Here is a 220,984-nt window from a genome sequence, read left to right as displayed (position 1 = left end):
GGCCTGTAGACCCTGATCACTGATCAGGCTCTGCAGGCCGATGCCGGGAAGTTTCAGCTTCAGGTCATGGTCAACGCTGCTGCTGCTGGAGGCGGTTGCCGAGCTGCTCCAGTTCATCAGCTCCGACTGGCTGAGGCCAGCCGCCGAAAGTCCCTGGCTCAGTTCATTGCTTCCGCTGCTTTCGATCAACTGTTGTCCCTGTCGGCTCAACTGGAAGCCATCCCCCGCGATGGTCATTCCCAGATGCTCCACTTGGCTGCTGCCGCTGAGGCTGTTGCTGTAGCTGCGCTCACTGCGAATCTCCTCCATGCCGGAGGTGATGCTGCGGTTGCTGCTGGAGTGATCCTTGGTCTGATAGGTGCCGGTGCGAAATCCGCCGGCGTCTGCGGCCAGAGGCAGGCTCAGGCCCAAGCTCAAGCTGAGCGTCAAGGTGCTGATCACTGATCGGAACATGCGGTCAACCTGCGGCATGGGTCAGGCGGAACCTAGGGATCCGTTCGGCTTGATTCAGGGGGTGTGCAGGCTTGCGGCAGATCCGACGGTGAGGCGACTCAAAACGCCGTGCCGTCGCTGGGATCGAGACGTTCTGCCAGTGATGCCACCGGCACCATCAGCACCATCGGTAGAGCGCAGATCATCAGTGACCCAAACGACAACGGGCTGGTGCCGAGGAATCGATTCATCCAGGAGCTCTGGCTGAAGAGGGTTTGCACGGCCACGGTGGCCAGGATCCCGAGGGGCACCGCTGGCGCCATCGCGATCTGGCGCCAGCGGCCAAGGCTTCCTCGCCACTGGCCAAGGCTGCCTCGCCAGTGGCTAATGCAGACCAGATACACCAGGTGGGCGAGCACCAGACCCTGCACCGCCATCGTGCGCGCCAGCGCTAGATCCCCGAGGTGTTGCTCGCTCCACAGAAACAGTCCGAACACCACCGTCCAGTTGAACGCTGAGACCACCAACACCCGTTGGATCAGCCCTTGGCTCAGTAACGGCTGACCTGGGGGACGCGGGGGCTGCTTCATGAGCGCCGCACATCTGGGTTCAAAGGCCAGGGCGATCGACATGGTCAGAGAGCAGACCATGTTCAGCCAGAGCACCTGCAGCGCTGTGACGGGCAGCGCCGTGCCAAGGGCCGCGCCCAACAGGATGGTCATCGAGGCCCCTCCACTGACCGGCAGCACGAAGGCCAGGGTCTTGTGCAGATTCAGCGCGACTGTGCGACCTTCCTCAACGGCAGCCTCGATCGTGGCGAAGTTGTCGTCCGTCAGCAGCATGTCGGCGGCATCCCGGGCCACTTCAGTGCCTCCGGCTCCCATGGCGATTCCAATGTCGGCCTGGCGGAGCGCTGGCGCATCGTTCACACCATCACCGGTCATCGCCACCACCTCCCCATGGCTCTGCAGCGCTTCCACCAGGGCCAGCTTCTGGGCTGGAGCGATCCGGGCGAACACATCCACGCGCTGCACTACCCGCGCGATGGTCGCCTCGTCCATGGCGGCTAACTGCCTGCCGTCGATGGTGTCACCGCCGCTTCCGATGCCGATCTGTCTGGCGATGGCGGCGGCGGTTTCGCGGTGGTCGCCGGTGATCAGCTTCACGCGGATGCCGGCCGCCCGGCAGGTGGCCACTGCCTGAATTGCCTCGGGGCGTGGGGGATCTTGCATCCCCTGCAGTCCAATGAAGTCGAGGTTGGCCATCACGTCCTGATGCCGGAGCTGCCGCTGCGATCGATCGGCTTTGCCGATGGCGAAGGCGAGCACCCGTTCACCAGCCATCGCCATCGTTGACACAGCCCGATCGATGGCGGCCCTATTCAGCGCTTCTGGCTGCCCTTCCGTATTGAGCTGTCGGCTGCAGCGGGCGAGCACAGCCTCCACCGACCCTTTGAGAAGGATGCGCTCCCGGCCATGGAGTGTGGCCATGAATTGTTGTTCCGATTCAAACGGGATTGCATCGCGGCGGGGATAGCGAGTCCTTGCTGCGCCCTGATCCATGCCGAGGGAATGGGCGGCTGCCAGCAGAGCCGTTTCTGTGGGATCGCCGACCAGGGTGTTGCCGTCATCCACCCGAGCATTGCTGCACAGCAATCCAGCCACAAGCGTCTCCTCCAGGGCCATGTTTTGCAGGTCCGCGCTCCCGCGTTCGTTGCCGGGCCAGAGATCCTCGAGTGCCACCAGTGTTCCGCCGGCGTAGAGGTGCTTCACCGTCATGCGGTTTTGGGTGAGCGTTCCTGTTTTGTCTGAGCAGATCACGGTGGTGCTGCCCAGGGTTTCCACCGCCGGCAGTTTGCGGATGATCGCCCGTCGCCGCGCCATCCGTTTCACGCCAATCGCCAAGGTGATCGTCACGATTGCGGGGAGTTCCTCAGGGATCGCCCCCACCGCCAGGGCGATGGCACCGTCGACCATCTCTTCAAGTCCCTTGCCCCGGCCAAGGCCCACCATCAATGTGAGTGCGGCAAGCACCAGCACGGCCTTCAGCAGGGTGTGGCTGAAGCGAACGAACTGCCGCGTCAGCGGCGTGGTGAGCTGGCTGCGCTGTTGCAGGGAGCTCGAGATCTGACCCACTTCCGTGTCATTACCGGTAGCAATCACAAGGGCACAGGCTTCCCCTGCCGTCACGTGCGTTCCTGCGTAGGCGATTGGACGACGCTCGGCCAGGGGAGTGTCCGGTGCCACCGCTGCGGTGCCTTTACGCACCGGAAGCGATTCACCGGTGAGCATCGATTCATCCACCTCGAGATTGCGCTGCGTGAGCAAGCGCAGATCGGCAGGAATCCGTTGTCCAGCCTCCAGCTGAATCACATCACCGGGCACCAGCTGATCGGACGGCAGGTTCTGCAGGGACCCGTCGCGGACGACCTCCACATCGGAGCGGAGCACCTGCGCGAGGGCTGCGATCGCCGACTCCGCCCTCCTTTCCTGCACAAAGCCGATCACGGCATTGATCAGGGTGACGCTGCTGATCACCAGGGCATCGGTTGCCTCCCCCAGGAGCATTTTCATGAGGGCCACCGCCAGCAGCGTGATCAGCAGTGGACTGTTGAACTGCTGCAGGAAATGGAGCCAGGCTGGCGTTCTTGATTGGACCTGCAGGGTGTTGGCCCCGTGGGAGAGCAGCCGGGCTCGTGCTTCGAGTTCCGAGAGTCCACAGTCTTGATCACTGCCTAAGGAGCGAATCAGCGCCTCGCTCGATAAGGCATGGGCTTGGGCCTGGTGCATCGCTGAGCTCCACGGGGCCCTTCCAAGGCTGCCTGGCACTTCACCATGCTATGGAGATCCCAGTCGTTCACGGCAAGGGCGAGAACGGGCGATGTCGCTGTGAACATCATCCTGCTGCGATCCTCCGACCCCTGGATCGATCCTTCCACGGTGCGGTTGGAGGGGCGCCGGGCTCACCATCTGTCGGTGCAACTCAAAGGCGCTGTTGGCGATCAGGTGCGTGTGGGTTTGCTGGGTGGATGGCGCGGGAAGGCCCGGATCACGTCGATGGATGGGCAGTCGGTCTGCCTGAATGTCTCTCTGACGGATCCACCGCCACCGCGCCATCGCTTCGACATCGTGTTGGCATTGCCGCGCCCGAAGATGTTGCGTCGCATCCTGCGCACGGTGGCGGAGTTCGGTGTGTCGAACCTGCACCTGATCAATAGCGCCAGGGTGGAGAAGAGCTACTGGCAGACCCCGCTTCTGCATCCAGGCAAGCTCCAGGAGGCCCTCGAGGCGGGGCTGGAACGATCCCAAGACACGCTGGCGCCAACGGTGCATTTGCATCAACGCTTTCGCCCCTTCGTGGAGGATCAACTGGCGGATCTCTGCGCTGGCAGGCCCTGCTGGATTGCCCATCAGGAGGCCCCTCAGTCCCTGGCGCAGGTGGCTTCTGACCCTGCGGTGGTGATGATTGGTCCGGAAGGCGGGTTTGTGCCCTTCGAGCTAGATCTGGCGGAAACGGTGATCGCCAGGCGCGTCCATCTCGGGGTTCGAACGCTCAGCGTCGATACGGCACTGCCGGCGGCGCTTGCCCAAGCGCTGCCTTTCTAACACGTTTTCGTGTTAATAGCGTTACGAAATCGTGCCGCTCTACTGGGCCGCGGTGGCTGGTGCCCCTTTGGCTTTGACGTGGTCACCGTGGGCCAGTCGCGCCAGGTAATTTGTGCCTCGAAGCAAGAGTGGTGAGGGCCGTAGGCGTTTCCGTGAGTCCATCTGGTTCCGTCACTAGCGCCGATCAACGCTGGCCCTGGTGGCCGCTGCTGCCTCTGTATCCCTACGGCCGGCGCGCCACCTATGTCGAGGAGCTGATCCCCGGTCAGGTCTGGAGTTTTGAGCAGCTCCAGGGCATCTATTACGTGGCCGTTCCGATTCGCCTCACCGTTGTGAAGGTGCCGGGGGGACTGATGCTGATCAACCCGCTTCCGCCCACCGCCGAGCTTTGCGCCGGGATCCGCGCTTTGGAGGCGCACCATGGCCCCGTGCTCACCATTGTGTTGCCCACTGCGTCGGGCTTAGAGCACAAGCTGCCTCTCGCTCCCCTGGCTCGTGCTTTCCCTGACGCCACCTTGTGGGTGTGCCCTGGCCAGTGGAGTTTCCCCTTGCCGTTGCCCCTCAGCTTGCTAGGGGTGCCGGCCAGGCGTACCAGGGTGCTGATCGACGATGGGGTGCCCCACGGTGAGGTGTGCCAGTGGATCTCCCTTGGCCCCCTGGATTTGGGCGTTGGACGTTTCCAGGAGATCAGCTGTCTGCATCGCCCGTCCGGAGCCTTGCTCGTGACGGATGCCTTGGTCGGGATTGGGGCCGACCCTCCTGCGGTGTTCGACACCGATCCCACCCCGTTGTTGTTCCACGCCCGTGATCGTGGCGATGAACCCCTCGAAGACAGCCTGGTCAACCGTCGACGCGGTTGGGCACGCCTGGTGTTGTTTGCCTCTTATCTCAGGCCGGAGCGGCTGGAGATTCCAGGCTTTCGGGTCTTGCTGCGCCATGCCTTTCAGCCAGGGCTTCGTTCGGCCCGCGCCCATTTCGGGATTTATCCCTTTGCCTGGCAGGAGGGATGGCAGCAGGCCGCTTCCGCTCTGATGGGGCAGCAGAGCCCAAGGCTGCAGGTGGCACCTGTCCTCGAGCGGCTGGTTTTGCCCAGGTCTCGAACCGCTCTGATCCAGTGGTTGGAGCAACTCGAGCGCCTGCCAGAACTGCGCTGGCTGGTGCCAGCTCACTACAGCGCCCCGCTCCAGTTTGGCCTTGCTCAGGTCGAGCAGCTCAGGGCCGAACTTCTGATACGGCCCTGGGCCCCCAGCGATGGCAACTGGCAGTTTCTCGGAGACCTTGACCGTCAGCTGCTTCAGCTCGGCCTGGTGCCGGAAGATCCCAGCATTGGCTGAGATTCAGAGCTTGAGATCGTCGTCGGGATTGACCGCCATGGCGTCGTCTCCGAACAGCGTTTCCTCCAGCTCCTTGCGCTGTTCCATCTGGCGCAGGAAATAGCCAGTCATCATGGCCGAGGCAAGCAAATTGGCGAGGTTGTCGCGGCTGGCGGTCACCTTCACGTCGAAGTGCTCGCCGGGGAGCATGCCCAGCAGACCCTGCACGTTGTGGCGAATGATGTCCTGAATATCGGTGCTGGCGGATTTGGCCACCCGTTGCAGCACGTCAGGCGACTGGTCCTGCAGGTACTGAATCAGACCGTTGACGGGTTGGCCGTCTTGGCTGTCGGTGGTCAGGAACTCCGGGTTGAACATCCCGTGTGCTCTCCGTCACGACGTTGACCCTACCGCAGCTGCCTGAATCACACCCGCAGCGGTTGGGTGGGGGAACCGTATCGGACCGAACCGGCTCAGCGGCCAGTAGCGCCAGACCGCTGTGCCGATCACTCGTTCCTGGGGTAGAGGGCCCCAGAGGTGGGAATCGAGGCTGGCATTGCGGTTATCGCCTAACACCCAGAGCTGATCCTGTGGAACTGTGATCGCGGCTTGGGTGTAGTCAATCGGCTCCTCCAGCCAGGCTTCACGCACCGGTTGTCCGTTCCGCAGCAACACCCCATCGCGCACTTCGAGGACATCTCCAGGACGTCCCACCACCCGCTTGATTAAGGCCGCATTCGCGTCGTACCCCGCCATCACCAATTGGGGCGGTGCCGCAAACACCACCACGCTGCCCAGGGGCAGGGGTTGATGCCGGCTTGCCGCCAGCCTGGGGCGCAGCTTCTCCACCAGGATCCTGTCCTGCAGTTGCAGGGTGGGCAGCATCGAGCCCGACGGGATCCAGCGGGGCTCGAGCACGAGCCAACGCAGCAGCAGAGCCACCAGCACCCAAACCAGGAGGCTGCGCCAGCTGCCGCCAGAACGGCTTGTTATTTGTGGGCTGTCCATGGCTGGATCCGTATTCAACGAGGATCGCATCAGACCTGGGGTTCCCTTTGCCGCGCCCACTCGCCAACCTGCAGGCCGCTGTGGCGCTTCTCGAGGGCCTGATCTGCCATGGGCTCTCCGATGTGGTGCTCTGCCCCGGGAGTCGCAGTGGCCCGTTGGCCCATGCCGCCGGGGGGCTCCAGCGGGCAGGTCTGCTCCGACTCATCACCGCCATCGATGAGCGCTCCGCTGCCTTTCATGCGCTCGGGCTCGCGGCCTCGAGCGGCCGTGCCAGCGCCGTGATCACCACCTCGGGTACCGCCGTGGCCAACCTGCTGCCGGCGGCCGTGGAGGCCGATCGTTCCTGTTTACCACTGCTCTTCCTCACTGCCGATCGGCCCCTGCGTCTCAAGCACTGCGGTGCCAACCAGACGGTGAACCAAGAGGCGTTTCTGGTTCCAGTGTGTCGCTGGAGTGGCAGTGCCGATCTGGCCGGTCTTGATCGCATGCTCCCACTCGCCATCCATGATCTAGCTGCTCAGGCCTGGCGTGAGGCCCACCACTGGCCTGGCCCGGTTCACCTCAATCTCCCCTTCGAGGAACCCCTCCATCCCTCTGTGGAAAAGCAGGAGCACTTCTGGAGCGGATGGTCTGCCCCGACAAGCGATGGCGAGGCAGGCTGCCTGCAGGAGCCCATGGAGGCAGACCCCTGGGAGGCGCGTTTCGCCCTGGATCCCGACCGTCCTGGCCTGGTGATCGCCGGCCCCTGGCGAGGTCGTCCGTTTTTGCGGGCTGCCCACGAACAGGCCCTGCTCGCCTGGCAGGAGCGCAGTGGCTGGCCGGTGCTGGTGGACCCCCTAGCCGCCGTTCCCGCCGAGCTGCCCGGGCAGATTCGCGCTTGGGATGTCTTGCTCCCCGACGGTCTGTCTTGGCCAGCGGAGCTCTCCGCGGCCGATCTGCAGGTGCTGCGCCTGGGGCCGATGCCGGCCAGCCGCCGGCTTGAGCGCTGGTTGCAGGCATTCGATGGTGCCCAGGTGCTGGTCAGCGAAGGCGATCAGCGCGGGCTGGATCCCCTCCGCAAGGCCTCCCAGTGGTCGACAGGTCTGGCCACCTGGTGGAAGCAGCAACAGGATCAGTGCGCATCCGGCTCTACGGGTGCGGAACCGGCTGGCCTCGCTCTATGTCGCCTGTGGCAGCAGCGTGATCAGCAGGCTCGCCGTTCCCTGGAGCGCTTGTTGCCGCAGCAGGGAGCGATCACGGAGCCCGCTTTGATGCAGGCGCTTCCCCCGCTGTTGCCTGATCCCTGCACGGTGATGCTCGCCGCCAGCAGCCCCGTGCGCGACTGGCAGGCTTTCGCCCCTGCGGCCGGTCCCGGGATCCGCTGCTTCAGTTTTCGTGGTGCCTCAGGGATTGATGGCACCCTCTCGTTAGCGCTCGGCCTGGCCCGGGCCCGCGGGCGCACCCTCTTGCTGACCGGCGACATCGCCCTGTTACACGACAGCAATGGCTGGTTACTAGCCGATGCCGATGGTCCTCCCTTGCTGGTGCTGCTGATCGACAATGGCGGTGGTGGCATCTTTCAGCAACTGCCTGTGCCGACGGCCCCCCAGGAGGCCTTGGAGCAGCTCTTCGCCATGCCCCAGGCCGTTGATCCGCTGGCCCTTGCCGCCGCCCATGGCCATCCGGTGCGGCAGCTGGCTTGCCTGGAGGATCTCCCCGAGGCATTGGCTTGGGGCTGGGCCCAGGCCCGTCCTTCCCTGTTGCGGGTCTGTACCGACAGGGACGGGGATGCGCGCCTGCGGCAGGAGTTGCGCAGAACCCTTCAGACGGAAGATCCGGGTGGGTGATCACAATGGCGCTGCCGATGGGGCGAGGCCATGACCGATCACCAACACCGCCGCGTGCTCCCCGGGGAGTCCAACGGGGAGTCCAACGTGGTCTGGGAGCCCTGGGGGAACTACCAAGACATTCTTTTGGATCGCTGTCCTGGTGGTATTGCCCGGGTGGCGATCAATCGTCCACGCCGGCGTAACGCCTTCCGGCCCCGCACGGTGGTGGAGCTCTGTGATGCCTTCACGCGGATCCGCGATGCCAGTGACATCGGGGTGGTGTTGTTCACGGGAGTTGGCCCCGCCGAAGACGGTGGCTATGCCTTCTGCGCCGGAGGAGATCAGAGCGTTCGCGGGGATGGCGGTTACCTGGACGAGGAGGGGCTGCCTCGCCTCAACGTGCTCGACCTGCAGCGCATCATCCGCAGCCTGCCCAAGGTGGTGATTGCCCTGGTGGCTGGCTATGCCATCGGCGGTGGCCAGGTGCTCCACCTGCTCTGCGACCTCAGTTTGGCCGCTGATAATGCTGTGTTTGGCCAGACCGGCCCAAGGGTTGGCAGCTTTGACGGCGGCTTCGGTGCCGGCTTCCTGGCCCGGGTGGTGGGGCAGCGCAAGGCGCGTGAGATCTGGTTCCTGTGCCGCCAGTACGGGGCTGAGCAGGCTCTGGCCATGGGTCTGGTGAACGCTGTGGTGCCGCTGGAGCAACTGGAGGCCGAGGGCCTTCGCTGGGCCCAGGAGGTGATGCAGCACAGCCCGACGGCGATCCGTTGCCTCAAGGCGGCCTTCAATGCCGAGACGGATGGCATGGCTGGGATTCAGGAGCTGGCGGGTCAGGCCACCCATCTCTTCTATCGAACGGCTGAGGGCCAGGAGGGCCGTAATGCCTTCCTGGACAAGCGATCCCCCGACTTTTCTGCCTCCCCCTGGCTCCCTTAGCTAAACAAGGGCAGCGCTTCCACCGCTTTCGTTCTCGACCGCTTTCGTTCTCGACCTTTTTCGCTCCGACCGTGTTGCGTCTTCGCCCGCGTCTGCTGCTCACCGCCACGCTGACGCTGACCTTGGTCAGCACCATTCCCTGCTTGGCCCGTGCCCAGGTCCAGGGAGGAGAGACAGCACGTCCGGCTGACCCGATTCCGCCGCTTGCCGAGCCGATCTCCGAGCAAGCCTCCCTGCAGCGCATCCCCCCTGATCTTCTGGATGCGAAGGGTCTCCAGTTGGTGCTGGATCGCACCCACCGCCAACTGATGGTGCTGCGCGATGGAGTGCTCACCCATCGCTTCCCAGCCGCCGTAGGCACCGAAGGCTGGGAGACACCGGCCGGTCGCCATCGGGTCTTGCAGAAGATCCATGAGCCGGTCTGGACCCATCCGATCACCGGCGAAAACATCGGTCAGGGGAAACGCAATCCCCTCGGATCCCGCTGGATCGGTTTCTATCGCGATTGCAAAGGGCGTTCGGGCTGGGATGGTGAGCAATACCTCGATATCGATGGCTGCACCGTCGCCGGTTTCCATGGCACCCCTTATCGCTGGACCGTCGGCCGGGCCGTCTCCCACGGTTGTGTTCGCCTTTACGAGGAGAATGTGCAGGAGCTCTTCAAACTGGTTCGTCTGGGAACGCCCGTCACCGTGATTCCCTGAAGCTCTGGCCACGGGCGGTTTCCCCGGCGTGATTCCCCTTAAAGTCGCGGCGCCTTCTTGGGGTTCCACCGACCATGCGCATTCTTTTTGCTGCTGCCGAGTGCGCCCCGATGGTGAAGGTGGGTGGCATGGGCGACGTGGTCGGCTCTCTGCCACCTGCCCTGGCCAAGCTCGGCCATGATGTGCGCCTGATCATGCCTGGCTACAGCAAGCTCTGGAGCCGCTTGGCCATTAGCGACGAGCCCATCTGGCGCGCCCAGACCATGGGCACAGAATTTGCGGTCTACGAGACGCGACACCCCAGCAATGGGATGACGATCTACCTGGTCGGCCATCCCGTGTTCGATCCTGAGCGGATCTATGGCGGAGAGGATGAAGACTGGCGGTTCACGTTCTTTGCCAGTGCAGCTTCAGAGTTCGCTTGGAACGTCTGGAAGCCTCAGGTGCTGCATTGCCATGACTGGCATACCGGCATGATTCCGGTCTGGATGCATCAAGACCCCGAGATCAGCACGGTCTTCACCATCCACAACCTCAAGTACCAGGGCCCCTGGCGCTGGAAGCTCGATCGCATGACCTGGTGCCCCTGGTACATGCAGGGAGACCACACCATGGCTGCAGCCCTGCTGTATGCCGATCGTGTCAATGCCGTCTCTCCCACCTACGCCTGTGAAATCCGTACGGCCGAATACGGCGAAAAGCTCGACGGATTGCTCAATTACATCTCCGGAAAGCTTCGCGGCATTCTGAATGGGCTCGATCTTGAGGCCTGGGACCCCGCCACGGATCCTGCGCTTCCCTCCCACTTCAGCGCCGACGACCTGTCCGGTCGTCCCGAGAACAAGCGGGTTCTGCAGGAGCGCATGGGACTCACTGTGAATCCCGACACCTTCCTCCTTGGAATGGTGAGCCGCTTGGTCGATCAGAAGGGGGTCGATCTGCTTCTTCAGGTGGCCGATCGTCTGTTGGCGTACACCGATACCCAAATCGTGGTTCTGGGCACCGGTGATCGCGGCCTGGAGTCCGGTCTCTGGCAGCTTGCCTCACGGCATCCCGGACGGGTTGCCGTCTTCCTCACCTACGACGACGCCCTCTCCCGTCTCATCTATGCAGGCAGCGATGCCTTCCTGATGCCAAGTCGCTTTGAGCCCTGTGGCATCAGTCAGCTGATGGCCATGCGCTACGGGTGCGTCCCAGTGGTCCGCAAGGTTGGTGGTCTCGTGGACACGGTGCCGCCCCACGATCCCGCCAATCAGACCGGCACTGGCTTCTGCTTCGACCGTTTCGAGCCGGTTGACTTCTACACAGCCCTGGTGAGGGCCTGGGAGGCTTATCGCCATCGGGACAGCTGGCGGGAGCTGCAGCTGCGCGGCATGCGACAGGATTACAGCTGGGATCGCTCCGCCCTCGCTTACGACCAGATGTATCGCGACGTTTGCGGACTCAAAGAGCCCAGCCCGGATGCGGCGGCCGTCGAGAGCTTCTCCCTTGGCCAGGATGCCGATCCCAACCGCAGCCATGCCGATCAAGACCCGTTCGTTCCCGCCCCTGGAGTCGGTCGGGCTCCGCTCGATGGTCCTCGCCGGAATCCCCTGTCCAGACTGCTGGGGAGGAAGCGTTCCTGACGATTGATGGTGGATCCCTCCAGTCGCGATCAGCCCTCGACCGGGCCGCTGCCGGCCCCCTATGCCAATCCCTGGTCGACACTGCTGGAGAATCTGCGAGCCGTTGTCGCCGACCTGCGGTTGCGGCTTCAGGAGCTGTGGCGTCGTAACGCTGAAGGGACTCTCTCCACCCCAGGCTTCTGGCCCCGTGATCTTGCTCCCCTGTTTTGGCCCCTCTGTCTGCTGCTGCTTCTCTTGCTCCTAGGTGGCATCGTGCTGCAGTTGAGGCGGGATCCGTCACCAGAACCCTCCCAGGAGGTGATGCATCTCACCACCAGTCCGCTGTCCGCTGATGGAAGAACCGGTCCGGCGATCTCGGAATCTGCCTCTGAAGCCTCGGCCCTGGGCGATTCAGTCGTGCCGCCATTGCCGGGGGCATCGTCGGAGCCATCACCCGAGCCCTTCGTGGATCAGGCAGAGCAACAGGCCCTCGAGCAGTCCTCCCCTCTCCAGACCCCTGCGCCTCCGATCGACCCACTGCTGCGCTTTCTGAGTGATGACGATGCATGGATCACCGCCGCCACCCCCCAGCCCTCGATCAATGGCGTGCTGTTGGTGGTGTCTGAAGGGTGGGCTGTGCTCCCAGAAGCCAGACGTCAGCAGTGCGTTGATCACTGGTGGGAGCGACTGGAAGCAGAGGGGTTCAGTGAGCTGCGCATCGAAGCGGCCGATCAGCGGCTTCTGGCCAGGACAGCTCGTGTTGGCAGCGGCATGATCCTGTTCGAGTCATCGGGACGCTGACCGTGCTGCAGCTCAGGCAATTGATGGAGATCTGGGGGGCTCCCCAAGGTCTGGTCGACCCGGCGCAGTTGGCGCAACCCCTGGGGCCTGTGTGCACCGACAGTCGCATGCTCCAGGCCGGTGCCTTCTTCGTGCCCCTGGTCGGCGATCGTTTTGATGGCCACAGCTTCCTCTCTCAGGCAGCTGTTTGCCCTGCCCAGGCGGCTGTGGTCAACCAAGACACCCGTCACCCCATACCGGAGGGCTTACTCCACTGGACCGTTGCCGATACCCAGGATGCCTATCAGCAGCTGGCGTGCCTCCATCGTCGCCAGCTGGCCTGTCCTGTGGTGGCGGTGACGGGCTCTGCGGGCAAAACCACCACGCGCGAGCTGATTCGTGCTGCGCTCGCACCGCTTGGAGCTGTCCAGGCCAGTATTGGCAACAACAACAACGACATCGGCGTTCCCCTCACGCTCTTGGGGCTTGGGCCGGAGCACCGTGCTGCAGTGATTGAAATGGGCATGCGTGGCCCTGGGGAAATCGCCCGGCTCTCCCGCTGCGCGGAGCCGCAGGTCGCGGTGATCACCAACATCGGCACCGCCCATATCGGTCGTTTGGGCAGTCGAGAGGCGATTGCGGCGGCCAAATGTGAGATCACCGAGGCCCTAGTCGCCGATGGACTGGTGGTGATCCCGGCCGGGGATCCGCTGCTGGAACAGACGCTTTCCAGCCGCTGGAGCGGCCGGGTTCGTCGTGTCGCACTCGAGGGGGATCCGGACCTGCAGGCCCATCCTCCCGATTGCCTGGGGCGAATCGACGAGGCGGCCGGTCTGCTGGTTTGCAACGGACGCAGGGTTCAGCTGCCACTCGAGGGTCGCCACAACGCCCGTAACCTTCTGCTCGCCCTGGCAGTGGCTGAGGAGCTTGGGGTGGATCTGCAGCAGCTGGAGCGTTTGGAGGTGGACATGCCTGGTGGACGCAATCGTCGCCTGCATCTGGGTGGCATCACCGTGCTTGATGAGACCTACAACGCTTCCCCTGAGGCCGTTCTCGCTGCACTCGACCTACTCGCGAGCAGTAACGGGCGTCGCTTCGCGGTGCTCGGCACCATGCTCGAGCTGGGTGAGCGCAGTGTGGAGCTTCACCGTCAGGTGGCTGATCGAGCCGTGGCACTCGGTCTTGATGGTCTTGTGCTGGTGGTCGATGGGGTGGAAGCGGAGGCGATGGAACCCATCGCACTGTCCTTGCCAGCCTTTGCTCGGGTCAGCACACCGGAAGACGCCATGAATCCACTACGGGACTGGCTCCGTCCCGGTGACACGCTGCTGCTCAAAGCCAGCCGCGGGGTGGCTTTGGAGCGACTGCTGCCTCTCCTCGATACGCTGCCGACTGGCTAGGTCGATTCAAGCCGCGCGATTGAAGGGATGGCTGGTCTCTCGGCGAATCAGATCGATCGCCATTGGGTGGTTGCGGATGTAAGGAATCGACTCCATGGCCAACACCCTGGCTTCATGCACATCACGGGCGTAGTAGCAACGTTCGATTGACGCGCTATTGCGGTCCCGATACCGCACGGTGTATCGCTGTTGGGGAGGCATTGCCGCAGCGCGGGGCGCCCTTACGCTCACACGTCACGGCTTTTTCGCCATCGGGTCAGTGCTGAAGAGTTTCTGCTGTTTAACCAGCCCAGTTCTCCTTCACGAGCTGTTTGGCCCGCCCCAGGGCCAGGGCGCCATCGGGAACATCCTTGGTGATCGTTGAGCCGGCACCGATGGTGACCTTGGCGCCGATTGAGACCGGTGCCACCAGCACCGAATTGGCCCCTGTCTTGCTTTCGTCACCAATGATGGTGCGGTGTTTATTCACACCGTCGTAGTTGGCGGTGATGGTGCCGGCGCCCACATTGACGTTGGTTCCTAGCTGGGCATCGCCGATGTAACTGAGGTGATTCACCTTGGTGCCGTAGCCCAGCTCGCTTTTCTTGACCTCCACAAAGTTGCCGATCCTGCACTGATCACCGATGACCGCAGATGGTCGTAGGTGCGCGAAGGGGCCAATGGCGACGCCATTGCCGACCTTGGCCTCTCGAACCACGGACTGGAGCACGGTCACATCGCAGCCCAGTTCGGCATCCTCGAGCAGGCTTCCGGGACCGATCCGACAGTTGTCCCCGATCTGGCAGCGGCCGCGCAGGTGAGTCTGGGGTTCGATCACGACATCCTGGCCGAAGCTGCAGGCTTCGCTCAGGGTGCAGCTGGCCGGATCGATGAAGGTCACCCCTTCCGCCATCCAATGGTCGCGGAGGCGCTGTTGCAGCAACGCTTCACATTGCGCCAGCTGTTGGCGGTTGTTGATGCCGTTCACCTCGTCGGGGTCTGACACCTCGAGGTGCATGGCTGTATCGAGCATCGCCACGGTGTCGGTCAGATAGAGCTCCCCCTGGTCGTTGTCGGTGCTCAGCTGCGGCAGCACCGTCATCAACGCCTTCCAGTTGAAGCAGTAGATGCCTGCGTTGGTTAAGTCGTTCTGTCGCTGTTCCTCGTTGCAGTCGCGATGCTCAATGATTTCGCTCACTCGGCCTTCTGGATCGGCAAACACCCTTCCATAGCCGGTGGGATCGGCAAGCCGGGCCGTGAGGAGTGTGACATCGGCGCCGCTGCGGCGGTGCTGGCTCACCAGCTGGTCGATCGTCTCCGCTCGCAGCAGAGGCACATCTCCATTCAGCACGAGCAGCTCTCCGCTGAATCCATCCAGGGCCGGCATCAGCTGCTGCACGGCATGGCCTGTGCCGTTCTGGGGTTGCTGCAGCACAAACTCCAGACCATGGAGATGACTGAGCTGCTGCTCGACCCGCTCGGCTTGGTGGCCAACGATCAGCAGACGGCGCTCCGGCTGCAGGTTGCCAGCGCTGGCCAAGACCCGCTCCACCAGGGTGGCCCCAGCCAGGGGCTGCAGCACCTTGGGCAGGGCACTTTTCATGCGGGTGCCTTTTCCAGCGGCCAGAACGGCAACGGCGAGCATGCGCAACGGTCGAGTCGGGCGGAATCTACCGGGATCTCCGTCGCTTGGGACTCGAGGGCCGATCAGCCCATGGATGCAACACGATGGATCCAGCGTCGCTGCCAACGGCTCGTGCTCTCCAGCGTGCAGCGGCCCTGCTCATCCTGTCGACGTTGCTGAATCGATGCGGCCCTATCCGTCCCCCCTGGGTCCCGATAGGGGATGGCCGCACGGGTTTGTAGATGCTCTTGCTCCATGGTGGTCAGGGGTTGCCAGCCGGGCCCGTAGTCCGGCAACGGATCTCTGGGGTTGGGGCGGCTGGCCAGGGTGCCCGAGCTCCACTCCTTGCGTTGGCCTGGAGCCGGCAGCAGCGAGCGCAACTCCAGTCCTGCCCTGCAAAGGCTCCCTCGCACAGCCGCTGCTCTCGAATAGGTGAGCAGCCGTCCTCCGGGAGCTAAGCGCTCCGCCAGACCCCGGAGAAATTCCTCACTCCAGAGCTCGGGGCAGCGGCTGGGGGAGAAGGCATCGTGCAGGATCAGATCAAAGCCGGATCCCGACGGCAACTGCTTGAGGGTTTGGCGCGCATCGCCCCAGAGGATTGTTCCGGCACTGGTGCGGTCTTGCCAGCCACCGTTCCTCTGCAGGGCCTCAAGACGATGGCGTACAGGTTCTGGCCAGAGCTTGAGGAATGGTGCGTGGGCCAACGCCATGGCGAGGGGGCGACGATCCAGCTCCAGCCCCCACCAATCCAATCGAGGTGCTTCTTCCGGCGCCATGGGCCCTTGTCGCTCCTCCAGCTCCGACATCAGGGCGGCGCTGTTGTAGCCGAGGCCAACGCAGACATCCAGCACCCGCAGTGTCGATCCTGCAAGGAAGCGCTGTAGTTCAGCTGGTTGGGCAAATTTTGCCCGCGCCTCCTCAAGAGCTCCCACAGAGCTGTGGAAGGCCTCCTGGAAATGATCACTGTGGAGACTCAGGCTTCCATCCGCTGTTTCCAGGGCTGTCAGATGGCCGAGGGGGCAGTCCTCAGCAGCGCAGTCGCTCAAGGTCGCTCCAGAACGTGGGATAGCTCACGGCCGCTGCATCGCTCCGTTCGAGCGTGGAATCTCCATCCGCCAGCATCGCTGCCACCGCCAGGCTCATGGCCACCCTGTGGTCGGTTTCGCTGTCGAGGGCAGCCCCCCGCAGCGACTGGCCTCCGTGGATGATCAGGCCATCGGGCTGCTCTTCGATCGAGGCGCCCATCGCCTTGAGCTGACGGGCCATCACCGCCAGTCGGTCGGTTTCTTTGACGCGGAGTTCGGAGGCGCCGCTGATGCGACTGATGCCATCGCAGAAGCAGGCGGCCACGGCAAGGATCGGGACCTCATCCACCAATCTGGGCATGATCTCTTCCCCGAACTGGAAGGCTTTGAGGGGGCCGTGATGCACGCGCAGATCGCCCACCGGCTCGCCGGCCACATCCCGCTGGTTCAGCACTTCGATTCGTGCCTCCATCTGCTCGAGAATGTCGAGCACACCGGTGCGGGTGGGGTTCAGACCCACGTTTTCGATGGTGATCTCAGCTCCTGGAATCAGTGCTCCGGCCACCAGCCAGAACGCCGCTGAGCTGATGTCACCGGGCACGACAACGTGCTGACCGGTGAGAGTGGCGCCGGGCCTGACGCTGATGTGCCGTCCCATCTCGCCACCCACTTCAAGGTCGGCCCCAAAAGCCCGCAGCATCCGTTCACTGTGGTCTCGGGAATGGGCTGGCTCGATCACAGTGCTTGGCCCTGAAGCGGTGAGGGCCGCCAGCAGCAGTGCCGACTTCACTTGGGCGCTGGCCACAGGTGTGCCCACCACTGCTCCGTGGAGCTTGCGGCCCTGCACCGCCAGTGGTGCGTAGTTGCCGCCGTCCCGTCCGCGCACTTCAGCGCCCATCAGGGCGAGGGGCTGTCCGACCCGTTGCATCGGCCGTCTTCTCAGAGAGGCATCTCCACTCAGCACGAAATGACGCCCTTCGCGTCCGGCCAGAAGGCCGAGCATGAGACGCATGGTGGTGCCGGAGTTGCCGCAGTCGAGCACTTCAGAGGGCTCCTCCAGCCCATCGAGGCCCACGCCCTTCACTTGGATCACCGCCCCAGACTCAATCGGGCTGATCTCCGCTCCCATTGCCCGCAGGCAGGCGGCCGTGCTGATCGGATCTTCTGCCGGCAGCAACCCCTCAATGGTGGTCGTGCCCTCCGCGATGGCGCCGAACAGCAACGCCCGATGGGAAATCGACTTGTCTCCAGGCACAGTGACCCGTCCGCTCAGACGTCCGCCCGCCTTCAGGTCACGGGGAGAGTCAGTCGTTCCGGACACGTTCGGTCAGCTGCCTTTGGATGCAGCCGATCCTATGGGTCGGTTCTGCAGCAATGCATCCAGGACGTAGCCGAACAGTGCCGGATCGGGGCTCTGATCGTCGAGATCCCCCAAGCCCAGCTCCTCCATGCGGCTGCTCACCCGTGCCTCTAGGTCGGCGGGCCGGCTGAGGGGTTCGCCCCAGGGATGGTTCTTCTCCGGACCGATCTTGGTGGTGGCGTCGATGGCCAGTCGTCCCCCAAGCCCTAGCTGCTCACTGGCGAAATCGAGGCTGTCGAACGGCGTGTTCTCGAGAACGAAAAGGTCCCGCTGCGGATCCACCTGGGCTGCAATCGCCCAGACCACCTGGCGGGGATCGCGCACATTGATGTGGCTGTCCACCACCACCACGAATTTGGTGTAAGTGAACTGGGGCAAGGCGCTCCAGAAGGCCATGGCCGCGCGCTTGGCTTGACCCGGATAGGCCTTGTCGATGGAGATCACAGCCAGCTTGTAGCTGAGGGCCTCCATCGGAAGGAAGAAGTCCTTGATCTCCGGAATCTGCTGACGGAGGATCGGTGTGTAGATCCGATTGAGGGCGATCGCGAGCATCGCTTCTTCCTTCGGTGGCCTACCGCTGAAGGTGGTCAGCATGATCGGCTTCCGCCGTTGCGTCATGCAGTGGAAGCGCACGAGCGGCGAGTCCTCCACTCCGCCGTAGAAGCCCATGTGATCTCCGAAGGGACCATCGGGGAGTACTTCCCCAGGCGTGATCGTGCCCTCGAGAACGATTTCGCTGTGGCTGGGTACTTTGAGGTCGAGGGTTTTGCAGCGGGTTAGACGCACCCCCTCGCCGGCATAGAGCCCGGCAAACAACCATTCGCTCAACTGCACCGGGATCGGAGTTGCGGCTGCCATCACCAGCAGGGGGTGAACGCCGATCGCCACCGCGACTTCAAGCTTCTTGCCCATGGCCGCTGCTTTGCGCAGGTGTCTGGCTCCCCCACGCACGCTCAGCCAGTGCACCGTCATGGTGTTGAAGGACTGCTTCTGAAGGCGGTAGACCCCGACATTGGGAACACCGGTCTCGGGATCCTTCGTGATCACCAGCCCCAGGGTGATCACCCCTCCGGCATCTCTGGGCCATGGCCGGATCAGGGGAAGCGCATCGAGTGTCATCGCCTCCCCTTCGAAGACCTGTTGATGGCAGGGCGGCGTCAGGTCCCGATCCGGCACCGCCTTCAGCAGATCCCAAAACACCCGAGCAAAAGCCTTCGTTTCCGTCAGTCCCTTGGGCGGGCGGGGTTGTTGGAGCAAAGCCAGGCGACTCCCGAGGTCTTCCAGCTGTTCGGCCCGTTCCAGACCCATGCTCCAGACCACGCGCTCGACGGTTCCGAGCAGGTTCACCGCGACCGGCATCGAGCTGCCGATCACGTTCTCGAACAGCAGGGCGGGGCCCCCTGCGGCCAGCACCCGATCGGCGACCGCTGCGAGCTCCAGATCCGGATCCACCGGTGCCGTGATCCGGCGCAGTTGTCCTTTGCTTTCCAGCAGCTCGAGAAAGCCCCTGAGATCACGGGTCGCCGGTCCGGAGCGAAACAGGGCCATGGAACTGACAGTGACGGAACGGGCGATCCCGGTACTGTGACGCACCCGCTCCATCTCCGTGGCCATGCAGATCGCTTACTTCCACGTTGCGGCCGATGTGCCGGAGGGGCCGGACAGCTCGAGGGTTGATGCCGCTGTCGTGATCGATGTGCTGCGTGCCACCACCACCATCGCCTGGGCGCTCCATAACGGGGCTGAAGCGGTGCAGACCTTCAGCGATCTCGATGAGCTGCGCAGGGCAGCGGCAGCCTGGCCCGCGGGAGAACGTCTGCTGGTGGGTGAGCGGGGCGGCCAGAAACTGGAGGGCTTTGATCTCGGTAACTCCCCGGTAGCCGTGGTGCCTGAGCTGGTGCAGGGCAAGCGTCTTTTTATGAGCACCACGAATGGGACCCGCTCCCTGCAGCGGGTCCGCGATGTTGCTCGCGTGTTCACTGCAGCGCTTCCCAATCGTCAAGCGGTGGCGGATCGCCTGCTGGCGGAACCCCTGGAGACCATGTGGATTGTCGGTAGCGGCTGGGAGGGGTCTTATTCCCTGGAGGATTCCCTCGCCGCTGGTGCGCTGGCGTCCCTGCTGATTGCTCAAGGTGGATCCAGCGCCAACGATGAGATGGAGGCGGCGCTCGCTCTCTGGAACCAATGGCAGCAGGATCCCGAGGCCTGTCTTCGCAAGGCCACCCATGGCCAGCGTCTGATCGGTCTGGGGAACCATGACGCCGATTTCCGCTGCTGTGCAGGGCTCGATGGGCTCCGAGTGGTGCCGACCCAGGTGGAGCCAGGGGTGTTGCGAGCTGTCTGAGCGGCACTCTCTGCGGGCTTGCTGATGCGGCAGATCCCTTTACAGTCGGACCCTTTCAGGGATTGCTGTGAGCGACTTTCTGGCGGCGGCTGTGCAACTGACCAGCGGCTCTGATCCGGAGAGCAACTTCAGTGCCGCCGAGGAGCAGATCGAACTGGCGGCCCGCCGTGGGGCGGAGCTGGTGGGCCTGCCTGAAAATTTCGCCTACATGGGGGACGACGCCCGTCGGCTCGAGTTGGCGCCGGCCTTGGCTGAGCAATGCCAACGCTTTCTGGTCACGATGGCCTGCCGTTACCAGGTTGCGATCCTCGGGGGTGGATTCCCCGTGCCGGTGGGCGATGGCCAGCACACCTACCAGCGCGCTCAGTTAGTGGGCCGTGACGGTCAGCTGCTTTCGAGTTACGACAAGATCCACCTGTTTGATGTGGATCTGCCTGACGGCAGCACCTATCGGGAATCGGCGAGTTTCAGTCCCGGAAGCACCCATCCACCAGTGGTCAGCATTCCAGGCCTCTGCCGGGTGGGGGTGTCCATTTGCTACGATGTGCGGTTCCCTGAGCTCTACCGCCATCTCGTCGGCGACGGAGCCGAGGTGTTGATGATCCCTGCTGCCTTCACCGCCTTCACCGGCAAGGATCACTGGCAGGTGCTGCTGCAGGCCCGGGCGATCGAGAACACCGCCTACGTGCTGGCACCTGCCCAGACAGGGCAGCACGGAGGCCGTCGTCAGACCCATGGCCACGCCATGGTGATTGATCCTTGGGGCACGGTGCTGGCTGACGCGGGTGTGCTCCCCGGTGCCGCGGTCGCGCCCATCGATCCCGATCATCTGAAGCGCATTCGCGGTCAAATGCCGAGCCTTCGGCATCGCCGGCCCGCCCTGTTCTGATTCCATGCGCCCGGCCCGTTCCCGTCCCCTGGCCCTGCTGGCGCTGGCGCTGCTGCAGCTCCCTGCCGCTTTGGCCTCGTTGCCGGCCAGAGCGGCCAGCGCCCTGGCGGCCTGGTCGTTCACTGACAATGGAGTGCTTGAGCTGCGCACGGCCACCGGTGCAAGGCTTGAAGCCTTCTTTGAGGCTGGTGACCGTCGTCAGGGACCGCGGGTCTGGATTGATTTTCCTGGGGAGCTGAGCCGTTCAAGGAGCGTTCGTGGCAGTGGGGCGCTTCGGGAGATCCGCCTCGGCAAGCCCACGCCCGGCAGCACGCGCTTGGTGCTGGAGTTTCAGCCTGGTGTAGAGCTTGACCCTGCTCGCCTCAAGCTGGTGGGCACGGCCGCCGACCGCTGGAAGCTTGTCTTTGAGGGGATGCCGACCAGGGGCTTGCGTGCCATCGGTGAGGGCGACCTCACGGCCCGTTCCGGTGGTTGGTCGTCGGGGGTGCAGATCACACCGACCCGGACACCGATCAATGCCGCGGGTCTGCCGGATGTTCCCCGTGGTCGTTACCACGTGGTGATTGATCCCGGGCATGGCGGGCCTGATCCAGGAGCGGTCGGCATTGCTGGTTTGCGCGAGACCGATGTGGTGCTCGACATCTCGTTCCAGGTCGCCCAGCTGCTGGAGGCCAAAGGTGTGCAGGTGACCATGACGCGCACGGCGGACGTTGACGTGGACCTCCCCCCCCGGGTGGCACGCGCCAACCGCGTCGGTGCCACGGCGTTCGTCAGCATCCATGCCAATGCGATCAGCATGTCTCGCCCGGAGGTCAATGGCATCGAGACCTTTTACTTTTCGGATCCCCGTTCAGCCCGGCTGGCAGCGCGCATTCAACGTCAGGTGCTCAACGTCTCCCCCGGCAGTCCCGATCGGGGAGTGCGGCAGGGGCGCTTCTTTGTGATCCGACGCACCACCATGCCCTCGGTGCTGGTGGAGACCGGGTTTGTCACCGGCAGGCTCGATGCCCCCCGCTTGGCGATGGCAGATCATCGCCGCCGCCTTGCCCTCGCCATTGCCACCGGCATCCTCGAGTATCTCCAGGAGGCCCGGTGAGCATCTGCCTTGGCCTGTTTGACAGCGGCGTCGGTGGGCTCACCGTGCTTCGGAGCGTGCTGCGCCGTCATGGTTCGGTGCCCGTTGTGTATCTCGGAGATACGGCCCGGGTGCCCTACGGCAGTCGTGCCCCCTCTGAGATCAGGGCCATTGCGGCCGAGGTGGTCGCCTGGCTGAAGGATCAGGACGTCTCCACGGTGGTGATGGCCTGTAACACCACCAATGCCCTAGCCCGCGACGTTGCTGAGGGCCAGGCCGGGGTCCCGGTGGTGGGCTTGATCGGTGCTGCTGCCGCCCTCGTTCGGGAAAGTCGGGTTGGAGTGCTCGCAACCCCGGCGACGGTGGCTTCAGGCGCCTATCGCGAGAGCATCGAAGCGCTCCATCCAGGTTCCCTGGTTGTGCAGCAGGCCTGCCCCGATTTCGTGCCGAGGATCGAGTCGGGTGATCTCAGTAGTTCGGAGCTGCGTGAGCTGGCGATGGGTTATCTCAGTCCTTTGCTGGAGGCATCGGTTGAATCGGTGATCCTGGGCTGCACCCATTACCCACTCCTTGAACCATTGCTGCGCAGCCTGCTGCCTGATGGGATCCGCCTGATTGATCCCGCTGAAGGGGTGGCCCGTCAGCTCGATGCACTGTTGGGTAGCCCCGTGGAGGACGGCCATGCCCCTCCGCTCTCGCTCGCCACCACCCGTCTGTGTGTGACGGCGGATCCGGAGGGTTTTGCAACCCGCGCCACCCCCTGGTTGGGCGAACGCCCGCTGGTGGAACTGGTGGACCTGCGACCCCAGGCCTGCTCCCCCTAGGATCGCCGCACCGAGGGGATCCATGGCCACCGTCACAGAGCTGCTGCAGCCGGTTGAACAGGATTTGGAGACACTCCTGAGCGATCTGCGCAGCCTGATCGGGGCTGGCCATCCGATCCTTCAGGCAGCAGCCGAACATCTGTTCAGCGCTGGTGGAAAACGTTTACGCCCGGGGATCGTGCTCCTGATCTCAAGGGCACTCTCTGCCAACGGTGAATTAACGGCGCGACACCGCAGGCTGGCAGAGATCACTGAAATGATCCATACGGCCTCGCTTGTCCACGACGATGTCGTCGATGAGGCTTCGACCCGTCGCGGAGTGGCCACAGTCCATAGCCGTTTCAATCATCGGGTGGCTGTGCTCGCCGGTGATTTCCTTTTTGCCCAAGCCAGTTGGCACTTGGCCAACCTCGATGATCTGGAGGTGGTGAAGCTGCTGAGCCGCGTGATCATGGATCTCGCGGATGGTGAGGTGAAGCAGGGCCTGTTCCGTTACGACACCGGTCAGACCTTTGCAACGTATCTCGAGAAGAGCTACTGCAAGACCGCTTCCCTGATTGCCAACAGCGCCAAGGCCGCTGGGGTGCTCAGTAACGAAAGTAGTGAGCATCTGGATTCTCTTTATCACTATGGGCGCCAGCTCGGACTCGCCTTCCAAGTGGTCGACGACATCCTTGATTTCACGGGTAGCGACCAACAACTGGGTAAGCCAGCTGCCAGTGATCTCGCCAGTGGGTACCTCACCGCTCCAGCGCTCTATGCCCTTGAGGAGCAACCGAAGCTGGCTGGACTCATTGAACGGGAATTCAGCGGTGATGAGGATCTCGCTCAGGCTCTCGAGCTTGTGCGCGCTTCCCGGGCGATTCCCCGCAGCCGTGAACTCGCTGAAACCTTTGCCCGCGAGGCGAGGGAAGCCCTGGCCTGGCTGCCCGAGTCTCCATCCAGGCGGGCTCTGATTGAACTCCCTGAGTTTGTGCTCGGCCGTTTGTACTGACGCGTCAGGTCGCGCCGATGAGAGCATGCTCAACCTCGTTGAGGTGGAGGATTTTTTGCCAGGTTCCTTGGGGTAGCTGAGCCGAATCAATACCGCTGTTATCGGCATCCAGTAGCCAGAGTCGGCACCCGGCTGCTAGCGCAGCCCTTGATCCCGCCAAGGAGTCCTCCAGGGCCCAGCAGGCACGGACGTCCACTCCCAACCTGTCGGCTGCCAGCAGAAAGGGATCTGCAGCCGGTTTTCCCTGACGAAGATCTGGGTCATCGCCCAGCACCCTGGTCTCGATCAGGGTGAGCCAGGGATGGGGTTCGCATTTGCGCCGCACAGCTTCCTCGGCGCTGCTGGTGACGAGAGCCATGGCAATGTCCAGGCGCCAGCAGGTGCGCAGCAACGCTTCTGCCCCAGGCATGGCTGGCGCTCCGGCCAGCAATCGACGGGCGAACGGCTGTTGCACTGCCAGGAGGTCCTCAGGAGTGATCGATCTCTCCAACCAGCGGATCACCTGTTCGGCACAGTCCTGGCGCCGACGGCCCCGGAGCTGCTTGAGCTGTGTTTCACTCAGCTCTGAGCCGAAATGCTTGGCCGCGGCGGCCCAGGCCTTCCCATGCAAAGGCTCGGTGTCAAGGAGCAGTCCATCCAGGTCAAACAGGCAGGCTGCAGGAGCGGACATGGCCGGTGAGGGCGTAGGCGTTTGAACAAGCGTGTCACCCTGCCCTGACGGGTGGCCGTGACTGGCTTGAATGCGCCCATTGACTGGTCCACCTTCACTGATGGTTTCCGATCCCTCCACCACGATCGAATCGGTGCTCCAGGAGCAGCGCGTTTTTGAACCGCCTGCGACCGTTGCAGCCCAGGCCCGCATCGGCAGCCTGGAGGCCTACCGGGCGATGGCTGAGGCGGCTGCGGCCGATCCCGACGGCTTCTGGGGCGATGCCGCCCGTCGGGAGTTGCACTGGTTCGAACCGTTCCGCAGCGTCCTCGATTGGAGTGATGCACCGTTCGCCCGCTGGTTTGAAGGGGGCACCACCAATCTGTCCTTCAACTGTCTGGACCGCCATCTCGATGGCCCTCGTGCCGAGAAGACGGCCCTGATCTGGGAGGGGGAGCCAGGCGATGTGCGGCGCTTCAGCTACCGCGAGCTCCATGCCGAGGTGTGTCAAGCGGCTAATGCCCTGAAGGCCATGGGCATCGGCAAGGGAGATCTGGTGGCTCTCTATATGCCGATGGTTCCTGAGGCGGCGATCGCCATGCTCGCCTGTGCCCGCATCGGTGCTCCCCACTCAGTGGTGTTTGGCGGTTTTTCCGCTGAGGCCCTGCGTGATCGTTTGATCGATGGCGAAGCCAAGGCGGTGATCACCGCCGATGGCGGGTTCCGCAAGGACAAGCCGGTGTCGTTGAAGCTTGCAGTGGATGCCGCCCTTGCGGATGGGGCGTGCCCCTCCGTGACCGGTGTTCTGGTGGTGCAACGCACCAAGCAGCCCGTGGAGATGGTCGAGGGCCGTGATCAGTGGTGGCACGATCTGGTGGATGCCCAGTCGACCGACTGCCCCGCTGCGCCAATGGCGAGTGAGGATCGCCTGTTTGTTCTTTACACCTCAGGCTCGACCGGGAAACCCAAAGGTGTGGTGCACACCACAGCCGGCTACAACCTCTGGGCCCATCTCACCTTTCAGTGGATCTTTGACATCCAAGAGAACGACGTCTATTGGTGCACCGCTGACGTGGGCTGGATCACTGGTCACAGCTACATCGTTTACGGTCCGCTCTCCAACGGCGCCACCACCGTCATGTACGAGGGTGCACCGCGCCCGAGCAAACCCGGTGCCTTCTGGGAGGTGATCCAGAAGCATCGGGTCACCATCTTTTACACCGCCCCCACAGCGATCCGTGCCTTTATGAAGAGCGGTCGTGATGTGCCTGATCAATACGACATGAGCAGCCTGCGCCTGCTGGGAACCGTTGGTGAACCGATCAACCCCGAGGCCTGGATGTGGTATCGCGATGTGATCGGCGGTAACCGTTGCCCGATCGTCGACACCTGGTGGCAGACCGAGACAGGTGGGGTCATGATCAGCCCCCTGCCCGGTGCCACACCGACCAAGCCAGGTTCTGCCACCTTGCCGCTGCCGGGCATTCAAGCGGATGTGGTGGATGGGGACGGCAACAGTGTGGCGGCCGATGAAGGGGGCTATTTGGTGGTCCGTCGCCCCTGGCCAGGAATGATGCGCACGGTGCATGGCAATCCTCAGCGCTTCCGAGAGAGCTACTGGGAACACATCCGTCCCGCCGATGGCCAATACATCTACTTCGCAGGGGATGGCGCCCGGAGGGACGCCGATGGCTACTTCTGGGTGATGGGTCGCGTGGATGACGTGATCAATGTGTCCGGTCATCGGCTTGGAACGATGGAGATCGAATCCGCCCTTGTGAGCCATCCTGCGGTAGCTGAGGCTGCTGTGGTTGGCCGCCCCGATGACCTCAAAGGTGAGGGCATCGTGGCCTTCGTGACCCTGGAGGCTGGCCGGGAGGCCACCGAGGCCCTGGTGGCGGAATTGCGCTCTCACGTAGGTCAGGAGATTGGCCCGATTGCGCGCCCGGATGAGATCCGTTGCAGTGATGCGCTCCCCAAGACCCGCAGCGGCAAGATCATGCGGCGAATCCTGCGGGCCCTGGCTGCCGGCCAGGAGGTCAGTGGTGACACCAGCACCCTGGAGGATCGCTCGGTTCTCGATCGCTTGCGGGCCTGATCGCAAAGCGGTCTGGGATCAGACCAGCCCGCTTTGCCATCGAAGGATCGCGTCGATCAAGGTCTGGATCCGGCGGCTGCGGCCAGGGTCATCAGCCCAGTCACCCAGCAGTCCCTGGCGCAGTCCGGCGCTGGCTGGCGTGAGGTGATCTCCGGCCAGCTGCAGCCATTCGCTTTGGTCGCAGCTGCGGCTGCGCAGGCTGTCGAAGAGCGCGTGGCTTTGATCGAGGCTGTCCTCACCAAAGCGCACCACCAGATTCCTGGGGCAGTGGTAATAGCGCTCCACGAGTCGCAGCGTTTCCTCGGGGCCTGGACTGAATTCCGTGGTCACCCCAAGACTGGGGGCCAGGGTGGAGAGCAGGGGAATGGAGCGGTCGGCTGAAAAGTTGTTGAAGCTCAGGGAGATCAGGCCCGCGCTGTTGCGCCCTCCGTCCGGAGCCAGAAGGTGCAACTTGCAACCGAGACTGTGTCCAAGGCGCAGGCTGGGCGGAAGGTCTTCAATCCGCTGACGCAATAAGGCACGGCTGCTGCGGAATCCATCCCAGGCCTGCCTGGCCTGAAGCTGATGGTCGAATCCGGGCACATAACTCCAGGCGTGCACCGCCAACCCCTGAGCTGCCAACCCTTCAAGGAGGCGTCGATAGCTCAGTTGGGGAGTGGCAGCCAGGTAGCTCCCGCCGATGAACTCAACCAGGGCCTTCGGTTGCGCTGGCCAGAGACACCAGCTGTCGCCCAGCCTTCGCCAGCGGCTCATGCAGCGTTCTGCAGCTCCTTCACGATGCGGCTGGCCTCGCGCACGTGGGCAGGACCATCCAGCAGGTTGTTGAAGATGTGGCGGATCGTTCCGGACGCATCGATCACATAGGTCACGCGGGCGGGTAGCAGCCCAAGGGTTTTGGGAACCCCGAAGGCCCGTCGTAGCCGCTGATCGCTGTCGCTCAGCAGGGGAAACTGAAGCCCATGGCGTTCACTGAAGCGTCGGTGACTGACGGCGTCATCGCCACTCACGCCCCAGATCTCGGCGCCGAGAGCTTGCAATTCTTCGAAGCTGTCACGAAATCCGCAGGCCTCGGCTGTGCAGCCCGGTGTGTCGTCTTTGGGATAAAAAAAGAGCACCAGGATGCGGCCGCCAAGCTCGCTGTTGCTGCGCGAGACGCCGTTCTGATCGTCCAGGCGGATCTCTGGGGCTTGATCACCGACAGCCAGGGCCATGAATCCCACATCGAAGCGAGCTGCACCCTAGTGGCACTGGCTCAGTCGCTGGAGAATGGCGGTAGCTCGACGGAACCCATGGCAGATGAGGCCTCATCAGCTCAGTTGAACCTGCTCTCCACACCTGTGGAGCCTTCGATTGTCACCACCAAGACCAGTGCACCGGAGACCCTGCTGATTCTCGACACGGAGACCTCGGGGCTGGATCCTCAGGAGCATCAGTGCCTTGAGGTGGGAGCGATTCTGTTTTCTGTCCCGGAGCGTGAGGTGCTGGTGCAGCAGTCGTTTCTGCTGCCCGTGGAGAGCAACGCGGCAGAAGCGATCAACCACATTCCTGCCAGTGCCACCCGCCGGCACCAGCCCTGGAAGGAGGGGCTTCGTTATCTGCAGGCCTTGATGGATGCGGCGGATCTGCTGGTGGCCCACCATGCGGCTTTCGATCGGCAATGGTTTGGGCAGGGGCGCCTGCCAGAGGCACGAGCTCCCTGGTTGTGCACCATGGAAGACATCCGTTGGCCAGCTGAACTGCAACTGCGCTCAAGACCCTCCGTTCGAGATCTGGCCTTGGCCCATGGGGTTCCGGTGTGGGCGGTGCATCGGGCTCTTGCTGATTGCGTGTACATCGCGGAGGTGTTCCGACGACGGCAGGATCTCGAGCAGTTGCTTGAGTGGGGGATGGAACCGCGGGTGTTGATGCGCGCTCAGGTCTCTTACGACGAGCGCCATCTCGCTCGCTCAGCGGGTTTTCGTTGGAATGATCCCGTGCAAGGCGCCTGGACCCGTCGCCTCAGTGCCCGTGAGGCTCAGGATCTCGAGTTCCCTGTCATCGCTCTTGATCGGGACGAACCGCTCGCCTCGTGATCGGGGTGCGCATCGACCAAGGATTTGCTTCAGCAGTCCGAAAGGACCCGGACGGTTTGCCTCGCTTGCAGGCACCGGCATCAGCCTGGAGTCATGGCTGCATTCCCCCGCAAGGATCGCTATCGGCGACGGCTGCTTCGTTCCCAGGCAGCCTCCTGGGATCCATTAAGGCTGCGTTTGCGCCACTGGCAGCAGGTGCGCACCTGGGCTCGTCTCATTCGGGAGGCAGAAGCCCTTTGGCACGTGGATGTGCGCGAGCTGAAACGGCTTGGTGCATTGGAACTCTCTCAGTTGCTTGAGGAGGTGCCACCGGCGCAGCGCCAGCGGGTCAATCGCTGGTTGCGACGTTATGCCGTCGCCACTCGGTTGCAGGATCACGATTCGGTAGCGAAGCGAACCGATCGCCCCGGCTCTGCTCACTAAAACAGACAAAAATCAGCCCTGTAGAGACTTCTGCTCGGATTCTTAACCTTGCGCTAACGACTGAATCGCTGTTTCTTGGCTACTCCTAGGACGCCGATTTCCCTATGGCTTGCCATGAGCTTCGCTAAGAAGGCTCTTCTTTTCTCCTCCGTGCTCGCTCTCGGAGCCGGTGTGTCTGCTTCCGCCGCCGATCGTCTCAACGGTGCCGGTGCTTCTTTCCCCGCCAAGATTTACCAGCGCTGGTTCGCTGAGCTCGCCAAATCCGGCGGCCCTCAGGTCAACTACCAGGCCGTTGGTTCCGGTTCCGGCCGTAAGGCTTTCATCGATCAGACCGTCAACTTCGGTGCGTCTGATGACCCGATGAAGAAGAAGGACATGGCCAAGGTGAAGCGTGGTGTTGTGCAGATCCCCATGGTGGGCGGCACCATCGCCTTCGGTTACAACAAGCCCGGCTGCAACCTGAAGCTGACTCAGGCTCAGGCTGTCAAGATCGCCATGGGCAAAATCACCAAGTGGCAAGAGCTTGGCTGCGCCCCCGGCAACATCACCTGGGTGCACCGTTCTGATGGTTCCGGTACCACCAAGGCCTTCACCGCTTCCCTGGCTGCCTTCTCCCCCGAGTGGACCCTGGGTGCTGGTAAGTCCGTCAAGTGGCCTGGCGCCAATGCTGTCGGTGCTAAGGGCAACTCCGGCGTTGCCGGCGTGATCCAGAGCAAAGTCGGCGCCATCGGCTACGTGAACCAGTCCTACATCAAGGGCAACGTCAAGGCTGCCGCCCTCCAGAACAAGTCTGGTGAGTATGTGCTGCCTAGCTTCAATTCCGGCGCCAAGGCCCTGAACGGCATCACCCTCGATGCTGATCTGGCCGGTTCTAACCCCAACCCCACCGCCAAGGGTGCCTATCCCATCGCCACCCTCACCTGGGTGCTGGCTTACAAGACTGGCAACGGCAAAAACACCGATGCCATCAAGAAGACCTTCAACTTCATGCTGAGCGACAAGGCTCAGGCTCAGGCCGATGATCTGGGTTTCGTTCCTCTCAAGGGCGGCATCCTCAGCAAGGCTCGCGCTGCTGTGAACAAGATCGGTAAGTGATCGCTCATTGAGTGACCGCTCATTGCCGACTCAAGGGGGGGCCGTATGGCCCCCTTTTTTTTTGGTTGCATTGTGTTTTAGGAAACTTTTAGGTGAGTCTTAACGCTTCGCCTACCGAGTCTTTGCCTGAGAGGTCTGTCGCGCTCCATACAGTCGGGTGTATCCCAGACACGCATTCCAATGGTTGCTGTTCCCTCCCGCGATCGTGCACCTCGTCGCGAAGGATTTCGCGATCTTTTGGAGGCGAATTATCAGAAACGCAACCTGGTGCATCTCAGTGCAGGCAGCGTTGTTCCACTACTCAAGAACAACCTTTGGTTGGTAGTGCGTGGCATGGTGAAGCTCGGTGCCGTGTCTGTGCATGGCGATGAGTTGCTGCTGGGTCTGGCTGGCCCCAATGAACCCTTTGGTGAGCCCCTGAGCACGGTTGAGGCCTATGAAGCCGTCACCCTGAGTGACTGTGATCTTCTTTGTCTGACCATGGCCGAGGTGGAGCAATCACCGCAGCTTGCGGTGGCCATGCTCGAGGCCGTATCCATGCGGTATCGCCAGGCTGAATATCTTCTTTCCCTCCTTGGCCTTCGCCGTGTGGAGGAGCGGGTCAGAGGCTTCCTGGAGCTGCTGGCCCAGGATTATGGACAGGCCTGTGAGGATGGGCTGCGCCTCAATCTGCGCCTCACCCATCAGGAAATGGCCAGTGCGCTCAGCACCACTCGCGTGACGGTGACACGGGTGATCGGTCTGCTTCGCGATGAGGGATGGCTGAAGATCGATGAGCAGCGTCACTTGGTGATCACGCACCTGCCCAAGCGTTGAGCTCACAAAGAACGAGACAAAAAAAGCCCCTCGATGAGGGGCTTTTTCATGGGGTGACGGAACAAAGAAGAATCGGAGCGGCGGGATTTGAACCCACGACCCCCACTACCCCAAAGTGGTGCGCTACCAAGCTGCGCTACGCCCCGGCAGATGCAAGTTATCACAAGGCATTGCCCGCCCCTGAGCGTCGTCGGATTCGCTTCAGGAGTCGGTTTGTGAGTGCCTGACGGGCGTCCCCGCTGTAGCCCCGCAGACGCAGATCTCTGGCCAGCTGACGCAGTTCCGCCAGATTCATCGACGCCAGGTGCAGCTCAGGCACGGCGCGCCACGCTCGGGAGCGCATGGGAAGCGGGGCGCCACCAGGGCGTCCCCCCAGGGTGATGGTGCCATCGGCCAGCCATTCCGGGATCAGCACCACGAGCACGGCAATCAACCCATAAAGCTCCACCAATCCCCGTGGCAACGGGTGGAGCTGACGTCGCTGATGGGGATCGGAGGGAGACGTCACGATCAGCGATCGATGCACTGCCGACCATCACCTTGCCAGGATTCGGCCGTGCTGGGCACTGGGGTGGTCAGATCTGAAGGGATCCTGCCGGCTTTTGATCTGGAGCGGTTCGCCAGAGCAGCGGAGGTTCGCTTCCGCCTGACTGTGGGCGCTGAGAGAACACGAGAGCAAAAACCAGCAGCAGCGTGCAGGCCAGCGCCAGCAACACACCCCAGTCAGGCCACGAGGGTTTCATCGTTCAAGGGTGATGGGAGCGTTATCACCGCGCAGGACGCAGTGACTGATGCTCCAGTCGTAGTGGCTCCAAACGTTGGCAGGCAGCTTGTAGTCCGCGCCTGGAAACGCCTCCAGGGGGACTCCTGTCGGCATGGCGGAGCAGTACGGACGGCTTCCGGGTTTGGCCAGATACTGCTGGTGGTATGTCTCGGCTGGGAAATAGGTCTGATTCGCACTGATCTCGGTGGTGATCGGTCCCAGGCCTCTGCTGATGAGCCCTTGTTGGTACGCGTCACGACTGGTTTCAGCCAGCTGCAGCTGCTCTGGGGTGGTTGTGTAGATCGCTGATCGGTACTGGCTGCCCTGGTCATTGCCCTGACGGTCCCCTTGGGTCGGGTCATGGCACTCCCAGAACAGCTTCAACAGATCACTGAATGCAATCGCTGGAGTGCTCCAGACCACGCGGACGATTTCGGCATGGCCCGTGCGACCGCTGCAAACCTGCTGATAAGTCGGGGAGGGAGTGCGCCCACCGGCGTAACCAACACTGGTCGTCACCACACCAGGAAGGCGCCAGAAGCCTTTCTCCGCTCCCCAGAAGCAGCCGCAGCCGAACATCGCTTCCTCCTGGTCATCCATCAGGGGGGCGTGCAGCGGGGTGCCGAGCACGGCATGGCGCTCAGGCGCAGCTGCCGCGTCGTTCGCGGAGGCACCGGTCAACCAAGAGGGAAGCATCAGGCTGAAACGTCTTGGCTGAACCCTAGGAACCTTGCAGGGGGTCCAGCTGAATGTGGTTGAGCAGGGTTGTCACGAAGGCGAACAGAAGGAACGGCAGGCTCAACACCAGGATCAGGCCAACGCCGACGAGCGCAAACAGTGGACGGCTAGCCCCCATCAGTCCGAGGCCTGCCGCCAGGCTGACGAAGATCACGGCCATCCAGGCCAGCACCTGGAGGTAGATATCACCAAACGTGAGGGTGCAGCGCACCGCAAAGGGGGTGCCGGTGGTCATGGGCTGCAGGCCAGGGGAGCATCTCCAGCTAAGCCGCGGTTCGCGCTTCAGGCCACCGCTTCGAGACGTTCCGCAGCCTGTTCCCTCTCCCAGAGCCGTCGATAGGTTCCCTCCCGTTCCACCAGCTCGCTGTGGTGGCCCTGCTGGACCAGGCGTCCCTCTTCGATGACCAGGATCCGATCGCAGGCAGCGGCGGCGGAGAGCTGATGACTGATCATCAGGATCGTGCGCTGCCGTTGCTGACGGATTGAGGCCAGGATCGCTGCAGCGGTGTTGTTGTCAACGCTGGCGAGGGCATCGTCTAGCACCAGCACTGGCGCGGTCATCAAGAGGGCGCGTCCCAGCGCAGTGCGCTGACGCTGGCCACCACTCAGGGTGATGCCCCGCTCGCCCACCAGGGTCTCGAAACCGTCGGGGAAACCTTTCACGTCGTCCAGCAAGCGCGCCTGTTCTGCGGCAGCTTCGACGGCTTCGATCGAGGCATCTGGTTCGCCGTAGCGCAAGTTGTCAGCCAGGGAGCTCGTAAACAGATATCCCTCCTGGGGCACCAGGGCTATCCGTCGGCGTAGGTCGTCGAGGCGCATGGCCGTGACATCGCAGCGATCGAGATACAACTCACCAGAGCCCACCTCCACCATCCGGCCCAGAGCTCGTGCCAGCGTGGTTTTGCCGCAGCCAACAGGACCCACGACCGCGACCAGCTCCCCGGGTTCAATCACAAAGGAGAGACCGCAGAGCGTGTCGCGCTCACTGCCGTCGTAGCGGATGTGCAGATTGCGGGCCTCGATTCGGCCTTGGCCTGGTTGGGTTGGTGTCTGGGGATCAGCAGGGTTTTGAATCCGCGGTCGACGCGTCAGTAGTTCCTCCACTCGCTCGAGGCTCACCTGACCGGTCTGGAAGGTGTTGAGGGTGAAACCCAGGAGCGCCGTGGGGAACACCAGCCGCTCCACGTAGAGAATCAGGGCCACCAGACCACCGATTGAGAGCGTTCCTTTCTCGAGCTGACCGCTACCGAGTGCCAGCAGAAGCAGGAGAGAGATGGAAGAGATCCCCTCCAGCAGGGGGAACAGGGTGCTGCGGGTGCGGGCAAGCCGAATCGCTGCATCGCGATAGTGACGGTTGCGCTCCTGGAAAGCAGCCTGCTCCTGGGGCTCCTGGCCGTAGATCTTGATGGCTGCGATTCCTGAGAGATCTTCCTGAATCAGATCGCTCAGGCCGGCGAGCTCTTCTTGCTGGCGGCGTTGTTGGCGCATCATCCGTCCGCCGAAGAGGCGAACTGACCCCAGCATCAGGGGATAAAGGGCGATCGCCGCCACCGTGAGGCCGGGGTCGATCGCCAGCATGGCCGGAAGGGTGAAGGCATAGGCCAGGGCGGTGTTGGTGAGGCTGAGGACTGCAAAACCAAGCAGCCGGCGCACGTTTTCAACATCACTGGTGGCCCGGCTGATCACCTCGCCGCTGCCGGTGGTCTGCACCCAGCCCGGCTCCTGAAGCAGCATCTGATCAAACAGTTTTTGGCGCAGTTCGACTTCCACCTGCCGGCCAACCCCGAACACCAGCTGGCGCGAGATCAGACGCACCGCCCCCATCACGCTGGCCAGCAGCACAATCCAGCCGGCCTGACGCAGCACGTCACCCACAGCGAAGCCGTCCTGCAGCTCATCGATGATCCGGCGCACTTCCAGAGGGATCGTGACGCTGAGGACGTTGACGATCACCAAAGCCACGGCACCCAGCAGCACTGTGCGGCGGTGGGGGCGAAGGTAGCGACCGATCAGATCAAGACGAAAGGCTGCCATTCACTCGCCGGTGCAGGAATCAACTTAGGAAGTGGTGTGCTGGGGCTGGGCTGACTCCACGCTTGCGTCATCCTCACCACATACCTTTTTCATCTCCAGGGCACTTCCGGGAGTTCAGGCCATGGCCGAATCCAATGCATCCAACGGGGGACAAACCCATCCTCTCGAGGCGATCGATCGGGACGTGGTGGATCGCCTTCTCTCCCGGGAGCAGCCAGCGGATCAGGACATCGTTGATCTGGCGCGTTTGCTGCTCCGCTACGAGGAGTTCCCTGGGGCCGATGGCCTGCGCGATGACCTCACGAGGGCCATGGGGCTTTGGGGGCTGAACAGAGAATCTCTGAACAGCCGCGCCCGTGAGCTCTGGAGCTCCGGTTTCCGGCCCGGCCAAGAACGTGAGGTGGCGGTTGGATCTGGCTTTGATACGGATCAGTCCGAGGCCAACTGATCGACTGATTTCGAGAACCTGACCAGACGTTCTGGCCAGAAGTCGCTTTTTAAGGGATATTGGAAAAGTCCCCATCACCCGGCCCGGCGTGCTCAGCACCCGGGTTTTTTTCTGTCTGCTCATGGCATCTGCATCTGCCCCCTGGTCTCAACTGCTGGAGCGATTGTTGGAAGGGGATGCGCTGCAGGCATCGGATGCGGCGGCATTGATGCAGGCCTGGCTCGCCGAGGAGCTCACTCCCGTGCAGACGGGTGCCTTTCTGGCCGCACTGCGCGCGTGTGGCGCTGATGGCCCCGGTCTGGCGGCCATGGCCGATGTGTTGCGTCGGGCCTGCCCCCTGCCATGTGCGCGTCCTGATCTGCTTTTGGTGGATACCTGCGGTACCGGGGGGGATGGGGCGGATACCTTCAATATCTCCACGGCGGTGGCTTTCACTGCCGCTGCCTGTGGAGCCGTGGTGGCAAAACATGGCAATCGCAGTGCCAGTGGAAAGGTGGGATCTGCTGATGTGCTCGAGGGGCTGGGAGTGCAGCTTCAGGCGCCCCTCCGCCAAGTGGTGGATGCCTTGCCTGATGCAGGCGTGACGTTTCTGTTCGCTCCCGCCTGGCATCCAGCTCTGATCAACCTGGCGCCCTTACGCCGCAGTCTGGGGGTGCGCACCGTGTTCAATCTTCTGGGCCCGTTGGTGAATCCGCTCCTGCCCAATGGTCAGGTGCTTGGCGTGGCTCGTCCTGATCTGCTCGATCCGATGGCGGAGGCCCTGCAGCGTCTCGGCCAGCAGCGGGCTGTGGTGGTGCATGGAGCGGGCGGTCTCGATGAAGCCTCCCTCGCGGGAACCAACACGCTGCGAATTCTGGACAATGGTGTGATTCGCTCTGAAGAGATCGCCCCAGCGGATCTCGGTCTTTGCGAAGCACCTCTATCGGCCATCAAGGGCGGCGATCTTCAGCTCAATCAGACGATTCTTCGCGATCTGCTGCAGGGCCGCGGCAGCGAGGCTCAGGGGCATGTGGTTGCCTTCAACACCGCACTCGTTCTCTGGGTTGCCGGGGTGGAGCCTGACCTGAAACTGGGGGCTCAGCGAGCTCTGACTGCCCTGGCCCAGGGCCAGCCATGGGCTCGGTTGGAGCGACTGCGACAGTCCCTGACCCACGCCGAGGAAGAATGAGAGCACGACTGTTGCTGATGGGGTCCCTCTGTTGATGACTGCTGCTGCTTCCCGGGAGTCGGCTCTACTGGTCTTGGCTGATGGCACGGTGTTTGAGGGGGTGGCCTGCGGCGCCCGCGGCAGTGTCATCGGGGAGGTGGTCTTCAACACGGGAATGACCGGCTACCAGGAGGTCCTCACGGATCCGAGCTATTCCGGGCAGTTGGTGACGTTCACCTACCCGGAGCTTGGCAACACGGGCGTGAATCCTGATGATCAGGAGGCGGAGATTCCCCATGCCCGGGGACTGATCGCCCGTCAGCTTGCGCCGCTACCCAGCAGTTGGCGTTCCCGCCAGACCCTTCCCGCTTGGTTGGATCAGCACGGTGTGGTGGGCATCGAGGGCATCGACACCAGGGCCTTGGTCCGTCATTTGCGCGAGACCGGCGCCATGAACGGTGTGATCAGCTCCGATGGCCGCACGCCTCAGGATCTGCTGAAAGCCGTGCAGGCGGCCCCTTCCATGGAGGGGCTGAACTTGGCGGACCAGGTCTCCACCTCCGAGCCTTACACCTGGACCACGCCCTGTTCCGCGGGATTCGACCAACGGCTGCAGTCAGCTCCAGACCGCCGTTACCGGGTGGTGGCGATCGACTTCGGAATCAAACGGGCGATCCTCGACCGCCTCGTCGGCCACGGCTGTGATGTGACGGTTCTGCCTGCCTCCACCGATCTGGCCTCGGTGATGGCCCATCACCCTGAAGGGGTGTTTCTCTCCAATGGACCTGGAGACCCGGCCGCTGTCAGCGGTGGAATCGCCCTCGCCCGGCAGCTCCTTGAGCAGCCCAACCTCCCTCTGTTCGGGATCTGTCTCGGACATCAGATTCTTGGTCTCGCGCTGGGTGGTTCCACGTTCAAGCTGGCTTACGGCCATCGGGGGCTCAACCACCCCTGCGGCACCAGTGGCCAGGTTGAGATCACGAGCCAAAACCATGGCTTCGCGCTAGACGCAGCCTCCCTAGACGGCGAGCAGATTGTGGTCACTCACCTCAATCTCAACGACCGAACGGTGGCGGCGATGGCCCATCGTCACCAGCCCGTCTTTGGAGTGCAGTACCACCCAGAAGCTAGTCCTGGCCCCCATGATGCCGATCACCACTTCGCCCGTTTCGTTGCACTCATGGCGGAACGGCGTTGAACCGTGGTGAACTGCGGTGACTCTCCCTACACTTCGGCACATCACTTCGGGGGGTTGGTCCCATCACTGAACTGCAGCGATTGACCGTTTCTCTGCGCGGCGGCTTCGAGCAAAGGGATCAGTGTCTGGTGTTCCACTTCACTGGTCAGCTGGATGCCTACTCCGAGAAGCAGTTCCTCGCCTATGTGGGCGATGTGCTTCAGGCCAACAAGTCCTCAGCGGTGATCGATCTCAGCAAGATCGATTTCATCGATTCCTCTGGGCTCGGCGCGATGGTTCAGCTCGCCAAGCAATGCAATGACGCCAAGCGCAGTTTCCTGGTGGTGGGTAACGCGAGGGTGATGCAGACCGTGAAGCTGGTTCGCCTCGAAGAGTTTCTTCATCTCGTGCCTGATCTGGAAAGTGCCATGAGTCAGCTGGCGGCTTGAGGAACTGGATCCGAGACCTGGAGGCCAGCAGCGTCCCGGTCGAGACCCTTGGTCCCCTTCAGCTCGCCTGGCTGGGAGATGCCGTTTGGGAGCTCCACCAGCGGCTGCGGCATTGCGGCAGCCCAGGCCGCTCTGACGATCTGCATCGTGCCGTGGTCTCGGAGGTCAAGGCCGCTGCCCAGGCCGCTGTTCTCGATCGCCTGGAGTCACACCTCACTGAGCAGGAGCTGGATCTGGTGCGTCGCGGACGCAATCGGGCCGGTCGGGGACCCCGGCGGGGGGAGGCATCCGTCTATGGGCGGGCCACGGGATTTGAGACAATGGTGGGCTGGCTCTTTTTGCAGAATCCGGCGCGGCTTGCCGAGCTTTTGGATCGACTCGAGGAGACCGAAAACGACCCGTCATAGCCCCAGTTTCTGCCCATGAGCTTCCGATCTGATCGCCGTTCCTCCGGGGGTGGCCGCTCCGGTGGCGGGCGCCCTTCCTCCGGGGGACGCCCCTCGGGAGGAGCACGCCCCTCCCGCGAAGGCCGTTTCCCGAGAGAAGGCCGTTTCCCCAGGGAAGGCCGTTTTCCCAGGGATGATCGTTTTTCACGAGACGAAGGTTCAGCCTCAGGCGAGGGGGGCTTCCAAGGGCGCCGTCCCTTCCGCGGCGGTCAGGGGGAAGATCGGCCGAGCTCGGGCCGTTTCCCAGGCAGCCGTCCAACGGGCAGCCGTCCAACGGGGGCTCGTCCCTACGGCGATCGTCGCCGGGATGATCGCTTTCGGTCTGACCGCCCTAATCGTTTTGCTGCTGACCGTCAGCCCTTTGGCCGTCGGGATGGGGATCGCAAGAGTGTTGATCGCTTCGATGGCGGTCGGGATGTCAGCGAGCGCTCGCGTCCTGATCAGGATCGCGAGCGCCCGTGGAGGGGGGGCTCCGACAGGTTCGCCGCCAACAGGGGCAGCCGTGATGGGATGAAGCGCTTTTCCTCTCGGCCTGAGCGCAGTCGTCCTGATCAGCGCAGGGCTCCCCAGCGCGCCTGGTTGAAGGATGAGCGGCCCCCTCTTCCCGAGGGGGAGGCCAGCAGTCATGCCCCAGAGGCGCCTGCCGACGATCTGCTCTGGGGACGCCATGCCACCCAAGCGGTGCTGGAGGCTGGGCGTCCGATCCATCGCATTTGGTGCACATCGGAGCTGAGGAGTGCGCCCCGCTTCTTGCAGCTGCTGCGCGATGCCAAGGCCTCGGGTGTGCTCGTGGAGGAGGTCACCTGGGCTCGCCTTGGCCAACTCACCGGTGGTGCCGTGCATCAGGGCATCGCTCTACAGACCGCGTCAGCGGAAACGTTTGATTTGCCTTCATTGATCGAGGGCTGCGCAACCCTTGGCGAGGCACCCTTACTGCTCGCCCTCGATGGCCTCACCGACCCCCATAACCTCGGCGCGATCGTTCGCTCCGCTGAGGCTCTGGGTGCCCACGGCGTTGTCTTGCCGCAGCGCCGCAGCGCCGGTTTGACCGGATCCGTGGCCAAGGTTGCCGCTGGTGCTCTGGAGCATCTGCCCGTCGCGCGGGTGGTCAACCTCAACCGCTCCCTTGAAACCCTGAAGGATGCCGGCTATCGGGTGATCGGCCTGGCTGAGGAGGGCGGGGTGACGTTGGCGGAGGCCGATCTGGATGGCCCTCTGGTGGTGGTCACCGGTTCGGAAGGGGATGGACTGTCTCTGTTGACCCGCCGTCATTGCGATCAACTGATCCGGATTCCACTTCGCGGGGTGACCCCAAGCCTGAATGCTTCCGTGGCCACAGCGATGTGCCTCTACGAGGTGGCGCGACGGGGGTGGATGAAGGATCTGAGAGGCCAGGCACCCTCCCCACCGATCACCAGGCCTCGCCTGAATCATGAGCAGGCCCAACCCGAACAGCTCGATGAACAGGGAGCTGAAGAGCGACCTGAAGAGCCTGCCTTGGTGGCTGCCGCAACGGAGGCGCCTGGGTTGCAGCTCGACCTCGAACGCCCCACGGACGGCGACCCGGAGTCGGACAACAGCGATTTCCAGAGCAGCGTCGAGCTCTGATTCGGATCCAATCTGCTGTTTTCGCTCGATTGAGATCCGCCAAATAGCCGGAATCAGGGCACAATGTCGGAGACATGCCTCCCTCCACATGGGCCCCCTGATCCGGCCGCTGCGCAGCTTCGCCAACGGTCTTGGACTGGCCTGGTGGGCAAGGGTTCAGACCCATGGCCCCGATGTGACCTATTGGTTCGGCCCTTTTGTGACGCGTGGAAGCCTCGAGCGGGAACTGCCCTCGTTTCTTGAGGATGTGGCATCTGAGGCGCCGGTCTCGATCGACCACAGCTGCCTGCGCTGCCGCCGTGGCGAGCCCTTCACCATCCCGGCAAGCGACGGCTGATAGCGTCGCAGCTGAATAGCAGCTCAAGCCGATGGCGATCGCCGAGTGGCGTCAGCAACTTGAACGGGGTGAGGTTTCGGCCCGTGAGCTCACGGACCACCATCTGGCCCGCATCGCCGCCGTTGATCCGAGCCTCCACGCTTACCTGGAGGTGACTGCCGATCGCGCCAGGGCAGATGCCGATCGCATTGATGCCGCTAGGCAGGCCGGTGAGACCCTCCCACCGCTCGCTGGTGTGCCGCTGGCCATCAAGGACAACCTCTGCACGCGCGGAGTCCGCACGACCTGCGCCAGCAGGATGCTGGAACAATTCGTTCCGCCCTACGAATCCACTGTCACCGATCGCCTTTGGAAGGCTGGTGCCGTGCTGCTCGGGAAGACCAATCTCGATGAATTCGCCATGGGCGGATCGACGGAAACTTCGGCCTTCGGTCCCACAGGCAATCCCTGGAACCTCGATCATGTTCCAGGCGGTAGCTCGGGTGGCAGCGCCGCGGCTCTCGCCGCCGGGGAATGCATGGCAGCCCTCGGTTCGGATACCGGCGGGTCGATTCGTCAGCCCGCTTCCTTCTGTGGTGTGGTCGGTCTGAAGCCCACCTATGGCCGCATCAGTCGTTATGGCTTGGTGGCTTTCGCCAGCTCTTTAGACCAGGTGGGTCCCTTTACCAGCACGGTTGCTGATGCCGCAGCTCTGCTCCAGGTCATGGCTGGTGAGGATCCCCGTGACTCCACCTGCCTGAAGGTGCCTGTGCCCGATTACAGCGCCACCCTGTCCGATCCGATCGATGGATTGCGGGTGGGCCTGGTGCGGGAGTGTTTTGAACAGGAGGGTCTCGACCCCCAGGTGAAGGCTGCAGTGCTCGCTGCCGCTGACCAACTTCAGAACCTCGGGGCTGAATTGGTTGATGTGAGCTGCCCGCGATTCAACGACGGCATCGCCACGTATTACGTCATCGCCCCATCGGAGGCTTCCGCCAATCTCGCCCGTTATGACGGCGTCAAATACGGCTTCCGGGCAGAGGCTGCTGACAGCCTGATCAGCATGACGGCACGCTCAAGGGCCGAAGGGTTCGGGCCTGAAGTTCAGCGCAGGATTCTCATCGGCACCTACGCGCTCTCCGCTGGTTACGTCGATGCCTATTACCGCAAGGCTCAGCAGGTGCGCACCTTGATCCGTCAGGACTTTGACGCTGCTTACCGCGCCGTGGATGTGCTCCTCACCCCCACGGCGCCGACCACCTCATTCCGGAAGGGAGCCCATGCGGATGATCCTCTGGCGATGTATCTCGCTGATCTGCTCACGATTCCGGCCAACCTGGCGGGTCTGCCGGCCATCAGCGTTCCCTGCGGTTTCGACACAGCCGGCCTGCCGATCGGTGTTCAGTTGATCGGCAACGTGCTTCAGGAGCAGCGCCTGCTCCAGGTGGCCCATCAGTACGAGCAGTCGGCGGCTGTCATGCAGCGACGCCCCGAGGGTGTGCTGATCCCATCCTGATCAGCATCAAGGTCGATCGTTGACCCCACAGGTGGTGGTTGCTGAGGTGAGTCCACCCTCTATCTTGCGCAGCCGCCTAGGCTGGGTACATGGCATTCGTCCCCCTCCATAACCACAGCGATTACAGCCTTCTCGATGGCGCCTCCCAGCTTCCCCAGATGGTGGAGCGGGTCAAGGAGCTTGGGATGCCTGCGCTTGCACTCACTGATCACGGTGTGATGTATGGGGCGATCGAGCTCCTGAAGTTATGCAAGGCCGCTGGGATCAAGCCGATCATCGGCAACGAGATGTATGTGATCAACGGCTCGATTGAAGATCCGCAGCAGAAGAAGGAGCGTCGTTATCACCTGGTGGTGCTTGCCAAGAACGCCACTGGTTATCGCAATCTGGTCAAGCTCACCAGCATCAGCCATCTACGGGGGAAGCGGGGCAAAGGAATCTTTTCGCGTGCCTGCATCGATAAGCAGTTGCTGAAGGAGCACAGCGAAGGCCTGATCGTGGCCACGGCCTGTCTCGGCGGGGAGATTCCCCAGGCGATTCTGCGGGGTCGTCCTGAGGTGGCGCGGGATGTAGCTCGCTGGTACCAAGAGGTCTTCGGCGAAGACTTTTACCTCGAGATTCAAGACCATGGATCGCTCGAGGATCGGATCGTCAATGTGGAGATTGTGCGGATCGCTCGCGAATTGGGCATCGGCCTGATCGCCACCAACGATGCTCACTACCTCACCCGCAACGATGTGGAGGCCCATGACGCGCTTCTCTGTGTGCTCACAGGCAAGCTGATCAGCGACGAGAAGCGATTGCGATACACCGGCACCGAGTACATCCGTAGCGAGGAGGAGATGGGGCGCCTGTTCGCTGATCACCTCGAGCCCGATGTCGTGCAGGAGGCGATTGCCACCACAGCACGGGTGGCCGAAAAGGTTGAGGACTATGACATCCTCGGCCGTTATCAGATGCCCCGCTTCCCGATACCGGATGGGCATACCCCTGTGAGTTATCTCCAGCAGGTGTCTGAGCAGGGGCTCCGGCATCGTCTTGGTCTCGATGATTCCGCTGCCATTGATCCTCTCTATGGCGAGAGGCTCACCTATGAGCTTGGGATCATGGAGCAGATGGGGTTCCCCACCTACTTCTTGGTGGTCTGGGATTACATCCGCTTTGCTCGAGAACAGGGCATTCCTGTTGGCCCGGGCCGTGGTTCTGCGGCAGGGTCCCTCGTGGCCTATGCCCTAGGGATCACCAATATCGACCCGGTGAGTAATGGCTTGCTGTTTGAGCGATTCCTCAATCCGGAACGTAAGTCGATGCCTGATATCGATACGGATTTCTGCATCGAGCGTCGTAGTGAGGTGATTGATTACGTCACCCAGCGCTATGGCGACGACAAGGTGGCTCAGATCATTACGTTCAACCGGATGACATCAAAGGCCGTCCTGAAGGATGTGGCGCGCGTGCTGGATATTCCCTATGGCGATGCTGATCGGCTGGCGAAATTAATCCCTGTGGTGCGTGGTAAGCCAGCAAAGCTAGCCGCAATGATTGGCGACGAATCTCCCAATCCTGAATTCCGCCAGAAATATGAAAGTGACCCAGTCGTGAAGCGCTGGGTTGATATGGCCATGCGGATCGAGGGTACGAACAAAACCTTCGGGGTGCACGCTGCCGGTGTAGTGATTGCCGCTGATCCCCTGGATGAGCTTGTGCCGTTGCAGCGCAACAACGATGGCCAGGTGATCACCCAATATTTCATGGAGGATGTGGAGTCGATGGGGCTCCTGAAGATGGATTTCCTTGGCCTCAAGAATCTCACCATGATTGATAAGACCCTCGAGCTGGTGGAGTCCAGCCTGGGGCAACGAATTGATCCCGATCAATTACCGCCGCAGGATGATGCGACTTTTGCTTTGTTGGCACGGGGAGATCTGGAAGGTATTTTTCAGCTTGAATCCACTGGCATGCGCCAGATCGTCCGTGATCTCAAGCCATCATCGTTAGAAGATATTTCATCCATTCTCGCGCTTTATCGTCCAGGGCCTTTGGACGCAGGTCTGATTCCAAAATTCATCAATCGTAAGCACGGTCGCGAAGCGATCGACTTTGCCCATCAGTCTCTGGAGCCGATTCTTCAAGAAACCTACGGGATCATGGTGTATCAGGAGCAGATCATGCGAATTGCGCAGGATCTGGCCGGCTATTCCCTGGGGGAAGCTGATCTGCTGCGACGGGCGATGGGTAAGAAAAAAGTGTCGGAAATGCAAAAGCATCGTGGCATTTTCGTGAAGGGTGCCAGTGAGCGTGGGGTTGACGAAAAAGTCGCCGATGAGCTCTTTGACCAGATGGTTCTCTTCGCCGAATATTGCTTCAACAAAAGTCATTCCACCGCCTATGGCGCGGTGACATATCAGACCGCTTATCTCAAGGCGCACTATCCGGTCGCTTACATGGCGGCGCTGCTCACCGTTAATGCTGGTGCCAGCGACAAGGTGCAGCGCTACATCTCCAATTGCAATGCCATGGGCATTGAGGTGATGCCGCCGGATGTGAATGCCTCTGGCACAGACTTCACCCCTACAGGTGAGCGCATCCTGTTTGGCCTTTCCGCTGTGCGTAATTTGGGCGATGGCGCCATCCGCCAGCTCATCGCCAGCCGTGAGGCTGATGGACCGTTCCAGTCGCTTGCCGATCTCTGTGATCGCCTGCCCTCGTCAGTGCTGAATCGCCGCAGCTTGGAATCGTTGATTCACTGCGGAGCGATGGATGCCCTTGAGCCGCAGGCGAATCGTGCCCAGCTGATGGCCGACCTTGATCTGCTGCTTGATTGGGCCTCATCCCGAGCCAAGGATCGGGAACGCGGTCAGGGGAATCTGTTTGATCTAATGGCGGCCTCCTCTGATGATGACGGCCAGGGCGGAGCTGATCTCAGCCTGGCTCCCAAGGCGTCACCGGTGCCTGACTACCACCCCTCCGAGAAGCTTCGGCTTGAGAAGGAACTCGTGGGCTTCTATCTCTCTGATCATCCCCTGAAGCAGCTGACTCCTCCAGCACGGCTGCTCGCCCCAATCGGTTTGGGCAGCCTTCAGGAGCAGGCCGATAAGGCCAAAGTCAGTGCAATCGCGATGATCAGCGAGCTCCGTCAGGTGACGACGCGCAAGGGAGATCGGATGGCGGTTCTCCAGCTGGAGGATCTCACCGGTAGCTGTGAGGCGGTGGTCTTCCCTAAGAGCTATGCGCGTCTCTCCGATCATCTGCTTGCCGAGGCACGGCTGCTCGTTTGGGCCTCTGTCGACCGTCGCGACGAGCGCGTGCAGCTGATTGTTGACGACTGCAGGGCGATTGATGATCTGCGGTTGTTGCTGGTGGAGCTCAACCCCGAGCAGGCCAGTGATGTGGCGATTCAGCACAAACTGCGCGAATGCCTCCAGGTGCATCGCCCCCAGCAGGACGAACTGGGGGTGAGGGTGCCTGTGGTGGCAGCAGTGCGTCAGGGGGCTGATGTGCGCTATGTGCGCCTGGGGTCCCAGTTCTGCGTTCGGGATGCTCAGCTGGCCGCCACTGCTCTGGAACAGCAATCGTTTGCGGCCCGATGCAGTGAACCGCTGCTGCGCTGAGTTCCCGGCCTAGCGCTGACTCATCCCTGCTTCTGGGCCTTGATCGACGCTCGCATCCGTTGGAGGTTCGGCCGAAGATTTTCAAAGCCCAACAGAGTGCCAGGGGTGGGTTCCCAGCTGGCGGAGAGCACGCCGTAGCTGAGTCCGCCAAGACCCAGCAAGAAAAAAGCCCCAGAGCTCACCAAGGTGAGTCCGGGGGGAATGTCCATGATTCCGCGACTGACCAGCAGGTAGCTGACCACAAAGACAGCCATTCCCATCACAGAGGGAATACCCGTGGCGATCACGACCCGCCGTGCCATCCGGTTGGCGACATGCTTCGGAATGGCTTCTGCTGCCTTAGGCCGACCTCCCGATGGTCCTCCCTTGCGAGGCTCGAAGGGCAGAGGATTTCGGGGGTCGGCCATGACGTCAAGAGCTTGGGCGGACCGCAGCTCTTCAGCCGCGGATGCCCAGTTTGGCGATCAGGCTGCTGTAGCGCTCCTCGCTCTTGCCACGCACGTAGCTGAGCAGGCGCTTCCGGCGGCCGATCATCTTGAGTAGGCCCTGGCGAGAGGAGAAGTCGTGGATGTTCTGCTGGAGGTGGCTGCTGAGCTTGGAGATGCGCTCGCTCAGCATCGCCACCTGGACCTCAGCCGATCCGGTGTCGGTGGCGTGAGTCTGATGGGTGTTGATCAGTTGCTGCTTTTCGGTGGTATCGAGCGACATGCGCGGCGTCTGGCCCTGACAGTGCAAACAACCAATTTACCTCCTCATGGGCCCCTGCAAGGTCAGTCGCGCCTCAGCCGGCTTCAAGGCTGAGACGCCGCAGGCTTTCCCTCAGCCAGGCATCCCCATCCGAGGCCTCTGGTTTTGACTCTTCCGCTGCCACCGCCCTGAGGGCCCGGCGGATCTCCAGGTCTTCGTAGCCCAGCGCCATCAGGGTGACCTCAAGCTCCTGCAGGGCTTCCGCCTGGATTGGTAGGGCCTTCACGTCGCTACGGTCCACCAGGGAGAGGGGCGCTTCACTGCGCTGACTCCAGCTCGCTAGCCGCTCGCGCAGTTCCACCGCCAACCGTTCAGCCGTCCGTTTGCCTACCCCTTGGGCCTGGCTGAGACGCCGTAGGTCTCCCTCAAGAATCGCGTTGACCAGTTCCTCCGGATTGCAGCACTCCAGCAGCGAAAGTCCCATCTGAGGTCCCACTCCGTTGACGGCGATCAGAATCCGGAAGAGGTCCCGTTCGTGCCGCTCGGGAAAGCCGAACAGGCTGCAACCGTCGTCTTTTTGCACCTGGTGAATCCAGAGGGTGCAGTGGCTGCCATCGCTCAGTCGGTGCAGATGCCGTTCAGCCAGCTGCACTTCGTAGCCGACCCCTGAGCAGTTGATCAGAAGCCCCTTGCGGCTGCCCTGTTCCCAGCTGTCGATGCGCTCCCCTTGCAGCCAGCCGATCATGGGGACGTTCCTCTCTGCGCCCATGCTGCCCGACCCGACGCCGTTCCCCCAGGGGGTCTTCGCTTTCAGGCGGTGGTTTGCGTTGGTGTTCAGCGCCGTTCTGGCCCTGACGCTCTCAGCCTGCACTGCCAGTTCACAGCCACCCCGTGCCGTGCTTCTTCGCGCGCTTGGGCTTCAGATCACCCTGACGCAGTCGGCGATTGCGCGCTCACTCGATTTAGACGCAGCCGGGGATCCGGAGGTGAGTCGGGTGCGCGTCGAGGATCAGGACTCGATCCGCCTTGGTGACCACCGCGGCCTTCATCTCACCGGACGCTTTGACTGGCAGCTCCCGGGCGATCGGGTCAGGGTCGACAGCCCGTTTGAGCTGTTTCTGGAGCGGGGGGAACGCGGTGAGAGCTGGCGACTGGCTCAACCCGTGGGCTCCAGTGATGGAAGCTCCCAGGAGTGGGTCACTTATCCGCTGCCGATCGACCCCACCTGATCAGGGGGAGGTTGGCGGGCGCTCAAGCTGATCAGGGTCGCCCCAAGGACGCAGGTGGCACCGAGTACCACCATGCTGGTGACCGGCTCTGCGAAGAACAGCACCCCCCAGATCGTGGCAAAGACCACCTGGACGTAGTTGATGGAGGTGGCGCGTGCCGCCGGCAGTGCGGCCAGGCCCTCCGTAAGCCAGACCTGGCCCAGTTGGGTGAATAGACCAACGCCGACCAGCCAGAGCCACTGGGTCGCGGAGGGCCACACTGCCGAATGCCACAGAAAGGGAAGGGTGGCGGGCACGGAGACAAGCGGAAAGTAGAAGACGATCACAAGGGGGTGTTCGCTCCTGGAGAGCTGACGCACGCTCACGTAAGCCAGCGCCGTGAGCAAAGCCCCACCGAGGCCGATCAGCACGGCCACCATCGACAGGTTTTGCACTGCCGTCAGGTCAGCTCCAGCGTTGGCGATCCATTGGGGCTGTACCACCAGGGTCACCCCTAGCCAGCCCAGCAGCACGGCGATGCTGATTCGCTTACGCAAGGGTTCTCCCAACATCAGCCAGGCGGACAGAGCTGTGAGCGTGGGATAGGTGTATTGGATCAGGGTCGCCGCCGCCAGGGGTAGGCGAGCGAGGGCTTCGAAGAAGAACAGCAGAGCCGTGGTGCCGAGCGCACCGCGCAGCAGGAGGAGTCCCCGCCGTTGGCCCCAGGGCGAGACCTGCGCCTGGCGCAGCATGCTCAGCGTGATGGCGATGCTGATGAAGGAGCGCACGAGCACGATTTCCGCGACGGGCAGTTGGCCCCCGAGATGCTTGACGCAAACGGTCATCAGGCTGAAAGCCAGCGAGCAGGCGATCAGGAGTCCGCAGGCTCTCCATTGCGTCGCTGACTGACGCGCTCGGATCGCGTTGAGCAGGGCTCCCATGGATTGCCGGCGATCACCGCTCAACCATGCCACTCGGTGTCAGGTCCCGCAGAATGGACCGATGGCGATGCCCCGGCTCCACCCCCGCACGATTGAAGCCGTCAAGGAGCGTGCCGACATCGTTGATGTGGTTGGTGAGCACGTTGTGCTCAAGAAGAAGGGGCGTGAGTTCGTCGGCATTTGCCCGTTTCACGACGACAGCAAGCCGTCGATGACGGTGTCGCCCGCCAAGCAGTTCTATTACTGCTTTTCCTGCGGGGCCGGAGGGAACTCCATCAAGTTTTTGATGGAGTTGCAGCGTCAGAGTTTCGGCGATGTGGTGCTGGATCTCGCTCGGAAATATCAGTTGCCGGTCGAAACGGTCGAGGGGCCCCAACAGGAGCGTCTGAGGCAGCAGCTCTCGCGCCGTGATCGTCTTCACCGCGCCTTAGCCCTGGCGGCGGGATGGTTCCGCAGTCAGCTCAAGCAGCCTGTCGGCGCTGAGGCGCTGGCCTATCTGCGTGAGTCCAGAGGGTTGAGTGAGGCCACCCTCGAGAGTTTTGAACTTGGCTATGCCCCCGATCAGTGGGATGGTCTGTTGAGCCATCTGCAGCAGGTGGAGGGGATGCCTCCCGAATTGCTGGAAGCGGCCGGTCTCGTCGTGCCCCGTAAGGGCGGCAACGGCTTCTATGACCGTTTCCGCCACCGGGTGATGGTGCCGATCCGCGACCGGCAGGGCCGCGTGATCGGGTTCGGTGGCCGCAGCCTGGATGGTTCGGAACCGAAATACCTCAACTCCCCTGAAACGGAGGTGTTTGAGAAGGGCAAGCATCTTTTTGGCCTGGATCGGGCTGCCAATCCGATCCGTAAGGACGACCGCGCCGTTGTGGTGGAGGGCTATTTCGATGTGATCGCACTCCATGCGGCCGGAATTACCAATGCAGTCGCCTCCCTGGGTACGGCCCTCAGCAGTCAGCAGATCACCCAACTCTGTCGCTGCAGTGACGGCAAACGCATCGTGCTCAATTTCGATGCAGACGGTGCCGGGGTGCGGGCCGCCAACCGGGCCATCGGTGAAGTGGAGCAGCTGGCCTTGCAGGGGCAGCTCGAGCTGAGGGTGCTGCATCTGCCCTCGGGCAAGGATCCTGATGAGTACCTCAAGGAGCACGGCGCCGGCGACTATCGCGCCCTGCTCGATCAGGCTCCTCTCTGGCTTGATTGGCAGATCGAGCAAGTGCTCGAGGGACGTGATCTGGCAAAAGCCGATCAGTTTCAGCAAGCTGTTGCCGCCCTGGTGCAACTCCTGGGCAAGTTGCCCCAGTCAGCCATCCGTACCCATTACCTGCAGCAGGTCGCTGAACGGCTCAGCGGCGGCCAGGGGCGTGTGGCGCTTCAGCTCGAGGACGATCTACGCCAGCAGGTCAAGGGGCAGCGCTGGCATGGGCGCTCAGCCCGGTTCGAGCAACCGGGGGAATCCAGTCAGCGTGAGCGCTGTGAAGCGGAGCTCCTGCGCCTTTACCTGCATTGCCCATCGCATCGCGGTGTGATCCGCAGGGAGTTGCGGCAGAGGGAATTGGAGGACTTTGGACTTCAACATCACCGCTTGCTCTGGTCTGCCATCAGTGAGCTGGAGGAAACCAACCTGGATGCTGGCCAGCTGGAGGCAATCAGCAGGGGGGAGGATCCCGGGCATGCACTTGCGGATCTGGATCTGCCGCGGTTGCTCACCGATCAGCTCATTCTTGAGAACAGCGCGCTGGTGTCGCGTCTGACCCCCCTGTTGGAGCCGGGTGAGTTGCAGATGCTGGCGTTGGCGAATCCGATCCAGCAGCTGCGCGGCACCGCCGCCATGCTCGAGCGGCAGAAGAGCATCAAACGTTGCCGCCATCTCTTGGAAGCCTGGGGTGGTCAACGGCTGGAGACTCTTGAGCGCTGCATCGCCTCTCTGATCAGTCAGGTGCAGCCCGAGTCCGACGTTGCCATCGACATGGAGGCGCGCATCCAGACCATGTTTGAGGAGCTGAACGCGGATGCATTGCGCTTCCAGGATCTGTATTACAGCGAACGCAAACACCTGGCCCATCTCGACCAGCAGCGTTGCGCCGGCTACACCGTGAGCGCGATCCCGCAGACTGATGCGTTGCCACCAGCGGCCTGATGGGGCTTTTTGAGCGGTTTCTTTCCCTTTGGATTGCTTTGGCGATCGTGGCTGGGGTCGCCATCGGCGCCCTGGTGCCCTCCCTGCCCGATACCTTGTCGAGCCTCGAGTTGGCCGGAATCAACCTGCCGATCGCTCTGCTGATCTGGGGAATGATTTATCCGATGATGCTGGCGGTGGATTTCTCCGCGATCGGAGGTCTCAGCCGTCAGCCGCGCGGTTTGCTCATCACCGTGGTGGTGAACTGGCTGATCAAGCCACTCACGATGACTGCCCTCGCCTGGGTGTTCATCCGCGGACTCTTCTCCAGTTGGATTCCCGTGGAGCTGGGGGATCAATACGTGGCCGGCATGATCCTGCTTGGCGTGGCCCCCTGCACGGCCATGGTCTTCGTCTGGAGCCGTCTCAGCGACGGCGATCCCAATTACACCCTGGTGCAGGTGGCGGTCAACGATCTGATCATGGTGTTCGCCTTTGCACCGATCGCTGCCCTTCTGCTGGGGGTCAGTGAGGTCTTGGTGCCCTGGGACACGCTGTTCGCTGCTGTCGGGCTGTTTGTCGTGGTGCCCTTGGCAGCCGGCTGGCTCACTCGGCTGTTGCTCCGCTCCCCTGGCCGGATTGAGCGTCTCGAACAGCGCCTCAAGCCACTCTCCATTGTTTGCTTGATCGGTACGGTGCTGCTGCTGTTCATGGTGCAGGCCCGCTCGATCCTTGCGGAGCCGCTGGCGATCCTGTTGATCGCTGTTCCCCTGATCCTGCAGACCTATCTGATCTTCTGGATCAGCGCCCAGTGGATGCGCCTCTGGGGCCAGCCCCGTGCCATTGCCGCGCCGGGGGCGATGATCGGCGCCTCCAATTTCTTTGAATTGGCCGTCGCTGTGGCGATCAGCCTGTTTGGGTTGCAATCGGGCGCTGCCCTGGCCACGGTGGTGGGCGTGTTGGTGGAGGTTCCCGTCATGCTGTCGCTGGTGGCAATCGCCAATCGCAACCGCCGTCTCTTTCCCGCCTGAGATGTCTGAATTCTTCGAGACCATCTGGCATGGCGATGGCATCGGTGATGGTGCCGATCTAGACGAGGCCCTGCAGGCCTATGTGGCCGTCAAGCCCGACGACAATGATTGGATTGCTGCCTGTGCGGCCGAGGGTGCGGATCCCAGGATCGAGCGTTTTGCCTCCTTCGAGGCCTATCTCGACAACGCCGAAGCCCTGGAGACGATCCCTGTGACCCCACAGATGATCGTGGTTGCGCTGGAGCAGCTGCCTCTCTGATGCCCTCCCCATCGATTGATTTCTCCGACACCCAACCGGTGAATCACCTCTGGCCTGCCATGGTCGAGCGGCTCGGCACCGACAAGGCCCAACGGGCGGTGCGTCAGGCGCTGGACCTCCAGGGGATGTCAGGCCATGGAGGTACCCTGCCGGTGCTGTTTTGTGAAACCTGCGGCTTGGCTTTGGCCAGCACTGATTTGCTCCGGGAGCAGACCGGTCTTAACGCCCATGGGGAGCGGATGGTGTTGCTATGCAGCCGCCGTGAGAAGGCTGTGCAGTTGCTTCAACAGGTCTGATCCTTCGTTGATCAGGACTCAGGAGGGCTTCAGAACCGTCACGTTCAGCGGTTGATTCAGAGGCATCACTTTGATCGTTCCTCCATCGAGAGGCAGCTGGTCAAAATTCAGGCTGCGTAAGCCTGGATTGTCATAGGTCTGGATGTAGTACACCAGGTTTTTTTGGTCAGCAGCCACACTCCACTCCGTGATCTCATAGGTGGTTGTGGATCCGGCTCCACCGAAGGACCCACCTGGCGGAAGCAAAATGCTCCCTGGTGGCAGATCAAACTGGCCCAGCAGACGAAACGCGGTTCCGACCTGTTGCTTGGTGCTGAGATTGGTTGGTGCGAAGCGGCTGAGCAGCAGGGCGCGAATGAAGCGGGAGGTGGAGAGGAAATCCCCTGGCAACCCATGCAGGCCACCACCGGTGCTGGTGGGTGGCAGCTTTAGGCCATTGATTGTCATCTCCGCCGGTGGCATGGCGCTCAAGTTGGCGTAATTCCCTGCCGTCGCCAGGTGATAGGGAAACGGGGGGTCGTTGGTGTAGGTCCCCGTTGGGTTGTCCATCATGGTCAGCGTTCCCTTGATGTATTCCACTGACAGGCTCTTGCCGCTGCGGTCATGCAATGTCATGTGGATGGGGAGTGGACCGCCAAAGGCCTTCACGGCGGCTCCGTTCACCAGGATCTTGGGAAGTCCTTGCTTCACCTCCTCGATGGTGGCGAAGTTGGTCAGCACATAGGTGAGCAGTTGGGCGCTGTTGATCGAGCGCTTGGTCTGTCCTGCTGGAACCTTTTGAAAGTCTGCATAGCCAGCGAAATAGAGCAGGCCGCCGGCCAATCCCTTTTCATTCATGCCATCGGGCACCACATCCTTGAGGCCCAGGGCATTGAGTCCCACCACGGCGTAGCGACTGGTCCAGGCGAGCCCGTTGCCAATGCCGCCGTTGGGCCCATTGCCGCGTAACGGCGTCCCCCGCTGAATCAACACGGCGGCGCTGTTCAGCGGTTGGCCGAATTCCATCGTGCGGCCATACACATGGCCACCGTCATTGCCTTTCAACGTGAAGCTTGTGCAGGCTTGAACGCTGTTCAAACCCGCGCCCCCAAGCACTCCTATCCCCGCAAGTGCGCCAATGACCTTGCTGCAAATCCTTTGCATGTTGTTTTTGTGTTGCGCGATCCACTTCATCGTGTGAATCGATTCCTGTTGTGAGGCGATCTGACCCTCTTTCTTTATGACTGTTTAGGCCCGCACGACCGGCACATCACTGAGCCGAGTGGTGGCGGCTCGTCCCAGTCGCTCCCGGCGCATGGCCCAACTGGGATCCAGTCCGCAGGCAGCCCATTGCACGGTGCCACGGCCGTAGCGCTGGTTCAGTCGGTCGATTGTGTTCATCAAGTTGTCGCGCCGTTGCTGCTCGGCTTCGCTGCAGGGCACCAGCAGGTGATGCTGCAGCTGGTCGCTGCTCTGCAGGTGCTGCATCAGTACCCCGGCTTTGGCGAGCTGGCGGTGCGGCTGGAAGATTCGCTCCACCAGAGGCAAAGCGGCGTTGAGCAGTGTTTGGGTGTCGTTGCTGGGTAGGTCTAGGCGAGTGCTGGCGGCCTGGCTGTAGAAGCCAGGGACGAAGGGACTGGTGCGTGTGAACACCGTGAGGGCGGCGGCCCGTTGCTGTTGCTTGCGTAGTTTCTCGGCGGCGCGCACCACGTAGGTGGCCACTGCTTCGCACAGTTCCTCCAGGCTGGTGATGGGTCGGCTGAAGCTGCGGCTTACGCAGGTCTCCTGCTTGGCGGAGGGGGCCAGATCAAGGGGTAGGCAGCTGTAGCCCTGCAGTTCCCGTTGCAGCCGCACACCCACCACGCCGGCTTTGGCCCGCAGTTCACCGCTGGGCATATCGCGCAGCTGGCGGGCATTGCTCACGCCCCGCAGCCGGCACCAGTGGGCCAGCTTGCGGCCGATTCCCCACACGTCTTCGATGGCGATTGTTTCAAGCCATCGGTCGACATCACAGCAGCGCACTAGATCAAACAGGCCGGCATGGGCCGGTTCCACCTTGGCCAAGCGGTTGGCGAGTTTGGCCTGCCCCTTGCTGGAGCCAAGTCCAATTGCGATTGGTAAGCCCAGGTTGCGTCGGGCCAGGGCGCGCAGGCGTCTCCCCCAGGGCAGGAGATCGCCGTCGGCCGGTCGGCTGAGCCGGGCGAAGGCCTCGTCGATTGAATAGATCTCCAGCTCCTCCACCTCCCCTTCCAGAAGGCTCATCAGCCGCTGGCTCATATCGGCGTAGAGGGCGTAGTTGGAGCTGCGCACCACCACGTCATGGCGTTCCAGGTCGCGCTTTGCTTGGAAATAGGGGGTGCCCATGGCAATGCCTAGGGCTCGGGCTTCGGCGCTGCGGGCCACGATGCAGCCGTCGTTGTTGGAGAGCACCACCACCGGTCTGCCGATCAGGGCTGGATCAAGGCTCTGCTCGCAAGAGGCATAGAAATTGTTGGCATCAATGAGGGCCGTGACAGCAGGCATGGGACTTGCCCCTGAGGGTTCAGAGCGGGTGAATGACATGGATCGCCACTCCCCAGATCTGCACATCGCCGCAGCGATGCAGGTCGAGGGGCGGATAGTCGGGATTAGCGGCCTCCAGGCGCAGCTGGCCGCGATGGCGTGCCAGTCGCTTGAGGGTGAAACCGCCATCAAGCACCGCCACCACCACCCGACCCGGCCTGGGATCGAGGCTGCGGTCCACCACAAGCAGATCGCCGTCATGAATGCCGGCGCCGGTCATGGAGTCGCCGCTCACTCTTAGAAAGAAGGTGCTGGTGGGATGGCGGATCAGTTGTTCATTCAGGTCGATCCCCACCTCCACGTAATCGTCCGCGGGAGAGGGAAAGCCTGCGGCCACCCGTTCGCTAGCCAGGGGCAGGTGGAGCGGATGGCGCTGGAGGCGCAGGGGCTGTGCTGCTTGAAGAGAGGAGCGATCGACCGGCAATGGAGACCATCCGACTCCATGGAATAGTACAGATGTTCTGGCTTTGTGGCTCTTGGGATCGGTGAGGATGCGCCCATTGCTCTGTTCCCGATGGCTGAGGCTCCTTATCTCGTCGCTCTAGCTCTGATCGAGCAGGAGGGGCGGCGGGCCTTGCCCCTCGCCGGTCGTTCGCTGACGGTCGAGGCCGCTGCTGCTGAGCAGCCCGTGGAGGTGGCCCATGCCCTGGCGCTGGAGCTGTTGCTGCGTGTGTGGCAGCGGAGTGACGACGGGCCGATTCGCCGTGTCTGTGGTCTGGACAGTCTGCTGCTGGTGGAGTTGCCGATGGAGCGGTTGCCGGAAGACTTGCCGGCTCTCAAGGCCGCCTGGCTGAACACGGGGGATACCCCAGCGTTCCAGGCCGGCCTTCGGGTCATGGCGGGCCGCGGCTGGACCCTGAGTGTCGCCAAGTTCCAGCCACTGACCCTTACGGCTTGGTGAAGAGGGCTGCTTCGATGGCGTGAACTCGATCCGTCCGAGATCCGCTCAGCTCGATGAATCGTGGTGCATCGTGCTCGGGAAAAACATCAAATCGCCTGTGGCGATAGATCTCTTTGAAGATTGCATCGACCTCATCTCGATAGGGAAGGTCGATTGGACGAATCCCATCGTCTTCCATGGCAACGGGCCACGACTCAGACATGGGAATGAAGACGAGAAGGTCTAGGTGGCGGAGGCTGTCACGAATGGAGCATTCCATGGCCTTGACAAACTGATCGGTGATGTCGGTACTGCCATGGTTGGCTGTGTATTGCGAGTAGGCGATGTAATCAACTGGGCAACGATCGAAAATCACATTGTCAGCAGGACTGGAATAAGAATTGATGCGGCTGGCGTTGTAAAACAACTGAATGCCGTTGTGGAGACGGTTGCACTCCTGCCGGAAGAGAATCTCGTAGTCCATCGCAGCCAGTGCGCGAAATGGTTCCTCTTCTCTGATGTACTCAGGGTGGGCTTGCACCCAGTCGTTCACCAAGGTGCTTTTGCCCAGAGAGTGGGCGCCTGAGATGGCAATGCGCATGGATGCCTAGACAAGGGTTCAAGCCCGGTGATAGGGGCTCCCCTGCAGGATCGCCTGGGCTCGGTAAAGCTGCTCGAGCAGCAGGAGCCGGGCCAATTCATGGGGGAAGGTCATTGGTGAGAGGCTCAGTTGCCAGCGGGCGGCAGCTTTGAGCTCATCGGTCAGCCCATCGGCGCCGCCAATCACAAAGGCCAGGCGTTCGTTGCCGAACTGGTCGAGTCGCGTGGCGAAGGGCACCGAGGCGAGGGTGTCACCCTGCTCCATCAGCATCACCGGGAGTTCATCGGATCGCAGAGCGGCACGGATCGCCTCCGCCTCCTTCTCTCTGCTGCTGTCCTTGAGTTCCACCACGGTGAGCCCAGGGAGTCGCTTGAGGTAGAGCTCCACCCCTTCCTGCACCCAGCCCTTGCGCACCTTGCCGACGGCGATGATCCGGCAGCGGGAGGGATTCAATCCTCTTCCTCGTCTTCCAGTAGCAACTGCCCGAAGGCCACATAGAGGCTTTCCTCTTCGCTGCCCGGCGTGACGGGGGGGCGCTGGGCGCGGGTGGTTTTGCCTTTGTTCGGCCGTTGACTGGTCGTCGGCGGTAAGGGGGAGCTGGTGGTTGCCGGGGGAGGGCGACGTTCGAGCTTGGTGCGCTCTTCCGCTTCCTTCAGGCGCTGCATCAGGTGCTCGGGCACCGTGCCATCGGGGCTCACGTGCATCAGTTCGCGAAACAGCTGCTCCGGGTTCTGCTCCGTTTCCACCTTGTGGCGTCGCTCACTGGCCTTCGGCGATGGTGCTGGTTTCGCCTCGGGCGCGGGCAGGGCCTGGGGAAGGCTCCGGCCCAGCTCCTTCAGGCGTTCCAGGCTGCGGGGATCGAAGCTCATCAGCAGCCGAGGGTGTCGCGGGTGTTGCGGCCGGTCACCGGATTGGTGCCTTCAGCGGCTGCGCAGAGGGTTTTGAGCACATCGCCACGCAGGGGCACGTTCGTGAAGTCAGCGCCGCTGATCGTCACGTTGATGAAGCGGGTGTTGAAGGCGAAGGCGTCCTCCAAGACCGCATTGCTGAGGTTGGTGCCATCCAGCACGGCGGAATCGAGGGTGGCGTCGCGAAGATTGGTGTTACTGAGATCGGCATCCTGCAGCTTGGCGCCGAACAAGCTGGCTCCCTGTAGATCACTGCCTGATAAATCGGCTTCGCGCAGGTTGGTGAGGTTGAAGGTGACGCCCTGCATCTCCCGTCCTGAGAAGTCTGCGCCGATCAGCACCTGCTTGGCGTAGTCCATGGCCGCCAGGGCTGGTGCCGGCTGCAGCACAAGAGAGAGGGGCAGCAGCAGGCCGATCAGAAGCACAAGCAGGCGTGAACGCATGGACCGCTGCGATTCCGGAGATATCGCCATTCTGAAGGGCTGGATCGGTTGGCGAGTGCGCAGTGGCGTTGAGGTGGCGTTGAGGTGGCGTTGAGGTGGCGCTGAAGTGCTATTGAATAGCACGAATTCGTAACGTTATTAACGCGAAGACGTGTCATGCAGTCTCGGCAATGGTTGGGGGGAATGCTTTGTCTTGGCAGTGCTGATCCGGGGGTGTCGGTCATGGGCTCAAGAGCGGTGCAGCCTCCGGATCAGGGCCAGTGGGCCGAACGCAGGGCGCTGCGCCTACTACGCCAGCAGGGCTGGCGCTGTTTGGCGCAGCGCTGGCGTTGCCGCTGGGGTGAGATTGATCTTGTGATGGCCAAGGGAGCGCCACCGCAGGGGCGGTTACTGGCGGTGGAGGTCAAGGGTCGGAGCTCAGCCGGTTTGGATGGATGGGGCCTGCATGCTTTCGGTTATCGCAAGCGCAGTTGCTTGGGCAGGGCGCTGGCCTGCTGGCAGGTCGAAAATCCCCTTTGGTCCAGCACGGGTCTAGAGGTGGTGCTGGCCTTGGTGCCCTTGCCCCCCAGTATCAAACCGGTGCGATGGATCCGGGTGGCTGCGTTCCTGCACAGTGAAGGATGGTCCCAGGAATCATGAGCTTCTCCGGCCACACCACCCGCAAGCGCTTCGGACAGCACTGGCTCACCGATGAGCGCGTGTTGGATCAGATTCTCAGCGCTGCTGATCTCCAGCCCGAGGATCGTGTGCTGGAGGTTGGGCCCGGTCGGGGCGCCCTCACCGAGCGACTGCTGGCATCGCCAGCGGCCCGAGTTCATGCCATTGAGCTCGACCGTGATCTTGTGGCGGGCCTGCAGGAACGCTTCGCAGGTGATTCCCGTTTCTCTCTGAGGCAGGGAGATGTGCTGGAAGGGCCACTCACCCTTCCCGACGATGCACCAGCCACCAAGGTGGTGGCCAACATCCCTTACAACATCACTGGCCCTTTGCTGGAGCGCCTGATCGGACGCCTCGATCGGCCTGTTGATCCTCCCTATCAATCGTTGGTGCTGCTCGTGCAGAAGGAGGTGGCCGAACGGGTTCGCGCCCGCCCCGGTGCCAGCAGCTTCAGCGCCCTGAGCGTGCGGATGCAGCTGCTGGCCAGCTGCCAGTCCGTTTGTGCGGTGCCTCCCCGTTGTTTTCAGCCGCCGCCGAAGGTGCAGTCGGAGGTGATCCGCCTCGATCCTCTGCCGATCAACCAGCGCCTGGAGCCGGAGCTGGCCCGCACGGTTGAGCGCTTATTGCGTATGGCGTTTCTCGCTCGACGCAAGATGCTGCGCAACACTCTGGCTGGCCTCTGTGCACCTGAACAGCTTCAGGATCTGACTGCATCAGCGGGAATTCAGCTGCAGCAGCGCCCTCAGGAGATCGCACCCGAGGCCTGGGTCCGCTTCGCTAGGGGTTTGAATCAGGCCGTCATCGCCTCAACGACGTCATGACGGCCACGGTTCGCGTCAGCGCCCCAGCCAAAATCAATCTGCACCTGGAGGTGCTTGGCCTCCGAGCCGATGGCTTTCATGAGCTGGCGATGGTGATGCAGAGCATCGATCTGGCCGATGAGCTCTCCTGCATCAACACCGCAGACGGCAGCTTGCATCTCACCTGTGATCGCGACGATCTGAGCTGCGGGCGCGACAATCTGATCGTGATGGCTGCGGAATTGCTCCGCCAGCGCTCTGGCTTTGGTGAACTGGGCGCCAGGCTTCATCTCAGCAAGCGAATCCCGATCGGGGCAGGTCTGGCCGGCGGCTCCAGTGACGGTGCAGCCGCCCTGGTGGCGCTCAACACCCTTTGGGGCTTGGGCCACAGCCAGGCCGAGCTCGAGTGCATGGCGGCAGACCTGGGTTCCGATATGCCCTTCTGCATTGCCGGAGGCAGCCAGCTTTGCTTCGGCCGCGGTGAAACCCTGGAGCCTCTGGTGGCTGGTTGCCATCGTTTTGGGGTCGTGCTCGTCAAGGATCCCCTGGTCAGCGTCTCGACCCCTTGGGCTTACGGCGAATGTCGACGCCTGCGCGGGGCCACCTACCTCGACGACGAGTCGGCCTTTGAGGATCGCCGTCAGGCTTTGCGTCAGGCGCCCTGGCTGCAGCCCCATGACGACCTGCGGATTCCTCCATTGCGCAACGACCTGCAGGAGGTCGTCGCCCCCCAGACCCCTGCGGTGCCAATCGCTCTGCAGCTGCTCGCGGACCTCCCTGGACAGCTGCGGGTGGCCATGAGTGGTTCCGGCCCGAGCTGTTTCGCTCTGTTCCCCGATCGCAGCGCTGCGGATCTTGCCCTTGAACAGCATCGGGAACAGTTCCATGACGCAGGGCTGGAAGCCTGGAGTTGTTCCTTTCTGGGCCATGGGGCCAAGCTGGCGGCATGAACAGCAAGAACAGCGGTCAACCGAATGAGGAGAGGCGCAAGGGTCCCCTCAGCTTCGTCTCGGGTTCCCTCACAAGCCTGTTGCTCGCCTGGTTGAGCCTCGGCCTCAGCAAGCGCATGGTGCTCTATTTCGCAGCCCATCCTCCGAACTACAGCTCACCGATTGCCCAAAGCATTGCCACGGCGCTCAAAACCCTGTTGATCGGCATGTGTTTCCTGGCCACCTTCAGCTTTGCCTTCATCGGCTTGGGCTTGTTTCTGGTGTTTCTTCGCAGTCTCTTCACAGGCCAGGAGCCCGATGCTGCCTAGCGTCTGACCGTGCCCTCATCGCTTCTAGAGCGACGTTCTTCCATGACGCCCCACGATCTCGGTCAGCTGGTTTTGCTTCTGTCTCCGGGCCTGCTCCTCTCGGTGCTGCTGCTCACAACCTTCGCCGCCGGAGGGTGAAGGCGCCCGGACTGAGATAGCTTGGCCGCTGATGCCGGCAAGGCCGGACCGACAGCAACGCCGTGGCAGGGACGCTTCTTTTCAACGCACTCCGTGAAGCCATCGACGAGGAGATGGCTCGAGATCCCCATGTCTGCGTGATGGGAGAGGACGTCGGTCAGTACGGCGGTTCCTACAAAGTCACCAAGGATCTGTACGAGAAGTACGGCGAGCTGAGGGTGCTCGACACCCCGATTGCGGAAAACAGCTTCACCGGCATGGCCGTCGGAGCAGCGATGACGGGCCTTCGCCCCATCGTGGAAGGCATGAATATGGGCTTTCTGTTGCTCGCCTTCAATCAGATCTCAAACAACATGGGCATGCTCCGCTACACCAGCGGCGGCAACTTCACGATTCCTACGGTCGTGCGTGGCCCCGGTGGTGTAGGCCGCCAGCTCGGTGCCGAGCACAGCCAGCGACTTGAGGCCTACTTCCATGCCGTGCCCGGCATCAAGATCGTGGCCTGCAGTACGCCCACCAATGCCAAGGGGTTGATGAAGGCGGCGATCCGCGACAACAACCCTGTGCTCTTCTTCGAGCATGTGCTCCTCTACAACCTGAGTGAAGAGTTGCCAGAGGGTGAGTACACCTGTGCACTCGATCAGGCCGACCTGGTGCAAGAGGGGACTGACGTCACGATCCTCACTTACTCACGCATGCGTCACCACTGCCTCAAGGCTGTGGAACAGCTGGAAGCCGATGGCATCAGCGTGGAGTTGATCGATTTGATCAGCCTCAAACCCTTTGATATGGAAACGATCGCCCGCTCGATCCGTAAAACCCATCGGGTGATCGTGGTGGAGGAGTGCATGAAGACCGGCGGCATCGGTGCCGAACTGATCGCCCTGATCACCGAGCAGTGCTTCGATGATCTCGATGCTCGCCCTGTGCGTCTCTCCAGCCAGGACATCCCTACCCCCTACAACGGAAATCTCGAGAACCTCACGATCATTCAGCCCCATCAGATCGTTGAGGCGGCTCAGCAGATCGTTCGCGTGGGGATCTGATCAATGGCGCGTCAGCAGGGCTGGTTTGCCCTCATCCTCGCCCTAGCGATTGCGGCGGCATCGGTGCTTGCCAGCTTCCCTTTGCAGCTTGGTCTTGATTTGCGCGGCGGCAGTCAGCTCACCCTCGAGGTGCAGCCCGGCGGTGAGATCAAAACCGTCAAGCCCGAGCAACTGGAGGCGGTGAAGGCGGTCCTCGACCGCCGGGTCAATGGATTGGGAGTCTCCGAGTCGACTCTTCAGACCATTGGTGACGATCAACTGGTTCTGCAGCTGCCTGGGGAGACCGACCCCTCCCGGGCCGCCAAGGTGCTCGGCAGCACGGCCCTACTTGAATTCCGTGCCCAGAAGCCCGGCACAGAGGAGGACATGCGTGGTCTGCTCAAGCTTCGCGCTCAGACCAAGGCCATCCTTGCGGCGCGTCAGGCTCGAGCCGAATCGGCACAACCCTCCCAGCAAAACGAGGATCTCGATCTCGAACAGCTCGCGAAGGCCCAGAAGGCTCTTGGTCTCAGTGGCAGTGCCGGAAGTGAGCAGCAGCAACTCGAGCAGCTGCTGGAGAAGGTCAACCAGGAGATCGTGGCCCGTTTTGAGCCTGCAGCACTCACCGGCAAGGATCTTGTGACGGCAGGTCGTCAGCAGCAGCCCAATACCCCCGGCTGGGAAGTGACCCTTTCCTTTAATCGTGAGGGGGGAGATGCCTTTGCTGAACTCACCCGCTCCATCGCCGGTACAGGGCGTTTGCTTGGCATTGTTCTCGATGGTCAGCCGATCAGTGAGGCGAGCGTCGGTGAACAGTTCAAAGCGGCTGGCATCACCGGGGGGGCAGCCTCGATCACGGGCAATTTCAGCGCTGAAGAGGCGAGGGATCTTGAGGTGCAGCTGCGGGGGGGATCGCTGCCTCTTCCCGTGAAGATCCTTGAGGTGCGCACGATCGGTCCCAGCCTTGGGGCCGAGAACGTCAGGCGCAGCTTGATTGCTGCCCTTTCTGGGCTGGCGCTCGTGGCCGTCTTCATGGTGGTGGTTTACCGGTTGGCGGGCTTCGTTGCCGTGCTCGCTCTCAGCCTTTATGCGTTGTTCAACCTCGCGATCTACGCCCTTCTACCCGTCACATTGACCCTGCCAGGCATTGCTGGATTCATCCTCAGCGTTGGCATGGCGGTCGATGCCAATGTGCTGATTTTTGAGCGCATCAAGGATGAGTTGCGGCGGGGCAACACCCTGATCCGTTCCATCGAGACGGGCTTCTCCGAAGCCTTCTCCTCCATCGTCGATGGTCACCTCACCACCTTGATCAGTTGTGCGGCTCTGTTCTTCCTCGGCACCGGTCTCGTGAAAGGCTTTGCCGCCACCCTGGGAATCGGCGTCTTGCTCAGCCTGTTTACCGCCCTCACCTGCACCCGTACGCTCTTGCGCTTCCTGATGAGTTATCAGGGCCTGAGGCGTATCAGCAATTTCATTCCAGAGCGACAGCTCCCCACGTCTCCCGTCTGAGCCATGGTCGTCTTCAACGTCAGTCGTCTTCGTCGTCGTGTCTGGTGGGTGTCGTTTCTGATGATTGCGGTCAGCGTCTTCGGCATCCTCCTCAGCTGGACCAACCCTCAGATTCATGCTCCCCTTCGCCCCGGCCTTGATTTCACCGGCGGTACTCAGATCCAGTTGGAGCGCCGTTGTGGGACCAGCTGTGGCGCACTGAAGGTCTCTGAGCTTCAGAACGTCCTTGCGGCGGCTCCATTGCCAGACGATGCCGATGCGCCAGCACCAAATCTTGCGTCCGCGCGCGTTCAGCTTCTCGATCGCGGCAAGTCTCTGGTGCTGCGCATGCCCACCCTCAGTGCGGCCCAGGGCCAGGCCGTGATCGCTGCGCTCACGCCTGTGGCCGGACCGTTTCTGCCCGGTGGACAGGCGGTTGACACGATCGGTCCCACCCTCGGTAGTCAGTTGTTGCGCAGCAGTCTCATCTCCCTGCTGGTCGCCTTCGCGGGAATCGCGGTCTACATCAGCATTCGCTACGACAGGCGCTACGCCGTGCTCGCGCTTCTGGCCCTTGCCCATGATGTGGTGATCGTCTGTGGCCTGTTCGCCTGGCTGGGCCTGCTGATCGCCCTGGAGGTCGACAGTCTTTTTGCAGTGGCTCTGCTCACAATTGCCGGTTATTCGGTCAACGACACCGTGGTCGTGTTTGACCGCATTCGTGAACGGCAGCGCCTGGAAGGCGATCGTCCGATTGGTGAGCAAGTCGACAATGCGGTCACTGCGACCCTCACGCGCACGCTTTACACCAGTGGCACCACCTTGATGCCCCTGTTCGCCCTGATCCTCTTCGGGGGAAGCACCCTGGTGTGGTTTGCAGTGGCTCTTGCCGCCGGCGTCATCGTCGGTAGCTGGTCGAGCATCGCCCTGGCTCCGTCGCTTCTCACGCTCTGGTCCAGACGCGCCGTCGCCCCCAGTCGCGCGAGTTGATCCGTGGGTTCTCCCCGTCGCAGCAGCGACCGATGGTTTCCAGCGTTGCTCCTGATTTTGGCGCTGCTGGATCTACGCACTGAACTGCTTCTGCTCCGTGACCACGTCACAGTCACAGCCGTGTCTTACGCGATCCGGCATCATGCCCTCGCGATTGTTGTGCTCTGTGCCATTCCTTCGCTCTGGCGTCGGTACGGGCCTCGCTCAGGAGACTGAGTCGTGGCTGGAGGTTGCGCTGGAGGTTGCGCCATGGCGCTGAAGCGTTATTGGGCTCTGTTGCTTCTCGTGGGCCTCGTCGGCGTGGTGCTCATCGCCAGAACCCAGTCCCAGTTCCAGCCCCATCGCCCCAGAGCTCAACCGGCGAAAGTGCGACCGTCCAGCCTGAATCCGGTGCGCACCAGCCCTCGCAATACCATCCGTCAGCTGAAGACGGAACCGTCGCGCCCCTAAGACAAGGGGGTGGATCAGCTCCAGCGATCCATGATCTGACGCACCACGACCAGTTCCATTCCCACCTGCAGAACCACCACGAGAGGGAGGGCCAGCAGAACTCCAGGCAGGCCGAGCAGGGCGCCCAGGCTTAACTGAGCCATGAGTGCCACAGTCGGCAGCAGGTTCACCGTACGCCGTAACAGAAGCGGCGTGAGCAGGAAAGCCTCCAGGTTTTGCAGCACCAGCCGCAGGATCAGCACCTGAAGGGTCAGGGTCGGCGAGATCAGCAGTGCCAGACCAAGCGGCAGCAGGGTGGCTGCCGTTGGACCGATGGTTGGCACGAAGGTCAGCAGGCCGCAGATCAGCGCGCTGAGCAGAGCAAGCGGCGCTTTTAACAGCACCAGACCCAGCCAAGTGAGAAGAAACACGGCCGTTGCAGACAGGGTCATGCCCGCAAGCCAGCCGCCCAGGGCCGCTCGACATTGATCGAGAACCCGTTTCATCATCGGTCGAGCTGGCCTGGGGGTTGCAGCGATCACCATGCGGCGATGGGAGCCAGGGTCGAGGGCCATGAGCACCGCCAAGAGGCTCATCAGCAGCAGCTGGATCAGCCCGTTCGCTGCACCGCCAGCGACCCCAAGCAGCTGGAAGCCAACGGGTTGGATTCGCTCCCAGCTGAACTGCTCCGGAATCGATTGCTCCAGCTCGGACAGCCTCGGCTGGCTCGCGATGATTGAGCGAAGTTTTTCAACCAGGCTCGGGAGCAGGGAGGTCAGCTGTTGGAGCTGGGTGAGCAGTTCCGGTACGAGCAGCTGAATCACCAGTGCACCGCCAAGAATCAGGAGGGCCAGCACCACGAGCAGCGAGAGGTGCCTCGGTAGCCCTAATTGCATGAGTTTGCGGATCGGCACGTCTAAGGCCACGGCCAGCACCACGGCGCCGAAGAGCACCAGCAACACCCAGCGCAGTTCCCACACCAACAGGCAGAGCACCACAAGGGTGAGGGCGGCCAGCAGGTTCCGGGCACTCATGGTGTGCTTTGCCTGGAGAGACGGAGGCGTCCTTCCGACTTCCAGCGATCGAACATGTCGTGAATCACGATTTCACGGATCAGCACCTGCAGCACCACAGCGAGTGGAAGGGCCAGCAGCAGCCCAAGGGGACCGAACACCACCGTGAAGACAAACTGTGCCGTCAGGGTCAGTCCCGGCAGCAGTTTGACCTGATGGTGCATCACCGATGGTGTGATCACATAACTTTCCAGGTTCTGCACGATCACGTAGAGCCCAAGCACCGCCAGCGCTTTCCAGGGGGAATCCAGCAGAGCGACTGCCATCGGAAAAATCGTGCTCATCGTTGGGCCAACGTTGGGAATCACGTTGAGCAGACCAGCCAGCAGAGCATTGGCCATCACCAGTTTCACGCCGAGGAGCGAGAGACCGATGCCAGCCAACAACGCAACACAGAGGGAGCTGATCAGCACCCCCACCATCCAGCTGCTCAGCGCGTTTCCGCACTGATCAAGGATTCCCTGGGCACGGCGTCGATAAAACGACGGCACCAGAAGAATCGCCACGTTGCGGTAGGCGTTGGGCTGCACAGCAACCATCAGGCTGACGGCGAGTACAAACAAGAGCTGCACCAATCCGCTGCCCAGGTTTCCGGCTAGACCGAGCAGGCTCTGGAGCCCCCCCCCGAGACCGCTCGCCAAGGTGGAGCTGTCTGGGAGTGATGTGACGCCGTTGGCAAACAGTCGATCACTCCAGCTGCCGCTGGCTCCGCTTCCGTAGACCCAGCCGGAGATGACATTGATTGCATTGATCGCCAGGGTCTTCAGCTCACCTGCAGCAGCCGGGAGTTGAAGCAGCAGCTGATGAAACTGGCTGGTGAATGGGGGGACGACGACGGCTGCTCCGAGGCCGATGACCACCAGCAGACCAACCAGACAGATCAGCAGGGCGACAGGTCTGGGAATCGGCCAACGGGCCCGGAGTGTTCCCACCAGCGTGCAGAGCGCCATGGCCAGCACCACTGCTGCAAACAGGTGGATGAGAACGTCCTTGAGCGTCCAGAGCAGGACCACTGCAGCGCCAAGGGCGGCGAGCCCAATCCACTGGGGAAATTTCACCCGTCGCTGTCGTTGTCCTCGGCATTGTCGCCGGAATTCTGGGAATAGCCCAGGTCGTGGCTGTCGGCGTAGCGCTGGGCAAAGCGCATGAAGCGTTCGAAGTCCACCTCACTCTTCCAGGTGTAAGTGGCCTCCAGGGCACTGGCCTTGCCATTCACGAAACGGGCCTTCACCTCACGGGTGACCAGGGTGCCTTCCTCATCCACCAGGAACATGCCGGTGATGTCGCCCATGCTCTCTGGGGCCAGGGCATCGGGCTGCTCAAACACGAACAGGGCCTGGCCTGTGCGTCCATCGCGGCTGCGGGTGAGGCGGATATCCGGCACCACCGGCTCATCGACCCCACGGAAAAACTGAATCGCCGCTGTCGCCTGGCCACCGGTGCTTGCCGCCTCTGCCATGTCGTTTGTCCCCAGCTGACCAAAGGGTGACTTTAGAGCCAGCTCTTCCAGGTTGTGCTCAGCGTTGGCGAGGCTCGATCAGCTGTCGATGCAGCAGAGCATCGGCGGCTTGATCAGCACTCAGGCCGTCCAGATCAACGCTTTGCCGAGCTGGGGAACGGGCTAACTCGTGGTCATAGCAACGGTCGTAGTAGTCGAGCATGGCCCTGCAGGCCCTCGCCCAGTCCTGCTCCTCGATGGCATCGATCGCCTCCCTGGTGCGCTGGGGCCCGAGTCTGCGGCTGATGCGTTCCGTTGCGGCAAGCAGGGGTTCGCGTCCCTGGGATCCGTAGACCGTGACCAGCTGCGCGACACGCTCTTCAAGATTGCGCCGGATCTCCAGGACCGGTGCGGATTGCATCTGGCGAAACAGTGCATTGGGAATGCGGCAACGGCCCACTTGCGCACTTTCGGCCTCGAGCCAGATCTGATCAGCTCCTTGATGGCGCGCAAGATCCAGGGCTTCGGCGAGGCGATTCTCGTAATGCTCCGTGCTGGGCTGCTCCGGAAGGCCCAGGCCACCGAAACTGCTGCCCCGGTGATGGGCGAGACCTTCCAGATCCACCACCGCCACCTCCCGCTGGGCAAGGGCGAGCAGCAAATCAGTCTTTCCTGTGCCCGTGCGTCCTCCCAGCAGGCGCAGCGGCCAGGGCTCCTCAAAACTGGCCAGCACCCAGCGTCGGTAGCTTTTGTAGCCACCGTCCAGAAGAGTGGGATTCAGATCAACCAGTCGTGCCAACCAGGCCACACTGTTGGAGCGCAGTCCCCCCCGCCAGCAGTAGAGCCGCAGTTGACCATCGGCTCCTGCGGCGCAGCGCAGGGCATCGGCAAGATCCGCCAACTGAGGCCCTATCGCGGCCAGCCCGAGCTGGGTGGCCGCCAGTCGCCCTTCCTCTTTGTAGGTCAGTCCCACCTCAGCACGCTGGTCGTCGTTGAAAAGCGGAATGTTGACCGACCCCGGCCAATGGCCTTGCGCGAATTCCGAGGGGCTGCGCACGTCCACGATTGGCCCTGCTGCTGCACGGAAGTGCCTCAGGTCCACGCCTTCACCAGCCACGCCATCACCCACCACCATCACCAACGACTGCATCGATCAGGCCCATGCCTGACATAGTGGGCCAACGCCGAGCCTGTCAGAGCCGGCCCTGATCCATGCTTTCCGGTTCTCCTTCCACCACAAGCCTGCCCGTAGACCAACTGCTGGAGCGTTTCTCCACAGGGTCGACCCGTCAGCGGCGCGCTTTGATTCCAACGATTGAATCGAGGGCTGCTGAGTTGGCGGCTCTGGGTTCCGCGGCCCTCGCTCCGTTCGATCCCAAGGGGGATGCCTGGGAGGCTGGCTGGTTACTGCAGGTGTTCCAGCGTCATCAACCTCAGGCGCTCCCGGCCCTCATCGGAAGCAGGGATGGTTGGTTTGAGGCGTCTTCAGCAGCGGGCATCGACTACGGCCCTCTGCAGCGGGATTTGCTCGCTGAACGGTTCGAAGAAGCGGATCGCTTCACCAGTGCGGCGCTTCGCAGCCTTGCCGGCCCCCAGGCTGAACGGCGTGGTTACGTTTATTTCAGTGAAGTCCCGGCGATGGAGGGGCTGGATCTCGCCACCCTTGACCGGCTTTGGATGGCCTATTCCCAGGGGCGTTTCGGCTTCAGTGTTCAGGCCAGGTTGCTTGCCGGTCTTGATGGTCGCTACGAACGGCTCTGGCCACGGATTGGCTGGAAGCATGAGGGAGTTTGGACTCGTTATCCGGGCGCTTTTCAGTGGGCCATGGATGCCCCAGAGGGTCACATGCCCCTGATTAATCAGCTCCGCGGCGTGCGTCTGATGGACGCCCTGCTTGACCACCCATCTCTGCAGGCCCGTCGCTCCACTGCAAGCCGGTAGTGGCAACCCTCCCGCATCCCGGTATGGTCGAAAAAGAGTGCAGCGTTTCCGATGGCATCCGGGCATAGGTCCGTCGATCCGCTGCAGTTGTTGTTGCAGTCCATCGGTGCCGCTCCTGTGTTCCGCTGGGCCGACTTCATCCTTCCCTCGACACTCCAGCTCAGCCCACTGCTGGAGATCTTGTTAGAGCCTGTCTCCTGTCCTGATACCTGCTGTCGCCTTCAACTGGGTCTTCAGGAGGCTCTCGTTAATGCTGTGCGCCACGGCAACGCAGGCGATCCATCCAAATGTTTGCGTGTGCGCCGCATCCTCACGCCCAACTGGTTGATCTGGCAGATCCAGGATGAAGGGATTGGGCTACCGCCTCAGGCCCGATCCGCTTCCCTTCCCGATCGTCTGGACGCCAATCAGGGGCGGGGCCTGTTTCTGATTCATCAGTGTTTCGATGACGTGCGCTGGAGCCGGCGCGGCAATCGCCTTCAGCTGGCCTGCAGGCGCTATCAAACGCCTGCTCCCGTGGTCAGCGGTGCTGGGGACAGCCTGGGTCCTTCAGTTCCCGCCTGAGCCAGAGCAGCCCCTGGTTGATGAGAGCCTCCACATCGGCCCTCTCCCCGCCCTGAAGAAGTTGCACCAGTGCTCCTGAGAGCAGTTCAGCAGCACGACGATCGGCGTTGCTTTTCAATCGGTGCCAGTCGCGATCATCCAGTCGCAATTGGCCGTGCAGTTCCTGGGCGAGAGGCGGTGCTTCATCAGGCCAGGGGGCTGGACTGCGGGTGGCCATGGCGGTGGGCAAAGCTGTTTCTATCCTGGCGCTAGCAGCGTGCGCGCGAAGGCATGACATCCGCCCGAGGCCTCTGCCCCCGTCGAAACCGTCACGCACTGAGGAACTGTCTCCGGACGCCCTCCGGCGCCCTGAAGCGTCTGGCCTTCTGGTTGACGCTGGAACGTCAGCTGATGATGCGCCCTTCAAAACGTCAGGGACGTCATCACCGTTTGCGCTGGCGTCAGCGCTCTGCCCTGATGCGTCAGGTTCTTGAGGGTCAGCCGAGTCAAGAGGTCTTCAGGCCAGCACCGTCGGGATGGTGGTTCTGGAGAGCGATGCGCTGGGGTGGTCCAGGACTGCTGCTGGGATGGCTACTGGCTCGCCTTTAAGTCGCGCCTCTCAAGCTGCCAGGCAGTCAGGCTGCCAGGGGTTGGGGGTGGACCACCACCAGGGACCCGGGTCCCTCCTGACGCGCTTCTTCTAGAGCTGGGGCCTCGTCCGTGGCACTGCGCGTGAGGTCCTGACCGCGGATCCAAGCTTGATGCAGGGCACGCCTGCGCTTGTCCTCGGCAAGCACGAGCCTGTCGGCAGCTGCCTGGGGGCTTTCACCCGGAAACAGGGCTGTCCTGAGACAGATGCCAAAGCCATGGGCTTCCACCTGAACCTTCCCTTCCATCAGAACGAGCTGGAAGGTCCAGCCCTGAAGCCAGCGCAGACGGAAAGGATTGGACATGGACCCCACGAGGGATAGGGGCACCCTATGGGGCGCGACTCCGTGCGCAAGCGCACATGTCAGGGAATGCCTATGCCCCTTTACTGGCCGACCAGACCCTTGCCATGAAGTGAGACTCGCCGGTGATGCCACGGAAGCCGGCTTGGCTGAGACGCGCTTCGATGTCATCACGGATGTAATCGGCGTAATAAGGCTCGTGGAAAGCGCGGCGGAAGTTTTCCATCGCCACGCTGAACTGCGGTGAGTCGGCCAACTGAATCGAATCGGCCAGCACCAGAACACCACCGGGTTCCAGGACGCGATAGCACTCCTCCAACACGGCCTGTCTGGCTTTGGCTGGTAGCTCGTGGAGCAGAAACACGCAGGTGACGGCTTGCATGCTTCCATCCGCGAAGGGAAGGTGTTCGCCATTCCCCTTCAGGAGTTGCACCAGACCTTGGCGCCCCTGGTTGAGCCATCGGTTGGCCTGCCTCAGATACGCCTCAGAGAGGTCGATGCCAGTCAGAGTCGCTTCAGGCAGGGCTGCACGGATCTGATGCAGGGTTCTGCCCGTTCCCGTGGCCACATCGAGGACCCTGAGGCTGGCTGCAGGTCGGTCCTCAAAGCGACGCAGACCGCGGAGGAGAGGTGCCAGGACACGCCTGCGCATTGCATCTGCTGCGCCATTGAACAGGATGTCCACTTGGAGGTCATAGAGCTCCGCGGAGTGATCACTCAGGTAACCGTCGGTCTGATGGTGGAAGTTCTGTAGGTAGTAGTCGGGGTAGAGCGTTTCGCTTGCCTCATCCGGGAGGTCACGGACATTTCTCTTTTGGCGACGCATCCAGGTGGAGGGAAGGTCCAGCCAGAGACGGGGGTAGCGGGCCGCCCAGTCGATCCAGGGCTGATCGAACAGCTGACGTTTGGGATAAAGCCCGGATTCGGCCTCCTGCCAGTCGGTGTCCTCTAGGGAGGCGAGGGAGCGACGCAGCTCCATGAACATGGCCTCTGGCACGGTTTCCGTGCTTGGTACGGCGTCCGGCGCGACCCATTCCATCAGCCTGGTGCTGAATTCCTTGTGAGCCAGTCCGGCGATGCTGCGGCTCTGTTGAAGGGTGCGGTAGGCGATCTCGGTGATGCTGGGCGTCGCCATCGAGGGTGCCTGCGGGCCAAAGGTTGTCTATTTCAGCTCACCGACCGCCCTCTCTGTGGCTTTCGTGCCTGGCTGATCAATTGGCTGGAAAGATTCGTGTAGTAACGCGAGATTCTGTAGCGGTTGCTACAGACTGACTTCAGTGAAAGAGGAGATGCGCCATGTCTGATGTTCATCCAGTCAACGTTCTCGATCGGCGCCGTCGTGCGGCCGTCGAATTTGTCTCCTGGTCAGATCACCATGCCCATGAGCGTCGTCGGCGTGAGGCAGGGCTCGCCCAGATCGAGACCCATCCCGATGCCCTTGATCAGCGCAATGCGATCGCGCAGCAGAGGGCATGGTCTCGACGCCAGGATCATTGTCGGCATCTCCATGACAGCGCTTTGGCCCAGTTGAGGCATCGTTGAACCAAAAAAATGGGGGGGGCAAAGCCCCCCCCATTCGTCCTTTTGCCTTTGACCAACTCCCTTTGATCAGGCGTCGTAGTACATCACAAACTCATGGGGATGAGGGCGCTGGCGCAATTGCTGCACCTCCTCATATTTGAGATCGATCCAGTTGTTGATGAAGTCTTCGCTGAAGACACCTCCTTCCATGAGGTAGTGCTTATCAGCGTTGAGTGCTTCAAGGGCGCCGTTGAGGGATGCCGGCACCGTGGCGATATTGGCGAGCTGATCGGCCGGAAGTTCGAACAGGTCAACGTCCACCCCTTCGCCAGGGTCGATCTGGTTTTTGATGCCGTCAATGCCAGCCATCATCATCGCGCTGAAGGCGAGATAGGGATTGGCAAGGGCATCACCGGAGCGGAATTCCAGGCGCTTGGCCTTGGGGCTTGGGCCGGTGAGCGGGATGCGCACCGCCGCTGAGCGGTTGCCCTCCGAATACACCAGATTGACGGGCGCTTCAAATCCGGGAACCAGGCGCTTGTAGCTGTTGGTGGTCGGGTTGGTGAAGGCCAGGAAGGAGGGGGCGTGCTTGAGGATGCCGCCGATGTACCAGCGGGCGGTCTGGGAGAGGTTGGCGTAGGTGCCTTCTCCGAAGAAAAGGGGCTGACCACCCTTCCAGAGGCTCTGGTGGACGTGCATGCCGCTGCCGTTGTCGTTAAACACTGGCTTGGGCATGAACGTGGCTGTCTTGCCGTATTTCTTGGCGACATTTCTCACGACGTACTTGTACGTCATGACGTTGTCGGCGGCCTGGATGAGTTCGGCGAATTTGATGCCGAGCTCGTGCTGACCGGCGCCGGCCACTTCGTGGTGGTGCTTCTCGATGGGAACACCTAGCTGCCCCATCAGCAGCAGCATCTCGGAACGAATGTCCTGGGCGGTGTCGTTGGGGGCAACAGGGAAATAGCCCTCCTTGGTTTGGATTTTGTAAGCCAGGTTTCCGCCTTCCTCCAGGCGGCCTGTGTTCCAACCGGCCTCGATGGTGTCGACGCTGTAGAAGCAGCCACCCTCACTGGAGTTGTAACGAACGTCGTCGAACAGGAAGAACTCAGGCTCCGGTCCGAAGAAAGCCGTGTCAGCAAGACCAGTGCCAGCCAGATAGGCAAGTGCTTTCTGAGCGAGTGCGCGCGGGCAGCGGTCATAGGCCTGCCCCGTGCGCGGATCCTGAATCGAGCAGATCAGGCTCAGGGTTTTGTGGCGATAAAAGGGATCGATCCAGGCGGTGGCGGGATCGGGAACCATCGCCATATCGGAGGCATTGATCGCCTTCCAGCCGCGAATTGAGGATCCGTCAAAGGCCAGTCCTTCGCTGAAGGCTGCCTCGTCCACCATGTCGGCGCAGACGGTCAGGTGTTGCCACTTCCCGTGAAGATCAGTGAATTTGAGGTCGATCAGCTCAATCCCTTCGTCCTTGATCTGACGGAGAACGTCCTGTGCGGTCTTGCCCATGGGTGCAATAGATGGCAGGGGGCCAATAGTCAGGGCGGACCGTAGTCAGCCCTTGGGACTCCTTTTGTATCAATGGGTACATTTTCTGCTTCGCGCCGATGCCGCCTCGATCGTCTTGGACCTTCTTGATCCCTTGGGATGGCTTCCTTTTTTGCCCCCTCTGCGCTTTCTGAATGCTCACCGCATCGCGGCATCAACCCGTTGATGAAGGTCGTGGAGGCTGTTCCACTCCTGCCCGTTAGTAACCGTTTCTGTCAACTTGCCCATAACGCTGCTGCAGAGAGCGTTCTGCTGGGAAAGCTGGTGTTACTTTCCAGTTTGACACTGTTCAAGCCTGAGCCATGCGTGATGCCATCACCGGGTTGATCGGTCGATACGACCAGCTCGGTCGTTATCTCGATCGCTCCGCCATGGACAGCATCGATGGCTATCTCTCTGAAGCAGCCCTCAGGCTCAAGGCTGTCGAATTGATTAACCGTGAGGCGGCTGAAATCGTCCGAGAGGCCAGTCAGCGTCTCTTCCTTGACGACCCGGAGCTGCTGCTTCCTGGGGGCAACGCCTACACCACCCGGCGTCTCGCAGCATGCCTGCGAGACATGGATTACTTCCTGCGCTACGCCAGCTACGCCCTGGTGGCCGGAGACAGCACCATCCTGAATGAACGGGTGCTCAACGGTCTTGACGACACGTACAAGAGTCTCGGAGTGCCTACGGGACCCACGGTTCGCAGCATTGTTCTCTTGGGCGATGTGCTTTGCGAGCGACTGGTGGCTGAGGGGGTGGAGTTTGATCGCTGCCCAGTGGTGCGTCAGCCCTTCGAGCACATGGCTTCCGGTCTGGCGGCCACCGACGTCCGCCAGCGTTAGGCCGTTGCATTCCCTCATCTCCTCCCCTGATGGAGGGATGACTGCGTAGGCTTTTCGCCAACGATTTTCCCGTCAGTCCTTGGCGATAGCGCCCTCCCATCTCCAGATTGATTCGAGCCATCGCCGAGATCTGGCTCCGATCGCAACGCCAGATCGGCTCTTGCTTGGCCCTGGCCCTTCCAATGCCCATCCGACCGTGCTGGAGGCCCTGTCCCGCACGCCGATCGGTCATCTCGATCCGCTTTATGTGGAGCTGATGGGTGAAGTACAGGAATTGCTTCGCTACGCCTGGCAAACCGACAACCGGCTCACCCTTCCGATGAGTGGCACTGGTAGTGCCGCCATGGAAGCCACCCTGGCCAACACCGTTGAGCCTGGTGATCGGGTGCTGGTGGCCGTTAAGGGTTATTTCGGCCTTCGTCTTGTTGACATGGCCGGCCGCTATCAGGCCGATGTCCGGGTGATCGAGAAGCCCTGGGGAGAAGCGTTCTCTCTCGATGAGCTCGAAGCCGCTCTGATCGAGCATCGCCCGGCGATTCTGGCGATGGTTCATGCAGAAACGTCCACAGGGATCTGCCAACCCATGGAGGGTGTCGGGGATCTCTGCCGGAAGCACAATTGCCTCCTGCTCCTCGACACGGTCACCTCCTTGGGTGGAGTTCCGTTGCATCTCGATGCCTGGAAAGTCGACCTCGCGTACAGCTGCAGTCAGAAAGGTCTGAGTTGTCCTCCCGGACTTGGTCCTTTCACGATGGGACCGAGGGCCGAACAGAAGCTCTCGGCCCGCACCACCAAGGTGCCCAATTGGTACCTCGACGTGTCCCTGCTGAATCAGTACTGGGGAAGCGACAGGGTGTATCACCACACGGCGCCCGTGAACATGAACTTTGGGATGCGCGAGGCGCTTCGGCTTCTTGCCGAAGAAGGTCTTGAGCAGGCCTGGGCTCGCCATCGCCGCAATGCCGAGGCCCTCTGGTCCGGTCTTGAAGGTCTCGGCTTGGTCATGCATGCACCCCTGGAGCTGCGCCTGCCCACCCTCACCACCGTGCGCATTCCAGAAGGTGTCGATGGCAAGGCTTTCAGTCAGCACCTCCTGAACAATCACGGCATCGAGGTGGGTGGCGGATTAGGTGTGCTGGCCGGCAAGATCTGGCGAATTGGCCTGATGGGATACAACTCCACTCCCGAAAACGTCGATCGACTGCTCAATCTGTTTGAAACGGAATTGCCCCGTTTCAAACAGACCGCCGCCGTCGCTGCCTGAACCAGCACTCCAGCATCTGGCTGGCTTCGCGCTCGAGAACGCCCCCGATCACTCGCATGTGGTGGTGGGCGCTCTCATGGCTGCTGAGATCGATTGTGCCCCCCATGGCCCCACGCTTCGGATCCTTGGCGGCGAAGATCACTTGCCCCATGCGGGCCTGAACCAGTGCTCCAGCACACATTGGGCACGGCTCAAGCGTCACAAGCAGGGTGCAGCTGTTGCAACGCCAGTCCCCCCTGATGCTGGTGGCCTGCTGCAGGGCCACCAGCTCGGCATGGCCCAGGGGGTCCTGATCACGTTCGCGCCGGTTGACGCCATAGCCAATGCAGCGGCCGTGGCAATCCAGAACGAGCGCTGCCACAGGCACTTCACCGCTGTCGCCGACCCGGTTGGCTCGCCGCAGCAGGCGTCCCATCCACAGTCGGCACTGATGCTCAGTCAATGTCAGTGGTGCGCTCACGGCTGCCTCCCCAACGCGCCATCAAGGCCACGTCCACCTTCAATGTGCCACCGCAAGGGAGAATGACACCTGATCTGGCGATGCCCTTGGTTGGCAACCCTGCGATTCATTCGTCGCTGCCGCTTGCCCCATTCGCCTCACCGGATGGGCTCGATCCGCAGCTGCAGGACTTTCTTGATCTGACCTCCGCCAAGCTCTGTCGCTGGCTGGGGGAGGCTCAGGCACGAGGCCCATTGCCCACGCTTGCGGTACTTCCTTCCATTGAGCCTGAGGGGGGCCCCCGGTCGTTCACGCAATTGCTGGATGACCTGCAGCTGGTGATGGACGGCGCCTATCGCCCTTCCCATCCCGGTGCTCTCGCCCACCTGGACCCACCTCCGCTCACTGCCTCGATCGCCGCTGATCTTGTCTGTGCCGGCCTCAACAACAATCTCCTGGCCGAAGAGCTAGCCCCCAGCCTCAGCAATCTCGAGCGTCAGCTTTGTACCTGGGTTGCCCATCGTCTCGGCATGCCCGAGTCGGCCGGTGGCGTTCCTGCTAGCGGCGGCAGCCTCAGCAACCTGATGGCGCTTGTGGTGGCTCGTCAGCAGGCCGGTCTTGGCTCCGATGCCGATGCGGTCGTGCTTGCCAGTGCGGATGCCCACGTGTCTTTGGCCAAGGCCGTGCGGGTGATGGGTCTCCGAGCCGATGCGCTTCAAACCGTTCCTGTTGATGGCAGCGGTGCCTTGCAGGTGGAGGCCCTTGAGGCTCTGCTGTTGAAGCTTCGTCAGCAAGGACGTTCCTGCCTCGCGGTTGTCGCCACCGCTGGCACCACCGTGCGCGGTGCGGTGGATCCCCTGCAAGCCCTCGCGGATCTCTGCGCGCGACATCACCTTTGGCTTCACGTCGATGCAGCCATCGGTGGTGCCTATGGCCTTTCTCCGACCACTGCGGCTTTGCTCAGTGGGGTGGAGCGTGCGGATTCGATCACGATCAACCCTCAGAAACTGCTGGGCATCACCAAGACCTCCTCGTTGCTGTTGGTGGCTGATCGAGGGTTGCTCAGCCGCACCTTTGCCACCGGCCTCCCCTACATGGAATCTCCCTGGGGTGAAGCCCATGGCGGCGAACAGGGCTTGCAGGGATCTCGCCCAGCGGAAATCCTCAAGCTCTGGCTTGGGCTGCGCCAACTGGGCGATCAGGGCATTGAGCAGCTGTTGGAGGGAGCCCTGCAGCGCAAGCAATTCCTTCTCGATCACCTCGATGCAGAGCGGTTTCAGCTGCTGAGTGGGCCTCTCCATCTGTTGGCCTGCCGGCCAATGCACGCTGACCATGACGCGGTGGATGCCTGGTCGGCCTCCACCAGGGCCATGTTGCTTGACCACCAGTTCATGCTCTCCAGACCCCTGTATGCGGGCTGTCATCACCTCAAGGCGGTGCTGGGTAATCCCCATACCCAGGCCCCCCACCTCGAGCAGCTGGCCGCCATGCTCAACAGGTCTGTGCAGGAGGTGCCTTGATGTCAACACCGGCTCCGGCTCGCGGTCGCTGGGTCGCCATCGTCACCGGTGCGCTCTCTGTGGCAATCGGGGTGATCTATCTGTTGTTGATCACCGTTCTCGATTCTCGCGGTCCCATGCGCCCTCCCCCGCCCGAGGCCCTGGTCTCGGCGGTAGTTGTTTCGCCTCCCGACGCTTCAGCGGCTCCACGACCCGCTGAAGCGCTTGGGCAAGAAAATGCTGCAGGGATGTCTCCCGGCGGTTGAGGTCGTAATGGTGTTGGACCACGTCCTGCACGCCACCATCACCCCAGTCCTGATCCTGTTGGAAGTAGGTCATGAAGCTGGCCCCAGCGATGCGCGTCAGCCATGCGGCGGCAACGCCCTGGATGGCTCGACCCAGTAACAGGGTCGGCAGGTTGAGGCTCAGGGCCGTGCCAATCAAAGACATTCCTCCTTTAACAATCCCGAGGCCGGCGAGGGTCCGCCCCACGGATACCGCCAGTTCCTGGGCGCGGCTGCGAGTGAGCTGAACGCCGTAGACACCAGCGATTTCCATCACCATCTGGGCATTCACCGCCGCCGTGCCGAGCAGATCAATGCCTGGGAGAGGTGTGGCGGCCACGACGCCTCCACTGATCCAGCTGTAGCGATCCACGCAACGTCGTGCTTCCTGCATCCGCTGCTGATCGAGAAGGCGTCGTCCGGATTCCCCCAGATGCCTGCATTGCAGAAGGATGTTGTCGGCCAGCAGTTCTTCACCGTCCTGATGGAGCACGCTGGCCAACCGTCGCAGCAGACGCTCTACCTCCGCCGGAGGTTGCCAAGGCTGCTGTCCCGGTCGGGGGACTGATTGCGGTGAAGCGCTCGCAGGCACAACGTCGTCGGCGGCAAGTAGATCACCGCAGCGCTGCCTGAGCAGCATCAGCAGGCGTCGCTCCTCCTCCTCGCCACGAAGATCGCATTTGTTGAGCACCAGCAGGAGGCGCTTCCCTAGCCCTGCCAGATGGCGGGTGACTTCCAGCTCAGCCGCCCTCAGATCCCCATCCACAACCACAAGCATCAGGTCGGCACGACTGGCCTGACGGCGTGCCTCGATCTCCCGCTCCCGCCCATCGCGCCCACTCTCGAGGATTCCTGGTGTGTCCACCAGTTGCAGGCCCCGCTTTAAACCCTTGAGGCGGAGTCGGTAGCGATGGGTTTCGCTCGTGCTCCCCATCGCTGCTCCCACCTCTCCGACCATCTCTTGCAGCAGCGCTCGGATCAGGGAGGTCTTTCCACTGGAGCCTGTGCCGAAGACCACCACGGTCAGGTCGCCGCGTTGGAGCTCCTGCTCGACCCGTTCACGTTCCTGGCGAAGTCCCTCCCGTGCCACGGCGTCTTCAAGCTTCTCGAGCAGTCGATCAATGCTTTCGAGGCTTTGTTCAGCTGCTTGCCGGCGGCTGTCGGGTGGTGCTGGGGTGGAGCCCGCATGTCCACGATGCTGCCCTGAACCAGCTTGTCTTTGGCGCCAGGCGCGCCACCAGGGCAATCCCACCTGCAGGATCACCGCCACCACCAGCAGCGTGCCGATGAGCAGCACGGGTCCGACCAGCCAGGCTGGAAGCAGGTAGCTGAGATCCCAAAGCAGGCTCCGGATGGCCTGCAGAACCATCCCCACCACCACGAGCGCGATCAGGCCACCAACGGCCCACAGGATCCACGACTGTCGAAGCTTCAAGGCGACTCCTTGCTGCCACGTCCCGCTGCACGCATGATGTCTCCCCAGAGGGAGGCTGCCAGGGCACTGGAGCTGGCCGTGGGGCTGTTGTCATCGTTTCCCAGCCAGATCCCCAGCACCCAGTGGCGGCTGGGTTCATAGCCGATGAACAGCAGGTCCCGGCCGTCATTCGTGGTGCCGGTCTTGCCCCCTTCCTGGCCTCCAAGGGAGGCCGCCGTTCCAGTGCCTGCCCGGACAACGCTCCGCAACATGGCCTGCATGCTTTTGGCCACGTCCTTGCGCAGGGCGCGCCGGGCGCTGGTCACCCGAGTGTTGTCGGTGCCGGTGAGGCTGCCGCAGCGCTTGACCTTTTCGGCCGCACAGCTTTCTGCATCCAGCAGTCTGCGGATCGTTGTCGGTGGGTTCCAGAGCCCATCGTTGGCCACGGCTGCATAGGCGGCTGTCAGATCGATCAGTCGCACTTCGCTCTGACCGAGAGCCAGCCCGGGCACTGGGTCCAGTGGGGTATTGATTCCGAGGGCTCTGGCCTGTCGCACCACCTGTTCAAGTCCCACGCGCCGAGCCAGCCTCAGGGCGGCTGTATTGCTGCTGGAGGCGAAGGCACTTGTGAGGCTGAGCTGACCACCACAGGTGCTCTCAAAGCGTTGGCCGCCCCAGTCCAGAGGGCCACAGTCAACGGCATCTCCAGCTTTGATTCCCCGTTGCAATGCCGCCAGGTAGGTCATCAGCTTGAAGGTGCTCCCCGGCTGACGCAGGGCCATGGTCGCCCTGTTGAACTGACTGAAGCGGTAGTCCTTGCCGCCCGTGATGGCAAGCACGCCCCCGTTGCGCTGATCGATCACCACGGCAGCCCCCTCTCGGACCCCGAGCCCCTGGGCTTCGTTGAGCAGCCGTTGCAGTTGTCGCTCCAAGACCGCCTGTAGCAGCGGGTCGAGGTGTGTTTCCACCAGGAAATTTCCTTCGGCTGCGACTTCAGGGCCCACGAGGGCGCTGAGATCTCGACGCACCTGATCGGTATAGAAGGGTGCCGAGCGGCGCGTGGATTGTTGGCTGCAGGCAGATTTCGACAGCTGAATCGGCCGGCGGCGTGCTTGGCGAGCCTGATCGAGGGACAAGCGTCCAGCGTCGGCCATCTTGTTGAGCACGCGGTTTCTCGCTTCCAGCGCCCGCTGGGGGTACTGGCAGGGGTCATGCCCATTCGGTGAAGGAAGTAGCCCCACCAACAGGGCCGATTCCTCCAGGCTGAGTTGCGAGGCGGACTTCCCGAAATAGGTTCTGGCTGCGTCCTCGAAGCCCCAGCCCACCCCCAAGTAGACCCGGTTGAGGTAACTGAGCAGCAAATCCCCTTTGCTGAATCGGCTCTCCAGCTGCAGAGCCACCAACAGCTCCCTCCATTTGCGCCCCAGGGTGTCTCCCTGCCCCACTTGATCGGGGTAGAGGCTGCGGGCCAGCTGCTGGGTCAGGCTGCTGCCCCCTTCCATGAGGCGCCCCCCCGTCAGATTGGTGGCGAAGGCTCTGAGAGTGCCCACTGGGTCAACACCCGGGTGCCACCAGAAGCGGTTGTCCTCGCTGCTCAGCAGCGCATGAACCAGATCAGGGGAGAAGGATCCGATCGACTGCAACTCACGGTGTCGGCTGGAATCAACCGAATCCAGGGGTTTGTTGTTGCGGTCATAAATCGCGATCGGTCCCTGCACGCTCGCGAGTCGCCCCCGGACGGGAACCTGCAGGGCCGCGAGACTGAGAACAAGGCCACCACCCCCGAGGGCCAGAAGCAGCCCTCGGGCGATCCACTGTTCGACGCGCCGGAGTCGTCGTTCGGCAGGGTTGTGGAAGTGAAGGGTGGGGGCACCGGCTTCCGTGGCGGGCGCGAGGCTGACGCGATCCCCGTCCCGTAGTTCCAGCTCGCGGATCCGTCGGCCTCTCCACCACAGTCCATTGGTGGACTCCAGGTCGATCAGCATCCAATGGCGGCCTCGGCGGCGCAGAAGGGCATGCTGACGACTGACTGCCGGGTGCTCTACGGCGATCTCCAGTCCCTCATCACGGCCGAGCCGATAGGCCTCTCCATGGAGCACCAGCTGGCGATCCGGCTGGTTGGGCTGTCGCAAGGTCAGCGTCGCCAACCTTGTGCGTTCAGGCTCGTCCCGAATCATGGCGTCGGCTGAGGGCGTCAATGGCGAAGCAGGCGACCGCAAGATTGATGGCGATATCGGCCCCATTGAAGATGGGAAACGAGATCGGCACCAGTTCCAGGAAGTCGGTGACATGACCAAGCCGCCAGCGATCGAGTCCGTTGCCCACGGTCCCGCCGAGCAACAGGGCTAGGGCTAAGCCTTGCCAAGCTCCCAGTCGTGGTGCTTTCCAAATCCAGATGAGTAAGACGATCGCCACCACCAGGCTGAGCAGCCCGAGCAGGACCGTCGCATCGGTCAACAGGCTGAACGCGGCGCCGCTGTTGCGCACCCAGCGCAGTTGCAGAAACCCTGGGATCAAGGGCGTGGCCACGCCAGGCAAAAGCTGATCGCGGACCCAGGCTTTGCTGAATTGATCAACGAGCACGACCAGCAATGCCAGGAGCAAATAGACCCGTCTGAAGCGTCGCTGGCCACCCGCGTGAATCATCGGAACTCCATTCATTCGATGACCAGAAGCTTGCGCATCAGTCGAGCGACCAGGGCCGCAGCGATGCAAAGCAGGATCTGCGCCCCAAGCGGGCCCAGGGAATAGCTGAACAGGAGCTGGGGAAGCGGCTCACTCCAACGCCCGACCAAGCTGCCAAGCAACAGATTGAGCAGTCCGCAGATCTGAATCGTGAGCAATCCGGCAATCGCTGCAAGGGTCAGGCGGCCCAGGTTGTTCATGCCTCGCTGTTGAGCGAGTCGACCACTGAGCCAGGCAGCGGGAACGAAGCCAGCCAGATACCCAAAACCTGGATTCAGCAGATAGGCCAACCCGCCACCGTCGTGAAACACCGGCATGTCGAATAATCCGATGGTCAGATAAGCGACGGCGGCCATGACTCCAGCCCTGGGTCCGCAGATCAGGGCAACAGCTAACAGGGCCGGCACCTGCCAGGTGCTGGGTAAAGACACCACATGGGGGGGGACGAGCGGCAGAACAAGGGCCGCCGGCATCAAACTGCCGACGAGAATCAGCATCAGACCGGCAGTCGCGCCGCTCCAGGTGGCCAAAGCCCGCACGGGCAGAAGTCAGCTCGACCCATCCTGCAGTAGGAGAGGAGCATTGCCCAGGGATCATGACCGCCGCGATTGGTGACCGCGTTCAGCTGGTACGACCACTGCCGTACCTGAAGACGGCCGATCCCATGCCGATGCTTCGCCCACCTGACCTCGTCACAACGGAGGAATTGGGAGATGTCGTGGGCCTGCGTCCAATGCAGATGGCTGCCGTTCGTTTTCGGAGAGGCACCTTTCTGATCCCGCTCGAGTACCTGCGGGTGCTTGATGCAACATCCGACTGAGCTGCGTCGTTTCAGATCAGCTTGCGCCAGTCCTCCGCGAGGGTGTGGAGCGACTCCTTGGGGCCGCAGAGGCTGAGCAAAGGCGTTTGGAGACAACGGGCGGCGGTTGTCCGCAGCACCTCGGCATCAAGCTCTTTGAGTTGCTCCAGGCTTCTCTGATCGTGCGCATCATCAAGACCGAGGGCCCGCAGCTGGGCGCGTCGCTCAGCTCTCTGCCCAGTGGTCTGGGTGGCGTGGGCGAGTTGTCCGCGGAATTTCGCGCGGGCTAACTCGAGATCCTCCTCGTTCAGTAATCGTTCAGCCAGTTCCTGCCAGCTTTGATGAAGCAGCCGCAGGCTCAACCGAGCCCGTTCCACACTGCTGGACGCGTGCAGGACAAACGGGGCTGCTGCTGCACGGGCAGGGTGGTGGACTCCCACGTCGTAAGCGACGCCGTGGTCCTCCCGCAGGCGCCGGAACAGCAGGCTTGACATGCCAACCCCTAGATGGGCCTGGAGTAGTCGCAGGGCTAGATCGTCGGGATGACCATGGGGGCGAGTGGGCCGCCCCAGCATCATCACCACCTGTTCGGTGGCTAGAGGGTGAAGGCTGATCGCTCCTTGTGGTTGAGGTGTGAACGTTTCATTCGCACACCGCTCGTCCAGCTCGGGCGCCGCTTGGTTCAGCCCCTGGCCTGTTTGGAGCGACTGAAAAGCAGGCATATCCTCCAGTCCGCTGAGCAGTTCCGTCGGAATCGTTCCCGAGAGGGCGAGAACGCTTCCATGGCACGTCAACTGCTCGGCGAGGGGGCGCAGACTTTGTGCATCGAGGACTTGCAACTCATCGCTGACCCCGAGGGGATCGTGCCCATAGGGACCTGTGCCATAGGCCAGCTGACGCCAGCCGTCGTAGGCGAGGTGAAAGGGGTCCTCCCGCTGACGCTGTAGGGCTTGAAGGCTTAATTCCCGCTCCAGATTCACTTGCTCGGGACGGAGTTGGGGGGCGCTGAGCATCCAGCCCAGCACAGGCAGAAGTTCCGCAGCGTCGGTGTCACGGCACTTGAGGCTGATGAGCATGCCGTCTTCATGGGTATCGCAGCGCAGGCCTGCGCCGCAGCCCTCCACCAGATCCGCCAATGCCAGGTGATCAAGCGGTCCACAGCCTCTGGTGAGGCTGGAGCCCAGCAGTTGATGCGCTCCACGTTCGCCGTCGGGATCCGCCCCGCTTCCGCGACGGATCCAAAGTTTGGCGGCCATCACCCCGGGCGTGTTGACGGGGTCGAGAATCAGATCAGGTAGGGGCATCAGTCCTCATCACCAGGCAGGGCCACGAGCGTGAAGGCCTGTTCGGTTTGTAACTGGGAGAACACCGAAGTTCTCAGGGTTTCAGGATCCCAGTGATTCAGATGGATCAACGGCTCAAGCAGCGACTTTGAATGTCCCCAAAGCGTTTGCGCTCCGGCAATCCCGGCCACAGCACCAGGTGCCTCCAGGCTGAAGCGCAGACCGTTACCTACGAGCAGTCTCGCCCGTTCCAGCTCGTTCGCATGAATTGGTTCTGCGGCTACCGCAGCGAGCACGATCCGCACCTCCTGCTCCACTCGCTCCACCAAGTCGGGCGGGCAGCAGGCCTCGAGCATGACCAGGCTGCCCTCTTCCAAAACGGTCAGGTCCATGTCGATGGATTCCACGATTTGCAGCTCCTCGCGCAGGTGCTGTACCAAGCGGCTGCGCCGTCCCTCGGCCAGCACCGTTGTGGCGAGGTCCATTCCCATCACGGCCAGCTGGTCTTCAGCCGGGGCGGCTGGCCAGGCCATGAGAACCCTTGCGGCCTCCAGCCTGGGCACCTGGATGGCAGCGTGCCCAGCCTTGAAACGCAGGGGAGTGCTCCTTTGGACTCCTCCGCCCTCGACATCTTTTTTTGGCAGTGCAGCCATGGCACTAGCCGTCAGTCGGCTCTCAAGCCCTGCCGGAAGCGCACCGGCTACCGCCAGACAGCAATTGCTGCCTTGGTAGCGCCGTTCGTGGAAGCGCCGCATGAGTGCTGGAGTGCTGGCTAGAAGGCTGGTTTCCCAGCCAAGAATCGGACGTCCGTAGGCCTGATCTGGGCAGCAGCGTGTCAGCAGCTGCTGGATCACCTGGTCATCGGGTTGGTCCCGGTATTGAGCGATCTCCTCCAGCACCACGTCCCGTTCCATGGCATAGGCGTCTGCCTCAAGGGCCGGCTCCAGCACCAAGTCGAGTAGTAGGTCGAGCCCCTCCGCAGCGGCTTCTGGAGGCACGAGAGCATGGAAATGCACATCGTCGAATCCAGTGGCGGCATTGCTGCTGCCACCCAGCGCTTCGATGCGTAGATCGAATTGCCCTGGCCCAAGCCGTTGGCTGCCCTTGAACACCATGTGTTCCAGGAAATGGGCGATCCCTTCCTCACCGGTTGCTTCGCTCGCACTTCCGGCTTTACACCAGAAATCAAGACAGGTGAGTGTGCTCTCCGGCATGGGGGCGATCACGCAGCGGCTGCCGTTCGCCAGGGTCTGATGCAGCAGTTCAGGGCCGGGGGTGGAGTGGCTCAGGATCCCGTGTCAAAGTCCCATTCTGTGCTGCATCGCACCTGTGCCGACGACCATCAGCGATTCGGATCTCTCCATGCATCCCCTGGTGGATGCCCTGGCCGATCGGATCCGGATCTGTCGTCAGGATCTGCCCGATCTTGCCCCCCTTGCGGTCGACCCCGATTTGGAGGCGATCACCGCCACGCTTGACGGCGAGGCTCTGTTCATCCGCAACGAACTGCATCAGTGCCGAGGGCTGCGCAAGTTGCATCTCGAGACCGCTCGCCTTGGGCTTGGCCTCCAGATCCTGCACTGCGTGTTTTTTCCTGATCCTCGCTACGACCTGCCCGTCTTCGGTGCCGATATCGTCGCCAGTCCTGCGGGGATCTCTGCAGCGATCGTCGATCTCTCGCCGGTGACAGCCCATCTGCCGGACTCGGTGCGCAGTCCGCTGGAAGACCTGGTGTTACCGCCCTTCCAGCAGGTGCGCGAGCTGCCGGCCTGGGGGTCGATCTTCTCCCCATTCGTTCGCTTCATCCGCCCCGTCGATGCCGAAGAGGAAGGGTGGTTTGTGGATCTGGTGGGTCGCTATCTCGAGATTCTGGCCACAGCGATCAGGCAGGGCGAGCCCGACGCCGCTGATGCGCTTCCTACACTTCAGCGTCACCAGGGTCAGCTCTCCTATTGCCTGCAACAGAAGCGCAACGACAAGACCCGGCGGGTTCTCGAGAAGGCCTTCAGTCCGGAGTGGGCGGATCGTTACATCGAGGAGCTTCTCTTCGACAATCCCCCCGAGCCTTGACCATGTCTGGGCGACTCCCCTGGCTTGCTGGTGGCCTGGGACTGCTCGTGTTGCTGGGCCTGTTTGCGGTGCTACGCCGACCATCCGTTCCCTCACAGCCGGCACCGGCTAACCCGGTGACTGTTCGGCCACCCGAAGCTGTCGCAGCCTTAGGTCAGCTTGAACCCGCCGGTGATGTCCGCCGCCTTGCGGCGCCGGTCAGTGGTTTTGGCGGCACTCCTCGAGTCGCCCAACTGTTGGTGAGGGAGGGGGACAGAGTTCGTCGCGGCGAAGTGCTTGCCAGCTTCGACAGCCGCCCCCAAATTCTGGCGGATCTTTCTGGTGTGCAAGAGACATTGCGCACGTTGGACATTGAGATCCGGATGCAGAAGCGTGAGGTCTCCCGCTACGCCGCGGCCGCTCGTGAAGGTGCGGCCGCCCTTGTTCTCCTCGAAGACAAACAGGATGAACTGGTGCGTCTGGAAGGGGAGCGTCGGGAAACCCTGGCCCGTGAGCGCAAATTGCAGGCTGATCTCAAGGACAGTGAGTTGCGCTCTCCGATTGATGGTGTGGTGCTGAAAGTGATCACCAGGGTGGGGGAGCGTTCCGGTACCGATGGGGTGCTTGAGGTTGGGGCTAGCCAGGAGATGGAAGCTCTGATTGAGGTTTACGAATCGGATGTCAATCGCATTCGCCTCGGTCAGGCGGTCACTCTGGTGAGTGAGAACGGCGGCTTTAGCGGACGTCTTGAGGGCGAGGTGATGCGGATCAGTCCCCAGGTGCGACAGCGGCGGGTGCTCTCCACCGATCCCACGGGTGATGCTGATGCTCGGATCGTGGAGGTCAGGGTTCGCTTGAACGCTGAATCCGCAGCTCGGGTGACCCGTTTGGCCGGTATGAAGGTCATCGCTCGCTTCCAGAACCCCTGAGCCGGTTGCTGTGATGCGTCCTTTCTGGTGGTGGCGGCGAATTCCCCTGGCCTCCCTGATGCTGATCCGCCAGCCGGTGCGGTTGGTCGTGGCCCTCGCCGGGATCAGTTTCGCTGGGATCCTGATGTTCATGCAGCTGGGATTCCGCGATGGCCTCTTCGATGCCAGCGTCACGGTGCATCGACGTTTTGATGCGGATCTGGTCCTGATCAGCCCCCGCTCCACCAGTTCGGTGCGGATGGCTGGCTTTCCCAGGCGGCGTTTGATTCAAACCATGGCCGATCCTGCTGTTGAGGGCATCACTCCGGTGCACTGGAGCCTCATGCTCTGGCGCAATCCTGAAACCCGTCACACCCGTTCGATCCTGGCGCTCGGATTTGACCCAGAAGATCCTTTTTTTACCGATCCAGATTTACCCGCCAAGGCGAGATTGTTGTCTCAGAAGGGCCGGGTCTTGTTCGATGAGCGATCCCGTCCGGAATTCGGTCCAGTTGCTGCTTGGTTTCGGGAGGGTCGCACCGTTGAGAGTGAAATCGGCGGTAATCGAGTGAGAGTGGCCGGTCTGGTTGCCCTCGGCACCAGTTTCGGCGCAGACGGCAATCTGCTGACGAGTTCGGAAACCTTCTTGGATCTCATGCCCAACACCCCCTCGGGCAGCATCGAACTCGGTCTGATTCGTCTGCTTCCTGGCGCCGACCCTGAACAGGTGCGTCAGAGGCTCCAGGCTTTGCTGCCTGAGGATGTGCGTGTGCTGACCAAGCAAGGGTTCATTGATTTCGAACAGAACTACTGGCGAAGCAGTACGTCCATCGGATTCATCTTCACCCTCGGTGCCGCCATGGGATTCGTGGTGGGATGCGTGATTGTGTATCAGGTGCTCTACACAGACGTGAGCGACCACCTGCCGGAATACGCCACCTTGATGGCCATGGGCTACCGCCTCCCCACGTTGCTCGGGGTTGTTGTTCGCGAAGGGTTGCTGCTGGCCATGTTCGGCTACGTGCCCGCCTACCTGGCCGGCCAGGGTCTGTATTGGTTTGTCCGTGAGGCCACGCGTTTACCTGTCGGTATGGACCTCAGCCGTGCTCTGACGGTCTTCACGATGATCCTTGTCATGTGCATGGTGTCCGCCTGCCTGGCCATGCGCCGATTGGTCGATGCAGACCCAGCTGAGATCTTCTGACCCATGTCCAGCCCGTCCGATCAGCTGATTCGTTCTCGGCAGCCCGAGCCAGCCAAGCCAACCTCGTCGTTCACTGTTGAGATCCAGGGGCTGAGCCACTGGTATGGCCGCGGCTCCACCCGCCGGCAGGTTCTTCAGGCTGTGGATCTGAGGATTGAACCTGGAGAGGTGGTCCTCCTGACGGGACCTTCGGGCTGCGGGAAGACCACCTTGCTCACCCTGATCGGAGCCCTGCGCCAGGTGCAGCAAGGGGATCTTTGGGTGTTCGGACAGCAGCTCCGGGGGGCTGGCCGCGGCCAGAGGCAGAGATTGCGCCGTCGGATCGGCATGATTTTTCAGGGCCATAACCTGCTGCGCTGCCTCTCGGCGGAACAGAACGTGCAGATGGGCTCTGATCTTCTTGAGGGGCTCTCCTACCGCGCCCGTCGTGATCAGGCACGGGAATGGCTTCGGGCGGTCGGTCTGGATGACCACATGGCCAAGCGGCCCCACGATCTCTCCGGTGGGCAGAAGCAACGCGTCGCGATCGCCCGGGCGCTGGCGGCCAGGCCACAGCTGCTGCTCGCTGATGAACCGACAGCCGCGCTGGACAGCACCACGGGCCGCGAGGTGGTGGAATTGCTGCGTCGCTTGGCCCGTGAACAGTCCTGCTCGGTGCTGATGGTGACCCATGACCCTCGCATTCTCGATCTAGCTGATCGGTTGGTGCGGATGGAGGACGGTCGCCTGTTCAAGGCGGAAGAGTAGGTTGGTAGGAGTCCCAGTCGTCGTCCAGCCCCTTTCGCATGGCCAAGCGCAGAAATCTCAAGAAGGAAAAGCAAGAGCGCAACCGCGCTTACGCCCGTAAGTTCAAGAAGCGCAAGCTCCGCAACGACGGCCGTGGAGAAGGTGCCGGCAATGGTGTGACCGGTACGGCCAACAACGGTGGCGCAGCCGACTGAATTCCGTTCTTGCTTTCGTTTCAGGGGGGCCTTGGCCCCCTTTTTTCATGTCTTTAGGCTGTGGGTCCTTGCCGGTCCTGTGCGGATGTTTGCCAGCGTCGTCATCCCCACCTACAACCGGCGGCCGATCCTGGAGAAGTGTCTGCTGGCCTTGGAGGATCAGCGCCTGACTACCGACCTCGAGGCCTATGAGGTGGTGGTGGTCGATGACGGCTCCAGTGATGGCACGCCTGACTGGCTGCGTCGGGACGCTGGTCGCTTTCCGCATGTGCGTCTGGTGGAGCAGGCCCATGGCGGGCCAGCGGAGGGGCGGAACCGGGGTGTCGATCACGCTCGTGGTGACGTGATTGTTTTCATCGATAGCGATCTTGTGGTCACTCCCACATTTCTGGCCTCCCACGCGGCGGCCTTGAAACAGTCCTGGAGTCAGCGCGGTGATCGGCTTTGTTTCACCTATGGCGCTGTGATCAACACCGCCAATTTTGAGAGCCCCACCGCTGAACGACACAAACTCCGCGATTTGTCCTGGGCCTATTTCGCCACTGGCAATGTGGCGATCGATCGACAGGTCCTGGAACGGTCCGGACTCTTCGACACCGGTTTCCGCCTTTACGGCTGGGAGGATCTTGAACTCGGTGAGCGACTCCGCCAGATGGGTGTTGTTCTCGTCAAGTGCCCTCAGGCGGTGGGGTATCACTGGCACCCGGCATTCCGTCTTGAGCAGATCCCCGATTTGATCAGGGTGGAGCGTGAGCGAGCCAAGATGGGGCTGGTTTTTTATCGCAAGCACCCCAGCCGCCGGGTGCGATTCATCATTCAGTTCACCTGGTTGCATCGCTTGCTTTGGGAGCTGCTCACCCTTGGCGGTCTGCTGAACGAACGCTCCCTGAGGCCGCTGCTTGCCTGGCTCATTCGCCGCGGGCGGCCCGATCTGGCGATGGAATTGCTCCGGCTACCCCTCAATCGGATCGGAGTGCGGGCTATGGCGCTTGAAGCTCGCCAGCAAGGGATGGCTTGAACCTTGCTTTGGTAGGTTCATCTGGTCCTTTCAAACCGCACACCTGTCTGTTTCGGGTGCTGGTCCCATGACCATCCCTGACAGGTGGAGGCGAACCCGAAACCTCAACTCCCATGGCTGTTGTCACTCTCGCTGAGATGATGGAAGCTGGCGCCCACTTTGGGCACCAGACCCGTCGCTGGAACCCCAAGATGTCGCGCTACATCTATTGCGCGCGCAACGGGGTGCACATTATTGACCTCGTGCAGACCGCTGTCTGCATGAACAATGCCTACAAGTGGGTTCGCTCCGCTGCACGCAGCGGCAAGCGGTTTCTGTTTGTCGGCACTAAAAAGCAGGCGTCCGAAGTGGTGGCTCTCGAAGCTGCCCGTTGCGGAGCGTCCTATGTGAACCAGCGCTGGCTGGGCGGCATGCTCACCAACTGGACCACCATGAAGGCCCGGATTGATCGCCTCAAGGATCTTGAGCGCATGGAATCCAGCGGAGCCATCGCCATGCGCCCCAAGAAAGAGGCCGCTGTTCTCCGTCGTGAGCTCGATCGACTCCAGAAATATCTGGGTGGTCTGAAGAACATGCGCCGCCTCCCGGATGTTGTGGTTCTTGTCGATCAGCGACGCGAGACCAATGCTGTGCTCGAGGCACGCAAGCTTGATATTCCTCTGGTGTCGATGCTGGACACCAATTGCGACCCTGATCTGTGCGAGGTGCCGATTCCTTGCAATGACGACGCTGTCCGCTCCGTTCAGCTCGTGCTCAGCCGCCTTGCCGATGCGATCAATGAGGGCCGTCACGGTGCCAATGATCAGCGCGGTGCCGACGACGCCGAAGGCTGAGGTCCTCGAACCGCTAAGTTCACGCCGCCGTTCCGCTTGAGCGGGTCGGCGGTTCTCCATTTCCAGTTCCCACCACCACCTCTTCACGATGGCTGCCGTTTCCGCCAAGCTTGTCAAGGACCTGCGCGATAAGACCGGCGCGGGAATGATGGATTGCAAGAAAGCCCTTGCAGCGACCGATGGTGATTGCGATAAGGCCATTGAGTGGTTGCGGCAGAAGGGCATTGCCAGCGCTGAGAAGAAGTCCGGCCGTACCGCCGCTGAGGGCTCGATCGGCAGCTACATCCACACCGGCGCCCGCGTGGGTGTTCTGGTTGAGGTGAACTGCGAGACCGACTTTGTGGCACGTGGCGACATGTTCCAGGAGCTGCTCCGCGATGTGGCCATGCAGGTGGCCGCATGCCCCAACGTCGAATACGTCACCACTGACGAGATCCCTGACGAGATTCGCGAGCGCGAAAAGGCGATTGAGATGGGTCGTGACGACCTGGATGGCAAGCCTGAAGCGATGAAGGAGAAGATCGTTGAGGGCCGTATCGGCAAGCGCCTCAAGGAGCTTGCTCTGATGGAGCAGCCCTTCATCAAGGACAGCTCGATCACTGTTGCTGAGCTGGTTAAGCAGGCCGCCGGCAAGATTGGTGAAAACGTCAAGGTGCGTCGCTTCACCCGTTACACCCTTGGCGAGGGTATCGAGATTGAGCAGGTGGACTTCGCCACTGAAGTCGCCTCCATGACGGCTGGCTGATCAGCCTGCCGAGATACGGCATTTCTTCCCCGTTGCACGATCCCAGCGAACAACTTGCCCGTCTTGAGACGTGGGGGCAGTCCATGGCCCCACGTCTTTATCGCGAGCAGGCGCTTTATCTGCAGATCCTTCGAGATCTGCTCCCACCAGCTGTCCGTGCGTCTCTGGCCACGCTATTGACTGCTGATGACGGTCAGCGTCTGGCGGCAATCGACGTGGCGCGACGGGCCGAGATTCAGGGAAGGATTGATGCGCTGGTTCAGCGCTGCTGTTCTCTTCTCACCATTGAGCAGCTGATGGATCTCTCCCGTCAGATCTCGCGCGAACAGGTGGTCAGAGTCCAGCAAGCCCAGAAAGCGTTGCTGGAGGATCGGCCGACTGACGCGGTTCACCCTGAGCTGTCACCGACTGATTCAGGCCCTAGGGCGACGCAGTCGATCCAACTGAGCCTGGATCCTCCGATCCAGCAGCCCTCGCTGCTTCAGGGTCTCCTGCCTAACGGTGGGCAGGAGGACAGCGAGATGGATTTGGCTGAGCTCGAGCAGGCAGACCACGAGGAGGCAGACCACGAGGGGATCCCCAATGAGCAGAGCCTTCCAGAGGAGGACGAGATTGAGGACGACGACTCGCTGCAGAGTGAGTGGTCTGGGCAGGGAGCCACATCTGATTTGGCGATGTTGCGCTCGTTGTTCGTGATGGCAGGCCAGGCGATGGTTGCTGCCGAGTCTTCAGGGGGTTCAGAGCAGGATTCATGGCCCCGTTCCCTCCCCTCAACTGAGGCGGGGTCTGGTCTGTTGCCAGCCATGCCCAGGGAGCTTGTGCGTTGGTTGGACGGTCTTGATCGTGCTTTGTTGAGGCGTCTGCGCAATTTGTCCCACGCGTTGAATGTTGAGCTGATGCGCTCAGGATTGGCTTCCAGCCTGTTGCCCATCAGCCTGCTCGATGCAGCGCTGAGTGGTCAGGTCGAGAGTCTCCCGGCAGCGTCCAACCTTCTGAGGCTTCGTGTTCCACTCCCTGAAGCCTCTGTGGATCAGTGGGTCGAACTCAGCTGCCTGTTGCTTCGTCCCTCAGAGCTGGAATTTGATCACGCTGAGCTGCGTCGTTGTCGCATGCGTCTGCGTCATCGGCGGCGGGAACTGCTCACAATGGTGCAAAAGCAACGCCACTGGCAGCGGCGTTCCACGATCCGGCAGGTGCAAGAGCAGTGGTGGCCCAGCCCTCCGAGCGACCCCCAGACGAGAGCCTGAAGCCTGCGCTCTCGGCGCGGGAGATGGATGTTCTGAAGGCATGGCTGCAGCCTTTGCAGACCGCCCTCGGCCTCGAAGCGGATCGTGGTTTCTCCAATCTGCAAGGGCGTCAGGAGCGTTTTCATGCGTTCCTGAGTCGACAGTGCGCTGCTCCTCCCCCCTGTCCCCTGCCGCAGGACAGCCTTCACCGTTTGGCGACGTTGGCCCAGGAGTTCGCCGGCTATCCGGAGCTGGAGGAACCGTCTCGACGGCGATTGGTGACCACCACGCGTCAGTGGCTCCACGGCCTTCGCCAACGCTTGGAGCCCTCCACTCCCATGGCCCCGCCGCGTCTCCGTGTTCAGGCGGCCCCAGTGTCGTCTTCAACAGGGAACGGCCGTGAGTCGCTGGCCTTGGATGCAGCCCTCTCCAAGGTTCGCGGGATTGGACCAAAGCTTGCTGAACGATTGGCCGCTCTTGGTTTGCTTGTGGTGCGGGACCTTTTGCTGTATTTCCCCCGCGACTACGTCGATTACTCAGCATTGCGACGGATCGAAGCACTTGAGCCAGGGGAGACGGCGACGATCGTGGCCACAGTGCGTCGTTGCCATGGCTTCACGAGTCCGCGTAATCCCAACCTTTCGATCCTCGAACTGCAGCTGCAAGATCCCACCGGCCGCTTGAAAGTCACACGCTTCTTAGCCGGTCGTCGCTTCAGTTCACCTGCTGCCCTTCATGCTCAGGCGCGTCTTTATCCTCCGGGTGCCACGGTGGCCGTCAGTGGTTTGGTGAAAACTGGCCCCTATGGCGTGAGTTTTCAGGATCCGCTGATTGAAGTCATGGAGAGCGCCAGTTCTCCTTTGCGTTCCCGCCAGATCGGTCGATTAATCCCGGTTTATGCACTCACAGAGGGACTGAGTGCTGATCGCATGCGCAGTCTCGTGGAGACGGTCCTGCCGGCTTCATCCCAATGGTCGGACCCGCTGCCAATTGAGACGCAACGCCGCCGGCAGCTCATGCCTAGACCGGACGCCCTGCGTGTGATCCACCAACCCAGCGACCGGGAGCAACTGCAACAAGCCCGCCGCCGTCTTGTGTTCGACGAATTCCTGTTGCTACAGCTCGGTCTGATGCAGCGTCGGTCTCGTTGGCGCCAGCGACAGGCTCCGGTGTTGTCGATTGCTGGCCAGCGGGATGGCTTGGTTGGTCGGTTTCTCGAGCAGCTGCCCTTTCAATTCACGGGTGCACAGCAGCGTGTGTTGGCGGAGATTGAGCAGGATCTGGCTCGCGCAGAACCGATGGCGCGATTGGTACAGGGGGATGTGGGCAGTGGCAAAACCGTGGTGGCCATCGCGGCCCTTCTCAGGGCGGTGGAGTCAGGTTGGCAAGGGGCTCTGATGGCACCGACCGAGGTCCTTGCAGAGCAGCACTATCGCGGTCTTTGTCGTTGGTTGATCCCACTCAATGTCACGGTGGAACTGTTGACAGGCTCAACGCCAAGGCCCGCTCGGCGGCGAATGCTGACTGATCTGGCGAACGGAACTCTGCAGATTCTGGTTGGAACCCACGCGTTGATTGAAGATCCTGTGGATTTTTCTCGCCTTGGGCTGGTCGTGGTGGATGAGCAACATCGGTTCGGGGTGAAGCAGCGCAACCGATTGCTTGCCAAAGGGTTGCAACCCCACCTGCTCACGATGACGGCGACTCCGATCCCCCGAACGTTGGCGCTCTCCCTCCACGGTGATCTCGATGTCAGTCAGATCGACGAACTACCACCAGGACGCACCCCGATCCAGACGCAGCTACTGGCGTCAACATCTCGCCAGGAGGCCTATGACCTCATCGCCAGAGAGATCGCCAAGGGACAACGGGCCTACGTGGTTCTGCCGCTGGTGGAGGAATCGGAAAAACTTGATCTGCGATCAGCGGTGGATGTGCATCGCCAGTTGAGTGAGGAGATCTTTCCAGATCGATCCGTGGGCTTATTGCATGGCCGATTGAACAGTGCTGACAAGCAGGCTGTGATCCGAGCGTTTGCAGAAGGGCGTTGTGATGTGCTCGTGTCTACGACCGTGGTGGAGGTGGGTGTTGATGTGCCGGAAGCCAGCGTGATGATGATTGATCATGCCGATCGTTTCGGTCTGGCCCAATTGCATCAACTGCGCGGACGTGTCGGGCGCGGTGCTGCAGCGTCCCACTGTCTCCTGGTGAATGACAGCCGCAATCTGCTGGCTCGTCAGCGACTTGAGGTGTTGGTGCGCTCCCATGACGGCTTCGAGATCGCTGAGATGGATCTGCGCTTGCGCGGACCAGGACAGGTGCTTGGAACACGCCAGTCGGGCCTGCCTGATCTCGCCCTGGCCAGTCTTGCGGATGATGGCAGTGTGCTCGAGGAAGCGCGGGAGGAGGCTTCAAGCCTCATTAGCCAGGATCCCGCTTTGGAGCAGTACCCGACTCTGCGTCAATTGCTTGAGGAACAGCAACGTCGTCTGACCGCAGCAGGCCAGCTGAACTGAGACCGCTCAGCTGACAACGTTCTCCACAGGCTTGAGTCCCTTCTGAGACTTGCGCCACTGTTGCCTTCTGATTTCTGTGTTTTGCAACACCGTTTTGGGGCTTGTTTCAGCGATGTTTGCCCATTGTCGATTCCGCTCATTGGTTTTGTTGGGAAGGAAGGATTTCAGTGTTGGCCTTCGTTTTCAGGGCCGACCCTCTCTTTGTTTTTGAGATGAAAGAATTTCTTAGGACTTGTCAAGATTTATGGAAGATCCCCGCCTGTTGTCTGGTTGACGATCGCCCTGGGAATGAGCCGCGTGAGACTCAATCTGGGGAAAACGCCTGTCCCTCTGTGGAAATGATGCAGCTTTTGCATTCTTGTTGAGGGCGTTGCATTGAGGTCTGGCAATCTGGCCGCAACGACCCTTGTCCTGATGGTCAGGCCCTGGCGTGATTGTCCAATCAGGGACTGCGGTGAGCCTCTGCTGCCCTTGGAGCCCGCTCTCCTTTGTTTGCGGCCGCATCCCTATGTGTCTCTGGGGGCTCCCTACGGTCCCGGCTCCGATCCCTTCCGGCTGCGGCAGGGGGTTCGGCAGCGATTGCTTCTGGCCCAGGATGAGCTTCAGCGGCTTCAGCCGTCCCTGCGGCTCGGCATTTTCGATGCCTGGAGGCCAGTGGTTGTTCAGTCCTTCATGGTGGAGCATGCGTTCCTAGAGGAATGCAGGCGCCGACAGTTGGATGCCAATCAACCAAGCCAGGCCTCGAGGCATGAGGAGGTGAGACAGCTTGTTGAGCGCTTCTGGGCTCCCCCTTCTTCAGACCCAACAACGCCCCCTCCCCACAGCACCGGAGCTGCTGTGGATCTCACACTCGTCTCCGAGGCGGGCATGCCTCTGGATATGGGGGGGGAGATTGATGCGATCGGTTCTGTCTCAGAGCCGGACTTTTACTCGGAGCTCGCGCATCGGAATCCCGACTCAGCCGAAGCTGTCTGGCATGAACGCCGTGAGCTTCTCGCGTCATGTCTGAGCGTGGCGGGATTCGTGCGTCACCCGAATGAGTGGTGGCACTTTAGTTACGGAGATCAACTGTGGGCTTGGCGTACAGCGGCCGCTGAGGCGGTCTACGGACGCTCGGATTAGGTGCTGGTGAGCAGCTCGCTCACCGCTGCATCGCCCAGCTTGCTGATGTGATCACCAAGGGTGCGCCGCCCTCCGGCTTCGCGCCAACTGATCAGCAGAGGCTCAAGGGTGGTTTCCAGCGATTCCAACGGCATTTTGTCCAGGAAGGGACGAGCCAGGCGCTGGAGATTGGCGCTTCCACCCAACCAGAGTTGATACTGATTGACCCCGCTGCCGACGAGTCCGAGTTCCGCCATGTAGGGGCGTGCACAACCATTCGGGCATCCCGTCATCCGCACCAGGATCGGTTTACTGATCGCCAGGCGTTCCAGTTGGGTATTGAGCCGCTTGAGGATCTCCGGAAGAATTCGCTCTGATTCAGTAATCGCCAGGCCGCAGGTCGGCAGTGCCGGGCAGGCAATGGCGTGGCGTGCCAGGGCCTCAGGGGATTCAGGTGTCTCGATGCCAAGCGCTGCAAGGGCCTGTCGCACTCCGGCCCGTTGCGGAGTGCCGATATTGCAGAGGAGAAGGTCTTGATTGGGGGTCAGGCGAATCTCGAGCTGATATGTCTCCACGATCCGACGCAGGCCGGCTTTGAGTTCGCCCTGCAAGCGCCCGCAGAGGAGGGGAATCCCAACGAACCACATCCCTGCACGATGGCGGTGCCAGCCCAGATAATCCACGAGCTTGGCCTTGGGCTCATTGCGGAGGGACTTGAGCTCTCCTTGGAAATAGCGTGCTTTTAGCTCTTGCTTGAACCACTGCACCCCCCGGTCGTGAAGCAGATACTTCATTCGGGCATGGCGTCGCAGCCGGCGATCTCCGTGGTCCCTCTGGAGGGCAAGAATCGACTGAACCAGGTCAAACACCTGATCGGCTGCGACGTAACCAAGGGGGTCAGCGACGCGGGCAAAGGTCTCCTCCTTGTTATGGGTTCGACCCATGCCTCCGCCCACGTACACGTTGCAACCCTTCAGGGCTCCTGTGGCATCGGCAAAGGCCACAAGACCAATGTCCTGGGTCAGCAGGTCCACGGAATTGTCACCGGGCACGGTGACGGCCACTTTGAATTTGCGTGGCAGGTAAGTGTCGCCGTAGAGGGGTTCCTGCTCACTCCCTGAGTTCACACCACCTTCTTTTTGCCTTTGTCTGGCCGCTTTCACGCCACGACTGGGTTTGATGCGATAGCTGAGGTCTCCATCCACCCACAGGTCTAGATAGGAGCCTTCAGCAGCTTCCGGACTGAGCAGGTCAGCAATCTCGTCGGCCAGTTGTCGTGCCGCTGGGTAGCCATCTTTTTCAAATGGGGCCGCCGGAGCCATCACGTTGCGGTTGATGTCTCCACAGGCCGCAAGCGTTGAGCCCATTTGACGGATGATCGTTCCGATGACCTCTTTGAGGTCAGATTTGGCCACCCCATGCATCTGGAATGCCTGGCGCGTCGTGGCCCGAAGGCTGCCATCACCGAGGCGATCCGAAAGATCATCCAGTGCCAGGAACAGATCAGCGGGGATGCGGCCACCCGGGCTGCGCAGCCGCAGCATCATCTGCCAATGCTTGTCACGACCCTTTTCGCGGCGGTCGCGATCATCTTGTTGATAACTGCCGTGGAATTTAAGGATCTGCAGGGCGTCTTCACTGAACTGAGGCAGCTCGTTCTTCAGCTCAGTCAGCAGGGGCTCTCGCAAATAATCGCTGTCGAGCTTGCGCTGTTCGGCCTTCGGCAGAGCCTGGGAGACCGCGCCGCTGCCATGGTCTTCGAGACCCGTTGAAGCATCGACGTCGCTCTGGCTCACTGGCACTCGGATCAATCCCTTCTGAAGGTAGCGAAACGGCTTCCAATACAGTCAGCCACTGGATGAGCTCAACGGCGTGGCTGCAACCTTTCTGCTCGAGATCGGTACCGAGGAACTGCCCGCCGATTTTGCGCGTCTGGCCTTACCCCAGCTACGGGAGCGCCTGCAGCGTGATCTGAAGGAGTGGAGGCTGGATCACGGTGACATCCAGGTCACCAGCACCCCGAGGCGCCTGGCCGTGCTGGTCGAGAACTTGGCCGATGGGCAGGATGATCTCCAGGAGGAGCGCAAGGGCCCCCCTGTGGCCCAGGCCTTCGTGAACGGCGAGCCGGGACCGGCCGCCATTGGTTTTGCTCGTCGTTGTGGTGTGGACCCTTCAGCTCTGGAGGTCCGCCCCACTCCGAAGGGTGATTGTGTCTTCGCTTCCGTCCTCGTGAAGGGGCAAACGACCCGTGAGCTGCTCCAGAACGCCATTCCGACTTGGATCGATGCTCTCCAGGGCAGGCGCTTCATGCGTTGGGGCTCAGGTGACCAGCGTTTCAGTCGGCCCGTGCGTTGGTTAGTGGCCCTCCAGGGCGACCAGATCATTCCTGTGGCTCTGCAGGGGAGCGATCCAGTGGTGAACAGCGGACGTTGCAGTCGCCCCCACCGCCTTAGCTCTGAGGTTGTCGAGCTCTCCAACGCCGGGACCTATGCATCCGCGATGGCTGCAGCGGGTGTCCTGGTGAATCGCGACCAGCGTGCTCAGTTGATTCGGGAAGCCTTGGGTGCCAAGGCTCAGGCGTTGCAGGGTGAACCCGACTGCCCGGACTCGCTTTTTGAGGAGCTCGTCGATCTTGTGGAGTCACCGATGGTGCTTGCAGGGGCGATTGCTGATCGCTTCCTCGATCTTCCACCTGAGGTGATCGTCACCGTGATGCAGTCCCATCAGCGCTACGTCCCTCTTCGACGTCCGGATGTGGCCACTGATCCGTTGCGGCTCACAGCCCGAGAGGTGCTCTGTGCTGATTTCCTGCTGGTCAGTAATGGATTGGATGCTGCTGCAGAGCGCATTTGCCGCGGTAATGAGCGTGTTCTCAGTGCCCGGCTGGCCGATGCCGAGTTTTTCCTCACCGTTGATCGCCGTCAGCCCAGTGCCGAGCGCCGTGACGCCCTCGACCGGGTCACGTTTGCAGAGGGGCTGGGAAGTCTGCGTGATCGCGTTGATCGAATCGAATGGCTCACAGCCCAGTTGCTGGATCAGCTCAGTCTTGATGCCGCGGCGCAATCTGCTGCAATCCGTGCCGCGCACCTCTGCAAGCACGATCTGGTCAGCCAGATGGTTGGTGAATTCCCTGAGTTACAAGGGTTGATGGGTGGTAAGTATCTGCTGGAGGAGGGGGAGCCGCGTTCTGTGGCCCTGGCGGTTGTGGAGCATTACCTGCCGCGAGGGGCTGGTGATCACCTCCCCAGCAGTGATGCTGGCGCCGTTGTGGCCCTGGCCGAACGGCTGGAGCTGTTGCTCAGCATCTTTGCCAAGGGGGAACGCCCCAGTGGCTCGTCTGATCCCTACGCACTGCGTCGTGCCGGAAATGGTGTCCTTCAGATCCTCTGGAATCAGGGTTGGCGGCTGGATTTACTCCAACTTCTGCAGGCCGCAGCCGATCACTGGAGCGCACTGTTCCCGGCGTTTCAAGTGAATACCAGTGGTTTGGTCGCAGATCTAGTGCTGCTTCTGCGTCAGCGGATCCAGTCGCAATTGGAGGAGGATGGCCACGGCGTTGATCTAGTCCAGGCGGTTGCCGGCGAGGGCGTGACCGATGGACGTCTCTTGTCGGATCCGATGGATGTGCTTGATCGCATTCGTTTGCTGGCAAGCCTGCGCAAGCAGGGGCGACTTGGGGGTGTGCAGGCTGTGGTTCAGCGTGCCGCTCGTCTGGCGGAAAAAGGAGACTTGGCGAGCTCCGTGCTTGATGCCAGTGGCGTGGTCGATCCGGCACGGTTCGAGTCGCCCAGTGAACAGGCGATGTTTGATGTCGTGACTCGCTTGCTTCCCCTGGCGTTGTCGAGGGATTACCAGGCGCTTGCCAGTGCCCTAGACGAGGCAACGCCTGCCCTCGAGGCGTTCTTTGATGGTGATCAGAGCGTGATGGTGATGGCCGATGACCCCCAGCTTCGCGATAACCGCCTCAATCTTCTCGCTGTACTGCGGAACCAGGCCTCGCAACTGGCCCGTTTCGAACTGATTCAGTCCTGACAAAAAAGCTTGAGTCATTGAAGTGACTCCAGCTTGATTTTTTCATGAGGGGCTCATTGCTGAGGCGAAAAGCTTCAGCTGACTTCCGCGGTTTCTTTCTCTTTTGCCTGTGCCTTGATCGCGTGCGCAGCTTCTTCTGCAAGGAAGTCACCATCGGAGCGACCGACAGCAGAAGGAACGGGACCGTAATCAGAAGGCGCTAGAGCTTCACCACGGAGCAGGCTTCCGAGTGTGCGAAGCGTCAGCTTGATTTGCTGCCATGGATTCATCAGCACCACTCGCTTGTACAAATAGCTGTCGAAGGTCAGCTTCTGTACATCACGGTCATCACACATTTCGACGAAGGCCTCGCGTGCCGCGTCGTTGCGATAGAAGATGCGTTGCAGAATGTCGAGCACGGCGTAGGTGGCACCGTATTTGCGGTCCCAGCGCTTCAGATAGGTCGACTTGATCTCCTTTTCTGTGGGAATGCGAGAGCCCTTATTGGCGATTTCGACGATGGCCTCGGCGCACATGCGACCGCTCTTGGCGGCGAAGTAGATACCCTCGCCGGAACTCTTGGTCACGTAGCCAGCTGCATCACCCACCAGCGCCATGCGCCCCACCACACGACGGGGCCGTGGATGTTCAGGAATGGGGTGGGCTTCGACCTTGATCACTTCACCTTTGAACAGTCGCTTGCTCGCGCGTTCGCGAATGCCCTTCTGAAGACCCTTGATCAGCGACTGGTTCTGCTGCATGGTGCCGGTGCCGACAGCCACATGGTCAAATTTGGGGAACACCCAGGCGTAGAAGTCGGGGGACACGTCGGTACCCACATACATCTCGGCGAGATCTTCGTAATAGGCCATCTCCTCCGCAGGAAGCTTGATCCGTTCCTGGAAGGCGATGGCGACGTTGTAATCGCCGGCATCCATCGCTTTGGCCACCCGGGAGTTCGCTCCGTCGGCTCCGATGATCAAGTCGACCTCGAGGGTTTTGAGCTCGCCTGTGGGGCCGCCAGAGCTGTAGTCCGCGTAATGAAGTGTGTAAGGACCCTGTCGGTTGTTGCCGGTGTCGATCTTCTGGACAAGTCCATTGATCAGGGTGGTGCCGAGATCTGCAGCGCGATTGCGCAGGAAGGCATCAAACACTTCGCGGCGACACATGCCGATGTAGGCGTTGCGGTCGTAGCCGAGAGGATCAAGCTTGATATCCACCTCACGGTTGGAGGGGGAGATCATCTTCATGTTGCGGACCTTGCGGTCAATGATCTCGTCTGGGATGTCGAACTCATCCACCATGCAGAGGGGGATCGCACCTCCACAAGGCTTGGCATTGTCGAGTTTTCGCTCGAACAGCCAAGTCTGAATACCGGCTTTGGCGAGTACTTCAGCGGCGCAGGACCCAGAAGGACCACCACCGACGACGGCAACTCGAAGCATCTCAGCCTGACTCCGCTGGATTGTTGTGGCGAAGCTACCACCGCCGGAACCTTCGCTGTGGAACGGGTCTGGCGCCCCCCCTTACGATCGTCACAAGACTGCATCAAAGCTGTGGCTCGCGCCGTTGCGCCCCGTCGCACCAGCCGGGACGACATTCCCGTCGCACGACGCACGCGCGCTGGTCGCCGCAGCGGAGCAGGTGCTGGTGGCGGTGGAGGTGCAGCCCTCCTGCTGTCCTGTGGATTGGTCTTTAGTGGTGCCTTGGCAGCGGTCCTGTTTGGACCTTCTCTGCTGGCTCGTCTTTCTGCACCGTCTTCCGTTGTCGAAGGCATCGTCGAACAGCCTTCAGGGGATGGACGCCTTCTCGGTCACTTCCCTTATCCCGAGGTGCCTGTGGTGGATCGTGTCGGTGTTGAGGCGGGCATCGAACTGCATAAAGATGCCGCCGAGGCCTTCCGGGCTCTACAGCAAGCGGCGGCTGCCGATGGTGTGGATTTGCGCTTGCTGAGCGGTTATCGCTCCCATGCGCTTCAGAAGGGGATTTTCTTCGATGTGAAATCCGCTCGTAATCAGACCGCAAGCGAGCGCGCCAAGGTCAGTGCTCCTCCGGGTTATTCGGAGCACAGCACCGGCTTCGCCGTTGATGTGGGAGATGGTGATGATCCGGGCACCAATCTCTCCCAGTCTTTTGAAAGCACTCGGGCCTTCCGCTGGCTTCAGGATCACGCCGCCAGTTATCACTTCACCCTCTCCTTTCCGGACGGCAATGCGCAGGGTGTGAGCTACGAACCCTGGCATTGGCGTTTCGAGGGCTCGTCGGAGGCGCTCCGCGAATTTGAGCCCGCCCGTCGTCTCGCGCAGGGATCTTGAGAGCTTCGCTGCTCCCTGAGCTGCTGGCCCCCGCCGGTGATTGGTCGTCTCTCAAGGCTGCCGTGGCCCAGGGTGCTGATGCGGTCTATTTCGGCGTGGAGGCCTTCAACGCCCGGCTCCGTGCTGAGAACTTCCGACTTGCGGACCTACCAGAGATCATGGAGTGGTTGCACGCCAGAGGTGTCAAGGGCTTCCTCACCTTCAACGTGCTGGTGTTCAGCGATGAGTTGGAGGCAGCCGCGTCCCTTCTGTTGGCTGCGCACCGGGCCGGTGTCGATGCCTTGATCGTTCAGGACCTGGGGCTTTGTTTGTTAGCCCAGCAGCTTGTGCCTTCCATGGCGCTGCATGCGTCGACTCAGATGTCGATCACCAGTGCAGCGGGGGTGGCCCAGGCGGCAGCAGCTGGTTGCCAACGGGTGGTGTTGGCCCGTGAATTAGCGCTCAAGGACCTTCGCCGACTTCAGAACCAGCTGCAGGATCGCGATCTGTCCATGCCCCTGGAGGTGTTCGTCCACGGTGCCCTGTGTGTGGCTTACTCGGGACAGTGCCTCACCAGTGAATCCCTTGGGCAGCGGAGTGCCAATCGGGGCGAGTGCGCTCAGGCCTGCCGTCTTCCTTATGAGCTGATTGTCGATGGTGAGGCCCGTGACCTCGGGGATCAGCGCTACCTCCTGTCCCCGCAGGATTTATCGGCCTGGACCCTGCTTCCGGAGCTCGTTGATCTGGGGATCGCCAGTTTCAAAATTGAAGGCCGCTTAAAAGACCCCACCTACGTGGCCTCGGTGACCCAGGCCTATCGCCAGCAGCTGGATGGTCTGGAGCCTGACCCCATCGCCGTTCAGCGCCAGCTTGAGCTCGGCTTCTCTCGTGGTCTATCCAGTGGTTGGTTGGCAGGGGTCAATCACCGTCGTTTGGTGCACGGCCGCTGGAGCAAGAAACGTGGCCCCGTGGTGGGTCAGCTTGAGCGCGTGGAAGCGCAGGGCTGGCTTGTGGTCCGGACGGACGAACCCTTGACCTGCGGTCAGGGGCTGGTCATGGAAGTGCAAGCTGGTGCTGGTGAAGCATTGCGGCCGCCTCTTGAGGTGGGTGGCCGGATTATGCGCGTGGAGCCCTGTGGCGCGGCTTTATTGCGGTTGCGTCTCGGTCCGGGGCGTCTCGATTTGCGCGGACTTCTCCCGGGTGCGCCGATCTGGCTTACGGGGGATCCCCAATGGCAGAGCTACTGGCAGCGGCAGGTTGGCCGGGAGACGCCCATTCAAGAGCGGGCTCTCAGGCTCCGCGTCACCGGAATGGATGGCCATCCGTTGATCCTGGAGTTGCTCGAGCCTGTTCCATCCTCTGGGGCTCGCCTCAGCGTGCGCAGCAGCATGCCCCTCCAAGCGGCTAGAGATCAGGGCCTGGATCGCCAGCGGCTTGAACGTCAGATCGGCCGGCTGGGAGGAAGTGGTTGGCGCTTGGATCACCTGGAGATCGATCTGCCTGACGCACTGTTTCTTCCCCTCGCAGAGCTCAACCGCTTGCGTCGGGAGCTGTTGGATCAGTTGGATATGGGTCTTGCTTCCTGCAATGCCCCTTCGTTCACAAACTCTTCGCCAGCGAGTCCAGAGTCCGATCAGCGTGTCATCGCCCAGGCGCTGGAGCATTGTCTGCCGCGCCACAGCACCGATTCTGTTTCGACTGACTCGAGGAGTCGGCCCCCGTCTCTACATGTGCTGGTGCGCAGTCTTGAGCAGTTGCGCGCGCTCGCTTCTGAATCTGATGGACTCCCGCTGGCCGGAGTGGTCGCCGATCTCGAAGCACCGGCCGATCTGAAAACGGCGGTTTCCATCGGGCGTGGTCTTTGGCCTGATGGTTTGCGTCTCGCCGGGCCACGGATCACTCGACCGGATGAACGTTGGAGCCTTGAGCCACTGATCCGTGCCAATCCGGAGGGCTATCTGGTGCGCAATGCCGATCAGCTGGAGACCCTCACTCCCCTCGCTCCCTGCATCGGCGATTTTTCCTTGAACACGGCGAATCCACTCACCCATCGCTGGTACAGCGATCAGTGGGGGCTCCAGCGCCTGACCGCGAGCTATGACCTCAATCTTGATCAGTTGTTGGATCTCATCACCGGGGTGGACCCAGGCGCGCTTGAGGTGACCCTCCATCAACACATGCCGCTGTTTCATATGGAGCATTGCCTCTTCTGCGCCTTCCTCTCTGAAGGGCACGATCACACCGATTGCGGAAGGCCTTGCGAACACCACGTGGTGCATCTGCGTGACCGCAGCGGTGTTGAGCATCCGCTCCAGGCCGATCTCGGCTGCCGCAACACCTTGTTCAACGGTCGGGCCCAAAGTGGGGTGGAAGCCCTTCCTGATCTGCTCGCCGCTGGTGTGCGTCACCTCCGCCTGGAGCTTTTGGATGAAGACGGGCCGTCGACGCTCCGTCGTGTTCGCCTCTACGCCCAGGCCCTGACTGGTGAGATTCCCTCCCAGGCTGTCTGGCGACGTGAGCGCATCGACCACCGGCTTGGGGTGACCCGGGGCAGTCTGCGGGCGGAGCGGCCGGAGCGCACCAGTCAGCTTGGATCCTGACCGATCTCACGTTGAGATAGCCTGGGCCGGCTGCGCCTGCGGGCGACTCCCAGCCTTCTTTTCAGACCGTCACGGACCCCAATGAGCGCCCCGAACAAGGCGATTCGCAACATCGCGATCATCGCCCACGTTGACCACGGCAAGACGACCCTGGTCGACGCCCTGCTCAGTCAGTCCGGGATTTTCCGTGACAACGAGGCGGTGCCGACCTGCGTGATGGACTCCAACGACCTGGAGCGTGAGCGCGGTATCACGATCCTCTCGAAGAACACAGCGGTCACCTACAGCGACACGCGTATCAACATCGTTGACACCCCTGGTCACGCCGATTTTGGTGGTGAAGTGGAGCGTGTGCTGGGCATGGTGGATGGATGCCTGCTGATCGTGGATGCCAACGAGGGGCCCATGCCCCAGACCCGCTTCGTGCTCAAAAAGGCCCTGGAGCAGGGCCTTCGCCCGATCGTGTTCGTGAACAAAATCGATCGCGCCCGGGTTGATCCCGAAACGGCGGTCGACAAGGTGCTCGATCTGTTCATTGAGCTTGGTGCCGATGACGATCAGTGTGATTTCCCTTATTTGTTCGGCAGTGGTCTTGGCGGCTTCGCCAAGCCCGATATGAAGACCGAAAGCGACAACATGCGGCCGCTGTTCGACGCGATCCTGCGTCATGTTCCGCCGCCGGTCGGTGATCCTGAGAAGCCTCTTCAGCTTCAGATCACGACTCTTGACTACTCCGATTTCCTAGGTCGCATCATTATCGGACGCGTCCATAACGGTGTGATTCGGCAGGGTCAGAGCGCCTCTCTGATTAAGGACGACGGCAGCGTCAAGCGTGGCCGGATCAGCAAACTGCTCGGATTCGAAGGTTTGCAGCGGGTTGAGATTGAGGAGGCTTCCGCCGGAGACCTCGTTGCCGTGGCAGGTTTCGACGATGTGAACATCGGCGAGACCATCGCTTGCCCGGACGAACCGAAAGCTCTGCCTCTGATCAAGGTGGACGAACCCACCTTGCAGATGACCTTTGTGGTCAACGATTCCCCTTTCGCCGGAAAGGAAGGAAAGTTCGTCACCAGCCGTCAGGTTCGCGACCGTCTGCAGAGGGAGCTGCTCACCAACGTGGCTCTGCGGGTGGAAGACACCGACTCCCCCGACCGCTTTGCTGTGAGCGGACGTGGTGAACTCCACCTTGGCATCCTCATTGAGACCATGCGTCGCGAAGGGTATGAGTTCCAGGTGTCGCAGCCTCAGGTGATCTTCCGCACGATCGATGGCACCCCCTGTGAGCCTGTGGAAACTCTGGTGATGGATGTCCCCGAGGAATCCGTCGGGGCCTGCATCGAGAAGCTCGGAACCCGTAAAGGCGAGATGCAGAACATGGAGACCGGACAGGACGGACGCACCCAGCTGGAGTTCATCGTTCCCTCCCGTGGTCTGATCGGGTTCCGAGGTGAGTTCATTCGTGCCACCAGGGGCGAAGGGATCATGAGCCACTCCTTCTTCGAATACAGGCCGATGCTTGGCGACTTCGATACCCGCAGGAACGGCGTCCTGATTGCCTTCGAGGAGGGAACTGCCACCTTCTATGCCCTGAAGAATGCTGAAGATCGCGGTCAATTCTTCATCTCACCTGGCACGAAGGTCTACAAGGGAATGATCATCGGCGAGAACAACCGCCCCCAGGATTTGGAGATCAATATCTGCAAGGCCAAACAGCTCACCAACATGCGCTCGGCCGGTGCTGATGAACTCGATACCCTGCAGGCGCCCATTCAGATGACCCTAGAAAGGGCCCTTGAATACATCGGACCTGACGAAATGCTGGAGGTGACTCCGGAATCGATTCGTCTTCGCAAGCTTCCAGCCAAGAAGATGGCGAAGCGTTGAGTTCGTCGCCCTCCAATCGTGAGCAGAGTTCAGGGGATTCGCTGACCATTCAGTCGGATCCCCGTTTCTGTGAGGGCATCGCGCTCTTCAACAGGAAGGAGTGGTACGCAGCCCACGATGTTCTCGAAGAGCTCTGGCACGAGACATCAGGGCCTGAGCGCCGCGTTTTACAGGGCCTGATTCAGGTGGCAGTGGCCCACGTGCATCTTCAGAATGGCAATCAGCGTGGGGCGACGATCCTGCTCGGCGAGGGGCTTGGTCGGTTCGCTTCCCCTTCAGCCCCCGATCTTGGTCTCGACCTTCTGACGCTGCAGCACCAGGTGACAGCGCGTTTAAAGGCGTTGCAGCACGGGGAGGACCCGGATGTTCTGGAGGCCCCAACCCTGCATCCACGCTGATCGGGTTGTCAGTACATTGGCTTTTCGCTGATGGCCCCCTTTGCCAGCTTTCGTCTCCCGGCTGACAGCACTGGCACCACTATTGGTTCAGATGCTGCTCATTGGCGGTGTCAAGGCCGAACCGCAGCCAGCCCAAGTTTCGGCCGGACCTGCCCCAGCTGTGCAGGCTTCAGACGGTCCCAAAGGTTTGATCACGATTGAATCGGACACTCAGAGCGCGGACAACATCACCGGTGTGGTGACCGCCCTTGGCAATGTGCGGATCGTTTATCCAGCCCGCCAGATGGTGGCCACATCACGACAGGCTCAGTACTTCAGCAAAGAGGGTCGCCTGGTGCTCAGCGGTGATGTTGACGTGATTCAGGAGGGCGGCAACACCTTGAGGGCGGAGCGTGTGGTCTATCTGCTCGATGACGAGCGCGCCGTCGCTGAACCAGCCAAGGGAGCGCAGGTGTTTAGTCAGATGGTGATTCGTCAACCCGCTACTGAAACCAAGAACCCCCCCGGGGTAGGCCCAGCTCAAACCCCATTCACCCCATGAGTCTCTCCCTGGAACGGGTGGCCCTCACCCTTGGTGGCAGGCCGTTGGTTCGTGACCTCTCCATCTCCCTTGATCCTGGCGAGGTGATCGGCCTGCTTGGACCGAATGGCGCTGGCAAGACCACCACCTTCAATCTGGTGATCGGACTCCTGCGACCTGACCGTGGTCAGGTCCTTCTCGATGGTCACCCGATCGCCGGTTTGGCGATGCCTCAGCGGGCGCGACTCGGCATTGGTTATTTGCCTCAGGAACCGAGTGTTTTCCGTCAGCTCACGGTGCGGGAGAATTTGGAATTGGTTCTGGCACAAAGCTGTCTCCCCCGCCCGCAATGTCGCGAGCGCTTGCATCAGCTGGTTGATGACTTTCACCTCGGTCCTTTCCTGGACCGCCGTGGTTATCAGCTCTCGGGTGGGGAACGCCGTCGTTGTGAAGTCGCCCGTGCCCTTGCCGTTGGTCTTGAGGGACCTCGATATCTCCTGCTGGATGAACCTTTTGCCGGGGTCGATCCCCTGGCCGTGGCCGACCTTCAGCAACTCATCCAGGTGCTTCGTGATCGGGGTATGGGCATCCTGATCACCGATCACAACGTCCGCGAAACCCTTGCGATCACTGACCGTGCCTACATCCTTACGGACGGTTCCATTCTCGCTTCGGGTCCCTCCCAGGACGTGGCCCATGATCCCCTCGTGCGCCGTCATTATCTCGGGGAGGGCTTTCAGCTGTGATCGAGTCCCTGCGCTCTCGCGTGACCAGTCAGGCCCGCCGCATTCCGCTCCTGGATCGCTGGCTGTTGGGGGAGCTGATTGGCCCCCTTTTGTTCGCCATCGCTGCCTTCACGGTGGTCTCCCTTTCGGTAGGGGTGATGTTCGAGCTCGTGCGCAAAATTGTCGAATCAGGCTTGCCGGTGTTGATCGCCGTACGGGTTCTGATGCTGCGGTTGCCCAGCTTTCTGGTGATCTCCTTTCCGATGGCCACCTTGATGGCCACGCTGCTCGCCTATAGCCGTCTATCGGCGAATAGTGAGCTCACGGCCCTGCGCAGTGTTGGTGTCAGTGCCAGTCGCATGATCGCGCCTGCGCTGGTGCTGGCGTTGCTGATGACCGGACTCACCTTCGTGTTCAACGATGTGATCGTTCCTCGGACCAACCGCTCGGCAGAAATCACTCTGCAGCGAGCTCTTGGTAAGGCGATCGCTACGGAAAAGGGAGACAACATTGTGTACTCCCGTTTCGGCCGCCTCGCTGGTGCCGATGGGCAGTCCGACAAGGGCTTGGCTCAGCTGTTCTATGCCCGTGAGTTCCGCGACGGCACGATGAGCGACGTCACGGTGCTTGATTTTTCACGGGTTGGTTTCACCCAGATGCTTGTGGCCAAACGTGCCAACTGGAACGACCGCGAGAGCAAATGGGAATTTCTGGATGGCCAGATCCTGACCCTCACCCCATCGGGTAGCACCACGGCCGCCGACTTTGATCGGTATCTCTATCCACTCAGTGCGGCACCGATTCGGGTCGCCCAGTTGCCGAAAGACGCCAACAACATGACCGTCGCCGAGGCCGTCGAGGCGGAACGCTTGCTTCTGGACGCGGGCGATCGCAAGGAGGCGCGGCGCCTGCGGGTGCGAATCCAGGAGAAATTCACCTTGCCGATGGCCTGTCTGGTCTTTGGCTTGATTGGCAGCAGCCTCGGAGCCAAGCCGAACAGCCGCACCAGTCGCAGTCAGGGGTTTGGCATCAGCGTGGTGCTCATCCTTGTGTATTACGTGCTCAGTTTCAGTTTCAGTTCTCTCGGTGTGAAGGGCACATTGCCGCCACTCATCGCCGCCTGGTCACCCGTTTTGATTTGTCTGGCCGGAGGTGGAGTGTTGCTGCGTCAGGCCAGTCGTTGATTGCGGCGGTCAGAATCGTCTGATCGGTTGTTCCATTGCGTTCTTGATCCACTGATGCCCATCCTGGATGCCGCCTTGCATGAGCCCGTGTTGCTACTGGGGCTCATCGCCTTCGCTCTGTTGCTCATTGCTCTTCCCTGGGCGTTTTGGGCACTGTCTTCGGGGCGTAGCTCAGGAGCTGTGCGAACTCTGGTGGCTCTTGCCAATCTCGCCTTCACAGCCCAACTGGTTCTGCGTTGGTGGCAGTCAGGGCACTTTCCGATCAGCAACCTCTACGAATCTCTCTGTTTCCTGGCCTGGGCTTGCACCCTCACTCAATTGCTAGTGGAGCGCGCTTGGGCTTCTCCCCTGGTGGCTGCAGCGGCCACACCAATGGGGCTCGGCTGCGTTGCATTCGCCAGTTTTGCTCTGCCAGATCGGCTTCAGGAAGCATCCCCTCTGGTGCCTGCGCTCCGCTCGAGCTGGCTCGTGATGCATGTCAGCGTGATCATGGTCAGCTACGCGGCCCTGTTGGTCGGCTCGCTGCTGTCACTGGCCGTGTTGTTCGTGGATCGCGGCGATGCGCTCGAACTCCGCAGCAGCTCGATTGGCAGCGGAGGTTTTCGCCGGGCTGCCCTGCAAGGACCCGATGGAGCGGCACTTGCGGTTGGCGACCTTCAACTCTCCTCGGTTGCCTTTTCACGGATTGAACAGCTCGACAGCCTCAGTTATCGAACGATCACGGTTGGCTTCTTGTTGCTCACGGTCGGCATCATCAGTGGAGCGGTGTGGGCGAACGAAGCCTGGGGAAGTTGGTGGAGCTGGGACCCCAAGGAGACCTGGGCTCTGATCTGCTGGCTTGTGTATGCCGCCTACCTTCACACCCGTCTCAGTCGTGGTTGGCAGGGCCGTCGACCTGCGCTTGTCGCAGCGGTCGGTCTTGTTGTGATCGTGGTTTGTTACATCGGCGTGAATCTCCTGGGAATCGGTCTGCACAGCTATGGCTGGTTCTTCGGCAGCTGAGGCCCGACGCGTTGGTTGATAAAAAAAGCCCCGCCAAGGCGGGGCTTTGTGAGATATCTCCATTGAAAGGGGCTCAGACGAGCACGCCTTCGGGTCGCTTGCTATCGCGAATGCCCTGAATCGCTGCGGCGTAATCAGGCTGGTTGAACACGCCGGAACCACTCACGATCGCGTTGGCTCCCGCCTCAATCACCTTCCAGGCATTGGCTCCTTTGATGCCGCCGTCGACCTCGATCCAGGGGTCAAGACCCTTCTCATCACACATGCGGCGCAGATCACGGATCTTCTGAACCTGGCTCTCAATGAAGCTTTGGCCGCCGAAGCCTGGGTTCACACTCATGATCAACACCAGATCGCAGAGCTCAAGGCAATACTCAAGCGTGTCGATTGGGGTGCTGGGGTTCAGCACTGCACCGGCTTTCTTGCCGAGATCCTTGATCTGAGCCAGGTTGCGATGCAGGTGCGGGCAGGCTTCCACTTGCACAGAAATGATGTCTGCGCCGGCTTTCGCGAAATCGGGAACGTACTTTTCCGGCTCCACGATCATCAGGTGAACATCCAGGGGCTTTGTTGTCACTGGACGGAGTGCGTCAACGATCAGGGGGCCGATCGTGATGTTGGGGACGAAGCGTCCATCCATCACATCCACATGAATCCAATCGGCGCCGGCCTGATCGACTGCTTTCACCTCCTCCCCGAGGCGAGCGAAATCGGCCGAGAGGATCGATGGGGAGATCACCAGGGGCTTGGTGCTCATGAAGGCGTCCGCAGGAATGCGCGGCGATTGTAGGAAGCGCGGATGCCGCTGATACAGTGAGCCGCGCTCAAGAGCTGGAAAGCCCTGCGGCATCGGGTCCGTGGCCCAGGCCAGCCGATTCCGTCGGTTCGCTCCCATGCCGGTTCGTCCGTTCCGCTCTCCGTTCGCTGCACCCGTTCCCAACGCCGCACACCCGTGGATCGCACTCTTATCCAGGAAATTCTCGAGGTCGTCGAGCAGGCGGCCATCGCCTCTGCACGCCTCACTGGTCTCGGCCAAAAGGACGAAGCCGATGCCGCTGCTGTCGAGGCCATGCGCCAGCGCATGGGTCAGATCCAGATGCAGGGCCGGATCGTGATCGGTGAAGGTGAGCGGGACGAAGCCCCCATGCTTTACATCGGAGAGGAAGTGGGCAGCGGCACCGGCCCAGGTGTTGACTTCGCTGTGGACCCCTGTGAAGGCACCAACCTCTGTGCCAACAACCAACGCGGCTCCATGGCCGTCCTCGCTGCTTCCGACCGAGGCGGTCTCTTCAATGCCCCCGACTTCTACATGAAGAAGCTGGCTGCTCCCCCGGCTGCCAAGGGCAAGGTGGACATCCGTAAGTCGGCCACCGAAAACATCAAGATCCTCAGCGAGTGCCTTGGCCTTGCCGTGAACGAGCTCACCATCGTTGTGATGGATCGTGCCCGTCACAAGGATCTGATCGCTGAGATCCGTGCCACCGGTGCTCGTGTGCAGCCCATCTCCGATGGTGATGTGCAGGCTGCGATCGCCTGTGGTTTTGCTGGCACCGGCACCCACTGCCTGATGGGCATTGGTGCGGCTCCCGAAGGTGTGATCTCTGCGGCAGCCATGCGCGCACTCGGCGGTCACTTCCAGGGACAGCTCGTCTACGACCCCGCGGTTGCTCAGACCAAAGAGTGGGCTGACCTCACCAAGGAAGGCAACCTGGCGCGCCTGGCTGAGATGGGCATCAGCGATCCCGACAAGATCTACGAGGCCGAGGAGCTGGCTTCCGGCGAGCACGTTGTTTTTGCAGGCAGCGGAATCACCGATGGTCTCCTCTTCCACGGCGTTAAGTTCGAGAAGGACTGCACCCGCACGAGCAGCCTGGTGATCAGCAATCTCGACAACACCTGCCGCTTCACCAACACGGTGCACATCAAGGACGGAGCCCAGAGCATCGCTCTGAGCTGAACGTCGCATCGTCTGGATTCGAGGACCTAACTCCATGCATATTGCCGTCGTCGGCCTCAGTCATCGAACGGCACCTGTCGAAGTCCGGGAGAAGCTCAGCATCCCGGAACACACCATGGAGTCCTCGCTCCAGAGCCTTCGTGGCCACGAGCAGGTGCTAGAGGCATCCATCCTCAGCACCTGCAATCGTCTGGAGATCTACACACTGGTGCAGCATCCCGAGCAGGGGATTTCAGCGGTCAGGGAGTTTTTGAGTGGTCACTCTGGTCTTCCGACCGATGACCTCACCCCTCATCTCTTCACCTTCCATCACCAGGAAGCCGTCGCCCATCTGCTCAGGGTTTCTGCAGGCCTCGACAGTCTTGTGCTCGGAGAGGGGCAGATCCTCTCCCAGGTGAAGAAGATGATGCGCCTGGGCCAGGAGCACAAATCGATCGGCCCGATTCTCAATCGACTGCTGACTCAGGCCGTGAGCACCGGAAAGCGGGTGCGGAGCGAAACCAATCTCGGGACTGGTGCGGTGTCGATCAGTTCGGCCGCTGTCGAGCTGGCTCAGCTGAAGCTTGGACAATCCCGCGGTCTCGATCAGCTTGTCAGCCTTGAGTCCGAGCAGGTGGCTGTGGTCGGCGCAGGCCGCATGAGCCGCCTGCTGCTCCAGCATCTGCAGGCCAAAGGCTGTTCCGGCGTTGTGCTGCTGAACCGCACCCGGGAACGAGCCCTCACCCTGGCGGCCGATTTTCCGTCCCTGCCGGTGCAATGTCGCTCCCTCGAGGATCTCGACCATTGCCTGAGCACCTGTTCACTGGTGTTCACCAGCACCGCGGCGGATGAACCGATCATCGACGCAGCTCGTCTTCAGGGCCTTAATCGCCGCAGTTCCCTGCGTTTGATCGATATTGGCGTGCCTCGCAATATCGCCTCCGATGTCACCGGTCTTCCCGGAGTGGAAGCCCATGATGTGGATGATCTCCAAGAGGTGGTCGCCCGCAACCAGGAGGCCCGTCAACAGGTGGCTCGCGAAGCCCAGGGTTTGCTTGATGAGGAGGGTCGCCTGTTCCTTGAATGGTGGGACAGTCTCGAGGCCGTTCCCACCATCAACCGTTTACGGGCTTCCCTTGAGGAGATCCGCACTGAAGAGCTCCAGAAAGCCCTCAGTCGTATGGGACCTGATTTTTCTGCGCGTGAGCGCAAGGTGGTGGAAGCCCTCACCAAGGGCATCATTAACAAGATCCTGCACACCCCGGTAACGGAGTTGCGTAGCCCTCAGACGCGGTTGGAACGACAGCAGGCCCTCCGGGTGGTGGAGCGCATTTTCGACCTCACGCCGCCAGTCCAGGGCTGAATCCCAGCAATCTCGACGGATCTTGCCCGCGAGGCGGTTCTAGAAGCGAAATGTCCGGTAGGTTTGCACGCGCAAAGCCGATCTGAGGGGGCGGCATGAAGCGCGTTCTGGCCATCATTCTGGGCGGGGGAGCTGGAACCCGTCTGTATCCGCTCACCAAGATGCGGGCCAAGCCGGCTGTTCCCCTGGCTGGTAAGTACCGCCTGATTGATATTCCAATTAGTAACTGCATCAACTCCAGCATCACCAAGATGTATGTGTTGACGCAGTTCAACAGCGCCTCACTGAATCGGCACCTCTCTCAGACCTACGACCTCAGCGCGGGGTTTGGCCAGGGATTCGTTGAAGTGCTCGCCGCCCAGCAGACGCCTGAAAGCCCCTCCTGGTTCGAAGGCACCGCTGATGCCGTGCGCAAATATCAGTGGCTGTTTCAGGAATGGGATGTTGATGAATACCTGATCCTCTCCGGTGATCAGCTCTACCGGATGGACTACAGCCAGTTCGTCGAGCACCATCGTCAATCTGGTGCCGACCTCACCGTTGCAGCGCTTCCGGTGGATGCAAAACAGGCTGAGGCCTTTGGCCTCATGCGCACCGATGCCCACGGCACGATCCAGGAGTTCCGTGAGAAGCCCAAGGGTGATGCACTGAAAGAGATGGCTGTGGATACCTCCCGCTTCGGTCTGTCAGCCGAGTCGGCAGAGCAGAAGCCCTATCTGGCTTCTATGGGTATCTATGTGTTCAGCAGAAAGGCCCTGTTTGATCTGCTCAACAACAATCCGGAGCACAAGGATTTCGGCAAGGAAGTCATCCCAGAGGCACTGGCCAGTGGCATGACCTTGAAGAGCTATGTCTTTGATGACTATTGGGAAGACATTGGAACCATCGGTGCCTTCTACGAAGCCAACCTGGCCCTGACTCAGCAGCCCACCCCCCCCTTCAGCTTCTACGACGAAGACTTTCCGATTTACACCCGTCCCCGCTATCTGCCACCAAGCAAGCTGGTTGACGCCCAGATCACCGAATCGATCATTGGCGAGGGCACAATTCTCAAATCCTGCAGCATCCACCACTGTGTTTTGGGCGTCCGCAGCCGCGTTGAGGATGATGTGGTGCTCCAGGATTCCCTGCTGATGGGATCCGACTTCTTTGAATCCTCTTCCGAGCGGGCCGTCTTGCGAGAGCGTGGAGGCATTCCTCTGGGTGTGGGTCAAGGGACCACGGTGAAGCGCGCCATCCTTGATAAAAATGCTCGGATTGGTAGCAATGTCACCATCGTCAATAAAGACCATGTGGATGAAGCCGATCGCCCCGAGCTGGGTTTCTACATCCGTAACGGAATTGTTGTGGTTGTCAAAAATGCCTCCATCCCCGATGGGACGGTGATTTAACCCCTGGTTGGGTGACGCCTCCCTAACAGACGTCGCCCAGGTTGCAGCCGAACCTTCATCCCGTGGTCACACTGACGCCAGTGAAAGACTTCACGGATCCATGTCCAAGGCGCACTTCGGTCTGATCGGTCTCGGTGTGATGGGCGAGAACCTCGTCCTCAATGCCGAGCGCAACGGCTTCTCCAGCGTCGTCTACAACCGCACCTATGCCAAGACTGAGGAATTTCTGGCTGGTCGAGGTGCAGGGAAGAACATCCAGGGTGCGACGGACCTTCAGGACTTCGTGAACAAGCTGGAGCGTCCTCGCCGGATCCTGATGATGGTGAAGGCCGGTGGTCCTGTTGATGCCGTTATCCAACAGATCTCCCCCTATCTAGAGGAAGGGGATCTTCTGATTGATGGTGGTAATTCCGAATACCACGACACCGAGCGTCGGGTGGCCGAGCTGGAGAGCAAAAGCTTTGGTTTTATCGGCATGGGCGTGTCCGGTGGAGCGAAGGGTGCCCTGGAAGGTCCGAGCATGATGCCTGGCGGCACCAAGGCTTCCTATGACGCGATTGAAAGCCTGGTTTGCAAGATGGCCGCCCAGGTGGAGGACGGGCCCTGCGTCACCTACATCGGTCCCGGTGGTTCCGGCCATTTCGTCAAGACCGTCCACAACGGTATTGAGTACGGAATTGAGCAGATCCTGGCTGAGGGGTACGACCTCATGAAGCGGGTCGGCGGCATGAGCGGCAGCCAGATGGCGGATGTGTTCGCTTACTGGAACAGCACTGAGGAACTCTCCTCCTATCTCGTTGAGATCACTGAGGTGTGCCTGCGGACCAAGGACCCCGACGACGGCAGTGACCTGGTCGAAAAAATTCAAGACAAGGCCGGCCAGAAGGGAACGGGGCTCTGGACCGTGGTCAGCGCCCTTCAGATGGGCGCTTCGGTGCCAACGATTTATGCCTCACTGAACGGTCGGGTGATGAGCTCGATGAAGGATCAGCGCATCAAGGCGGAGCCAATTCTCAAGGGACCTGCAATCAAGCCCTTCGCGATGGGGACTCCGGCGGATGGCATGGCGCCATTGATGGACGCCATGGTGCTGGCGAGTATGGCGAGTTATGCCCAGGGCATGGAGTTGTTGCGCATCGCTTCTGCAGAGCACAACTACAACTTGCACATGCCTTCGATCGCGCAGATCTGGAAGGGTGGCTGCATCATCCGCGCCCGTTTGCTCAAGCGGATCCAGGATGCCTTCAATGCCGATCCCCAGCTTGCCAACCTTCTGATCGACCCCTGGTTCGCTGAGCAGGTGAACCGTCGTCTGCCCGGTTTGGCTCAGGTGGTGGCAGGTGCCGCCGAGGCCGGTATTCCTGTGCCATGCCTGAGCAGCACTCTCGATTACATCAACAGCTATCGCACCGCCCGCCTGCCCCAGAACCTCGTGCAGGCCATGCGCGACTGCTTTGGTTCTCATACCTACGAGCGTGTGGACAAGCCCGGAACCTTCCACACCGAGTGGCTCAGCTGAGGTGCGCTCATGAACGCCTATCGCATCGAACGGGCCAAGGATCCCCAGGATCTGGCCCGTCGCGCGGCTGAGCACATCGCCACCGCCATTGATCTGGCCCTGGATCAGCGGGATCGGGCTCAGATTGCCCTCTCCGGGGGCTCGACTCCGGCCGCCGCCTATGAGCTCCTCGGCCGAGAACATCTCCCTTGGGATCGGGTGGATGTGTTTCTTGGTGATGAGCGCTGGGTGGCTGCCGATGATGCCTCAAGCAATGCCCGCATGCTGCGCAGCACCCTGCTCAAGGAGGGGCAGCCGGGATCGCGCGCCTGTTTTCATCCTGTGCCCACGGTTGCATTGCCATCTCCGGAGGCCAGTGCCGATGCCTTCGCTCAGCTGGTTTCAGGCATCTGCGCTGGTGAGCCGCCCGTGTTTGACCTGATGTTGCTTGGCCTTGGTGATGACGGTCATACCGCCTCGTTGTTTCCCGGTACCGAGGCTCCTTCCGTTCGCGATCGCTGGACCACGATTGGCCGGGGAAAGGGTTTGGATCGCATCACCCTCACGGCACCGGTGCTGAGTGCTGCCAGGCAGGTGCTGTTTCTGGTGAGTGGTGAAGGCAAGCAGCAAGCTCTATCTCGCCTTCTCGACCCCAGTGAATCTGCTGAGCGCACCCCCGCGAAGTTGGTGCAACCTGGTTCGGAGATCATTGTGGTCGCGGATCAGGGTGCCTGTGGGGATCACTGATCCCCTTGCGCAGCTCCGGCTCTGAATCATTCAGGATTGAGGATTCCATCCAGCCTCACTGTGACCCTCACCCCACCCGAGCCTGCCGCTGACGTGCGCGTCATCGCTGCCGGATCAAGCTTCTCGGAATGGGCCAGTTTGAATGACACGATCATGGGCGGCTCCAGTCGTGCCGGCTGTCGCCTCACTTCAGAGGGGCTTGTTCTCGAAGGAGAGGTGGTGAGTGAAGGCGGAGGTTTTGTCAGTTGTCGGTCTCCTGTCTATCGTCCGCCGCTTGATCTCAGTCGCTATCGCGGATTGCGCCTGCGTGTGGATGGCGGCGGGCGAACCCTGAAGCTCGCTGTTGCCTGTGCCGATGGAGTGATGGGGTTGACGGAACTGATTCCCGGAGGTTTGCGATGGGTGGCTCCGTTGCCAACCCTTGCCGAAGGCACCACCACGCTTGAAATCCCTTTCAGCATCCTCAAGCCGGTGGTTCGAGCGCAGCCCGTGACCTTGCCTGTGAAGTTTCAGGCTTCTGCTTTGACCCGTCTTCAGCTTCTCCACTCACGGTTCGCTGACGACGGGAGTGAGAACTCTGGGTATCGGGCTGGTTCGATTCAACTGCTCGTTCGCTCGATCGAGGCCTACCGCTGATGGATTTGCTGGCTTTGATTGCAGCTGCCGCCGATGTCTGCCGTAAACCCCTGCGCCACGGTGTTGTGCCAGTGGGTGCTGATGACGCCGAGCCGCAGACCATCCACCTCGATGACCTGCGGCTTCGCCTTGAAGCGAGGGATCCCGATGGAGCCCGTCAGCAGCTCCACGATCTTGAGCTGGAGATCTATCGCAGTGGTGCCGATCTCAACCTGATGCTGGGTTGGTGGGATCAACCCGATCGACCGCTGCTCTGGCAGGGACAGCATCCGGTGTGGATGGACGGGAGCAGTGGTCAGCGCTGTACTGCTCCCTCCGACGGTGCCCCGATCGAAGCACTAGCGAGGCGCTTGCGTGCTCTGCTGGTGGGATCTCTGGCTCAGGAGGGCGGCTGATCAGTGACGGCCCCCAAACTGCTGGAGCTGACCAGTCGCGCGTATTTGCCCAGAATCCCCGTCCGATATTTCGGAGTAGGTGGCACCCAGGCGTTACGTCGACGTGCCAATTCCGTGTCGTCTACGTTGAGTTGGATGAGCAGCTTGTTGGCATCCACCGTGATGCTGTCTCCTTCTTCGATCAGCCCGATCGTGCCGCCCACAGCGGCTTCCGGGGCTACATGGCCAATCACAAGCCCATAGGAGCCACCCGAGAAGCGTCCATCGGTGATCAGGGCCACTTTGTCGAGGAGACCCTGGCCCACGATTGCCGAGGTGGGGCTGAGCATTTCGCGCATACCAGGTCCTCCTACGGGGCCCTCGTTGCGCACCACCACCACGTCACCGGCCTGAATCCGCTTGTCGAGAATTGCTTCTAAGCAGGTCTCCTCACTTTCGAAAACGCGTGCTGGTCCGGTGATCACAGGGTTCTTCACGCCGCTGATCTTTGCGACCGCACCCTCTTCGGCAAGGTTGCCCTTGAGGATTGCCAGATGCCCTTTGGCGTAAAGGGGGTTGGAGAGAGGGCGTATCACCTCTTGATCCGCTGGAGGTACCGAGGGCACATCGGCGAGCAGCTCCTTCAGCGTCGTTCCCTCGATGGTCCGACAGTCGCCGTGCAGCAATCCTGCATCGAGCAGCAGTTTCATCACCTGGGGGATACCGCCGGCCTGGTGTAGATCCACGGTGACAAAACGGCCACTGGGCTTGAGGTCGCAGATCACTGGAACGCGTTCACGGATGCGCTCGAAGTCATCAATGCTGAGTTCCACCCCGGCGGTGCGTGCAATCGCCAGCAGGTGGAGGACCGAGTTGGTGGAGCCGCCCACCGCCATGATCACGCTGATGGCGTTCTCGAAGGCCTCCCGGGTCATCAGATCGAGGGGGCGGATGTTCGCCTTGATCGCCTCCACAAGCACTTCGGCGGAGCGAGCAGCGCTCTCGGCCTTTTCCTCGTCTTCAGCCGCCATCGTTGAGCTGTAAGGAAGGCTCAACCCCATGGTTTCGATTGCCGCGCTCATGGTGTTGGCGGTGAACATCCCTCCGCAACTGCCTGCTCCAGGGCAGGCGTTCTTTTCAATCGCGGTCAGTTGTTCTTCGTCGATCTTGCCGCTGGTGATCTGGCCAACCGCCTCAAACGCACTGACAACGGTCAGGTCGCAGCCCCCCAGCTTGCCGGGTTTGATCGTTCCCCCGTATACAAAAATCGAGGGGATGTTCATTCGGGCCATGGCCAGCATTGCGCCAGGCATGTTCTTGTCGCAGCCTCCGACGGCGAGCACGCCGTCCATGCTCTGGCCATTGCAGGCGGTCTCGATCGCATCCGCGATCACCTCACGGCTCACAAGGGAATATTTCATCCCCTCGGTGCCCATCGAAATGCCATCACTCACCGTGATCGTGCCGAAGGTCTGCGGCATCCCTCCAGCCAGACGGGCGGCCTCTTCGGCCCTTCGGGCCAGGTCATTCAGACCGACATTGCACGGGGTGATCGTGCTGTAGCCGTTGGCGATCCCAATGATCGGTTTGCCGAAATCAGAATCCCCGAAGCCAACGGCCCTGAGCATGGCCCGATTGGGTGAACGCTGAATCCCCTGCGTGATGGCGTCGGAGCGGAGCATCGATGGCAGCCGGAGGGCGGTGATGGTTCTTGGCCAACCTACCGAGTGCCCGGTCAGCCCCTGGCCCCGAGATCCTCAAGCTGGCGTCGCACATCTGCAATCGCGGTGTTGAGCTGTTCCACCTTCCTTTCGAGTTGATGATCGGCGCTCTGCAGGCTGTCCTGGTCGCTGTCTTCACTTCCGTCTTGAAGACGGGGTGCGTAGAGCATCGAGCGTTGCCGCTGAAGCCGCTGGCGACGATCCGCTTCCGATAAGAGCCACCAGGCGAGTCCGGCTGCCCCGAGGACTGCTCCGCTGATCAGTGTGGCCAGGCTGCCGCTGGCGGTCTCCCGCTGATGGGCCATGACTGTTTCTCAGTATCCAAAGACTAGGTGCTGCCAGTCGTTCTGATCTGAAGCCGTTGCACTGGTTCTCCAATGCCTGGGTTCACGCGCCCGTCTGGCTCCAGTCCCTCATCGATGCAGGCGGTGTGAATGGTGAGGTCGGGCATGCGCTCACCGATGCTCTTCAACCCTGGGCTGGCGGCCACGGCTGTGACCACCCGCAACCTGCGTCCATCGTTGACGCCTCGTTCGGCCAGCTGTTCAAGCAGATCGAGCAGGATCCTTCCACTGCTGATTTGGTCGATGAACAACACCACACCAGCCTGGCCTTCGATCTGATCTGGAACACCGGAAAGGCACAGCTCTGCATTAGGCAGCACCTGTCTGGCCCCCTGCCAAAGCGAGAGCCCACCAGGAAGCACAGGGACGGCCAACAGGGGAACCGCGGCTTCGATCACCTGACCGTCTGTGGTTGCCACTGGGGTCGTCACGGTTTCACGCCGATGGGGGAGCCAGTCGCGGACCGCTTCATAGGTGAGCCATCGCCCCAGCTCCTCCATTCCGGTTCCATAGAGGGCCGCCGGTGTGCCCGCATGACGGAGCACCGTCAACCAGTGGGCGATCAATGGATGGGGGGGGACCACCACCCGCAATGTCTTGGCCATGACGCGTGGTTTAGCGGACGACTGCCATAACGTGACCACTCAAACTACGGCAGGTCCTTCGCGACCACGTCGGTGATTCCTTCTCTGCGATGTCTGCTCCAGCTCGCCCCTGTTGCCTGGGCCTGAAGCGCTTTGCGCTGTCATTCGTTGTTTTGCTGTTCGGAGTGCTCTTGCTCGTACCGGTTCGTCCTGTTCAGGCGATCACGGCTCCGGAGCTCCGCGGTCAGCGGGCCGTCCAGGAAATCGTGCCTGATATGCATGGCCTGGATCTCAAGGAGAAGGAATTCCTCAAGGCTGATCTGCAGGGAGTCAATCTTTCTGACAGTGATCTCAGGGGCGCTGTGATCAACACCTCCCTGCTTCAGGGGGCCGATCTTCAGGGTGCTGATTTGTCCGATGTGGTCGCTTTTGCAAGCCGTTTCGATGCCGCTGATCTCTCCAATGCGGTCTTGACGAACGCCATGCTCATGCAGAGCCGCTTCACGGATGCTCGGATTGAAGGTGCCGATTTCACAGATGCTGTGATTGACCTTCCCCAGCTCAAGGCCCTCTGCTCTAGGGCGAGCGGTGTGAATGAACGCACGGGTGTGAGCACCCGTGACAGCTTGGGTTGCCGCTGATGGCGCGCTTACCGGTCACAGTGATCACAGGCTTTCTCGGTGCGGGAAAGACCACTCTTTTGCGTCATCTGCTCTCCCACAGTGGTCAGCGGCTCGCGGTGATGGTGAACGAGTTCGGCACCGTCGGCCTCGATGGCGATCTCATTCGCAGCTGCGGTTTCTGTCCGGAGGATGAGCTGGCAGGTCGTTTGGTCGAGCTCAATAACGGTTGTCTGTGCTGCACGGTGCAAGACGATTTCTTGCCGACGATGGAGCTCTTGCTGGCCCGAGCCGAGAGCCTGGATGGGATCGTCGTGGAAACCAGTGGTCTTGCCTTGCCAAGACCTCTGCTACAGGCGCTGGCTTGGCCAGAAGTCCGTTCCCGCGTGGTCGTGAACGGTGTGGTCACGGTGGTCGACGGCGAGGCTCTTGCGGCTGGTAGTCCCGTTGGGGATCCGGAGGCTCTGGAACGTCAGCGCGAGGAGGATCCCAGCCTCGACCACTTGAGTTCGATCGAGGAGTTGTTCAACGATCAGCTCCAGGCGGCTGATCAGGTGCTGATCAGTCGAGCCGATCGCCTTGAGGCCTCCCGACTTGACGAGCTCCAAACCGAACTCGGCCAGCGGGTACGTCCGGGTACGGCTCTGATGGCGATGCAGCGCGGGGAGGTTGACCCGGCCCTCGTGCTCGGAGCACGTCTGGAGGGCTCGGATGTCCTTGGGCACGATTCCCATAGTCAGGCCCACAGTCAGACCCACGGTCATGACCATGAGCACGACCACGACCACGACCACGACCACGACCACGACCATCACGATCACAGCCACGTGGAGGTGGTCAGTGGCACGGTTCGATTCGAGGGTCAGGTCTCGAGGGACGATCTAGAACAGCGGTTACCGTCCTTTGTTCGCAACCATCGGGTTGTTCGCCTCAAGGGAAGGATCTGGTTGCCGGGTAAGAACCTCCCCCTTCAGATCCAGATGGTCGGCCCAAGGATCGACAGCTGGTTTGAAGCTGCCCCCTCACAGGTTTGGAGACCGCCCTCCGGTGCCGGGGTGGATCTGGTCTTGATCGGTTTCGAGCCCGAGGCAGCTGAGCTGCTCAGTGCTGAGCTTCAGGTGTGATGGCCACGGGGCACAGGGCGCTTTCGATCAGTCTCGGACCACCAGCTGTCGGGTACCCGTGCGTCGAATCAGCTCGGAGAGTTCAAGGATGTCCTTGCGATGGATCAGGCCAATGCATCCGAGTGTTCCGCTCTGGGAATTTCGGCCAGCGCTCGGATCCTGATGGATTCCCAGCACCCTTCGCCCGGTGCTGAAGCTGGGTTCGATGCTGATCCAGATGGGTCCGAGTTCCGGATAGGCCCCGGCGGCTAGTGGTTCCACGGCTCCGAGGGTGTAGTGGCCACGCGGTAGCGGAGCCCGACTGCCCATTTGATCGCGATTCGCCTGTTGGCGATTGGCACGGCCGCTGACGGCTGGATAGTGGTGTGGACGTTGTCCTGGGATTTCCAGGCGCAGGTCCCAGATCGGGTCACCGGTGGACCGAATCGAGCGGTCGGTGCGCTCTAAAACCAGGACGGACTCTTTTCGCTCCTGGAGGAAGGCCAGCCATTGGTCTGGGCTGCTTGGAGCAGTCGTTGACTTCGTTGTCCAGTCCGGTCGGCTTGGATCTTCTCTGTTCAGACGTCCCATGCCCAGGACCTGGTTGTCCTGAAGGCTGTCCATTTCGGCAGCGGTGACTTGCGGTGCGACGAGCGCGCAGCCCATGAGCAGGATCAGCGGAGCTTGGATCCGTTGCAGCAGCATCGCCGAGGCAGCAGGGGATGCCGAAACTACGGATTGTTTTTAACGCTCCAGAGAGGAAAAGCCAGTTCCTTGTCCGACCCTGGGTCTTAGGGGTCTCGCCAGTCGAGTCCTGGCAGTCCGTTGAGAATCGCTGCCGTAAGTCTGCGATAGGTCCCGTAGTCAGGATGCAGGGCGATCAGACTCCGCTCCTCCCGTCGCGCCTTCCCCGCCAGAACAGCCGCCAGCAGCACAAGCAGGAGCAGGTGTAGGGGACTCCATCGCAAGATCACCACTCCCGCGGCACTCAGGAGGAGTGCTTGATAGAGCGGATGGCGACAGCGCTGGTAGGCCCCTGTTGTGATCAGAGTTGCCCCTTGCTTCGGTTCCGGTAGTGGCGACAGGCTGGCTCCAAGGCTCAGCAACGACTGAAGCGCCATCACTAGTCCGCTCATCAGCATTCCGCCTCCCAGTACGGCACGAGACCACGCCCCCGTGCTGCTCTCCCATGCAGCCTGGTGAGGCCAGCTTGGAAGCAGCAGCAGGGCCAGGATCAGCAGGAGCTGTGCCATGAGCCACCATTCCCCCTGGCTGTTCTTCAACAGGCTTTCCCAGCTGAGGTTCCAGCCCTTCCAAGGCCCTTTCAAGTTTCGCTCGTTTTGGGCCATGGCTGGCTCTCCGATCAATCCAGGGGCAGATTCCCACGGGCACAGATCCCATCCCAGCAAAGGGTTCGCTCTGCCACCCAACGGGCTTCGACGGGCTGCCAGCCTGCCTTGCTGGAATCCCTCAGGCGCATCCGACCGCTGCCGTCATGTCGAAAATGCAGCTGACGATCGGGAAGGTCAAGCCACCATTCTTCGCCGATCCGGACCACCCGCATCTGACAGGTCTGCCAGCCTCCGCCGTTGCGGTTGCATTCCAAGTCGATCCGCAGCGGTGCAGGGTTGGCTGCCCTGGCCCCCCTGGGAATGCCAGCGACCGTGACCAGGGCCATCAGCCCAGCGACCAGGAATCCCTGTAGGCCCAATGCAACGGGCCGTTTGGCTGAGAGCAGCTGTGGCACACCATGGCATCGACCCTTTCTTCAACGTGCCCAGAGCCTTCCGGGATGGGTGCCTCGGCCTGTCAAGATTTAACAATCCCCGCCCGGAGCTCGTGCCGCGTTATCAAGCCCGCGTTTTGGTGAATCTGCGACCTTCGGTCCTCGATCCGGCCGGAGAGGCCACGCGAGCCGCCGCGGCTCGTCTCGGGGTCGACGGTGTGACCCGTCTCAGGATTGGCAAGGCGGTGGAGCTTGAGCTTGAGGCTCCTGATGAAGCGGAAGCGCGTCGACGTCTGGAGCTCCTCAGTGATCGCCTCCTGGCCAACCCTGTGATCGAGAACTGGAGCCTGGAGCTGCAGGAGTCATGAGCATTGGTGTGGTGATTTTTCCCGGTTCCAATTGCGACCGGGACGTGCGCTGGGCGACGGAGGGATGCTTAGGCTTGCCTACACGCTTCCTCTGGCATGAGGAACGGGACTTGAGCGGACTGGACGCTGTGGTGCTTCCAGGTGGATTCAGCTACGGCGACTACCTGCGATGCGGGGCGATTGCTCGTTTTGCTCCGGTGCTGCAGTCCCTGGTGGATTTTGCAGCCGGCGGCGGTCGTGTGTTGGGCATTTGCAATGGCTTTCAGGTCCTCACCGAACTCGGTTTGTTGCCTGGTGCGTTGACTCGTAATCGGAACTTGCACTTCATCTGCGAGGACGCCGCTCTTCAGGTGGCCAGTTCCCGCACTCCTTGGTTGTCTGATCAGGTGGCTGGTAGTCAGATCACGCTCCCGATCGCCCATGGAGAGGGTCGCTATCAATGCAGCGATGAGACCTTGAAGCAGCTCCAGGATGACGATGCGATCGCTCTGCGCTACGTCGCCAATCCCAACGGGTCTGTGGACAATATTGCTGGTATCACCAATGCCAAGGGCAATGTTTTGGGTCTGATGCCCCATCCCGAGCGGGCCTGCGATCCCGTCACTGGCGGTGTTGACGGGCGCGCGTTGCTGAAGGCCTTGATCGGGTGATGGGCTTCGCCTGAATCGTGATGGGGATTGGGCGTCGCCGTGTTCTAACCAGCGGTCTCCTCAGTTTGATGGGGGCTCTGCTGCCTGGCGTCTCCCAGGCTGCGTCCCCCAGGGCTCAAGGCACAGCCCTGTCTCTCCCACCCCCTTTGCGGCGCGGCTCACGGTTGCGGGCGGTGAATCCAGGCACCTGGATTTCCCCTGATACGGATTTCACGCAGCTTCGCCAACGTTGTGCTGCGGAGGGCTGGATCTTGGAGATTCCCGACACGATCTGGCGACAGTGGCAGTGGTTCTCCGGGACTGATGGTCAGCGCGTCGGTGAATTGGAAGAGGCCTGGGCAGACCCGACCCTCGATGGGCTGATTGTGGTGGGGGGGGGCTGGGGGGCTGCCCGGGTGCTTGAGGCTGGTTTCCGTTTTCCCCGTCGGTCCCTCTGGACCCTTGGTTTTTCCGATACCAGCTCTCTGTTGCTCGCGCAGTGGGCGTCGGGATCGTTGGGGGCGATCCATGGCTCCTCCGGTGGCCCTGATGACCAGTGGCAGCGCACTGTTTCACTGCTCAGTGGTCGTCCTGTGGCTCCCTTGTCTGGGCGGGCCGTTCGTTCCGGTTTGGCGCAGGGTCCGCTTGTGGTGACCAATCTCACAGTGGCGACCCACCTGATTGGCACTCCCTGGATGCCCTCGTTGCAGGGCGCCATTCTTGTGCTCGAGGATGTGGGTGAAGCGCCCTATCGGGTGGATCGCATGCTCACCCACTGGCGAGCGGCCGGTCTTTTCAAGGGGGTCGCTGGCATCGCGACTGGACGATTCTCCTGGCAGAAGGATGACATCCTCCCGGGCGATTTCTCCATGGACGCCATTCTGGAAGAGCGTCTTGGCGACCTTGGTATTCCGTTGGTGATGCAGCTGCCGGTGGGGCATGGTCTTCCGAATATGGCCCTGCCCTTAGGGCAGCAGGCGCTTCTTGATGGCGACTGCGGCACCCTGTCACTGCGCTGAATTGTTGGCAGCATGAACTCAGCGTGTTGGTCTGCATGGCTGAGCTCACCATTGCCAACAGCATTACCGATCTGATCCAGGGCGATGTGCATGAGCACCTTGGCTTGGAGCGCATTCCTCTGGATGGAGATGTGCTCGGTCTTGGCACCACCACCAGCGTGGATAACGGTGAGCTGACCTTCCTCCAGGGTCCTGAAGGCAAGACGGTGATCTGGAAGTGCGAGGCCTTCAACGGCGGTATCCGGAAGCTCGAGCCAGGGGATGGCAGCTCTCACTTCCCGTATGTCTGTTTTTCCTCTGACGCCACGGCCTTGCGTCGACCCGTGGACCTGCAGCAACTTGATGCTGATGAGGGTGAACCTTTGCAGCCACTGATCGCGCGAGCGATTGCTCTGGGCCGCGAATCCGGTGCGCTTGAGCATGCCTCCATCTACGGCGTTCGCCTCGTCGCTGAGTGGCATGAACTCGTGATCACCGTGGCTTCGAAGTTGTGCTTGGGTCAGCAGCGGCGCAACAGTGCCTTGGCTTCCAATGTGTCTTCAGACACAACGGCAGCGACGAGCGTTTACGACCTGCTCCAGCACTACAGGCTCGCTAAGCAGGATCCCGCCAATCCTGCTGACCCCCTGCAGTTTCTTGGTCATTCCCTGCATTGGGACTGCTGCGGCTTTTTTGATATGGAGCCTGCCCTGGGGAGAGTCACGGTTCCCCAACAGGATGCCCACTTACATCTCCATGGCTGCAGCACCGACCTGCGCTACGGGGGCCATCTGCATCACGAGCATCCCAGCACCCAACTCGCTCGCCTTGAACGCCTTGTGCTCTATCCCCTGCACTCGGTGCAGTGCTTGAGCAGCGATCTCAGCATTCGCGAGCTTCGCTATGAAGATGGCTGCATTTGTTTCACGGTCGAGAACCTTGGCCAGCTCGATGTGAGTGATGTGGGCATCGCTGTTGTGGTGGACAACAGCTACAGCAATCATCGTTTTCTGCGCTTGCCCTGGATGGATGCTGGCAGTTCGGAGCAATTCTCGATGCCATGGGAGCTCGCTTCAGGTCGGCATTGCCTCGAGGTGGTGGCGGATCCTGAACAACGCATCATCGAACCGGAACGTTTGAGGACCAACAACCGTGCCCGCATCGACGTGGTGACTTAAGGCCACCAAAAAGGGGGCCCCTAGGGCCCCCGGTGTGATCCCAACGTTGGATCAGCCTGAATCAGGCGGCTACAGCGGTCTTGGGGTCAAGCTCACCCTTGGCATACAGGCCGGCGTAGTAGTTGATGTCGCGCTGCTTGATCTTGCTGGCGTTACCGGCAGCCCAGAACTGCTGATAGCGGTCAAGGCAGACCTGCTTCATGTACTTGCGAGCCGGCTTGTTGAAGTGGCGGGGGTCGAAGTTGGCGGGATCCGCGGCAGCTGCTTCGCGAACAGCGGCGGTGAAGGCAAGGCGGTTATCGGTGTCGATGTTGACCTTGCGCACACCATTGCGGATACCTTCCTGGATCTCCTCGACGGGAACGCCGTAGGTCTCAGGGATCTGACCGCCGTATTTGTTGATCATCTCCAGCCATTCCTGGGGAACGGAGGAGGAGCCATGCATCACCAGGTGGGTGTTGGGGATGGCTTTGTGGATTTCAGCAATGCGGCTGATGGCCAGCACTTCACCGGTGGGCTTGCGGGTGAACTTGTAGGCGCCGTGGCTAGTGCCGATGGCAATCGCCAGGGCATCAACCTTCGTCTTGGCCACAAAGTCAGCGGCTTCTGCGGGATCGGTGAGGAGCTGATCCTTGGAGAGTTCACCCTCGAAACCATGGCCGTCCTCGGCTTCACCCTTGCCGGTTTCCAGGGAACCGAGGCAACCCAGCTCACCTTCAACGCTCACGCCGATGGCGTGGGCCACGTCCACCACTTCCTTGGTCACAGCCACGTTGTAGTCGTAGCTGGCAGGAGTCTTGGCATCGGCTTCCAGAGAACCATCCATCATCACGGAGGTGAAGCCGTTGGCGGCTGCTCCGTAGCAGGTGGCAGGGCTGTTGCCGTGGTCCTGGTGCATCACCACCGGAATGTCCGGATAGGTTTCAACGGCGGCCAGGATCAGGTGGCGCAGGAAGTTCTCACCGGCATAGGTGCGAGCGCCGCGGGAGGCCTGCAGGATCACCGGGGAATCGGTCTCGTGGGCCGCTTCCATGATCGACTGGACCTGCTCCAAATTGTTCACGTTGAAGGCAGGGATGCCGTAGCCGTTTTCGGCGGCGTGATCAAGAAGAAGCCGAAGCGGAACGAGCGCCATGGTGAAGTCCTCGGTGGTGAAACGTCGTAGTGACGAATGGGGGCGAATCTACCGGATCTGCCCCTCAGGATTCCGTGTTGGCAAGCTCCATCCTTCATGGGATTCCTGGCAGCGGTCGCAGGCCAGCTGACTCAGGAGGCCTTCGGTCAGTCCAGGCACCATCGGCTGTCCGCTGAGAATGCTTTGGGCCCACCATTGCTGCAATCGCGCCACAGGAGCGATGCGTCCATCGCTCCAGGTAGTCGGGAAGAGCAGGTCGGCATCGGCCTGGACACTCCGGGGTTCCTCATGGCCCTGCGCAATCCAGAGACCGAAACCATGCACATAGTCCTTCTGGTTATCGCTGCCCAGCTTCAAGCTTCCTTGTGAGCCATGGATTTCCAGCCAACAACCACGGCCATTCCGTGCCACGGAGGCCAAGCTCACCTGGGCTGGAACAAGGCCTGAGCCATCGTGCCGCTGCAGCTGGGCCTGGATGAGGGCCACATCCTCTGCATCGACAGGGGTCATCTGGCCATCGGAGTTGGGGCGTTCGCGAATGGCGGTGTGATGGAGAGCATGCAGGTTTTCGATCGGCCCGACCATCCAGGCCAGCATGTCGAAGGCATGGGTGCCGAGGGCTCCGATCACCCCACCCCCCTGGCGGCGGCTGGAATACCAACTCCACGGCCGCTCTGGATTCGCCCTGCTGCTCATCAGCCAGTCGAGCTTCACCAGCCAGGGGGTTCCGATCGCGCCCTGGGCCAGCAGACGAGCTGCCTGCATGAACAAAGGGACGGCTCTGTATTCGAAATCGACGGCCACACTCAGGCGTTGGGCCATAGCGAGTCGCTGCAGATCTGCCACCTGCTCAGCGCATAGCCCAACCGGTTTTTCCAGCAAAAGATGCTTGCCCGCCTCTAGGGCGCGTCGGGCAAGATCAACCCTCGGTTCCGGCGGGGTGGCAATCACGATCGCCTCAACGGCGGGATCGGCCAGCAGGCCATCCCAGTCTTGATAACCCTTCAGTCCAGTGGTTGTAGTCGCTTGGTTGAGCCGATCCGCTCGAGGATGCCAGAGGGCGACGGGCTTGAGTTCCTGAACGGCCTCAAGGGCTTTCAGGTGGACGATTTCACCGAAACCAAGACCGGCGATGGCGACACCGATGGGACGGTTGGATCTGCTTTGCATGGGGACTGTTCAGGCGAGGTCAGCGCTGCAAACCGCATCGATCACGCTGCTGATCAATGCATCCTGACCGGCAGCTTCCCACTGAGCCCCCCAGCGGGGAAGTCCATTGACCTGCTGGTCTCGATAGAGCTTCTGATCGCAATCAATCTGCATCACGTAGAGGCTCCCCAGGGGGCGGGCTTCAGGGTCGGTTTCCGGCGTAAATCGACTGAGCACAGACAGGGTTCCTTCGCGGGTGCGGCGCACGCTTCCGGCATCCCACCATTGCCGGCCTTCGGCGGTTGGAGGGACCTCTCGCCAGTCCACGGGGCCGGCCATGGCCGCATAGGGCTCCGCCAGCCCTGTCAGCAGGATCAGGATGCCGAGAAGCAGTCCGCGGACAAGTCGACGGCCCATTACCCGACCGCTTCGACGGGATGGCTTCCGTGGAGTCGAAGCAGCCGCACGAGCGTGCTCTTCAGCTGGGTGCGCGGAACGATCGTGTCGACGAATCCGTGCTCCTGCAGATATTCAGCCGTCTGGAAATTGTCAGGGAGCTTTTCGCGCAGGGTTTGTTCGATCACCCGGCGACCGGCGAAACCGATCAGCGCTTTCGGTTCCGCAAGGATGAGGTCGCCGAGCATGGCGAAGCTGGCTGTGACTCCACCCGTTGTGGGGTGCGTGAGCAGCGGCATGTAGAGGAGACCCTGCTCACGGTGACGCTCCAGAGCCCCGGAGATTTTCGCCATCTGCATCAGGCTGAGCATGCCTTCCTGCATGCGCGCGCCGCCGGAGGCACACACAATCAGGAGAGGTAGTCGCTGTTCCGTGGCCCTCTCCACCAGTCGGGTGATTTTTTCGCCGACCACGGAGCCCATGGAGCCCCCCATAAAGCGGAAATCCATCACCGCCAGGGCTAGCGGATGATTCTCCACACGACACAGGCCGGTGATCACGGCATCCCGCAATCCGGTTTTTGCCTGCATCTCTCGTAGACGGTCGGCATAGGCACGGCGATCTTTGAAGCCGAGCGGGTCGGTTGGCTCCAGGTCCCCATCCAGGGGCACGAAACTGCCTGGATCAGCGATGACTGCAATCCGCTCAGCACTGTCAATTCGGTTGTGATGCCCGCAGTTGCTGCAGACACTCGCATTGGCGAGTAGATCCTTGCGGTAGACCACCTGGGAACACTCCGGGCACTTGCTCCAGAGACCATCTCCCTCCTCAGGCTCCTGGGTCAGCTTGACCACGGGCTGACCTTTTCGGCGATCGGCAAACCAGTCGAACAGCGACACGCAATTCTTCCTTCTGATGACTATTTAAAGCCCATCAGGCCACTCCAATCAGCCTGATCCAGTTCTGCCACCACCAGATCGGGCCTGTGAGCCACACCAACCAGATGCCCAGGGCGATGAACGGACCGAAGGGGAAGGGCTGTCGTGGCCCCAGTCTTCCGCTGAGTCGGCCCATCAAACCAATGATCGCTCCGCTGCAAACGGCAAGGGCCATGGCAGCTGCGATCCCGGCCGGTCCCAGCCAGGCACCTCCCATGGCCGCGAGTTTCGCATCGCCAAGTCCGAGAGCTGGCTGGCCAAGGATTTTCTCTCCAAGGGCGCTGAGGGCTTCCATCCCCAGCAGGGCAGCGGCGGCGGCCAGCAGATGGGGCAGCAGCTGAGATGGAGCGCTCAGCATCACAATCAGCCCCAGCAAGACTCCGGCACGGCAGAGGGGTTCGGGCAACCAGAGGTGGTCGCAATCGATCAGCAGCAGAACCAGCAGGAGGCTCACCAGCACCACTCCGGCCACCAGGGAGAGCCCTGCCGCGGCTTCGGCTCCCAATAGGGATTGATCGACGGGTAAGCCTCGTGCCCACGCGGCGCTGACCCAGAGGCCACTGCTCAGGGCTTCAACCAGCGGATAACGGGTCGGAATTGTCCAGCCACAGTCGCGGCAACGACCCGCGAGCCAAAGCCACCCCAGCACCGGCAGGTTGTCATGCCAACGCACGGAATGACCACAACTCGGGCAATGGCTCCCCGGGTGGACCACTGATTCGTGTCGTGGGAGTCTCCATGCCACCACGTTGAGAAAACTGCCGATGCAGGCCCCCAGTAGGGCCAGGGGCACCGCCACGACAGCCGCCATCAGCGAGCCATGGAGCGACGGGACCGGTTGCGAAGCAGCGCTGTGGAGAGGAATTCTTCCTCTGGCAGCAGTGTGGGCATCTCAAAGACCACCCGACCCTCGCCGCTCTTCTGACAGACCACAACGCCGCTTGGTTCCTGCGAACGCGTCGCTTCGCTGAGATAGCGGAAATAGATCCGACGAGCCCGGGCAATGAGCTCCTGACTGTTGACCCGATCCCAACGCGGTGAGACGCCGGCACCATTGCCGGCTCCATGGATCACGAACGATGGGGATGAAACGGAAATGGGCCCACCTGATTACTCAGATGAGCCCACGATAGATCTTCCGTTGCAAAAAGATCAGGAGAGCTTCTGCTTCTCCTCAATCATGCGATGAATGATCGGGGTGAGGATCAGCTCCATGGCAAAACCCATCTTGCCGCCATTGACAACGATGCTGGTAGGGCTGGACATGAATGAATCGTGGATCATGCTCAGCAGGTAAGCGAAGTCAATTCCCCACTTTTCCCGTGCTCCTTTACGGAAGTGAATGATCACAAAGCTCTCATCCGGCGTTGGGATATTGCGGCAGATGAAAGGGTTGGAGGTGTCAACGGTCGGCACCCGCTGGAAGTTGATGTCGGTGCGGCTGAACTGGGGACAGATGTGATTGATGTAGTCGGGCATCCGGCGAAGGATCGTATCGACGATCGCTTCGGCGGAATAGCCACGCTCGGCGTTGTCACGGTGGATTTTCTGAATCCATTCGAGGTTGGTGATGGGCACCACGCCCACCAGCAGGTCGGCAAGGGCAGCCACGTCGTAGCCATCGCCCTGCACACCACCATGCAGACCCTCATAGAAGAGCAGGTCAGTGCCGCTGGGGATGTTTTCCCAGGGGGTGAACTGGCCGGGGCCAAGATCGGTGCCTAAACGGGCGTTGTGCTCAGCGGCCTCTTCAGGGCTGTGCAGGTAGTAGCGCTTCTGACCGCCACCGCTTTCGCCGTAAACGCGGAAGAGTTCCTCAAGCTTGTCGAAGAGGTTGGCCTCTGGACCGAAGTGGGAGAAGTTCTCACCCTTGGCCAGTGCTTCTGCCATGGCCTCCTTCATCGCCATCCGCTCGAAGCGGTGGTAGCTGTCACCCTCCACAACGGCAGGGGTGATGTTCTCCCTGGCAAAGATGTGTTCGAAGGCCCTTTTCACGGTGCTGGTTCCGGCACCGGAGGAACCCGTAACGGCGACAACGGGGTGACGCTTCGACATCGACGCAGGCAGAGCAGGCCCGAAGATTTTGGCAGGTCAAGTGCCGATCCCGGTCGACGCAGTGCCGGGACCGGCAATGGCCCCCATGGTTCTCCTCAGGTGGAGAGATGGTTGAGCAATTGCTCGCCCATGGCTCGACAGCCAAGCATGGTGCAGCCCTCTGCCATCAGATCTCCGGTCCGGTAGCCCCCTGCCAAGACGCCATCCACGGCTTGTTCCAGGGCACTGGCGGCCGACTCCTCCCCGAGGCCGATGCGCAGCATCATGGCCGCTGATAGCACCATCGCCATTGGGTTGGCTTTGTCCTGACCTGCGATATCCGGCGCGGAGCCATGCACAGGTTCGAACAGTCCAGGGCCTTCACTGCCAAGGGATGCGGAGGGCAGCATGCCGATGGAACCGGTGAGCATGGCGGCTTCGTCGCTCAAAATGTCGCCGAAGAGATTGCCGGTGAGCAACACATCAAATTGACGTGGGGCCCGCACCAGTTGCATCGCAGCGTTGTCCACATACATGTGGCTCACCTCCACTGCTGGGTAGCTCGATGCCATCGCCTCCACGCGATCGCGCCAGAGCTGGCTCACGTCCAGCACATTGGCCTTGTCCACAGAACAAAGCTGACCACGGCGCTGAACAGCGAGCTCAAAGGCCACCTTGGCGATTCTGTCCACCTCGCCGCTCGAGTAGGTCATGGTGTTGAAACCGCGCTCCTCCCCATCAGCGCTGACTCGCCCCTTCGGCTGGCCGAAGTAAATGCCTCCGGTGAGTTCTCGCACCACCATCAGGTCGACCCCTTCGATCACCTCCGGCCGCAGAGTGCTGGCATCGATCAAAGCCGGAACGATTTTGACCGGACGCAGGTTGGCAAACAGTTCCATGCCGGACCGCAGCGCGAGCAGACCGCTTTCCGGTCGTTGTTGACGCGGCAGGCTGTCAAAGCGGGGGCTACCGATTGCAGCCAGAAGCACGGCATCTGCCCCTCGGCAGGCGGTGAGCGTGCTTTCCGGGAGTGGCTCCCCGGTGGCATCGATCGCTGCACCGCCGATTGGCTGCTCCTCAAAGCTGATGGTGAAGTCGTGACGAGAGGCCACGGCGTCAAGCAGCGTGCGGGCCACAGCAGTGATTTCGGGTCCGATGCCGTCACCCGGCAGCAGAACAACGCGATGCTGGCGCATGGGCTTCAGGGATGAGGGCCGAAGCCAGCGAGGTTACTGAGGCGAACGCTCCGACTTGATCAGAGCATCCAGTTCTTTCCTCAGCTCTCTGAGTTGTTTGGCCATCTCCGGCAGCTTGCCGAAGGCGGCGGAGCACCGAAGCCAAAGGCGATTGGGAATCGCCGGATAGCCGCTCACCACCTCACCGGCAGCCACCTCGCCATGGATACCGCTCTTGGAGCTGGCAATGGCACGGTCACCGATGACAGCCCTGTTGGCCACACCGACCTGGCCGGCAAGGATGACCCCATTCCCAAGCCGGGCTCCGCCAGCGATGCCGACCTGGGAGGCGAGGGCACAGCCCCGGCCCGTTTCGACGCCGTGGCCGATCTGCACCAGGTTGTCGATTTTGGTGCCAGCACCAATGCGGGTCTCCCCCACCGAGGGGCGATCGATCGTGCTGCCACACCCCACTTCAACGCCGTCCTCGAGCACCACCTGACCGGTCTGCGGCATCTTGCGCCAACCGTTGGCAGTCGGAACGAAACCGAAACCCTCCGAACCCACTACAGCATTGGAGTGCACCACGCATCGGGACCCAAGCCTTGAGCCTGGATGCAGCACTGCGTTGGCGTGGAGTTCGCAATGGTCTCCCACTTCCACGTCGTCGTAGATCACCACCCCCGGGTGGATGACGCTGTGGTTTCCGATCCTGCTTCCGTCACTGATGCAGACCCTTGCCCCGATGGAGACGCCAGCACCAAGGCTGACCCGTTCACCGATCACTGCTGTGGGATGCACTCCCGCGAGGGGCCGTGGTCGTGGATGCAAAAGTTCCAGGGCCTCTGCAAAGGCCAGTCGGGGATCTTTGAACACCGCCCAGGCGGTGCCCCTTGCCTCGGCTCGTTGCACTAACTCGTCTTGATCGGGAAGCAGCAGGGCGCCAGCCTGGCTTGCTTCGAGGGCTTGCTCGAGCGCATTGCCCTTTTCGAGGAAGCTCATCTGGTCTGCCTTGGCTTTCTCCAGCGACGCCGCTGAACTGAGCCGGGGATCGCTCCCGAGGCCGTGGCGAAGCAGGCCGGCTTCGCCTTGCTGCAGCGCAGCAACCAACTGACTGAAATGCATGCGTTAGAGCTCCGCCGGCCGGATCGTAGGCGTGCTGAGCACGAGCGCGTCACGGTGAACAACCAGGGGCGAGCCACCATCGAGCCGGTTGTCGCTCTCAACCGGGTCGTTGCTTCCGACCTCCAAGGCTTTCTGGAGGGCCTCACTGCTTAGGGAGCTCAGACCTCGACCCAACTCGGTCCCGTCCGGGCCAAGCAGGCGGACGGCATCTCCGCTGTCGAAGCGCCCGTCGATCGCTGCGATTCCCACCAGCAGTAAGGAGGCACCCCGATGCAGAAGCGCCTCACAGGCGCCGTGATCGAGGTGGAGTGAACCCTGAGGTTGAAGAGCATGGGCCAGCCAACGTTTGCGCTGTCCGAGGGGTTCCGGATGGGGGTGGAACACGGTTCCGCCTCGGCCTCCCTGCAGCACGTCCTGCAGCACGCTGGCTTCCCTCCCATCCGCCAGGTGCACTGTGATTCCGCTGGCCGTCGCGATTCTGGCCGCTGCCAATTTCGTGGTCATGCCACCGGTGCCCCAACGGCCGCCGTCACCGGCACCTTCTTCGAGTTGAGCCAGTTCGGAAGGGTGATGCACATCCGTGATCGGATGGGCACTGGCGTCAATCCGCGGATCGGCTGAGTAGAGGTGGTTCACGTCCGTCAGCAGGATCAGCTCATCGGCTTCCACAGCCGCAGCCACAAGTGCAGACAGTGTGTCGTTGTCGCCGAAGCGCAGTTCCGCTGACGAGACGGTGTCGTTTTCGTTCACGATCGGCAGCACGCCCCAATCGAGTAATTGATGGAGCGTTGCCGAGGCATTGCGATAGCTGCGCCGATCCGCGAGATCTGAGCGGGTCAGCAGCACCTGGGCCACGGTTTTGCTGTGGCGAGCCATGGCGGCTTCGTAGAGCCCCATCAGATGGCCCTGGCCCACAGCTGCCGCTGCTTGAAGAGCCACCACGCTCTCCGGTCGCGAATTGAGGCCAAGACGGCGGCAGCCGAGCCCGACTGCACCACTGCTCACCAGAACGGCGCGATCGCCTTTCTCCAAGCTTTCCGCCAGGGCGTCGGCGAGGCGTCCGATCATCGTCTCCGTTGAAACCTGTTCCTGACCTCTGAGCAGGCTGGTGCCCACCTTCACCACCCGCAGGGTCATGGACGCCCAGCCCCCATCCAGCGGGCGAGCTGCCGTTCAACCCGTTGCACCCTGTCGTGGCGGCAGGGGGTTCCGTCGGCTCGGAGCGGTCGTACCAGCACGGTGAACAGGCCAAGACGATTGCCTGCCAGAACATCGGTGAACAGGCGGTCACCCACGATGGCCAGCTGTTCCGGGCTCACTTGCAGATCCTGCAGCACCCGGCGAAGGGCGGCCCGTCTGGGTTTGGCGGCACCGCTGGTGAAGCCAAGCTCCAACTGGGCGGCCACCGCACCGATCCGTTGGCGGGAGGGATTGTTGCTGAACAAATGCAGGGTGAGATGCTGCCGCGCCTGGTCGACCCAGCTGATGACCGCGGGAGGAAGCACGACCTCGTGGCCAGGCAGGAGTGTGCGATCCACATCCACAAGCATGGCGGTAATGCCCTGCGATAGGAGCGGTTGCAGGGGGAGCTGGGCCAGTGTCAGGCCAGGGTCCCAGTCGGGTTGAAGCCAGTGATGGCTCATCGGCATCAGTTGCTGAGCTCCCGCTCCTCAAGTTCCGCTTCAATGCGCGGCTGGATGCGATCAAACTCCTCGCCCTCGACGAGTTCTGCGGCACCGTCGTTCATGCGGGCCACAACGAAGAAGGGATCCAGGGGGATGTAAAGGCCATATTCCTGTTCTTCGACCAGGAAACTAACCAGCAGCTCATAGGTTTCCGAATCGTCTTCCTCTTCACCGTCTTCCTCCAGTTCATCGGGGTCGGGTTCGTCCAGCTCACCGCTGACTGTGAGTGTCACGGCGGATCGCACAAGCGTCAGGTCGTGTTCCTGTAGAACAACGTCAGCCACAGAAAGGATCGGTTCGCTGTCACTAATGGCGTCGATCAGCTCAGGTTCGTCGCCGTCCTTGAGGCGAAACAGACACACTGGGGTATCGACAGGTGTGAGCAGGGCGTAGTCGACCCCATCGAGGGGGATCAGTTGTTCTAGGAAACAGAGCAGATCCCTGCTCCCCTTGTCCCTGACAAGGACGGTGGGCACTTCGCCGCCGTTACCGGCTCCGCTGCTGCTCATGACTGCGCTGATGTGTTCTTACAGGATCCTTCATCGCCGCTGACACTGCCAGAGGCCGGGTCCGCCGCTGCGACCGGTTCTGGCTCGGGACCATCGTTCAGCCATTGCTCCAGTAGTAAGGCTGCGGCAGCACTGTCGAGGCGACCGCTGCGGTCGCCGTGGAGTCCGAAGCGCTCGCCGGCAGCCCAGCTGCTGCTGTGTTCGTTCACCCAGGCCAGGGGCAGCATGAGCGCTCTCGCCAGCCTGATTCCGTAGCGCTGGCTATGGACCGCTTGGTCGGTGAGTCTTCCCTCTGCATCCAGCGGCAAGCCCACCACCAGACCTTCCACCCGGCGCTCGTGGCAGAGCCTGCGGATCTGCTCGAGATCGTCGCCAAAGCGTTGACGCCTCAGGGCCTGCAACGGTCTGACCGCAATCCCGAGGGGGTCGCAGCCGGCCAAACCAATTCTGCGTCGACCGACGTCCAAGCTCAGAACGGAACGGGGGCGAGGCTTCAGGCTTGCCACGTGATGGTCAGCGACGCCCCAGGCTCGGGGTCGGCAGCGGTGGACGTTGGGGCTGGAGACGTCCCAGCACGCTTTCCAGTTGGAGGCTGTTTGGACGTTGACGTGGTTGGATTTGTCGCCGCCAGAGACTTCTGCCGAGCAGTAGCTCCTCGCCAATGGAGTTCCATCCCGCTCTTTCCAGCAAGGCGTTTAAGGGACGATCCTCCTCATTGCAAAGCAGTTTCAGGTCAGGTTGTTCCCGTTGCAGTCGATCCAAGACCGCTGGCAATGCCCGATTGAGTCGCTCATCCCAGGCCAGGTCCCGGACCAGTTCACACCGGGCACCATCGGGGCCTCGATCGATTCGCAGGAGTCCGGCGAGGGCGATTGGACCGTTGTCGCCTTTGCCCAGCAACACCCCGCTGCCGGCACCGCACTGGTCGAGTAGATCGTTGCAGCGTCGGTCCACGATCTGTCGTTGATGGCTTGATGCGGAAGCCTGTTCAAGGGGCCAGAGGAGCGGAGCACTGCGACGGTTGAGGGGAGACCAGATGCATCCGTCTCCAAGCTCAGTCGGCATCGGCGATGGCGTAGAAGCGCGGCTCCAAAGTCGCGTTCGACGCAGGGGTTGAAAGCCGAGTTCCCGTAGGACCTCAATCTGGTCGCGATCCTGGGATGGGCAGCGAATCACCCAACTGCGTGATCGCGGGTGCGCCCCGAGGAGGGATTCCTTGAGCAGGGTGCTGAGCACCTGAGCGCGACTGTGCTGCGATGGCGTGCTGATGTCTTCAAGGGCCAGTCGCCAACAGGTGCCCTGGCGATTGTGGGGACGCAATTCCACAAGAGCCCGCAGTTGGTCGGACTCCAGAGCGACAAGCGCCCTGGGCTGGCGTATCCACGGCAGCACCGGAAAAAGGCTTTCCGCCCTAGCGATCAGCCCTTGAAGGAGAAGGGTCTGAAGTCTGGGAAGCAAAGCACTCGATTCGCCGGCCTGAAGCCGGGGAAGGTGGGCCGCATGGAGCGGCTCTACCTGAAGGGTGCAGTCGGCTCCCCCCACCACGATGCTCAGCTGGGATGAGCTCAATGTATCGCCCGTCTCTGCCCGTCGGGCAGCCCGGGGAGTTCTTCAGGCTGGCCGGACCAGCACAAGAGGGGTTCGCTCGTTGGCATTTCCTGCTGGATTTGGTTTCAGAGCCCGGTGCAGCAGGGCGTGGTCGCAGCCACGGCTGCTCGCGAGCACCTTGACGCGACCGAGGTCGTTGACATCAACGATGGCCACATCGACGCCGAGAGCTGCGGTTGCTGCCTCACAGAGGGCCTGGGGCTCCTGCGGACCCAAGACAATCGTCTGGTCATAGGGAGGAGTGGTGCCGGTGATGTCGTCAATCAGCCGAGCCTGCTCTCCAGCCAGTCGATAGAAGCCACCTGGGCTGCCGACTAATTTCATGGCAAGGCCAAGAACCCAGGCCAGCAGGACCCGGGTCGGACCGACCTGATCAATGAGGGTTTGGAGACCACAGGCTGTAGCCAGGCTGCTGGTGGGATGAAACGCTCTGCAGAGGAGTCTGCTCAGCCAGCTTGGATCCACCATGGAGGGATGCTTATAGCGGCCCTGCATCACCGCCACGGGCGTTTCACCGATGGTGAGCACATCACCGGGCTGCACGAGATGCCCGGCATAGGTGCGAAGCACGTCAACGGTGTCATCCAGTGGCCCGAGCAGGTGGGTGCGGATCGGCAGCACTCCGCACTGGTCGCCAGGCCTGATGTTTGCCTGATCGCGGGTCGGGACAGCAGGACGCCGCAAGGGAAAGACCACACCCTGGCGGCGTTGAAGACGACCAAACGGTCCGTAGTTGATCCAGTGCACGTCGGCCCACAGGGTGTCGACGCTCTCGAGCACCGCAGTCCCCTCAGCGTCAGCGATGCTGATCGCCACCTTCACCGTGGTGGTTTTTCTTCCCTTCACGATGTAAGCGGCCCAGTAGCCATCGTCCCGGGCTTCTTCGTCGGGATGCTCGGGCCGAATGCTGGTGCTCACCTTCATTGAGGTGAGATCACACTTTCCAATCAGCACGGGCTTCACGTCGAACTCGGGAACCATCACCTCCATGCGTTGGTGGGGGTTGTGAATCGAGAAGGAGCCCGTCACCTTCAGCCCACCTTGCTCTTGAGGCTCCACGTGCCAGTCATTGGCACTCAGTTGCAGTGGCGAGGCTGGTCTCAGGCGGTGCCGCGCCTCAAGCCAGGCCACGGCCACACCGAGGACGAGCAGCACGATGAGCAGGGTGGCCATGCCATCACCGGTGCATCGACCGGACGATCAGCCGCGCAGCGTAGGCGGTTTCATCGCTCGGATCAGCGGGTTAGCACTTCAGTGTTGAGCTCATTGAAACTGAGGCTGGTGCTCACCCCCTCTGGAGCGGGAAGACCAGTGGCCTCACTGATCGCGACATTGATGGCCTCGAGGGGCACTTGACCCTCTTCATCCAGCAGCAGACGTCCCTCGCCGTTGATCACCACCACTTGGGGGATGCGACCGTGCCAGTAGTGGGCAGGATCGCGGACGCCCCGATCAATGCGGTCTTGCAGGGCATCAGTGGTCAGAGGCATCAGGTCGATGCTTCGCCCCCAGAGCCGTTGCAGCTCTGAGACGGCTGGAGCGAAGGCTTTGCTCGTGCGGCTGTCATCCAGGTAGAAGATGAGCACGCTGGTTCGCCCGGCTGCCTGGGATTCGGCCAGGGTGCTGGCGGGAGGGACCAGGGAGCCATTGCCTGCGTAGAGGGCGAAAATGTTGCCGTCGTAGGCATCGTCATCTCGCGCTGCGGATGCAGTTGGAACAAACAGGAGCAGAGACAGCACCAGTCCCAGCATTGCCTTGAGTACTCGTGCCATCGCCCAGCCGTGATAGCTGGGCATTCTGCCTGTTGATCTCAGCCGCGGCCCGCAGGCCGCTGGTTCAGGCTCCGTCCCATCCCCTGAGCAATCCCTCGACCGATCAAGCCGATGGCCCGACCGACCACCTGGGTGAGCAGCACCACCATGAGGTCTCCAATGGTGCGCACCAAAGCCTGCATCTGAGGAGCAATGGCATCCCTTGCTTCGAGAAGCAGTGCGACCTGTTGCTGCCACCAGCCCAACTGTTTCAGTTCGCTGTCGCGGGGTTCCACAAGGATCAGCGGTTCGATTCGACCGGCCCGTAGTCGGTAAAGCAGACGACGGCTCTCATAAAGGCGGATCGGCCGCTGAATCCAGAGTTGCCAGCGGTTCTGATGGTTGAGCTGGTTGCGGAGTCGCTCCAGTTCACGGGTGGAGATCAGATGCTGGTTCAGGAGATAACGCCGCAGTTCAGGCCAGTCACCGCAGGCGCTTATCAACTCTCCACTGATCAACTCAGCCGTTCGCACCAACCAGTTGCTGACAAGAGTCTCGAGTTGGAGCAAGGCGCGGGGGTGGTGGGCTGGCAGGAGTTGACCATCCACGAGCACCGGCTGGTCAAGAACGAGTGGATCCAGCATCCGTCGTGGATCGGGTAGTTCTTCATCGGTCTGCTGCAAATCCGCCTGCGTCAGTAATGACTCCGTCACGGGCTGGAGGGAGTCGCCCTGCGGTAGGCGCACATAGCTACCGGTCATGGATTGCAGGGCCTGTTTGCGCAGCTGAGGCTGGAGAGCGTGCCAGCTGTCGGTCAGTGCCGCTGCGTGAAGATCCTCGGGCTCCATCTCCTCGCGCCGGAGCCGAGCCATGACCTGGTCGAGTTGCTGCAGGAGTGCCAAAAGAAGATCGCGGCGACGCTCTGGGTTCAGCCCCTCCATCGCCAACAGGCTGCCGGTGCCGTTGCCCAACCCTGCGTTGACCGCTCCCTGGAGCCGCTCCTGGATCGCTGTCCAGACCGCTGTGGCATTGCGTTCACGCAGCGTGATCGCTGTGCTCGCCTGATGATGCGAGTCCCCGCCTTCCTCGAGGATCGTTCTGCTCTGTTGACCCAGGGGGACGGCGTCCACTAGCCCGACCTGCAGGGGCCCCCACAGCCAGAGCAGCAGGTTTCTGGCACTGCGCAATTCGCGGCAGCGCCCTTCCAGCAGCAGTCGCAGCAGAAGATGCTCTGGAGGGGGATTGAGCAGGCTTTCGATTACCTGCAGGTCATGGCTGATCTGCTGCAGACCGCTGACTAAGAGCCATTGCCCCAGGCCCAGCGTTGCCGCAGGGGTTGATGCACTGGGTTGTGGGCCTGCACTCTGGCGAAGACGCAACACCCGTCCCCCCTCGCGCAGGGTGGTGATGGCTTCGCGAAGGCTTGGTAGATCCGGGTCTTGCAGTAATCCGGGGCAGTCGAGTTGAAGCAGCTCGTCTTCGCTCAGGTTCAGTTGAGCGGGGAGCAAGAGCAGCACAGGAGCTGGTTGCCAGCGTTCATTGAGCTGCAAAAGCTCCCGACGCAGGGCCCCGAATCCGATCTGTTCGTCCACCGACCAGATCACCAGGCAGGGGTGTTGATTGAGCTGCTCAGGCCGGAGTCGAACGGCGCAGGTGTCGGCCTCCATCGACAGCTGAAGGGCCAGGGACTCACCGAGGAGATCCGGCGCGAGCAGGAGGACTTCGACGTTCTTGCTGCTCAAGGCTGGGGACCTGGACCGTCACTGTTCCGTCAAGGTAACGAGTGCGGAGCCTTGGCTCCAGTGGCTGGGAGGGGATTGTTCAGGATGCGGAGCCCGTCGGGCGACCGTTGAGTTGCAGGGTGTACGACTCGATCCTGTAGCCAGTGCTCGATTCGATCGCGCTGAGCAGTGCGTCAGGCAGCTCGATGTCGAGATCTTCAATTCGCCCTGTCTCCAGACAGGTGAGGTGACTGTGGGGATCACTGCGATACCCGTAGAGCCGCCCATTGGCCCTGTCGAGGCACTCGATCACTCCCGCGCTTTGGAGGGCCTCGAGGTTTTGGTAAACGGAGGTGTGGCCGATGTTTCGACCACGGGCATTGAGCTTCTCGAAGATGTCTCTTGCACTGAGATGGTTGGCCTCACTCCAGAGCAGGTCGAGCACCATGCGTCTCTGCCTGCTGAGACGCATGCCGAGTTGACGGCAGCGTTCGAAGGCTTGCTGCACCCCGGTCTGGGGGACTGGGTCTGTGGAGGGATTGACTCCGCTCACAGGCGTATCGGGAATGACTTCACCTTAAGGTCCCAGGCAACCCGAGGTGGCTCAGCCGTTGAGGATGTCGAGGTTTGGAGGGTCCTGAAGACGGTTCTCTCCCAGGGCAGCGATCGCTTCTCTCAAATCCACGCGACCGTCGTAGAGGGCGCGTCCAACAATCACCCCCTGCACTCCAAGGGGTTCCAGGGCCAGTAGAGCCAGAAGGTCGGCCATGCATCCGACGCCTCCCGACGCGATCACCGGCACCTGGCTGGCCTGGGCCATGGCACGTAAGGCGTCAAGATTCGGCCCTTCAAGGGTGCCGTCCGTCGCGATGTCGGTGCTGATGATCGCGGCAATGCCTTCAACACTGAGTTCTGAGGCCAGGGTCGTGGCCTCAACATTGCTGTTTTCAATCCAGCCTCGAGTGGCTACCTTCCCCTCTCGCGCATCGATGCCGACCACGATCCGGCCAGGGTGACGCGATGCCAGCTCAGTAACCAGCCCAGGATTTTCGAGCGCTGCGGTGCCAAGGATCACGCGATCAAGTCCGCAGGCCAGCAACTGTTCAGCCCGATCAACCGAACGAACACCTCCACCGAGTTGGACGGGAATCGAGAGGGCCTGCGTGATCGCCTGCACGCTTTCGTCATTGACGGGTTTCCCACTTTTGGCGCCGTCAAGATCGACGAGGTGCAGGCGGCTGGCCCCCTGTGTCTGCCAGCTCAGTGCCTGGGCCACCGGATCGTCGTTGAACTGGGTGACCTGTCCGTAGTCACCTTGATGCAGGCGTACGCAAGCTCCACCCAGCAGATCGATGGCGGGAATGATCTCCATGGGGTGAGGGATGGATCGCAGAGCCCCATCCTGCAGCGTGGCTGATCAGCGACCCCCAACCGCGCTTCAATGGCAGCCAACTGAGCTGTTCGGATGAAGATCCTTGTCATGGGTGGAACCCGATTTGTGGGTAAACCGCTGGTGGCGTCGCTCCAGGCTCAGGGGCATGAACTCACGCTGTTTACGCGAGGCAAGCAGTCCCTGCCAGCTGGGATTGAGCACGTGCGTGGGGATCGCAGCCAGCTGGAGGATTTAGAGCAACTACAGGGCCGAAGCTTCGACGTAATCATTGATAGTTCCGGCCGCACCCTGGACGACAGCCGTTCTGTCCTGTCTGTGACGGGTGCTCCGAGCCACCGATTCCTTTATGTGAGTTCAGCTGGTGTTTATGCATCCAGCGAACAGTGGCCCCTTGATGAAGACTGCCCAGTGGATCCGGCAAGCCGCCACGCCGGTAAAGCTGACACCGAAGCTTGGCTGCTCAAGGAGGGAATTCCGTTCACGAGTTTCCGTCCCACGTACATCGTCGGTCCTGGCAATTACAACCCGATTGAGCGTTGGTTTTTCGCCCGGATTTGTCATGACCTGCCCGTCCCCATCCCGGGGGATGGCACCACGATTACTCAGGTGGGTCATGTGGAGGACTTGGCTGAGGCCATGGCCCGTTCGCTCGCGGTGGATGCCTCCGCCAATCGCATTTACAACTGCTCCTGCAGCCGTGGCATCACGTTCAATGGGCTTGTGGCAGCTGCTGCGATCGCAGCGGGACGTGATCCTCAGTCCGTTGACGTGCGTCGCTTCGACCCGAGCGGACTTGATCCCAAGGCGCGGAAGGCCTTTCCGCTCAGGATCGGCCATTTTCTGACCGATATCAGCCGAGTGGAGCGTGAACTGGCCTGGAGCCCTCGTTTTGATGCCCTGAAGGCTTTTCAGGACAGTTTCAACCGGGAGTTCAGCCTCGACCCGGGGGATGCTCCAGATCTCAGCGCTGACCTTCAGTTGATTGGAGCGGCCTGAGGTAGCTGGCGGCGGATTGCAGGGCCATGAACAACGACGGCCAGAAGAGCCACCAGCCCAGTTGATGGAGCCCATCGACAGCCGCGTCCGATCCCCAGGATCTAGGCCAGAGCAGCAGCAGCAGGCTGAGGAACTGCAAGATCGTTTTGGCTTTCCCTGCACTCGAGGCGGGAGCACCGTCCATGGCATCCCGTCGCCATCCGGAGATCAGCAGCTCCCGGGCTAAGAGAAGCCACAGCGCCCAGAGGGGAAGGCGCTGCTCACTGGCGAGCCAGACCAAAGGGGCACAAATCAGGAGCTTGTCGGCTAAGGGGTCAAGGCGGGCGCCCCAACTGTTTCCCCCTCCACCTCGGCGAGCCAACCAGCCATCAAGTGCATCGCTGAGCCCTCCCAGAAGAAGCAGGATCCATGCCACGGCCGACCATCCGGCCGCCAGAGACATGATCAGCGGCAGGCCTGCCATCGCCCGAAGCAGGGTGAGGCGGTCAGCCCAGGTGCGCCATGGGTTCTTCAAGGCTCAGAATGCCTTCACTCGCATGTGTTCCATGGTGCTCCAGCAGTCGGTTCGTGATGTGATGACCACGCCGGTGCTGAAGGTCACTCCGGAGACCCCTCTTCAAGAGGCCGTGGCTTTGCTGAGTGATCACCACATCAGTGGTCTGCCGGTGGTGAATGACCAGGGTCAGCTGATCGGTGAACTGACCGAACAGGACCTGATGGTGCGTGAAAGCGGCGTGGATGCCGGTCCTTACGTGATGCTCCTTGACAGCGTCATCTACCTCCGGAACCCCCTGAACTGGGATAAGCAGGTCCATCAGGTGCTTGGCACAACGGTCAAAGATCTGATGCGGCGGGATCATCATTCCTGCAACGCTGAGCTTGCGTTGCCTCGGGCTGCATCGCTTCTGCATGAACGCAGCACCCAGCGGCTCTATGTGGTGGATGCTGATCAACAACCCATCGGTGTGATCACCCGCGGTGATGTGGTCCGCGCCCTGGCCTCTGGCCAGGGGTGAGCTCGTCGTCGTCTCAACTCTCCGCCTAACCGTCCCGCTTCCTCAGCCTTGTCTTAGGGGTTGCCCAGGCGCTTCACCGCGGAAGCAATCGGTTGGATGATCCGAAATTCGACGACGTAGCGATCGGTGCCCCGGAATCACCCACTCCACCAGGCAGCTATGCGATCACTCGCAAAGAGGACAAACCCGTTACCACAAGCACGGCAAGGTCATTGCCCCCGGTCCGAAGAATCCGGTTGGGGTTCGCTACATGGCTTACTTCCAAGTTGGAACCGGCGAATATGCGATTCATGGCACCGCGTGGCCCAATTGGGTCAAGCTTCGGGCGGCTGTGAGCCTCGGATGCATCCGCATGCTCAACGACGACGTGATCAAGGTGTTCAACATGGTCAACGTCGGTACACCGGTCATCGTCAAAGCGAACTGAAATGACGTCGTTCTTTTCTGGTTTGAGCCTTGCCTTTTTTAGCGTCTTCCTCTTGCCTGAACTGGCCTGGGCGGTCGAGGAGATGAACGAGCAGGCTTTCCTCGATCTCGTCGAAAAGCCCGGTCACGTGCTGATCACCGCGACTGGTGTCGACGCTGTTAACGCGGAGGCGAAGCGGCAGGGATTGCGGCTCCCCGCCATCGGTTACTGGTCACCGGATGACGTCTGTTTTCGAAAGCCTCCCCAAGGGGATTGCAACGGACTCTTCCGCCGCTGATCCCGCCGGTCTTCTTCGACTTAGGGCAGTGGCGGTGGCAACACGGGCGGTGGGGGTGCACCGACCAGCGCATCCTGATTGACGGCTCCACTTTGCTTCTCTTGCATCGCACTGGACGGCTGAGACTTTTCCTGCACGACGATCGGGGGGGGGAGATCCGGTGGCAGGGTCAGACGGTCGAGTCCGTCCTGATTGGGCCCTGGCAAGACAGGATCATTTGGTTCAGGGGATCTGGAGCCCGGATCAAGCTCTTGGAGCACCAGCGGATCGGCAGTAATCGGAGGTTCCGGCAGCGGTGAGCGCTCGCGGATTGCAGTTTGACTGCCGGAGTCTCCGCTTCGTCCTGGTTTCGTTGGTTGTTTTGGACTCCAGATCATCCTGGCCACTGGCTCCACCCCCTGTTCCATGACCCGGTTCAGGCCTGCCAATGCACGATCGATCAGACGGTTTCCGATCCACTGGGCGCAGTCCACGGGGCCGTCGCATTGGGCGGCCATCCCCACGCGGCTGCTGAGGTTGGCCATCAAGTTCCCTTCCAGCGCAAAGCGTCGTTCACTCAACCGGAGCAAATAGGGAACATGCACAAAGCTTGTGGCCCCTCCGCTGATCCAGTTGGCGTCCTCCTCTGTAAAACCCTTGACCCCTGGAATGATGAGGCGACTTTTGGAAGCATGGTCAGGCATGTAGGCGGCCACCAGGCCCCGCCGACGGGCCAGATCTCTCGTTTGTTCGAGGGTGAGGCCGTCCTTACTCATCAGCATTTCCATCCGCCCGTCTTCGCGAAGTCCGAAGACCATTCGGATCCTGGGCAGGTAGTAGCGGATGCGCTGCCCCATGCTGATGCTGTAAGCCCCTTTGTAGCTGGCGGGCGGGGCTTTCAGATCGTTGTAAACACTATGGAGACCACCGACGAAGGTGTCGTAGCGCCGTTCCCGTTCATTGGTCAGTTCGCCGTAGCCGAAGTCGACACTGCCGTCATGACCGATGCCGATGAAGGCTCTTTGCTGCGACGCCGTACGGTTCCTGCCCTTCCAGATCCTTTGACCCAGCTTGAGGTCTCCAAGGGGAACAGTGATCTCCTGGCCCCCGTTGTCCACATGTCGTTCGTACATGGGACCTGACACATAAGCGAGTGCTGCAGTGTCTTGATAGGCATCTTGCTCCCGGTCCCACCCCTCAAGCAGTCCGACCCGAACTTTTCTGGGATCAAAATCGAGGGCATACACCTCGTCATCGGGCAGGTAACGAAAACTGCCGGCCTCGGCTCCTCCCAGGCGTTCCTTTGTCCCGGACTGCTGTTGATCACTCTCCGGACTCGGAGGTGCCAGAGCAAGTAGCGCTGCGAACCCCAAGATCGGCAGTCCCAGCACGATCCAGCGTTTTCGCAGCCCGCGGCGCGATCGTCTCTTCGGCGCGGAGCGACGCTGCCGTTTTGCGGCGCCGGCAGGCCTCTTGGTGACCGAGGATCCGTGTGTCACGGGGCCAGTCTTCTGGTTTGGTGGTGGGGAGACGGATCGAGCCAAGGAACGATGGCGTTCTCAGCCACCAGCCATTTGCGGTAACGCTGGCCGCAATCATGCCCTCCCGTCAACTCCCCGAACGCTGGAATCAGCAATCGCTCGCTCACAGGGTCATAGGCAAAGCAGGGAAGGCGGAGTCGATCATTGCCGGAGCGAAGCGATGCCACTGGGTGCACGTGGCCGCAGACATTGAGAAGAGGCGTTTGGCGTGGCTCCGGAGGCGACTCGGGTTCATGGCTCAGCCAAAGCTGGCCGACCCTTTGGCTGGGCTGCCTGGGAACTCCAGGGCAGGGGGCGTCACGGTCATGATTGCCACCGATCAGTGTCAGTTTGCAGCTGCACTCTCGGGGTAGTAACCGCAGGCTCTCCATGAGCTTGTCGGTCAGCCCCTGTCGCCCGTGGATGAGATCTCCGAGGATCAGCAGTTCTTCGGGCTGCAGCACTTGGCATAGCTGTTTGAGCCTATTGAGGTTGCACCGATCTCCGTCGCTCGGGATCGGAATGCCGTGAGCCTGAAACACCTCGGCTTTGCCGAGGTGAAGATCGGCCACCATCAGCTGGCGGCTTTTGGGGCGCCAGAGGGCCCTCTGGGGCATCAGCACCAGTTCTTCGGATCCCCAATGCCAGGGTTGTCCTGCTCCGTTGGTTACTGGAGCACGGGTCAAGGGCTCATCCGTCGGTGTGATCTCGACTGCATTCAAGTGTCGTGTCCATGCATCAGGCTGACGCCACCTGAGCGGTTGCATTGTGGCGTTCCCAGATCGTCTGCACCAGCCAGAGCCTGAAATCCTGCGCTTTCTGGAGCATCGTCTCAACCTTCTGGAACAGCAACAGCGTTTTGAATGCGCCTATGCCCTGCGGATGGAAGTGGCCGATTGGCTTTTCCTAGGGAACGCAGGCGCGGGTGAGCCTGCCACTCTTAACCTGCCTTCTCCGCTCTGATCGATCATGACCCTCGCGCTTCTGCTTGCTCTCGCAGGTTCCCTGGCGGCGATGGCCTGGATTGTGCGTCGCCTGGACCAGGCCTGAGGCGATCGACGATTTGATCAGCATTCACGGTGTGAATGATGCCGGTGTCGATGCAGGCAACCTGACAAAGGGACGGTTGTGGTCCACGGGCTCCGCCATCGCAATGCAGCACGGCACCGATCCACCAGTCCGACGCCGGGCTTGAAGGGTGCAACCCCCTGACGGCCACATGGTCGCCTGGGCGGATCCGCAGAAAGATCGGCTCTGCTCTGCGCTCCATTCACTATCACCTGTGAGTAGTGCAAGTGTATTGTCGCCGTGGCCGTTGTTGGCGTGGTACCCATGGGCTGTTGCGCGCAGCAGCTGTGGTGAAGCGATGGTTCCCAATCCGGCCAATCGTTCTGGCGTTGGTCGGATCAATCCTTTGGCTCGAGCCAGTCGGCGCCGTTGAGGAGGCGAAAAAGCCCATCCGGGTTGGTGTGAGTGGGAGCCCTCCCTTCGTGATAGGCGGGCAAACCGTTCAGACAGGGATCAGCGTGGAGGTGTGGCAAGAGGTGGCCACCCGTCTCAACCAGCCCTATGTGCTGGTCCCACTACCTAATACAGACGCCAATCTGCAGGCGCTGCTCGGCCGGGAGGTCGATCTCGCTATCGGTCCGATCAGCATCACTCCTGATCGCCTCGCGAGGGAGGGGCTTGATTTCAGTCAGCCCTATTTCCACGGTCATCTCGGATTGCTGGTGCCAACGGGTTCGGCACCTTGGATCAAGAGGCTTGCGCCCTTCTTCGGCTGGGCAGCTCTGTCCTCTCTCGGGGTGTTGATGCTTCTGCTGTTTCTTGTGGGGAATCTGATCTGGCTGGCGGAGCGGCGTCGCAACTACGAGCAGTTCCCTCGTCATTACCTTCACGGCGTTGGTAATGGGATGTGGTTTGCTCTCGTGACTTTGACAACCGTGGGTTATGGCGATCGGGCCCCTTTGAGCCGTACGGGACGCACGGTCGCCGGGGCTTGGATGCTTCTGTCTTTGTTGGCTCTTTCGTCTGTGACCGCGGGGCTGGCTTCAGCCTTCACCCTCTCGCTGTCCCAGCAGTCGCCAGGACGAATCCAGCAGCCCGATGATCTAACCGGTCAGTCCGTGGCAGTCGTTCGGGGAACGACCAGCTCGATTTGGGCTCAGATCTACGGGGCCAAGGCAACGTCGACTAGCGATCTGAATGCGGCAATCGGCCTGTTGAAGGCGGGCCGGGTCAACGCTGTGATGTTCGATCGCCCGGCCTTGCAGTATTTCCTGCAGAAGCAAGGTCATAGCGATTTCAAATTGGCACCCTTCGCCCTCGCAGCCCAGACCTATGGCTTCGCCTTCCCTGATGGCAGTGCCTTGCGTGTTCCGCTGGATGTCGAGATTGTCGACATGGTGCGCAGCGGCAGGATTAAGGCGATTGAAGATCGGATTCTCCAGCCTGCGCCTCAGTCCTGAGTCTGAGGAGGAGGCATCCGCTGGGCCTGTCAGTCCAGGGGTAGATGCCGCCGCAGGCCATCTTCGATCAGATAGGAGGCCAGGCTGCTGCAGCTGCGTCCTTCGCTGAGAGCATGCTGCTTGAGGCGCGCCATCACACCTCCGGGAAGGGTGACGTTCAGTCGTTCTGATTCCGCGGCGTCAGCGACGTCACCGGCACTCATGGATGGTTGCTCGGTTTGCAGCTTGTGTTGCAGCTCATGCAGAAGGGATTGAAGGATTGACACGTTTTTGACACGTTCTCGTAACAATTATGCCTCATCCTTGCCGTTTTTTCCTGCGATGCAGCCCGCGTTACTGTGGGGCCGTTTTCAGGTTGAGGTGATGCGCGCGCTGCCCCTGTCGTTAGCTCCTGGTCAGGATCTCAGGGGAGCTCTCGAGGAGTTAGCGCGAGCGCAGAATCTCTCAGGTTTTGTTCTCGGGGTGGTGGGCAACCTCTCCAGAGCAGCCTTTCAATGCCCTGGTCAGGCCTCCCCGACCGTGCTTGAGGGAGATCTGGAGATCATCACGCTCAACGGAACCTTCGGGGCTGATGGTGTGCACCTGCATCTGAGCCTTTCCGATGGGGCCTGCCAGGTTTGGGGGGGGCATCTTGAGCACGGCACGTTGATCCTTAAAGGTGCCCAGTTGCTTCTTGGCGTCCTTGAGCCGTCATCTCTCCAGCCGGCTATTCCTGCGATGTCGCCGCAGGCCAATGACGCTCGTGTCGAGATCGCGGTGTTACCTGGCTGTCCTTGGTGCACGCGTGCGCTCCGCTTGTTGAGCAGTGCCGACGTTCCCCATCAGGTCTTTCGTGTTGATGATGATCAGGCTTTTGCCCACTGGCATGGGCGCAGCGGCATGAACACCTTCCCTCAGGTCTTTGTGGACGGTGCACTGGTTGGCGGATACGACGCTCTTGCCGCCATGCATGAGCGATCTGAGCTCCACGGGCTGCGGTGAGCAATTCCGATCACTCGGAGTCCACCAGTCCTTCGCTTTGGCTTGCCAAGCCATGGTGGTGTCAGCCCTGGTCGATCTTGCTGACGGGAGTTGTCGTGATTGCCGCCAGCTGGTTTCTCTTCGAGCGCATCTGGCTGACGGCCCTTGCCGTGATGGGCATCACCATTTGGTGGTTCCTCTTCCTGGTGCTTGTGCCTGCGGCCTACAAGCGGGCTGAGAGCCCTTAGGCCAGTTTCTCGCCCCGTGCCCGACGCTTCTGCTCGAGCAATTCGTTTTCCAGTTGCTCGATTAACTGGCTCACGAGGGCTTGGAACTCCGGCTGACAGCCTCGGAAGGCCGCTTTGTGCCGGATCGGTTCGTTGCGGGTGCGCAAATCAGTGAGCATCAGTTCCAGCGCATCAATCCTGGCGTTGCTGTTCATGGCGGGAGCTGCGTCACGCAGCGAGGTTATGACAGCTGTGCAGCGTCGAGCAGCCAGACCACCAGCAGACCGACGAAGAAGGCCAGGTTGACGACCCCAGAATCGTCCTCTCCATCGGCGTGGGCTTCCTTCATCACCTCCTCAATCACCAGGTAGATCAGGGCGGCGGTTCCGAAGGCGAGGAGCCCCGTGAGCGCTGGGCCCTTGAGCCAGTTGGCAAGTGATCCGCTAATTCCCAAACCCACCAGATACAGCGCAGCCATCAGAGCCCCCCCGAGCGTGCTGCGCCAACGCCCAGCTCCGCGTCCAAGCAGGGTTCCAACTCCCACCGCCGTGAAACCCATCTCCAGGGCCACCGCTAGCGGGATGATCCATCCGTGATCTGTGGCATCGCTGCTGATTCCTACAACCAATCCATCGATAAGGCTGTCCACCAGAAAGGGAAGCAGCAGGATCAACAGAGGCCTGAGTTGCTGGGCTGTCTCAGCTGCTTTCGGTTCGGTGAGCACCGCATTGATCACCAGCAACAGAGAGAAGCCAAGGCAAAAGCCAACAGCGAGAGCGAGGAGATGGCCGCTGCGGCTTGCTGCGGGCATCAGATCGGCTGCAGCGGTGCCTAGCACCAGTCCGCCCACCAGGTGAGCGATGATCCCGCGCAGCCGCTGTTGGGGGTGAAAGCGGCTTCCGAGAACACCGCCACCGATCAAGGCCAGGGCCGGAACGATCTGAATGAGCACCGCACGATCACGACTGCTGCCAAGCATGCTCAGCCTGGTAACACCTGTCGGTAACCATTGGCTTCAACCACCTGCAGCGGTGTGTCGAATAGCTCAGACAATGCCTGATTAGTGAGTGCGCGTTTCGGTGTGTCGTCCATCACCACCTGACCATCGCGAAGACCGATCACCCTCTCGATCTCGGGAATGATGCTTTCAATGCTGTGGGTGACCATCACCAGGGTGATTCCCTGCCTGCAGAGCTTGCGCAGAGTCTTCTGAAGGCTGTGTCGCGCTTTGAGGTCGAGGGTGTTCATGGGTTCATCGAGAACCAGAACCTCCGGCTCATGGACGAGCGCTCGCGCGATCTGCAACCGCCGTTTCTGGCCATCAGAGAGTGAGCCGTAGGGCTGTCGCCCCTGTGCATCGAGATCCATCTCCTTCAGCAACAGCTCAACCCGTTGGTTCTGCAGGGGCGTAGGGATCTGCTCCCTTCCGAGTCTGACTGCGCCGAAGAATGCCGATAACAGCAGCTCCCTGCCCTGGGTCGAAGGGTGGATGCGACTGTCCAGATCGCTGTTCACGATCCCGAGTTGGCGGCGAAGCTCCCAGAGATTGATCGTCTCCTCCCCGAAGATCCTCAGATGAGAACCCGGGCGGACGACCGGATACAGCGCCCGACTGATCAGCCTCACCAGCGAACTTTTTCCAGAACCATTCGGGCCCAGAACGACCGTGGGCTCACCACTCCAGAGATCCAGGCTCAGATCCTTGAACACGCGCTTGTCTTGGATCCATGCCTCCACGGAGTTGAGAGACAGCCAGGGATGGTGGTCGGGACTTGTCGAATGAGGGCCCATGTCGCCATTCTCCAGGTTTCTGCTGTGTCGTGATGGGGATCAGCCGCCGCTGCAGGCAATGCGGGTGCAGTTCCTTCCGTGCGGACCGTTCCCTGGCCGGTCGCCTGGTTTGCGCTCGCTGTGGATGCCCTGTCGGTCAGGGACGGGCAGCTTTTCGTCAGGAACGCTTCTCATCCAGCCGTTGGGTTAGGCGTTGGGGTTGGTGGCTTGTCTTGATCCTGGTTGTGATCGGGATGGTTCTGTTTCTCAATGGCGTCTGAATCATTCGCCAGAGAGTTCTTTCAGCCTGAGGCTGATCAGCTGAAGCGATGGTGCTAAGGGTCTGCATTCACGGAGTCGCGGGCTCCAAATCGCGCCTTGGTGGATCTCTTCTGGTTGCGCCAAGGTCAGATCCTGCCCTTCCAGGAGCGTGAGTTCCGAGAGAGGCACATCCAGATCGCCATGGAAGGCATGCAGGAGGCGCTGGGGTGTCTGGTGCTGAAACCAAGGGTTCAGGGTTAGCGGACACCAGCCGATCTCCTCGATTAATTCCCTGCGTAGTCCCTGCTCGGGCGATTCCCCCGGCTCCAGGTGACCACCGAACAATCCCCAGCATCCGGGGGCCACGATTCCGCTGATGTCATCGCGGAGCTGCAAGAGCCAGGAACCTTCCTGCTGGAGCATGGCCAGGGCCACCACGGTCATGGCCGTTCTCCCATCAGTGCATCGACGCTTAGGTCGTCACGACGCAGGAGGGCGAAGCGGGTGCCTGCGTTACCGCGACAGACCCGCAACCGCTCGTCGAGCCAGGTGATCTCAAGCCAGGCCGGAAAGCTTTGTTGGATTGCCGCCATCAGTGTTGGCCGCCAACTGCTGATGAGGGAGGGGCCGAGCCAGCCCCCCCTGCGGAAGCGAACGGAGACCCGTGTCTTGCTTTCGATCGTCAGGTCAGCTTGGACGGCAACGGCGGCCAGATCAGCCATGGGGCCACCGAGACGCAGCAGATTCATCCCTCTCCCTCGCTTCGGATCGATCACCTGCAGGTTCTCCAGCCATGGGGCCTGTTTCAGCCACGGCTGTGTTGCGCTGCTCCAACGCAGCTCCCAGACTCCCGCCAATGCCTCTCCGGCCTTGAAGAGATCCACGGTGCTTTTCGCTTCGACCTGATCCAGAAGCTCGCTGATGACCGGATCCTGGGGCTGATTCATCAACAACTCCACGAGCCGCTCGCGGGCTGAATCAGTGGAAGAGGGCATCAGCTTGGCACCGCAGGCTCAGATCAATTCAGGATGGGCTGGATCCCCCTTAAAAGGGCCTTCCACAGCAGAACTGATCCAACCGCCGTAGAAACCTCCTGGCTGGGGAATGACAGGCTCCCCATTCAGCCAACAGCCATCCATCAGTGCTGGATACAACGCGAACCACCCTTGGATGGCCTTGAAGTCCGCCGTGGGCGTTGGGTAACGCCAGACGGCGCGATGGATCCTGCGTCCTCCGGCAACAATGTCGAAGTACTCCGCCACACCTTTCCATTCACAGAAGCTGCGCCCAACAGCAGGGTGCAACAGCGACTGCTTGATTCCCTCAGGTGGCAGGTAATAGGTGGGCGGGTGGAAGGTTTCGAGAACCCGCCAGGCCCCCGTGCCCTCATACAGCACTTCACCAGCCACCTTCACAAGCACCAGATCACTGCTTGGTTCCAGCCGTGGTGGTCTTGGGTAGTCCGCGACCCGTTCCTGAACCATGGGCTTCGGGGTGATCTCCTTTGATGATGGCTGGGACCGTTGTTTTTCGTGGTGATGTCCGTGGTGGATCCCCGGCAACCCGTCGTGATTCTCGGTGGGTTTCTCATCAGTGACACGGCTTATCAACCGATGGCCGACTGGCTCATGAACGAGCAAGGTTTGGCCGTGGCGATCACTCCCGCTAGCCGATTCGACTGGTTGCTCACGAGCTGGTCTCTTGGTTGGCGTCGTTTGCTCGATCGGGTGGATGGTCTTGTGAAGGAGTTGCAGAGCCGTTCACCCTCTGGAAAGGTCACCCTCGTGGGGCATAGCTCCGGAGGGGTGATGCTTCGCCTTTATCTCAGTCATGAGCCCTTTGCTGGTCGTGTCTATGCCGGTGCCGAGCGTTGCAATCGCCTGATCACCCTCGGCAGCCCCCACCAGGCCGAGAGGGCTACACCCTTGAGAGCCATGGTTGATCGACGCATCCCGGGTTGCCATGCCCCTGAGGTTGACTACGTGGCAGTTGCCGGTGAGCTGGATCTGAATGGGCCGTTGGCCTCGGCTTTCAGTCGTCGCAGTGCCCGCGGCAGCTATCGGAGCATCAGCGGTGACCCTCAGGTGCGGGGTGATGGCCTTGTGCCTGTGCAATCGGCTCTGTTGCTCAATGCAAGGCCCGTGTTGTTAGAAGCCACGGCCCATGGTGGCTTGTTTGGATCATCCTGGTATGGCTCTCCTGATCGCATCACGTCCTGGTGGTCGGCCGCTTGCCGATGACTTCAGGAAGCTGGAGGCCTCGGTTGGGGCTGGCGTCCGTCGATGCGCCAATACCCAAACCACTCGGGTCGCAGGTCATGGTTTTGCCGGTGGGGCTCGGGAGTCAGAACAAGTCGCCAACCTGAAATCGTTTCAATTGGCAGGCAGTCATCGATGCCACCGACTGTGTCAAGGCTATGGAGGTCATCCTTATGCACCTGCACATGGTCTTGAAGCCAGCGAGTCCTGGCTCGCGCCTTGGCTGCCTGGGCGGTTGTCGCCACCACAAGACCGAAGTGGTGCCATTCCTGAAGGGAATGGCGCTGATAGCCACCCAGATTGATAAACCAGAGCCGTTGGTTTGTGGTGTTGCCCTCGAGCGCAGGAGCCGCGTTTGATTCGAGCGAAACGGCATAGCCATCGACAGAGTCAATGGAGGTGTAGCTGTCGATGTGTAGCCCCTTCAGGCTTCCCCACCATTGCCGTCTGAGCTCGGGGATTGTGGTTTCAATGTTGGGGCCCACCACCCAGCGCACATCGTGGAGTTCAACGTGGCAATCGGGGGTGCGTCCCCCTAGCACCACCAGAAACAAGCTGACGGCTGATGGGCTCATCGCGGCAACACCAGTCCGCCGATCAACCCGCAAAACAACACCACCCTCCAGGCCGGCTGACGCCAAGCCATCAGGAGGAGTACAGCCAAGAGAGCCAGGCTGAAGTCAGCACTGTTGCGGATGCCAACTCTCCAGACGGGTTGATAAAGAGCGGCGAGAAGGATGCCCACCACAGCTGCGTTCACCCCCATCAAGGCGCGGCGCATCGCTCGACGTTGACCGAGATCAGACCAGAAAGGCAGCACTCCGCCGATCAACAGAAAAGCAGGGAGAAACAGGGCGATTAAGGCCAGGATCGAACCTGTGATTCCTTGCAGACCACCCCGGAGGTCAAAGCCTAAAAAGGCTGCAAGGCTGAACATTGGTCCGGGGACTGCCTGGGCGGCTCCATAGCCAGCAAGAAACCGATCAAGGCTGATCCAGCCTGGGGGGACCAGGGATTGCTCAAGGAGTGGCAACACAACATGGCCCCCACCAAAGACCAGGGAACCGGCTTGAAGCATGGCGCTCAATTGTTGAACAGCCACCGGTCTGGTGCTGGCAGAGAGCCAAGGGAGAAAGGCCAGGAGGAGCGCTAACAGGCCGAGCAGGCCGATGGCAACCGATCGCCGCACAGGAACCTGGAGGCCATTGAGCACTTGGGCGTTCTGATCAGGAGCGCGAAAGCACAGCACTCCCACCACGGCGCCGAGTAGCAGGGCCAGAACCTGCACAGAGGCCAACGGCACCACCAGCACCAGAATGGCGCTGACCGCCATCAGAGTGAGGCGCGGGCGGTCAGGTGCCAGCCGCTTTTGCATCCCAAGTACCGCCTGGGTCACCACTGCGACGGCAGCAACCTTCAAGCCCTGAACCCAGCCACCATTGAGCCAGGCGGGATTGATGCTGAGCAATGCAGAAGCGATCAGCAAAAGGACCGCCGAGGGCAGCGTGAATCCGATCCACGCTGCGATGCCACCGAGCCATCCTGCTCGCATCAGGCCTAGGCCAATGCCCACCTGAGAGCTGGCAGGGCCTGGCAGAAACTGACAGATGGCCACTAATTCGGCATAGGCCTCATCGGATAGCCAGTGCCGCCGCATCACAAAGCGTTCTCTGAAATAACCGAGATGGGCCACGGGCCCGCCGAAGGAGGTGCAGCCCAAAAGCAGGAATTCCGCAAACACTCTCCAGGCGGACAACATCGCTGTTGGGCTTCTGCGGTCGCTCGGACGCTAATCGCCTTCAAGGCGCTGTGCTTCGGCGACCATGCGCTGCACCCGTTCCATCACTGACTCATTGGTCATCCGATTGTTCAAGCGCTCCACCAGCAGTGGAAAGGCGAGAGGACCTGGTCTTGCGGTGGCGCTAAGGAGAACCTCTCCCGCCTGGAGTCGTTTAAGGGCGCTGCGTAGACGTTGTAATTCAAGCTGCTCCTGCAGAACCTCCTGTTGCGCCTGCTTCAGGAGAAGATTGCCTGGTTCATGTTTTGAGAACACCTCCCAGAGGAGCGAGCCGCTGATCTGCAGTTGGCCGGCACTTTTGCTTTGACCCGGGTATCCCTGCACCAGCAGCCCTGCCACCTGCGCAATGCTTCGGAAGCGGCGGCGGCATAGTTCGGACAGGTTGAGCGCCTGTTCAAGATCCTCCTCCAGGTGATCATCGGCGAGTAACGCGTCGAGGTGTTCCTCCAGCAGATCGGCCATTGGATAGCTGCGAGGTGCCAGCAGTTCAAACCCGTAGTCGTTCACCGACACCGTGATCGTTCCGCGATGGAGACGTGTCAGTCGAGTGGACCAGAGAAACCCGAGCCCCTCATGCACGAAACGACCCTCAAAGGGGTACGCGTAGAGATGGGTCCCCTCTCTGGTGCGGCAGGTCTCGATCAAGAACTGGTTGTTCGCCGGCAGTGTGGAGAGATCCTTCTGACGCTCGAACACGGGGGCCAGGGCTTGCAGTTCCGGGGTATCGAGATCGCCGCGGCCCGCACGAGCCACCTCCTCGCGCAGATGATGGGTCAACAGATCGGAAAGGGCCATTTGCCCTCCGGCCCATGCGGGTACGGCTGTGCTTTTGCGTGTGCTGGCTTTGACGTAAGCCGTCATCTCACGAAGCCGCACAAACTCCAGCTGACGGCCCGCGAAAAAGAACACATCCTTTGGCCTCAGCTGGCTGATAAAGGTCTCCTCCACATGCCCCAGCACCGCTCCTCGAACAAAGCGCACGCGGATTGCTGGTGCTGAGGTGATCGTGCCGATGTTGAGACGGTGGAGTCGGGCGATGGTGTTGTCGCGAATGACGAACCGGCCGTCGTCCGCGCGCTCCAGCTTCCTGTAGCGGGGGTAGGCACCAAGGCAATCGCCACCCAGTTCGAGAAAGCGCAGGCACCATTGCCACGTTGCATCGCTCAGGTTGCGGTAACTAGAGGTCCTGCGGATCGACTCCAGGGTTGCCTCAGGTGTGAACCCTGGTCCGCAGGCCAGCGTGGTGAGGTGTTGCAGAAGCACATCCAGGGCTTCATTCGGTGGATGGCGCTCTTCCACGAGGCCCTGGGTCAGGCCTCGTCGCACGGCGCTCAGTTCCAGCAGTTCCAAGGCATTGGTGGGCATGAACCACATCTGTGACGTGCCTCCGGGGCAATGGGCGGAGCGGCCAGCCCGTTGCAGGAGACGGGCCAGGTTCTTCGGGGAACCGATCTGCACCACCCGCTCCACCGGCTGGAAATCCACCCCCAGATCGAGCGAGCTTGTGCACACCACCCAGCGCAGCGATCCGGCTTTCACACCGGCCTCGATCGCCTCCCGTTCCTGACGGTCCACTGCGCTGTGATGCAGGGCCACCAGTCCTTCCATCTCGGGGCAGGCGAAGCGCAGGCACTGAAACCAGCGCTCCGCCTGGTTGCGGGTGTTGGTGAATAGCAGGGTGCTGGTGGTCGGGCTCAAGGTGGCCACCAGGTCCTCGTAGCGGCGCAGTCCAAGATGGCCGCCCCATGGAAACCCATCCAGGCTGTCGGGAACGATGCTTCGGATCTCAAGGGGCCGCTCTGGGGCTCCAGTGATCAGGCATGGATCGGATCCTTCACCAAGGGCATGGCGTGCCGCTTCCTCGAGATTGCCGATCGTGGCGCTGATGGCCCAGGTCTGCAGTTGGGGCTTCTGCAGGCGGAGCCAGCTGAGGGCGAGCTCTGCCTGCGTCCCCCGTTTGCTTCCGATCAGTTCATGCCATTCATCCAGGATCACCGTCTCAAGTGGCTGGAAGAGCTCCGTTGCATGACGCCCAGCCATGAGAACGCACAGGGATTCCGGCGTGGTGATCAAAATGTCTGGTGGCGACTTGAGTTGTCGACTGCGTTCGGCACTGGGGGTATCGCCATTGCGGATACCAACCCTCAAGGGCCATCCCATCGCCTCGATCGGTTCCAGCAGCGCCTGGGCGAGGTCTCGGCTCAGGGCCCTCAGAGGTGTGATGTAGAGCAGACGCACCCCACGTCTCGGGACAGATTGAGCAAGCGCCTTGGCAATGGGTGCCATCACGGCGGCATAGGTCTTGCCAGAGCCAGTGGGAACCTGAATTAATCCACTGCGGCCCCTCAGATGGGCTTGCCAGGTCTGGCGTTGAAAAGGAAGTGGTGTCCATCCCTGGCGTTCAAACCACTCCTCAACGGGGGCGAGTAGCTCTCGATCGTGCGACCGCCCGTTCACGCTTGTGCTTCAGCTTGCGGTTGAAGAGCCAATAGCTCCTCGGCCCGGTTGATCGTGTCGGCGCTGTTTGCGGGGCGATCCTTTCGCCAACGCAGGATGCGCGGGAAACGAACGGCAAGACCGCATTTGTGACGTTTGGATCGTTGAATTCCTTCAAAGCCAATTTCAAAAACCAGTTCAGGTTCAACCGCTCTTGCGGGCCCAAACCGTTCGCGGGTATGGCGTCGGATCCAGCGGTCCAATTCAAGGATCTCTTGATCATCCAAGCCTGAGTAGGCCTTGGCGAAGGTCACGAGTTGATGGGATTCCTCCCCCTCAGCATTGCGTTGCCAAAGCGCAAAGGTGTAGTCGGTGAAGAGATTGGCGCGCCTGCCGCTCCCCGCCTGGGCGTAGATCAGCACCGCATCGAGCGTCATGGGGTCACGCTTGAATTTCCACCAATGCCCCCGTTTGCGCCCGCTGAGGTAAGGCGATTCTCGATGCTTCAGCATCACGCCTTCCGCCCCAGCTGCAACGGCGTTCTGGCGAAGATCATGGAGATCTTCCCAGTCACGCAAAGCTTCTCCTTCACTCCAGCGCAGGCGCCATGCGTCTTCGCCGCTCAAGCCACGAAGTGCCCAGAGTTGGGCCAGTCGTTCGTGAAGTGGCCGCGCCCGCAGGTCTTCCCCCTGAGATTCGATCAAGTCATAGGCGATAAAGCTGGCTGGACATTCGTCCTGCAGGGTCCGTCCGACCTGTTTGCGTCCAAGTCGGCGTTGAAGGGCACTAAAGGGCATCGGTGTGTTGGCCTTCATTCGCCAGCAGATCACCTCTCCATCCAGCACCGTTCCGGCTGGGAGGGATTCGGCCATGGTCACCAGCTCCGGGAACTGATCGTTGATCAGTTCCTCCCCTCGGCTCCATAGGTAGACCCCAGACGGTCGCCGAATCAGCTGACCGCGGATGCCATCCCACTTGTGTTCCACCCACCAGTCCCGGGGAGGAGTTTGTTGCAGGGTGTCGACCTGCGCAGGGCTGGCCAGGAAAAACGGATAGGGGACGGCACCACGATCGCTGGGAGCGTCAACCACCGGAGCCGTCAGTTGTTGAAACCATGGCACCGTGGCTTCCATGGGACCCATTAATCGTTCGAGGACCACCGTTTCCTCGAGGTCAAAACCCCGAGCGATCGCCTTGACCACCAATCCCCTGGCCACGCCGATACGGAAGCCGCCGGTGAGCAGTTTGTTCAACAGCAGGTGTCGCTCGGGCGCGAGTTGGTGCCACACCTTGATGAGAGCCTGCGCCTGAAGCGTCTCGTCAAGGGCTGCGATGGTTGGGAGCAGAGTCTCCATCCACCAGTGAAGGTGGGGCTCGTGTTTCATCTGGAGGATGAGTGGCTCCAGCTCTGCCCCCAGGGGTCGGGAGTCCCGTGGCAGCTCCGTTGCAAGTTGTGGCCAGAGAAGGCTGATGGTTTCAGCTGAATCGCCAACTTGGCTGTGGCAGGCAGCGAAGAGCCAGGACGGCATGCCGCTCTCCTTCTGAAGCACATCCCGCAGTCGGCGGCCTGTGATCAAACGCCTGCGGCGTTGACCGATCAGAAGAAGCAGTGTCCAGGCGGAATCTTCAGGAGGTTGTTCCTGGAGATAAGCGGCGATGCGTTGGACCTTCTGTCCTGAGCCATTGGTGGCGTCCAGGTCATCGATGAGGTCCGCGAACGCCTGCACCGATCAGTACTGCCACTGATAGAGGTCAGTGTTTTGCGGATCGCTGATTCTGATGTTGCAGCCCTGGCGTGCCTGCGCCGTTTGGTTGAAACCGTTGACGTAGCGGTTCACTTGATCCGGGTTGCCGCTGGTGGCGAGAGCGTTCTGAAGGCGGGCGAGATCCACGCCGATTCCGTCACGGTTCAACAATCCATCGGCCAGGCCGTTGCAAATCGCGGCGGCGGCCTCGGCTCCATCGGCAGGGAAGATCACCGTTTGGATGCGCTCGATCGAGATCTCCTCAATGTCAGCCGCCAGGGCGGGAGCGATGGCGAGGCTGGTGGCCAGACAGACCAGGAAGAGACGCGACATGGCAGGAGTCTGCAACCGGACGACGCTAGGTCAGTTGCCCTTGTCGGCGCTACTCACCCTTCCTGCAGGCAGCGCTTCGATCGGTTCAGCGTCCAGTCCCTCGACGTCTCGTAGGTAACGCGCCAGCACATCGCTTTGTCCATGGGTCACATAGACACGACGGGCACCGCTTTCCTTCACGGTTTGAACGAGACCAGGCCAGTCAGCGTGGTCACTGAGGACGAAGCCTCGTTCATAGCCCCTGCGGCGGCGTGCTCCGCGCACCGCCATCCAGCCAGATGCGAAGGCTGTCTGCGGTGTTTTGAAGCGGCGCATCCAAGCGGATCGATGGGCGGAAGGGGGAGCGAGGATGAGGCGACCCTCCAGGCTTGCATTTCGGGGAAGATCGCTCAGAGGACGGCTGGCCGTCATGGGAATGCCTGCATCCCTGTAATGGCGAGTCACCGTTTCCACCGCTCCGTGGAGCAGCACCTCATCGTCGACACCAATGGCTTTCAGTTCCGCCAGCACCCGTTGGGCTTTTCCAAAGGCGTAGCAGAACAGGAGTGAAGGTCTCAATCGCTCCCCCATCCACCAGGTGCGGATCTCATGCGCCACCTGCTCGCCACTTCGCCACCTGTAGATCGGAAGACCAAACGTTGCCTCAGTGATCAAGACATCGCAGGGCACGGATTCAAAGGGCTCGCAGCTGGGGTCTGTGCAGCGTTTGTAATCACCGCTTACCACCCAGACAGATCCCTCATGCTCAAGACGGATCTGGGCACTTCCAAGCACGTGTCCTGCGCTGTGAAACGACACCAGAACTGTCCCGATACGCCGTTGTTCCCTGTAACTGACTGTGTTCAGCCTGATTCCACTCCCAAGCCGTTCGCGCAGGATCGCTTCACTGGCGTTGACGGCGAAATACTCACCACACCCAGCCCTGGCATGGTCGGCATGGGCGTGGGTAATCAGAGCCCGGCGTACAGGTCGAATCGGATCGATCCAGGCTTCTGCCGCGTGGCAGTAGAGCCCTTCAGGAGTGCGTTCAATCAGAGGCTCATCTCCAGCATCCGTTGAATCGGCTGCAGGGCACGCAGCCGAAGATCCTCATCCATTTCGATTTCTGGGGCACCGACGGACAGGCAGCGCCAGAGCTTTTCCAGGGTGTTCAGTCGCATGTAAGGGCAGGCATTGCAGCTGCAGCCATCCAGACCTGGCACAGCTAAAAAGGTTTTCCCAGGAATGCGTTGTTGCATCTGGTGGAGGATGCCCGGTTCAGTGAGAACGATGAAGCTTTCGGCGCTGCTGCTCTCTGCGTGATGGAGCAGTTTGCTGGTGGAACCGATGAAATCAGCAAGATCCAACAGCGGTTCGAGGCATTCAGGATGGGCGATCACCTCGGCAGCTGGGTGTTCAATTTGAAGCCTGAGCACCGCTTCTTCGCTGAAGGTTTCGTGCACGATGCAGCGCCCTGGCCAGAGCGTGAGTTCCCTGCCGCTCTGTTTCTGCACCCAGCGACCGAGATTGCGATCAGGCGCAAAGAGAATCGGTCGATCGGCAGGAAGCTGCCTGACGAGATCGACGGCATTGCTGCTTGTGCAAATCAGGTCGCTTTGTGCTTTGACAGCCGCAGTGCAATTGATGTAGCTGACCACAATGTGGTCGGGATGGCGGGCGCGGAAGTCAGCAAATGCATCGGCCGGACAGTCATCTGCAAGGGAGCAGCCGGCATCCAGATCTGGCAGGAGAACAGTTTTCTGGGGGCTGAGGATCTTCGCGGTTTCCGCCATGAAATGGACGCCGCAGAAGACGATCACATCAGCATCGGTGCCAGCGGCTTTACGTGAAAGCTCGAGGGAATCACCAATGAAGTCGGCGATGTCCTGAATCTCAGGTTCCTGGTAGTAGTGCGCCAGGATGACGGCATTGCGTTTCCGCTTCAGATCCTGGATCGCAGCAGCAAGGTCAACCGGTACCGCTGTTGGGGCCTTCGAGTTGGCAGTGACAGCGGTCATCAGGACCATCTGAGGCAGGATGGCAACAGCCTAGGCATCACCACTCTCTGCATTGCAAGCGTCTCCATCGCTAGAGCCTGCATCGCAGCCCGTGCAGACGTCTGGTCCTCGCAGGCTGCGTCTGGCCATTGCCGGAGATCTGCATGGCCAGTGGAACGATCTTGACGCCCGACTTCTAGACCAGCTTCAGCCGGATGCCGTTCTGTTTGTGGGGGACCTCAGTGATGGGGATCTGCGTTTGGTCAAAGCGATTGCCGCTCTGCCAATCCCTACTGCGGTAATTCTTGGTAATCACGATCGGGGCAAAGATGCCACCGGCGAGTTGTTTCAGCGCCAGGTCAAGGTGCTGGGGGATCGTCACTGCGCCTGGAGTTTGCGCAATTGGTCGGCACCAGCCCTATCAGTGCTTGGTGCGCGGCCAGGTAGCGCCGGGGGTGGATTTCACCTCTCCCGCGCCATGGCCGCCACCTACGGTCCGATCGAGCTAGAAGCCTCCGCTCAATTAATCGTGCAGGCCTCCGAGCAGGCTCCTCAGGATCGTCCCCTCGTGGTTCTCGCCCACGCGGGTCCCTCGGGCCTGGGGTCCGATGCGGCCAGTCCCTGTGGCCGGGACTGGAAACGCCCTGCGATCGACTGGGGAGATCAAGACTTGGCTCTGGCTCTTGACCGGATCCGACAGAGACGCGAGGTCCCCCTCGTGGTGTTTGGTCACATGCACCATCGCCTTAAAGGAGGCCAGGGTGAACGTTGCACCTTCCTTCAGGATCGGCTTGGTACGGCCTATCTCAATGCGGCCTGTGTCCCGCGGCGGGGCGTTGATGCTGATGGCCGTTCACTCACCCATTGGTCCTGGGTGGAGTTCAGCGGATGTGAGCTCTGCCATGCCAGCCACCGTTGGTATGGAGACGACGGCACCCTGGTGTTCGAAGAGACCCTTTGGCACCGCAATGCTCCTGAGGTGGTTGGGTGCTGATCTACTCCTGCCTGAGCAGCCATGGATTTGGTCATGCTGCTCGTCACGCGTCCGTACTTGCGGAGCTGCACCGTCTTTCTCCTGGATCAAGGCTGGTGGTCAGTACGGCAGTGGATCCCAGGTTTCTGGGCCTTGTCTTTCGAGGCTTGCCAGTGGAGTTGCGACGCTGTCGATGGGATGTGGGCATGGTGCAGTCCGATGCCCTCGGAACGGATCCCGAGGCGACACTGGCCGCTCTTGCTGATCTCCACGAGGAACTACCTGATCAGATTGCCGCTGAAGCGGCTTGGCTCGCAGCGCAGTCTTCGCCGGTACTGATTGTCGGGGATGTGCCACCAGCGGCAGCTTCCCTCGCGGAACGCCTCAGGGTTCCGCTGGTCTGGATGGCGAATTTCGGATGGGATGAGATTTATGCCCCTCTCGGCGGCGCTTTCAGCGATTACGCGCAGGCTGCAGCAGAGGCCTACTCCAGGGGTGATTTGCTTTTGCGTTGTCCGTTTTCGCTGGCGATGCCTTGGGGGTTGCGAGAAATCTCCATCGGGCTGACAGCGAGCCAACCGAGGCCCCTCCCGAGGTCCTTCGAGCAGGCATTGTCCTCCGATGCGAGGCCTCGTGTCTTCGTCGGCTTCGGTGGTTTGGGCTTTGCCCTTGATGACCGCTTGCTTCGCGGCTGGTCATCCCATCGATTTGTGCTCAGCGAGCCGGCGCTTGCCTCTGAACGGGAACGGCTTGCTGCTTGCTCGAATGTGTTGCTCTTACCGGAGGGTGTTCGCCCCCTGGATCTTCTTCCCCACTGTGAGCGGCATCTGGGCAAACCCGGCTACAGCAGTTTCTGCGAGGCCCTTTCGAGTGATGTGGGTCTGCATGTGGTGACGCGCAGCGGTTTTGCTGAGGCCACAGCTTTGATGGACGGCCTTCAACGTCATGGTCGGCATCGGATTCTGAGTCGCCACCAGCTGGAAACGGGTGATTGGCAATTGGACCAACCGCTGCATCCGGCCAAGGACGGTCCCCTTGCCAATGATGGTGCAGCAGTTGCGGCGCAGGCGATTCTTGATTGCTGTTGAGGTGACGATCAGGATTGCTGATCCAAACTTTTTTGGCTTTTCCTATCTGCTGAGTCTTCAATCCTGGCCAGGGATTTCAATCATTATCTTGGCGATTGATTCGAAAATTTACTGTGTAGACAATATTGTGACTGGCACTTGATCGCTTGGGCGGGGTCAGTTGTTTCGACAAAGTTCCGCTGTCTGAAGAATTTTTTCCGATTTTCTTCACTCTGCTTCGGCGATTCGTTTCATTTGATACAGCGCTGCATTTCATCCGCTTCTGATTTGTTGCGCGTTCGCTGTTGCATTTTTGACCTCCGAACGCTTTTTATGGCCTCCCTTGTTTCGTCCGCCTGTCGTGTCGTTGCAGCGGTCGTTGCAAGTGTGCCCATTGGGGTTTCTTTCAGTCCAGCCCGGGCATCCACCGTCTCCCTCCCCTCGATCGAACCCTCGGCTCGGTCCTTGTCCGTCACGCTCCCTGAGGAGTCCGGACCCTCTGCTCTTCCTTACGTGATCACACCGGAACGCAGGGCCTTGCTCAACACCATTCGTTTTGCGGAGGGCACCTGGAAGGGCGGTCGTGACCTCGGCTATCGAGTGATGTTTGGCGGTGGCCTGATGGCCTCTCTCGATCGCCATCCCAATCGGGTCATTTATTCCTCCCGCTACGCGAGTGCCGCAGCAGGTGCTTATCAGTTCATGCCTTTCACCTGGGACTTGGTGAAGCGCAGTATTGGTGTGCAGGGTTTCGGCCCTGAAGCCCAGGATCAAGGCGCCCTCTTCCTGATTCAACGGCGTAAGGCTCTTCCCCTGACCGACGTTGGTGTGATGACACCACAGCTCGCCGCTCTGCTTGCACCGGAATGGGCCTCATTCCCGACCTTGCGTGGGTCGAGCTACTACGGTCAGCCTGTGAAGCGTTTTTCGCAACTTCAGGGCTTTTACCGCGTCACCTTGGCTCAACTCCGCCAGGTGCGGGATCAGCGTCGCGAATTGCTCAGCAGTCAGTCCAAGCCCCAGACCGAACATGATTCAGGCCCGAAACGGCCTGTCTGCACTGGCCCAACCATCCTCTGTGGTTTCTGACGTCTCGACAGACTGCTCAGCTGTTGCCGCGTCAAGATTCCTCAGCCCCTTGGCGATCCTTGCCAACCGTGGCCCCTGCAATCAGATAGGCCAAGACTGCGGCTCCGACAAAGCCCAGCCCATTGCGAAGCAGAGGAAGGATCTCGCTCGTGCGGGTGACCACTGGGGCGATTCCAAACACCCCGAACAACATCACCCAGAGAGGTGACAGTAGGAGGAGCCACGACCAGGAGATCACCTCCCCATGTTTTCTGGGGTAGGCAGCGAAACCAGCGATCAAACCTCCGAGAATGGCCGTCGAGAGGGTCCAGAGCCACTGTTCTTGAGGCAATCCTGGAACCACCTGGCATCCACCCCTGTCGAGGCAGACCTCCACGGCATCGATGGCGGCCAGGATCGCTCCATCCTCCCCGTGGTCACGCACGTAATACTGGTTCCCGTAACGGGTTTGCAGCTCCACCCACCAGGTGCGTGGCATGAGGGCAAAGAAGGCATCCCCCACGTTGAAATTGAGAAGGTTGCCGCCGCGGGGATCGGCTACCAGCAGCAAGCTGCGTTCATCGAGCCCCCAGAACTCCTTGACGGCCAGACCTGGGGTGCGCTCGTACTGGGTCAGCACCCTCAGCTTCCAGCCACTGCGTGTTTCAAAGGCGTCGAGCGATTCCTCCAGGTCACCCTTCTGGCGCTCACTGAATGCCCGGGCTAGGTCGATCACCGGGGTGGCATGGTCGGGCAGAAGCTCAGGGTTGTCGCTGGCCAGTGCTGGTCGGGCTCCGAATGTCAGCAGCAGCGCGAACGCAACGGCCAGGAGGGTTTTGATTCCGCGTTGTGCTCCCATGGCCATGATGCAGTTGCAGCATTCTCTCGAATGGATCGTTCCGGTGTGCCGTGCCCGCCCTGGTTGGCCCGGGCGATTGCACAAGAGGGCGGCTGCATCAGTTTTTGCCGCTTTATGGACCTCGCCCTGCACCACCCTGTGCATGGCGCCTATGGCAGCGGTGCTCTAAGGATTGGTCCTCATGGGGACTTTGCGACCTCCCCCTCTCTTGGATCCGACTTTGCAGAGTTACTGGGCCTTCAGGTGCTGGATTGGCTTGAGCAACTGAGGGGCCATCACCGTTCCAATCGGCTCAGCCTTGTGGAGATGGGACCAGGGGAGGGCCACCTTGCCCATGACCTTCTTTCGTTTCTTCTGGAGCATTCCCCTGAGTGTCGTGATCAGCTCGAGTTTGTTCTCGTGGAGAGCAATCCCGGCATGCAGCAACGACAGCGGGAACGCCTTGCTGCTGTGACTGATGCCATCCCTGTGCGTTGGAGCCGACTTGAGGATCTGATGGCATCACCGGTGGTCGGGGTCGTGATTGCCCACGAACTGCTCGATGCGTTCGCCGTTGAGCGCTTGGTTTTTGAACAAGGAACGCTGAAGAAGCTTGGGGTGGTTTTGCTCCCTGAGCGTTCATCACCTCAGACCATGATCCTGGAGCCTGAGATTGCCTGGGTTTCACTCCCGCTCGATCAGCAACTTGTCGATGACTTGGCGTGGGCGACATCACGTTGTGGCCTGCAGATTCCTCCAGATGGAACCTCCGAGGGCTGGTGTAGTGAATGGCATCCAGGGGTAAGGCCTTGGTTGCATCAGGTGGCCACGGCACTGGAGTCAGGGGTCTTGTTGGTGGTGGATTACGCACTGGAAGCGAAGCGTTATTACAGCCCTTCACGCCGGGATGGAACCTTGCTGGCCTATCGCCAGCAGCAGTGTCATCAGGAGTTGTTGCGTGATGCGGGGCAGAGTGATCTGACAGCGCACCTCTGCCTTGAGCCCCTGATCGCCATGGCGGAGGAGGAGGGATGGCTCAGTCATGGGGCTTGCCGACAGGGCGAGGCCTTGCTCTCTCTGGGGTTAGCGCAACGGCTCCAGGCTCTTCAGCACATGCCCTCATCGCAACTTGCCCAGGCTCTGCAGCGTCGAGAAGCCCTGCTCAGGCTGGTGGATCCTGCTGGGTTGGGGGAGTTCCGTTGGATCGCGTTTGAACGCTCTTCCCAGGGGCCCGACCGGGGAGCAACGTTCAACAGCCGCTTCCTCAGGGAGCCGCTTCCTCAGTGAGCGAGGACAGGCAATCCAGAATTTCTCTCTGCTCAACATCGTTGACGATGGTCACCGAGCCGAGGGCCTTAGGAAGCACAAACCGAACCTTTCCGTCCTGAACTTTTTTGTCGCCTGTGAGGGTGTCAAGGACGGCTGTCGGATTCAGGGTTGGCCATGCGGTGGGTAGGCCCGCCTGCGCGATCAGACGTCGTTGCCGATCACAGTCTTCGCGGCTCCAGAGATTGCGTTGAACAGCCAGTTCACCAGCGGCAACCATGCCGATGGCCACGGCTTCACCATGAAGCCAGGTCCCGTAGCCCGTCAGGTTTTCGACCACATGACCAAACGTGTGTCCGTAGTTGAGGATGGCGCGCAGACCCCCCTCCCGTTCGTCGGCAGCAACCACCCTGGCTTTGGCCTGGGCTGATCGCTCGAGTGTTGTCTGCAGCAGGGATGGATCCATTTCCTCGACGCTGCTCAGTTTCCCCCCCTGCTCGAGTTGCGCAAAAAGATCCGCATCTCCGATCACGCCGTACTTGATCACTTCGGCCATGCCAGCGCGGAATTCCCGTTCTGGAAGGCTGGGCAGGGTGGAGGGATCGATCAGCACGAGCTTCGGCTGGTGAAACGCTCCGATCAGATTTTTTCCACCCGGGTGATTGACTCCGGTTTTGCCCCCAATCGCCGCGTCCACCATCGCCAGCAAGGTGGTCGGAACCTGAACGACCGCTAGACCCCGCAGCCAGGTGGCGGCAGCGAATCCAGTCATGTCACCCACAACTCCACCACCGAGGGCTACGAACAGCGAGCTTCGCTCGAGCCGGAGACGAAAGGCTTCGTCATAGATCTGCTGAATGGTGGCCAGGTTCTTGCGCTCCTCTCCGGCTTCGATGACCAAAAGCGATGGGTCAAAGCCCGCTGATCTCAGAGCATCGATGCACTGCTCCCCATAGGGACCAGCCACATCGCGGTTGCTCACGATGAGGATCTTTCGGCCGGTCTTCACCCCAGAGCGAAGCAGTTCGTCGCCAAGCCTGTTGAGGCCATGGCGCTCGATCAAAACCTCATAGGGGTTGCGTTCCAACGCGACCGGAATGCGAGCCGAACTTTCCACCGCGATCAAAAGGTTCTGCGCCTGTTCACTGCCCACTCTGCCGTTCAGCTGGAGGAATCCGCCTACGCTCCGCACAAGCTTCAGCAGGCTTGATGGTGATCGGACCCGATCGCGCCCGTGCTCGCGACTCTGTTGCAGCCTGGGGTTTTTTACTTCCAGCCCTTGGTTTGCTGGCACTTTCGGTGTTGGTGCCAGCCCTGATGGCTCTCGTCATGAGCTTCACGCAGACGGGCCTGGATGTGAGTGAACCGCTGCGCTTCGTCGGATTCGCGAATCTGAGAAGGCTCAGTGTCGATCCCATGTTTTATCGGGTTCTGGGCACCACGCTGCTGTATCTCGTCGGGATTGTGCCGCCGGTGGTGATCGGATCGCTTGGCTTGGCGGTGCTGGTGAATCGCAGTCTCCCAGGCATGCACTGGCTGCGGGCTGCCTTCTACACCCCGGTCCTGGTGTCGATTGTTGTGGCCGCCATTGCCTTTCGATGGCTCTATGCCGAGAACGGTCTGATCAACGGCTGGTTGTCTGCACTGGCCGGTGCTGGTTTCGAACCGATCGGGTTCCTGACGAACCCCTTGCTGGCGCTCCCTTCCGTGATGCTGGTCACCCTCTGGAAGGGCCTTGGTTATTACATGGTCATCTTTCTGGCAGGACTTCAAGGCATTCCAGCGGAGCTCTACGAGGCGGCGGCCCTCGATGGGAGTGAGGGCTGGCGACGACATGTCGACATCACCCTGCCGCTTCTGAGGCCCTACGTGACTCTGGTCTCTGTGATTTCTGCGATCGCAGCAACGAAGGTGTTTGAGGAGGTGTTTCTCATGACCCAGGGCGGGCCGGCGGAATCCACCAAGACTCTGGTGTACTACGTCTATGACCAAGCCTTCGCGGAACTGGAAATCAGCTACGCCTGCACCGTTGGCCTCGCTCTCTTCCTGCTTGTCATGCTGCTTACAGCCATCCGCTGGCTGGCTGCGGGTGATCGTGGCTTGATCTGATCATCGTTTCTGCGGCAGGTCGACAGCTGGGATGGCATCCTTCTGAGGAGCCCGCAATGCCACCGATGAACAGCAGCAACGGCGGTGGATCCGGGGCCTCCATCGGGGTGATCGGTGGTGGTCAACTGGCTCAGATGCTGGTGGAGGCTGCTGCAAAGCGGTCAGTGACGGTTGCTGTACAAACCGCATCGGTCCAGGATCCCGCTGCTGCTGGTGCCAGTCGGCTGGTGCAAGCGGATGCTCTCGATCCGGACGCCACCCGTGGATTGGTGGAGGGATGCATTGCGGTCACGTTTGAAAACGAGTGGATTGCCTTGGATGCACTCCAACCGCTCGAACGCCAGGGGGTGAGTTTCCGTCCTTCCCTCGCCAGCCTTGCTCCGCTTGTCGACAAAATTGAGCAAAGGGAATTGCTGGATACGTTGTCGATTCCAGGACCCGCTTGGGTACCGCTTCGCTCGATTGATCCAGGTGCCCCATCTCTGCCGAAGGGATGGACGTTTCCTGTGATGGCTAAGGCTGCCCGTGGTGGATACGACGGCAAGGGAACCAGGGTTCTTGACTCCATCGATGCACTGGCACACTTACTGCGGTCTGTGGATCCTGCCGGTTGGTTACTGGAGAGCTGGATCGACTACGAGCAGGAGCTCGCTCTCATCGTGAGCCGTGATCGTTTCGGTCGTGTGCGCAGTCTTCCCTTGGTGGAAACCCACCAATCCCATCAAGTCTGTGACTGGGTTCTGGCACCCGCTTCCGTTGAGCAGCTCGTGGAAGCCACCGCTTACAACATGGCGGCCTCCCTGCTCACCAAGCTCAGTTATGTGGGCGTGATGGCCCTGGAATTCTTCTATGGCCCGGCCGGTCTGATGGTCAACGAGATTGCGCCCCGTACCCATAATTCTGGTCACTTCTCGATTGAGGCCTGCAGCAGCAGTCAATTTGACCAGCAGCTCTGCATCACGGCCGATCTTCCTGTCCCTGATCCTGAGCTGATTTGTCCAGGGGCACTCATGGTCAACCTGCTGGGTCTTCAAGCGGAGCAGGCAGCACCTCTTGAGGAGCGCTTGCAGCGGTTGCAACAGCTCTCAGGTGCTCATCTTCACTGGTATGGCAAAAACGATGAGAGTCCAGGGCGCAAGCTCGGTCACGTGACCGTTCTCCTCGAGTCTGACGGTGTCGAACAGCGCTCCCGTGAGGCCGCTGATCGGCTCAAGGTCATCCGCTCGATCTGGCCGCTGCCCTTAAATTGATTTCGGACTGCGATGTTGGTGACGGCCTTTTCTAGTGCTCTGATCTGACTCTCTATCGACTTGGGGTGACTGTCGTGAAGGAGACGTAGACCGGCCCTGGAGCCGGAAACGAATCCCCACTTTGTAACCCCTTCTGGTTCTTCCAGGTCGATCACTGGGGCTCGCACGGCATGGCGGTCCACCCCTTTGCTGCTCGGTCGATCGCCAGTGTCAGGTCGGCCTGCTGTTGGCGATGCGTCGGCTCAGCTCGTCACGACTCAGCCCGGTGACGATGAACACCTCCTGGGCGCTGCTTCCCCGGCGCGCCACCAGTTTGTGCCCACCGCGCATGGCGGTGGAGAGCCTGAGCTGCAGCTCTGGAGAGCGTCCTCGCACACGACTGATCACGGCTGGCGTGATGGTCTTGATCTCAGGGTCTGAGGCCAGCGCCTGAAGCCAGGGAATCAGGCCCTCCACGTAGGTGCTGTGGGTGATAACCAGACGTCCCAACGGGGCTGCGGCTCAGCGACTGGTCGAAATTAGCGAGATTGGCTACGACAAAGGAAGACAAACGTTTCTGCCTGATGCTCAAGTCAGTGGATGCTCTTCGTGATCAGGTGACCGGACCGCTGGGCAAGCGTTTCGGTGCGGAAGTGCGTGTGCTGACGACCGAGCTTCACGGGCTTGAGGTTCGAGGGCTTGCCTTCTCACCGGGACGGGTCATGCGCTACGTCCTTGACGCTGAAACGTCACGCCTGCGTACCACAGTGTTGTTGAGGTTGACGCGCTCCACTCGACAACCTGCGGCCTGATAAGGCTGTTGAATCTTCAAGGCTGTTGAAATTTCAAGGCTGATTGATGCGGCTGACACTGTCGCGTCTCGCTCGGTCCATCCTGTGCCTAAGGATTGTCAGACGTCGCCGAGCGCTTTTTGAGCAGTCCTGTGAGCACGGCAAGAGTAAACATGGCTAACAGGGCAAGAAACAGCATCAGACCAGCCCCTTGGGTCACGCCTGCACCGACGGCAACCAGGATTGAGTCACTCACCAACACGCTGATGACAAGAGCTGGAGCGAAGATCAGCCAATGGGTGCGGCTGATTCCAATGGCGTAACTGAGAAAATCAAAAAGACCCGTCATCAGTAAGCCTGTCATTAGGAAGAAATTCCCCTCTAGCTGGTTCTTGCTAAAGCCATCGATTTTTTGCATTGCCTTGTGGCCAACAAGATGGCTCACTGGTCCCCTCCCCCAGCGGCGGGCCATGAAGAATGCTGCACTACAGAAAACAAGATCTGACAATACAATGGTTAGATAGCCAGTTTTAAAGCCAAGTAGTGAACCGGCTAGGAGCGAATAAATAGAACTTGGTAAAGCTGGGAGAATGATGCTTATGCCACGCAAAAGAAAGAGCCCCAATGGAGCCCAGAAGCCCATCTCTTTAACAGCAGCCTGTAGCGGCTCAAGCCCATAGCGCTGGAGAAGAACGACCGCCAAGATAAACATCAAGACGATGATGAAAATCTTGAAACCCTTTTTGAATGCTGGTGACATCACAAACACCTCAGAGTCTTTCGATTGGCGCCATCGTCAATCCTTCTGCGTTTAGCTGTTGGTGATAGAGCTCAGCCTGCTCCAAGGGGCCACTCCACACTTCGGCAGATCCACTGCTGTCGATGCGGTGAGCCAGCGTCCAGGCTCGATCACTTCCCATCCCAGGAATGATTCGGCAAAGGCAGTCCACAACGTGCTGAAAGGTGTTCACGTCATCGTCGAGCACAATCACCCTGGCGTTTGGGTAGGGCGCTTCCCTGCTCAATCGCTCCAGGATGCTGGTCGTTCCAGGCGATGTGACGTTCATGAGACAACTTGCACGTCGTGGACAGGATCGGTCAGCAGGCTAGTTAAACTCAGTGCACTCGCCTGATCCCGATGCTGTTCACCTTCGCCTGGGCTTCCCTGGCCGCGATGTTCAGTTTCTCCATTGCCATGGTTGTCTGGGGCCGCAACGGCGACGGCTCCATCAACTTCTGAGGTGTCTGAAGTTGTGAGCAATCCAGGGCTAGGCCAGGCTTTAGCCCTTACGGCTGCTCTCCTGCTGGTCTTCGTCACAGGGTCAGTCATCTATCTCTCCACAATCGAATGGCGCGACCGACGAAGGCGGCGAACCGCGTCTGGCAAAAGCTGAGGGACCTCCTCGGTCGTCATCCCATCACCGGTGGAGCATTGATGTTGCTCTGCTTTGCCGGAGGTGCCGGAATCCTGCTCTCCGGCACCAGTGCTGATCAACCCCTGTCCCAACGTCGTGGCATGGCCAGATTGTTGGCATCCATGCAGTTGGTCCAGTCATTTCGTGGGAATCCCTCAAGGCCAGTGCCCTCCATCTGGGCCCAGAGGTTTGGTTTACGTCGCTCTGAATCGCTCTGGAAAAAGCAGGGTTCGGGGCTTTGGTGGCAGGTCTGGGCAGCAGATGGTCAGCCCTATCTCGTTGTTCCAGCTCGCTTGTTGCCAACGAATGAGCGTGAGGGGCTCACACTCACCAGCTTGGAGGGGCTTTTGCTCGCGGGTGCTGACCCGCTGCATCGGCAACAGATTCAGCAACGTCTCCAGTCGTCGCCAGCCCGGGCGGTACCCGGAGGTTTGGCTGCGATCTGCCTGGATCGTTTAGCCACGGATCCTGGTGTTGCCTGGTCTCCTGATGGTCTGGCATCGCTGAGTGGACCATTGGCCCCTTTGCTTCAGGTGGCTCGCTATGGCTGTCTCAATCTTGAGTTGAACGGATCCAAACTGTCCTGGCAGGGAATGGTTGGCCGACGGCCATTTGAAGCGGCACCCGCAGGCGTGGCCCAGCCATTGCCCGCAACGGAGGGCCCAGATCCAATCGCCTCGAATGAGCTGCTGACCATCCGTGGTCGCGCGTTGGGTGATCTGCTGGGTGCTCTCCTCTCCCGCAAGATCATCCAGGAACCACTGGAAGCAGACTTCAAGCTCAAGTCAGATCTGCGCAGGATTCTGGCGACACAACCCTTTGAGCTCCAATTGCGCTCGCTTGGAGGGGGCCCATTTCAAGCGGCGCTCTTGATCCAGACCCGCCTTGCGGGAGGTCAAGCCCGCTGGGGCGAGAGCTTGGCAGCCATCCGAACACGCCTGCTGGATCGAGGGCTCAACGCATCAACCCTTTCGGGGCCCGGGATGCTGTTCCGTGATCCGTTACGAGACGGGGCTGTCGTCGGTGGCTGGCGCTGGTTGAACAAGCAAGGACAATTCAGTCTTGGTGTGGCCACCCAACCAGTGCTTGCGCCGGTATCCCTTGTCATGGCCGACGACAAGGCCGACCAACTGGTTGTTCAAGCACGACCATCACTGCTCAGAAGCAAGCAGCTGCTGGCTGGCCGTTGGCCCCCTGCTCTCACGCTGGCCAGCAGCTTGGTGACGAGGCTGCGGCCATTCGGCCGTGATCCTGCTGAAGCTGATTGGTTTGAGTGCCAAGGCGAACTACAGCTTGGGGGGCAGCCTTGAAGTCCTTGGCACTGCCCTGGAGGAAGGGTCTGCCTCAGTCTTTGGGCTCCTTGCTGGCCTTATCCCGCTCCTGACGCTCGCGTTTACGGCGCTCGGCCAGCAGCGTTTCTTCCATCAGCTCTACAGCCTGGGCCATCCTTTCGAGATTGCTGGTGTAGAGGCTGAGGTCCTTGTCCACCCTCTCTTGCGACAGTCCAATCGCACCACTGACCTCGTGAGCCAGCTTTCGAAGCAGCTCGGGGTCAGCTGATGATTCACCCTGGGCCGCACTCAGAAGGCTGAACACACCCACGGCCATGAGTCGCGAGTAGTGAAAGCTGCTTCCTGATGCACGACGCAGCCCTTCAGCGAGCGGTGCTGGTGCCCCTTCTCCCTTGGTTTCTAACCAACCGCGGACATCCTCCAGAGAGTGACCTGCGACAGCCGCTTGACTTTCGGAAGCGAGGCGTTGGATCGATTCGGCATCAAAACCGGTGCTTGAGCAAATGGCCTTGAACAGGTCAGCAAGTTGACCGTCTGGGCGGTATCCCCTGGTGAACGCCTCGAACACCTGGCGCAGGCCGACTGCGAAGAAGGCATCGACCTGAAAATGCTTTTGGTGGCTGAGCAGATGCAGCTCCACCAGCAGCTCATCGGCAGTGCGCCGATAGAGGGGAGGGATCACATGGGGGAATGCAGCGTGGAACGCCCGCTTGCTGTCAGCGATCGTCAGATGCTCGGCCAATGCTCGGCACAAATGATGTGGCACGACCATAGCGTTGCTGAAGCCGCCGTTAGGATCGGTGCACTTGAAGGATGAGCAGCATGATCCCGATCGTGATTGAAGAGTCGGGCCGGGGTGAAAGGGCTTTTGATATTTACTCTCGATTGCTGCGTGAGCGAATCATCTTTCTCGGTGAAGCAGTGACCAGTGAGTCGGCCAATCGAATCGTGGCCCAGCTTCTGTTTCTGGAAGCTGAGGACCCAGAAAAGGACATTTATCTCTATATCAATTCCCCTGGTGGTTCCGTCTATGACGGGCTTGGCATCTTTGACACGATGCAGCACATCAAACCGGACGTGCACACCGTCTGCGTTGGTCTGGCCGCCAGCATGGGTGCGTTTCTTCTCTGCGCTGGCACGAAGGGCAAACGCAGCAGTCTGCAGCATTCCCGCATCATGATTCACCAGCCTCTCGGCGGTGCCCGTGGTCAGGCCAGTGACATCAGAATCCAGGCGGATGAGATTCTCTTCCTCAAAGACAAACTCAATCGGGAACTTTCCGAACGCAGCGGACAACCCCTGGACAAGATTCAGGTTGACACCGACAGGGATTTCTTTATGTCGCCCCAAGAAGCCGTTACCTACGGTCTCATTGATTCAGTGATTGATCGCCGACCGGTTCATCCTGTCTGAACAATCAAAAGGGGCTGATTATCTGATCAGCCCCTTTTTGCTTTCTTTTAGTTCGCCCCAAAGCCCCTTGATCTCATCAAAGGCAGTTTCTTGGTCGATCTTGCCGTTGGCCTGAAGGCCAACGATCAAACCAACCCGTTCGGCAAATTGCTCAAGATTCTGATGGAAGACAAGGCGCTCAGGTGACCAATTGTCACCACGAAAGCTTGAGTGACTCTCCAGGGGAGAGCGTATTCCCTCGTCGTTCATCCAATCAACTGATCATCTCCTTCAAGCTAGTGGCGAAAGGGGATTCGGGCGAGCCTCAGGGGTTAAGAACAGGTGAAAAGCGCTCCTTCTCGGGGATGGTGGTTGTCTCTGATACCAAAGTGCGGAACTCATCTCCGTCCATGGTCTCGAGTTCGATCAGACGTTCGACCAGTTGATCCATCAGGGATCGGTGGGAGCTCACCAAGCTGACGGTCTCCTCGTAAAGACGTTTCACCATGGCCCGCACTTGCTCGTCGATCTGTTTGGAGATCGCATCAGAGACATCACTGCGGGTCATGAGATCGCGGCCGAGGAACACCTCCTGGCTGCCGCCCTCAAGCGACATGGGGCCTAGATCACTCATGCCAAAGCGGGTCACCATCTGCCGGGCCATGGAAGCCACCTGTTGAATGTCACCACCGGCACCGGTCGTGACTTCTTCATGGCCGAAGACCACATCCTCGGCGGCACGGCCACCCAAAGCGCCCATGATCCTTGCCTTCAGTTGCGCCCTCGACACCAGCATCTGTTCCTCGTCAGGAGAGAACCAGGTCAGGCCTTGCGCTTGCCCACGGGGGATCAAGGTCACCTTCTGAACAGGGTCGTGATCTTTGATCAGTGTTCCCACGAGAGCATGGCCCACTTCGTGGTAAGCAATCAGACGCTTGCTTCGTCCATCAGTGAGGGGCTGACCCTCCATGCCAGCGATGATCCGATCGACGGCATCATCGATTTCGGCCAGGCCGATGGCGTCCTTGCGTCTGCGCGCTGTGAGGATCGCCGCTTCGTTGAGGAGATTGGCCAGGTCAGCACCCGTGAAACCAGGGGTACGACGGGCAATGCTGTCGAGCGAGAGATCGCTGTCGAGTTTCTTGTTACGAGAATGAACCTCAAGGATTGAAAGGCGACCCTTGATATCTGGGGCATCCACAGTGACCTGACGGTCAAAGCGGCCGGGGCGCATCAAGGCGGAATCGAGGACGTCAGGACGGTTTGTGGCGGCGATGATGATGATGCCGCTGTTGCCCTCGAAGCCGTCCATCTCAGTCAGCAACTGGTTGAGGGTCTGCTCCCGCTCATCGTTTCCACCACCGATACCAGCTCCACGCTGACGACCCACCGCATCGATTTCATCGATAAAGATCAAACAGGGGCTGTTTTCCTTGGCACGTTTGAAGAGATCACGCACTCGGCTGGCACCAACACCCACAAACATTTCGACGAATTCCGAGCCGGAGAGGGAGAAGAACGGAACTCCGGCTTCGCCAGCGATGGCCTTCGCCAAAAGGGTCTTGCCTGTACCCGGTGGGCCGACGAGCAAGACGCCTTTGGGGATTTGTGCTCCAACGGAGGTGAAGCGCTCGGGCTGTTTCAGGAAGGTGACCACCTCCTGAAGGTCTTGCTTGGCCTCGGCAACGCCGGCCACATCGTCGAATTTCACACCCGTCTCAGCCTCCATAGCGAAACGGGCCTTCGTCTTGCCGAACTGCATTGCCTGACCTGGGCCGCCGGGCATGCCGTTGGATCGGCGAGCCAAAAAGATGAGAGACCCGATCAGAAGCAATGGGAACAGGAGATTGCCAAGAATCCCAAGGGCTGGGGGCGCTGAGCGGGGGGGGTGAATGTCGAAGCTGATGCCTTCCTGCTTCAGCGTGTTGATGAGCTCTGGAGCCAAACCGGGAAGGTCCACTCGCAGGCGTTGAACGCGATTGTCCAGATCCGGGTCCACGGCTTCTACCACCGCATTGCGACCACCGTCGTAGATGTCGACCGCCGTCACTCGCCCTGATTCCACGTAGTCGAGGAAACGGCCATAGCTCATGCGGGCCACAGCCGCATTGCGTGGTGCTTCAGTCGGACCACCGGGACGCAGCGCCTGGAGACCGCCAGTGCCGATCACCTGCCACGCCAGCACAAGGGCGACAACGACGGGGAGAACCCAGAGAGCAATCTGGCGCCAACGCTGATTCATAAAAAGAATCTCAGTCAGGAGACTTTAAGAGTCCTGGTTGCTTGAGTGCTGGATTCAGAGGCTGCGTAAGGCCACGATTGGGTCTAAACGTGCCGCACGTCGGGCTGGAACCACTCCAAAGAACAGTCCGATTGATCCGGAGAGTGACACCGTTAGCAGCACCGTGCCTGCGCCAATGCTCGCCGGAAGTGGAGTGATCGCTGCAACTGCAGCAACGCTCCCGAGGCCGACTGCCGTACCGATGAGACCGCCAAGGCTGGCCAGAACGAGGGACTCCACCAGAAACTGCACCAACACATCGGAACTTCGGGCTCCAAGGGCTTTCCGTAGCCCGATTTCCTCAGTGCGCTCACTGACGGAGACCAACATGATGTTCATGATGCCGATGCCACCCACCAGCAGGGACACCCCCCCAATGGCACCCAACATCAACGTGAGGCCCCCGGTGATGGTGCTCACGATTGTGAGCGCATCCTTCTGAGAACGCACCGCGAAGTCGTCCTCCCGCAGGATGCGATGCCTCTGACGCAGCAGGTTGGTGATCTGGAATTTCGCAGGTCCGGTGCTCGCTTCATCCCGAGCCTCCACGCTGATGAAGCTGAGGCTGACGCCGTAGGTGGGATCCCTTCCAGTCAGGCGACTCACCATCGTCGTGAGGGGGATGTAAGCGTTTTCGTCTTGATTGCTGCCAAACACAGCGCCTTTGGGGGCCATCACGCCGATGACTTCAAAGCTCTGGTTGCGAATGCGGAGGCTGCGACCGATTGCCTGCCCGGTCGGGAACAGTTTGTCCTTGAGATCAGGACCGATCACAGCGACACTGCGCGCCCCCTTCTCGTCTTGCTCACTGAGAAACCTTCCGCGAGCCACTTCAAAGCTGCGAACTGCAAGAAACTCGGGGGTCACCCCGGAGATGGAGCTGGTGGCACTACGGGACCCACTTTGGATCACCTCACTGCTGGTGATCTGGGGGGCCACCCGCAAGACGCTGGGCACCTGGCTGGCAATGGCCTCGGCATCTTCAAGGACGAGGGTGCGTGGGAAGGCAACTCCCTGACGGCGTGTGTCGTTGTTGCCAGGCACGACGAACAGCACGTTCGCACCAAGGTTGCTCAGTTGGTCTTCAGCCAGGTTCTGGGCACCGCGGCCCACGCCCACCAAGCTGATCACAGACGCATTGCCAATGATGATGCCGAGCATCGTCAGAAGGCTGCGCAGCCGATTGGCCCTCAGCGTGTTGAGGGCCATGCCCACCGTTTCACCGATGGGCAGCTTGGGGGCCATCTGTGCCTCAAATTGCTGTGTTGACGCTAGTGCCGCGGTGCACCAATCCGTCGCGGATCTGAAGTGTCACCACTTCGCCCTCGAGTAAGTGGCGTGTCGCATTGGCAACGCCGGCGATCAGGGGAGTGCCGAGACGTTGGGCGATCACTGCCGCATGCGCCGTTTCAACCGGTTCCTCGGTGATCACTGCAGCAGCATCGCGGATGGCATCCAGATCGTCGGCACTGGTGTCACGCACCACAAGGATCTCGCCTTTCTCGATTTTGCAGGCGTCACCAGGACACTGGACGAGCCTGACCCTGCCACTGACCGTCCCCTGCCCCACCCCTGTGCCGCGACCGAGCACGGCACTCACGATGCCGACCTTGACGAGATCGGTGGATCCAGCAACGCCTGCGAGGGTTCCAGCGGTCTGAACCACCAGGTCTCCCTCCTTCAGGAGTCCAAGGTCCTGTGCTGCCCCCATCGCGGTGGTGAAGGTTCCAGAGGTGCTGTTTTGCTGCGCGATCAATAGTGGAGTCACCCCCCAGACAAGTTGCAGCTTCCGAGCCACCGTCACTTCACTGGTGATGGCAAGAATTGGCGCTGCAGGCCTGAACTTGCTGACGTTGTGAGCTGTCGCGCCACTCTTTGTGAGGGGCAGGATTGCCGCTGCGTTGAGCTGGCTGGCGATGGTGCTCACTGCGCTGCTAATCGCATTCGGAATGGTGCTGGGCAGATGGCTTTCGATCCGACGCTGGGGGTAGTCCCTTTCGATGCGCCTCGCGATCGTTGCCATCGTTTCAACAGCTTCTACCGGATAGTCACCGACGGCGGTTTCATTGGAGAGCATGACCGCATCGGTGCCATCAAGGATGGCGTTGGCCACATCGCTCACTTCCGCGCGAGTGGGCCTTGGACTGGCTGCCATGGAGTCCAGCATCTGGGTGGCCGTGATGATTGGGATTCCAAGGCTGTTGGCCTTCTGGATCAACTCTTTCTGGAGTAGAGGGACCTCTTCCGCGGGCATCTCAACCCCAAGGTCTCCCCTGGCCACCATGACCCCATCACAGAGGGGCAGGATTGAATCGATCTGATCGATCGCTTCAAACTTTTCGATCTTCGCCACAACAGGGGTGCTGTGACCGTGCTGGCGGATCAGTTCGCGAATCTCCAGCATGTCGGAAGGATTACGCACGAAGCTGAGGGCCACCCAGTCGACCCCCTGCTGGAGTCCGAATGCCAAGTCGGTGCGGTCTTTGTCGGTCAGAGCCCGAACTGACAACTGAACATCTGGAAAGTTCACCCCTTTGTTGTTGGAGAGAACTCCCCCAACGGTCACCTGACAGTGCAGGGTTTGATTGTCGAGGTCCACGCGCTCAACCTTCATCTCGACACGCCCGTCGTCGAGAAGAATGCGACTGCCGCTGGTGACTTCCTCAGCAAGCTTGTCGTAGGTGACGGTCGCGATCGACTGATCACAGCTCACAGAGCGCGAGGTCAGGGCGAAGCTGTCTCCCTTGGCCAGGGTGATCGGACCGTCGGCAAAGCGACCCAATCGAATTTTGGGCCCCTGCAGATCCTGAAGGATGCCGATGTGCAGTCCCAATTCACTGGCCACCTGACGGATGGTGGCAATCCGCACAGCATGCTCGCTGTGGTCTCCGTGGGAGAAATTCAGGCGGAAGGTGGTTGCGCCAGCCTGAATCAGCTCACGGATCCGCTCAGGCGACTCGGTGGCGGGCCCGATGGTGGCCACGATCTTGGTACGGCGATTCAGATCGATCTGGGCCATCAAAGGGGGCCGGAAACATCGCGGAATCTACCCTCCAGACTTGACCTCCCCCCTACAACAGGGATTCAGAGGACTCATCTCCGGCACTTTGACCATGGATCTGAATGGCTATCAGCAGGCCGCGAGAACAACCGCCCGCTATCCGGATGTCGGTCAAAACCCGATTTATCCGACCTTGGGACTTGCAGGAGAAGCCGGAGAAGTCGCTGACAAGGTCAAGAAGGTGCTGAGAGATTCCGATGGCTGCTTTGACGAGCAAATTCGAGAGGATCTCAAGCTTGAGCTCGGAGATGTGCTCTGGTATGTCGCACAGCTGGCCTCGGAGCTGGACCTCAGCCTTGAATCAGTGGCTGCCGCGAACCTTGAAAAGCTCTCCAGCCGAGCCGAGCGCGGAATGCTCGGAGGCAGTGGCGACCGACGTTAAAAGCTGACGGCACCTGCAAACGCGAAGCTTGCCGAAGTGAGCAGCTGTTCCATGAGGCTCAGGGCGATGAAGGCGATGATCGCGGAGAGATCCAGTCCTCCCAGGGGTGGGATCAAGCCGCGGAAGGCATTCAGATAAGGATCGGTGATGGAGCTGACCGTGCTCAGCACGGGATTGCCCCAGTCCAAATTTGGGAACCAGCTCAGCAACACCCTCACGATCAACACCAACGAATAGATCTGCAGTGTTTGGGCAAGAATCTGCAGGAGGCTGGAAATGATGTCGTAAGCCATCGAGGAAAGCCGGTCTGCACAGACTCTATGCAGCATCGTCGGTCTCGGCGGCGATTGGGCCTGTGGTGGGCAGCACGGAGAACGTGCGGTGAAATTTTTCGGTCAGGCTTAACCAATACGAACGTCCTTCGCTGTGACGTTGTCGCTCAACAAAGTTCTGCTGAAGCAGTTCCTTGATGTGGTCGTAGGCGCCTGAGCCTCGCAGCTCGACGAGTTCCGACTGGAGGATGCGCTTTTTGAGCGCAATGGTGGCAAGCGTTCTCAGAGTCGCGGTGGAGAGGTCAACAGGCAACATGTCGCGCACGAGTTCTCCGAGTCCCGTCCTGAGTTGCAGGCCGTATCGGCCGCCATGGCTCGTGATTTCAAGCGCTGTATCCCGCTGGGCGTAGGCAGCGATCAGTGTGAGCATCGCTTCCTGCACCTGACGTTCTGTTGCTTCTGCATGCTTGGCCAGCTCCGCGAGGCCGACCGGCCGCCCCTTCAGGTAGAGGATGGCCTCAAGCTTGGCGGGGAGAGAGATCTCAAGCAGATCGGCCATCCGGGCACCCCTTTGGACCACAGCCCAAGGTACCCCCTCAAATCTGATCAGCCAGGGTCTTGCCGGGGCCCGAGGAACAGGCGGTAAGCAGGGTTTCCGGTTTCTTCCCAGCTTGGATAGCCAAGATCCCGAAGGAAATGGTTCCAATCGTCTCGATCGTTCTCTGGAACCAGCACGCCGACAACGATCCGGCCAACGTCAGCCCCGTGATTTCTGTAGTGAAAGATGCTGATCGTCCACTCGGGATGCAAGGCGCTGACAAAGCGCATCAGAGCGCCTGGGCGCTCTGGAAACTCAAAGCGGTAGAGCAACTCGCTGCAATTCCGACCTGATTCCTGAAGAGCTTTAACGGGCAATCGTCCGCCAACCATGTGACGCAGATGGACCTTCGCCAGTTCATCGTCACTGAGGTCTTGACATCCGTACCCGTGACGCAGCAGGTGGTTGATCAGATCGTCGCGATCAGCCTGGTCACGGACCTGAACGCCCATGAAGATCTGAGCCTGCGAGCCATCTCCCATCCGGTAGCTGAACTCCGTGAGGCTTCGTGATGCGAGCAATTCGCAGAGATTGCGGAGACTGCCGGCTTGCTCGGGAATTTGAACGGCCAGCATGGCCTCCCTCTCTTCACCGAGTTCGGCGCGTTCGGCAACGAAGCGCAATCGGTCGAAATTCATGTTCGCCCCACAAGCCACCGCGACAAGACGCCGATCCTTGAGACCCCGTCGAGCGACATCGGATTTCATTCCTGCGATGGCCAGGGCTCCTGCCGGCTCAAGGATGGATCGCGTGTCCTCAAAGACGTCCTTGATCGCCGCACAGATTTCATCCGTGCTGACGGTCACCATAGCGTCGACACATTGCTGCGCGATTGCAAACGTGTGCTCTCCGACTTCCCTCACAGCGACACCATCGGCAAACAGCCCCACTTGAGGAAGACGGATCCGTTCTCCAGACTCCAGGGACAGCGTCATCGCAGCCGCGTCATGGGGTTCGACGCCAATGATCTCCACCCCTGGCCAAAGACTCTTGACATAGGCCGCGATTCCCGCGATGAGGCCACCACCTCCAACGGCGACGTAGATCACATCGGGGGGCGAGGTCAACTGCCGGAGGATTTCCATCCCAATCGTGCCCTGACCAGCAATCACGTCAGGGTCATCAAATGGATGGATGAAGCAGAGCCCTTCGGCCTCACTGCGTCTCAGGGCTTCGGCATAGGCCTCGTCATAGGTCTCGCCGTGCAGCACGACCTCCGCACCGCGCTGTCGCACGGCTTGCACCTTCACATCTGGAGTGGTCACCGGCATCACGATGACCGCTCTGCAGCCCAGGGTTTGGGCGCTTAGGGCCACTCCCTGGGCATGGTTGCCAGCGCTTGAGGCAATGACACCTCGCTCCAGCTCGTCCTGATCAAGCTGGACCATGCGGTTGTAAGCACCCCGCAACTTGAACGAAAAGACAGGTTGGAGGTCCTCTCGCTTCAGCCAGATGCTGTTCCCCAGTCTCTGGCTCAGATTGGCTGCTGGTTCCAGAGGGGTTTCTCGGGCCACGTCATAGACACGGGCTCGCAGGATGCGGGGGAGATAGTGATCCATTCCTTCAGTCTCGCAACCGCCGCATCCGCAAGAGGAACCGTAGATTGCACCAATCGGCCGCGGGACGGGCATGCAACTGAGCCAATTGACCCATCCGAATCAGCTGCATGGCCTGTCCACGGCTGAGCTTGAGGATGTGGCAAGGCAGATTCGAGAGCGGCATCTTGAAGTTGTATCCAACAGCGGTGGTCACCTGGGCCCGGGTCTTGGGGTTGTGGAGCTCACCCTGGCCCTGTACCAAACCCTCGACCTTGATCACGATCGGGTGGTCTGGGATGTAGGCCATCAGGCCTATCCCCACAAATTGATTACGGGTCGCTACGCCGACTTCCATACCCTTCGTCAGCAGGGTGGAGTGGCCGGTTACCTGAAACGTTGCGAAAGCAACTTCGACCACTTTGGTGCTGGACACGCCAGCACCTCGATCTCTGCTGCCCTCGGCATGGCAATCGCGAGGGATCGTCGCGGAGAAAACTTCAAATGCGTTGCGGTGATTGGCGATGGAGCGCTGACAGGGGGCATGGCCCTTGAAGCGATCAACCATGCCGGACATCTTCCTCAGACCCCCTTGTTGGTGGTGCTGAATGACAACGACATGTCGATTTCACCACCGGTTGGGGCTCTCTCCAGTTACCTCAACCGCATGCGCCTGAGCCCGCCCATGCAATTCCTCTCGGGTTCCGTTGAGGAGAGCATGAAACATCTCCCCTTCATGGGCGGAGAATTGCCGGCCGAGCTGAATCGCCTGAAAGGCAGTATGCGGCGACTGGCCGTACCGAAGGTTGGGGCTGTTTTTGAGGAGCTCGGCTTCACTTACATGGGGCCCATTGATGGCCATGACTTGGCCGAGATGACGCGCACATTCCAGGCGGCACACCGTGTTGGTGGTCCTGTCCTGGTCCATGTGATCACGACAAAGGGCAAGGGCTATCCCTATGCGGAGGCCGATCAGGTCGGCTATCACGCACAGTCCGCTTTTGATCTCTCCACTGGGAAGGCACGTCCCAGCAAAACACCCAAGCCTCCCAGCTACAGCAAGGTTTTCGGTCAGACCCTCGTCAAACTCTGTGAGCAGAACGGTCGGGTCGTTGGAATCACGGCTGCGATGGCCACCGGTACAGGTTTGGATCTCCTTCAGAAGGCGATTCCTGAGCAGTACATCGACGTCGGCATCGCTGAACAGCATGCCGTCACCCTCGCTGCCGGCATGGCCTGCGAAGGACTCAGGCCTGTGGTGGCGATCTACAGCACGTTCCTTCAAAGGGCCTACGACCAGCTCATTCACGATGTGGGCATTCAGAAGCTCCCCGTCACTTTTGTGCTCGATCGCGCTGGCATCGTCGGTGCTGATGGGCCAACCCATCAGGGTCAATACGACATCAGTTACTTCCGGGCCATTCCCAACTTCACAGTGATGGCCCCCTGTGATGAGGCGGAGCTTCAACGCATGCTCGTCACCTGTTTGCACCATGACGGACCAACCGCCTTACGGATCCCACGGGGCCCGGGTGAAGGCGTCCCCTTGATGGAAGAAGGCTGGGAGCCCCTCGCCATCGGTTGTGGTGAGGTACTGCGTCAGGGTGATGACCTCTTGATCGTGGCCTACGGCTCAATGGTGAGCAGGGCAATGGCGACGGCAGATCTTCTGGCAACGAGAGGAACTGAGGTCACAGTCATCAATGCACGCTTCCTTCGCCCTCTGGATGAGCAACTCATCCATCCACTGGCGCAGCGGATTGGCCGTGTCGTCACCATGGAGGAGGGGGCACTGGCAGGCGGTTTTGGTGCTGCCGTACTGGAATCGCTCAACGACAGTGGAATTTTGATCCCCCTCTACAGACTTGGGATTCCGGATTGCCTTGTTGATCACGCCACACCACAACAGAGTTTTGAAGCTCTTGGGCTCACTCCACAGCAGATGGCCGATCGCATTACCGAGCATTTCCCAAATCTCGCTTCTTCGTCCCCCCTTGACCGGACACCGACGGCGCTTGTGCAGGGGTAAAAAAAGACCGGTCTTTGCAGACCGGTCTTCGGAATTTCAGAAATGGTGACAACTGTTCAGAGCACGCCACGGGCGGCAAGCCCCTGAATGGCGCCGATGCCAATGATGTGCCCAAGGCTTGTGGTTGCCAGAAGAGCAGCGTGACCCATGCCGCCGAAGAACGCGGGGTTGGGGAGTTTGGCACCCTCACTCGGGTATTTGATGGTGGCCTTGCCGATGCCAATGGCGATGACATTGCACACCACCATCACGAGGGCCACCTTCGGCGTCCAGGAAACCGTGGCGGGAGCAATGGCCAGAAGCGAAGTGATCATGCAGATCGTGATGCGACGCTTCATCCTCCGCTTTTAGAGGGGATCCGTCTCGACCTCGTAAGAGTTATTCACCGCTGGGAGTTCCCTTGAGTTGATCATGGCGTTGGAGGAGGCCGGCCAGGATCAGTCCATTGCTCAAGGTCAGAAAGGCCTCGGCACCACCGTGCAGCCAGTCAATCTGCACCAGTTCTGAATCGAACCGAATCAAAGCCCAGAGTGCGGCAAGGATGGTGACTAGCACAAAAAGAATGGTGAGCTGAAAGCCGAGCCTGCTGAGTTTCGGAATCAGGGGCGTTCGTCCCGCGAACCACAGGAAGAGCAGATAAGGAATCAGGGACGCAGCAAAGAGAGGAGCCGGATCCAGAGTCGTCAAATGCAACAGTGAGTCAGGCACGGGTCGTTCTTTGCAGATTCCAGGCTGCTAAAGCCATGCAGCAATTGCCTACCAGGGTGAAGAGGGCCTGAAGCAGCACCAGTGGACGAAAGAGCTCGCTGTTGTCGGTGAGATGCCAGCTACAGGCCGCCATCGCACTCACTAACGCAGGAGTCATGGCGAGCGCAAGGCCATTCAGGCGCGGTGCCGTCTCAAGACGAGCAAGGCGATGGAGCAAGACAATCGCCAGGATCCACTCCAGAACCGAGGTCCAGTGGATCCACCAGGTTCCGAGGGAGAGAGCGTGCATAAGGAGCGCGACACAAACTCAACCTAGAACCTTTCGAGAGCCGATAATGGCTGGGTTCCGAACATCCGCCATGGCGACAGCCGGCAAAGGCGCAAGGCGGGTTCTGCTATGCGGCTACTACGGGGAGCACAATCTCGGCGATGACGCCTTACTTCAGGTTCTTGTGGGTCAGATTCCTACAAGCTGTCGTCTGCTGATCACGGCCTACGACCAAAGGCTCGTATCAGAACTGGTGCCGAGTAGCAAGACGGTTCAACGTCGTTCCCTTCGCTCCGTTCTCAAAGCGGTTGCGACGAGTGATGTGTTGATCCTCGGGGGAGGAAGCCTCCTCCAGGACAGCACGAGCTTCCGTAGCCTCCTCTACTACCTGACGCTGATCGTGATCAGCCGCGTGTGCAACACAAAGGTGCTGCTTTGGGGCCAAGGATTAGGCCCCCTGAACCGAGTCGTTAGCCGATGGCTGGTTCAAATGGTTTTGCCTTTGAGCACAGCAATCAGCTGGCGAGATCTGGTGTCCTATCAACAGGCTTGTCGCTGGCAACGATCGGTTCCAATGGTCTGGGGTCCAGATCCTGTTTGGTGCCATCCAGGGCGGCAATGGATCGGGGGAGGGGATGTTGTCGTTTGTTGGAGGCCGACTGAACGCCTCGACGATGAAGGATGGACTGTCTTAATCACAGCGTTGAGTCGACTGCAAAGTCGGACAGGAGTGACGATTCATTGGTTGGCATTTCATGCCGATCAAGATCGTCTGCTTCCAGATCAACTTCAGACGCTGGATGCCTTCACGAAGCGACTGAAAGAAGCTTCAACTTTTTCATCATGCCAAACAATCGATCAGGCTTTGGATATTTTCTCAAAGGCGAGGTTAGTGATTCCGATGCGTCTACATGCTCTGATTTTGGCACAATTGGCTGGAGCACCCTGTTCGGCCCTGAGCTATGACCCCAAAGTCAAGGCAGCGGCATCAATGGTGATGGCATCCTGCCTTGATCTTGGGAATCAACTGACTGTTGATCAATGTTTACTGGCTTGGTCAGAACAATTTGACCATCCAGCAGATCCATCGAAAATCCTGACTATTCAGTCGAGGTCACGCGTACATGCAGATATTTTGTTGGATGAGTTGAAATGCGTCGACTGAGTACGCGTCGCGTCGATAATCTCAAAAGACGCCGACTATGGACATCCCAAAGGCTGACAATCTGCTTTTGTTGTTGATGGCTGGCGTGAAGCACGTGATTCTTTTGCTTTTCAGAGATTCTGATTCTTGATTCATTGATCAAATGATCAAAAACATGGAGATCATGAAGATCTCCAAGAAGTTCTTGCAGTCTTCTGAATTGACGAAGATGAATATCTAGGTCAGATCTACATCGAGTTTTGATGTTCTCAAGCATATAGCGAGTACGTCTAATCTTACTTCGCAATGAATGGAGTTCGATCGAGTGGCTGATCGGATCAAGATGCCAGCCAGGATGCAACCACAGAGCAGATAGATAAGGGGTAATCAATTCATCGACCCAGTCGTCAATTGGCTGGGATGCAGAATGGTGGAATTTGGGTTTGCGAGTCCAGCCTTGAAGACGTGAGATAAACTTAAGATAGGTAGAACTTCGTAAAAACTGTTTCATATCGGTAGCTGCTCGTTTACGCTCACGACCAATAGCCTTCTTCAGAGCATCAAGCTCTTCATCAGTTTTACTACCAAGCATCGTTGAAAATGAACCGGAAACAAGTTCCTGTAGAACATCAAGGTCTCTGGTGAGTCCTAGTGATGAACATAGGCGGGAAACTCTTCGTTCTGTAACACCATTCGGTAGATCAAGAAACGGCTCAAATTGCAAGAGAACACAACGAAGTCGCCGTAAGCTGACGCGGAGCTGGTGCAATGGCTCGATATCTCGATCTTCGATTACATTAACTTGAAGAGAAACAATACGATGCAATTGTGCTTGAATTAAAGAGTGGCTAAACTCACCAATTGTCAGAGGAGCCAATTGCATAAAAAAGGCATTGGGACAATTTAACGATAAGCAGGTTTCTTGTGTTGATCAAAGCTTTGCTCAAGCACCTGACCAATAGTCAGGCCAACGGGAATTGTCCCAGAAAAAGAACTCCCTAGAATGTGACGATACAACTTTGATTCGACAAGACGATAGGTTCGCGAGGGCAGAGGGATGTAATTCGCTTCCTTCACTAATGATTCAGCACGGCGAAGATAAAAGGCTACAAAGTTTCTAAGACTCTTGTCGTTGTTGAGCATTCGATCGTTAACGTACAAAAAGAGAGGGCGCGACAGAGGTTGGTAAAGCTCCTTTTGTACATTTGCAATTGAAGGGGCCACGGGATTACCCTTGGGGTTTACGACCTTCAATGCCCTCAGCTTTGAACTGTTTTTCTTAAAGTAGCCAAAACCAAAATAAGCAAGCGCATTCTGATTTTTGATAACGCAATCCACTAACACATTATCGTTCTCGCTAGCGGTGTAGTCCGAACGGGAGTTTTTTAATGAGCCATTAATGGCCTTATTGAAAATATCATAGGTGCCGGAATCCTTGCCTGGTCCACAGAGCTTGATGGGTTGGTCAGGAAAGTCGTGATTAACTTGATTCCAGCGGGTCACAGATCCAGATGCCTTCCTATTCCAAAGGCGTTGCAGCTCTTTAGTGGTGATTGAGGTGACCCAATTATTGTTTTTATTGACAGCTATAGTAATTGCATCGAAAGCAATTGGTAGCTCGATAAACCGAATATTGTTTGAGGTGCAGGCACTAATCTCCTTTTTGGAGATTGGTCGAGATGCATTAGCTACTGGGATCTTGCCATTACAGAACTCACGAAATCCAGCTGATGAGCCTGTTTCCTTCAGAGAAAACTGAACGGAGCGACCCTGAGAAGTTTGCTGAAATTGTTTAATAGCACGGGCCGTAATTGGATACACAGTGCTAGACCCTTTAATCGCGATGACCTCTGACGCGGAGGAAGGCCAGGCAGAGAGACAAAGAGCGAACGAGCAGCCGCTGAGTAGAGTGAGCGGGATGGTTCTCGAGTTGATGGCCATTACTGCCATGTGTGTCAACCTTATTCTGGCCTCGCCACGAAGGCCTGGGGTTAAGTAGACGTTATCGATCAGATCGACTGTCAGGGCCGCCTGTCCAGTCTTGGAACCATCCCCGGCGCCAAAGGAAATAAGCCTGGAAAGCAGCAATACCACTCATCAAAATAAGGGAGTATGCATATCCAAAAGACCATTTCAATTCTGGCATATTTTCAAAATTCATCCCATAGATTCCAGCGATGAATGTTAATGGAGCGAATATTGTGCTGACAATTGTCAGTGTCTTCATGATTTGATTCATGCGATTGCCAGTGCTTGCCATATAAGCATCATTAACGGCGTCGGCCTGATGGAGAATTCGATCGCCGATCTCTAGCAAAATATTGACATGGTCAGCCATGTCATGGAGGCCTTGTCGAGCACCAGGTCCAAGTAGTCGATGACTTTTACGTAGCAGATAGATTAAATGATCTCTTAAGGGCCACAACTGTCTTCTTGCCTTGCGAAGATTTCGTCTCAGTGTGAATGCACGCTTAAGAACCGAGGGCTTTGGTCTCAATAATGCGGCTTCCTCCAATTCATCAAGATAAGATCGTACGCTTTCAAGCATCGGCAAATGCGTGTCCAGGATCTCGTCGATTAAATAATGGAATAAATTATCAAGATCAAGATAATCCTCTGTTGACTTGAGAGAGTGAATCCAGTGCTCAAGCTCACGGAATTCAAGCAAAGGATTCTCCTGAATTGTAATCAGAAAACCGTGGGCTAAAAGAATCGTGAACTGCTCACTAATAAGATGTGAGGGGTTGGATGCCAAAGAGAACTGATGGAGAACTCCTAGAACAGCGGAGGGAAATGAATCAATACGTGCTTGTTGCGGCGCTGTTAGCAACAATGGCCAAAATTCTGGTTCAATATCTAGAACATCAAGGTAGGATTTGATTAATTCTGGATCTGCCAATCCACGTATCTGAATCCATAGGGGTTCGTTCAGCTCTTTAAGCTGCTGTAGGACACCTCTATCATTAACGTTAATCCATTGGGTTGTTTCCTGTTCAATCAACAAAACTCGGCAGCTCACTGGAGCCCGACCACCATGGACAAATAACTGAGTTGGCCACTCACCTGGTCGTTCACTAAGGGGAATCGGTTCAGGGATACTGTCGAGATAGCCACTACTTCTTGATGTTTGTTCAGTCATGAGATCAATCAACGATCATGAGTCTGGGCGTGGAGAGTGGGGGCAGCATTGGTTGGCAATCCATCGGATGCACTGACGGATCGGATAAGAACACCTCCAAGAAGGAAGGTTGTCTGCAGCATGATGCAGAGCAGGACATCAGACCGCGCATTCCAGAGTATCCAGATCAAGGTGGTCATCCATGCTTGATTCCATTTCAGTCGATTGAGGTTCGATCTGATGTTGCGAGCAACACAGGGTCAACCCTTTGTCTCGATGAGCTCAGTGCGCACAGCCATTCGCTGAAGTTCATGTTGAAGTTGCTTCGCTAAGTCTCGATCAATCGTGGGGGTGTAATGCCAGAGTCCATCCATTGATGCGGCGAATTGACCTGGTGCCATTCCCAGATGTCGTGCCAAGACCTGTTGCGTATCGAAACTTTGAGCAGATCGACACTGAACCTGATACTTCAGTCGCCAGCGAGGTGGATCGCATTGATTAAGTTCAATGCGACGCAGCCCCTGCAAATCAGCCAAAACGAAAAGCTCTGAATCCTGAATGAGCCTTGATTCAAGTGAGGGAAAGATCTTGGCATGCCGATCATGGCTTCGACGTAATGCGAGAGCTGTAACGCCAAAACCCTCTTGAATACGCGAAATGGTTGAACCAACTAATGTGTCATGCTCGTCAATACGATACCTTACGAGCAAAACTGTGCGTCCATTAATTCGTCTCACCTCCTCCACTTGTTCACCAAAGGCAGTTGCAACAAACGCGTCAGCCGCAAGATCAAGTGTAGAAATAAAGCTGATACCTCCAAGTAGGTCTTCAAGGCTCTCTCCAGCATCAAGATCCTTCGTAATAATTGCAACTCTGCTTGAGGTGAAAACCATTTGCCATTCAAGGGCTAGACGTAAATTCTTCAGAAGATCTGTTGAGAGCAATCCTGCACCAACAAATTGTGTATGTCGAGTCCATCGTTGAAGTTGGCTAGTCGATAGATTTGGAATATCATCCTGGCTGGAAAGTCTTAGCACCTCGATTCCCACAGCTGTAAGCTGTGAACTCACCAAGTCTGCAAGCGATCCTCCATCAAGCAAGATCACACTTCTCGAACCAGTGCTGAGTCGACGGCGCGGACTGAGACCCAGCCTTCTACTGAGCAATTGATCGAGAATAAGGGCGACAATTGCAGCAGTTAGAATTGTGCCTATAATCGCATAGGTTACAGCAAGAATGAGTGCAAATGGTGACAATGAAGAAATGCCTTGGCCAGAATGCTCAATCAACACATTGACTGGATCGACAAACTCTCCTTTTAACAATGCAAGGGTGATCAAAAATCCAGATTGAATGCTACGGCCATTGGAAAAATAAGGTATTCCAGAAATAAAAAGTATTAGCGCGGTTATGATTAGCAGGTCCCATGATTGAATATTCTTGACCCTATGGTTTAAATATCGGCCAAAGTCGAGAATAACGACAGATAATCTTCGGATTATCTGTCTCATCGATCTCGTAGCTTTACCTCGGCCATAGACATTTGTTTGATGGTTAAGAGTGAGCACTAGTTGATCATTCAGATCTTCATCCGTACTGATGCCCAGCTTTAATACTCGTGATAAGTACTTCGAAGAAATATCGACAGGTCTATCATGTTGCTGAAGTGTGATTCGTTGATTGAAAAGAGTAAATGTAGCTGGAACTTGCTCAGGTCTCAGTGACTGGGCAATTGCACTTGCACTGAGCAAGAGTGGATCGACAACTCTCAGATTTGGAATTCTGGCTTCAAGTAGGTCATTTAGTGATTCCTGTTGGCTCGAAGATCGGACAACGATGATTGCCTTTGTGTTCAGAATTCTGACGTGCAGAGCTGCCTCCAGATTGATCGTGCTGTCTGAACTCAGTAAAAGCACGCTTCGAGCACGGCCAACCTGTGCTCGCTTGAGCGTTGATGACAGACGCATATCCCCGAGGATTAGCTGATCCTCATATTGGGCCTTTAACTCTTCTGATCTCCAGGCTGGGTGCTTGCAATCAACACAGATCAGATCAACATCAAATGGACGGAGCCTCTCGAGGCACAACTGGCCCAGAGAACCCATCCCGCAGATCACCAGAGGTTCGCTAACTGGTGCTTGCATGGTGAAACCATCGTCAAGCTCAAACTAGCTACGGCGTTTGCCCGTATCAGTATTGAAACAATGTTGTTCGTTTGTATTCCAGCTGACATGAAGTGTCTCATTTGGCTCAGCGTCAGCTGGAAGTGTGATGCGGAGATGTCCATGTTGTGAGTCGAGAAGCCAGAGTTGATGTGAACCTAGCCATTCCCTTTCTATAAGCCGACAGGGGATCCCAACAGAATCAATCCGAAGGCATTCCGGACGTATACCGATCGTTGTGCCATCATCCTTGGGGATCAAATTGATTTGTGGTCGACCAATAAAACGAGCAACAAAAAGACTTTCAGGTTTCTGATAAAGCATTGTCGGAGATGCCAGTTGCTCAAGCCGCCCATCTCTAAGAACTGCGATTTGATCTGCCATAGCCATGGCTTCGTGTTGATCATGCGTTACATAAACCACTGGTTTTTGCTCTTTCAAGATCAAATGCTTGAGTTCAGGTCGTAGTTCTTCGCGCAGCTGTGCGTCAAGATTACTCATTGGTTCATCGAGTAGATAAACCTTAGGATCACGAAGAAGGGCGCGAGCCAAAGCAACGCGTTGTCGTTGTCCCCCCGAGAGTTGAGCCGGACGTAAGGATGCTCGATCACTCAGTTGAACCCTTTGCAAAACCTCCTGTACCTTTCGAATACGAAGTGATTTTGTAATCCCTCTGATCCGTAATCCCAATTCCAGATTTCCTGCCACTGACAAGTGTGGGTATAGAGCATAACTCTGAAATACCATTCCAATTCGTCTCTTGTCTGGAGCAATATCTGTCACATTATCTTGACCAAGGTAAATGGAACCCGATGTTGGTCGGTCTAGACCGGCAATTAACCGTAGTGTTGTACTTTTGCCGCACCCACTGGGGCCAACAAGTGCTAGGCATTCCCCTGGCTTAACAGTAAAACTTAAATCACGTAGGATTTCTTGATCACCAATCTTGAAGCTGACGTTAGTTAAAGTTAAGGTCATGATTTTACTGCACCTGAAGTCAGACCACTGACAATTGATTTTTGGAAGATGATGACAAGAATCATTAAAGGTATGGCTGCAAGTACTGTTGCTGCAGCATAGGCCCCATAGGGGACTGAGTACACGGATGAACCGGCAATACGTGCAATCGCTACAGGTAAAGTCAAGAGCTCTGAATCACTTATCCAGGTAAGTGCAATTGGATATTCGTTCCAACAGAAGAGAAACACCAAAATGCCTGTGCTTGTAATTGCTGGGCCCAAAAGTGGAAGAAGAATCCAACGTACACGCTGCCACAAGGAAAAGCCTTCAAGTCTTGCCGCGTCTTCGAGTTCAGTGGGAAGATCACGTATTGCTGCGGCAAGAATCAGGATGGCCAATGGTTGAGATAGCGCTGCATAAGGCAAACATAAGGCCAGCAGATGATTACCAAGATTGAATGTTCTCGCAAATTCAAGAAGCGCCAAAAATAAAAGTACAAATGGGAAGAGTGCAGCAAGGACAAGTCCAACTGACAAGGTACGAGCTATTTTCTTTCCCAATCTAGTGATGGCGTAAGCTGCAGGAAAAGCCAAAACTAGTGTGAGTAGTGTGCTGAATACTGAAACAATCAGACTGTTTACTAAGTATTTCCAGAATGGTGGTTCACCATTTAAAATAGATCGGTAATGCGTTAATGTCCATCGATGATCCAGACTAGTCAATGGCTCTAATAGTGCTTGGTCACTACTGAACGATGTGTAAAGCTGCCATAACAGTGGTCCAAGAGACCAGGATAAGAGTATTGCGATCCACAGACTTCTGAATCGATTCATGATCTACCGATTTTTTGATTGATCTGTTGCCATTGGCCAGCGATGATCCAGGCAGTGGCGCAAACCAAGGTAAGGAGGACGAAACTGGCGACAACAAGTGTGGCACTGTATCCAAAGTCGAGGAACCGCATGGCATTTAAATAGGCATATAAAGAAAGACTCTCCGTGCTGCTTGCGGGGCCACCACCAGTCATCACTTGAATAAGATCAAAAACCCCAAATGCCTGCGCTAATCTAAAAATCAAAGCTATTGCTATATACGGCTGCAATAGCGGCAATGTGACGTCGCGTAAACACATCCAATTGCCTCCTCCTTCTAACTTAAAGGCTTCATAGAGATCCTTTGGAATAGACTGCAATCCTGCTAACAAGATCAAGGCCATGAAGGGAGTTGTTTTCCAAACATCTCCAATCACTGTTGCGATCCAGCTAATTGAAGGATTGGAAAGGATATTCAGAGTTTCAATACCAACAAGATCGGTCAACTGATTTAATGGTCCATACGGTGAGTTAAAGATCCAACGCCAGCCAAGTGCCATCACAGTCGTCGGCAACGCCCAGGGGATCAGCGTCACAGCACGAACAGTGCCTCGACCTCGCCAACGTTGATCGAGCAAAACAGCAATTGCAACCGCCAATATGAATTCAACACCGACCGAGACAACGGCAAACCGACCTGTTTGTATTGCGTCCTGCCAGAAACGACCATCTGAAACGATACGTACCCAATTAGCACCACCATTAAATTCAGGCATCAAGCCAGTTAACACAGAGTTGGCTTGAAAACTCATCCATAGATAATGGAGCATTGGGGCTCCATATACTAGGAGTAGGAGGATAAATGCTGGCAATAAAAGATAAATCAACTGCGCCCTCCTGCTGATTTAATAATATATTCGGTAGATATTTCTGTCTCCTGCATACTTTGGTTTGAGGGGGATTCACCGGTTAAGGAGCTGTTCAGATTGCGTTGTAAAGCATCGCTTATCTGTGCGTAGAGGGGAGTCTCTGGACGTGCAATTGCATGATTCAGTGCAATTGATAATTCAGGGAGTATTGGATTAATAGTCAATAACTCAGGATCATTGAACAGTTCGGTGGATGTGGGGGTATATCCATGAGACATGGCTAAGGTCCGCTGTGCTGACTGTGATGTTAGAAAGCGAATGGCTGTTGCTGTTTCATCCGCATGCTTTGTGCCATTCAAAATCGATAATCCCCAGCTTCCTAGAGTGGCTGCAGAATTTTCTTCACTAGTTGCGACCATCGTCGTCACTGCCACCTTCCCCTTCACGGAACTATCTTCCTTCTGTAGTTCAGCCCATGCGTACGGCCAGTTCCTCATGAATGCTGATTCCCCCATTTTGAAACTCTGCAACGATTCTGCCTCAGCAAAATTTGCGACAGCTTGTGGGCTAATGCCGTCTTTGATCAGGTTAGTTAACCAATTGGCAGCAGCCAGACCTGGTTTTTGATCCAGTCCAATAGTGCCTGTGGATGGGTCATACCAAATCCCTCCAAAGCCATGAATCACTTCCAGATACACACAGCTCAATCCCTCATATTGACGTCCTTGCCACACGTACCCCCACGGTACCTTTTGGTCTGCTTGTAATTGCTTACTGATATTGACTAACTCATCTGGGGTCCGTGGTGGTGAATCCATAAGGTCTGTTCTCCAGTAGAGAAGCCCCATACTTGCGACAAATGGCCAGCGGACGATTTGGCCTTCGAATTCATTCCCTGGTTGAACTCCTTTGGCCAGCTGCTCAAACTCCGCTTTTTCAAACCACTGGTCCAATGGCTGCAACCATCCAGCCTTGGCATATTTGGGGACCCATGTCACATCCATTAATAAAGCATCGAATGGTGGATTTCCAAGCAACAAACTGCTGATAGCAAGGTCGGAGATTGCCTCTGTCTCAAGCGGTCCTTTGACCACGGAGAGACGAATATGACCATGATGTTCTTGGTTAAACTGATCCACCAGGGGTTTCGTCGCATCAGCGAATGGAGCCGGCATTAGTACCTTTACATCCACTGTCTGGCTCGCAAGAGCAGTCTTTAGACCCAACCATGTCATTACGACGAGCAAGACAATCAGCAGCGTCGTGGTGGTGCGGCGAAGTTGCATGAACTTCATTGATTCACCTAGCTCATGGCTCCGAGCTGTTCCTCAGCCCAGTCTGAAACCGTAAAACTTTCCACCGCAGACGTCATTTTTTCCATCCTCAAGATCTGCTCTTCTGGTGACATGGAAAGGGCTAGATCAATGGCTTCATCCATTTTTCGATGTGAGTAAGGATTGGTTAGCACAGCGCCATCGAGTACTACAGATGCCCCAGTAAACTCTGACAGGACAAGAACGCCATCTTGTCCTTTTCTTGCAGCTGCATATTCTTTTGCCACGAGATTAAGGCCATCTCGTAATGGAGTGATCCAGCAAATGTCTGACCGAGTAAACCAAGCAATCATCTCTCTATAAGGTATTCTTCTTGTAGAGAATCTTACTGGCACCCAATCGATCAAGCTAAAGCGTCCATTGATCCTCCCTGCCATCTCTTCAATTGATCTCTGCGTGTCTTCATAGATTTTCATGCCGCTTGCTGCTGAAACACACGCCAACATCAAAACGACCCGTCCATGAAGTTCTGGCCGACGCTCAAGCAATCGTTCGAATGATAGCAATAGTTCTTCATTCCCTTTTGTGTAGTCAACTCGGCTTGCTGACAAAATCAGTTTTCTACCCTTCCGTGTATCTTCTTCAATCTGTTGAGATAATTTTTTGATCTCTTCTTCATGAACAAGCTCCTGAATTAAATCTGGCGATGTTCCTACAGGTGAAGATAATAATCTAATTGTTCGACCGTTATATTCCAGCACCTGCGTTTCAGATGGTTCGCTCAAGGCCGTTCCTGATTCAAGGAATCTTGCACCTACAGGTACTTTTGGCCCTTTCTTGGCACCAATGAGGCAGCTTGCTGCACGTGCAAAATTTTCTGTATATCTCGGTATATGAAACCCGACAACATCGCAGCATAAAAGGCTTTTGAGAATTTGGTCGCGCCAGGGCAGGATAGAGAACACGTCATTGCTTGGAAAAGGAGTGTGATGAAAAAATGCAATTTTTAGATCTGGACGCTGCTCTCGAATCATTCCAGGAGCGAGCCAAAGGTTGTAGTCATGGACCCAGACAATTGCACCCTCAGCCGCCTCTTCGCAGGCCGCATTGGCAAATCGTTGATTCACAGTTTCAAAAATTCCCCAGTCTGCATTATTGACATCGAAGTAAGTGGGAAACGTATGAAGGATTGGCCAAAAAGACTCCTTTGAGGTAACGTGATAAAAGCTATTGATTTGTTTGCTATTTAGAGGGATTCTCTTGAGCACAAATGGTGCTGGATTTGACATCAGTGTTCGTTCGACCGAATCATCAGTCTCATCATTTACTTCTCTCCAAGCAATCCATGTTCCATCTAGATTGCTCAAGAATAAATTTCTCAGTGTTGGTATTATGCCATTAGGACTTTTTTGGTCAGCCCATTGAATTCTTCCTTCTGAATCAACAACCGCATCGAAGGGAGTTCGGTGATACAGAAGGATGAATGAACTTGTGCCCTTTTTGCTCGCCATGAAAATCCATCTCCGAGGCTGCCCTTGAGAGGACAGCCTATGTAGGCCTACTTCTACCTTTCCCTAATTTGCTCTGCTTGTCAAACTCGTCGATTTTCTTGGCATGCGGCCTGAAGTGTTCTGAGCACCTCACGTGCGTGTCCGACGGGGCGAACACCTGTCCAGCTCTCTGAGAGCACTCCTTCTGGGTCAATGAGGAATGTATGGCGCATCGAGTATGGCGGCATCCATGACCCATAGCGTCGGCTCACAGCTCCGTCTGGATCTGACAGCAAGGGAAAGTCAAGACCTTCACTGGTACAGAAGGATTCATGCTCTTCCAAATTATCCGCACTGATGGCAACGATGCTGGCCCCCGCTTGGTCAAATTCGTTGACGAGACTTTGAAAGCCATGCGCCTCAATAGTGCATCCTGATGTGAAATCTCTTGGATAAAAGTAGAGAACGAGCCAGCGTCCCTGAAAGTCATTTAGAGACCAACGTTTTTGATCAGGATTGGTACGGTCGGTTCCTTCCAGGTCAAACATTGGCGCAACGCTGCCAATGGCAGGCATTGTTCCACCAAGGGCTTGAGCAGACCTTCCACGGCAAAAAAAAGCTCCACCGACAACTAATAGTCGGAGGAGCTGACGACGGTTGAAGTTCATTGGGTCTGGACCTGACTGCTTGACCCTAGGAGCAATCAGATCTTGCTGAGATCAATACCAAGTGACTTGGCATAAGCGCCAAGACCTTTCTTCTGAATCGTTTTAAGAGCGCGTGTCGTGATACGCAGGTTGACCCAGCGCTTGCCTTCCGCCCACCAAAGCCGACGCTGCTGCAGATTGGCCTGCTGCAGTTTCTTGGTGCGGATGTGAGAGTGGCTCACCGCCATGCCGTTGTTGGCGCGTGTTCCGGTGAGTTGGCACACCCGAGACATGGTCGAATCCTCTATTGATCTGCGGTCCGTTAGGACCAAACCAAAATTTTAGCAAAGCAGGGGCTCAGCCCCCCCTCTCCATCAGTGCTGCCAACAGTTTCGTGCTTCGTCGCTGAAGACCGTGGAGGTCCTGAGGATCGAGGCCTCCGACGCTGAGCTTCGCCATGTCGTAGAGGTATGTGGCCAGATCCCTTGCAAGGACCTTGCTTGGAGATTCCGCGCTCGACGAGGTCAGCACAGCCCCCGCCTCCAGCCTTTGCAGGCCTTTCACCAAGGGGTGATTGCGATTGACCACAAGCACGTGGTGCTCTGGTAACCCTGGAAGGCGTTGGTCCATGAGCGCCCCGATGTCGTTCAGCCTGCGCATTTGCTCAGGGAGCAAAATCAGGGCGGCAGGTGCATCCAGACCACCCCTGAGACCCTGCACTTGAATGGTGACTTTGTCATTGGACAGCGCCTCCTTCATTAACGCTCTCAATGACTCACTTTGTGTTTCTCCATCTTGATCGGCAAGTTCCTTTGATTCGTCACGGAGCGACTCATCGAGTTCTGAGTCCACCCGCTGGAACTTCAACTCTTGATGCCTTGCCTCAAGCCATGGGATGAATTGGCTGTCGATGATGCTATCCGCATACAGCACCTCAGCCCCTTGCTCTGTCCAGAGATTAAGGGCAGCTGATTGGGCAATTTCATCACTGCAATAAAGGATACGTTTTGATTCGCTTCCTTCTTTTTGTCGAGAGCAATAAGCCTCCAGTGTCGTGAGCTCTCGACCGGAGTCCGATTGCATGACGGGGGCATTGCCCTCTGAGGTTTGATGATGGCTTGTACCAAAGATGACAATCGATTCAACCTGTTCCGCAAATTTTTCATCCTCCATAGCTCCGATTTTAATGAAGGGTGCGAGTGAATCCCATGCCTGCGCATACTTACTGGGATCATCCTTCATCAGTGCCTTCAGTCGGTCAGCAATTTTCTTGGCGACGAAATTGCCAATGGACCGAACTCTCCGATCTGTTTGAAGAGCACTCCGACTTACATTTAATGGGATATCGGGGGAATCAATGACACCCCTTAGTGGTAGTAGATATCGAGGGACAATTTCCTTGATCGAATCGCTGACAAATACTTGGTTGCAATAGAGCTTAATCTCTCCATTCTCCCAGTCGGCTCGTCCACTGATTTTGGGGAAATAGAGAATGCCTTGGAGTGAGTATGGGTAATCGGTGTTGAGGTGAACCCAAAGCAAAGGGTCTCCCTGGAAAGGGTAAAGGTAACGGTATAACTCGATGTAATCTTCGTCATTAAGTTCTCTAGGACTCTGACGCCATGGAGCCTTTTGCTTGTTAATTGATTCTCCTTCCAGTTCTACTGCGACTGGCATGAAATCGCAATACTGCTGGATGAGTGTGCGAAGTCTTGTTGGTTCTAGATACTCAAGCTCGTCCTCAAGCAAGTGGAGGATGACGTCGGTTCCAGGTTCGCTTCGTTCCGCCTCTGACAACGTGAAACTGGGCGAACCGTCACAGGTCCAGCGAACCGCTTGGCTATCAGGTCGTGCTGATTTGGTGACCAGTTCTACTTCACGTGCAACCATGAAGCTGGAATAGAAGCCCAAGCCAAAGTGTCCAATAATCGCATCTTGTTCTTGTTTGTATTTTTCAAGAAAATCTTCGGCGCTTGAAAAGGCTACCTGATTGATATAACGCTTGACTTCATCAGAAGTCATGCCAATGCCATTATCGCTAAAAGTAATTGCTTTCTTCTCACGGTTGATTGTCAGCTTTATCAGTCCGTCTGGGCCCTCGCTGCAATCACCCGCCATCGAAGCCATCCTCCGCTTGTTGATGGCATCGGCAGCATTGCTTACGAGTTCTCTGAGAAATACTTCATGGCCGGAATAGACAGCCTTTTTGATGATTGGAAATATATTTTCAGTGTGGATCTGGATTTGGCCTTGTTCCAGCATCACATTTAATAGCGAACTTGCTTATGGTATTACTTGCGAGTCACGCGGTTCAAGCCAGTGGTTGGCGAGGTTTCCGTACGTCCTAGGGTCGCTTCTGGAGGTCGGCTCGTTCCTCGGCAAGAATCGCACCCTCAACTGGACACACCTGAAGGCAGATCCCGCAATCAATGCAGGTGTCAAAATCAATCCAGTAAAACTCTGTGCCTTTACGGTTGCGCCCCTTGCCGGGTTGTATACAGGCGACAGGGCAGGCATCAACGCAATCCGCAATGCCCTCGCAGACATCAGTGACGATCGTATGAGCCATGCGTTTTAACGAGCAGTGGGAATTCTAGTGAGTCAGCCACCTGAGTTCGCTGCAGCAACGCTCCTGGCAGACCTGTTCAGCAGCCTCACGGCTCACTAGAGGCCCCAGCATGACCTCAGCGGTTATCCCCTCCCGATGCAAGCCTCTCTGAACTTCTAGAGCGTCCTCGAGACTTGTCGTGTCTGAATAAGCGATCAGAACCTGTGTCCATGATTGACGAGCAGCTTGAGCAGCACCGGGTAGATCACGGACATCATCGAGACAGAAGCTAAAGCCGAGTCCACTGGCTTTCTTCCTTTCGGAATCAAAGCGCGCCACAAGGGTGTCGTAACGACCACCCCTTGCAATCACGACGGGTGCGGAGTGCCCCTGGCAGACCAACTGGAAGACCAAGCCGTCGTAGAGCCCGTAATGCGGTTGGAAGCTGGGATCCAACTGAAGATCAATCCCTCCCCTCTGCGCAAGAGGAGACAGGTGTTTAAACATCCTTTCCAGATCGTTGAGCACAGGTTGAGGACCAAAGCATCGACGCTCCTCCTCCAGGACCATGAATGGTTCTCCCCTGAGATCGAGCTGTCTTAACAGACGCTCATGAGCCTGTGGTTCGAGATCTAACCGTTCCAGTTCAAGGCGATCCAGTCCCGTCAAAGCTTTTTTCACCTGGTCCCGTTCTTCGCCTTTAAACGGGGACAGAATCAGATCCATTAGGGCGGCATGGCCAACTAAGAGCCGGGCCTGATGCCTTGGTTTCAAACCAAGGCTCTCCGTAGCGGCCATCAAGAGTGAAAGGAGCTCGAGTTCCCCATGGGGAGATTGTGCACCAAACAATTCCACGCCGCTATGCAGCTTTTCCTCAATGCACTGGCGCCCCTCATCAGCCTGCCGACTCTCAAACACAGTGCCTGAGGCCCAGAGGCGGAGCGGACGCGTCCGTTGAGACAAGCGAGTGCTTGCTGCCCTTGCAATAGACGCGGTCATTTCAGGTCGCAAGCCCAAGGGCTCATCGGCGACCAAGCGGACGATCTCTTGGCTGGCGATTCCCCCTCCAGCCTTGAGGGTGTCAATGCGTTCCACGCGAGGGGGGGAAACCTCCTCGTAGCCCCACAGTCGATAAACGCTGGCGAGCCGTTCACGGAGCCAGTGGTTGTGCTCCACCTGCTGTGGATTCAGATCGCGAGCACCCGTGGCAGGTTGAAGGGCCATCCAAAGGGCAGTGACATCCCTATCAGGATCCCATGGACCCGATTTCAGGAGCTCCATAACCTGCCCCATCCAACGGCCTGACCTTGCTCAGTTCATCGGTGAGCAGAGTGTGGATGGACTGGCCAGTCGCAATCACGTTCCCGGAGTGCAAGTCAAATGGTTCGCTCCGATAACCGCTGACCAGACCACCGGCTAGGCGTACCAAGGCCACTCCCGCAGCAAGATCCCAGGGAGCGAGTCCTCGCTCCCAGTACCCATCGAGAAGACCTGCAGCGACGAACGCCAGGTCGACTGCTGCGGCGCCACCTCGCCTGACCCCTCGTGTTCGATGGGTTAGCCAACAAAACTCTGCGTAGTTGTTGTCTAGGCGGTTGTGGCGGTCGTAGGCGAAGCCTGTAACGAGCAGGGAATCCTCAAGACTCTCGCAACGGCTCACAGCAATCGGCTTGTCATTGCAGAAAGCTCCCAGCCCTGGACAACAGTGGTAGGTCTGGTGGAGGTAGGGAATAGAGATGGCGCCGAGCAGGGGCGTTCCCTTCCAGCAAAGGCCCACTGAGGTCGCAAACAGTGGATAGCCGTGCGCGAAATTGGTGGTGCCATCCAAGGGGTCAATGACCCATTGCAGCCCCTCTTGTGGTCCACGGCTTCCTGATTCCTCAGCGAGAATTCCTACCTGTGGGGTTTCAGACCTCAGAAGTCTGATCACCACCTCTTCTGCTTCGAGATCCGCGGCGGTGACTAGGTCACCGACTCTCCCCTTGCAACGAATATCGGAAAGGTTTCCGTAGTGCGACTGAAGAACGGTCCCACCAGCGTCGGCTGCCCGGCGAGCAAGACGGTGGAGCTCCTCTATCGCTTCACGGTTGAGCCCAGCCTCGTCCAATACGGCTGCAGGGTTGGTGGTGTCCATCATCAATCCTCGTCGAGGGGCAGTCCTGGTCGTACGCGTCCTTGGCCAAAGTGCCTTCCGAACTGCAGTTCATAGACCTCATCTTCATCCTGGGTCTCTGCTTCCAGATCGGCTGTGGCCCTGGCCACGCAAAGTAATCCGTAGCCGCTACTACGAAGCTCACGAGACAGTCCCATGGCCTCCCGTTGATCCAGTGAACCGCTGATGACACGGACTGCGCAGGACGTGCAACAACCATTGCGGCAGGAGAACGGCAGTGGATCCCCCTGGGCCTCGAAGCTCTGGAGGATGTACTCCCCCTCAGGCACGTCATGACTGATTGTGCGCTGCTCTTGTCGCCAGTGGATTGTGATCCTGTGTTTCCGTTGCATCGCCGGTGTCGACTGAACGCCCTGCTACATTCTCACTTGCCCCACCTAGCCGCTGGAGAGGTGGCCGAGTGGTCGAAGGCGCAGCACTGGAAATGCTGTATAGGGGCAACTCTATCGAGGGTTCGAATCCCTCCCTCTCCGCTTCAAAAACCGGCCCGAGGGCCGGTTTTTTTGTACAAAAAAACCCCGGGGAACCCGGGGTCCAGGCTGAATGACAACCGATCCATCCGGTGGTTCAGCCGAACCGGCCCGACACATAGTCCTGAGTGGCCTGCTGGGTAGGTGCGTTGAAGATTTTCTCGGTTTCGTTGAATTCCACCAAATAGCCCACTTTCCCTGAACCGCCTTCCTGCGCTTCAGCGTTGTAGAAGGCCGTCATGTCGCTGACTCGTACGGCCTGCTGCATGTTGTGCGTGACAATCACGATGGTGAAACTTTTCTTGAGCTCGTGCATCGTCTCTTCGATCTTCAAGGTAGAGATGGGATCGAGTGCCGAGCAGGGTTCATCCATCAAGATGACTTCAGGCTGAATGGCAATGGTGCGGGCAATGCACAGCCTTTGTTGCTGACCACCAGAAAGGGAGTAACCACTTTCATTTAATTTGTCTTTGCATTCGTCCCAGACAGCTGCTTGACGAAGGGAACGCTCAACAAGTTCGTCCATGTCGCCGGTGTAGCCGTTGATGCGAGCACCGAAAGCGATGTTTTCGTAAATACTCTTCGGGAAAGGATTTGGTTGCTGGAACACCATGCCGATCCGTCGTCGGACCTCAACGGGATCCACGGAGGGTTCATAGAGGTCAGCTCCATCAAAGACGACGCGGCCTTTGAGAGAACAACCCTCAATGAGATCGTTCATGCGATTCAAGGCTCGCAGAACGGTTGACTTGCCACAGCCTGAAGGGCCAATAAACGCAGTTACTTTGCCGCGGGGTATCTCGCAATAGACATTGCGGACAGCTTCATAGCTCCCGTAGCTGATCGTTACGTTTTGAAGAGAAATACAGGTATCATCTGACACCTGTTGACTGTTGGTAGGAGTGGAGAGTGTCATGACTCAAAAGTTAAAGAGGTGTCAGAATTGAAAAGGAACAGGCTTTCTAAACGCTCACTTTGAAGCGAAGCGCCCAAGCCAGCGTGCCAACAGATTCATCGCAAGGATGAACACAACGAGCACGAATGATGCTGCCCAGGCCAACTCGTTTTGAGCTTCGTAGGGCATGATCGCAAAGTTGTAGATCAGAACTGACAAGCTTGCAATCGGATTGAAAATCCCTTCAGGCCAAAACGGCGAGAACAGCGCCGTGAAAATCAGAGGTGCTGTTTCACCGGCTGCACGGGCGATGGATAGAACCACTCCCGTTGCGATTGGAGTGAAAGCCGTCGGAAGAGTGATCCGCACCACCGTGACGAATTTGGAGGCGCCGACTCCTAGTGCTCCCCGTCGAAGATCATCTGAAACAAGTTTCAGACCTTCGTCGGTGGTTTTAATGACTGTTGGCAGCATCAGGATTGAGAGAGCAAGGCCACCAGCGAGAGCGCTGTAGGAATTGCCAAACAGAATCCTGGTAGAGACGATCACCCCATAAATGAAAACACCGGCAATGATTGAGGGAACTCCGGATAAGACGTTGGTACCGAATCGAATGAACTGAGCAAAGGAACCACCTTTGGAATATTCGGCAAGGAAGATGCCACCACCCACGCCGACAGGGATGGCGATCAGCCCAGCGATGATCGACACGATGATCGTTCCGATGATTGCGTTGGCGATACCACCGCCTTCAAGGCCAGGAGGAGGCGGGAGCTCTGTAAATAGTGCGAAACTCAATTTTCCGCCGCCTTTGATCAACACATAGCCGAGCACCAGCACAAGAGGCAGGACGGCTATACCAGCAAAAAGCCCCGCGAGAAGCGTGAGGAAGCGACTTTGGATATTGCGGCGAAGTCCAGGCCGATAGCTCAGGTCGGGGACTGCACGAGTAGGAGTGGATAGGGTCATGGTGGGAATCAGTACTTAAGGCTGAGACGCTTCACCAACCACTGGGCGAAGATGTTGACCGCAAGGGTCAGAATGATCAAAACGAAGGCGGCATACATCAAGGAAGACACCTGGCTGCCATCGGCTTCGCCGAATTGGTTGGCAAGCATGGCAGCAATGGTGTTTCCAGGTGCAAGCAGCGACCAGCTGAAGTTATTGGAATTGCCGATGATCATGGTGACGGCCATGGTTTCTCCCATGGCGCGACCTAAGGCCAACATCACTCCGCCAACAATTCCAGACACGGCTGCGGGCAGCATCACGTTGAATATGGCGCCCCATCGTGTTGTGCCAACTCCGTAGGCCGCCTGTCGAAGCTTTGTAGGCACCTGATTGAGAGAATCTCTGGCGATGGCCGTGATGATTGGAAGAATCATCACCACAAGAATGAGAATGGCTGGGGCCATACCGGGGCCCATCGGAGGAGAGCTGAAAATCGGAATCCAGCCAAACGCGGTGTTCAACCAGGTGAGGAAAGGGCGAAGAAAAGGCTCCAACACGAAGATCGCCCAGAGACCCAGCACCACGGAAGGGATGGCTGCCAGCAACTCCACCATGACGCCGATGACCTCGCGGATCCTCAGCGGAATGATGTTTTCGGTGATGAAGATGGCCGTACCGACGCCAAGGGGAACCGCAATCGCCAGGGATAGCAGCGATGTAACGATCGTTCCGTAGATGGCGGTGAAGGCACCGTACTGATCATCCACTGGGTTCCAGTCCGAAGTGACCAGGAACTTCCAGCCGTAGCGGCCCATCGACTCGAGGGACCCCCAGAAGACCACGATGAGGATGGCGAACAGAACGATGGCCACCATCGAGGCAAGGGCGATGGCCAGGTTCTTGAAACTGACGTCAACAAGCTTCTCAGAAGCTGGACGACGCCTCAGGAGGTATTGCTCCCTTGGGTCAGAGGTCATTCTCTGCTGCAACAGACAACTGAAACGTAACGGTGCAGAGGGGGCTTGATCACTAAGGTCGCTTTAAAGGGCGGGCAACATCCCGTCCATCCCTGCTTGGGCAGGGGGGTTGCAGTCGGTAGCGTGGGCTCGACCAACAGGTGGATATGGGCCGGATCGTCGGGATTGACCTAGGGACCACCAATTCCGTCGTGGCCGTGCTCGAGGCCGGCCGCCCTCAGGTGATTGCTAACGCCGAGGGCACCAGGACCACCCCTTCGGTCGTGGGGTTTACGAAGGATGCAGAGCTTCTTGTTGGCCAGTCGGCCCGCCGTCAGTTGGTCCTGAATCCCCGCAACACGTTTTCAAACCTGAAGCGATTTGTCGGTCGCGCCTGGGATGAGCTCGATGATTCCAGCCTGACGGTCCCTTACACGGTTCGGGCGAATGAGCAGGGGAACGTGCGCATTGCCTGTCCGCTGACGGAACGCGAGTACGCCCCTGAGGAGTTGGTGGCCAACATCCTGCGCAAGCTCGTGGATGACGCCTCGACCTACCTGGGTGAGGCGATCGAAGCAGCGGTGATCACTGTTCCGGCCTATTTCAACGATGCCCAGCGGCAAGCCACCCGCGATGCAGGACGCCTTGCAGGCTTGCAGGTCGAGCGCATTCTCAATGAGCCGACTGCAGCGGCCTTGGCTTACGGGTTCGATCGCAGCGCTGTCAGGCGGGTCCTGGTCTTTGACCTCGGTGGAGGCACATTTGATGTCTCACTGCTGCGTGTGGCGAATGGTGTCTTTGATGTGAAGGCCACCAACGGCGACACGCAGCTGGGAGGAAACGACTTTGATCAACGCATCGTCGACTGGCTTGCAGAGGAGTTCCAGAGCGCTCATGGCATCGATCTGCGCAGGGACCGTCAAGCCCTTCAGCGATTGACTGAAGCTGCGGAAAAAGCCAAGCAGGAGCTCTCCGGAGTCACCACAACCCCGATCTCTCTTCCCTTTATCGCCACGGGTGCAGATGGTCCTCTTCACATCGAAACCAATCTCGAGCGCGCAACCTTTGAAGGCCTTTGCCCGGATCTTTTGGATCGCCTGTTGACACCGGTACAAGGTGCTCTGAGGGATTCAGGATGGTCTGCGGAGGATATTGATGACGTCGTTCTTGTGGGGGGGAGTACCCGCATGCCGATGGTGCAGCAGCTGGTCAGAACCCTGATCCCTCATGACCCTTGCCAATCGGTTAATCCCGACGAGGTTGTGGCCATCGGTGCGGCTGTTCAGGCCGGCATCCTCACCGGTGAGTTACGTGACCTTCTGCTGAATGACGTCACACCTCTGTCTCTTGGACTTGAGACGGTGGGTGGCTTGATGAAGGTGTTGATCCCACGGAATACCCCAATCCCGGTTCGCCAGTCCGATGTCTTCAGCACATCAGAAGCCAATCAATCCTCGGTTGAAATCCACGTGTGGCAAGGGGAGCGGCAGATGGCTGCCGATAACAAATCACTAGGGAGGTTCCGACTGTCTGGAATCCCACCGGCACCACGTGGCGTCCCTCAGATTCAGGTTGCTTTTGACATCGATGCCAATGGCATTCTCCAGGTGAGTGCCACCGATCGCACAACGGGGCGTAAGCAATCGGTCACGATTCAGGGTGGTTCTGCCTTGAATGAGGATGAGCTGAAGGCTCTGCTCGCCGAAGCCGAAGAGCGCGCTGATGAGGACCGTCGACGCCGCGCGGCGATCGAACGCCGTAACCGGGCCATGACCCTGGTGGCGCAGGCTGAACGACGTCTGCGCGATGCAGCACTGGAGCTTGGCCCCTACGGAGCAGAACGCCAACAGCGTGCTGTTGAGATGGCCATGCGCGATGTACAGGACACCCTCGAGCAGGAGGATCTGCAGCAGCTTGAACTCAGTGTGAGCGCACTTCAGGAGGCGCTGTTCGGACTGAACCGAAGGCTTGCAGCTGAACGGCGCCAGGACGCCAGTCCGCTTCAAGGAATTCGCAACACCCTTGGTTCCCTGAAGGACGAATTATTCGCTGATGACGATTGGGATGATGACCCGTGGGCTTCTCCACGCAGGCGTCCCGGCGATCGCTACGGATCAGGTCGTCAAGGTTTGGATCCCTGGGACGATGACCCGTACCGCTGACACCGACTACTGGTCGTTGCTGGGACTGCCCCCTGGCAGCGATGGCGATTCGCTCAAGCGTGCCTTCCGCCGTGAAGCACGGCGTTGGCATCCCGATCTCAACGGCAATGACCCCAAAGCCGAGGAACGTTTCAAGCTGGTCAACGAGGCCTACGCGGTTCTCAGTGACCCCTCGAAACGCAGGTCCTGGGAATCAGGTCAGCAACCTTCAACGCTCTCAGATGACCCTTTCGCAGAAGGGTTCCCAGATTTTCAGGACTACCTGGCTGTGGTGCTTGGAGTCCCAGAACCGGCCAGGGAGCGAAGGCCAAGGGATGCGCAGGATGACGCCAGTGAACACGCTCGAGGGTCATGGCCAGCAACTGCTGAGCCCCCACCTCCGCCTCCTGTTCAGGCGACTGAAGATCTCGAAACCACGGTCGACCTCACGCCCGATCAGGCATTGCAAGGAACAGCTGTTGAGCTCGAACTCTCAGATGGAACCGTTGTCGAGGTGCAGACCCCACCCTTAGCGGGTGATGGCTGGCGACTGCGGCTGGCAGGGGTGGCTGGCGGCGGTGCCGATCATTTCCTGCAACTTCGTGTGCAGACAGAGGAAGGTTTGCGGGTGGATGGTCTGCGGGTTCTCTACCGTCTGGAACTACTGCCCGCCGATGCAGCCCTTGGCTGCGCCGTTGACATTCCCACCCTCAGTGGTCCGGTGACCCTGCAAGTTCCCCCAGGCTCGTCCAGTGGGCGATTGCTGCGATTGCGGGGGCGTGGACTCAGTCTGAATGAACGGCGCGGCGATCAACTTGTGGAGATCGTTGTCGTGATTCCCTCCAGCCTCAGCGAGGCGGAGAGAGCGCTTTATCGGCGGCTGCAGGAACTGGCTCTAGACCCCGAGGACTGACTGTTGGCCCCATGGCAGTGAGAGACTGCCGAAGCTCGACTTCAGACCATGCTTGTGCACGTGCTCCTCTACGACGCCGGGGGAGACAGTGAGGGGATTCATTCGCTTGAGCTCGCCGGGTCAACCGTGGTGCTCATGTTTGAGAATCGCGATGATGCCGAGCGCTACGCCGGGCTTCTTGAGGCCCAAGACTTTCCTGTGCCGAACATTGAGGCGATCGATCGCGAAGAAATCGAGATCTTCTGCCGTCAGGCTGGTTATGAGGCCCGTCTCGTTGAAAGTGGGTTTGTGCCCACGACAGACGAAGAACGGCTTTTGCTTGCCCCACCCTCGGCAAACAGGGATGTCAGCGGTTGGGAGGATGAACCAGGAGGCCAAAGCAGCCAACCGGTCGAACAGACGGACGAACTCGAGGAGTTTCGTCGTCGCCTCGAGAACTTGTTATGAGCTGTCATGACTGAATCCACGTCCCGTCGAGACTCCATCACCCCTTCAGAGGATCGCGGTCATCTCATGACGGAACAGGCGAATCCAAGAAGCACTGATCTCGATCGACTCAGCACTGCTGAGCTTGTTGAGCTGTTTGTGAATGAGGATCGACGCCCTCAGGAAGCCGTTGCTGCGGCAAGCCAGTCACTCACAGACGCTGTTGATCAAATCGCCTTGCGGCTGCAAGAGGGGGGGCGGCTCTTCTATATCGGAGCGGGAACCTCGGGCAGGCTTGGGGTCTTGGATGCCGCGGAGTGTCCTCCAACCTTCTGCAGTCCCCCGGAACTGGTTCAAGGAGTTCTGGCTGGTGGATCACCTGCACTGTTGCGCAGCTCTGAAGGGCTGGAGGATCTCCGGCAGGCAGGGATTGACGACCTTCAATCAAGGGATTTCAAGGCCGCTGACTGTCTCGTCGGCATTGCCGCAGGCGGAACCACCCCCTATGTGCTGGGTGCACTCGACTGGGCACAATCGCTTGGAGCGCTCACCATCGCAATCGCGTGCGTCCCCAGCGTTCAAGCCCCGATGCCCTGTGCCATCGACATCCGTCTGCTGACTGGGCCGGAATTGTTGACGGGCTCCACCCGATTGAAAGCGGGTACGGCCACGAAGATGGCCCTCAACATCCTGTCGACCGGTGTGATGGTGAAGTTGGGAAAGGTCTACGGGAACAGGATGGTGGATGTAGCCGCCACCAACAGCAAGTTGGTGGACCGTGCCCTCAGGATGCTCCGAGATCTTGCTGGCGTTACAAGAACTGAAGCAGAAGAACTTCTGCAGCAGAGTGGTGGCTCCGTGAAGCTGGCGCTGCTGATGGCGGCCTCCGGTCTATCGACAGAGGAGGCAGGCAACTGCTTGGAGGCTCATCACCATCAACTTCGTGCAGCGCTCGATCGATGCGGGGTCAGCCTTTAATACGTGGCTCCCTGGGTTAACTTTCACCGAGGGAGCCCCAGTAAGGAGCCGTCAACAGATCCAGTTTCCGACGCGTTTCTTGAGGGACAGCCTGCGGTGCAGTCATCAACGCATCCTTGAGTGCCGTATGGGCAACTGATTCGGGGAAGGACTCGCGCAGCGACTCCATCAGCTGTTGAAGGATGGGTCCTGTCGCCATGGCGTTGGCACGAAGGTTGCCCACCACCATTTCCACAGAAACGGCATCGTGATCGTTGTGCCAGCAATCAAAATCGGTGACCATGCTCAGTGACGCATAGGCGATCTCGGCCTCGCGAGCAAGGCGAGCTTCCGTGTGGTTGGTCATCCCGATGACATCACATCCCCAGCTCCTGTAGAGCTCACTTTCAGCTCGGGTTGAAAATGCAGGCCCCTCCATACAGAGATAGGTGCCACCACGATGCAAATGGTGCCCCGCAGGCATCTGTGCCTCCGCTGCCCTGGCCAGACATTCACTCAGTCGCTGGCAGAAGGGTTCAGCAAGACTCACATGGGCCACGCAGCCATCGCCAAAGAAGGATTGGGGACGTTGCATCGTGCGATCGATGAATTGAGAGGGCACCACCATGTCGCGAGGGCGGAGGTGCTCCCTTAGGGAACCAACAGCTGAGACGGAAACGAGCCAACGCACCCCCAAGGAGCGCAGCGCCCAAACATTGGCGCGATAGGGCACTTCACTGGGCAACAGGTGGTGCTGGCGACCATGCCGCGCAAGAAACACCACATCGACGCCATTAAGCCGACCCAGGCGAAACTGATCGGAGGGGGTACCAAACGGTGTATCGACCTGAACTTCCTTGACCTCAGAGAGGCCATCGATGGCATAGAGACCACTGCCTCCGATCACCCCCACCCGGGCGTTCTCAAAGGGAGCTGGGAGTGCTGAAGCGCTCATGTCTGGTTGATGACCAAGCCGGTCCCCATCATCGCCTGCGTACGATTCAACTTTGCGATCAGCCCCTTGACGACTGTTCTGATGGAGACGGACGCCGGCCAGATCAGGCTGGAGTTGTTCGATGCGGACGCCCCAAACACGGTGGCCAATTTCGTCAAGCTGGCCAACGATGGCTTTTATGACGGTTTGGCCTTCCATCGCGTGATCGATGGATTCATGGCTCAGGGCGGATGCCCTAATTCACGGGAGGGGGCCAAGGGCATGCCCGGTACCGGGGGGCCCGGCTACACGATCAACTGTGAAATCAACAGCCGCAAGCATGTAGCTGGTGCCCTGTCGATGGCTCATGCCGGCCGCAACACCGGGGGAAGTCAGTTCTTCATCGTTCATGAAGCTCAGCCCCATCTGGATGGTGTTCACACTGTTTTCGGTCAAACAGGTGATCTGGAGGTCGTTCTGGCCCTCCGCAACGGATCCCGCATTGAAAAAGTGACGGTTCAGCAGGCCTGATTACAGATCGCCTGAATTAGGTCCACTGGAGCAGCAAGGGTTCACCCTGCTCGAGCTGCTCCAGCACCTTGCCTTGGCGAAGCTCCATTAAAGAGCCTTCCCTGCGATCGAGCCGTTGGGGCGGGTGATCCAGTTGCTCTGCCCGTCCAGTGCTGTAGAGCCCGATGCGTCGGGTGTGTGTCCAGAGGGCCAGGGCCGAAAGCAACTCCTTGAGACGGGCTGCACGCTGCGATTGATCTGGGGGATCACCCTCGGAGAGCTCGGCGAGTCGCCAGGCCAACTGCGGACGCTCCCAGAGCGCCAGGAGCCTCGGAGCGCTCACAGGCAGAAGCGCAAAGCCAAGGCGCTGGGCCAGGGCATCCGCATCGGCTTTCACATCAATCAGCGAAGCCCCATCGGAATCCCCATCCCAGCTGACCACGGTGGCGATATCACTGATCCAGTGGCCAAGCTTGTCTCGCTTGACCGCCAGATACTCAGCATTGTGATCACCGGGGCTGATCACCAGAGGCACTCGGTCAACAACCTCAAGTCCATAACCACCGAGTCCAGCAATTTTGCGGGGGTTGTTGGTGAGCAGACGAAGTCTGTGGATCCCTAGATCGCTGAGAATTTGCGCACCAACTCCATAGTTGCGTAAGTCGGCAGGAAAGCCGAGTTTCTCATTGGCTTCAACGGTGTCGAGGCCACCATCCTGCAGGCTGTAGGCCTTGAGTTTGTTGATAAGGCCAATGCCGCGGCCTTCCTGTCGCAGATAGACCACGACGCCCTCGCCCTCGGCTTCGATGCTTCGCAAGGCAGCTTCTAGTTGGGGACGGCAATCGCAGCGGAGCGAGCCAAAGGCGTCACCGGTCAGGCACTCGGAATGCATCCTGACGAGGACTGGTTCCTTGAGGTGCTGGGGATCACCCTTGATGATCGCCACATGCTCACTGCCATCGAGTTGGTTTTGATACCCAATCGCCTGAAAAGACCCAAACAAGCTGGGCATGACGGCATGGGCCTGCCGAACCACGAAACGCTCGTTGTCCAGTCGATAGCGGATGAGGTCGGCGATACTGATTAATCGCAGATTCCACTGGGTGGCGTAGGCACGCAATTCCGGAAGCCGCGCCATCGAGCCATCGGGGTTCTGGATCTCGCAGATCACACCGGCCGGATTCAGGCCTGAGAGCTTGGCCAGGTCCACAGCTGCTTCGGTATGGCCCGCTCGTTTGAGCACGCCTCCTTGACGGGCACGCAGGGGAAAGATGTGCCCTGGTCGGCGCAGATCGGCAGGGCGGGCATCCGCTCGTAAGGCCACCTGGATAGTGCGTGAGCGGTCTTCTGCGGAGATGCCGGTTGAGACTCCATGCTCAGGACCAGCATCAATACTCACTGTGAAGGCGGTCTGGTTGGCATCGGTATTGCGATCAACCATTAGGGGCAGGTCGAGAGCGTCAAGGCGCTCGCCTTCCATGGAGAGACAAATCAGACCCCGGGCGTGGGTCGCCATGAAGTTGATCTGATCGGGGGAGGCGAACTGGGCCGCACAGATCAAGTCACCTTCGTTCTCCCGGCGCTCGTCGTCGACGACGACAACACACTCTCCGTTGCGAATCGCCGCCAGTGCATCGGGAATGCTGTCAAATCGGATGGATGACAGGTCTTCAGTTGCGTGTGAGGTGCTCAGCGGGCCTGTGACATAAATCTCCACTCATTATCGACACCGGTACGATCTGGCGAAGACTGACTGCCGAAGAGAGAGCGGTTGATGGACAACATTCCTCCGGGACGGCCTGGCATGACGTCAGCCACGGTTGCTGTGATCGGTGCCTCCGGGTATGGCGGCCTACAAACTCTTCGATTGCTTGAAGGCCACCCAGGTCTGAAGGTCTCCTTGCTGGGGGGTGAACGGAGCGCTGGAAAGCGTTGGAGTGAGGTCTGCCCCTTCCTCCCCCTTCAGGATGACCCTGAAATTGAAGCGCCCGATCCCGATCGCATCGCCGACCGTGCTGACTTCGCCTTACTGAGTCTCCCCAACGGGTTGGCAAGTGATCTGGTGCCAGCCCTTTTAAAGCGTGGTGTCAGGGTCGTTGATCTCTCTGCCGATTACCGATACCGCTCTCTGGACCAGTGGTCGCAGGTCTATGTCCACGAAGCATCCCAACGCCAGCGTCAGGACCATCAGCTCTGCGAAGAAGCGGTGTATGGCCTCCCTGAATGGAATGGGCCTGCCATCGCTGACGCCCGGCTTGTGGCTGCTCCTGGCTGTTTCCCCACGGCAAGCCTGCTTCCGTTACTGCCGTTTCTGAAGCAGGGACTGATCGAAACCGAAGGCTTGATCATCGACGCCAAAACAGGAACATCCGGTGGAGGACGAGCGGCCAAGGAACATCTCCTCCTAGCCGAAGCTTCCGAATCCATTTCTCCCTATGGGGTGATCGGTCATCGACACACCTCAGAGATTGAACAGTTGGCGACGCAAGCGGCCGGTAGCGAAATTCAGCTTCAGTTCACGCCACACCTTGTGCCAATGGTTCGTGGACTGCTGGCCACGGTGTACGGGCGTCTTCGCGACCCAGGTCTCACCGCAGATGACTGCACCACGGTGTTGGAGGCCTTTTATCGACATCACCCGTTGGTCAGGGTGCTCCCCGTCGGCACTTATCCAGCCACCAAGTGGGTCAAGCACACCAACCGGGCTCTGCTCTCGGTCCAGGTGGATCACCGAACGGGTCGGATTGTTCTGATGGGCGCCATCGACAATCTGATCAAGGGGCAGGCTGGCCAAGGCGTCCAGTGTTTGAACTTGATGGCTGGCTTCCCTCCAACCACAGGATTACCTCTGGCTCCCTTCTATCCCTGAGCGCGCCACTGCTGAGCAGCGAGAGCGACGGCCCAGGGCAACAAGCGGTGCTCCTCGCGCCTGATTCTCTCCGCCAGTGAATCCTTGTCATCAGTTGGGAAGATCGGCACAGCTGCCTGGGCAATCACGGGTCCTGAATCGACCTCTGGTGCCACCCAGTGGGCGCTGCAGCCAGTGATCTTCACTCCGGCCTCGAGGGCCTGGCCAATCGCATCAACCCCTCGAAAGCTGGGGAGAAGAGACGGGTGCAAATTGATCAATCGCCTTGGGAAGGCGTTGATCAGCACGTCAGTCACAATCCGCATCCAACCCGCCATCACGATGGCTTCGACCCCAGCATCACGAAAACAGGACACCAGGGCATGATCGAGTTCCTCTCTGGTGGGGTACTCACGATGGTCAAGAACCAGGGATTGAAGCCCTAAGCGTTCCGCTCGCGTTCGAGCGCCACAGTCGGCCTTATTGACCACGAGGAGATCGACCTTGCCATCCACACGACCGTCGCGACAGGCATGCACGAGAGCCTCCAGGTTGCTTCCCCTGCCAGACGCCATGACCCCCAACCGCAGGGGGGGATCAAATTGTGGCCAGTGGGTGGCAGGCGGCGACAGAAACGCACAAGAGGATTCCCCGTTCGTGTTCTGCTGGCTAGGGTTTTGAAAAGCGGGCATTCGGCTCATGTCCCATCTCTCCATCCTGCCCACCGCCCTGGACGATCCTGAGCGCTTGCAGGTTGTGCTTCAAGAACAGGGATACAAGGTCACGCGTCGGACCATCCTTTTCACCCTTGGCTCAGGCCATATTCCCGTTGAGGTCCTGGCAAGCAAAGGCTCAATCCGCTTTGGCTGGCGTCAGCTTCCAGGACAGCAGTGTCTCGACTTGGTGACAGACCTGGGCCATGACGCTGCCCACCCTTTCTATCAACAACTGCTGAGTCAAATCATCCGCCGTTATGCACTGCATCAGGCCATGACCAGCATTCCAGGGTTGCAGGACCAGGGCTACACCGTGGAAGCACCCCAGGACTTCGCGGTCTCCCGTTGATTTGATGACGAGCGATTTGTCTGCCGTCAGGGTTCGTCTGGACCTAACGGAAGCTTCAAGTCAGACGATCACTGTGACCATGACCTGGAGACCAGCCCAGGCCACGACCCGATGGCAACTGCCGGTGTGGACACCAGGCTCCTACACGGTCCGTGATCCGGTTCAACACCTCCATTCACTCTCCTGCAAACAGCAGGGGAAATCTGTGCCGCTCCGTCGCACGTCACCGTCTTGCTGGAGAGCGGATTTACAACCAGATCAAGACGTTGAAGTTCGATATCAACTGGAAGCCCGACAACTCACGGTCAGAACCTGCTGTCTCGAGCCGCAGTTCGCCAGCCTTTGTCTTTCCGCCGTTGTGATGTTGGTGGATGGCTTTCGATGGTCACCCCATCATCTGGAGCTGATTTTGCCAGCGGGCTGGCAAGCAGCCGTTCCTCTTCCCCACGATCAAGGGGTTTACCACAGCGACGATTTTGATGCCCTTGTTGATAGTCCTGTCCATGCGGGGTGTTTCGAATCCCAGCCCTTTGAGGTCATGGGTTGTCAGCACGAACTGATTCTGTTTGGAGCACCACCCCAGGGCTGGCCACCGGACTTTCTTCGCGACATCAGCGTCATTTGTGAGGCGACCTGTCGTCTCATGCAAACGTCACCGCCAAGCGCTAATCGCTATCAACTGGTTCTGTTGATGTTGGATCAGGGTTACGGAGGGCTTGAACATGATCACGCCGCTGTCCTCCACTATTCCTGGAAGTCACTAGCAGGAGAAGACGGATACCTCAAGCTGCTCCAGTTGATCGGACATGAGTATCTGCATCAATGGAATGTGCGGCGGTTAAGACCCCGCGACTACATCCCTTATGACTACGGAGGGCCTGTGGTTTCAGACTGCCTCTGGTTTGCTGAGGGGGTGACTAGTTACTTCGACCTCGGCCTGCCCTTGTTAGCGGGTTGTAGCAATCAGGAGCAGTACCTCAAGGATCTAGGTCGTGATCTCTCCACTGTTCTGATTAGTCCTGGTGTCGGTATCCAGAGCCTTGCCGACAGTTCCCGTGAAGCATGGGTTCGCCTGTACAAAAGAACTCCAGCCGGTGCCGACAGCCAGATCAGTTACTACGTCCTTGGTACTGCGATGGCGTTCTGTTTGGACGTCATGTTGCGGGAAAGCGGAGCATCACTGGCCTCGCTGTTGAGACAGCTCTGGGATCACTTTGGTCGCCATGGACGAGGCTATGGCCGTAGTGATCTGTTGAATGCGGTCAAACAACATCATCCAGAGCTGGCCCAGTCTCTCCCTGTTTGGCTCGATCACTGTGGATCCCTCCCGATTGAAGACTGCGTCTCCAGAGTGGGGCTGAAGCTAAACCCAGTGCTGGCAGATCGGGC

At 60.0% G+C, this 220,984-nt stretch carries 238 protein-coding genes, 2 tRNA genes, 1 other RNA gene and 1 pseudogene (2 of these 242 running past the window's edge); 115 read left to right on the top strand and 127 right to left on the bottom strand.

The window, feature by feature from the left end; translation table 11 throughout:
* Together CWE17_RS06270 and CWE17_RS06265 are read right to left on the bottom strand one after the other, a co-directional pair.
* Window positions 1–471 carry the 5' portion of a hypothetical protein gene (locus CWE17_RS06270; RefSeq protein WP_131455491.1) on the bottom strand. It extends 282 nt beyond the left edge of the window, so the window shows 471 of its 753 coding nt (coding positions 1–471); it begins with the start codon at window positions 469–471; the stop codon falls past the left edge of the window.
* Between the two features lie 80 nt (window positions 472–551).
* Entirely contained in the window at window positions 552–3,221 is a 2,670-nt protein-coding gene (locus tag CWE17_RS06265) for an HAD-IC family P-type ATPase (protein WP_131455490.1), read from the bottom strand.
* 99 nt (window positions 3,222–3,320) lie between these two features.
* Between CWE17_RS06265 and CWE17_RS06260 the strand changes: the two genes are divergently transcribed.
* Together CWE17_RS06260 and CWE17_RS06255 are read left to right on the top strand one after the other, a co-directional pair.
* A complete protein-coding gene (locus tag CWE17_RS06260; RefSeq protein ID WP_131455608.1) occupies window positions 3,321–4,037 on the top strand; it encodes a 16S rRNA (uracil(1498)-N(3))-methyltransferase in 717 nt (238 codons plus the stop codon).
* Between the two features lie 152 nt (window positions 4,038–4,189).
* The gene (locus CWE17_RS06255; RefSeq protein WP_240789277.1) at window positions 4,190–5,371 is read left to right on the top strand and encodes a DUF4336 domain-containing protein; all 1,182 of its coding nucleotides are present in this window, start codon (window positions 4,190–4,192) and stop codon (window positions 5,369–5,371) included.
* Window positions 5,372–5,374: 3 nt separating this feature from the next.
* Here CWE17_RS06255 and CWE17_RS06250 read toward each other — a convergent pair whose 3' ends face one another.
* Together CWE17_RS06250 and lepB are read right to left on the bottom strand one after the other, a co-directional pair.
* The gene (locus CWE17_RS06250) at window positions 5,375–5,728 is read right to left on the bottom strand and encodes a DUF760 domain-containing protein (RefSeq protein WP_131455489.1); all 354 of its coding nucleotides are present in this window, start codon (window positions 5,726–5,728) and stop codon (window positions 5,375–5,377) included.
* A 15-nt stretch (window positions 5,729–5,743) separates the two neighbouring features.
* A complete protein-coding gene (lepB, locus tag CWE17_RS06245) occupies window positions 5,744–6,358 on the bottom strand; it encodes a signal peptidase I (RefSeq protein ID WP_131455488.1) in 615 nt (204 codons plus the stop codon).
* A gap of 47 nt (window positions 6,359–6,405) precedes the next feature.
* Here lepB and menD point away from each other — a divergent pair, with 47 nt between their 5' ends.
* From menD to murF, 6 genes are all read left to right on the top strand, one after another.
* A complete protein-coding gene (gene menD / locus CWE17_RS06240) occupies window positions 6,406–8,184 on the top strand; it encodes a 2-succinyl-5-enolpyruvyl-6-hydroxy-3-cyclohexene-1-carboxylic-acid synthase (RefSeq protein ID WP_240789276.1) in 1,779 nt (592 codons plus the stop codon).
* A gap of 30 nt (window positions 8,185–8,214) precedes the next feature.
* The gene (menB, locus tag CWE17_RS06235; protein WP_131455487.1) at window positions 8,215–9,102 is read left to right on the top strand and encodes a 1,4-dihydroxy-2-naphthoyl-CoA synthase; all 888 of its coding nucleotides are present in this window, start codon (window positions 8,215–8,217) and stop codon (window positions 9,100–9,102) included.
* A gap of 122 nt (window positions 9,103–9,224) precedes the next feature.
* Entirely contained in the window at window positions 9,225–9,806 is a 582-nt protein-coding gene (locus tag CWE17_RS06230) for a L,D-transpeptidase (protein ID WP_240789290.1), read from the top strand.
* 74 nt (window positions 9,807–9,880) lie between these two features.
* Window positions 9,881–11,431, top strand: a complete 1,551-nt coding sequence (glgA, locus tag CWE17_RS06225; RefSeq protein ID WP_131455486.1) for a glycogen synthase GlgA — start codon at window positions 9,881–9,883, stop codon at window positions 11,429–11,431.
* Window positions 11,432–11,437: 6 nt separating this feature from the next.
* Window positions 11,438–12,211, top strand: coding sequence for a hypothetical protein (locus CWE17_RS06220; protein WP_131455485.1), 774 nt, complete (start codon window positions 11,438–11,440; stop codon window positions 12,209–12,211).
* 23 nt (window positions 12,212–12,234) lie between these two features.
* Window positions 12,235–13,590 carry a UDP-N-acetylmuramoyl-tripeptide--D-alanyl-D-alanine ligase gene (murF, locus tag CWE17_RS06215; protein WP_131455604.1) on the top strand — a complete coding sequence of 452 codons (1,356 nt, stop codon included), beginning with the start codon at window positions 12,235–12,237 and terminating at the stop codon, window positions 13,588–13,590.
* Window positions 13,591–13,596: 6 nt separating this feature from the next.
* On the opposite strand, the gene CWE17_RS06210 is transcribed toward murF, so the two are convergent.
* The 5 genes from CWE17_RS06210 to CWE17_RS06190 form a co-directional block, all read right to left on the bottom strand.
* Window positions 13,597–13,791 carry a hypothetical protein gene (locus CWE17_RS06210; RefSeq protein ID WP_131455484.1) on the bottom strand — a complete coding sequence of 65 codons (195 nt, stop codon included), beginning with the start codon at window positions 13,789–13,791 and terminating at the stop codon, window positions 13,597–13,599.
* 79 nt (window positions 13,792–13,870) lie between these two features.
* Complete coding sequence (glmU, locus tag CWE17_RS06205; RefSeq protein ID WP_131455483.1) at window positions 13,871–15,214, bottom strand: bifunctional UDP-N-acetylglucosamine diphosphorylase/glucosamine-1-phosphate N-acetyltransferase GlmU; 1,344 nt, start codon at window positions 15,212–15,214, stop codon at window positions 13,871–13,873.
* Between the two features lie 62 nt (window positions 15,215–15,276).
* Window positions 15,277–16,239 (bottom strand): tRNA (5-methylaminomethyl-2-thiouridine)(34)-methyltransferase MnmD, encoded by a 963-nt coding sequence (locus tag CWE17_RS06200; RefSeq protein WP_131455482.1) that lies wholly within the window; start codon window positions 16,237–16,239, stop codon window positions 15,277–15,279.
* Complete coding sequence (gene aroA, locus CWE17_RS06195) at window positions 16,220–17,539, bottom strand: 3-phosphoshikimate 1-carboxyvinyltransferase (protein WP_131455481.1); 1,320 nt, start codon at window positions 17,537–17,539, stop codon at window positions 16,220–16,222. The genes CWE17_RS06200 and aroA overlap by 20 nt, the downstream gene beginning before the upstream one ends.
* Window positions 17,540–17,545: 6 nt before the next feature.
* Complete coding sequence (locus tag CWE17_RS06190; RefSeq protein WP_131455603.1) at window positions 17,546–19,126, bottom strand: UbiD family decarboxylase; 1,581 nt, start codon at window positions 19,124–19,126, stop codon at window positions 17,546–17,548.
* A 64-nt stretch (window positions 19,127–19,190) separates the two neighbouring features.
* On the opposite strand from CWE17_RS06190, the gene CWE17_RS06185 reads away from it, so the two are divergent.
* The 5 genes from CWE17_RS06185 (at window position 19,191) to sds (ending at window position 23,704) form a co-directional block, all read left to right on the top strand.
* Entirely contained in the window at window positions 19,191–19,922 is a 732-nt protein-coding gene (locus tag CWE17_RS06185; protein ID WP_131455602.1) for a 2-phosphosulfolactate phosphatase family protein, read from the top strand.
* Window positions 19,923–19,989: 67 nt separating this feature from the next.
* Window positions 19,990–20,811, top strand: a complete 822-nt coding sequence (locus tag CWE17_RS06180; RefSeq protein ID WP_131455480.1) for a carbon-nitrogen hydrolase family protein — start codon at window positions 19,990–19,992, stop codon at window positions 20,809–20,811.
* Window positions 20,812–20,815: 4 nt separating this feature from the next.
* Entirely contained in the window at window positions 20,816–21,907 is a 1,092-nt protein-coding gene (locus tag CWE17_RS06175; protein WP_131455479.1) for an N-acetylmuramoyl-L-alanine amidase, read from the top strand.
* Window positions 21,904–22,710: a glutamate racemase gene (gene murI / locus CWE17_RS06170; protein WP_131455478.1), complete on the top strand. Its 807-nt coding sequence runs from the start codon at window positions 21,904–21,906 to the stop codon at window positions 22,708–22,710. The genes CWE17_RS06175 and murI overlap by 4 nt, the downstream gene beginning before the upstream one ends.
* Before the next feature lie 22 nt (window positions 22,711–22,732).
* Complete coding sequence (gene sds, locus CWE17_RS06165) at window positions 22,733–23,704, top strand: solanesyl diphosphate synthase (RefSeq protein WP_131455477.1); 972 nt, start codon at window positions 22,733–22,735, stop codon at window positions 23,702–23,704.
* A 4-nt stretch (window positions 23,705–23,708) separates the two neighbouring features.
* On the opposite strand, the gene CWE17_RS06160 is transcribed toward sds, so the two are convergent.
* Window positions 23,709–24,374, bottom strand: coding sequence for an HAD family phosphatase (locus tag CWE17_RS06160; protein WP_131455476.1), 666 nt, complete (start codon window positions 24,372–24,374; stop codon window positions 23,709–23,711).
* Between the two features lie 100 nt (window positions 24,375–24,474).
* On the opposite strand from CWE17_RS06160, the gene acs reads away from it, so the two are divergent.
* Window positions 24,475–26,451 carry an acetate--CoA ligase gene (acs, locus tag CWE17_RS06155; protein WP_131455475.1) on the top strand — a complete coding sequence of 659 codons (1,977 nt, stop codon included), beginning with the start codon at window positions 24,475–24,477 and terminating at the stop codon, window positions 26,449–26,451.
* 18 nt (window positions 26,452–26,469) lie between these two features.
* Here the strand turns inward: acs and CWE17_RS06150 are convergent, their stop codons facing one another.
* A complete protein-coding gene (locus CWE17_RS06150; RefSeq protein ID WP_131455474.1) occupies window positions 26,470–27,204 on the bottom strand; it encodes a DUF1350 family protein in 735 nt (244 codons plus the stop codon).
* Window positions 27,201–27,662 carry a peroxiredoxin gene (locus tag CWE17_RS06145; RefSeq protein ID WP_131455473.1) on the bottom strand — a complete coding sequence of 154 codons (462 nt, stop codon included), beginning with the start codon at window positions 27,660–27,662 and terminating at the stop codon, window positions 27,201–27,203. Before CWE17_RS06145 ends, CWE17_RS06150 begins: the two co-directional genes overlap by 4 nt.
* A 78-nt stretch (window positions 27,663–27,740) precedes the next feature.
* On the opposite strand from CWE17_RS06145, the gene CWE17_RS06140 reads away from it, so the two are divergent.
* From CWE17_RS06140 to CWE17_RS06125, 4 genes are all read left to right on the top strand, one after another.
* Window positions 27,741–28,523 (top strand): 3'-5' exonuclease, encoded by a 783-nt coding sequence (locus CWE17_RS06140; protein ID WP_131455601.1) that lies wholly within the window; start codon window positions 27,741–27,743, stop codon window positions 28,521–28,523.
* 93 nt (window positions 28,524–28,616) lie between these two features.
* Window positions 28,617–28,946 (top strand): hypothetical protein, encoded by a 330-nt coding sequence (locus CWE17_RS06135; RefSeq protein ID WP_240789273.1) that lies wholly within the window; start codon window positions 28,617–28,619, stop codon window positions 28,944–28,946.
* Window positions 28,947–29,060: 114 nt separating this feature from the next.
* Window positions 29,061–30,041: a phosphate ABC transporter substrate-binding protein PstS gene (gene pstS, locus CWE17_RS06130; protein ID WP_131455472.1), complete on the top strand. Its 981-nt coding sequence runs from the start codon at window positions 29,061–29,063 to the stop codon at window positions 30,039–30,041.
* A 180-nt stretch (window positions 30,042–30,221) separates the two neighbouring features.
* Entirely contained in the window at window positions 30,222–30,857 is a 636-nt protein-coding gene (locus CWE17_RS06125; RefSeq protein WP_131455471.1) for a Crp/Fnr family transcriptional regulator, read from the top strand.
* A 72-nt stretch (window positions 30,858–30,929) separates the two neighbouring features.
* Here the strand turns inward: CWE17_RS06125 and CWE17_RS06120 are convergent.
* From CWE17_RS06120 to CWE17_RS06100, 5 genes are all read right to left on the bottom strand, one after another.
* Window positions 30,930–31,003, bottom strand: a tRNA-Pro gene (locus CWE17_RS06120).
* A gap of 14 nt (window positions 31,004–31,017) precedes the next feature.
* Window positions 31,018–31,365, bottom strand: coding sequence for a hypothetical protein (locus CWE17_RS06115; RefSeq protein ID WP_131455470.1), 348 nt, complete (start codon window positions 31,363–31,365; stop codon window positions 31,018–31,020).
* Window positions 31,366–31,596: 231 nt separating this feature from the next.
* Window positions 31,597–32,316, bottom strand: a complete 720-nt coding sequence (msrA, locus tag CWE17_RS06110; RefSeq protein ID WP_131455469.1) for a peptide-methionine (S)-S-oxide reductase MsrA — start codon at window positions 32,314–32,316, stop codon at window positions 31,597–31,599.
* Window positions 32,317–32,341: 25 nt separating this feature from the next.
* On the bottom strand, window positions 32,342–32,593 hold the full coding sequence (locus CWE17_RS06105; RefSeq protein ID WP_131455468.1) for a hypothetical protein: 252 nt from the start codon (window positions 32,591–32,593) through the stop codon (window positions 32,342–32,344).
* A gap of 47 nt (window positions 32,594–32,640) precedes the next feature.
* Entirely contained in the window at window positions 32,641–34,392 is a 1,752-nt protein-coding gene (locus CWE17_RS06100) for an ABC transporter ATP-binding protein (RefSeq protein WP_131455467.1), read from the bottom strand.
* Between the two features lie 121 nt (window positions 34,393–34,513).
* Here CWE17_RS06100 and CWE17_RS06095 point away from each other — a divergent pair, with 121 nt between their 5' ends.
* The 9 genes from CWE17_RS06095 (at window position 34,514) to CWE17_RS06055 (ending at window position 45,110) form a co-directional block, all read left to right on the top strand.
* Window positions 34,514–34,840, top strand: coding sequence for a DUF3288 family protein (locus tag CWE17_RS06095; protein WP_131455466.1), 327 nt, complete (start codon window positions 34,514–34,516; stop codon window positions 34,838–34,840).
* Window positions 34,841–34,961: 121 nt separating this feature from the next.
* Window positions 34,962–36,008, top strand: coding sequence for an anthranilate phosphoribosyltransferase (gene trpD, locus CWE17_RS06090; protein ID WP_131455465.1), 1,047 nt, complete (start codon window positions 34,962–34,964; stop codon window positions 36,006–36,008).
* A 34-nt stretch (window positions 36,009–36,042) separates the two neighbouring features.
* The gene (carA, locus tag CWE17_RS06085) at window positions 36,043–37,185 is read left to right on the top strand and encodes a glutamine-hydrolyzing carbamoyl-phosphate synthase small subunit (protein WP_131455464.1); all 1,143 of its coding nucleotides are present in this window, start codon (window positions 36,043–36,045) and stop codon (window positions 37,183–37,185) included.
* Between the two features lie 80 nt (window positions 37,186–37,265).
* Entirely contained in the window at window positions 37,266–37,613 is a 348-nt protein-coding gene (locus CWE17_RS06080) for an STAS domain-containing protein (RefSeq protein ID WP_131455463.1), read from the top strand.
* Complete coding sequence (locus tag CWE17_RS06075; protein ID WP_131455462.1) at window positions 37,610–38,020, top strand: ribonuclease III domain-containing protein; 411 nt, start codon at window positions 37,610–37,612, stop codon at window positions 38,018–38,020. Before CWE17_RS06080 ends, CWE17_RS06075 begins: the two co-directional genes overlap by 4 nt.
* Window positions 38,021–38,035: 15 nt before the next feature.
* Window positions 38,036–39,667 carry a 23S rRNA (guanosine(2251)-2'-O)-methyltransferase RlmB gene (rlmB, locus tag CWE17_RS06070; protein WP_240789272.1) on the top strand — a complete coding sequence of 544 codons (1,632 nt, stop codon included), beginning with the start codon at window positions 38,036–38,038 and terminating at the stop codon, window positions 39,665–39,667.
* 88 nt (window positions 39,668–39,755) lie between these two features.
* Window positions 39,756–40,004, top strand: a complete 249-nt coding sequence (locus CWE17_RS06065) for a DUF1816 domain-containing protein (RefSeq protein ID WP_131455461.1) — start codon at window positions 39,756–39,758, stop codon at window positions 40,002–40,004.
* Window positions 40,005–40,035: 31 nt separating this feature from the next.
* Entirely contained in the window at window positions 40,036–41,499 is a 1,464-nt protein-coding gene (gatA, locus tag CWE17_RS06060) for an Asp-tRNA(Asn)/Glu-tRNA(Gln) amidotransferase subunit GatA (RefSeq protein ID WP_131455460.1), read from the top strand.
* Between the two features lie 89 nt (window positions 41,500–41,588).
* Window positions 41,589–45,110 (top strand): DNA polymerase III subunit alpha, encoded by a 3,522-nt coding sequence (locus tag CWE17_RS06055; protein ID WP_131455459.1) that lies wholly within the window; start codon window positions 41,589–41,591, stop codon window positions 45,108–45,110.
* Between the two features lie 20 nt (window positions 45,111–45,130).
* Here CWE17_RS06055 and CWE17_RS06050 read toward each other — a convergent pair whose 3' ends face one another.
* From CWE17_RS06050 to ruvA, 3 genes are all read right to left on the bottom strand, one after another.
* A complete protein-coding gene (locus tag CWE17_RS06050; protein ID WP_131455458.1) occupies window positions 45,131–45,517 on the bottom strand; it encodes a PAM68 family protein in 387 nt (128 codons plus the stop codon).
* 31 nt (window positions 45,518–45,548) lie between these two features.
* Window positions 45,549–45,818, bottom strand: a complete 270-nt coding sequence (rpsO, locus tag CWE17_RS06045; protein ID WP_131455457.1) for a 30S ribosomal protein S15 — start codon at window positions 45,816–45,818, stop codon at window positions 45,549–45,551.
* Between the two features lie 73 nt (window positions 45,819–45,891).
* Window positions 45,892–46,542 carry a Holliday junction branch migration protein RuvA gene (ruvA, locus tag CWE17_RS06040; RefSeq protein ID WP_131455456.1) on the bottom strand — a complete coding sequence of 217 codons (651 nt, stop codon included), beginning with the start codon at window positions 46,540–46,542 and terminating at the stop codon, window positions 45,892–45,894.
* 22 nt (window positions 46,543–46,564) lie between these two features.
* On the opposite strand from ruvA, the gene CWE17_RS06035 reads away from it, so the two are divergent.
* Complete coding sequence (locus tag CWE17_RS06035; protein WP_131455598.1) at window positions 46,565–47,026, top strand: hypothetical protein; 462 nt, start codon at window positions 46,565–46,567, stop codon at window positions 47,024–47,026.
* Here CWE17_RS06035 and CWE17_RS06030 read toward each other — a convergent pair.
* Entirely contained in the window at window positions 46,999–47,946 is a 948-nt protein-coding gene (locus tag CWE17_RS06030; RefSeq protein ID WP_131455455.1) for a DMT family transporter, read from the bottom strand. The two genes, CWE17_RS06035 and CWE17_RS06030, sit on opposite strands and share 28 nt — an antisense overlap.
* A 61-nt stretch (window positions 47,947–48,007) precedes the next feature.
* Between CWE17_RS06030 and dnaG the strand changes: the two genes are divergently transcribed.
* The 4 genes from dnaG to CWE17_RS06010 are packed head-to-tail and all read left to right on the top strand — an operon-like array spanning window position 48,008 to window position 51,648.
* Window positions 48,008–50,083, top strand: a complete 2,076-nt coding sequence (gene dnaG, locus CWE17_RS06025; protein ID WP_131455454.1) for a DNA primase — start codon at window positions 48,008–48,010, stop codon at window positions 50,081–50,083.
* Complete coding sequence (arsB, locus tag CWE17_RS06020) at window positions 50,083–51,093, top strand: ACR3 family arsenite efflux transporter (protein WP_131455453.1); 1,011 nt, start codon at window positions 50,083–50,085, stop codon at window positions 51,091–51,093. Before dnaG ends, arsB begins: the two co-directional genes overlap by 1 nt.
* 1 nt (window position 51,094) lies before the next feature.
* Window positions 51,095–51,352, top strand: coding sequence for a hypothetical protein (locus tag CWE17_RS06015; RefSeq protein ID WP_131455452.1), 258 nt, complete (start codon window positions 51,095–51,097; stop codon window positions 51,350–51,352).
* Complete coding sequence (locus CWE17_RS06010) at window positions 51,352–51,648, top strand: hypothetical protein (protein ID WP_131455451.1); 297 nt, start codon at window positions 51,352–51,354, stop codon at window positions 51,646–51,648. Before CWE17_RS06015 ends, CWE17_RS06010 begins: the two co-directional genes overlap by 1 nt.
* Before the next feature lie 18 nt (window positions 51,649–51,666).
* On the opposite strand, the gene CWE17_RS06005 is transcribed toward CWE17_RS06010, so the two are convergent.
* From CWE17_RS06005 to CWE17_RS05995, 3 genes are all read right to left on the bottom strand, one after another.
* Window positions 51,667–52,725: a choloylglycine hydrolase family protein gene (locus tag CWE17_RS06005; RefSeq protein ID WP_240789271.1), complete on the bottom strand. Its 1,059-nt coding sequence runs from the start codon at window positions 52,723–52,725 to the stop codon at window positions 51,667–51,669.
* Between the two features lie 150 nt (window positions 52,726–52,875).
* Complete coding sequence (locus CWE17_RS06000) at window positions 52,876–54,150, bottom strand: Y-family DNA polymerase (protein ID WP_131455449.1); 1,275 nt, start codon at window positions 54,148–54,150, stop codon at window positions 52,876–52,878.
* Window positions 54,151–54,169: 19 nt separating this feature from the next.
* The gene (locus CWE17_RS05995; protein ID WP_131455448.1) at window positions 54,170–54,613 is read right to left on the bottom strand and encodes a LexA family transcriptional regulator; all 444 of its coding nucleotides are present in this window, start codon (window positions 54,611–54,613) and stop codon (window positions 54,170–54,172) included.
* Between the two features lie 90 nt (window positions 54,614–54,703).
* Between CWE17_RS05995 and CWE17_RS05990 the strand changes: the two genes are divergently transcribed.
* Window positions 54,704–55,090: a hypothetical protein gene (locus CWE17_RS05990; protein ID WP_131455447.1), complete on the top strand. Its 387-nt coding sequence runs from the start codon at window positions 54,704–54,706 to the stop codon at window positions 55,088–55,090.
* Here CWE17_RS05990 and CWE17_RS05985 read toward each other — a convergent pair.
* Genes CWE17_RS05985 through CWE17_RS05970 form a run of 4 tightly spaced genes read right to left on the bottom strand, consistent with a single transcriptional unit; the run spans window position 55,077 to window position 57,021 of the window.
* Window positions 55,077–55,670, bottom strand: coding sequence for an AAA family ATPase (locus tag CWE17_RS05985; RefSeq protein WP_131455446.1), 594 nt, complete (start codon window positions 55,668–55,670; stop codon window positions 55,077–55,079). The genes CWE17_RS05990 and CWE17_RS05985 overlap by 14 nt on opposite strands.
* Window positions 55,671–55,688: 18 nt before the next feature.
* Window positions 55,689–56,123: a 23S rRNA (pseudouridine(1915)-N(3))-methyltransferase RlmH gene (locus tag CWE17_RS05980; RefSeq protein WP_131455445.1), complete on the bottom strand. Its 435-nt coding sequence runs from the start codon at window positions 56,121–56,123 to the stop codon at window positions 55,689–55,691.
* On the bottom strand, window positions 56,120–56,539 hold the full coding sequence (locus CWE17_RS05975) for a hypothetical protein (protein WP_131455444.1): 420 nt from the start codon (window positions 56,537–56,539) through the stop codon (window positions 56,120–56,122). The genes CWE17_RS05980 and CWE17_RS05975 overlap by 4 nt, the downstream gene beginning before the upstream one ends.
* A complete protein-coding gene (locus CWE17_RS05970; RefSeq protein WP_131455443.1) occupies window positions 56,539–57,021 on the bottom strand; it encodes a pentapeptide repeat-containing protein in 483 nt (160 codons plus the stop codon). Before CWE17_RS05970 ends, CWE17_RS05975 begins: the two co-directional genes overlap by 1 nt.
* A gap of 156 nt (window positions 57,022–57,177) precedes the next feature.
* Between CWE17_RS05970 and CWE17_RS05965 the strand changes: the two genes are divergently transcribed.
* The 9 genes from CWE17_RS05965 (at window position 57,178) to CWE17_RS05925 (ending at window position 63,830) form a co-directional block, all read left to right on the top strand.
* Complete coding sequence (locus CWE17_RS05965; protein WP_370318280.1) at window positions 57,178–57,660, top strand: YraN family protein; 483 nt, start codon at window positions 57,178–57,180, stop codon at window positions 57,658–57,660.
* A complete protein-coding gene (gene rsmA, locus CWE17_RS05960; RefSeq protein ID WP_131455441.1) occupies window positions 57,657–58,499 on the top strand; it encodes a 16S rRNA (adenine(1518)-N(6)/adenine(1519)-N(6))-dimethyltransferase RsmA in 843 nt (280 codons plus the stop codon). The genes CWE17_RS05965 and rsmA overlap by 4 nt, the downstream gene beginning before the upstream one ends.
* Window positions 58,496–59,428 (top strand): 4-(cytidine 5'-diphospho)-2-C-methyl-D-erythritol kinase, encoded by a 933-nt coding sequence (ispE, locus tag CWE17_RS05955; protein WP_131455440.1) that lies wholly within the window; start codon window positions 58,496–58,498, stop codon window positions 59,426–59,428. The genes rsmA and ispE overlap by 4 nt, the downstream gene beginning before the upstream one ends.
* On the top strand, window positions 59,425–59,736 hold the full coding sequence (locus CWE17_RS05950; protein ID WP_131455439.1) for a DUF3082 domain-containing protein: 312 nt from the start codon (window positions 59,425–59,427) through the stop codon (window positions 59,734–59,736). The genes ispE and CWE17_RS05950 overlap by 4 nt, the downstream gene beginning before the upstream one ends.
* Before the next feature lie 200 nt (window positions 59,737–59,936).
* Window positions 59,937–60,920: a pyruvate dehydrogenase complex E1 component subunit beta gene (locus tag CWE17_RS05945; protein ID WP_131455438.1), complete on the top strand. Its 984-nt coding sequence runs from the start codon at window positions 59,937–59,939 to the stop codon at window positions 60,918–60,920.
* Between the two features lie 3 nt (window positions 60,921–60,923).
* Complete coding sequence (gene secD / locus CWE17_RS05940; protein WP_131455437.1) at window positions 60,924–62,411, top strand: protein translocase subunit SecD; 1,488 nt, start codon at window positions 60,924–60,926, stop codon at window positions 62,409–62,411.
* Window positions 62,412–62,414: 3 nt separating this feature from the next.
* Window positions 62,415–63,380 carry a protein translocase subunit SecF gene (gene secF / locus CWE17_RS05935; protein WP_131455436.1) on the top strand — a complete coding sequence of 322 codons (966 nt, stop codon included), beginning with the start codon at window positions 62,415–62,417 and terminating at the stop codon, window positions 63,378–63,380.
* A 3-nt stretch (window positions 63,381–63,383) separates the two neighbouring features.
* Window positions 63,384–63,596 carry a hypothetical protein gene (locus CWE17_RS05930; RefSeq protein WP_131455435.1) on the top strand — a complete coding sequence of 71 codons (213 nt, stop codon included), beginning with the start codon at window positions 63,384–63,386 and terminating at the stop codon, window positions 63,594–63,596.
* A gap of 33 nt (window positions 63,597–63,629) precedes the next feature.
* Window positions 63,630–63,830: a hypothetical protein gene (locus CWE17_RS05925; protein ID WP_131455434.1), complete on the top strand. Its 201-nt coding sequence runs from the start codon at window positions 63,630–63,632 to the stop codon at window positions 63,828–63,830.
* 14 nt (window positions 63,831–63,844) lie between these two features.
* Here the strand turns inward: CWE17_RS05925 and CWE17_RS05920 are convergent, their stop codons facing one another.
* Genes CWE17_RS05920 through mnmH form a run of 4 tightly spaced genes read right to left on the bottom strand, consistent with a single transcriptional unit; the run spans window position 63,845 to window position 67,470 of the window.
* Entirely contained in the window at window positions 63,845–64,843 is a 999-nt protein-coding gene (locus CWE17_RS05920; protein ID WP_131455433.1) for an AI-2E family transporter, read from the bottom strand.
* The gene (locus tag CWE17_RS05915; RefSeq protein WP_131455432.1) at window positions 64,840–65,940 is read right to left on the bottom strand and encodes an AI-2E family transporter; all 1,101 of its coding nucleotides are present in this window, start codon (window positions 65,938–65,940) and stop codon (window positions 64,840–64,842) included. Before CWE17_RS05915 ends, CWE17_RS05920 begins: the two co-directional genes overlap by 4 nt.
* Window positions 65,937–66,341: a photosystem II reaction center protein Psb28 gene (gene psb28, locus CWE17_RS05910; protein WP_131455431.1), complete on the bottom strand. Its 405-nt coding sequence runs from the start codon at window positions 66,339–66,341 to the stop codon at window positions 65,937–65,939. The genes CWE17_RS05915 and psb28 overlap by 4 nt, the downstream gene beginning before the upstream one ends.
* A 58-nt stretch (window positions 66,342–66,399) precedes the next feature.
* Window positions 66,400–67,470: a tRNA 2-selenouridine(34) synthase MnmH gene (gene mnmH / locus CWE17_RS05905; RefSeq protein WP_370318279.1), complete on the bottom strand. Its 1,071-nt coding sequence runs from the start codon at window positions 67,468–67,470 to the stop codon at window positions 66,400–66,402.
* Window positions 67,471–67,532: 62 nt separating this feature from the next.
* Between mnmH and CWE17_RS05900 the strand changes: the two genes are divergently transcribed.
* Together CWE17_RS05900 and CWE17_RS05895 are read left to right on the top strand one after the other, a co-directional pair.
* Window positions 67,533–68,261: a GUN4 domain-containing protein gene (locus CWE17_RS05900; RefSeq protein WP_131455430.1), complete on the top strand. Its 729-nt coding sequence runs from the start codon at window positions 67,533–67,535 to the stop codon at window positions 68,259–68,261.
* A 51-nt stretch (window positions 68,262–68,312) separates the two neighbouring features.
* Window positions 68,313–68,825, top strand: a complete 513-nt coding sequence (locus tag CWE17_RS05895; protein ID WP_131455429.1) for an ATP-binding protein — start codon at window positions 68,313–68,315, stop codon at window positions 68,823–68,825.
* Here CWE17_RS05895 and CWE17_RS05890 read toward each other — a convergent pair.
* A complete protein-coding gene (locus CWE17_RS05890) occupies window positions 68,782–69,042 on the bottom strand; it encodes a DUF6439 family protein (protein ID WP_131455428.1) in 261 nt (86 codons plus the stop codon). The genes CWE17_RS05895 and CWE17_RS05890 overlap by 44 nt on opposite strands.
* A gap of 53 nt (window positions 69,043–69,095) precedes the next feature.
* On the opposite strand from CWE17_RS05890, the gene CWE17_RS05885 reads away from it, so the two are divergent.
* The gene (locus CWE17_RS05885; RefSeq protein WP_131455427.1) at window positions 69,096–69,413 is read left to right on the top strand and encodes a hypothetical protein; all 318 of its coding nucleotides are present in this window, start codon (window positions 69,096–69,098) and stop codon (window positions 69,411–69,413) included.
* Between the two features lie 26 nt (window positions 69,414–69,439).
* Here the strand turns inward: CWE17_RS05885 and CWE17_RS05880 are convergent, their stop codons facing one another.
* Together CWE17_RS05880 and CWE17_RS05875 are read right to left on the bottom strand one after the other, a co-directional pair.
* Entirely contained in the window at window positions 69,440–69,757 is a 318-nt protein-coding gene (locus CWE17_RS05880; protein WP_131455426.1) for a copper-binding protein, read from the bottom strand.
* Between the two features lie 70 nt (window positions 69,758–69,827).
* Window positions 69,828–70,889: a class I SAM-dependent methyltransferase gene (locus tag CWE17_RS05875; RefSeq protein WP_131455425.1), complete on the bottom strand. Its 1,062-nt coding sequence runs from the start codon at window positions 70,887–70,889 to the stop codon at window positions 69,828–69,830.
* A 161-nt stretch (window positions 70,890–71,050) separates the two neighbouring features.
* Here CWE17_RS05875 and CWE17_RS05870 point away from each other — a divergent pair, with 161 nt between their 5' ends.
* Window positions 71,051–71,296 carry a hypothetical protein gene (locus CWE17_RS05870; RefSeq protein WP_131455424.1) on the top strand — a complete coding sequence of 82 codons (246 nt, stop codon included), beginning with the start codon at window positions 71,051–71,053 and terminating at the stop codon, window positions 71,294–71,296.
* A gap of 66 nt (window positions 71,297–71,362) precedes the next feature.
* Here the strand turns inward: CWE17_RS05870 and glnA are convergent, their stop codons facing one another.
* The gene (glnA, locus tag CWE17_RS05865) at window positions 71,363–72,784 is read right to left on the bottom strand and encodes a type I glutamate--ammonia ligase (protein WP_131455423.1); all 1,422 of its coding nucleotides are present in this window, start codon (window positions 72,782–72,784) and stop codon (window positions 71,363–71,365) included.
* 341 nt (window positions 72,785–73,125) lie between these two features.
* On the opposite strand from glnA, the gene CWE17_RS05860 reads away from it, so the two are divergent.
* Window positions 73,126–73,650, top strand: a complete 525-nt coding sequence (locus tag CWE17_RS05860; RefSeq protein ID WP_131455422.1) for an allophycocyanin subunit beta — start codon at window positions 73,126–73,128, stop codon at window positions 73,648–73,650.
* A 79-nt stretch (window positions 73,651–73,729) separates the two neighbouring features.
* Window positions 73,730–74,914, top strand: coding sequence for an alanine--glyoxylate aminotransferase family protein (locus CWE17_RS05855; protein ID WP_131455421.1), 1,185 nt, complete (start codon window positions 73,730–73,732; stop codon window positions 74,912–74,914).
* Here the strand turns inward: CWE17_RS05855 and CWE17_RS05850 are convergent.
* Window positions 74,886–75,329 (bottom strand): nucleoside deaminase, encoded by a 444-nt coding sequence (locus tag CWE17_RS05850; protein WP_131455420.1) that lies wholly within the window; start codon window positions 75,327–75,329, stop codon window positions 74,886–74,888. The two genes, CWE17_RS05855 and CWE17_RS05850, sit on opposite strands and share 29 nt — an antisense overlap.
* A gap of 107 nt (window positions 75,330–75,436) precedes the next feature.
* On the opposite strand from CWE17_RS05850, the gene CWE17_RS05845 reads away from it, so the two are divergent.
* Window positions 75,437–76,873, top strand: coding sequence for an aminotransferase class V-fold PLP-dependent enzyme (locus tag CWE17_RS05845; RefSeq protein ID WP_131455596.1), 1,437 nt, complete (start codon window positions 75,437–75,439; stop codon window positions 76,871–76,873).
* Window positions 76,874–76,963: 90 nt separating this feature from the next.
* Here CWE17_RS05845 and CWE17_RS05840 read toward each other — a convergent pair whose 3' ends face one another.
* The 4 genes from CWE17_RS05840 to CWE17_RS05825 are packed head-to-tail and all read right to left on the bottom strand — an operon-like array spanning window position 76,964 to window position 81,774.
* Window positions 76,964–78,571: a YcjF family protein gene (locus CWE17_RS05840; protein WP_240789270.1), complete on the bottom strand. Its 1,608-nt coding sequence runs from the start codon at window positions 78,569–78,571 to the stop codon at window positions 76,964–76,966.
* Complete coding sequence (locus CWE17_RS05835) at window positions 78,568–80,727, bottom strand: transglycosylase domain-containing protein (protein ID WP_131455419.1); 2,160 nt, start codon at window positions 80,725–80,727, stop codon at window positions 78,568–78,570. Before CWE17_RS05835 ends, CWE17_RS05840 begins: the two co-directional genes overlap by 4 nt.
* Window positions 80,708–81,211, bottom strand: a complete 504-nt coding sequence (gene lspA / locus CWE17_RS05830) for a signal peptidase II (RefSeq protein WP_240789268.1) — start codon at window positions 81,209–81,211, stop codon at window positions 80,708–80,710. Before lspA ends, CWE17_RS05835 begins: the two co-directional genes overlap by 20 nt.
* Complete coding sequence (locus CWE17_RS05825) at window positions 81,208–81,774, bottom strand: biotin transporter BioY (RefSeq protein WP_131455418.1); 567 nt, start codon at window positions 81,772–81,774, stop codon at window positions 81,208–81,210. Before CWE17_RS05825 ends, lspA begins: the two co-directional genes overlap by 4 nt.
* Before the next feature lie 56 nt (window positions 81,775–81,830).
* Here CWE17_RS05825 and CWE17_RS05820 point away from each other — a divergent pair, with 56 nt between their 5' ends.
* The gene (locus CWE17_RS05820; RefSeq protein WP_131455417.1) at window positions 81,831–82,055 is read left to right on the top strand and encodes an NAD(P)H dehydrogenase assembly family protein; all 225 of its coding nucleotides are present in this window, start codon (window positions 81,831–81,833) and stop codon (window positions 82,053–82,055) included.
* A gap of 11 nt (window positions 82,056–82,066) precedes the next feature.
* Here the strand turns inward: CWE17_RS05820 and CWE17_RS05815 are convergent, their stop codons facing one another.
* Both CWE17_RS05815 and CWE17_RS05810 read right to left on the bottom strand, forming a co-directional pair.
* The gene (locus CWE17_RS05815) at window positions 82,067–83,338 is read right to left on the bottom strand and encodes a pitrilysin family protein (RefSeq protein WP_131455416.1); all 1,272 of its coding nucleotides are present in this window, start codon (window positions 83,336–83,338) and stop codon (window positions 82,067–82,069) included.
* Entirely contained in the window at window positions 83,338–84,531 is a 1,194-nt protein-coding gene (locus tag CWE17_RS05810; RefSeq protein WP_131455415.1) for a pitrilysin family protein, read from the bottom strand. Before CWE17_RS05810 ends, CWE17_RS05815 begins: the two co-directional genes overlap by 1 nt.
* Before the next feature lie 61 nt (window positions 84,532–84,592).
* On the opposite strand from CWE17_RS05810, the gene CWE17_RS05805 reads away from it, so the two are divergent.
* From CWE17_RS05805 to CWE17_RS05755, 11 genes are all read left to right on the top strand, one after another.
* Entirely contained in the window at window positions 84,593–85,387 is a 795-nt protein-coding gene (locus CWE17_RS05805) for a phycocyanobilin:ferredoxin oxidoreductase (RefSeq protein ID WP_131455414.1), read from the top strand.
* A gap of 2 nt (window positions 85,388–85,389) precedes the next feature.
* Window positions 85,390–86,295, top strand: coding sequence for an HlyD family efflux transporter periplasmic adaptor subunit (locus tag CWE17_RS05800; protein WP_131455413.1), 906 nt, complete (start codon window positions 85,390–85,392; stop codon window positions 86,293–86,295).
* Between the two features lie 13 nt (window positions 86,296–86,308).
* The gene (gene devC / locus CWE17_RS05795) at window positions 86,309–87,478 is read left to right on the top strand and encodes an ABC transporter permease DevC (protein WP_131455412.1); all 1,170 of its coding nucleotides are present in this window, start codon (window positions 86,309–86,311) and stop codon (window positions 87,476–87,478) included.
* A 3-nt stretch (window positions 87,479–87,481) separates the two neighbouring features.
* Window positions 87,482–88,225 (top strand): DevA family ABC transporter ATP-binding protein, encoded by a 744-nt coding sequence (locus CWE17_RS05790; RefSeq protein ID WP_131455411.1) that lies wholly within the window; start codon window positions 87,482–87,484, stop codon window positions 88,223–88,225.
* Between the two features lie 38 nt (window positions 88,226–88,263).
* On the top strand, window positions 88,264–88,419 hold the full coding sequence (locus CWE17_RS12220; protein WP_006171625.1) for a hypothetical protein: 156 nt from the start codon (window positions 88,264–88,266) through the stop codon (window positions 88,417–88,419).
* Window positions 88,420–88,504: 85 nt separating this feature from the next.
* On the top strand, window positions 88,505–89,437 hold the full coding sequence (locus CWE17_RS05780) for a glycosyltransferase family 2 protein (RefSeq protein WP_131455410.1): 933 nt from the start codon (window positions 88,505–88,507) through the stop codon (window positions 89,435–89,437).
* A 113-nt stretch (window positions 89,438–89,550) separates the two neighbouring features.
* Window positions 89,551–90,270: a 30S ribosomal protein S2 gene (gene rpsB / locus CWE17_RS05775; RefSeq protein ID WP_131455409.1), complete on the top strand. Its 720-nt coding sequence runs from the start codon at window positions 89,551–89,553 to the stop codon at window positions 90,268–90,270.
* A gap of 88 nt (window positions 90,271–90,358) precedes the next feature.
* Window positions 90,359–91,015 carry a translation elongation factor Ts gene (tsf, locus tag CWE17_RS05770; RefSeq protein WP_131455408.1) on the top strand — a complete coding sequence of 219 codons (657 nt, stop codon included), beginning with the start codon at window positions 90,359–90,361 and terminating at the stop codon, window positions 91,013–91,015.
* An 83-nt stretch (window positions 91,016–91,098) separates the two neighbouring features.
* Window positions 91,099–92,262, top strand: coding sequence for a hypothetical protein (locus CWE17_RS05765; protein WP_240789267.1), 1,164 nt, complete (start codon window positions 91,099–91,101; stop codon window positions 92,260–92,262).
* A complete protein-coding gene (gene recG / locus CWE17_RS05760) occupies window positions 92,220–94,757 on the top strand; it encodes an ATP-dependent DNA helicase RecG (protein ID WP_131455406.1) in 2,538 nt (845 codons plus the stop codon). Before CWE17_RS05765 ends, recG begins: the two co-directional genes overlap by 43 nt.
* A 471-nt stretch (window positions 94,758–95,228) precedes the next feature.
* Window positions 95,229–95,879, top strand: coding sequence for a M15 family metallopeptidase (locus CWE17_RS05755; RefSeq protein ID WP_370318278.1), 651 nt, complete (start codon window positions 95,229–95,231; stop codon window positions 95,877–95,879).
* On the opposite strand, the gene CWE17_RS05750 is transcribed toward CWE17_RS05755, so the two are convergent.
* Window positions 95,876–97,654, bottom strand: coding sequence for an NADPH-dependent assimilatory sulfite reductase hemoprotein subunit (locus CWE17_RS05750; protein ID WP_131455404.1), 1,779 nt, complete (start codon window positions 97,652–97,654; stop codon window positions 95,876–95,878). The two genes, CWE17_RS05755 and CWE17_RS05750, sit on opposite strands and share 4 nt — an antisense overlap.
* Before the next feature lie 76 nt (window positions 97,655–97,730).
* Between CWE17_RS05750 and glyS the strand changes: the two genes are divergently transcribed.
* Window positions 97,731–99,890 (top strand): glycine--tRNA ligase subunit beta, encoded by a 2,160-nt coding sequence (gene glyS / locus CWE17_RS05745; protein ID WP_131455403.1) that lies wholly within the window; start codon window positions 97,731–97,733, stop codon window positions 99,888–99,890.
* A gap of 74 nt (window positions 99,891–99,964) precedes the next feature.
* Here the strand turns inward: glyS and chlP are convergent, their stop codons facing one another.
* Window positions 99,965–101,314 carry a geranylgeranyl reductase gene (chlP, locus tag CWE17_RS05740; protein WP_131455402.1) on the bottom strand — a complete coding sequence of 450 codons (1,350 nt, stop codon included), beginning with the start codon at window positions 101,312–101,314 and terminating at the stop codon, window positions 99,965–99,967.
* Window positions 101,315–101,425: 111 nt separating this feature from the next.
* Between chlP and CWE17_RS05735 the strand changes: the two genes are divergently transcribed.
* From CWE17_RS05735 to ccsB, 8 genes are all read left to right on the top strand, one after another.
* Window positions 101,426–102,184: a M15 family metallopeptidase gene (locus tag CWE17_RS05735; RefSeq protein WP_131455401.1), complete on the top strand. Its 759-nt coding sequence runs from the start codon at window positions 101,426–101,428 to the stop codon at window positions 102,182–102,184.
* Entirely contained in the window at window positions 102,181–104,763 is a 2,583-nt protein-coding gene (locus CWE17_RS05730) for a U32 family peptidase (RefSeq protein WP_131455400.1), read from the top strand. Before CWE17_RS05735 ends, CWE17_RS05730 begins: the two co-directional genes overlap by 4 nt.
* Before the next feature lie 81 nt (window positions 104,764–104,844).
* Complete coding sequence (typA, locus tag CWE17_RS05725) at window positions 104,845–106,647, top strand: translational GTPase TypA (RefSeq protein ID WP_131455399.1); 1,803 nt, start codon at window positions 104,845–104,847, stop codon at window positions 106,645–106,647.
* A complete protein-coding gene (locus tag CWE17_RS05720) occupies window positions 106,644–107,045 on the top strand; it encodes a DUF309 domain-containing protein (RefSeq protein ID WP_240789266.1) in 402 nt (133 codons plus the stop codon). Before typA ends, CWE17_RS05720 begins: the two co-directional genes overlap by 4 nt.
* 40 nt (window positions 107,046–107,085) lie before the next feature.
* Entirely contained in the window at window positions 107,086–107,586 is a 501-nt protein-coding gene (locus tag CWE17_RS05715) for a hypothetical protein (protein ID WP_240789265.1), read from the top strand.
* Entirely contained in the window at window positions 107,583–108,311 is a 729-nt protein-coding gene (gene lptB, locus CWE17_RS05710; RefSeq protein WP_131455398.1) for an LPS export ABC transporter ATP-binding protein, read from the top strand. The genes CWE17_RS05715 and lptB overlap by 4 nt, the downstream gene beginning before the upstream one ends.
* Complete coding sequence (locus tag CWE17_RS05705; protein ID WP_131455397.1) at window positions 108,308–109,474, top strand: LptF/LptG family permease; 1,167 nt, start codon at window positions 108,308–108,310, stop codon at window positions 109,472–109,474. Before lptB ends, CWE17_RS05705 begins: the two co-directional genes overlap by 4 nt.
* 54 nt (window positions 109,475–109,528) lie before the next feature.
* The gene (gene ccsB / locus CWE17_RS05700) at window positions 109,529–110,476 is read left to right on the top strand and encodes a c-type cytochrome biogenesis protein CcsB (RefSeq protein WP_131455396.1); all 948 of its coding nucleotides are present in this window, start codon (window positions 109,529–109,531) and stop codon (window positions 110,474–110,476) included.
* 73 nt (window positions 110,477–110,549) lie between these two features.
* On the opposite strand, the gene rpe is transcribed toward ccsB, so the two are convergent.
* A complete protein-coding gene (rpe, locus tag CWE17_RS05695; RefSeq protein WP_131455395.1) occupies window positions 110,550–111,233 on the bottom strand; it encodes a ribulose-phosphate 3-epimerase in 684 nt (227 codons plus the stop codon).
* A gap of 195 nt (window positions 111,234–111,428) precedes the next feature.
* Between rpe and glpX the strand changes: the two genes are divergently transcribed.
* From glpX to CWE17_RS05660, 7 genes are all read left to right on the top strand, one after another.
* Entirely contained in the window at window positions 111,429–112,433 is a 1,005-nt protein-coding gene (gene glpX / locus CWE17_RS05690) for a class II fructose-bisphosphatase (RefSeq protein WP_131455394.1), read from the top strand.
* Between the two features lie 34 nt (window positions 112,434–112,467).
* Window positions 112,468–113,775, top strand: coding sequence for a glutamyl-tRNA reductase (locus tag CWE17_RS05685; protein WP_131455393.1), 1,308 nt, complete (start codon window positions 112,468–112,470; stop codon window positions 113,773–113,775).
* Window positions 113,776–113,870: 95 nt separating this feature from the next.
* Window positions 113,871–115,166, top strand: coding sequence for a glucose-1-phosphate adenylyltransferase (locus CWE17_RS05680; RefSeq protein WP_131455392.1), 1,296 nt, complete (start codon window positions 113,871–113,873; stop codon window positions 115,164–115,166).
* A gap of 100 nt (window positions 115,167–115,266) precedes the next feature.
* On the top strand, window positions 115,267–116,685 hold the full coding sequence (gene gndA, locus CWE17_RS05675; RefSeq protein WP_131455391.1) for an NADP-dependent phosphogluconate dehydrogenase: 1,419 nt from the start codon (window positions 115,267–115,269) through the stop codon (window positions 116,683–116,685).
* 9 nt (window positions 116,686–116,694) lie between these two features.
* Window positions 116,695–117,411, top strand: coding sequence for a 6-phosphogluconolactonase (gene pgl / locus CWE17_RS05670; protein ID WP_131455390.1), 717 nt, complete (start codon window positions 116,695–116,697; stop codon window positions 117,409–117,411).
* A 60-nt stretch (window positions 117,412–117,471) separates the two neighbouring features.
* Window positions 117,472–118,047, top strand: coding sequence for a CIA30 family protein (locus CWE17_RS05665; RefSeq protein WP_131455592.1), 576 nt, complete (start codon window positions 117,472–117,474; stop codon window positions 118,045–118,047).
* Window positions 118,047–118,442, top strand: coding sequence for a hypothetical protein (locus CWE17_RS05660; RefSeq protein WP_131455389.1), 396 nt, complete (start codon window positions 118,047–118,049; stop codon window positions 118,440–118,442). Before CWE17_RS05665 ends, CWE17_RS05660 begins: the two co-directional genes overlap by 1 nt.
* On the opposite strand, the gene ilvD is transcribed toward CWE17_RS05660, so the two are convergent.
* Genes ilvD through CWE17_RS05645 form a run of 3 tightly spaced genes read right to left on the bottom strand, consistent with a single transcriptional unit; the run spans window position 118,427 to window position 121,091 of the window.
* Window positions 118,427–120,103, bottom strand: a complete 1,677-nt coding sequence (gene ilvD, locus CWE17_RS05655) for a dihydroxy-acid dehydratase (RefSeq protein WP_131455388.1) — start codon at window positions 120,101–120,103, stop codon at window positions 118,427–118,429. The two genes, CWE17_RS05660 and ilvD, sit on opposite strands and share 16 nt — an antisense overlap.
* 53 nt (window positions 120,104–120,156) lie before the next feature.
* Window positions 120,157–120,447, bottom strand: coding sequence for a hypothetical protein (locus CWE17_RS05650; RefSeq protein ID WP_131455387.1), 291 nt, complete (start codon window positions 120,445–120,447; stop codon window positions 120,157–120,159).
* A gap of 23 nt (window positions 120,448–120,470) precedes the next feature.
* Entirely contained in the window at window positions 120,471–121,091 is a 621-nt protein-coding gene (locus tag CWE17_RS05645) for a uracil phosphoribosyltransferase (protein WP_131455386.1), read from the bottom strand.
* Window positions 121,092–121,180: 89 nt separating this feature from the next.
* On the opposite strand from CWE17_RS05645, the gene CWE17_RS05640 reads away from it, so the two are divergent.
* Window positions 121,181–121,711, top strand: a complete 531-nt coding sequence (locus tag CWE17_RS05640) for a pentapeptide repeat-containing protein (protein ID WP_131455385.1) — start codon at window positions 121,181–121,183, stop codon at window positions 121,709–121,711.
* On the top strand, window positions 121,708–122,814 hold the full coding sequence (gene cobW / locus CWE17_RS05635; protein WP_164498746.1) for a cobalamin biosynthesis protein CobW: 1,107 nt from the start codon (window positions 121,708–121,710) through the stop codon (window positions 122,812–122,814). The genes CWE17_RS05640 and cobW overlap by 4 nt, the downstream gene beginning before the upstream one ends.
* Window positions 122,815–122,841: 27 nt before the next feature.
* Here cobW and CWE17_RS05630 read toward each other — a convergent pair whose 3' ends face one another.
* The 3 genes from CWE17_RS05630 to CWE17_RS05620 form a co-directional block, all read right to left on the bottom strand.
* Window positions 122,842–123,498 carry a L,D-transpeptidase gene (locus CWE17_RS05630; protein WP_370318277.1) on the bottom strand — a complete coding sequence of 219 codons (657 nt, stop codon included), beginning with the start codon at window positions 123,496–123,498 and terminating at the stop codon, window positions 122,842–122,844.
* Window positions 123,499–123,584: 86 nt separating this feature from the next.
* On the bottom strand, window positions 123,585–124,142 hold the full coding sequence (locus CWE17_RS05625) for an isoprenylcysteine carboxylmethyltransferase family protein (RefSeq protein WP_131455383.1): 558 nt from the start codon (window positions 124,140–124,142) through the stop codon (window positions 123,585–123,587).
* A 14-nt stretch (window positions 124,143–124,156) separates the two neighbouring features.
* Window positions 124,157–124,540, bottom strand: a complete 384-nt coding sequence (locus CWE17_RS05620) for a hypothetical protein (protein WP_240789264.1) — start codon at window positions 124,538–124,540, stop codon at window positions 124,157–124,159.
* A 92-nt stretch (window positions 124,541–124,632) separates the two neighbouring features.
* On the opposite strand from CWE17_RS05620, the gene purS reads away from it, so the two are divergent.
* From purS to CWE17_RS05600, 4 genes are read left to right on the top strand one after another with little or no spacing between them, the layout of a single operon-like run.
* Entirely contained in the window at window positions 124,633–124,887 is a 255-nt protein-coding gene (gene purS, locus CWE17_RS05615; protein ID WP_131455382.1) for a phosphoribosylformylglycinamidine synthase subunit PurS, read from the top strand.
* Window positions 124,884–125,537, top strand: a complete 654-nt coding sequence (gene purQ / locus CWE17_RS05610; RefSeq protein ID WP_131455381.1) for a phosphoribosylformylglycinamidine synthase subunit PurQ — start codon at window positions 124,884–124,886, stop codon at window positions 125,535–125,537. Before purS ends, purQ begins: the two co-directional genes overlap by 4 nt.
* A 20-nt stretch (window positions 125,538–125,557) precedes the next feature.
* Complete coding sequence (locus tag CWE17_RS05605; RefSeq protein WP_131455380.1) at window positions 125,558–126,535, top strand: LD-carboxypeptidase; 978 nt, start codon at window positions 125,558–125,560, stop codon at window positions 126,533–126,535.
* A 35-nt stretch (window positions 126,536–126,570) separates the two neighbouring features.
* Window positions 126,571–127,692 carry a CARDB domain-containing protein gene (locus tag CWE17_RS05600; protein WP_131455379.1) on the top strand — a complete coding sequence of 374 codons (1,122 nt, stop codon included), beginning with the start codon at window positions 126,571–126,573 and terminating at the stop codon, window positions 127,690–127,692.
* 61 nt (window positions 127,693–127,753) lie between these two features.
* On the opposite strand, the gene fba is transcribed toward CWE17_RS05600, so the two are convergent.
* From fba to hisA, 19 genes are all read right to left on the bottom strand, one after another.
* On the bottom strand, window positions 127,754–128,827 hold the full coding sequence (gene fba, locus CWE17_RS05595) for a class II fructose-bisphosphate aldolase (RefSeq protein WP_131455378.1): 1,074 nt from the start codon (window positions 128,825–128,827) through the stop codon (window positions 127,754–127,756).
* 48 nt (window positions 128,828–128,875) lie between these two features.
* Window positions 128,876–129,997 carry a Gfo/Idh/MocA family protein gene (locus tag CWE17_RS05590; protein WP_131455377.1) on the bottom strand — a complete coding sequence of 374 codons (1,122 nt, stop codon included), beginning with the start codon at window positions 129,995–129,997 and terminating at the stop codon, window positions 128,876–128,878.
* A gap of 9 nt (window positions 129,998–130,006) precedes the next feature.
* The gene (locus CWE17_RS05585) at window positions 130,007–130,393 is read right to left on the bottom strand and encodes a hypothetical protein (RefSeq protein ID WP_240789263.1); all 387 of its coding nucleotides are present in this window, start codon (window positions 130,391–130,393) and stop codon (window positions 130,007–130,009) included.
* Window positions 130,393–131,271 carry an acetyl-CoA carboxylase, carboxyltransferase subunit beta gene (gene accD, locus CWE17_RS05580; protein ID WP_131455376.1) on the bottom strand — a complete coding sequence of 293 codons (879 nt, stop codon included), beginning with the start codon at window positions 131,269–131,271 and terminating at the stop codon, window positions 130,393–130,395. The genes CWE17_RS05585 and accD overlap by 1 nt, the downstream gene beginning before the upstream one ends.
* Window positions 131,272–131,305: 34 nt before the next feature.
* Window positions 131,306–132,121, bottom strand: coding sequence for an A24 family peptidase (locus CWE17_RS05575; RefSeq protein ID WP_131455375.1), 816 nt, complete (start codon window positions 132,119–132,121; stop codon window positions 131,306–131,308).
* Window positions 132,121–132,384 (bottom strand): hypothetical protein, encoded by a 264-nt coding sequence (locus CWE17_RS05570; RefSeq protein WP_240789262.1) that lies wholly within the window; start codon window positions 132,382–132,384, stop codon window positions 132,121–132,123. The genes CWE17_RS05575 and CWE17_RS05570 overlap by 1 nt, the downstream gene beginning before the upstream one ends.
* A 78-nt stretch (window positions 132,385–132,462) precedes the next feature.
* Window positions 132,463–133,365, bottom strand: a complete 903-nt coding sequence (locus CWE17_RS05565; RefSeq protein WP_131455373.1) for a phosphoribulokinase — start codon at window positions 133,363–133,365, stop codon at window positions 132,463–132,465.
* Between the two features lie 95 nt (window positions 133,366–133,460).
* On the bottom strand, window positions 133,461–134,540 hold the full coding sequence (gene leuB / locus CWE17_RS05560) for a 3-isopropylmalate dehydrogenase (protein WP_131455372.1): 1,080 nt from the start codon (window positions 134,538–134,540) through the stop codon (window positions 133,461–133,463).
* A gap of 33 nt (window positions 134,541–134,573) precedes the next feature.
* Window positions 134,574–135,644: a UDP-3-O-(3-hydroxymyristoyl)glucosamine N-acyltransferase gene (gene lpxD, locus CWE17_RS05555; protein ID WP_131455371.1), complete on the bottom strand. Its 1,071-nt coding sequence runs from the start codon at window positions 135,642–135,644 to the stop codon at window positions 134,574–134,576.
* A 3-nt stretch (window positions 135,645–135,647) separates the two neighbouring features.
* Complete coding sequence (gene proB, locus CWE17_RS05550; RefSeq protein ID WP_131455370.1) at window positions 135,648–136,781, bottom strand: glutamate 5-kinase; 1,134 nt, start codon at window positions 136,779–136,781, stop codon at window positions 135,648–135,650.
* Window positions 136,778–137,287: a YqeG family HAD IIIA-type phosphatase gene (locus tag CWE17_RS05545; RefSeq protein ID WP_131455369.1), complete on the bottom strand. Its 510-nt coding sequence runs from the start codon at window positions 137,285–137,287 to the stop codon at window positions 136,778–136,780. Before CWE17_RS05545 ends, proB begins: the two co-directional genes overlap by 4 nt.
* 5 nt (window positions 137,288–137,292) lie before the next feature.
* Entirely contained in the window at window positions 137,293–137,838 is a 546-nt protein-coding gene (locus tag CWE17_RS05540) for a DUF3727 domain-containing protein (protein ID WP_131455368.1), read from the bottom strand.
* Window positions 137,835–138,335, bottom strand: coding sequence for a Holliday junction resolvase RuvX (ruvX, locus tag CWE17_RS05535; RefSeq protein WP_131455588.1), 501 nt, complete (start codon window positions 138,333–138,335; stop codon window positions 137,835–137,837). The genes CWE17_RS05540 and ruvX overlap by 4 nt, the downstream gene beginning before the upstream one ends.
* 16 nt (window positions 138,336–138,351) lie before the next feature.
* Window positions 138,352–139,407 carry a hypothetical protein gene (locus CWE17_RS05530; RefSeq protein ID WP_131455367.1) on the bottom strand — a complete coding sequence of 352 codons (1,056 nt, stop codon included), beginning with the start codon at window positions 139,405–139,407 and terminating at the stop codon, window positions 138,352–138,354.
* Between the two features lie 42 nt (window positions 139,408–139,449).
* Window positions 139,450–140,619, bottom strand: a complete 1,170-nt coding sequence (locus CWE17_RS05525; RefSeq protein ID WP_131455366.1) for a F420-0:Gamma-glutamyl ligase — start codon at window positions 140,617–140,619, stop codon at window positions 139,450–139,452.
* A 62-nt stretch (window positions 140,620–140,681) separates the two neighbouring features.
* On the bottom strand, window positions 140,682–141,242 hold the full coding sequence (locus CWE17_RS05520) for a thylakoid membrane photosystem I accumulation factor (protein ID WP_131455365.1): 561 nt from the start codon (window positions 141,240–141,242) through the stop codon (window positions 140,682–140,684).
* Window positions 141,243–141,256: 14 nt separating this feature from the next.
* Entirely contained in the window at window positions 141,257–142,939 is a 1,683-nt protein-coding gene (locus CWE17_RS05515) for a DUF3685 domain-containing protein (protein WP_240789261.1), read from the bottom strand.
* Between the two features lie 79 nt (window positions 142,940–143,018).
* Window positions 143,019–143,390: a Fur family transcriptional regulator gene (locus CWE17_RS05510; protein WP_240789288.1), complete on the bottom strand. Its 372-nt coding sequence runs from the start codon at window positions 143,388–143,390 to the stop codon at window positions 143,019–143,021.
* Between the two features lie 132 nt (window positions 143,391–143,522).
* Complete coding sequence (gene hisA, locus CWE17_RS05505; RefSeq protein ID WP_131455364.1) at window positions 143,523–144,290, bottom strand: 1-(5-phosphoribosyl)-5-[(5-phosphoribosylamino)methylideneamino]imidazole-4-carboxamide isomerase; 768 nt, start codon at window positions 144,288–144,290, stop codon at window positions 143,523–143,525.
* Between the two features lie 93 nt (window positions 144,291–144,383).
* Between hisA and CWE17_RS05500 the strand changes: the two genes are divergently transcribed.
* Complete coding sequence (locus CWE17_RS05500) at window positions 144,384–145,307, top strand: NAD-dependent epimerase/dehydratase family protein (RefSeq protein WP_131455363.1); 924 nt, start codon at window positions 144,384–144,386, stop codon at window positions 145,305–145,307.
* Here CWE17_RS05500 and CWE17_RS05495 read toward each other — a convergent pair.
* The gene (locus tag CWE17_RS05495; protein ID WP_131455362.1) at window positions 145,273–145,821 is read right to left on the bottom strand and encodes a CDP-alcohol phosphatidyltransferase family protein; all 549 of its coding nucleotides are present in this window, start codon (window positions 145,819–145,821) and stop codon (window positions 145,273–145,275) included. The two genes, CWE17_RS05500 and CWE17_RS05495, sit on opposite strands and share 35 nt — an antisense overlap.
* Window positions 145,822–145,852: 31 nt before the next feature.
* Here CWE17_RS05495 and CWE17_RS05490 point away from each other — a divergent pair, with 31 nt between their 5' ends.
* From CWE17_RS05490 to CWE17_RS05480, 3 genes and pseudogenes are all read left to right on the top strand, one after another.
* Complete coding sequence (locus CWE17_RS05490) at window positions 145,853–146,323, top strand: CBS domain-containing protein (RefSeq protein ID WP_131455361.1); 471 nt, start codon at window positions 145,853–145,855, stop codon at window positions 146,321–146,323.
* Between the two features lie 116 nt (window positions 146,324–146,439).
* A pseudogene (locus CWE17_RS05485) lies at window positions 146,440–146,750 on the top strand (L,D-transpeptidase); the annotation flags it as partial.
* A gap of 52 nt (window positions 146,751–146,802) precedes the next feature.
* Complete coding sequence (locus CWE17_RS05480) at window positions 146,803–147,027, top strand: hypothetical protein (RefSeq protein ID WP_370318276.1); 225 nt, start codon at window positions 146,803–146,805, stop codon at window positions 147,025–147,027.
* Between the two features lie 20 nt (window positions 147,028–147,047).
* Here the strand turns inward: CWE17_RS05480 and CWE17_RS05475 are convergent, their stop codons facing one another.
* Both CWE17_RS05475 and pdeM read right to left on the bottom strand, forming a co-directional pair.
* The gene (locus tag CWE17_RS05475; protein ID WP_240789260.1) at window positions 147,048–148,379 is read right to left on the bottom strand and encodes a hypothetical protein; all 1,332 of its coding nucleotides are present in this window, start codon (window positions 148,377–148,379) and stop codon (window positions 147,048–147,050) included.
* A gap of 122 nt (window positions 148,380–148,501) precedes the next feature.
* Window positions 148,502–149,212 (bottom strand): ligase-associated DNA damage response endonuclease PdeM, encoded by a 711-nt coding sequence (pdeM, locus tag CWE17_RS05470; RefSeq protein WP_255417766.1) that lies wholly within the window; start codon window positions 149,210–149,212, stop codon window positions 148,502–148,504.
* An 82-nt stretch (window positions 149,213–149,294) separates the two neighbouring features.
* Here pdeM and CWE17_RS05465 point away from each other — a divergent pair, with 82 nt between their 5' ends.
* Window positions 149,295–149,489, top strand: a complete 195-nt coding sequence (locus CWE17_RS05465; protein ID WP_131455359.1) for a hypothetical protein — start codon at window positions 149,295–149,297, stop codon at window positions 149,487–149,489.
* Window positions 149,490–149,493: 4 nt separating this feature from the next.
* Here CWE17_RS05465 and CWE17_RS05460 read toward each other — a convergent pair whose 3' ends face one another.
* Window positions 149,494–149,796 (bottom strand): DUF3104 domain-containing protein, encoded by a 303-nt coding sequence (locus CWE17_RS05460; RefSeq protein ID WP_131455358.1) that lies wholly within the window; start codon window positions 149,794–149,796, stop codon window positions 149,494–149,496.
* A gap of 70 nt (window positions 149,797–149,866) precedes the next feature.
* Here CWE17_RS05460 and CWE17_RS05455 point away from each other — a divergent pair, with 70 nt between their 5' ends.
* On the top strand, window positions 149,867–150,994 hold the full coding sequence (locus CWE17_RS05455; protein WP_240789259.1) for a transporter substrate-binding domain-containing protein: 1,128 nt from the start codon (window positions 149,867–149,869) through the stop codon (window positions 150,992–150,994).
* A 29-nt stretch (window positions 150,995–151,023) separates the two neighbouring features.
* Here CWE17_RS05455 and CWE17_RS05450 read toward each other — a convergent pair whose 3' ends face one another.
* Entirely contained in the window at window positions 151,024–151,260 is a 237-nt protein-coding gene (locus CWE17_RS05450) for a CopG family transcriptional regulator (RefSeq protein WP_131455357.1), read from the bottom strand.
* Window positions 151,261–151,357: 97 nt separating this feature from the next.
* On the opposite strand from CWE17_RS05450, the gene CWE17_RS05445 reads away from it, so the two are divergent.
* Both CWE17_RS05445 and CWE17_RS05440 read left to right on the top strand, forming a co-directional pair.
* A complete protein-coding gene (locus tag CWE17_RS05445) occupies window positions 151,358–151,975 on the top strand; it encodes a PCC domain-containing protein (RefSeq protein WP_131455356.1) in 618 nt (205 codons plus the stop codon).
* Window positions 151,972–152,202, top strand: a complete 231-nt coding sequence (locus tag CWE17_RS05440) for a DUF6737 family protein (protein WP_131455355.1) — start codon at window positions 151,972–151,974, stop codon at window positions 152,200–152,202. The genes CWE17_RS05445 and CWE17_RS05440 overlap by 4 nt, the downstream gene beginning before the upstream one ends.
* On the opposite strand, the gene CWE17_RS05435 is transcribed toward CWE17_RS05440, so the two are convergent.
* The 6 genes from CWE17_RS05435 to CWE17_RS05405 form a co-directional block, all read right to left on the bottom strand.
* A complete protein-coding gene (locus tag CWE17_RS05435) occupies window positions 152,199–152,396 on the bottom strand; it encodes a hypothetical protein (protein ID WP_131455354.1) in 198 nt (65 codons plus the stop codon). The genes CWE17_RS05440 and CWE17_RS05435 overlap by 4 nt on opposite strands.
* 26 nt (window positions 152,397–152,422) lie before the next feature.
* The gene (locus tag CWE17_RS05430; RefSeq protein ID WP_240789258.1) at window positions 152,423–153,160 is read right to left on the bottom strand and encodes a hypothetical protein; all 738 of its coding nucleotides are present in this window, start codon (window positions 153,158–153,160) and stop codon (window positions 152,423–152,425) included.
* 2 nt (window positions 153,161–153,162) lie between these two features.
* The gene (locus CWE17_RS05425; protein WP_131455353.1) at window positions 153,163–153,972 is read right to left on the bottom strand and encodes an ABC transporter ATP-binding protein; all 810 of its coding nucleotides are present in this window, start codon (window positions 153,970–153,972) and stop codon (window positions 153,163–153,165) included.
* A 261-nt stretch (window positions 153,973–154,233) separates the two neighbouring features.
* Window positions 154,234–154,656 (bottom strand): NUDIX hydrolase, encoded by a 423-nt coding sequence (locus tag CWE17_RS05415; protein WP_131455351.1) that lies wholly within the window; start codon window positions 154,654–154,656, stop codon window positions 154,234–154,236.
* On the bottom strand, window positions 154,653–155,207 hold the full coding sequence (locus CWE17_RS05410) for a PAP/fibrillin family protein (protein ID WP_131455350.1): 555 nt from the start codon (window positions 155,205–155,207) through the stop codon (window positions 154,653–154,655). Before CWE17_RS05410 ends, CWE17_RS05415 begins: the two co-directional genes overlap by 4 nt.
* Before the next feature lie 18 nt (window positions 155,208–155,225).
* Entirely contained in the window at window positions 155,226–155,696 is a 471-nt protein-coding gene (locus CWE17_RS05405; RefSeq protein ID WP_131455349.1) for a DUF427 domain-containing protein, read from the bottom strand.
* Between the two features lie 54 nt (window positions 155,697–155,750).
* On the opposite strand from CWE17_RS05405, the gene CWE17_RS05400 reads away from it, so the two are divergent.
* Window positions 155,751–156,452 (top strand): alpha/beta hydrolase, encoded by a 702-nt coding sequence (locus CWE17_RS05400; RefSeq protein WP_131455581.1) that lies wholly within the window; start codon window positions 155,751–155,753, stop codon window positions 156,450–156,452.
* Window positions 156,453–156,454: 2 nt separating this feature from the next.
* On the opposite strand, the gene CWE17_RS05395 is transcribed toward CWE17_RS05400, so the two are convergent.
* The 7 genes from CWE17_RS05395 to nadA are packed head-to-tail and all read right to left on the bottom strand — an operon-like array spanning window position 156,455 to window position 164,788.
* Window positions 156,455–157,045 carry a DUF1543 domain-containing protein gene (locus CWE17_RS05395; protein WP_131455348.1) on the bottom strand — a complete coding sequence of 197 codons (591 nt, stop codon included), beginning with the start codon at window positions 157,043–157,045 and terminating at the stop codon, window positions 156,455–156,457.
* On the bottom strand, window positions 157,042–158,229 hold the full coding sequence (gene chrA, locus CWE17_RS05390) for a chromate efflux transporter (protein ID WP_131455347.1): 1,188 nt from the start codon (window positions 158,227–158,229) through the stop codon (window positions 157,042–157,044). The genes CWE17_RS05395 and chrA overlap by 4 nt, the downstream gene beginning before the upstream one ends.
* A gap of 30 nt (window positions 158,230–158,259) precedes the next feature.
* On the bottom strand, window positions 158,260–160,725 hold the full coding sequence (locus CWE17_RS05385) for a ligase-associated DNA damage response DEXH box helicase (protein ID WP_131455346.1): 2,466 nt from the start codon (window positions 160,723–160,725) through the stop codon (window positions 158,260–158,262).
* Window positions 160,722–162,431 (bottom strand): ATP-dependent DNA ligase, encoded by a 1,710-nt coding sequence (locus CWE17_RS05380; protein ID WP_131455345.1) that lies wholly within the window; start codon window positions 162,429–162,431, stop codon window positions 160,722–160,724. The genes CWE17_RS05385 and CWE17_RS05380 overlap by 4 nt, the downstream gene beginning before the upstream one ends.
* A 3-nt stretch (window positions 162,432–162,434) precedes the next feature.
* Entirely contained in the window at window positions 162,435–162,782 is a 348-nt protein-coding gene (locus tag CWE17_RS05375) for a DNA ligase (protein ID WP_131455344.1), read from the bottom strand.
* 30 nt (window positions 162,783–162,812) lie between these two features.
* Window positions 162,813–163,817, bottom strand: coding sequence for a ligase-associated DNA damage response exonuclease (locus CWE17_RS05370; protein ID WP_131455343.1), 1,005 nt, complete (start codon window positions 163,815–163,817; stop codon window positions 162,813–162,815).
* On the bottom strand, window positions 163,814–164,788 hold the full coding sequence (gene nadA / locus CWE17_RS05365; protein ID WP_131455342.1) for a quinolinate synthase NadA: 975 nt from the start codon (window positions 164,786–164,788) through the stop codon (window positions 163,814–163,816). Before nadA ends, CWE17_RS05370 begins: the two co-directional genes overlap by 4 nt.
* An 82-nt stretch (window positions 164,789–164,870) precedes the next feature.
* On the opposite strand from nadA, the gene CWE17_RS05360 reads away from it, so the two are divergent.
* The 3 genes from CWE17_RS05360 to CWE17_RS05350 all read left to right on the top strand — a co-directional run bounded on the left by CWE17_RS05360 (window position 164,871) and on the right by CWE17_RS05350 (window position 167,887).
* Complete coding sequence (locus tag CWE17_RS05360; RefSeq protein WP_240789256.1) at window positions 164,871–165,752, top strand: TIGR04168 family protein; 882 nt, start codon at window positions 164,871–164,873, stop codon at window positions 165,750–165,752.
* Entirely contained in the window at window positions 165,746–166,819 is a 1,074-nt protein-coding gene (locus CWE17_RS05355) for a hypothetical protein (RefSeq protein ID WP_131455341.1), read from the top strand. The genes CWE17_RS05360 and CWE17_RS05355 overlap by 7 nt, the downstream gene beginning before the upstream one ends.
* A 312-nt stretch (window positions 166,820–167,131) precedes the next feature.
* Complete coding sequence (locus CWE17_RS05350) at window positions 167,132–167,887, top strand: glycoside hydrolase family 104 protein (RefSeq protein WP_131455340.1); 756 nt, start codon at window positions 167,132–167,134, stop codon at window positions 167,885–167,887.
* 31 nt (window positions 167,888–167,918) lie between these two features.
* On the opposite strand, the gene CWE17_RS05345 is transcribed toward CWE17_RS05350, so the two are convergent.
* The gene (locus CWE17_RS05345; protein WP_131455339.1) at window positions 167,919–168,725 is read right to left on the bottom strand and encodes a TPM domain-containing protein; all 807 of its coding nucleotides are present in this window, start codon (window positions 168,723–168,725) and stop codon (window positions 167,919–167,921) included.
* Between the two features lie 30 nt (window positions 168,726–168,755).
* Between CWE17_RS05345 and CWE17_RS05340 the strand changes: the two genes are divergently transcribed.
* The gene (locus tag CWE17_RS05340; protein ID WP_131455338.1) at window positions 168,756–169,991 is read left to right on the top strand and encodes a class I SAM-dependent methyltransferase; all 1,236 of its coding nucleotides are present in this window, start codon (window positions 168,756–168,758) and stop codon (window positions 169,989–169,991) included.
* Here CWE17_RS05340 and aroB read toward each other — a convergent pair.
* The gene (aroB, locus tag CWE17_RS05335) at window positions 169,969–171,096 is read right to left on the bottom strand and encodes a 3-dehydroquinate synthase (protein WP_131455579.1); all 1,128 of its coding nucleotides are present in this window, start codon (window positions 171,094–171,096) and stop codon (window positions 169,969–169,971) included. The two genes, CWE17_RS05340 and aroB, sit on opposite strands and share 23 nt — an antisense overlap.
* Before the next feature lie 83 nt (window positions 171,097–171,179).
* Between aroB and CWE17_RS05330 the strand changes: the two genes are divergently transcribed.
* The 3 genes from CWE17_RS05330 (at window position 171,180) to ssrS (ending at window position 173,513) form a co-directional block, all read left to right on the top strand.
* A complete protein-coding gene (locus tag CWE17_RS05330) occupies window positions 171,180–172,079 on the top strand; it encodes a carbohydrate ABC transporter permease (RefSeq protein WP_131455337.1) in 900 nt (299 codons plus the stop codon).
* Between the two features lie 65 nt (window positions 172,080–172,144).
* On the top strand, window positions 172,145–173,329 hold the full coding sequence (locus tag CWE17_RS05325; RefSeq protein WP_131455578.1) for a 5-(carboxyamino)imidazole ribonucleotide synthase: 1,185 nt from the start codon (window positions 172,145–172,147) through the stop codon (window positions 173,327–173,329).
* A gap of 1 nt (window position 173,330) precedes the next feature.
* Window positions 173,331–173,513, top strand: a non-coding RNA gene (gene ssrS, locus CWE17_RS05320) — 6S RNA.
* 26 nt (window positions 173,514–173,539) lie between these two features.
* On the opposite strand, the gene CWE17_RS05315 is transcribed toward ssrS, so the two are convergent.
* Window positions 173,540–173,818 (bottom strand): DUF2103 domain-containing protein, encoded by a 279-nt coding sequence (locus CWE17_RS05315; protein ID WP_131455336.1) that lies wholly within the window; start codon window positions 173,816–173,818, stop codon window positions 173,540–173,542.
* A gap of 74 nt (window positions 173,819–173,892) precedes the next feature.
* On the opposite strand from CWE17_RS05315, the gene CWE17_RS05310 reads away from it, so the two are divergent.
* Window positions 173,893–174,120 carry a hypothetical protein gene (locus CWE17_RS05310; RefSeq protein WP_131455335.1) on the top strand — a complete coding sequence of 76 codons (228 nt, stop codon included), beginning with the start codon at window positions 173,893–173,895 and terminating at the stop codon, window positions 174,118–174,120.
* Window positions 174,121–174,208: 88 nt separating this feature from the next.
* Here the strand turns inward: CWE17_RS05310 and CWE17_RS05305 are convergent, their stop codons facing one another.
* Window positions 174,209–174,859, bottom strand: coding sequence for a TVP38/TMEM64 family protein (locus CWE17_RS05305; protein WP_206338359.1), 651 nt, complete (start codon window positions 174,857–174,859; stop codon window positions 174,209–174,211).
* 10 nt (window positions 174,860–174,869) lie between these two features.
* Window positions 174,870–175,166: an ATP-dependent Clp protease adapter ClpS gene (gene clpS, locus CWE17_RS05300; protein ID WP_131455334.1), complete on the bottom strand. Its 297-nt coding sequence runs from the start codon at window positions 175,164–175,166 to the stop codon at window positions 174,870–174,872.
* A gap of 71 nt (window positions 175,167–175,237) precedes the next feature.
* Between clpS and petN the strand changes: the two genes are divergently transcribed.
* Together petN and CWE17_RS05290 are read left to right on the top strand one after the other, a co-directional pair.
* Complete coding sequence (gene petN, locus CWE17_RS05295; RefSeq protein WP_131455333.1) at window positions 175,238–175,339, top strand: cytochrome b6-f complex subunit PetN; 102 nt, start codon at window positions 175,238–175,240, stop codon at window positions 175,337–175,339.
* 108 nt (window positions 175,340–175,447) lie between these two features.
* Window positions 175,448–176,824 (top strand): hypothetical protein, encoded by a 1,377-nt coding sequence (locus tag CWE17_RS05290; RefSeq protein WP_131455332.1) that lies wholly within the window; start codon window positions 175,448–175,450, stop codon window positions 176,822–176,824.
* A 34-nt stretch (window positions 176,825–176,858) separates the two neighbouring features.
* On the opposite strand, the gene psb29 is transcribed toward CWE17_RS05290, so the two are convergent.
* The gene (gene psb29, locus CWE17_RS05285) at window positions 176,859–177,548 is read right to left on the bottom strand and encodes a photosystem II biogenesis protein Psp29 (protein WP_131455331.1); all 690 of its coding nucleotides are present in this window, start codon (window positions 177,546–177,548) and stop codon (window positions 176,859–176,861) included.
* 80 nt (window positions 177,549–177,628) lie between these two features.
* Here psb29 and clpP point away from each other — a divergent pair, with 80 nt between their 5' ends.
* Entirely contained in the window at window positions 177,629–178,219 is a 591-nt protein-coding gene (gene clpP, locus CWE17_RS05280; RefSeq protein ID WP_131455576.1) for an ATP-dependent Clp endopeptidase proteolytic subunit ClpP, read from the top strand.
* An 18-nt stretch (window positions 178,220–178,237) separates the two neighbouring features.
* Here the strand turns inward: clpP and CWE17_RS05275 are convergent, their stop codons facing one another.
* Genes CWE17_RS05275 through pyk form a run of 4 tightly spaced genes read right to left on the bottom strand, consistent with a single transcriptional unit; the run spans window position 178,238 to window position 183,498 of the window.
* Window positions 178,238–178,468, bottom strand: coding sequence for a hypothetical protein (locus tag CWE17_RS05275; protein WP_131455330.1), 231 nt, complete (start codon window positions 178,466–178,468; stop codon window positions 178,238–178,240).
* Window positions 178,469–178,523: 55 nt separating this feature from the next.
* The gene (ftsH, locus tag CWE17_RS05270; protein ID WP_131455329.1) at window positions 178,524–180,440 is read right to left on the bottom strand and encodes an ATP-dependent zinc metalloprotease FtsH; all 1,917 of its coding nucleotides are present in this window, start codon (window positions 180,438–180,440) and stop codon (window positions 178,524–178,526) included.
* Window positions 180,441–180,494: 54 nt separating this feature from the next.
* Entirely contained in the window at window positions 180,495–181,724 is a 1,230-nt protein-coding gene (locus tag CWE17_RS05265; RefSeq protein WP_131455328.1) for an ABC transporter permease, read from the bottom strand.
* Between the two features lie 7 nt (window positions 181,725–181,731).
* Complete coding sequence (gene pyk, locus CWE17_RS05260; protein ID WP_131455327.1) at window positions 181,732–183,498, bottom strand: pyruvate kinase; 1,767 nt, start codon at window positions 183,496–183,498, stop codon at window positions 181,732–181,734.
* Window positions 183,499–183,592: 94 nt separating this feature from the next.
* On the opposite strand from pyk, the gene CWE17_RS05255 reads away from it, so the two are divergent.
* The gene (locus CWE17_RS05255; protein WP_131455575.1) at window positions 183,593–183,922 is read left to right on the top strand and encodes a nucleoside triphosphate pyrophosphohydrolase family protein; all 330 of its coding nucleotides are present in this window, start codon (window positions 183,593–183,595) and stop codon (window positions 183,920–183,922) included.
* On the opposite strand, the gene CWE17_RS05250 is transcribed toward CWE17_RS05255, so the two are convergent.
* The 3 genes from CWE17_RS05250 to ilvA are packed head-to-tail and all read right to left on the bottom strand — an operon-like array spanning window position 183,919 to window position 186,351.
* Window positions 183,919–184,215 carry a YggT family protein gene (locus CWE17_RS05250; protein WP_131455326.1) on the bottom strand — a complete coding sequence of 99 codons (297 nt, stop codon included), beginning with the start codon at window positions 184,213–184,215 and terminating at the stop codon, window positions 183,919–183,921. The genes CWE17_RS05255 and CWE17_RS05250 overlap by 4 nt on opposite strands.
* Before the next feature lie 25 nt (window positions 184,216–184,240).
* A complete protein-coding gene (gene scpB, locus CWE17_RS05245; RefSeq protein WP_131455325.1) occupies window positions 184,241–184,753 on the bottom strand; it encodes an SMC-Scp complex subunit ScpB in 513 nt (170 codons plus the stop codon).
* Window positions 184,754–184,800: 47 nt separating this feature from the next.
* Window positions 184,801–186,351, bottom strand: a complete 1,551-nt coding sequence (gene ilvA, locus CWE17_RS05240) for a threonine ammonia-lyase, biosynthetic (RefSeq protein WP_131455324.1) — start codon at window positions 186,349–186,351, stop codon at window positions 184,801–184,803.
* Window positions 186,352–186,421: 70 nt separating this feature from the next.
* On the opposite strand from ilvA, the gene dxs reads away from it, so the two are divergent.
* Window positions 186,422–188,356, top strand: a complete 1,935-nt coding sequence (gene dxs / locus CWE17_RS05235; protein ID WP_131455323.1) for a 1-deoxy-D-xylulose-5-phosphate synthase — start codon at window positions 186,422–186,424, stop codon at window positions 188,354–188,356.
* Window positions 188,357–188,412: 56 nt separating this feature from the next.
* Here dxs and psaK read toward each other — a convergent pair whose 3' ends face one another.
* The 3 genes from psaK to CWE17_RS05220 form a co-directional block, all read right to left on the bottom strand.
* A complete protein-coding gene (gene psaK / locus CWE17_RS05230) occupies window positions 188,413–188,670 on the bottom strand; it encodes a photosystem I reaction center subunit PsaK (protein ID WP_131455322.1) in 258 nt (85 codons plus the stop codon).
* 64 nt (window positions 188,671–188,734) lie between these two features.
* Window positions 188,735–189,064: a DUF3593 domain-containing protein gene (locus tag CWE17_RS05225; RefSeq protein ID WP_240789255.1), complete on the bottom strand. Its 330-nt coding sequence runs from the start codon at window positions 189,062–189,064 to the stop codon at window positions 188,735–188,737.
* On the bottom strand, window positions 189,057–189,353 hold the full coding sequence (locus tag CWE17_RS05220) for a DUF2499 domain-containing protein (RefSeq protein WP_131455321.1): 297 nt from the start codon (window positions 189,351–189,353) through the stop codon (window positions 189,057–189,059). The genes CWE17_RS05225 and CWE17_RS05220 overlap by 8 nt, the downstream gene beginning before the upstream one ends.
* 70 nt (window positions 189,354–189,423) lie before the next feature.
* On the opposite strand from CWE17_RS05220, the gene csaB reads away from it, so the two are divergent.
* Complete coding sequence (gene csaB / locus CWE17_RS05215) at window positions 189,424–190,497, top strand: polysaccharide pyruvyl transferase CsaB (RefSeq protein WP_131455320.1); 1,074 nt, start codon at window positions 189,424–189,426, stop codon at window positions 190,495–190,497.
* Here the strand turns inward: csaB and CWE17_RS05210 are convergent.
* From CWE17_RS05210 to CWE17_RS05135, 16 genes are all read right to left on the bottom strand, one after another.
* A complete protein-coding gene (locus CWE17_RS05210) occupies window positions 190,433–191,359 on the bottom strand; it encodes a CHAD domain-containing protein (protein ID WP_131455319.1) in 927 nt (308 codons plus the stop codon). The two genes, csaB and CWE17_RS05210, sit on opposite strands and share 65 nt — an antisense overlap.
* A 20-nt stretch (window positions 191,360–191,379) precedes the next feature.
* Window positions 191,380–192,570 carry a PstS family phosphate ABC transporter substrate-binding protein gene (locus CWE17_RS05205; protein ID WP_240789254.1) on the bottom strand — a complete coding sequence of 397 codons (1,191 nt, stop codon included), beginning with the start codon at window positions 192,568–192,570 and terminating at the stop codon, window positions 191,380–191,382.
* The gene (gene corA, locus CWE17_RS05200; protein WP_131455318.1) at window positions 192,479–193,615 is read right to left on the bottom strand and encodes a magnesium/cobalt transporter CorA; all 1,137 of its coding nucleotides are present in this window, start codon (window positions 193,613–193,615) and stop codon (window positions 192,479–192,481) included. Before corA ends, CWE17_RS05205 begins: the two co-directional genes overlap by 92 nt.
* Before the next feature lie 239 nt (window positions 193,616–193,854).
* Complete coding sequence (locus CWE17_RS05195; RefSeq protein WP_131455317.1) at window positions 193,855–195,738, bottom strand: NAD-binding protein; 1,884 nt, start codon at window positions 195,736–195,738, stop codon at window positions 193,855–193,857.
* Window positions 195,739–195,762: 24 nt separating this feature from the next.
* Window positions 195,763–196,734 carry an ABC transporter ATP-binding protein gene (locus CWE17_RS05190; RefSeq protein ID WP_131455316.1) on the bottom strand — a complete coding sequence of 324 codons (972 nt, stop codon included), beginning with the start codon at window positions 196,732–196,734 and terminating at the stop codon, window positions 195,763–195,765.
* Complete coding sequence (locus tag CWE17_RS05185; protein WP_131455315.1) at window positions 196,731–197,549, bottom strand: carbohydrate ABC transporter permease; 819 nt, start codon at window positions 197,547–197,549, stop codon at window positions 196,731–196,733. Before CWE17_RS05185 ends, CWE17_RS05190 begins: the two co-directional genes overlap by 4 nt.
* A complete protein-coding gene (locus tag CWE17_RS05180; protein ID WP_131455314.1) occupies window positions 197,546–198,358 on the bottom strand; it encodes a carbohydrate ABC transporter permease in 813 nt (270 codons plus the stop codon). Before CWE17_RS05180 ends, CWE17_RS05185 begins: the two co-directional genes overlap by 4 nt.
* A gap of 53 nt (window positions 198,359–198,411) precedes the next feature.
* Window positions 198,412–199,683 carry an ABC transporter substrate-binding protein gene (locus tag CWE17_RS05175; protein WP_131455572.1) on the bottom strand — a complete coding sequence of 424 codons (1,272 nt, stop codon included), beginning with the start codon at window positions 199,681–199,683 and terminating at the stop codon, window positions 198,412–198,414.
* Between the two features lie 17 nt (window positions 199,684–199,700).
* The gene (gene ggpS / locus CWE17_RS05170) at window positions 199,701–201,182 is read right to left on the bottom strand and encodes a glucosylglycerol-phosphate synthase (protein WP_131455313.1); all 1,482 of its coding nucleotides are present in this window, start codon (window positions 201,180–201,182) and stop codon (window positions 199,701–199,703) included.
* A gap of 80 nt (window positions 201,183–201,262) precedes the next feature.
* A complete protein-coding gene (locus CWE17_RS05165; RefSeq protein ID WP_131455312.1) occupies window positions 201,263–201,829 on the bottom strand; it encodes a peroxiredoxin in 567 nt (188 codons plus the stop codon).
* 35 nt (window positions 201,830–201,864) lie between these two features.
* Window positions 201,865–202,101: a 50S ribosomal protein L28 gene (gene rpmB / locus CWE17_RS05160; protein ID WP_131455311.1), complete on the bottom strand. Its 237-nt coding sequence runs from the start codon at window positions 202,099–202,101 to the stop codon at window positions 201,865–201,867.
* Between the two features lie 64 nt (window positions 202,102–202,165).
* Window positions 202,166–204,070, bottom strand: a complete 1,905-nt coding sequence (gene htpG, locus CWE17_RS05155) for a molecular chaperone HtpG (protein ID WP_131455310.1) — start codon at window positions 204,068–204,070, stop codon at window positions 202,166–202,168.
* Between the two features lie 82 nt (window positions 204,071–204,152).
* Window positions 204,153–204,377 carry a ferredoxin family protein gene (locus CWE17_RS05150; RefSeq protein WP_131455309.1) on the bottom strand — a complete coding sequence of 75 codons (225 nt, stop codon included), beginning with the start codon at window positions 204,375–204,377 and terminating at the stop codon, window positions 204,153–204,155.
* A gap of 24 nt (window positions 204,378–204,401) precedes the next feature.
* Window positions 204,402–205,580, bottom strand: coding sequence for an ATP phosphoribosyltransferase regulatory subunit (locus CWE17_RS05145; RefSeq protein WP_131455308.1), 1,179 nt, complete (start codon window positions 205,578–205,580; stop codon window positions 204,402–204,404).
* Between the two features lie 22 nt (window positions 205,581–205,602).
* A complete protein-coding gene (locus CWE17_RS05140) occupies window positions 205,603–206,490 on the bottom strand; it encodes an inositol monophosphatase family protein (RefSeq protein ID WP_131455307.1) in 888 nt (295 codons plus the stop codon).
* Window positions 206,491–206,492: 2 nt separating this feature from the next.
* Entirely contained in the window at window positions 206,493–206,861 is a 369-nt protein-coding gene (locus CWE17_RS05135; protein WP_131455306.1) for a 2Fe-2S iron-sulfur cluster-binding protein, read from the bottom strand.
* Between the two features lie 54 nt (window positions 206,862–206,915).
* Here CWE17_RS05135 and CWE17_RS05130 point away from each other — a divergent pair.
* Window positions 206,916–207,002, top strand: a tRNA-Ser gene (locus CWE17_RS05130).
* Between the two features lie 94 nt (window positions 207,003–207,096).
* Here the strand turns inward: CWE17_RS05130 and pstB are convergent.
* Genes pstB through pstC form a run of 3 tightly spaced genes read right to left on the bottom strand, consistent with a single transcriptional unit; the run spans window position 207,097 to window position 209,822 of the window.
* On the bottom strand, window positions 207,097–207,915 hold the full coding sequence (gene pstB, locus CWE17_RS05125) for a phosphate ABC transporter ATP-binding protein PstB (protein ID WP_131455305.1): 819 nt from the start codon (window positions 207,913–207,915) through the stop codon (window positions 207,097–207,099).
* A gap of 54 nt (window positions 207,916–207,969) precedes the next feature.
* Window positions 207,970–208,863, bottom strand: coding sequence for a phosphate ABC transporter permease PstA (gene pstA / locus CWE17_RS05120; protein WP_131455304.1), 894 nt, complete (start codon window positions 208,861–208,863; stop codon window positions 207,970–207,972).
* A gap of 8 nt (window positions 208,864–208,871) precedes the next feature.
* Window positions 208,872–209,822 (bottom strand): phosphate ABC transporter permease subunit PstC, encoded by a 951-nt coding sequence (pstC, locus tag CWE17_RS05115; RefSeq protein ID WP_131455303.1) that lies wholly within the window; start codon window positions 209,820–209,822, stop codon window positions 208,872–208,874.
* Between the two features lie 146 nt (window positions 209,823–209,968).
* Here pstC and dnaK point away from each other — a divergent pair, with 146 nt between their 5' ends.
* The 4 genes from dnaK to murQ are packed head-to-tail and all read left to right on the top strand — an operon-like array spanning window position 209,969 to window position 214,259.
* On the top strand, window positions 209,969–211,963 hold the full coding sequence (dnaK, locus tag CWE17_RS05110) for a molecular chaperone DnaK (protein WP_131455302.1): 1,995 nt from the start codon (window positions 209,969–209,971) through the stop codon (window positions 211,961–211,963).
* Complete coding sequence (locus CWE17_RS05105) at window positions 211,947–212,855, top strand: DnaJ C-terminal domain-containing protein (protein WP_131455301.1); 909 nt, start codon at window positions 211,947–211,949, stop codon at window positions 212,853–212,855. The genes dnaK and CWE17_RS05105 overlap by 17 nt, the downstream gene beginning before the upstream one ends.
* 48 nt (window positions 212,856–212,903) lie before the next feature.
* Complete coding sequence (locus tag CWE17_RS05100; protein WP_131455300.1) at window positions 212,904–213,302, top strand: DUF3110 domain-containing protein; 399 nt, start codon at window positions 212,904–212,906, stop codon at window positions 213,300–213,302.
* A gap of 6 nt (window positions 213,303–213,308) precedes the next feature.
* Window positions 213,309–214,259, top strand: a complete 951-nt coding sequence (gene murQ / locus CWE17_RS05095; RefSeq protein ID WP_240789253.1) for an N-acetylmuramic acid 6-phosphate etherase — start codon at window positions 213,309–213,311, stop codon at window positions 214,257–214,259.
* A 16-nt stretch (window positions 214,260–214,275) separates the two neighbouring features.
* On the opposite strand, the gene mtnP is transcribed toward murQ, so the two are convergent.
* Window positions 214,276–215,193, bottom strand: coding sequence for an S-methyl-5'-thioadenosine phosphorylase (mtnP, locus tag CWE17_RS05090; protein ID WP_131455299.1), 918 nt, complete (start codon window positions 215,191–215,193; stop codon window positions 214,276–214,278).
* 81 nt (window positions 215,194–215,274) lie between these two features.
* On the opposite strand from mtnP, the gene CWE17_RS05085 reads away from it, so the two are divergent.
* A complete protein-coding gene (locus tag CWE17_RS05085) occupies window positions 215,275–215,703 on the top strand; it encodes a peptidylprolyl isomerase (protein WP_131455570.1) in 429 nt (142 codons plus the stop codon).
* A gap of 16 nt (window positions 215,704–215,719) precedes the next feature.
* Here CWE17_RS05085 and ribBA read toward each other — a convergent pair whose 3' ends face one another.
* A complete protein-coding gene (gene ribBA, locus CWE17_RS05080) occupies window positions 215,720–217,399 on the bottom strand; it encodes a bifunctional 3,4-dihydroxy-2-butanone-4-phosphate synthase/GTP cyclohydrolase II (protein WP_131455298.1) in 1,680 nt (559 codons plus the stop codon).
* Window positions 217,400–217,486: 87 nt separating this feature from the next.
* On the opposite strand from ribBA, the gene argC reads away from it, so the two are divergent.
* A complete protein-coding gene (gene argC, locus CWE17_RS05075) occupies window positions 217,487–218,551 on the top strand; it encodes an N-acetyl-gamma-glutamyl-phosphate reductase (protein ID WP_131455569.1) in 1,065 nt (354 codons plus the stop codon).
* Here argC and purN read toward each other — a convergent pair.
* On the bottom strand, window positions 218,542–219,105 hold the full coding sequence (purN, locus tag CWE17_RS05070) for a phosphoribosylglycinamide formyltransferase (protein WP_370318275.1): 564 nt from the start codon (window positions 219,103–219,105) through the stop codon (window positions 218,542–218,544). The genes argC and purN overlap by 10 nt on opposite strands.
* Before the next feature lie 124 nt (window positions 219,106–219,229).
* Here purN and CWE17_RS05065 point away from each other — a divergent pair, with 124 nt between their 5' ends.
* Window positions 219,230–219,595 carry a DUF1257 domain-containing protein gene (locus CWE17_RS05065; RefSeq protein ID WP_131455296.1) on the top strand — a complete coding sequence of 122 codons (366 nt, stop codon included), beginning with the start codon at window positions 219,230–219,232 and terminating at the stop codon, window positions 219,593–219,595.
* A 4-nt stretch (window positions 219,596–219,599) separates the two neighbouring features.
* On the top strand, window positions 219,600–220,984 hold the 5' portion of the coding sequence (locus CWE17_RS05060) for a M61 family metallopeptidase (RefSeq protein ID WP_131455295.1). 325 nt of this gene lie beyond the right edge of the window; 1,385 of the gene's 1,710 nt are visible here — the first part of the coding sequence; the start codon lies at window positions 219,600–219,602; its stop codon lies off the right edge, out of view.

The organism is Synechococcus sp. BS56D (genome assembly GCF_004332405.1).
Lineage (GTDB): Bacteria > Cyanobacteriota > Cyanobacteriia > PCC-6307 > Cyanobiaceae > Synechococcus_C.
This window is presented reverse-complemented; position numbering and strand designations above follow the sequence as displayed.

Bases quoted from the DNA above. Each gene is read 5' to 3' on its own strand.
- CWE17_RS06265 (WP_131455490.1), bottom strand. From the start codon at position 3,221: ATGCACCAGGCCCAAGCCCATGCCTTATCGAGCGAGGCGCTGATTCGC.
- CWE17_RS06250 (WP_131455489.1), bottom strand. From the start codon at position 5,728: ATGTTCAACCCGGAGTTCCTGACCACCGACAGCCAAGACGGCCAACCC.
- lepB (WP_131455488.1), bottom strand. From the start codon at position 6,358: ATGGACAGCCCACAAATAACAAGCCGTTCTGGCGGCAGCTGGCGCAGC.
- menB (WP_131455487.1), top strand. From the start codon at position 8,215: ATGACCGATCACCAACACCGCCGCGTGCTCCCCGGGGAGTCCAACGGG.
- glgA (WP_131455486.1), top strand. From the start codon at position 9,881: ATGCGCATTCTTTTTGCTGCTGCCGAGTGCGCCCCGATGGTGAAGGTG.
- CWE17_RS06220 (WP_131455485.1), top strand. From the start codon at position 11,438: ATGGTGGATCCCTCCAGTCGCGATCAGCCCTCGACCGGGCCGCTGCCG.
- murF (WP_131455604.1), top strand. From the start codon at position 12,235: ATGGAGATCTGGGGGGCTCCCCAAGGTCTGGTCGACCCGGCGCAGTTG.
- CWE17_RS06210 (WP_131455484.1), bottom strand. From the start codon at position 13,791: ATGCCTCCCCAACAGCGATACACCGTGCGGTATCGGGACCGCAATAGC.
- glmU (WP_131455483.1), bottom strand. From the start codon at position 15,214: ATGCTCGCCGTTGCCGTTCTGGCCGCTGGAAAAGGCACCCGCATGAAA.
- CWE17_RS06190 (WP_131455603.1), bottom strand. From the start codon at position 19,126: ATGGCCCTGTTTCGCTCCGGACCGGCGACCCGTGATCTCAGGGGCTTT.
- CWE17_RS06185 (WP_131455602.1), top strand. From the start codon at position 19,191: ATGCAGATCGCTTACTTCCACGTTGCGGCCGATGTGCCGGAGGGGCCG.
- CWE17_RS06175 (WP_131455479.1), top strand. From the start codon at position 20,816: ATGCGCCCGGCCCGTTCCCGTCCCCTGGCCCTGCTGGCGCTGGCGCTG.
- sds (WP_131455477.1), top strand. From the start codon at position 22,733: ATGGCCACCGTCACAGAGCTGCTGCAGCCGGTTGAACAGGATTTGGAG.
- CWE17_RS06160 (WP_131455476.1), bottom strand. From the start codon at position 24,374: ATGTCCGCTCCTGCAGCCTGCCTGTTTGACCTGGATGGACTGCTCCTT.
- acs (WP_131455475.1), top strand. From the start codon at position 24,475: ATGGTTTCCGATCCCTCCACCACGATCGAATCGGTGCTCCAGGAGCAG.
- CWE17_RS06150 (WP_131455474.1), bottom strand. From the start codon at position 27,204: ATGAGCCGCTGGCGAAGGCTGGGCGACAGCTGGTGTCTCTGGCCAGCG.
- CWE17_RS06145 (WP_131455473.1), bottom strand. From the start codon at position 27,662: ATGGCCCTGGCTGTCGGTGATCAAGCCCCAGAGATCCGCCTGGACGAT.
- CWE17_RS06140 (WP_131455601.1), top strand. From the start codon at position 27,741: ATGGCAGATGAGGCCTCATCAGCTCAGTTGAACCTGCTCTCCACACCT.
- CWE17_RS06135 (WP_240789273.1), top strand. From the start codon at position 28,617: ATGGCTGCATTCCCCCGCAAGGATCGCTATCGGCGACGGCTGCTTCGT.
- pstS (WP_131455472.1), top strand. From the start codon at position 29,061: ATGAGCTTCGCTAAGAAGGCTCTTCTTTTCTCCTCCGTGCTCGCTCTC.
- CWE17_RS06125 (WP_131455471.1), top strand. From the start codon at position 30,222: ATGGTTGCTGTTCCCTCCCGCGATCGTGCACCTCGTCGCGAAGGATTT.
- msrA (WP_131455469.1), bottom strand. From the start codon at position 32,316: ATGCTTCCCTCTTGGTTGACCGGTGCCTCCGCGAACGACGCGGCAGCT.
- CWE17_RS06105 (WP_131455468.1), bottom strand. From the start codon at position 32,593: ATGACCACCGGCACCCCCTTTGCGGTGCGCTGCACCCTCACGTTTGGT.
- CWE17_RS06100 (WP_131455467.1), bottom strand. From the start codon at position 34,392: ATGGCAGCCTTTCGTCTTGATCTGATCGGTCGCTACCTTCGCCCCCAC.
- CWE17_RS06095 (WP_131455466.1), top strand. From the start codon at position 34,514: ATGGCCGAATCCAATGCATCCAACGGGGGACAAACCCATCCTCTCGAG.
- trpD (WP_131455465.1), top strand. From the start codon at position 34,962: ATGGCATCTGCATCTGCCCCCTGGTCTCAACTGCTGGAGCGATTGTTG.
- carA (WP_131455464.1), top strand. From the start codon at position 36,043: ATGACTGCTGCTGCTTCCCGGGAGTCGGCTCTACTGGTCTTGGCTGAT.
- rlmB (WP_240789272.1), top strand. From the start codon at position 38,036: ATGAGCTTCCGATCTGATCGCCGTTCCTCCGGGGGTGGCCGCTCCGGT.
- CWE17_RS06065 (WP_131455461.1), top strand. From the start codon at position 39,756: ATGGGCCCCCTGATCCGGCCGCTGCGCAGCTTCGCCAACGGTCTTGGA.
- gatA (WP_131455460.1), top strand. From the start codon at position 40,036: ATGGCGATCGCCGAGTGGCGTCAGCAACTTGAACGGGGTGAGGTTTCG.
- CWE17_RS06055 (WP_131455459.1), top strand. From the start codon at position 41,589: ATGGCATTCGTCCCCCTCCATAACCACAGCGATTACAGCCTTCTCGAT.
- CWE17_RS06050 (WP_131455458.1), bottom strand. From the start codon at position 45,517: ATGGCCGACCCCCGAAATCCTCTGCCCTTCGAGCCTCGCAAGGGAGGA.
- rpsO (WP_131455457.1), bottom strand. From the start codon at position 45,818: ATGTCGCTCGATACCACCGAAAAGCAGCAACTGATCAACACCCATCAG.
- ruvA (WP_131455456.1), bottom strand. From the start codon at position 46,542: ATGATCGGCTGGCTGCAAGGGGAGCGCATCGACAGCTGGGAACAGGGC.
- CWE17_RS06035 (WP_131455598.1), top strand. From the start codon at position 46,565: ATGCTGCCCGACCCGACGCCGTTCCCCCAGGGGGTCTTCGCTTTCAGG.
- CWE17_RS06030 (WP_131455455.1), bottom strand. From the start codon at position 47,946: ATGGGAGCCCTGCTCAACGCGATCCGAGCGCGTCAGTCAGCGACGCAA.
- dnaG (WP_131455454.1), top strand. From the start codon at position 48,008: ATGGCGATGCCCCGGCTCCACCCCCGCACGATTGAAGCCGTCAAGGAG.
- arsB (WP_131455453.1), top strand. From the start codon at position 50,083: ATGGGGCTTTTTGAGCGGTTTCTTTCCCTTTGGATTGCTTTGGCGATC.
- CWE17_RS06015 (WP_131455452.1), top strand. From the start codon at position 51,095: ATGTCTGAATTCTTCGAGACCATCTGGCATGGCGATGGCATCGGTGAT.
- CWE17_RS06010 (WP_131455451.1), top strand. From the start codon at position 51,352: ATGCCCTCCCCATCGATTGATTTCTCCGACACCCAACCGGTGAATCAC.
- CWE17_RS06000 (WP_131455449.1), bottom strand. From the start codon at position 54,150: ATGCCTGCTGTCACGGCCCTCATTGATGCCAACAATTTCTATGCCTCT.
- CWE17_RS05990 (WP_131455447.1), top strand. From the start codon at position 54,704: ATGGCTGAGGCTCCTTATCTCGTCGCTCTAGCTCTGATCGAGCAGGAG.
- CWE17_RS05985 (WP_131455446.1), bottom strand. From the start codon at position 55,670: ATGCGCATTGCCATCTCAGGCGCCCACTCTCTGGGCAAAAGCACCTTG.
- CWE17_RS05975 (WP_131455444.1), bottom strand. From the start codon at position 56,539: ATGAGCTTCGATCCCCGCAGCCTGGAACGCCTGAAGGAGCTGGGCCGG.
- CWE17_RS05970 (WP_131455443.1), bottom strand. From the start codon at position 57,021: ATGCGTTCACGCCTGCTTGTGCTTCTGATCGGCCTGCTGCTGCCCCTC.
- CWE17_RS05965 (WP_370318280.1), top strand. From the start codon at position 57,178: ATGCAGTCTCGGCAATGGTTGGGGGGAATGCTTTGTCTTGGCAGTGCT.
- rsmA (WP_131455441.1), top strand. From the start codon at position 57,657: ATGAGCTTCTCCGGCCACACCACCCGCAAGCGCTTCGGACAGCACTGG.
- ispE (WP_131455440.1), top strand. From the start codon at position 58,496: ATGACGGCCACGGTTCGCGTCAGCGCCCCAGCCAAAATCAATCTGCAC.
- CWE17_RS05950 (WP_131455439.1), top strand. From the start codon at position 59,425: ATGAACAGCAAGAACAGCGGTCAACCGAATGAGGAGAGGCGCAAGGGT.
- secD (WP_131455437.1), top strand. From the start codon at position 60,924: ATGGCGCGTCAGCAGGGCTGGTTTGCCCTCATCCTCGCCCTAGCGATT.
- secF (WP_131455436.1), top strand. From the start codon at position 62,415: ATGGTCGTCTTCAACGTCAGTCGTCTTCGTCGTCGTGTCTGGTGGGTG.
- CWE17_RS05925 (WP_131455434.1), top strand. From the start codon at position 63,630: ATGGCGCTGAAGCGTTATTGGGCTCTGTTGCTTCTCGTGGGCCTCGTC.
- CWE17_RS05920 (WP_131455433.1), bottom strand. From the start codon at position 64,843: ATGAGTGCCCGGAACCTGCTGGCCGCCCTCACCCTTGTGGTGCTCTGC.
- psb28 (WP_131455431.1), bottom strand. From the start codon at position 66,341: ATGGCAGAGGCGGCAAGCACCGGTGGCCAGGCGACAGCGGCGATTCAG.
- mnmH (WP_370318279.1), bottom strand. From the start codon at position 67,470: ATGCAGTCGTTGGTGATGGTGGTGGGTGATGGCGTGGCTGGTGAAGGC.
- CWE17_RS05900 (WP_131455430.1), top strand. From the start codon at position 67,533: ATGCTTTCCGGTTCTCCTTCCACCACAAGCCTGCCCGTAGACCAACTG.
- CWE17_RS05895 (WP_131455429.1), top strand. From the start codon at position 68,313: ATGGCATCCGGGCATAGGTCCGTCGATCCGCTGCAGTTGTTGTTGCAG.
- CWE17_RS05890 (WP_131455428.1), bottom strand. From the start codon at position 69,042: ATGGCCACCCGCAGTCCAGCCCCCTGGCCTGATGAAGCACCGCCTCTC.
- CWE17_RS05885 (WP_131455427.1), top strand. From the start codon at position 69,096: ATGACATCCGCCCGAGGCCTCTGCCCCCGTCGAAACCGTCACGCACTG.
- CWE17_RS05880 (WP_131455426.1), bottom strand. From the start codon at position 69,757: ATGTCCAATCCTTTCCGTCTGCGCTGGCTTCAGGGCTGGACCTTCCAG.
- CWE17_RS05875 (WP_131455425.1), bottom strand. From the start codon at position 70,889: ATGGCGACGCCCAGCATCACCGAGATCGCCTACCGCACCCTTCAACAG.
- CWE17_RS05870 (WP_131455424.1), top strand. From the start codon at position 71,051: ATGTCTGATGTTCATCCAGTCAACGTTCTCGATCGGCGCCGTCGTGCG.
- glnA (WP_131455423.1), bottom strand. From the start codon at position 72,784: ATGGGCAAGACCGCACAGGACGTTCTCCGTCAGATCAAGGACGAAGGG.
- CWE17_RS05860 (WP_131455422.1), top strand. From the start codon at position 73,126: ATGCGTGATGCCATCACCGGGTTGATCGGTCGATACGACCAGCTCGGT.
- CWE17_RS05850 (WP_131455420.1), bottom strand. From the start codon at position 75,329: ATGGGACGCCTGCTGCGGCGAGCCAACCGGGTCGGCGACAGCGGTGAA.
- CWE17_RS05845 (WP_131455596.1), top strand. From the start codon at position 75,437: ATGACACCTGATCTGGCGATGCCCTTGGTTGGCAACCCTGCGATTCAT.
- CWE17_RS05835 (WP_131455419.1), bottom strand. From the start codon at position 80,727: ATGATTCGGGACGAGCCTGAACGCACAAGGTTGGCGACGCTGACCTTG.
- lspA (WP_240789268.1), bottom strand. From the start codon at position 81,211: ATGAATGGAGTTCCGATGATTCACGCGGGTGGCCAGCGACGCTTCAGA.
- CWE17_RS05820 (WP_131455417.1), top strand. From the start codon at position 81,831: ATGACCGCCGCGATTGGTGACCGCGTTCAGCTGGTACGACCACTGCCG.
- CWE17_RS05815 (WP_131455416.1), bottom strand. From the start codon at position 83,338: ATGCCCCTACCTGATCTGATTCTCGACCCCGTCAACACGCCCGGGGTG.
- CWE17_RS05810 (WP_131455415.1), bottom strand. From the start codon at position 84,531: ATGCCGGAGAGCACACTCACCTGTCTTGATTTCTGGTGTAAAGCCGGA.
- CWE17_RS05800 (WP_131455413.1), top strand. From the start codon at position 85,390: ATGTCTGGGCGACTCCCCTGGCTTGCTGGTGGCCTGGGACTGCTCGTG.
- devC (WP_131455412.1), top strand. From the start codon at position 86,309: ATGCGTCCTTTCTGGTGGTGGCGGCGAATTCCCCTGGCCTCCCTGATG.
- CWE17_RS05790 (WP_131455411.1), top strand. From the start codon at position 87,482: ATGTCCAGCCCGTCCGATCAGCTGATTCGTTCTCGGCAGCCCGAGCCA.
- CWE17_RS12220 (WP_006171625.1), top strand. From the start codon at position 88,264: ATGGCCAAGCGCAGAAATCTCAAGAAGGAAAAGCAAGAGCGCAACCGC.
- CWE17_RS05780 (WP_131455410.1), top strand. From the start codon at position 88,505: ATGTTTGCCAGCGTCGTCATCCCCACCTACAACCGGCGGCCGATCCTG.
- rpsB (WP_131455409.1), top strand. From the start codon at position 89,551: ATGGCTGTTGTCACTCTCGCTGAGATGATGGAAGCTGGCGCCCACTTT.
- tsf (WP_131455408.1), top strand. From the start codon at position 90,359: ATGGCTGCCGTTTCCGCCAAGCTTGTCAAGGACCTGCGCGATAAGACC.
- CWE17_RS05765 (WP_240789267.1), top strand. From the start codon at position 91,099: ATGGCCCCACGTCTTTATCGCGAGCAGGCGCTTTATCTGCAGATCCTT.
- chlP (WP_131455402.1), bottom strand. From the start codon at position 101,314: ATGCTTCGAGTTGCCGTCGTCGGTGGTGGTCCTTCTGGGTCCTGCGCC.
- typA (WP_131455399.1), top strand. From the start codon at position 104,845: ATGAGCGCCCCGAACAAGGCGATTCGCAACATCGCGATCATCGCCCAC.
- lptB (WP_131455398.1), top strand. From the start codon at position 107,583: ATGAGTCTCTCCCTGGAACGGGTGGCCCTCACCCTTGGTGGCAGGCCG.
- ccsB (WP_131455396.1), top strand. From the start codon at position 109,529: ATGCCCATCCTGGATGCCGCCTTGCATGAGCCCGTGTTGCTACTGGGG.
- rpe (WP_131455395.1), bottom strand. From the start codon at position 111,233: ATGAGCACCAAGCCCCTGGTGATCTCCCCATCGATCCTCTCGGCCGAT.
- CWE17_RS05685 (WP_131455393.1), top strand. From the start codon at position 112,468: ATGCATATTGCCGTCGTCGGCCTCAGTCATCGAACGGCACCTGTCGAA.
- CWE17_RS05680 (WP_131455392.1), top strand. From the start codon at position 113,871: ATGAAGCGCGTTCTGGCCATCATTCTGGGCGGGGGAGCTGGAACCCGT.
- gndA (WP_131455391.1), top strand. From the start codon at position 115,267: ATGTCCAAGGCGCACTTCGGTCTGATCGGTCTCGGTGTGATGGGCGAG.
- pgl (WP_131455390.1), top strand. From the start codon at position 116,695: ATGAACGCCTATCGCATCGAACGGGCCAAGGATCCCCAGGATCTGGCC.
- CWE17_RS05660 (WP_131455389.1), top strand. From the start codon at position 118,047: ATGGATTTGCTGGCTTTGATTGCAGCTGCCGCCGATGTCTGCCGTAAA.
- ilvD (WP_131455388.1), bottom strand. From the start codon at position 120,103: ATGCTCCGCTCCGACGCCATCACGCAGGGGATTCAGCGTTCACCCAAT.
- CWE17_RS05650 (WP_131455387.1), bottom strand. From the start codon at position 120,447: ATGGCCCATCAGCGGGAGACCGCCAGCGGCAGCCTGGCCACACTGATC.
- CWE17_RS05645 (WP_131455386.1), bottom strand. From the start codon at position 121,091: ATGGCCAAGACATTGCGGGTGGTGGTCCCCCCCCATCCATTGATCGCC.
- CWE17_RS05640 (WP_131455385.1), top strand. From the start codon at position 121,181: ATGTCTGCTCCAGCTCGCCCCTGTTGCCTGGGCCTGAAGCGCTTTGCG.
- CWE17_RS05630 (WP_370318277.1), bottom strand. From the start codon at position 123,498: ATGCTGCTGCAACGGATCCAAGCTCCGCTGATCCTGCTCATGGGCTGC.
- CWE17_RS05625 (WP_131455383.1), bottom strand. From the start codon at position 124,142: ATGGCCCAAAACGAGCGAAACTTGAAAGGGCCTTGGAAGGGCTGGAAC.
- purQ (WP_131455381.1), top strand. From the start codon at position 124,884: ATGAGCATTGGTGTGGTGATTTTTCCCGGTTCCAATTGCGACCGGGAC.
- CWE17_RS05605 (WP_131455380.1), top strand. From the start codon at position 125,558: ATGGGGATTGGGCGTCGCCGTGTTCTAACCAGCGGTCTCCTCAGTTTG.
- CWE17_RS05600 (WP_131455379.1), top strand. From the start codon at position 126,571: ATGGCTGAGCTCACCATTGCCAACAGCATTACCGATCTGATCCAGGGC.
- fba (WP_131455378.1), bottom strand. From the start codon at position 128,827: ATGGCGCTCGTTCCGCTTCGGCTTCTTCTTGATCACGCCGCCGAAAAC.
- CWE17_RS05590 (WP_131455377.1), bottom strand. From the start codon at position 129,997: ATGCAAAGCAGATCCAACCGTCCCATCGGTGTCGCCATCGCCGGTCTT.
- CWE17_RS05585 (WP_240789263.1), bottom strand. From the start codon at position 130,393: ATGGGCCGTCGACTTGTCCGCGGACTGCTTCTCGGCATCCTGATCCTG.
- CWE17_RS05575 (WP_131455375.1), bottom strand. From the start codon at position 132,121: ATGGCGGCTGTCGTGGCGGTGCCCCTGGCCCTACTGGGGGCCTGCATC.
- CWE17_RS05565 (WP_131455373.1), bottom strand. From the start codon at position 133,365: ATGTCGAAGCGTCACCCCGTTGTCGCCGTTACGGGTTCCTCCGGTGCC.
- leuB (WP_131455372.1), bottom strand. From the start codon at position 134,540: ATGCGCCAGCATCGCGTTGTTCTGCTGCCGGGTGACGGCATCGGACCC.
- lpxD (WP_131455371.1), bottom strand. From the start codon at position 135,644: ATGCATTTCAGTCAGTTGGTTGCTGCGCTGCAGCAAGGCGAAGCCGGC.
- proB (WP_131455370.1), bottom strand. From the start codon at position 136,781: ATGACCCTGCGGGTGGTGAAGGTGGGCACCAGCCTGCTCAGAGGTCAG.
- CWE17_RS05545 (WP_131455369.1), bottom strand. From the start codon at position 137,287: ATGAGCCATCACTGGCTTCAACCCGACTGGGACCCTGGCCTGACACTG.
- CWE17_RS05540 (WP_131455368.1), bottom strand. From the start codon at position 137,838: ATGAGCAGCAGCGGAGCCGGTAACGGCGGCGAAGTGCCCACCGTCCTT.
- CWE17_RS05525 (WP_131455366.1), bottom strand. From the start codon at position 140,619: ATGGCCACCCTGCTCATCGTGCTGCTCGTCCTCGGTGTGGCCGTGGCC.
- CWE17_RS05520 (WP_131455365.1), bottom strand. From the start codon at position 141,242: ATGCCCAGCTATCACGGCTGGGCGATGGCACGAGTACTCAAGGCAATG.
- CWE17_RS05510 (WP_240789288.1), bottom strand. From the start codon at position 143,390: ATGCGTCTCAGCAGGCAGAGACGCATGGTGCTCGACCTGCTCTGGAGT.
- hisA (WP_131455364.1), bottom strand. From the start codon at position 144,290: ATGGAGATCATTCCCGCCATCGATCTGCTGGGTGGAGCTTGCGTACGC.
- CWE17_RS05500 (WP_131455363.1), top strand. From the start codon at position 144,384: ATGAAGATCCTTGTCATGGGTGGAACCCGATTTGTGGGTAAACCGCTG.
- CWE17_RS05490 (WP_131455361.1), top strand. From the start codon at position 145,853: ATGGTGCTCCAGCAGTCGGTTCGTGATGTGATGACCACGCCGGTGCTG.
- CWE17_RS05460 (WP_131455358.1), bottom strand. From the start codon at position 149,796: ATGGAGCGCAGAGCAGAGCCGATCTTTCTGCGGATCCGCCCAGGCGAC.
- CWE17_RS05445 (WP_131455356.1), top strand. From the start codon at position 151,358: ATGCGCGCGCTGCCCCTGTCGTTAGCTCCTGGTCAGGATCTCAGGGGA.
- CWE17_RS05435 (WP_131455354.1), bottom strand. From the start codon at position 152,396: ATGAACAGCAACGCCAGGATTGATGCGCTGGAACTGATGCTCACTGAT.
- CWE17_RS05430 (WP_240789258.1), bottom strand. From the start codon at position 153,160: ATGCTTGGCAGCAGTCGTGATCGTGCGGTGCTCATTCAGATCGTTCCG.
- CWE17_RS05425 (WP_131455353.1), bottom strand. From the start codon at position 153,972: ATGGGCCCTCATTCGACAAGTCCCGACCACCATCCCTGGCTGTCTCTC.
- CWE17_RS05415 (WP_131455351.1), bottom strand. From the start codon at position 154,656: ATGACCGTGGTGGCCCTGGCCATGCTCCAGCAGGAAGGTTCCTGGCTC.
- CWE17_RS05410 (WP_131455350.1), bottom strand. From the start codon at position 155,207: ATGCCCTCTTCCACTGATTCAGCCCGCGAGCGGCTCGTGGAGTTGTTG.
- CWE17_RS05405 (WP_131455349.1), bottom strand. From the start codon at position 155,696: ATGGTTCAGGAACGGGTCGCGGACTACCCAAGACCACCACGGCTGGAA.
- CWE17_RS05400 (WP_131455581.1), top strand. From the start codon at position 155,751: ATGTCCGTGGTGGATCCCCGGCAACCCGTCGTGATTCTCGGTGGGTTT.
- CWE17_RS05395 (WP_131455348.1), bottom strand. From the start codon at position 157,045: ATGAGCCCATCAGCCGTCAGCTTGTTTCTGGTGGTGCTAGGGGGACGC.
- chrA (WP_131455347.1), bottom strand. From the start codon at position 158,229: ATGTTGTCCGCCTGGAGAGTGTTTGCGGAATTCCTGCTTTTGGGCTGC.
- CWE17_RS05375 (WP_131455344.1), bottom strand. From the start codon at position 162,782: ATGTCGCGTCTCTTCCTGGTCTGTCTGGCCACCAGCCTCGCCATCGCT.
- nadA (WP_131455342.1), bottom strand. From the start codon at position 164,788: ATGGTCCTGATGACCGCTGTCACTGCCAACTCGAAGGCCCCAACAGCG.
- CWE17_RS05350 (WP_131455340.1), top strand. From the start codon at position 167,132: ATGGCCTCCCTTGTTTCGTCCGCCTGTCGTGTCGTTGCAGCGGTCGTT.
- CWE17_RS05345 (WP_131455339.1), bottom strand. From the start codon at position 168,725: ATGGGAGCACAACGCGGAATCAAAACCCTCCTGGCCGTTGCGTTCGCG.
- CWE17_RS05340 (WP_131455338.1), top strand. From the start codon at position 168,756: ATGGATCGTTCCGGTGTGCCGTGCCCGCCCTGGTTGGCCCGGGCGATT.
- CWE17_RS05330 (WP_131455337.1), top strand. From the start codon at position 171,180: ATGGTGATCGGACCCGATCGCGCCCGTGCTCGCGACTCTGTTGCAGCC.
- CWE17_RS05325 (WP_131455578.1), top strand. From the start codon at position 172,145: ATGAACAGCAGCAACGGCGGTGGATCCGGGGCCTCCATCGGGGTGATC.
- CWE17_RS05310 (WP_131455335.1), top strand. From the start codon at position 173,893: ATGCTCAAGTCAGTGGATGCTCTTCGTGATCAGGTGACCGGACCGCTG.
- CWE17_RS05305 (WP_206338359.1), bottom strand. From the start codon at position 174,859: ATGTCACCAGCATTCAAAAAGGGTTTCAAGATTTTCATCATCGTCTTG.
- clpS (WP_131455334.1), bottom strand. From the start codon at position 175,166: ATGAACGTCACATCGCCTGGAACGACCAGCATCCTGGAGCGATTGAGC.
- petN (WP_131455333.1), top strand. From the start codon at position 175,238: ATGCTGTTCACCTTCGCCTGGGCTTCCCTGGCCGCGATGTTCAGTTTC.
- CWE17_RS05290 (WP_131455332.1), top strand. From the start codon at position 175,448: ATGGCGCGACCGACGAAGGCGGCGAACCGCGTCTGGCAAAAGCTGAGG.
- clpP (WP_131455576.1), top strand. From the start codon at position 177,629: ATGATCCCGATCGTGATTGAAGAGTCGGGCCGGGGTGAAAGGGCTTTT.
- CWE17_RS05275 (WP_131455330.1), bottom strand. From the start codon at position 178,468: ATGAACGACGAGGGAATACGCTCTCCCCTGGAGAGTCACTCAAGCTTT.
- ftsH (WP_131455329.1), bottom strand. From the start codon at position 180,440: ATGAATCAGCGTTGGCGCCAGATTGCTCTCTGGGTTCTCCCCGTCGTT.
- CWE17_RS05265 (WP_131455328.1), bottom strand. From the start codon at position 181,724: ATGGCCCCCAAGCTGCCCATCGGTGAAACGGTGGGCATGGCCCTCAAC.
- pyk (WP_131455327.1), bottom strand. From the start codon at position 183,498: ATGGCCCAGATCGATCTGAATCGCCGTACCAAGATCGTGGCCACCATC.
- CWE17_RS05255 (WP_131455575.1), top strand. From the start codon at position 183,593: ATGGATCTGAATGGCTATCAGCAGGCCGCGAGAACAACCGCCCGCTAT.
- CWE17_RS05250 (WP_131455326.1), bottom strand. From the start codon at position 184,215: ATGGCTTACGACATCATTTCCAGCCTCCTGCAGATTCTTGCCCAAACA.
- scpB (WP_131455325.1), bottom strand. From the start codon at position 184,753: ATGGCCGATCTGCTTGAGATCTCTCTCCCCGCCAAGCTTGAGGCCATC.
- ilvA (WP_131455324.1), bottom strand. From the start codon at position 186,351: ATGGATCACTATCTCCCCCGCATCCTGCGAGCCCGTGTCTATGACGTG.
- dxs (WP_131455323.1), top strand. From the start codon at position 186,422: ATGCAACTGAGCCAATTGACCCATCCGAATCAGCTGCATGGCCTGTCC.
- psaK (WP_131455322.1), bottom strand. From the start codon at position 188,670: ATGATCACTTCGCTTCTGGCCATTGCTCCCGCCACGGTTTCCTGGACG.
- CWE17_RS05220 (WP_131455321.1), bottom strand. From the start codon at position 189,353: ATGCACGCTCTCTCCCTCGGAACCTGGTGGATCCACTGGACCTCGGTT.
- csaB (WP_131455320.1), top strand. From the start codon at position 189,424: ATGGCGACAGCCGGCAAAGGCGCAAGGCGGGTTCTGCTATGCGGCTAC.
- CWE17_RS05210 (WP_131455319.1), bottom strand. From the start codon at position 191,359: ATGCAATTGGCTCCTCTGACAATTGGTGAGTTTAGCCACTCTTTAATT.
- corA (WP_131455318.1), bottom strand. From the start codon at position 193,615: ATGACTGAACAAACATCAAGAAGTAGTGGCTATCTCGACAGTATCCCT.
- CWE17_RS05195 (WP_131455317.1), bottom strand. From the start codon at position 195,738: ATGCAAGCACCAGTTAGCGAACCTCTGGTGATCTGCGGGATGGGTTCT.
- CWE17_RS05190 (WP_131455316.1), bottom strand. From the start codon at position 196,734: ATGACCTTAACTTTAACTAACGTCAGCTTCAAGATTGGTGATCAAGAA.
- CWE17_RS05185 (WP_131455315.1), bottom strand. From the start codon at position 197,549: ATGAATCGATTCAGAAGTCTGTGGATCGCAATACTCTTATCCTGGTCT.
- CWE17_RS05180 (WP_131455314.1), bottom strand. From the start codon at position 198,358: ATGCTCCATTATCTATGGATGAGTTTTCAAGCCAACTCTGTGTTAACT.
- CWE17_RS05175 (WP_131455572.1), bottom strand. From the start codon at position 199,683: ATGCAACTTCGCCGCACCACCACGACGCTGCTGATTGTCTTGCTCGTC.
- ggpS (WP_131455313.1), bottom strand. From the start codon at position 201,182: ATGGCGAGCAAAAAGGGCACAAGTTCATTCATCCTTCTGTATCACCGA.
- CWE17_RS05165 (WP_131455312.1), bottom strand. From the start codon at position 201,829: ATGAACTTCAACCGTCGTCAGCTCCTCCGACTATTAGTTGTCGGTGGA.
- rpmB (WP_131455311.1), bottom strand. From the start codon at position 202,101: ATGTCTCGGGTGTGCCAACTCACCGGAACACGCGCCAACAACGGCATG.
- htpG (WP_131455310.1), bottom strand. From the start codon at position 204,070: ATGCTGGAACAAGGCCAAATCCAGATCCACACTGAAAATATATTTCCA.
- CWE17_RS05150 (WP_131455309.1), bottom strand. From the start codon at position 204,377: ATGGCTCATACGATCGTCACTGATGTCTGCGAGGGCATTGCGGATTGC.
- CWE17_RS05145 (WP_131455308.1), bottom strand. From the start codon at position 205,580: ATGGCCCTTCAACCTGCCACGGGTGCTCGCGATCTGAATCCACAGCAG.
- CWE17_RS05140 (WP_131455307.1), bottom strand. From the start codon at position 206,490: ATGGACACCACCAACCCTGCAGCCGTATTGGACGAGGCTGGGCTCAAC.
- CWE17_RS05135 (WP_131455306.1), bottom strand. From the start codon at position 206,861: ATGCAACGGAAACACAGGATCACAATCCACTGGCGACAAGAGCAGCGC.
- pstB (WP_131455305.1), bottom strand. From the start codon at position 207,915: ATGACACTCTCCACTCCTACCAACAGTCAACAGGTGTCAGATGATACC.
- pstA (WP_131455304.1), bottom strand. From the start codon at position 208,863: ATGACCCTATCCACTCCTACTCGTGCAGTCCCCGACCTGAGCTATCGG.
- pstC (WP_131455303.1), bottom strand. From the start codon at position 209,822: ATGACCTCTGACCCAAGGGAGCAATACCTCCTGAGGCGTCGTCCAGCT.
- dnaK (WP_131455302.1), top strand. From the start codon at position 209,969: ATGGGCCGGATCGTCGGGATTGACCTAGGGACCACCAATTCCGTCGTG.
- CWE17_RS05105 (WP_131455301.1), top strand. From the start codon at position 211,947: ATGACCCGTACCGCTGACACCGACTACTGGTCGTTGCTGGGACTGCCC.
- CWE17_RS05100 (WP_131455300.1), top strand. From the start codon at position 212,904: ATGCTTGTGCACGTGCTCCTCTACGACGCCGGGGGAGACAGTGAGGGG.
- murQ (WP_240789253.1), top strand. From the start codon at position 213,309: ATGACTGAATCCACGTCCCGTCGAGACTCCATCACCCCTTCAGAGGAT.
- mtnP (WP_131455299.1), bottom strand. From the start codon at position 215,193: ATGAGCGCTTCAGCACTCCCAGCTCCCTTTGAGAACGCCCGGGTGGGG.
- CWE17_RS05085 (WP_131455570.1), top strand. From the start codon at position 215,275: ATGGAGACGGACGCCGGCCAGATCAGGCTGGAGTTGTTCGATGCGGAC.
- argC (WP_131455569.1), top strand. From the start codon at position 217,487: ATGACGTCAGCCACGGTTGCTGTGATCGGTGCCTCCGGGTATGGCGGC.
- purN (WP_370318275.1), bottom strand. From the start codon at position 219,105: ATGGCGTCTGGCAGGGGAAGCAACCTGGAGGCTCTCGTGCATGCCTGT.
- CWE17_RS05065 (WP_131455296.1), top strand. From the start codon at position 219,230: ATGTCCCATCTCTCCATCCTGCCCACCGCCCTGGACGATCCTGAGCGC.